A 230,686-nucleotide genomic window follows, 5' to 3' on the forward strand; every position below is an offset into this window, starting at 1 on the left:
TAAAGCAAAAGATTTCACCAAATCTGCCGAAATTTTTAAGCGTTCTTTAAGTTGTGCGTTTTCGTCGTCAGTCCATTCTCCAAGAACATAATCAACTTGTCTACCTTGACTAAACTCATCACTTATACCAAATCGAAATCGGTTATATTTTACGGTCTGTAATTTATCTTGCGTGTCTTTTAGACCATTATGACCTCCATCACTGCCTTTGGTTTTTAATCTGAGTGATCCAAAAGGAAGGTTTAGATCGTCGGTGACTACGAGTAAATTTTCTAAAGGGATTTTTTCTTTCTCTAACCAGTACTTTATGGATTTTCCGCTGAGGTTCATAAACGTACTAGGCTTTAAAAGGATTAACGTTCTACCTTTAATTTTTAAGGTAGCAACATCACCAAGCTTTACGGTTTCAAATGTAATGTCATTATTTTCAGCTAAATAATCGAGTATTTTAAAACCAATATTATGTCTAGTGTTGGCATATTTTTCGCCTATGTTTCCTAAGCCAACGATTAAGAATTTTTTCATTGTATCTTCTTCTGTGAGTTCTACTTTATTACTAAAACCGAACCATTTTTTTATAAAACTATACATTATATATTTCTAGTTTGTGCAAAAGTAAAAAGAAGTTGACTAAAAACTAACTTTATAGCTATGGTCTTTGGTTTGTGGGTTTAGTTTTAGAAGATTAAATTCTGAATTGTTTTTTAAAATAGAAGTTTTAGTGGATTAATATGTTTTGAAAAAATTAAAATCTATTGGCATGTCATTAAAATAATCAAAAAATTATTGATATTTGTAGCACATGATTAGATTGCAAGAGGATATAACGTATTGTGCTCTTAGCTTAAATAGTCCCGAAGTTTTGGGATTCAAAAAAAATCAGTAAAAATATAAGTTTGAAACCATTCTGGGCCAACATAAAACTTCACCTTCATTTCCTTATTAAAAGGAATCCAGAATAAATACGCTCTATTCTTGCGAAGGCAGGAATCTCTACAAATTTTGTACCTTTAAAATTATTAGTTAAGTGTCACCTTGAGCGCAGTCGAAAGGTCTTTGTAATATTTAAAACCATTCAAAAACATGCCATTCTATCATAAATTAGGAAAAATTCCACCAAAACGCCACACGCAGTTTAAAAAAGCAAACGGCGATTTTTATTACGAGCAATTGTTCGGTACTATTGGTTTTGACGGGATGTCTACTAATAGTTACCATGAGCAGCGCCCAACGCAGGTCAAGGAAATAAAAAGACAATACAGTGTTGCGCCAAAAATTGCTAAGGAAAACAATATGCAATCGTATCGTTTTAGAGGGTTTCAAGTACCACCAGAAAACGATTATTTAGAGAGTCGTAAAATTGTACTCACCAATAGCGATTGTAATATTATATTGGCCGCGCCAAAGCACTCTACGGAAGACTATTTTTATAAAAACACAGATGCTGACGAATTAATTTTCATCCATAAAGGCACAGGGAAATTAAGAACGCACCTTGGAAATTTAGATTTTAAATACGGCGATTATCTCTTAGTGCCAAGAGGTGTAATATATAAACTCGATTTTGATACCGAAGACAATAGATTGTTTATCGTAGAATCTCGCAGACCAATTTACACACCAAAACGCTACCGTAATTATTTCGGACAATTATTAGAACATTCACCGTTTTGTGAGCGCGATTTAAGACAGCCACAAGAATTAGAGACTTATAATGAGTCGGGTGAGTTTTTAATCAAAATAAAAAAGCAAGACGACATTTTTGATATGGTCTATGCCTCGCATCCTTTTGATGTGGTCGGGTATGATGGGTATAATTATCCGTATGCGTTTTCAATTCACGATTTCGAACCAATTACGGGTCGCGTGCATCAGCCGCCTCCAGTGCATCAAACGTTTGAAACCGATGCTTTTGTGGTGTGTAGTTTTGTACCGCGCTTGTACGATTATCATCCAATCGCTGTTCCTGCACCATACAATCACAGTAATATAGATAGTGATGAGGTGTTGTATTATGTCGATGGCGATTTTATGAGTAGAAACGATATTGCGGCAGGACATATCTCGTTGCATCCTGCAGGTATTCCGCATGGGCCACATCCTGGCACTATGGAAAAAAGCATTGGTAAGGTTAAAACCGAGGAATTAGCAGTAATGGTAGACACCTTTAGGCCTTTAAAAGTAACAGAAGACGCTTTAGAAATTGCTGATGAAGATTATTTTAAATCGTGGCTTGAACACTAAATTGACTAAAATTAAATAGAAGTTTAACAAAGGCTCCATACTCAGCAAACAGAGTCCCTTTTTAAAGTAATGTCAATAGTGGCTCATACGGAAAGGTAAGGTTGAGAATTAAAAAATGAATCAGAATAAATTACCTGCAGATCCGCTATCGCTTATATTAGGAATATTAGCTTTAGTTATTGGTATCGCTGGCTGTTGTTGTTATGGTATTACTGCTATTATTCCATTAGCTATGGCTATTATTGGCTTGGTCGCTGCAAACAGAAGTTTACGCGAATTTGGTGAGAATCCAGAAGCTTATAATCCACAATCACAAAGCAATGTAAATACGGCTAAGATTATCAATATTATAGGGGTTGTGCTTAATGGTCTTGTTCTCTTAGTGGCTTTAGGAGTATTGGCAATCTACGGCACACTACTTTCATCTGCTGTTTTTGAAGGCTTAGAAAATGGAAATTTTGAAGATGACGACTATTATTACGAGTCGGAATATGAAACAACTATAGAGCCTGAAAGTTCTGAGACTTGGGAAGATGACACTTATATTATTGAAGAGGAAGTGGATTCTATAAATTTAGATTCCATACAGTAGAAACACAATTAATTATAGCATTTAAAAGAAATTACATAACACAATTACAATTAACAAAAATCGAAGAAAAATTAGAGGAATTTAAAAAGATGACTATGGGTTTTCAAAATAAACTATACGAGTCACTTCTCTTTTTTCTAATCTCTCGATTCTAAAATAAATAGTATGGCAAAAGAAGTAGAAAACGTAAACTACGGTTTAGAAAAAATATTTGAAGGAGCACAAGATTTTCTTCCGCTTTTAGGAACGGATTATGTTGAGTTTTATGTAGGCAATGCAAAGCAAGCCGCACACTTTTATAAAACAGCATTTGGATTTCAATCGTATGCGTACAAAGGCTTAGAAACGGGATCAAAAGATTCTGTAAGTTATGTGTTGAAACAAGATAAAATCCGCTTAGTGCTTACCACTCCTTTAAATAGTAAATCTGAAATTAATAATCATATTGTAAAGCATGGTGATGGAGTTAAGGTTGTGGCTTTATGGGTAGAAGACGCTCGTAAATCTTACGAAGAAACGACTAAGCGAGGAGCTAAATCTTATATGGAGCCATTTGTAGAAGAAGATGAATTTGGTGAAGTAGTTAGAGCCGGAATTTACACGTATGGTGAAACCGTTCATATGTTTGTAGAGCGTAAAAACTACAAAGGTACCTTTATGCCAGGTTTTGTAGAATGGAAAAGTGATTACAATCCAGAGCCAACAGGATTAAAATACATAGACCATATGGTTGGTAATGTAGGTTGGGGACAAATGAATACATGGGTAAAATGGTATGAAGACGTGATGGGCTTTGTTAACTTTTTATCATTTGATGACAAACAAATCCATACCGAATATTCAGCTTTAATGAGTAAGGTAATGAGTAATGGAAATGGACGAATTAAGTTTCCAATTAACGAACCTGCAAAAGCTGCTAAAAGATCGCAAATTGAAGAATATCTCGATTTTTACGAAGGTTCAGGTGTGCAGCATATTGCAGTGGCAACAGATGATATTATTAAAACCGTATCTCAATTAAAATCTAGGGGCGTTGAGTTTTTATCGACACCACCAGAAGAATATTATAGAGCGGTTCCGGGACGATTAGACGAATACAGTCATGAGCTTAGAGAAGATATTGAAACCTTAAAAGGTTTAGGTATTATGATAGATGCGGATGAAGAAGGCTATTTACTCCAAATTTTCACAAAGCCAGTAGAAGATAGACCAACATTGTTTTTTGAGATTATTCAAAGAATGGGAGCCCGTGGTTTTGGAGCAGGAAATTTTAAGGCATTGTTTGAGTCTATTGAGCGAGAACAAGAAAAAAGAGGTACTCTTTAAAATAACAAAAGCGCGTTTAGCTCCCTAAATCTAAACGCGCTAATAAAAAAAAACTCACTCTAGTTACCATGGCATATAAATAATAATTTGAATCTATATGTTTTGGTTAGCACTACACTTAAATCGGTTGTCTTTAAAAATGTGAGCATTAATAATTAAAGTGTTCAAACCTATTCTCTTTTTGGATTGTAAATGAAAGATTTTATAGATTTGGAATAGTAATTGTATTTAAGATAATTGTAACGTAAAAAATGCGTTACATTATTTATATTTACAAACTATAGATTATGAAACATTTATTTGCAATTATATTATTCTTTGTAGGTTTTCAAACCTCTGATGTAAAGAAAGAATCAGCTTTTCAAGATGGAGAGTGGTTTAAATTTGAAATGAGTTATAGCGGTTTTTTTAAAGCCGGAAATGCAACGCTTTCCGTTAATGAAAAGAAATTAAACGGAAAACCAGTCTATCATGTTGTAGGAAAGGGTTGGACAACTGGTGCTATTAAATTATTCTTCAAAGTAAAAGATCGTTATGAAAGCTATTTCGATAAAGAAACAGGTGCTCCTTATAAATTTATTAGAAAAATAGATGAAGGTGGTCATACAAAGGATATAGAAATTAATTTTGACCATAACAATAAGGTTGCTGAGGTTAATAACAAAAAACATAAAGAAACTAAAAACATAACCACTGAACAAGATGTTCAGGATATGGTTTCTATGTATTATTATTTAAGAAATAATATTAATGCGGAATCTTTAAAAGTTGGTGACGAAATAAAAACTACCATGTTTTTTGACGAAGAAAACTATGGTTTTAAACTTAAGTATTTAGGTAAAGAGACGATAGAAGTCGATGTTAATGGTACTGATGTAAAAGTGAAAACACTTAAGTTTAGACCCTACGTTATGGCTGGTCGTGTATTTAAAGAAGAAGAAAGTTTAACACTATGGGTCAGTGCCGATAAAAATAAAATTCCTTTAAAAATTAAAGCAGATTTAGCTGTAGGCTCTCTACGCGCAGACCTTATTGAGTTTAAAGGTTTAAAACACTCTTTTAAAATAGAATTCTAAGATTAACTATGTCAGACCAACCTAACTACGACGAAATTATAAAAGCGCTTCAAGAGAAGTACGAAAAAATAGACCAAGATACGGACGACCATTTATACGGTTTGTTATACAGCAAACCAATAACGTATTGGGATTATATTCAGACAGATGCTTTATTGAACTTACAAATTCAGCGTACAACACTTCCAGATGAAATGGTGTTTATTGCTTATCATCAAATTAATGAGTTGATTTTTAAAATGATTCTTTGGGAAATTTCCCAAGTCGCAGAAAAGGAAGATTTAGACGTCACATTTTTTGAAAGTAAATTGATGCGTGTTAGTCGTTATTTTGATATGTTATCAACCTCGTTCAACATTATGAGAGAAGGTATGGATGTTGAGCAGTATATGAAATTTAGATATACCTTAACTCCGGCAAGTGGTTTTCAAAGTGCACAATATAGACTTATTGAGTTCTCATCGACAGAATTGATTAACCTAATAGACTATAGATTCCGAAAAGATATTGATAGAGATACACCGTTTACACATGCTTTTGAGCATTTATATTGGCAAGCGGCAGGAAAAGACCATAAAACAGGAAAAAAATCCACACTTTTAGTTAATTTTGAAAAACGTTACAAAGACGAGTTTTTAAGATTTATGGAAACGTATAACACCACAAATCTTTGGACGCGTTTTAAAGAGTTACCAGAAAAGGATCAGAAAAATGAGGAGCTTGTTAAAGCTATGCGTCATTATGATTATACGGTTAACGTAAGTTGGGTAATGGCACATTACAACGCTGCCAAGCATTATATTGATAGTGGAATCGGAGATGGTGAAGCTACAGGAGGTAGTGATTGGAAAAAATACATGCATCCAAAATATCAAAGACGTATTTTCTTTCCAGAATTATGGAGTGCAGAAGAATTAGAAAATTGGGGAAATAATTTATAATTAGCTTAATTAATGCAGTTAAAACGATTAATAACAATTGCTGTAATTGCAGTAAGTTTATATGCTTGTAAAGAGGATAACACAGCCGAAATTGATTACGAAAAAGAAGAAGCCGAAATTGTAGAAGAAGAAAAAATTCTTGAGTTTGGTTTCGATATCAACAATTACATCGTAAAACGAGACACTATCCAGCGAGGAGATAGTTTTGGCGAAATTATGCAGCGAAATAATATTGGATATCCTAATATTTTTCAAATTGCAGAAGCGACTAAAGACACGTTTGATATTAGGAAACTGCATCCAGGACGTCCGTTTACCTTATTATATTCAAAAGAATCTGAAAAAGATAGTCTGCCAAGTCCAAGTACATTCATATATCAGCCTAATCAGGAGGAATATGTTGTTATTGGTTTAAAAGATTCTATTCATGCGTACACTAGTAAAAAGCCTATTACGTATGTTGAAAAAACAGCAACAGGTATTATAGAGAGTAGTATTTCTAAGACGCTTGAGGAAAAAGGCTTAAGTCAAAGGTTAGCTTATAAAATGGCTGATGAAATTTATGCATGGACCATAGATTTTAGACGACTTCAAAAAGGAGATCGTTTTAAAGTTATTTATACCGATAAATATATAGATGATACTATATATGCTGGAATCCAAAATGTAAAAGCCGCTTATTTTGAACACAATGGTGATTCGCTATATGCGTTTCAGTTCGAAACCGATTCAATTAAGGGCATAGTAGATTATTTTAATGAAGATGCAAAAAACTTACGACGTGCATTTTTAAAAGCTCCGGTTCAGTTTAGTCGAATATCGTCGCGATATAATCTAAAACGACGCATTGCTGTTTATGGCTATAAAGTAAGACCTCACAAAGGAACAGATTTTGCAGCTCCAATTGGAACGCCAATTATGGCAACTGCCAGCGGAACTGTTGTAGAATCTACAAGACGTGGTGGTAATGGTAAATATGTAAAAATTAGGCATAACGATACTTATTCTACACAGTACTTGCATATGAGTAAACGCTTAGTTGAAAAAGGTGAGTTTGTTAAACAAGGAGATATTATTGGTAAAGTAGGAATGACAGGAAACACAGGTGGGCCACATGTTTGTTATCGTTTTTGGAAAAACGGACAACAAGTAGATCCATTTAAACAAAAGCTACCCGAAGCAAAACCAATTTCAGATAGTTTAAAGGTTAAATATTTAGATCATATTAAACCAATTAAGCAGCGATTAGATAATATCTTTTTCTTAGAAGCAGATCCTATTCAGCCTGAAAACACAATAACTGAAGATTTAAATATAGATATACAGTAATGGCATTAAAAGCAACCAACCCTACTACCACAAACTCGTGGAAAAAATTACAAGCACATTTTGAAACCATTAAATCTCAGCATTTAAAAGCGTTATTTGATACGGATGCAGAAAGAGCTAACAACCTAACGGTTCAATGGGATGATTTTTATGTCGATTTTTCAAAAAATAGAATCACAACAGAAACGGTTGATTTATTAGTTGAATTAGCAAACGAGCAAGACTTAAAAGATGCGATTTCAAAATATTTTGAAGGTGATATCATTAATGCAACCGAAGGCAGAGCGGTTTTACATACAGCCTTAAGAGCACCAAAAGACGCAGTGGTTTTAGTGGATGGTGAAAATGTGATTCCTGAAATACACGAGGTTAAGAAAAAAATTGAAAACTTTACGAATTCAGTAGTTAGTGGAGATCATAAAGGATTTTCTGGTAAAGCAATTACAGATGTCGTAAATATTGGTATTGGAGGCTCCGATCTTGGACCTGCAATGATTGTAGATTCACTTCAGTATTATAAAAACCAATTAACGACTCATTTTGTGAGTAATGTAGATGGTGATCACTATCAAGAAGTGATTAAAAACTTAAATCCAGAAACAACGTTATTCGTTATTGTTTCTAAAACATTTACCACTCAAGAAACCTTATCTAATGCGAATTCAATTAGAGCATGGTTTTTAGAATCGCAACCCAAAGAGGCAGTTTCTAAGCATTTTGTAGCAGTCTCAACTAATATTGAAAGTGTAAAAAATTTCGGTATAGATGAAGCGAATATCTTTCCGATGAAAGATTGGGTTGGTGGTCGTTTCTCTTTGTGGAGCGCTGTTGGATTGTCTATAAGTTTAGCTTTAGGCTACAAACATTTTGAAAGTCTTTTAGATGGAGCGCATAAAATGGATGAGCATTTTAGAACTGCTGATTTTAGTGAAAACATTCCAGTAATTTCAGCTTTGCTAACCGTTTGGTACAATAACTTTTTTAAGGCTGAAAGTGAAGCGATAATTCCATATACACAATATTTAAACCAGTTTGCAACTTACCTTCAACAAGGTATCATGGAAAGTAATGGTAAAAGTGTAGATAGAAATGGCAATAAAGTCAACTACCAAACCGGAACGTTAATTTGGGGAGAACCAGGAACCAATTCACAACATGCCTTTTTTCAATTAATTCATCAAGGTACAAAGCTTATTCCTACAGATTTTATTGGATATGTTGAATCTTTGTATGGTAATAAAGACCATCATAATAAATTAATGTCTAACTACTTCGCTCAAACGGAGGCATTAATGAATGGTAAAACGGAAGCAGATGTTTTATCAGAATTAAAAGCACAATCGCTTTCAGAAGATGAGATAGCTCAACTTTTACCTTTTAAGGTATTTGAAGGTAACAAACCTACAACGTCACTTTTAATTCAAAAATTAACACCAGAAAGTTTAGGTAAGCTTATAGCAATGTACGAGCACAAAATTTTTGTGCAAGGTATCATTTGGAATATTTATAGCTACGATCAGTTCGGTGTTGAGCTTGGGAAACAATTGGCAAAATCTATTTTAGAAGAGCTTGAAAAGGACGATGTAAATGCCGTACATGATGCGTCTACGCAAAATTTATTGGCATATTTTAAGGAAAACTGTTAAAAATTGTTAAAAAGTTTTCATAAATATAGTTATGCACGCATAAAACTTATGAAATCTATATTTATATTCGCGTGGCTTAATTGTTAACATTAACTTAATGTTTTAGCTATTGTATTGCGTAATTTTGCGCTGATAAAAAACCAATTAACTGAAATTTTATATGAAAAAATTTAGTCTTTTTTTATGTATCGTTGTTCTAACTAGTTTAACAACAATTGCATATGCCCAAAGCACTATCACGGGTAAAATTATTGATAGTGACATGAACTCTGCGCTTCCTGGTGCTAATATTATTGAGAAGGGAACGACCAATGGGACAACTACAGATTTCGAAGGTACTTTTACTTTTAACTCTAATTCGAGTTCAGGTGAAGTTGTTATTTCTTATGTCGGTTATGTTTCTCAAACTATTGCATTTAACGGAGACACGGATTTAGGTACAATCACGTTAATGTCTAGTAACGTTGGCTTAGATGAAATTTTACTTGTAGCTTCTGTCGCTGTCGATAGAAAAACACCAGTTGCTGTTTCAACTATTAAGGCTGAAGAAATTGCTATTAAGTTGGGTACTCAAGAATTTCCTGAAATTTTAAAATCTACACCTGGTGTTTATGTAACAAGACAAGGTGGTGGTTATGGAGATAGTAGAATTAACCTTAGAGGATTTAATTCTGAAAACGTAGCGGTAATGATTAATGGTGTTCCGGTAAACGATATGGAAAACGGAGCTGTATATTGGAGTAACTGGGCAGGTTTAGGAGATGTAACATCTACGATGCAAGTTCAAAGAGGTTTAGGTGCTTCTAAAGTAGCTGTTGCTTCTGTTGGTGGAACAATTAACATTATTACAAAAACAACTGATGCAGAACAAGGTGGTAGCTTTGGTACTAGTATTGCTAATGATGGGTATTTAAAATACGGTATGACGTATTCTACTGGATTAAGTGATAGTGGTTTTGCAGCAACAGTTAGTGCAGCAAAAATTGATGGTGATGGATATGTTGATGGAACTGAGTTTTCAGGATACAATTACTTTTTAAGTTTATCTCAACAAATAAATGACGCACACAGATTGTCATTTACGGCTTTTGGAGCACAACAAGAACACGGTCAACGTTTCAACCGTTCTACAATTGCTGAATTAAAGGATACAGATTCTGGTCCACAGAAAGCAAATAAAGATTGGGGTTATAAAAATGGTGAAGTATATCATCAATCTTATAATTTCTACCACAAACCTCAAATGTCTATTAATCATTTATGGAATATAAATGATGCTTCTTCATTATCAACAGCAGTATATGCATCGTTTGGTTCTGGTGGTGGACGTAGAGATGAAGGTTCTAAAATTGGTTCTGATGATTATAGAATTGGATCAACGGGCTTAACACCTATTGATTTTGATAAAGTTATTGCAGAAAACCGTGCTAGTGGAGTAAATGGTTCTACAGATATTATTTCTTCTTCTAGAAACTCTCATGAATGGTATGGAATCTTATCTAGTTATAAAAACAGAATCAACGATAAATTAACAATATCTGCTGGTTTTGATGGTCGTTCTTATGTTGGATCACACTGGTACCAAGTGGATGATTTATTAGGAGGTGAATTTTTCTTAGATAATGAAACTGATACTTATGCTTTTGGTAAACCGTTACAAGTTGGTGATAAATACAACAAGGATTATGATGGTGTTGTAACAAGATACGGACTTTTTGGACAAGCAGAATACCAAATTAATGAGTCAGTAAACGTATTTGTAGCAGGTGATGTTTCAAACAGTAACTACAAGCAGAGAGAATACATGAATAATACCATTGTAGGTAGCAGAGAGTCTGAAGTTGTAAACTTTACAGGATACGGTATTAAAGGTGGTGGTAACTATAACTTAGACATGAACAACAATGTGTTTGTAAATGTTGGTTATTTTTCTAAAGCACCATTTTTAGATGATGTATTTTTAGATGAAGATGGAATCATTCCTAATGAAGATGCGGTTAATGAAAAGGTATTTAGTGCAGAACTTGGATACGGTTTCCGTGGCGAGAAATTAAGTGCTAACGTTAACATATATTATACACAATGGTTAGATAAGTCATTAGGTGGTTCACTTGGTACTGGTGAAAGTCTATTTTTCTACAACTTGCAAGGTATAGATGCATTACACCAAGGTGTTGAAATTGATTTAAGATATAAAGCTACTGATAAAGTAACGGTAACAGGTATGGTATCGTTAGGAGATTGGCAGTGGAAAAGTAACGTGTCATCAGAAATTAGAGATCAATCTGGTGATGTTATAGATGTTGTTGAAGTTTATGCAGAAGATTTAAAAGTAGGTGATGTTGCTCAAACAACATTTGCAGTAGGTGTAGATTATAAATTAGCGTCTAAATCTAATATCTATGTAGATTATAACTTTGCAGGTGACAACTATTCATCTTACGATGTTACAAATAGAGGAAGTAGTGATTTACCAGATGTTTGGGAACTTCCTGATTTTGGTTTATTTGATGTTGGTTTAAGACATACTTTTAATATCGGAACATTTGAAACGACATTAATAGGTAAAGTGAATAACGTTTTTAATACTGAGTATGTTTCAGATGCTAATGATTTAAATGGTACGGCATCAGCAGCTCAAGTTTATTTTGGTCCTGGTAGAACATACAGTGTAGGATTAAAAGTTAATTTTTAAAAAAAATTGAATATGAAAAGAATATTTTATTGTTTAGCAATTTTGGGTGTAACCTTTGTAGGTTGTAACCCAATGGATGACATTTACGGAGATTTAGACACGTCAGCAGACCCAATTGTAGGATCTGAATCTTACACTTTAACTGCAGATGATTATGCAGATTTAGAATTAGGATTTGGTAGCTTTAGCTCAGAAGAAGATGCTAAAACAATGTTGCCAGGTTTTTTAGCCGACAAATATCCGTTTTGGGGACAAGGATCTTCGGTATTAGTTGGATACCAATTATACGTAGGTAGTGCGGAAGGAGTTAGTGATTTTACAAGTTCAGATGTTTATAACTTCACAAATTCTGATTATGCAACTACGGGTAGTGACGCTTTTGGTTTTTATCCAGATGTTAATGCAACAGATGAAATTCCTGCGATTTTAGATGCTCAAATAGCTGCTCCTACTGAGGGACAAGTAGTTTTAGCAAAATATGCCCATTATACAGAAGTACCTGTAGTTGGATTAGCAGATTTAGTATCTTATAATTTTGCTGGAAGTTTTGAAGGATGGAGTGCTGTTGAAGAATATGGAGCAGATGAAGTATGGACTTCAGAAACTGGTAACGTAAGAGGTAACGGTTATTTTGGAGATCAAGAAACAAATGCAGAATGGTTAGTATCGCCTTCAATTGATTTAACTGATGAGAGTGATCTTAAATTTCAAATTACTCAAGAACTTGATTTTGCTATTGATGCATCATTAGTTAAAATTTTAGTGTCAACAGATTATACTGATGATGTTTTTACTGCAACTTGGGATGAAATTACTTTAGCAATGCCTGCTACAGAAGATATGGCTCCTTCAGAAGATTACGATTTTTCTGCTTATGATGGTGAAACTATCAATATCGCGTTTAAATATACTTCTATAGGTGATGATGAATCTACTCCAGACGTTGATGAAGGTGATGCTTCAAGATGGAGAATTCAAAGTTTAGCAATTAAAACAGTTGGAGCTACAGGTGATAGAAATTTTAAAGGAGAATATTTTATGTACTCTGGTGGTTCTTGGGAAGCTGTAGAAGGTGTTTATTACTTAAGCTCTGATGATTACGATTCAATGGGAGAAGGTTCTGGTCAGCCAGGACAGTATAATAACTTTAGTAGTTCATTATCTCCTGATAACTATTTACCAACATTTTTAAACTTAAACTTCCCTTACGCTCAGGAAGATGAAGAATTGGTGATTGTTTATGATTACTTTTCAAGTTCTAGTGGAGCGCAAAGAAGAGGTAATTTTTATACTGTATCTGGTGGTGAATTTGTAGGACATGAGTCAACAATATCTACAACACTTCAGTTTGGATATGATAATGGTTTATGGGTTCCTGATAATACTATTAGATATACATTTGGTCCTGCTGATTACGCTGCGGTAGCAACGGCATTAGGTGATATTTATCCAAATGCTACATCTAGTATGTCTAATTATGGAAATATGGATAGAAGAGCAGGTAATTCTGCTGAATGGACTAATGCAATGGTACTTGAGGCTATAAATGTAGTCTTAGATATCAATGTTCCTTCTGCTGCAGAAGAACAAAAGTATGTTATTACTGTTGAGGTTTATAACGGTAGTAATACAACAGAAGACTTCGCTGTTATAAAAATGGGAGGAGAATGGGTTTACCAAAACTAACGGTAACTTAATTTCTTAAATATTAAAAATGCCTATCGAAATTTCGATAGGCATTTTTTTTGTTTAAAATGTTTATAATAATCTTACTCCTTCCAACGTACCGTTTCCATAATACGTGTAATATCCTTTTTTAGGTATTCTGAAGCCGGATAAATAGAATCATAATTAGGTTTGGCATAGAAGTATAGCGAACCACTTAAAAAGTGATGTGTGCTATCAGTAACGTAAAACTGAGATTGTGATGCAGCGTTTCCTCCAATTTCATATAACATACCATATACATTTGCTTCTTTGTTCTCAAATAACTTATGAGAGATTTCATCAGCTTTTATAGCGTGCTTTTGCGTGAGGTTTTGAGCATCTCTTAGCAAACTATCAATATTGCCATTTTTAACGTCTTTATAGGTGAGATAAATGGTGGCTTTTAAAGACGAATATTTAATATCTATACCATTAATATTACCCGAAGTTTTTACCGTTTTAATAGGATCTGCTAATTTGTTTTTTTCAAAAGAAAAAGGCAAAGGAACAATAGCTTTTTCATAAACCGCGTTAGGATATTCGAGTCTCAAATAACCCTTTGGCTTCGGTAGTGTATCATCTCCGCAGCCTAACATTAATACGCTTAATATGGGTAAAACAATTCGTTTCATATGTTTTTATTTATTGCTTTTATAAGGCGCACATAGCTTAGGGTATTAACCAATCTGTTGAGTAACGATCTGTTTAACACATAGATTACACTTGTGCGTCTAATAAAGTGAGTTTTATTTGTTTAATACGCTTACGCTCTAATGCTTCTACTGTAAAAACGTAATTTTTGAAATTTATTTTACTTCCTATTCTTGGAAAACCACCTGAAATCTCTAATACAAATCCAGCAAGGGTTTCTGCATCTCCTTTTTTGGCTTCAAAATATTCTGCATCCTCTTCAATACCAACTATTTTATACACGTCTTTTAAAGGTGTCTTGCCTTCAAAACTATAATTGTTGTTGTTGAGTTTGGTATAAATTAAATCGTCGTCATCGTATTCATCACTAATATCTCCAACAATTTCTTCAATAATATCCTCAAGAGATACCAATCCAGATGTGCCTCCATATTCATCAACCACAACAGCAAGGTGTACTTTTTTGGTTTGAAATTCTACCATTAAGTCATCTAGTTTTTTGTTTTCTGGCACAAAGAAAGGTTCACGTAAAATAGTAGTCCAGTCGAATGTTTTCTTGTTTAAATGCGGTAATAGATCCTTTACATATAAGACTCCTTTTATAGTATCTATACTTTCTTCGTAAATAGGAATTCTAGAGTAACCATTGTCAATAATTTGCGTAATAATGGTGTCGTACGGAGTGTTTATGCTCAAAGCAAACAAATCCATACGTGGCCGCATCACCTGTTTAGTGTCTGTATTCCCAAAAGAGACGATACCTTTTAATAATTTTTGCTCCTCTTTAGTAGTGTCTTCATCATTAGTTAATTCTAAGGCTTGCGATAATTGGTCTACACTAAGATTAGAGCGCTGTTTTCCAAATTTATTGTGAATTTGAATCGTTACATAACGCATTGGTAAACTTAAAGGTGAAAATACAAAGTCTAGCACTTTTAATGGTTTTGCCATAAAGGAAGAGAACTTAACGGAATTCCTACTGGCATATATTTTGGGTATAATTTCTCCAAAAAGTAAGATCAAAAATGTCGCTACAATTACTTTAACAAAGAATGCGAGTTCAATCTCAAAAAAGTGAAAATTTATGGAGTACTTAATACCATCAAAAACAGCATCACTAATTGAAGCAAACAACAAAACAATAGCAATATTTATAAAGTTATTAGCGACTAATATCGTTGCCAATAATTTTTTTGGACGTTCTAAAAGTGACGCAATAATCTCCATGGCAGGAGATTTGTTTTCTAAACCTTCATCTAAATTAGATTTGGTAAGTGAAAATAAAGCAACTTCAGCTCCTGAAATTAACGCAGAACATAACAGTAAAACGACGAGTACGATAATACTTGTTATAAAGGAAGTATTAATAATTAAAAAAGAGGAAATTAAAACCGTGGGTTCTGGGTCCAAGATAAAGTTATATTAAATGGTTAAAATGGCAAATCATCATCACCTTCTGGTTCTGCATTGGTAGGTGCAGACGGTTGTGATTGAGAATTAGTATTTGGTGTGCTAGTCTTTTTAGGCTGTTGCTGATCTGTTTTCGGTGTTAAAAACGTAAATTCATCACACTGAATTTCTGTAGAATAGCGCTCCATACCTTTATCATCAGTCCATTTTCTGGTTTTTATGCGACCTTCAATATAGATTTTATCACCTTTTGTAAGATATTTTTCGCAAATTTCGGCAGCCTTATTCCTAACCACAATGTTATGCCATTCTGTATTAGAGACACGTTCATTGGTTTGCTTACTTATATAAGTCTCACTTGTTGCTATAGGAAAACGACCAACACAATTTTTATCATCAAAATAATGCATTTTTACTTCGTCTCCTAAGTTTCCAATTAGCATTACTTTATTTAAGGTTCCAGACATAATAATTAAGTTTTAATAAGTTGTAAAGTTACTCAATTGCGTAATCACTAGTTTAAAAGTAGTAAAAAAATGTGATTTCTTTAAGGTTCTAAAAACTGAAATGATCTATAAACTCACTTATAAGCACAGGAGATGGATATTTTGTAAGGGATTTAATTGAAATGGCTTCTTTTGGAAGTGATTCCACATCAATAATCCAGAATTTTGTGTGTAAGTGCTGATGAGATAGTTTATGCACAATATCTACTTCATTGTATAAGGAATAATCTAAGTGTTCAATCTTTAATACGGTGTCTTTAAAATTTAAAAGGTGAAACTCTTCTGCTGTCAAACTTTTTTCAGATTCTATTAAAGGAAATTGATAAAGATGTTGCCATATCCCTTTTTCGATACGTTTTTCAAAAAGTGTCTTTTTATGGTGATCCATAAATACTAAAAAGTTGAAGTATTTAACGGTAACCTTTGTTTTCTTCAATTTTACAGGAAGCACATCAATCGTTTGGTTTTTTAAAGCAACACAGCTGTCTTGTAAAGGGCAAGCAGAACAATCTGGATTTTTGGGTTTGCACTGTATTGCACCAAACTCCATAATAGCTTGGTTGTAGGTTGCAGGTTGCTTGTGGTCTATTAAGGTTGAGGCTAATAATTTGAATTCTTTTATCCCTAGAGATGAGTTTATGGGAGTGTCTATTCCAAAGTATCGCGATAGTACACGATACACATTACCATCTACTACGGCTGCAACTTCGTTAAAAGCAATCGATGCAATGGCGCTTGCGGTATAATCCCCAACTCCTTTTAGTTTTAATAAGTCTTTATAATTATCTGGAAATTCGCCATCCAATTCATTAACAATATGTTTTGCTGTAAAATGAAGATTTCGAGCTCTAGAATAATAACCTAAGCCTTGCCATAATTTTAAAATTGACGTTTCTGAGGCGTTCGCAAGATCAAAAATTGTCGGATATTGAGTAACAAATGCGTCATAATATGGTAATCCTTGCTTAACTTGGGTTTGTTGTAAAATTATTTCGGATAGCCAAATGTAATATGGATTACGGGTTTCTCTCCAAGGTAATTCTCTCTTTTTAATTGAGTACCAGTTGATTAGTTTGCTGTTGAAATCCATTTCGTGTTTTTAATGAAAAGCAAAATTAAATGTTTATTGTGTTAAATTTTAATTAATTACGTTTGAACTATTGAAATTAAATTACCTATATTTGCATCCCTTAGAATTTATAGTAACCCTAAAACTAGTAAAAAATGACAAAAGCTGATTTAGTAGCGAAAATATCTGATAAATTAGGTATAGAAAAAGGTGATGTACAAGCTACAGTTGAAACCTTTATGGAAGAAGTAAAAACATCTTTAGAGAGCGGAGATAACGTATATTTAAGAGGTTTCGGAAGTTTCATTATTAAAACAAGAGCTGAAAAAACAGGTCGTAATATTTCAAAAAATACTACAATAAAAATTCCTGCACACAACATTCCAGCATTTAAGCCTGCTAAAGTATTTTTAGAAGGAGTTAAATCTAATGTTGAGGTTAACTAAGAAAGCATTTAAACAAAATATTAATTTAAAAAGCATTATTTATTATGCCAAGTGGTAAAAAAAGAAAAAGACACAAGGTAGCGACGCACAAGCGTAAGAAACGTAGACGCGCTAATCGTCACAAGAAAAAATAAATTGTTAAAAGTAGTTTTAGAACTACTTTTTTCAGTTTTAAAGAAACGTTCTTTGATATAGAATCGGTGGTATTTAATAGAGTACCTATGATTTGTTGGATATTACATCCTGTGTCAAATAATTTAGTAAAATCCATCTAACTCAATGAAGAGCTAGATATAAATTAACATTATGAACAAGGAATTAATCGTAAGATCGAGTTCAGATATTGTTGATTTTGCCTTATTAAAAGATGGAAAACTTATTGAATTACACAAAGACGAAGAGGATAACAACTTTGCGGTAGGCGATATTTTTATTGCCAAAATCCGTAAAGTTATTCCTGGTCTAAACGCCGCGTTTGTTAACGTTGGCTACGAGAAAGATGGTTTTTTACACTATCATGATCTAGGACCGCAAATGCCTTCACTTTTAAAATTCATTAAGCGTGTAAGCACAGGGAAATTAAGGGATTACACCCTTAAAGACTTTCCTATGGAAAAAGATTTAGATAAAAATGGCAGCATTGCGAATGCCATAAAATCTAATCAATCCATATTAGTACAAGTAGTAAAAGAACCAATCTCTACAAAGGGACCGCGCATTAGTTCAGAATTGTCTATTGCCGGAAGATACATTGTCTTGGTACCGTTTTCTAATCGTATTTCAATTTCACAAAAAATTGAATCGCAAGAAGAGAAAGACCGTCTAAAAAGACTCGTAAAGAGTATTACACCTAAAGGGTTTGGAGTTATTATTCGTACTGTAGCAGAAGGCAAAAAAGTTGCCGAGCTAGATAGTGATTTACAGAATTTGCTGGATCGATGGACAGCAATGTGTAAAAAAATGTACAAAGCACATCACCCAACTAAAGTATTGGGAGAAATGAATAAAGCATCCTCAATTTTGAGAGATATTTTTAATGATTCGTTCTCTGGTATTGTTGTAGATGATGAAGAAATGTATGTACAAGTAAAAGATTACGTGCAACAAATTGCACCGAAAAAAGAATCTATAGTAAAGTACTACAAAAATGGTGTACCGATTTTCGAAAAATTTGGCATAGAACGTCAAATTAAAACATCATTTGGTAGAACAGTTTCTATGGCTAAAGGCGCTTACTTGGTAATAGAACATACTGAAGCACTACATGTTGTAGATGTTAACAGTGGTAACCGATCTAATAAAGAAACTAACCAAGAAGACACAGCCTTAGAAGTCAACATGATCTCCGCCCAAGAAATTGCCAGACAATTGCGTTTGCGAGATATGGGAGGCATTATCGTTATCGATTTTATTGATATGGGTAAAGCAGAGAATAGAAAAAAGCTTTATAATTATCTTAGAGATGAGATGAAAGATGATAAAGCAAAGCATAAAATATTGCCGCCGAGTAAGTTTGGATTAGTTCAGATAACCAGACAGCGCGTTAGGCCAGAACGCAATATTAAAACGAAAGAAGAAAATCCTAATTTAGTAGGAGGAGATGAAATCGAAGCACCAATTAAAGTGGTGGAACGTATTAATCAAGACCTTCAGCGTATTTTCAAAAAAGACCATAAAAAGGTGATTCTTAATACACACCCTTTTATAGCAGCCTTTTTAACCAAAGGGTTTCCATCAGTACGTTCAAAGTGGTTTATTGAACACAAAAAATGGGTAAAAGTTTTACCTAGAGATGCTTACACATATCTTGAATACCATTTTTTCGATAAGAATGGTGACAAAATTAAATAATATCTATTAAAAAAGCCCAACTGAAAATTTCAGTTGGGCTTTTTGTTTTTAAAATAGATCTATATTTATTTGTAACGTCTTTTTGTATTCCAAACTATTGAAGTTGCGTTGCTAAACTGTTTTGTTTTCGTCCCTACTTTGCTTTCTGCGGCGATTTGATTATTTAATTTCATAATATATTAGTTTTCTCGTTTTTTTCGAGGTGCAAATTTACGATGCTTATACGCATTAGAGCACAATAGATTTGACGTATTTCTATGGTATATTAACCTTATTTTGTTTTTTTTAACAAAAAACAGGATAAAATAAAATATTTAAAAGAAAACCCCAACTGAAATTTTCAGTTGGGGTTTTCTTTTTTGATATAATTTGATATTAATCTCTAGACATAAATATGCTTAAAATATACCAGAATAATAACATTAATGAAGCAAACAAACCTAGAGCAGCCGGAATATAATCATCAACGCCATACGTTTTTACCAAATTAGAGGTTTGATACAAAATTGACCCTCCTGCTAATAAACACATCGCTACTGAGAACCATAAGCCTAAACTAAAACCAAATAGGGTTCCAGCTATAATTAAACCTATAGCTATAAAGAAGCCTATAGTTAATCCTGTTTTTAAAAATGAGAAATCAGACTTGGTCATTAATACAACGGCAGATAAGCCGGTAAACAATGCTAAAGTAACAATTGCCGCTTGGTTTAGAATTTCTGGACCAGACTCCATATAATAAGCAGCCATATATATTAATGGTACAAAGATTAATGCTTGAAAAAAGATGTAAATGCCATACGCCATGTATTGCGTGTTTTTATCAGTAGTTTTCATAGCTAGCCCTTCAGCATATCTAGTGGCCAACATAAAACCACCAAGCACTAATAACCATTTGTAGCCTTCTGTCATAGATAACATAAACTCTACAACGGTGTCACTTTGTAGTAAAAGATATTCAAAAAGTATAAAGACAAGTACGCCTCCTGCAACATGTCCGTATGTTTTTTTATAAAATGTAGCGCGTTCAACGTCGGAAATGCTGCCTATTACTATTTTTTCTGAGGTTTGACTCGGGAATTGATTGTCCATTTTAGATTTAAAGATTGGTTAGTTTAACTAATGTAGGTATTTTCAGTAGTATTTCAAACAAAAAAAAGCTCCGATTACTCAGAGCTTTAATTGTATGTATTTGTTTTATTTGGTTAATCTCTACCACCAAATACTTGTAGTGCCCAGTATAATAAAGACGCTAATGCACCAATAGCAGCAACTAAATACGTTCTAGCAGCCCATTTTAAGGCATCTTCAGAACCTTTATATTCATCTGGTGTTAGCATGTTTTTATTTTTTAACCAAGCTAAAGCTCTGTTACTTGCGTCGTATTCTACAGGTAAAGTAATAAAGCTAAATAATGTAGCAAAGCCCATAAAAACTAAACCAGCAACAGCAACCCAATAGCCAATACCTATGCCTGCGGCAGCACCTAAGATTAAACCACCAATAACTAACCACTGCGACATTCCTGAGGTTACACTTACAATTGGCACTAATGCCGAACGCATACCTAAAGCACTATAAGCTTGTGCGTGTTGTACGGCGTGTCCACATTCGTGAGCAGCAACAGCAGCCGAAGCAGCGTTTCTTTGATTATAAACAGACTCGCTTAAGTTTACTGTTTTATTTTTTGGATTGTAATGATCTGTTAATTGTCCTGGTGTAGAAATAACCTCTACATCAGTGATACCATTATCTGCCAACATTTTTTCTGCAATTTCTCTACCAGATAAACCATTTCGTAATTGTATTTTGGAGTATTTAGCAAATTTTTTTTTAAGTTGATTACTCACTAACCAGCTTACTAAAGCAATAGCACCAATTAGTATGTAATATCCCATCATTCCACTCATAATTTGAAATTTTTAATTCATGTAAATTTAATAAATGAATTGCAAATAATGAGCCAAATTTGAGTTAAGAAATTTTGTCAGGATTTTAGATGACAATGGCTAACTTTACATAGCATCAACAGACCAATTGAAGGCTTCAGCGATTTCTTCATAAACGATTTTGCCTTTAACAATATTTAATCCTTTTGCTAAAGTTTCGTCATTTTTACATGCCGTTTCCCAACCTTGATTGGCTAAACGTAACACATAAGGTAACGTTACATTAGTTAAAGCTAAAGTTGATGTGTATGGCACAGCTCCTGGCATATTAGCAACACAATAATGTACAACATCATCAATAATAAATGTTGGGTCCTCGTGTGTTGTTGCTCTTGTTGTTTCCATACAACCACCTTGGTCTACAGCAACATCCACCAAAACAGTGCCTGGTCGCATGTCTTTAAGCATATCTCTAGTGATTAGTTTAGGTGCTTTTGCTCCTCTTACTAAGACACCGCCAATAATTAAATCATGATCTTTGATACGTCTTCTAATATTGTACTCGCTTGAAAACTCCGTTACCACATGGCTAGGCATTACGTCGTTTACATAACGCAGTTGCTTCATATTGATGTCCATAACCGTAACATGGGCACCTAAACCAGCAGCCATTTTAGCCGCTTGAATACCAACGATACCCGCACCTAAAACTAAGACACGTCCTGGAGGTACACCTGGTACTCCTCCTAACAATACTCCACGACCTTTAATCGGTTTTTCTAAATATTTAGCTCCTTGCTGAATGGCCATTCTTCCGGCAACCTCAGACATTGGAGTTAATAATGGAAGTGTGCCATCTTTATCTTCAACCGTTTCGTAGGCAATACAAACGGCTTCGCTTTTTAACATGGCTTTTGTTAAAGGTTCGCTAGAAGCAAAATGAAAATAGGTAAATACCACATGATGCGATTGTATTAAAGGATATTCTTCTTCAATTGGTTCTTTTACCTTTACAATCATGTCGCTAGAGGTGTAAACATCGGTTATAGTTTCTAACACAATGGCTCCAGCATTTATATAATCTAAATCCGAAAATCCGCTACCAAAACCAGCATCTTTCTGAACATATACGGTATGTTTGTTTTTTGTTAGCTCGAAAACGCCAGCAGGTGTCATACCAACTCTGTTTTCATTGTTTTTAATTTCCTTTGGGACTCCGATTTTCATTTGTTTTTTTAATTTAATAAATCTGTCAAATGGAATTCGCTAATTAAATTATCGATTAGATTCAATTTTTTAATTAAGCTCATTTCATAGGTTTTGTAGATTTTGAGATTAATAAGCGTAAGAAAGTACCATCAAAAAAACTAGCTATGCAAATTTTAATATAACGATGATTTTATTTTTATGAAATCAGTATTATGAAGCTTTAATTTTGAAAACTCTTAAAAATAGGGTTGACTTTGAGGGCAATATGATATTCGGATAATGTTTAAATTTTTTGAATAAAGTGCTGTTTTGATTATGGGTTATCCGTAAAAAATTACAGGAAATTATAATCGAACGAATGTGGTTTTTATAAATAGTGATACGGATACCTCGCTTAGAGAGATTGGTGACGAATGAACCAATCTTAAAAAGAAATTTAAAAAGAGGATCAGTCTCTTCTAGACTCTAAAACCATTTTAACAACCTTATTGTTTTCAAAAAACAAAACGAGCTGCATAGGACCTTCGTTATCAAAACTGGCTCTTTCACCAACATAATAAATATAAGAATCCGTTTCTTCCGGATACATATCATTAGGTTTACCTAATTGATCAAAAACGTCTTGTTTTGTATCATTAATAAATAGGTCTCTATCCATAACATCATCAACCATTTGAGACCGAAGGGAAGGTTCAGATTGCCATCTTTCAGAATCGAAACGTTCGTTAAACTGATAAATTAAGGTGGTTGCTAAAACAAATGCCAGAAAGAAAATTAAACCAACTTGATTGACCTGATTATTACGAAAATCAAAATAATCCTTAAGCGATTTGCGCTTCTTTTTAGGTGTGGGTTGATCTAAAAACATAGGATTAGAATTTATTTAACTTCCCGAATTACATAGTTGGCAACAGAGTCACGATAACTTTGAGACCAATATATAATTGGCAACAAAGTTATGATGATATGTTTTAGAAGTTTACCCAACAATATTTACAATCTTACCTGGCACTACAATTATTTTTTTTGGAGTTCTGCCATCTAATTGTGCTATGGTTTTTTCGTGAGCCATTACGGTTTTTTCAATATCGTCTTTGCTCATATCCATTGGTAATTCTAAAGTAAAACGCATTTTACCATTAAACGATATTGGATATTTTTTGCTGCTTTCTACTAAATGACTCGCCTCAAATTCTGGGAATGCTGCAGTAGAAATAGATGTGCTGTTTCCTAATTGACTCCATAATTCTTCAGCAATATGCGGAGCATAAGGAGAAATTAAAATCAACAAAGGTTCTAAAATGTCTTTGCTTGTACACTTCTGAGCTGTTAACTCATTTACAGCAATCATAAAAGTAGAAACCGACGTATTGAAAGAGAAATTCTCAATGTCTTCTTCAACCTTTTTAATCGTTTTATGTAATGTTTTTAAGTTGTCTTTTGTTGGTTCTGCGTCATTGACTTTTAAGCCATTATCATCTACATATAATTTCCATAGTTTTTTAAGGAAGTTATGGACTCCTGTAATCCCAGCGGTATTCCAAGGTTTGTATTGCTCTAAGGGTCCTAAGAACATTTCGTAGAGTCTTAGGCTGTCTGCACCGTAATCGGCACAAATACTATCTGGATTGACGACATTGTATTTAGATTTAGACATTTTTTCAACATCTCTACCAACTTTATAAACTCCACCTTCGCGTATAAATTCAGCATCTTTAAAATCTTCACCAAATTCTCCATCAGTTTTTAAACCTTCAATATCTAACTCATCCGAAGCATTTACATATTGTACTTTTACGTGTAGTTTATCAATGTTTGCAACATGAATATTAACCTTCTCGGCTGTATTGTGATTTTTTTGGTATGATTTGATTTTCTCTAAAACTTCTTCAGTTTCATACTTATCTAAATAATTTTCTTTAAAATATTCATCAACTTCAAAAAGAGATTTTTCTTTTACTAAATCTTCTGAAATATATAAGGATGGTAAAATTTTATTTATTTCTTCAAGATGTTTTTGCTGCTCTTCTTTGGTAGCTATTCCTGCGGAATTTAAAGCATGATTGACACTGAATTTTACCCTATAAACAAAAGCACTAGTCCCAAGAATCATTCCTTGGTTAATCAACTTTTTAAAAGGCTCTTCAACATTGACGAAACCGCGATCTTTTAATAATTTCACCCAAAAACGTGAGTAGAGTAGGTGACCTGTAGCATGTTCGCTACCACCAATATATAAATCTACATTTTCCCAATACTTCAATGCATCTTCGCTAGCAAAAACACCATCTCTATTGGCAGCCTCTTCCATATAACGGAAGAAATACCAAGAACTACCTGCCCAACCTGGCATTGTATTCAATTCTAAAGGAAACACGGTTTTATGGTCAATCAATTGATTGCTGACCACTGAACATTGGTTTACGTCCCAAGCCCAAACGTCTGCACGTCCTAAAGGTGGTTCGCCTTCTTCGGTTGGTAAATATTTTTCAACTTCTGGCAACACAATAGGCAAATGTGCTTTGTCTATCATTTGTGGCATGCCGTTAACGTAGTACACTGGGAAAGGTTCTCCCCAATAACGTTGACGAGAGAAAACGGCATCACGCAAACGGTAATTGGTTTTGCCTTCTCCTTGTCCTAATTGCTCTAATTGGTAAATAGCGAGTTTAGAGGCTTTTTTATAGTTCATGCCGTTTAGGAAATCACTATTTGCAATTTTTACATTGTCTTTAGATGCAAAAGCTTCTTCAGAAATATCGGCACCTTCAAATATATTTGGAATTTCAATATCAAAATGTTTTGCAAAATCGTAATCACGTTGATCACCACAAGGCACTGCCATTACAGCTCCTGTTCCGTAGCTTGCTAATACGTAATCGCCAATCCAGATTGGAATTGGTTCTTTAGAAAACGGATGTTCTGCATAAGCACCAGTAAAGACTCCAGAAATGGTTTTTACATCGGCCATACGATCGCGTTCGCTACGTTTCGCTGTTTTTTCTATGTAGGCTTCAACGGCTTCTTTTTGTGCTTCGGTTGTAATTTTTGACACTAATTCATGTTCTGGCGCTAAAGTCATAAAAGACACACCAAAAATAGTATCTGGTCTTGTGGTGAAGACGTCTATCACCTCGTCATGTCCATTCACATTAAAAGTCACACTTGCTCCAACCGATTTTCCAATCCAGTTTTTTTGAATATCTTTTAACGCATCGGTCCAATCAATGGTATCTAAACCTTGTAGTAAACGTTCTGCATAGGCCGAAATACGCATAGACCATTGGGTCATTTTTTTACGCACTACAGGATGACCACCACGTTCTGAAACGCCATTTACAATTTCGTCGTTAGCTAAAACGGTTCCTAATGCTGGACACCAGTTCACTTCCGTTTCCGCTAAATAGGTTAATCTGTATTTTAAAAGGATGTCTTGCTGTTGCTCTGAGGAATAATTATTCCAGTCTTCCGCAGTGAAAGTCGCAATATCATCATCACAAGCAGCATTTACCGTTGCATTTCCTTCTGCAGCAAATTTTTCAACTAAAGAATCAATATGCTCGGCCTTGTTAGAATCGTTATTGTACCAAGACTCAAATAATTGAATAAAAATCCATTGGGTCCATTTGTAATATTCAGGATTAGAGGTACGCACTTCACGACTCCAATCGAAAGAAAATCCAATTTGATCTAACTGACGACGATACGTTTTTATATTCGCTTCCGCAGTTACTGCAGGATGCTGACCGGTTTGAATGGCATACTGTTCTGCAGGTAATCCAAAAGAATCATAGCCTTGCGGATGTAAAACATTAAAACCTTTATGACGTTTGTAACGTGCATAGATATCACTAGCAATATAACCTAATGGGTGACCAACATGCAAACCTGCTCCAGAGGGATAAGGAAACATATCCAAAACGTAATATTTTGGTTTATCGCTGCTGTTTGAGGCTTTAAAAGTTTCGTTTTTTGCCCAGTAGTCTTGCCACTTTTTCTCTATGTCGTTGAAATTGTATGTCATTGTCTTGTTTTCCTTGTAATAATGGCGCAAATTTAATAATAACCATCTAAACTGCCTATTTTAAAATCAATAGGTATTTTAAAAGAAAACGCACCTTACTAAAGTGTAAGATGCGTTTTTAAATTTGGGGTCTAATAGCTTAGAATTTATAGCCTAAAGAGACTTGAACGACGCTATTTTTAATATCTGGGTTTTCTGCTACTGTTGAAATACCAAAATTATAACGCGCTTGGACAAACATATTAGAGTTAAGGTTGTATCCCAAGCCTACATTAGCTCCAATATCAATACTAGAAGCATCTGTATCTTCATCAGGAAGATCGCTATCAATATATTCGCCTTTATCGTTTACTAGAAATGAAAATTGTGGACCAACTTCTAAGCTAAAATCTTTTGCTAAATAATATTTAGCCATAATTGGAATGGCTAAATAATCGACTTTTACTTTAACGACATCTTGTGCTTCAGAGCCTTGTCTAGAATATAAAAGTTCGGGTTGAAGTGAGAATTTTTCACTCAATGGAATTTCGGAAATAAACCCAACATGAAATCCGATGAGGCTATTTCTATCTGCATCTCCTCCTGAAAAATTAGAGATATTAAGTCCTGCTTTAGCTCCAAACTGTACGTCTTGGGCATTCGTTTTTTGCATTAAACCTAAAGTTGCAAGTACAACAACGATGTAAATTTTTTTCATAATAATTGATTTAAAGGTTAAATTGATAAGTCTAAGACTAGACAATTATTGTGCCAACGTAAAATAAGAACGATTGAGCTTACAGATGGCTTTAGAGTGATATCTTTTTAAACCGTTTACAACACTATTAAAAGTTAGCCGTTGTAATAGTTAACATAAGCAAATTCTTTATTATTTTTACAGCATAAATCCGCGTGTATTCATGGCATCATCTTTTGACAAATATCAAAAACGTAAACTTATATCGTCTTACGTCTCTGTAGTGATAAGTATCGCTTTGGTTTTGTTTCTTTTAGGCAGTTTAGGTCTTTTAGTTATCAATTCTAAAAAAGTTGCAGATCACTTTAAAGAGCAAGTGGTGATGACTATTTATTTGAACGATACAGCAAAAGAAGTTGAAGTCAATCAGCTAAAAAAGAGTTTAGCGATGGCAGATTATACAAAAGATGCGGTTTACGTCTCAAAGGAAGAAGCTGCTGAATTTATGAAAGCCGAAACTGGAGAAGACTTTATGGACTTTGTGGGTTACAACCCTTTAAAGAATTCTATTGACGTGCATTTAAAAGCCGATTTTGTAACGACAGAACAACTTACAGAAATTACAGAAAGTTTATCTAACAAAGCATTTATCGAAGAGATTAGATACGATAATGATTTGGTGGAACTGATGAATGATAATGTTAAAAAAATTACGTTTTGGGTGTTAATTATTAGTGGCTTATTTACGTTAATTGCGGTGTTATTAATTAATAGTTCTATTCGTTTAGCGGTGTATTCTAAGCGTTTTATTATAAAAACCATGCAAATGGTTGGAGCAACAAAACGTTTTATTCGCAGACCATTTGTATGGAAAAGCGTGCAATTGGGAATCATTGGTGCATTAATCGCTTTGGCAGGAATGGCCGTTGTATTATATTATTTAGATTTAACGTTCCCAGAACTAGAATTACTAAAAAATACGACATTGATTATTGGTCTGTTTGTTGGTATTTTTCTTTTAGGGATTTTAATTACTTGGATTAGTACGTTTATCGCCACCCAACGTTTCTTAAACTTGAAAACGGATCAGTTGTATTATTAACCGTTGTTTCTTAGGGAAATAAATTCAATTTGTATGCGTTAGCTATTCAAACTATTAGGTATGAATAAGTCAGTTAGAAAGTCTATAATAACCGTAGCGGTTGTTATTCTTTTGGTTTTTTTGTTTAATTCTTTGGTTATTTATAATCCAAAATCTGCAGACTGTAAGGTTGTAAGCGCAAAAATCATTGATCTTAGAGCTGGTCCTACTTATGATATTCAGTTTAAAGACCACAACGGAGACACGTACTATATCAATAGGGGAATAGAATCTGGTTTAAATTTAGATTCTCTTAACGCAAAAGTTTTAAATAAAACCGTTACTTTGCACCTACCAAAAATGATTTATGGGCCGTCAAAACATATAGCACAGCTAGCTATTGAAGACCACATAATCTATTCAGAATTTAAGGACTAATGGGAGTACAAAAACGAAAAGACGAATCAAAATCCGAATTTATCTTCGGAAAGAAAAACTATAAATTTTTATTTATAGGTTTAGCATTTATTGTTGTTGGTTTTATATTAATGTCTGGAGGTGGTAGTGACGATCCTAATGTTTTTGATGAATCTATTTACAGCTGGAGACGTATTAGATTAGCTCCAACCCTTGTGTTAATAGGCTTTGGGATTCAGGTTTATGCTATTCTCTTAAACCCGAATAAGAAATAATTTTATTTACTTATAAAATCAATAAACTCTTCGGTGATTTGCTTTAAATAGAACGTTGTATTTTCTAATGCATCATCTAAATTAATAGCTTTGTAAATGATAGAATCTCTATAAACAATTCCCATTTGATTTAGTTCGTCAGGTATTAAATCAATACTTCCGCAAAAAGCAGCCACTTTTATTTTATTGTTATTTGCTGAAGTTAAAACACCACTTAAGGTTTTTCCGGATAAGGTTTGGTTATCTAATTTACCTTCGCCTGTAATAATCCAATCTGCATTTTTAATTTTAGTATCAAAATTGGCTATCTGTTTTATTAGGTCAATTCCAGGTAGAAGTTCTCCGTATAGAAAAGCGACGGCACCAGCACCCATTCCTCCAGCAGCACCAGCACCTGCTATGTTTTGAATTTTAATATTAAAATGTTTATCTAAAATTTTGGAGAAACTTTGTAAACCAGAATCTAAATCACTGATGTCTGATTCTGTCGCCCCTTTTTGTTTGGCATAAACATGTGCAGCACCATTAGGTCCGTAAAGTGGATTTGTAACATCGCAAGCGATTTGAAATTTAATAAATTTCAATCTTTTATCTACTAGAGAATCATCGATTTCACAAATATTAATAAGTTCACAACCAATTGGTTTGATATCATTATTGTTTTTGTCTAAGAAGCGATATCCTAAGGCATTTGCCATACCAATACCACAATCGTTTGTAGCACTTCCTCCAATACCTAAAATAATATGTTGCGCACCTTGGTCAATAGCATTAAGAATTAATTGCCCAGTACCATAGGTTGTGGTGTGCATACAATTTTGATCTGAAGGCTTTAAAAGTTTCATTCCAGAAGCTTCAGCCATTTCAATAAAAGCAATTTTAGAAGATTCTGAATATAAAAAAGAGGCTATAACAGAGTTGAATGTAGGGTTCATAACTTTGACCTGAATAACCTCTCCTTTCAAATAATAGTTGACGACTTCAATGGTGCCATCGCCACCATCTGCTAAAGGTGACTTCATAATTTCAACATGGGGTGTTATGGCTTTTATAGTTGCTTCAACTACATTACAAAACTCCATCCCTGTTAAGGAATTTTTGAATTTATCTGGTGCTAGTACTATCTTCATTTGCTTTAACTTAAAATGGATGGAAGAAAATAACTGAATATTATAATAAAAATGAAAAAGGCTACAAGTATATAAACTTCTTTTATCATAAAATCCTCTTTCCTAATTGTTACATTAAAATTGGAAATACTCTTTATTGCTGTTTTTCTAGTTAAAGCACTGACAACGTAAGCCACGACTAAGGCTATTATGACTCCTGTGAAATTAAGCCAGATCCAAAAAATATTAAAACCTAAATCGATATGAAATAACTCTTGTATGGTTTTTGAAAAAACCAAGTTAACAAGCACTGCAGAAATGATTGCAGCATTCATCCCAATATGATTTACTTTTTTTGAAAAGAATGCTAAAAAGAAAGTCACTAAAACTGGTCCGTAAAAGACAGAACCAATCGCATTAATAATTTCTATAACAGCACTTTTACTACCCCCAAAAAGAAAGGCAGCTGCAATACAAACCACTCCCCAAAACACAACAGAGCCTTTAGAAATAAGCATGTACTTTTTATTACTCAACTTTACTTTACCACGATTAAAAAAATCTTCAACAGTTACTGCAGATAATGAATTAACTGTAGAACTCAAAGAGGACATGGCTGCTGATAAAATGCCGACCATTAATATACCTATTAAACCATGTGGTAAAAATTTCATGATAAAAACAGGCACCATTAAATCTGCCTTAACACCATGCGTTGCATATTCATCCGGGAAATATTTTTGAGTAGTCATCGCTATGTCTTCAAGGAAATCGGGTGCTACTGTAATTAATCCACCAATGACTAATCCCATAATACAATAGATTAAAACCACGGGGAATCTTAAAAGACCATTTGCCATTAAAAGGGTTCTAATGGTTTTTTCGTTTTTTGCAGAGAGCAAACGTTGTGCTTGTGTTTGGTCACAACCATAATAAGAAGCGTAAAGAAAAAAACCACCAATAATCATTGGCAATATCCCATATTCATTTCCTTCTCCTATTCCTAAATTATAGTCTATTACTTTTAGGCGTTCAGGATCAAAACCAGCTTCTAAACCTCCGTGTTCTTGCAAAAGACTCCAACCAAAATACAAGCAAATAATTAAGCCAGCGAATAATATAATCATCTGTATGGCATCTCCCCATACAACAGCCTTCATACCACCTTGCCAAGAATAAATAATAGTAATAACACTTATTATTAAAATGGTGTAAACAAAATCTATATTTAAAACAGCTTGTAAAATAATGGCGATGGTATATACCATAACGCCTGTACCTAATGCGCGACTAATTTGAAATACAATACTTAAAATTAATCGTGTTGATGTACTAAAACGTTTCTCTACAAACTCATAAATACTCACTACTCCAGACCTAAATAATGGAGGTATTATAACAATCATTATAAAAATCATGGCCAACGGAACTGCAAACTCGAAAGTTAGCCATTTCATGCCACCACCTATTTTTAAACCAACAAAGGCTGGGGCCGAAATAAAACTAATTGCCGATAATTGGGTTGCCATTGTAGATAGACTTAATGGGAACCAACCCATATTTTTGCCTCCCAAAAAATAATCTTTTGAGTCTTTGTTATCCTTAAAGAAAAACCCCATTCCTAAAAAGAAAATGATGTAAAATATTACAATACTATAGTCTAGCCAATTCATAATCTTAGAATTTCAGTCTTTATTAGTTTGTTTAAGGTTTATTTCTGTCTTTACTTATTCTAGTCTTAAAAAATAAATTAGAATGACAACAGTTCTTTCAGTACCATTAATATTTGGGAACATATTTATTAGAAAGCTTTACCCTGATTTTTTATGTAATTATAATAGTTTAGCCTTGTTGTTCGTTATGGTATAATTTTCAGAAAATCAGATTTTATACGATCTTATGAATTTTAAGACTTCAGAAAATCGATTAGTAAAGCCGCACTCCATGAAAAGTTATTACCTCCATAACCTGCATTTTCTTTTACTTCTTTTCTTGAATCAAAATATTCGTAAAATCCGTACTTTTCTATTAACTCAATAGAATCTTTCTTTACGCGATTGGAAAGATCATAAAAACCATAAGCTTTTAAACCTCTATAAAGTAGCCAGTTTAAATTAATCCAAACAGGACCTCTCCAATATTTTTTAGGGTTAAATCGGTCACTTTCAGGATCGAAGGACGCACATAAGTATCTGTCTTCAGTACCAAATTTTTTCATCATTGTTTTTACAATAGTCTCAACTCTTTCCTCATTAGGAATATCTGCAAATATTGGGGCAAAGGATGACGATGATAAATATTCTATCTGCTTTTCGTTTCTAAGATCGTAATGTACATAAGCGCCTAGCTTTTCATTAAATAGTTTTTCGTTAAATCGTTTAATAGCTTTGGTTTGCCATTGCTTTAAAGTTTTTATTTTATCGTCAGAATTACCAATTAACCCATAAAGTTCAATTAATGCTGCATTAGATTTTATTAGCATAGCATTAAAAAGCGGATCTTGGACTAAAAATGGAGATAATTCAGCAATTTTAGCATCATCGTAATTGTGTTCTTTTGCAATTTCTATGAGGTGTAAATAGTAATCATATTCCCTATTCGTTGGTCTTTGTGCAGCATCAACATGAGTAGTATCTCTTCGTTCAAATTTATATTTTGGCGGATCCATAGTAGCCCAAATATCATCCCAAATAGGAGAATTATCTGTGCCAGATTCCCAATTGTGATAAATATAAACTAAGCCTTCTTTATTAGGATCTCTATACGTATAAAAATGTTCGTGGTTATTATAAACCTTGTCAATATTACGTTTTATAAAATTCAAGATATCAACTTTATCTTCGATGATATCATAAAGTTCTTTTAGAACAAACCCTAAAACAGGAGGTTGTGTCATTCCTGTAGTTCTATGCGTTTTTGAAGCCAAAGGATGTAACTTAGACTGGTGAAAATCTGGGCCAGGAAAATACGTATCACTGTCATTATGAAAAACGATGTGTGGTATAAAACCATTTTCCCATTGCGCACTCAATAATGCTTCAATTTCGCGTTTGGCTTTAGTTGCATCATAGTGTGCAAATCCTATAGCGATAAACCCAGAATCCCAGTTCCATTGAAAAGGATACAAACCTTCACAAGGAATTGTAAAACCTTTATCTTCTTTAAAATTGTTGTTAAGGACTGTTTCAGCCTTTTGTATTAAATTGTTATTTGTCATAGTAGAATTGTAAAATGAAAAAGAAAGCATTGACACAATCTAACAATGCCAATGCGATCAAACTCAATTAATCAAACTTAAAAATTAAATGTAGCATTGAAAAACACTCTTGTTGGTAACACTGGTCTTCCAACAAAATATTCTTCATCTGTTTGGTTGTTTCCTAATCGTGGTGATCCTTCTGTAACTCCTTCGGAATTGAAAAGGTTAAACACTTGTGCTCCTAAGCGAAGTGTTTCTCCATCTTCACTTAAAGCAAGTGTATATCCAAGGTTTAAATTTGCTAAACCGATAGCATCTAATTCTATGCTATTCGCATCATTCGCAAACTTTTTACCTGTATAATTATAAACTAAACCTGCATCAAATTTTGAGTCGTTGTAATCAACAGCCAAAGTTGATAGTATGTTAGGTTGTCTTCTTAATTCGTTTCCTTCTAAATCAGTGTTAGCTTCAGATTTTGTTATTTCATGGCCTTGATAAGTTAATGATCCGCCAAAGTTAAAGTTCTCAGCAAAAATCCAATTCCAAGTACCTTCAAGTCCGTAAGTGCTCGTATCTTGAATATCAACTTCTTCTGTAAATCCACCTCCTGGTGCGTTTACAAAACTAATAGAACGTCTATCTTTTAAACTAACAGCATAAAGCGCAGCTGTTCCGGAAAATTTATTTTTAGAATATTTAAGACCTAATTCTCCTTGTATAATTTTTTCAGTATCATATGAAGAAGGATTACCTAATGCATCAAACTTTGTTGATCTTAGTTCTGGGAAGAAGTAGCCTCTTGAGAAGTTTCCATAAGCACTTAAATCATCATTCACTTTATATAAACCTGCAACAACAAGAGCAAAATCATCAGCCGACACATGTCCTCTTGTAAAACTTCCGTTACCCCAAGTTGCGTTATCTAAATTTGCAATACCAGTATTATCTACGTTATAAGATTGAGTACCTTCAACTTCAATATCTCCTGAAGCTCTTTCATATCTAATACCGTAGTCAAAATTCCAACGATCAAGTTTTACTTCATCTGCCACAAAAAAAGCGATTTTATTACTAGAAATATTTCTATTTGTATAAGCTGTACCTCTATTAGTGACACCATTTATGGTGTAGCCTGATACGTTTATTAATTCAGGTCTATCATTATACTCCCCTAAATAATTAGTAATGACATTAAAATCACCGCCTTCAGATCTAGACATAAAAGTTCCGAAAGTTATGTTATGATTTCCTGCAGTTTTAGTAAACTTGATATCTGCCATTAACTCTTGTAAAGGTCTATTACGATCTAAAATTCTATTTTCAAATAATAAAGCATTTGAAGCTAAGGGCTGTCCGTTGAGATAGGTGAAATCACCAGAAGTTAAACCTCTAGCATCTAAGTATTCTTGTTGTGTTTCTACAGCTTTTGCTCCTGAAACACCACTTCCATCAAGAAAAAGGTTGAATTGATGTTCATATTTCGAATATCTTAATTTAGCGTCTAATCTTAAATCATCTGAAAAACGATGTTTGATATCTGTTAAAAAATATCCACCTCTAGTGGCAACTCCATCTTCTATTGGTGAATTATAAATACCATCTGGTGTTGCATAAGAAATATCAGATGCTGCAGCAGTTTGTAGCGTAAATATTTCTTCGCCATCATTTCCTGTAGGACGTTTTCTTGAACCTCCTTCTAAAGGGTAAGGTAAAAAGAATTGTACTGCATCATCAATCCATTGTCCTGATAAGGTAATTGATCCTTTGTCAGTAACGTGTTTAATGTTACCTCTTAATTGGAAACCTTCTGTCGCTAAACCTGTTTTTATAGGGCCTTCATCATATCTATAAAAACCAGATAATGCGTAGAAGGTATTAGAATCTTCACCTCCTAGAGGACCGCTTGTAGCAAAATCAGCCTTGTATCTTGAATTTGAAGCAACTTCAGTACGTAATGTTGTTTTACTTTTACTACTTCCTGTAGCACTTGTGTAATTAATTATTCCTGCCACAGAACCAACACCATAAAGAATAGAAGATCCACCTCTTACAAATTCTAAACTTTTCATTCCTATATCATTCCTAAAATACACATCATGTGCAGAAGAATTTAAACCAAAAGTACTAAGTACTGGCATACCATCAATTTGTAAAGGATTAAATTGATACTGTCCACCAGAAGGTAAACCTCTTACAAAAATATTTGAGGCAACCTCACCACCACCACCTTCAGCAGTAATGCCAGGAATACTTCTAAGGACATCTGCCTGACTACTGGTATTTACCGTTGATAATTTTTTGGAACCAATAGATGTAATAGACATTGGTGTTTCTTTTTGTGATCTTGTTGTAGATGTTGCTGTTAAAAGAACAGTATCTAAAGAGTTACCTCCTTCAGATAAAATGGCATTTACAGTTAGTGCTGTACCATCACAATTAATTGTTTGTTGGTAAGTTTCAAATCCTAAATAAGAAATCTGAATAATTTGTTCTCCTGATAAATCAGTAGTAAAACTAAAATTTCCATCAAAATCAGTTGTTGCACCAGAAGTGCTTCCTTTAATAATTACATTGGTACCCATAATCGGCATACCAGATGCATCCGTAACTTTTCCGCGAATCTCTGTTTGCGAAAAAGCAGTAAACGCACTTATAAAAAGTACGAATGCGAGTAGAGATCTTTTCATTTATTTATAGTTTTATTATTGTTTTGGTAAATTTATTGTCAAATCGTTAAGTTTGTATCATAAATATTACGAAATTACCACGCAAACGTTTGCGGTAACGTTTGCGTAAGCTATAAAATGATGAAAAATAAAATTCCAACCTTAAAAGAGATTGCTGAGAAGCTGGGAATATCTATTTCAACAGTATCAAGAGCACTAAATGATCATCAAGATATAAGTGAAGTCACAAAAGAAAGAGTAAAAGCATTAGCTGCGGATTTGAATTATATTCCTAATATTTTTGCAAAAGGTTTTAGAACACATAAAACAAATATTATTGGTGTTGTTGTACCTAACATTACGCACTATTTTACAACCACATTAATAAGAGGAATATTAGAGGAAGCATCACTTCAAGGTTATCGTGTAATAATTTCAGAATCGAATAATGATGTAGATAAACAAACAGAAATGCTTAATACCATGATTCAATTTGGTGTGGATGGTGTTTTAATGTCGTTATCAAAGATGACGAGAGATATTAGTTCAATTTTGAAAATAATGAATACACTTCCTTTGATTTTATTTGATAAAGCTTCAAACAAAATTCCTTGTACTCAAGTTGTCATCAACGAAGAAGAAGCTACTTATAATGCCATTGAGCATCTCATAAATATTGGAAAAAGGAGAATAGCCATAATTAAGGAATCTGAATTTTCTTATAATTCAGAAAAACGATTTGAAGGTTACTTAAGAGCCTTAAAAGAAAACAATTTACCAATTGATGAAAAAATTATATTGAGTGTTGACGATATTTCAATGATTCAGGGAAAACGAATGACGAATGTTTTAATGAGTCTAAAACAAAAACCTGACGCTATTTTTGCCATAACAGATAGCGCTGCTATTGGTGTAATTAAAACATTAAAAAAATTGCATGTAAAAATCCCAGAGGAAGTTGCTGTTGTAGGGTTTAGCAATTCTATAAACTCTACAATAATAGAACCTATGTTAACCACGATAGATCAACCAGGTCAAAAAATAGGAGCTACAGCAGTTAAATATTTAATAGAAGAAATTAATCATCCTAATGAGATATTCATTAATAAAACCATAGAAATAAGAAGTAATTTAATTATTAGGAACTCAACGTTTAAAGTTTGAAAAATAACACTCATTTTACTTATTTTTGCCGCGTATCTCCACTTAATTGATACTTTTGTCACATGGAAATTTTAGATGCAATTATTTTAGGAATTATTCAGGGTCTTACTGAGTTTTTACCGGTATCCTCAAGTGGTCACTTAGAAATAGGAAAAGCCATTCTTGGTGATAATTCTGTACCAAAAGAAAGCTTGTTATTTACAGTTGTACTTCATTTTGCTACAGCATTAAGTACAATGGTTATTTTCAGAAAAGATATTCTTCAAATTATAAAAGGTGTTTTAAAATTTGAATGGAATGAAGACCTTCAATTTATTTCAAAAATCGCTTTATCCATGTTGCCAGCCGTTATTGTTGGTGTCTTTTTTGAAGAAGAATTAGAACAATTATTTAACGGAAATATTTTACTTGTCGGTTGTATGCTTATCGTTACAGCCATTTTACTTTTCTTGGCAGACAAAGCTAAAGACACACAGAAAAAGGTGACATTTTCTAACGCCTTTATAATTGGTGTTTCTCAAGCTATTGCTATGTTGCCAGGAATTTCGCGTTCTGGTGCAACAATCTCGACGTCAGTATTATTAGGAAACGATAAAACCAAAGCCGCACGTTTTTCATTTTTAATGGTGGTGCCTTTAATATTTGGTAAGATTGCAAAAGACCTTTTAGGAGGTGAATTAACCTATGACAGTTCTAATATAACAGCTTTAAGCGTCGGTTTTATAGCCGCCTTTGTTGCCGGTTTATTTGCTTGTACGTGGATGATTGCTTTAGTGAAAAAAAGTAAGTTATCGTATTTTGCTATCTATTGTGTAGTTGTTGGTGTTATTGCTATAATTTGGTCTCTCGTATAAATGAAAACTAAAGAAGATTATATAAGCGGACAAGTCTTACTCATAGACAAACCATTAACATGGACCTCTTTTCAGGCGGTTAATAAATTGCGTTGGGAAATTAGACATGCTTTCGATATTAAGAAAATTAAAGTAGGTCATGCAGGGACTTTAGATCCCTTAGCGACAGGTTTATTGGTGATTTGTACAGGTAAAATGACCAAGCAAATCAACATTTTTCAAGGTCAAGAAAAAGAATATACTGGGACGTTTGTTTTAGGCGGAACAACACCTTCGTTTGATTTGGAAACAGAAGTCAATGAAACTTTTCCGACGGATCATATTACAGAAGAATTAATACAGAATGCAGTTCCACAATTTATAGGTCAAATAAGTCAATTCCCTCCGGTTTTTTCTGCGATTAAGAAAGATGGAAAACGATTATACGAATTTGCGAGAGCAGGTGAGGAGGTCGAAATAAAATCGAGACAAGTAGAAATTACCGAATTTGAAATCACTCAAATTAATACTTCGACTGCGCTCAGCACAGGTGGTTTAGAATTGCACTTTAGAGTGGTATGTAGCAAGGGGACTTATATTAGATCCTTAGCGAACGACTTCGGAAAAGCTTTAAATTCTGGAGCACATTTATCATCATTACGACGTACGCGTATAGGTGATTTTAAAGTTGATGATGCGCTTACACCAGAAGATTTTATAGCTAATTTACCTTCTAAAGAGTGATTTAACAAGGGTTTAAGGTTGGTGCCTAAACTATTTCTTCATTATATTCGTATCTATTAATAGACTAAAACTATTTCATACTGAATTTTGTTGATCAACATAAAGCCGCAATCATTACATTTCTTCTAGCAGGAATTGTAGTCTTTGGTATGTTTAGCATTCAGTTAAAACGTCATCAAGATTTAATTTCTGAAAGCTATTATCTCATGGAGCCAGAACCTGAAATGAAAAAAGAAGACGTTCAGGATATAGAAGCTATAAACGGAAAATCTACAAACAAAGCGTTTAACGAAGACCAAGAGTTTAAAGAAATGATGCGTAACTTTAAAACGGTTAGCGCAAATGATTTTGAACGTACCACAAAGGCCATGGAAGAGGCTAAGGCAAGTGAAGACGTGCAAGAAGAGACCAGTGTAACTAAATCGTATGCAGGTAGTAATACTTACGCTTTAAATTCTGAAGACACAGAATCGTATAAAAAACTTCAGGAAGAGTTAAAACAGCGCCTTAACAACAAAAAACAAGCAGACGAACACGCTAAAACAAAAAGCACACTAACCTATTCTTTAAAAGGTAGAACATTGACCTATTATAAAATACCACGATACTTATGCGAAAGTGGTGGAAAAATAGTAGTGAGTATTAGAGTTAATGATGCAGGTGATGTTATTGATGCTTATATTAATGGGGCTTCTAATTCAGATAATCAGTGCTTAATAAACCATGCGATTGCTTATGCTGAAACCGTTCAGTTTGATGCCTCAGACAAGAAAGAGCAATTAGGTACGATTACGTTCTTGTTTAAAGGAAAATAGAATAGTGGCTTCGACTACGCTCAGCCACCTAATGAATTCATTACTTATTTTAATAAGCTAACCAAATCTTCGATAGTAGATTGGCCTTTATCTTTATTATACCAACGTTGTAAATCTTCTTTAAATTCTGGAGTTAACATCCCGTGTTCAACTTTATAAGTTTGCACCATGTTTGTCGCAACTGTAGGCCGAGGACCAAAGGTATCTAAAACAGCATTTGTTTCAGAATCTAACATAATTAACTTAGGAATCGATTTCCCGCCATTAGTTAAAAACTGATCCATAAGTGCTTCGTTTTCATCTCTGAGCACCACTCTATAATCAATATTACCATTGAGTTCAGCCACTTTATTAATTATGGGCATAATATGCGCAGCATCTCCACACCAACTTTCAGAAATAACGAGCCAAGTTATTTTCTTATCAAAATTTGCAATTTTAATATTCATGGCATCCGAAACTTTTGCAGTTTTATCCCAACGTCGCATTCTACTATCATTAAGTTGTGTGTAATTCACTAAATCTTCCGATTTATCAGTACCCGTAGTTGATTTTTCTTCAACTAATTTTATAACTAATTCTCTGTATTCAGCATAAGTCATACTGTTTTGTAAACTTGCTGAAATAATATCTTGTAGTGTAAGTGTGTCTGTAATCATAAGTACAAAAATAATAATCTATTGCCATTTTTTATGCAACTGTTGTTACATTAGTCGAGAACTAATTTAGACCCTTTCCATTTGCTAAAAAATTGTTCTTTTAAATTTAAATTTTGTCTTTTTAGAGTCGCGTAGCGATGCTATTCAACTAGAAAAAAGCTTTTATTTAATTTTAAAATTCCTAATTTTCGCTAAAACAGAAAACATATAGTTTAATTCTTGCAAAATAAAACTCCTTACAATATGAATAAAAACAGATGTGGTTGGTGTGTTGGTGATCCCTTATATGAAGCCTATCATGATGAAGAATGGGGAGTTCCTGTCTATGACGATGCTAGGTTATTTGAATTTTTAATTTTAGAAACATTTCAAGCGGGCTTGAGTTGGATCACCGTTTTAAAGAAGCGTGAAAATTTTAGAAAGGCTTTCGATAATTTCGATTATAAGAAAATTGTAAACTATGATGCTTCTAAAATTGAAGACTTATTACAAGATGCTGGAATCATTAGAAATAAACTTAAAGTAAATGCCACAATTACTAATGCGCAGGCTTTTATGAAAATTCAGGAAGAATTTGGGTCATTTTCTAAATACATATGGAATTTTGTAGATGGAACACCGATAAAAAACAAGGTGAAAATCTATAAAGACGCTCCAGCAAATACGCCATTGAGCGATACCATAAGTAAAGATTTAAAGAAGCGTGGATTTAAGTTTGTAGGTTCTACTGTGATTTATGCACAGATGCAAGCTACAGGTATGGTAAATGACCATGAAGTCTCTTGTTTTAGATATCATGAGGTTTAATGTAATTAAGGAATTCTTTTCGTGATATGTTTTTAGCACCTAAACTTTCGAGATGCTTGGTGTGTAACTGACAGTCAATTAATTTGTAATTAGAATTTTGAATAAAGGTTATAAAACCCACTTTGCTAGCATTACTCACTTTAGCAAACATGCTTTCACCACAGAAAACAGACTCGCTAACTTCAATACCATACAAACCACCAACAAGTTCATCATTTTCCCAGACCTCTATAGATTTAGCATAACCGAGCTGATGTAATTTATAGTAAGCATCTACCATGTTATCCGTAATCCAAGTGCCATCTTGGTCATTACGTTTTGCTTGGGCGCAATTCTCTACCACAGCTTTAAACGCTTTGTTTATGGTAACTTTAAATTTCTCTTTTTTAAGCACCTGTCTCATACTTTTAGAGACTTTTAGATCTTCAGGAAACAAAACAAACCGTGGATCTGGAGACCACCAAAGTATAGGTTCCTCATCTTGAAACCATGGAAATATACCTTCAGCATAGGCATGTATTAAACGTGCAGGAGATAAATCACCACCAATAGCGAGAAGTCCATCTGCGGATGCTTCAGATGGATCTGGAAATTCAATTTTATAGGTTAAAAAGTGCATAAATTAAAACGGATATGCTGTTTATACATTTAAAATTAAGACTTTAGCTTTGATGCTAAAAGATTTTTGTAGATATTTGAGTAGACCTTTACATCGTAAATTTTGTTCATCATTGCTTTTATATAAGTTTGTTTGTAAAGGTCAAACCTAAAATCAAAGTACTAAGTCCTGATTAACCATCAGGACTTTTTTAATTTAAGTTAAGATGATAAACAGAAAAAGACCTGTTTTAAATTTAAAACAAGTCTTTTTATATGTATTTAATCTACCTAATTAGAACGGTAAATCGTCGTTGTCACCTTCGTTTAAATCACTAACTGGTTCAAATGCTTCAGTTGGTGGTACTGGAGGCATATCTCCACTTGCAGACGCTTGTACACCTTCAATTCTCCAACCTTGAATAGAGTTAAAGTATTTAGTTTCACCTTGTGGATTCACCCACTCTCTCCCTCTTAAGTTAATATTAATTTTAACTTGCTGACCTTCTTTGTAGCTGTTTAGTAAATCACATTTATCTTGAACAAACTCCACCATAATATGTTGTGGGTATTGCTCTTCTGTAGTCACTACAACTTCTCTTTTTCTAAACCCGTTACTACCAAAAGTTTGAGTCTCACCTACCATTTTAATACGTCCTTGTACTTCCATTTTTGCTTAATCTATAATTTATTATAATACTTAAATATTTTCAGACTACGAAAGTAATAACTTCCAAGCACTTTCTACGTCTCCATAGCTCAAATAATTTTGAGCCAACTTGTGTTTTTCTCTGTGAGATGCCGTTTTTATGTCCGGATAACGCTCACTGATGTCGTCAATAAACTTATTAACATCTTCTGTATTTGGCAAGGCATCAACATTCGCTAACATTCCAATGTTATTGCCTGTTAAAATCATGCTGTTTTTTACATTATTTGGCATATTGTCGACTCCGATGCCTATGGATGCTAGAGGTTTAGGGATTTCAAAAAATCCTTTTTTTGCTCTACTGTAATAACTACCTCCAGCTCTTGCAACTAAATCTAAGGCCTCTTGATTTATGGTTTGGTCAGCGTTTAAAACCTCTTCCGCAATATGAAGTTTTACAACTTCACAGATGACTAAATTTCCTGCACCTCCTTCAGAACCTAACGAAATAATATCGTTTACTTTACATTCTAATTGAATAGGAGATTCTGCAACTCTAAAGGGTTTTACTATATCTGATGGTAGCATGGATAACCCTGCTTTTTCAAATTCATTAGTGCCTTCAGGATATTCTGTACTTGCTAAAGACGCTTGGTGTACCATGTCGTAATTAACCACGTTAATAACCACTTCTTTGGTTGCTTCTACATTGTGTAATGTATGTTTTGTGGTATTATCTCTAACACGTCTCGCAGGCGAAAAAACCAAAATCGGAGGATTAGCGCTAAACACGTTAAAAAAGCTAAATGGTGATAAATTTGGATTACCCTCCGCGTCAACAGTACTAGCAAAAGCGATGGGTCTTGGTGCAACAGCACTTAATAAAAAGCCATGTAAAATACTAGTTGTAAGGTCTTGAGGGTCAAATGAAGCCATGTAGTTTGCTGATTTTGAACAAATATAATTATATTGAGTTGGAGACAAAAGTATTTTGTAGATAACTAAGAACAATAATATCAACAATTTTACATTATATTTAAAAATGATTTAAACCTAACTAATGACTTTTAGCTTCAACCGTAATGTAATCCGTTGGATTATTATAGCTTCATCTTTTATAATTATTTCTCTTATTCTTTGGAATACCTATACCTTTTTTCAAGATTTTAAAGCCGAAGAGCGTTCTAAAATGAAAACGTGGTCTGTGGCTTTAACAGATATTGGAACTATAAAGTCTAATGATGAGGTCAACGAAGTGACCAGTCATGTAATTACGGAAACAATAATTAGTACTCCAGTTATTGTTATTGATAATGATGGGGAACTCAGTACTTCTAGAAATATTGATGAATCTTTATTATCAGATTCTCTTGTAGTAAAAAATCTTGTTGTTCAATTTAAAAGTGAAAACACTCCAATTGAAGTGAATATGGGTACCAAGTCCAAACAATTTATTTATTATGGTAATTCGCCTTTATTAAACAGATTAAAATACTATCCGTTAGCTTTATTACTGATTATTTTGCTCTTTGCAGCGGTTGTCTATTTCTTTTATCGTAGTTCAAAAATTGCAGAACAAAATAAACTATGGACAGGAATGGCAAAGGAAACAGCACATCAAATAGGTACTCCTTTATCGTCGCTTGTGGGTTGGGCAGAAATTTTAAAGACCGAAAATGTAAACCCAGAATATATTATAGAGATAGAAAAAGACATTGACAGGCTTCAAACGATAACGGAACGTTTTAGTAAAATTGGATCTGCACCCACGCTAAAACAAATGGATATCGTTGAGGTAACCAAATCTTCTTATGAGTATTTAAAATCGAGATCATCTAAGTTAATTAATTTTGAAATTGTACTTCCTGAAAGAGAAATTACAGTGAACTTAAATGAACAACTCTTTAGTTGGACGATTGAAAATTTAGTAAAAAATGCCATTGATGCCATGAAAGGTAAAGGGGATTTAAAACTAGAATTAACACAACTTGAAAACAAAGTATTCATTAATATATCTGATACAGGAAAAGGGATCCCGAAATCGTCATTTACTAAAATATTTGAACCTGGTTATACCACTAAAAAGCGAGGCTGGGGACTTGGATTGTCTTTAGCTAAACGAATTGTAGAAGACTACCACAATGGTAAAATAAAAGTATTGAATTCTGAAATTAGAAAAGGAACAACCATACAGATTATGTTGAAACAGATTTAGTTTATTTTGGCTGAGACCCAGCACGTTTTATAATCTTGACACTTCTGAAAAAAACTTTAAAATTGAATTATTAAAATTTTAGTTTAAATTTGAAGATGAATTCTTCGAGATTTTTTACTTTAAAAGAAGCTAGGATAGGTAATAACTGTCCAGAATGCTATTCTAACGATAGTTTGGAACTTACGTTTAAGCAAAAATTAATTGAGACTAAGCTTTATAAGGCAATAACTGACGAAACTGCATGCCAGTTGCTATGTTTAAACTGTGACGTGCAGATTTTTCCAATTCGTTGGACCGATGATATCGAACGTGTCGTGGATTATCACAATAGAGGACTTAAAATCAAACCTAAGTCTACCAAACTAAAATCAATTGCTTGGGGTTTAATTATTTTTAGTGTTGTTGTATTAATAGCAATACTACTATTTGCATTAAAAATAATATAACTATAAATACGACCCTATTTTTTCTGCTAATGCTTCAAACTCTTCAGGTGTTACTTTTTGCTTGTTTGTGAAGCGCGCATCATCCATAGTGTGTAACGGAATTAAATGTACATGTACATGTGGCACTTCTAGCCCAATTACAGACATACCAATACGTTCACATGGTACCGCTTTTTCTAAGGCAATCGCAACACGACGCGAAAATTTCATCAACTCTACATAAGTCGATTCGTCTAAATCAAAAATTTTATTAACCTCTTTTTTAGGAATACAAAGTGTATGGCCTTTAGAGTTTGGGTTAATATCTAAAAACGCAAAGAAATCTTCAGTTTCGGCTACTTTATATGATGTTATTTCACCCGAAATTATTTTTGTGAAGAGTGTTGCCATAAATTATTAGTCTGTTGTTATGATTTATAAATGTCACCTTGAGCGCAATTGAAAGGGCTTTAACAACGAAATGAAAAAGGTTTCAGCGGTATTCAAACTAACGGATAACTGTAATTGATATTTACATAAATATAAAAAGATTCCTTTTAAATAGGAATCTTTTTATCAATAATCTATGAGATTCCTGCGAAAGCAGGAATACATTATCTAGAAATTTCTAGAATATCAAATTTCATGATACCACTTGGCACTTGTATTTCAGCAGTATCTCCTACAGATTTCCCTAATAAACCTTTTCCAATTGGAGAGTTTACTGAGATTTTACCTGTAGCTAAATCGGCTTCGCTTTCAGCTACCAAAGTGTACGTCATTTCCATGCCATTAATTTGGTTCTTAATTTTAACCTTTGATAAAGCTAAAACTTTAGTCAAATCTAATTGCGACTCATCAATAACTCTTGCACCAGATAAAATTTCTTCCATTTTAGAAATTTTCATTTCTAGCATACCTTGTGCTTCTTTCGCAGCATCATATTCTGCATTTTCACTTAAATCGCCTTTGTCTCTAGCTTCTCCAATCGCTTGTGATGCCTTAGGTCGTTCCACATCTTTAAGATGGTTTAACTCTTCTCTTAACTTTTTTAAACCTTCAGCTGTGTAATAAGATACTTTACTCATAATTTAATCGTTTTAATATAACGCATTCTAATAAGCAGATTCTTTATCATTTTTGAGCCTGTCTGAAAATCAGACAGGCTCAAAAATAACTTTAGATATTTTGTGCTTCTTAGAAGTTTGTTATTTTGTAATTATAATGTTAGCATAAAAAAAACCTCGCGCTGACGAGATTACTATGCAAATATATAAAATATTTACGGTATTGTTGAATTAATAGTAAATTGCGCATCAAATTTTGAAGTTAAAATTTAGAAAAAATGTTAATAATTTGAAGGCTAAACAAGAAAGTGAGTGTTGTCGTGGCTTTAGACGATTTTGTTTTTCAATTATCTAAATTTCAAACTATTAAAAAAAAAATTAAACCTGTGAAGAAATTCTTTTTAATACTAAGTTGTATTGTTGTTTTTGGATGTAGCAAAAACGAATCTATTTATAATTGTAACTACTTGCTAGATGTTGGAGTTAATCTCACCGTGAATCTTAATCTTCCTCAGTATAATCAACTTTTGTTCCCAGTAAATGCTGTTAGAGTAGACGGTTATGGTAATAACGGAATTATCCTTGTAAGAACTAATGCAAATTCAATTTTAGCTTGGGATGGTGCAGACCCTAACCATACAGCTTCTTCTTGTTCTAAATTAACAATTGTAGGTTTAAATGCCGTTTGTGGTTGTGAAGATGGTAATGAGTATAGTTTAATTACGGGGACAGCACTAGGCGATAATGCTCAACCCTGTACGTTAAAACCATACAGAGTTGAGCCTACCGGCAATAATAGTTATTTTGTCAGTAATTAGAACTTCAAGGTAACACCTACTAAAAAGTTAGTAGTGGCCTGTGGGTAAAAACCAGCTCCTTCAACAGTTGCAATACTTCCTGGATTAGACCAACTATCATCATACGTGTAATAATAGCCATTAGATACATATTTTACATTGAAAATATTATTTACTAAACCTGAAAATACAATAGCGTCAAATATAGAATCTGTTTTTAAAGTATAATTAATATTAAAATCATTAATAAAATAGCTGTCTAATTTAGAGGATTTAGCTTCTGTGTTACTCATAAATTGTTCGCCAACAAATTTACTTAACAACGACATTTGCAGATTCTCAATAGGTTGAAAAACGATGGCATTGGCAGCGACTAAATCTGGGGAAAATGAAATATCCGTTTTACCTAAGTTCTGTAATTCATCATCAAAAGAAATAATCGTTTCTTTATTTTTATTAGTACTTAGCGTTAAATTAGGCTGTAAGGTCAACTTCAATGTTACCGGAATTATAGCCTCTAGTTCTAAACCTAAACGGTAACTTTTTCCACTATTGGTTCTAATTGGATTTCCTACGTCATCCAATCTTCCAGATAACACTAATTGCTCATTGTAGCTCATGTAATATGCGTTGGCATTAAATGAAAAGTTTCCCTTTTGATGTCTCCAACCTAATTCAAAATCATCTAATTGTTCTGATTCTATGTTTTCATTGCTTTCAAAATCCGTTCGGTTTGGCTCTCTGTTGGCTCTAGCATACGAAAAGTATAGATCATTACCAGTATTTAATGAATAGGTAATTCCTGCCTTTGGGTTAAAAAACGTAAAATCTTTATCTATTGCAAATTCTACAAGATCAGACGTTGTACCAGTCGTTTTATAAGTAACATTTCTAACTTGTAAATCTCCGTATAAACTTATTTTTTCGTTGAGTCTGTAATTGGCTTTAGTGAACATAGATAAATCGTTTTTTATACTATTTCCATCATAATAACGGTCTCTAATTTCAGTTTGACTGGCGTATTCTGCCCAAATTACTTCACCAAAATGATCACCATCATAATGACTAAAAGAACTTCCAAAAATTAAATTAAGATTATCGTCTTTATAGCTAGCGTTAGCATTGATAACATAAAAATTATTATCTAACCAACGTCTTCTAATTAAATCGGTTTCATTAATTATGTCACCATTGAAGTCTAATGGGTCTAAACCATAATCGTCAAATCCTTCGTCTTCTTTGTATTGTTCAAAATACCCTTGACCTTTAGTATAGTTTAAGCCTAATGTGGTTGACCATTGGTTGTCGTAACGCTGATTCCAATGTAGTTGGTAATGATCTTGACTGTAATTATCGACTTCATTATCATAAAATTGAGGATCACCATTATTATCCGTGTATTCACCTGCAGTATTATACGTACGGTCGTCTTCTAGTTTATCTAAATCTTCTAATCCATTCCAAGCCTGATATGTGACTTCCTTACCACCAAAAGTTATGGCTTTAATTAAGGTGTTGTCATCGACATAAGACCCTTGTAAAAAATAGGATTTTAAATCGGCCGAAGCACGATCGATATAACCATCTGAAACAATATTAGATAAACGACCGGCGATTTCAATATGGTCATTCATAAGACCCGTACTGAATTTTACGGTATGTTTTCTAGTGTTATAACTTCCAAATGAATTAGAAATTTCGCCTGAAGCATCTTTTGAAATTGCATCGGTAAGGACATTAATACTAGCTCCAAAAGCACCAGACCCATTGGTAGAGGTCCCCACGCCACGTTGTAATTGAAGACTTTCTGTAGAAGACGCAAAATCTCCTAAATTAACCCAAAACGTTCCTAAAGATTCCGCATCATTATACGGAATACCGTTTATAGTAATATTGGTAGATTGTGAGCTTACACCACGAACTCTAATGCCAGTGTAACCAATTCCTGCACCCGCATCTGTAGTTGTTACTACCGAAGGTAAGAAGTTCAATAACATCGGAATGTCTTGCCCTAAATTTCGTTTAGCTAAAGCTTCTTTGGTAACATTAGAATGTGTAATTGGCGATTTAGCATCGACTCTTACGGCTCTTACTAGAACTTCGTCTAGTTTTTCAACTTTGGTTGAATCTTGTTGTTTTTCTTGTCCATAAGCTGAACAAATACCTAAAAATGCAATTGAAAGTGTTAATCTCTGCCTACTTTTTTTTGAGAGATTGTTGAATAAAATTTTCATACGACTATAGTATTATAATCGAATAAAAAGAGGTCATTATTCTTGGTTAATAATTAATTATTGTGAGCATAATGCTTATACGATAGTTAAATATTGCTTTTTTTCTTTTTGAAATTGTTCGTGTATAATTAAATTATAACAAATCAAAATTCAGAAGTGAAAAAACAATAATTGATAACCTTATCGCACTCGCTAAAAATGTCCACTGGACATTTTCTTACGCTCGTTTCCTAAACAGCATTACCTGTTCTAGGTTCAATGGGTATGATCTCAGCCGATATTAGGCACCCCTTTATTGAGAACGCGGCAAAGATATAACGGATTTTAGAATTACGAATTATGAATGTGGAATTTTTTTAGTTTGGCACAAAGATGCTAGAAGTAGATGCAAAGGTTCAAACAGTTATAAGGTGTTTTCTCGCAAAGACGCAGAGTCGCAAAGAATAATCACATAGCGTTGCGACTCTGAGCCTTATTATGAGCACATTGGAATTTGTTTATTTTAATTTTGGAATTTATTCAAGCGTTGGTGGCTTCCGATTTGCTTTTTATTCAAGCGTTGGTGGCTTCCGATTTGCTTTTTTATCAGCATTAATGCGTTTTACTTTTAAACGTTTTCGCTTTACTGATCTTGGAACTCTAGTTGAAATTCGTTTTTTTTCTTCCTTTAAGCCTTCTTGAATTAATTCTAAAAATCGCTGCGTAACTAAAGCTTTGTTTCTAAATTGACTTCGACTTTCGTCACAGGCTAGAATTAAAACACCATCTTTGGTTAAACGATTATTGAAAAATTCGGAAAGCTTTTGTTTTTCCTGATCGTTAAAAACAGATGAGTTGCTAAGATCGAAGTACAATTCAGCTTTTGAAGATACCTTATTTACATGTTGCCCTCCGCTTCCTGAGCTTCGGACGTATTTGTAGTTTATTTCAGATTTAAGTAAGGTTACATCCACTATTATTTAATTTGATGTGGTGATTTTAATAAATCGTTTACTGTCTTTACTGGATTAAACGTAATGATTGGAACTTCAACAAAAATAGTACTCCAATGCGCCATACTTCCGTTCCAAAGTCCAGGTAATTCTAATGCTTTTAAGTCCCTACCGTTTTTGGTTTTCTCGGTTATAAAAGCGGCGTTATGGTCTACATAATTTTCTAAATCGAATTTCTCACCTTTATAATTTTTTACACCACAGACTAAGTCCACTGGATTAAAGTGCGTAGCATTTTTAAGAATGTCTTCTTGTTTTGGATCTTTTAAATTGATTTGTGCCGACTCTACAATTTGAAGTGATTGATTAGATTTATGATCTTTTACCCAAAACGGACCACCGCCAGGTTCACCTTCGTTCTTAACCATACCACATACACGAATTGGTCGGTTTAATTTTTCTTTTAAATATTCAATCTTATAACGATCGGTATATTTTTTATATTCATCGGATATTTTGATACTTAGTTTGTGCGTTAAGAAATTCTCTACCGAGACCAACGTACCTTCATTAACCTGTTCTGAATCTAATTCGTGTAAATATTCGAACGCTTTATTTTGTAATTCGATTAAGATGCCTGCTAGTACCTTTTTGTATTTTGCCAGTTCATCTTTGTATTTGTAAACGACAACATTATCAATATTCTTAACGAAAATGATATCAGCTTCTAAGGCATTTAAATTCTTTAATAAAGCACCATGCCCTGATGGTCTAAACAACAACGAACCGTCTGCTTCTCTAAAGGGCCTATTCTTAAGTGTTACAGCAATAGTATCGGTTGATTGTTGTTGAAATGAGAACGATATGTCGAATTCTACTCCTGTGTTTTCTTCAACTTGGTTTTGAATATTCTTAAATTCCTTGGTAAACTTATTCTCATAAACTTCAGAAATTGTAAAGTGAAGTTTGGCTAGTCCATTGCTTGAAGCATACATTGCTGCTTCATATAAATGTTCTTCAAATGCCGTAGAAATATGGTTGTTTTTATAATCATGAAAAGGAAGTAATCCTTTAGGTTGATTTCCAAAGTTGAGTTGATTTTCATCTAACATAGCCTTTGCAAAATGCCAAACCTTTTCTTGATTAGATAAGTTTTCATAATCTATTCCATTAGATTTTAATAATTCTAATATCTGGTTATAAAATGGAAACTTCTCTAAACCGACCATAAATAAGGATAGCTCTCTGAGGTTGTTTTTATTTATATATGAATTTAGAGATTGCTCATTGGAATTGTATTCACTAACAAATTTGAACAAAAATTTGAACATTCGTGTTGCTGCTCCAGAAGCTGGTACAAACTTTAATAACGATTTTTTATCCTTCTCATTTTCAAATAGTGAAACATACGCTTGAATATTAGAATCGTTTAAAGGCATAATCCCATTATTCAATGTAGCAGCATCTGAAACATTTGTAAAAGGAATTCCGGTTTCAAAAATCTCGATTTGTTTTTTAATTCCTGTTAAAGTTAAATCGTTAGATTCTATTTGGTAGATGTCGTTTTCAGTAAAACTCATGTCTTGTTCATTAATAAGTTATCAATATGCTTAACAGCTAGTTCTAGTCGTTCTTTTTTATTCCCTTTTAAAAGTATATAAGGTTTATTATAGGTTTTTAAAGCGGATTCGAAAGCATTAAACATACGTTCGCGTTCATTGGGTTTGTCTCTTAGGTCGTCATCTTCCCAAGGTGTGTCAATATAGGTTAAAAAGTAAAGATGGTAAAAATTTTTTAGAGCATATGTATTTAAAATAGGGTCACATGCACCATCGTAATAGGCTTCGCTATAGACCTTAGTTTCTAATAAATCTGTATCACAAATTAAAACTGAGTTTGTTTTTTGTGCCAATTCGTTTTCAAGTTTCATTTGCCCAATTGCAATTGGAAGTATGTCTTTGGGTTCGCAAATTTTACGTTCATTATCCCACTTATCTTGAAGATACGCACGTGAAAATTCTGGTACCCAAACGGTATTATAATGTTTAGCTAGCTGTCTAGAAAGGGTTGTTTTTCCAGTGGATTCAGGCCCAAACAAAACTACTTTTATGCAGTTTGAAGGTTGTTGTTTAAGTTCTTTTTCCATGCTAAATAACCAAATATTGCTATAACTGTAAATCCTAAATATTGAAAACTTGTGAATGTAAAGCCTTTATAGAAATATAAAGGTACAGAAATCACATCTCCAATAATCCAAAAGATCCAATTTTCTAATTTTCGTCTTGCCATTAACCACATGCCTACAAAAAATATCGCTGTTGTTATGGTATCGACATAGGCTACCCAACCATTCCACTTATCAAATGTTTTATAAACAACGAATACAAAAACTAGGGTTGCGATAAATATGGAGAGACTTATTTTTTTTTCTTCTGTCGTGGTTTTTGATATTTGAGTAACATGTGTGGCATCTATTTTACGTGTCCATATATACCATCCGTAAACACTCATACAAAAGTAGTAAGCATTAATCATCATGTCTCCAAGAAGTTCCCACTTTAACAATAGGTAAACAAAAATGAAGGTACTTATCATTCCTGTTGGAAAAACAAGAAGTTTATTTTGTTTAGAATACCAAACCGATAAAAAACCAAAAATAACGGCTACGATTTCTAAAACAATATCTGTAGTTTCGTAACCAGAATATTGCGAGAAAAGAAAATCAAAAATGTGGTTCATAATCGCTACGGTCTGTTTTTACAATTTTCATTTGTAATACGGCAATATCTATTTCTGAAAATGAACGTTTTATTTCTTGCGTTAAAAACGGCATTAATGTATCATAATCCCCATAAATTTGAGTACTCAAGGGATTTTCTAAAACCGTGAATTCTGAAGCTCGTAAGTGTTTTATAAAATCAATAATATGAGGCTCGTAATCGTCTTTTAATGGTGATAATTGTAATTCGATAGATATTTTCATTGTAGTATCTTAACTAATATTAGTTGCGTATTTACGGTTTCTTCAATTTCTTAAAAAAGGTCTCGTCATCTTCAAAAGCAGTTCCAATAACAACTAAATCGGCTCCAGCATTATAAGCGGAATCTAATGCCATTTTAGTTTTAATACCTCCACCAACAATTAAAGGGATATTTAGTTGACGCTTAACTTCAGAAATAATATGAGATTCAATAGGGTGTGTGGCTCCGCTACCGGCTTCGAGATATATAAGTTTCATACCTAATAATTCGCCAGCTTTAGCGGTATCTTTTATAAGTTGAATGTCACTTCGTTTAATCGGTTTTGTTTCACTAACACGTTGAACAGCGGTTTCTTTTCCGTTTTCTATAAGTACATAGCCTGTTGCAATAATTTCAAGATTAGTTTTGGCTAATTTTGAAACGGCTTCTACTTGCTTTCCTATTAAATAATCAGGATTTCGTCCAGAAATTAAAGATAAAAATAAAATGCCATCCGCTTTATCTGTTATTTGAATGACATCTCCAGGAAACAATATTATAGGAAGTTCCGTGTATTTTTTTAATTCGATGATCAAAGTTTCAGTTAAACCGTCATCAACTTCACTGCCTCCAACAAAAATATGTGTAGCGATAGATTGGTTGACTTTAGCTATAAAACTTGAAACGGTTTCAATCCTCATCTTATCAGGATCTATTAAAACAGCTAATTGTTTAATGCCTTTATCTGCAGTGTCGATTATATTTTTAAGGAGATTATTCATTATGGAACGACATAAGCACAAGTAAAGCCTTCAAATTCTAAAAATGCAGTGTTATATCTGTACTTTTTATTCTTATAATCTATCCAAGCCACAGTCGCTCCATCCTTTAACATAAACGGAATTACTAGAAAATGTTCTTTAAACAGCATGCCTGGAGTGGCAAAAAGCTTGTAAAGGGATTCCTTAATTCCCCAAATGACGGTAAGTCTATTAATGTAATCTTCGTCCGTAGGTTTTACATAATTAGATTCGTAATCGACAAATTTATGAGCAATGACTCCTATTTTTTCACGTTGCTTTTCAATATCAATTCCGACTTTATTATCACTAATAATAACACCAGAAAATGTAAAGGAATGGGTTATAGAAATGTGTTTTCCATCCTTTAAATGTGGTTTCCCATTGTCGTCATAATATAAATCTTGGTCTGTATAGCCAAACTCGTGTAGCAAATGTCTAACGCTCAAAAATCCGCGTTGATGAAGCTCACTTTTCATGCCTAAAACACGTTGTAAACTTTGTGGTTTTAAATCTAAAGGCTGAAATAGAGCATCATAAGATTCTTCAATCTTCCAGATTTTAACAGTAGTTTGTGAATTTACACTAATGGATTTGTATAGTGGCATTTAGAATTCTGAATGTTATTGATTACCTTTGCGTCGCCTTAGACAGATTTAGCATTTTTTAGATAAGCGAATTTAACTATTTAAGTGTTAAACCCAAAGGTGTTTTAAAATATAAAAACAAAGAAAAGAATATGAGTAATAAAACAGTTGCTTACGTACCTAACAAGGTAAAAGATATGTCGCTTGCGGCTTGGGGAAGAAAAGAAATAAATTTAGCTGAAGCAGAAATGCCAGGTTTAATGAGTTTACGTGAAGAATATAAAAACGAGCAGCCTTTAAAAGGAGCGCGAATTGCTGGATGTCTACACATGACGATTCAAACAGCAGTTTTAATAGAAACATTACAAGCTTTAGGTGCTGAGGTAACTTGGAGTTCTTGTAATATTTTTTCTACGCAAGATCAAGCTGCTGCTGCAATTGCTGCTGCAGGAACTGCGGTTTATGCATGGAAAGGACTAACAGAAGAAGAATTTGATTGGTGTATTGAACAAACATTATTCTTTGGTGAAGATCGTAAGCCATTAAACATGATTTTAGATGATGGTGGTGACTTAACGAATATGGTTTTAGATAAGTACCCTGAGTTATCTGAAGGTATAAAAGGTTTATCTGAAGAAACAACGACTGGAGTTCACAGATTATACGAACGTGTTAAGAATGGTACTTTAACAATGCCAGCAATTAACGTGAATGATTCTGTAACTAAATCTAAGTTCGATAATAAATACGGTTGTAAAGAATCTGCAGTAGATGCCATTCGTCGCGCAACAGATATTATGTTAGCTGGTAAACGTGTAACGGTTTGTGGTTATGGTGATGTTGGTAAAGGTACAGCGGCTTCTTTTAAAGGTGCAGGTTCTATTGTTACTGTTACTGAAATTGACCCGATTTGTGCTTTACAAGCTGCAATGGACGGTTTTGAAGTTAAGAAATTAGAAACCGTTGTTGGTAATTCTGATATTATTATCACAACAACAGGAAATAAAGATATCGTACGTGCTGAGCATTTTGAAGCAATGAAAGACAAAGTAATTGTAGCAAATATTGGTCACTTTGATAACGAAATTCAAGTAGGTTGGTTAAACGAGAAACATGGTGCTACTAAAGATACCATAAAGCCTCAAGTAGACAAATACAACATCAACGGAAAAGATATTATTTTACTTGCCGAAGGTCGTTTAGTAAACTTAGGTTGTGCAACTGGTCATCCTAGTTTTGTAATGAGTAACTCATTTACAAACCAGACTTTAGCACAAATTGAACTTTGGAAAAATAGTGCAGCGTATAAAAACGATGTATATATGCTACCAAAGCATTTAGATGAAAAAGTAGCAAAATTACACTTAGAAAAAATTGGTGTTGAGTTAACTGAATTGGCAGAATACCAAGCTGATTATATTGGTGTAAAAGTTGAAGGGCCTTATAAGCCTGAGCATTACAGATACTAATCTAAGAATGTCATTGCGAGGCGCTTTATAGCGACGTGGCAATCTCATTAATAGAAACTGAATTTTAAAAATCCCAAGCATTCGTGTTTGGGGTTTTTTTATTTGGGCAATTTTAATTTGGTTTTTAGCACCAAATTAAACCATGCTTTTCACTATATCTTTTTCTCGTGCCTCAAAAAAGGATGCCGTTTCAATCGTTAGTGCATTTGACAAAACAAACTTTTTAGCCAGATTCATTTTAATTACCTTTCAACAAAATAAATTTAAATGAAAAAGTTAGATATTACAGTTTTACAAAATGCATTAAGCCAAATTGAAGGTTATATTCCACAACGTGAAATTTTAAATACTAATGTTTCAAAAGCGACTGTAGCATGGCATTTAGATCATAGCTTAAAAGTGATTAACGCCGTGGTGACAACAATGCAGAATTCAGATCCAGCTTTGTATAAGGATAATTTTAGTTTTTTGGGTAAGTTGTTATTGAAATTTGGATTCTTTCCAAGGGGAAAAGCGAAAGCACCAAAATATGTAACACCACCTGAAGTCATTTTAGAGGATGATATTATTTTACAATTAGCAGAAGCGAGAACGAATATTAAAACGATATCCAATTTAGACGATAACGCTTATTTTAAACATCCCTTATTTGGGAATATTAATAAATATAGAGTAGTACAGTTTTTGGATGCACACACCAATCATCATTTAAAAATTGTAAAGAGTATAGTGAAGTAACTCTATTACGCATCTGAAAGCAAAAAAGCCCTCACGAGTTCTAAAAACTTACGAGGGCTTTTTTAATATACTGGCGACTGCCAACTGAAGACTAAAGAACTGCTTACTTCTTTTTACGCTTTCTTTTCTTCTTTTTCTTAGAACTATTGGTCTTAGGATGCACCAATTCCATTTCATCAATCAGATGTTTTGCTCCAGCATATTTGTCGACAATAAAAAGGACATAACGTAAATCTACCATAATGTTTCGGCAAATTTCTGGATCGTAATTCATGTCACTCATGGTCCCTTCCCAAACTCTGTCGAAGTTTAATCCGACTAAATTTCCGTGCGCATCAATTGCAGGACTTCCAGAGTTTCCACCTGTAGTGTGGTTAGTTCCTAAAAAGCAAACAGGTACTTTTCCGTTACTGTCTGCATATTGTCCGTAGTCTTTAGCTTCATATAATTCAATTAATTTTTGAGGCACATCAAATTCGTAATCACCTGGAATATACTTTTCAATAACACCATCTAAATAACTTACGGGCTCGTAATAGACCGCGTCTCTTGGAGAATACCCTCTTACTTGACCGTAAGTAACACGAAGTGTACTATTAGCATCCGGAAAATAACGCTCATTAGGCAAAGCTTCCATAAGTGCCGTCATGTACTTAGTTTGTAAAGCCGTTATGGGTTCGTTTTTTTGTAAATATTCAGGATTAAGCGTGTCAAAAAACTCAGCAATTATAGGTTTTGCATAGGCATAGGCAGCATCGTTATTTAGATTTTTAATTACGGTTTCGGCATCGCCTTCTAATAATTGTAAAGCCGATTCTAAATTGGTAAACGCTGTTTTATCGTAAATTGATGCATCCACAAATTTTCCATATAAAGGCATTACATTTTCGTACACACCTTTATCTAAATCTACATCATAATTTTTATGAATACCTTGTAACTGACCAGTTAAAACTTCTTTTCCTCTTTCTAGATTCTCAGAGTTGGCTATTAGAGCTTGCTCAACTTGATACGCTCTAAAGGTCATTTGCATTAATTCATTGGTGGTTAAGAAGACCTCTATAAAGTTTCTACGCTTAATATTTATAGGTGCAAAACCTTTATAAAGTCTGTCGAATTCTGGAAGAATGTTTCCGTATTTGTCTTCTAGTCCTTTTTCTTTTAAAGCCTTGGTGAATGTGGCTTCAAATTCGCGACGTTTTTCAACGGCATTACTTTTTTCGATTCCTAAATTTTCACCAATCCATCGTTTCCAAGAGTTAGCAATTCGTGCTTGTTTAGAGGCGTATTTAATTCTCACGGCGTCACTTTCTTTCATTTTTTGATCAATGACTTTTAAGGCCGCTTCACGAATCGCAATGTTCGTAGGGTTGTAATCTTTTGTGATATGTTCTATCGCAACAGCTGGTAAATATTCGCTAGTCGTTCCAGGGAAACCAAAAACCATAGTGAAATCACCTTCTTCAACACCATCTAAAGAGATTGGTAAAAAATGTTTTGGCTTGTACGGTTTGTTGTCTTTGCTGTATTTTGCCGGACGATTATTAGCGTCTGCATAAATTCTGAATAACGAAAAATCACCAGTATGTCTAGGGAAAACCCAGTTGTCGGTATCGCTTCCAAATTTACCAATACTAGTTGGAGGTGTTCCCACCAAACGGATATCATCAAAACGTTCTGTTACAAATAAGAAGTATTGATTTCCCTCATAAAAGGCTTTTGTTTTTACATCTTGCCACGATTCTTTTGGCCAAGTTTTTAGTGCTGCATTACTGTTTTTAGAAATTAAAGATTGCTTTTCAGTTTCCGTCATAGTATCCGTAATACCTTTTAAAACCACTTCAGATACATCGTGAATACTTACTATAAATTCAATGAATAAACCTTCGTTTGGTAATTCTTCATCTAAATTCATGGCCCAAAATCCATCTTTTAAATAGTCATTTTCTAAAGACGAATGGGATTGAATTTGACTATAACCACAGTGGTGATTGGTCAGTACTAAACCTTGGTCTGAAATCACCTCACTAGTACAACCACCATTAAAATGACCAATGGCGTCTTTTAAACTAGAATTATTGACATCGTAGATATCTTGAGCCGTTAATTTACTGCCCAAACTTTGCATTTCATCTTCATTCATACCTTCTAAAAGTGAAGGAATCCACATGCCACCTTGTTGGGCAGAAGCTTGAAAAACAACGAAAAGAAAAAGAATTTTTAAAAAGCGCATAGTTAATATTTTATTAGTTTTTGTAAAGATAGAAAAGCTTGTTTTATATCTTTAATGTTTTAGTGGATAAAGACTTCTTTTTTATGAAACGCGCATGTTAAAGTTTGTTAGTAGCGAACAACATGTAACAGTTGAAAAACAATACCTATAAACCCATGAATATTACTTCAAAATTACCCAACGTTGGTACCACCATTTTTATTGTAATGAGTGCTTTGGCTAAAGAGCATCATGCCATAAACCTGTCGCAAGGCTTTCCTAATTATCCAAGTTCTCAAAAGTTGAATGATTTGGTTACGAATGCCATGAATAATGGGTATAACCAATATGCACCAATGGCTGGTAATTTGGATTTGCGTTTAGCGATTGCTCACAAATATCAATTACTCTATAAAAGCACCTATCATCCTGAAAAAGAAATTACAGTTACAGCAGGTGCAACTCAAGCCATTTACACAATTATTTCAGCTTTTATAAGACGAAATGATGAGGTAATTATGTTTAAGCCCGCTTACGATTGTTACGAGCCAGCGGTTGAAATTAATGGAGGGAAAACGATACCTGTTCAACTATCGGCTCCAAATTATAAGGTGAATTGGGACAAAGTGGCTTCAAAAATTTCGTCTCAAACAAAAATGATTATTATCAATTCGCCTCATAATCCAAGTGGCACTATTTGGTCTAAAGACGATATGCTTCAACTTCAAAAATTAACCAGAAACACCGATATTATTATATTGAGTGATGAGGTTTACGAACATATTGTGTTTGATGACGCACAACATCAAAGCGCGTGTTTATTTGAAGATTTAAAACAACGCAGTTTTATATGCGCTTCCTTCGGAAAGACATTTCATAACACAGGATGGAAAATTGGCTATTGTTGTGCAACAGAAGCGTTAATGGTAGAATTTAGAAAAGTGCATCAGTTTAATGTGTTTTCGGTTCATCATCCGTCGCAAAAAGGAATTGCCGATTATATGCAAGACCCAGAAACGTACTTAGGATTAAATACTTTTTTTCAGCGGAAGCGTGATTTGTTTTTGAGTTTAATTTCAGAATCTAGATTTAAATTTCAACCGTCACAAGGGACTTATTTTCAGGTGTTAGATTATAGTGAAATAACAGATGAATCGGATGTAGATTTTGCAAAACGATTAACCGTAGATTTTAAATTAGCTTCAATTCCACTTTCGGTATTTAATACTAACAATCAAGACGATAAAGTGTTGCGATTTTGTTTTGCGAAAACGGATGAGACTTTGGTTAAAGCTGCAGAAATTTTATCAAAAATTTAAGTTACCTTTAGTATAATTCTGTGTCATAAGCTTGAACATTTAAAATATAAAACCATGAAATATTATATTATCTTATTATTCTTAAGCTTGTCACTTACCAGCTTTGCACAAGAAGTGACTAAAGACGGAAAAATTTATGAAGTTAAAAAAGAGAAAATCTTTTTAAATGGGGAAGATGTTACAGAAACATTAACTCTCGAAGAAAAAGCAGTTATTTTTAAAGAAGCTGCTGTGATTGCAGAAAAACTTAAAACCGAAGCCGCAGCAAAATTGGAAGCAGCAAAAGCCAAAGAGGTTGAAGCAAAAGCAAAATTAGCAGCAGAAACAGCAAAAGCTGATGCAGTGAAATCTGAAAAAGCAGCTGCAAAGCTTAAGAAGGAAGAAGAAAAGGCTGTAAAGGAAAAGGAGAAAGCGGCTAAAATGTTAGAGAAGGAAAAATCGGATGCTGAAAAAGCGCAGAAGAAAGCAGAAAAAGCTCAGAAAAAGGCAGAAAAGGCATTAAAGAAAAAAGAAAAGCTTCAAAAGAATTTTGAGAAAGCTGAAAGCAATTTGAGCAAATCACAGAAAAAATATGAAAAGCTAAAAAGAAAAGGTAAACTATCGCCTCAAGATGAAATTAAGTGGCTTGATAAACTAGAGAAGCTTACGGATAAAGTAGTTAAAACAAAAAGTAAATTATAGAATTTCTATTTCGTTAATGTATTAGAGCAATTTAAAAAGCAGATAGGCTATCGTGTCTGCTTTTTAGGTTGCTTTTTTTTATATCTTTTTTTGAATTCAAATTTGTAATTTTAAGCTATGAATAAAGATTTGAAAGTTGCGATTATTCAAACTGATTTAGTTTGGGAAAATCCGGAAGAAAACCGACGTGTTTTAAACGATAAGATAAATGCTATATCAACAAACGTTGATCTTATTGTGTTACCAGAAATGTTTACATCTGGATTTACAATGAATCCTGTGTTGGTTGCCGAAACTATGGATGGTGACACCATAACTTGGTTAAAGGAAAAAGCAAAAGAAAAAGAGGCCGTTATTATGGGGAGTCTTGTGATTTCTGAAAATAACAACTTCTATAATCGTATGGTTTGCGTGGAGCCTTCTGGTGTAATTACAACCTACGATAAGCGCCATACCTTTACGTTAGCAGGCGAACACAACGTTTATACAGCCGGAACGGAGAAAGTGATGTTTAACTATAAAGGTTGGAAAATTTGTCCGTTGGTATGCTACGATCTACGTTTCCCGGTTTGGGCTAGAAATGCTGAAGATTACGACCTTTTAATTTATGTGGCCAATTGGCCTAAAGTACGGATCAATGCTTGGGATGCTTTACTAAAAGCAAGAGCCATTGAGAATATGACCTATTGTATTGGTGTAAATAGAGTAGGATTAGATGGCAATAACCATGAATATTCTGGACACTCGGCAGCTTTTGATGTTTTAGGAAACAGAATGGATAATTTATCCGAAAACGAAGATGCTATAGCAATTGTAGTTTTAGAAAAAGATACAATTACTAAATACAGAGAAAAATTGAATTTTTTAAACGACAGAGACGACTTTAATCTAAAAGTATAAATTCTTCAACAAAATCAAAATTAGAGCGAACCTCCTCTATGGGTTCTGAGTAACTAACCCGTTCGGGTTGGATGCCTAATAAGAAATTACCGGTATCATATTTTCCATTTCCATTAGTGTCAAAAATAGCACGTAGCTTGTATTTTCTAGGAACTAAATTTCTAAAATCCACAACAGGCGAATCTTTAGCATAACGCTCATACATTACATCACCTTTTTCATTGACCAATTGTACAATTAATGGGAATTTAGCATTTCTAATGTTGACTCTTATATTTCCATATTCAGATTTCATTTTGGTTCTAATAGAATAATTTAATGTATCTATATTAGTGCCATCATAGAAATCGGTAAATGTACCTGGAAGCATGGTGAAGCTGTATTTCTGACCCTCTTGTTTATCAATTGGAAATTTATAAGTATTAAAAATAGAATCGTATTCTACTTTTAAGGGTACTGCTAAAGAATCTTTGTCTATGATTCTAATTTTTGTTGTGTCAATTTTAATTAAGGGAATATTGGATTCCATTGTAAAATCCTCATTAAAATTCAATATACCTTGTGCAGTAGGTTTAAGAGTTAAAGAATCTCCTTTTATGGTTCTAAAACGATGTTTAAAGGTGTCAATTTGTTTGTCGTTGGTTACAATAAAGAATGTGGTATCGATTTCAAATTTTGGTTTATACCAATAGTATAAGGTATCCGTTTTTGGATCTTTTACAATTCGGGTTTTGTAACCCTCAGGTGTATCTCCAAGTACTTTAATTCGCATGGATTCATAATCACCTTCATATGGGAAAATAATACGTGTTTCACCATCTTGAGAAGGTTTAACCGCTTTGTAATTTACCTTTTCATTAAAAAGCTTCAGTTTGTAAGAGTCATCTGTTGGTACAGTAATAAAATCTTCTTTAAAACCTATTTTATCATTTTTCTGATTGAACATGTAATTTGAGTTCTTGTCCTTTAATGCAATCAGTTTATAAGTTCCTGCTTTAATATTTTCAATATTAAAACTTGTCAGACTATCAAGTGTATTAGTAATATATCTTGGTTTTTGTTTGAACACTATTGAATCGGTATATGTAGAATCAACCTCATACAACATTACTGAAATAAAGGTGTCTGGTTCTTCTTTTAAAGCATCTACAACATAACCTTTTACGGATAATGAATCAATAACATTTCCTGTGGAAAACACATAACGATAATAAGGATAAGGGTTTTCTTCGTTATAGTCTACAATACTTTCTCCAAAATTAAAAGCATAAGTCGTATTGGCTTCTAAAGTGTCTTGAATTTTAATTGAAATGTAATCACTTGCTCCACTCATTGGTGTTACAATAGGATCTGTATCCATAGGAGGCGAAACAATAAGTTGTTTTCTCAAGTCCTTTATTTTAACGTATTCATTAAAATAAATTTTAATCTCATCTCCTTTAAAGTTCGTTGAGAAATTTTCGGGTACAGAGCGGGTTATTTCTGGTGGTAAAAGATCCTTTTCTCCACCTGAAGGCATGCCTCGGTTAGCACAACTAACAATAGCTACTGTAATAAAAATCAGAATTAAAATTCGCATTAAATATAAACGCATCTACTCAAAATAATTTAGCACAAAGAAACAATATAATTTATTTAGAAACGAAAAAATCAATCTGCAATTGCCATCGTTGCAAGACTTAACTTAATATTATCAATTTTTAACAAAACTGTAGCACAGGCTTCAACGGTTGCTCCAGTTGTTATTATATCATCTACTAATAAAATATGTTTTCCTACTAAGGATTTGTTTTCGGAAATATTAAATAATGCACCATCGTCATTCCAACGTGTTAAACGGCCTTTAAAGACTTGTGTTTTCGTGGATTTAATTTTTATTAAAACTGTGTCGTTATAGTCAGCATTTAGTGCTTTTGCTATCTCTTTTCCAAATTTTGCGACCTGATTATAGCCACGTTTTCTCAATTTGGATTTATATAAAGGCACAGGTACAACGACGTCGATGTGCCTATAAGCTTCAACAGTTGCTAATTCTGATCCAAACCATTTACCAAAGAATTCTCCAATATCTTCATGACCTCTATACTTTAAATTATGAAGAATTTGCTGTACAATTCCTTTTTTAGAAAAATGTAATAATGCTGTTGCATTTTCGAGTTTTACACGTCCGTAAACTATTTTTTTGACGTCTTCAGCATTATCAAAATGAAAGTTGGTAACAGGTAAATGATGTCTGCAAGTTATGCATAAAACCATTTCATTATCAGCTAAAGCATTGTTGCACGCTTCACAAACCTTTGGAAAGAACAAGTTTAACAAGTTTTTCATCACTTAGTCGATTAAAATAAAATTAGACTTCAATTAACTCTAATTTCGCTTTAAATTAATAAAATTAATAATGATAGTTAACCCTCAGCTATTTAATTATAGATTAATTATTAGTTCTTTATTAGTTGTTTTAACTGTTTTAGGAATTTATAGTTTTAGTAAATATAAATCCATTGAATCTTACGAAGAATTCTTAAAACAAGAAAAAATTTTGATAGAAACTGAATTATCAGAATTATTATCAAGTTATGACGAACTGAGTCAAGACTATAATTTTATGACGTCTCAACTGCAAGACGCAAAGTTAGAAGCTAGTGATGTTTTAGATTCGTTAAGATTATTAAACAGTGATTTATCTATTATCACTAAATTTAAAGATCAATTAGTGGTTTTAAAATCGAAGAGTAAAGTATTGCTAAGTACTATAGACTCTCTAAATTCTGCGAATAAAAAATTACAGAGTGAAAAACGTTATGCTCTAAATACTATTAAAAGTAACACTGTGAAGATTAGCGGTTTAGAAGAAGTTAATGATTCATTGTATAAAACAATTGATAATGCTGCTCTATTAAAAGCTAGCAATATTAGTGCGCAATCGTATAAATTAAAGTCGGGTAAAAAACGATTTACAAATCGTGCAAAACGTGCTAATGCCATTGATGTTTGCATTACGTTAAATGAAAACCCATTAACTTTAGAAGGCAATAAAGATATTTATATACAAATTGTGAGTCCGCAAGGTAATGTTGTATCTGATAAAGGGGAAGTGTTTTTTGGAGACACCTCATTAAATTACAGTCATAAGGAAATTGTAAATTATGAAAATGAAAACCTTGAAATATGTACAGCTATAGTGGCTGATAATGACGATCAACCCTTCTTAAAGGGGTACTACTTTATCAATGTTTTTCATAAAAATGTGAAACTGGGTAGTACAAGTCTTAACTTAAAATAAGCAATAGATACAATTAACAATATAATTTTTAAAAAACCGCTCTGTTAATCAGAGCGGTTTTCTATTTTTGCAGTATTATGGCAAACGAAGATCAATTTAAAAAAGTAATCTCTCACGCAAAGGAGTATGGTTACGTATTTCAGAGTAGTGAAATCTACGATGGACTAAGCGCAGTGTACGATTATGCTCAAAACGGAGTAGAATTAAAGAAAAATATTAGAGACTATTGGTGGAAAGCCATGGTACAAATGCATGATAATATTGTAGGTCTTGATGCTGCAATATTTATGCACCCAACAACATGGAAGGCTTCTGGCCATGTTGATGCGTTTAGCGATCCTTTAATTGATAATAAGGATTCTAAAAAACGTTACAGAGCTGATGTTTTAGTAGAAGATTATTGTGCTAAAATTGAAGCAAAAATTGAAAAAGAAGTTAAAAAAGCCGAAAAGCGCTTTGGAGAGGCTTTTAATAAACAAGAATTTGTTTCTACTAATGGACGTGTTGTTGGTTACCAAGAAAAAATCGATTCTATTTTAAAACGTTTAGGGCAATCTTTAGAAAAAGAAGATTTAGCAGACGTAAAGGCATTAATCGAAGAATTAGAAATTGCTGATCCTTTAACAGGAAGTCGAAACTGGACAGATGTTAAGCAATTTAACCTCATGTTTGGAACTAAACTTGGTGCTTCTGCAGAATCGGCAATGGATTTGTATTTACGTCCAGAAACAGCTCAAGGTATTTTTGTGAATTTCTTAAACGTTCAGAAAACAGGACGTATGAAGATTCCTTTCGGAATTGCCCAAACCGGAAAAGCATTTAGAAACGAGATCGTAGCGAGACAATTTATCTTTAGAATGCGTGAGTTTGAACAAATGGAAATGCAATTTTTCATTAAGCCAGGCACACAAAAAGAATGGTTTGAACATTGGAAAGAAACACGAATGAAGTGGCATCTTTCTCTTGGAATGGGAGAAGACAATTACCGTTTTCACGATCATGAAAAATTAGCACATTATGCAGATGCTGCTACAGATATAGAATTTAAGTTTCCATTTGGGTTTAAAGAATTGGAAGGAATTCATTCTCGTACAGATTTCGATTTAAAACAACATGAAGAGTTTTCTGGTAAAAAACTTCAATATTTTGACCATGAAGATAATGCAAGTTACACACCATACGTTTTAGAAACGTCTATTGGTTTAGACCGTATGTTCTTGGCTGTATTTTCGAATGCCTTGGTAGAAGAAGAATTAGAGAACAATACAACCAGAACCGTTTTAAAATTACCAGCAGTGTTAGCGCCAATAAAAGCAGCTATTTTACCATTGGTTAAAAAAGATGGTTTACCAGAAGTTGCACAAAAAATTGTAGAAGATTTGAAATGGGATTTCAATGTTACTTACGATGAAAAAGATGCTGTAGGCAGACGTTACAGAAGACAAGATGCTAACGGAACACCATTTTGTATTACGGTAGACCACGATACTTTAGAAGATAACACGGTAACGATTCGTCATAGAGATACGATGGAACAGAAGCGTGTGAAAATTGAAGATTTAAAAGATATCATTAAAGCTGAGGTTGATGTTAAGCATTGGCTTCAAAAAATGTAATAATAGATTTTAGCGAAAGCAGAAATCTTATATAAATTAAAACACCCAAACGGTTAAAGGTTTGGGTGTTTTTTTGTGAAAGATTATGTCGAAATTAGAAAAAAATTAATGGCTATGTCCACCTTCACTTTCATTAAGTAACATGCCGATACCTTTGACCAAGATTTGTTTGTTTTTTAAAGCTTCTGAGTTTAAAACTTCTACCACATCTTCTGTTTCTTTTCCGATAGTTAGTTTTACTTTTTGAAGATGAAACTCATTATTTTCTTCCGTTTCTAAAACCAGAATATAAGAATCACCTTCTAGGCTAATAATTGCTTCTTTTGGTAAACCTATTCGTTTTGTGTTTTCAGTAATAATCTCTGCATCGACAAACATGCCAACGATAAAATTGTCGTCCTCGTTGTCTATGTGTCCATGAACCTGAACGCGTCTGCTCGCTCCATCAATCGTGGTACCCACTAAATGAACATCTGCATTAAAAGTTTGATCTGAGGCTTCTGGAATTTGAAATCTAATTTTTTGTCCTTTTTTAACAGCCATAATATCCTTTTCAAAAACAGATAATTCCAAATGAACATGATGTGTGTCTACAATTTCTAAAATAACATCACTCGGAGAAACGTAGGTTCCATTACTCACATTTACCTTAGTTACAAATCCGTCAATTGGTGCATATAAATTGATGCTCGACGAAATAGTACCTTGTTCTACACGTTGTGGACTAATATGTATCATCTGCAGTTTTTTACGTAAACCATTGTAGTGTGCAAGATTGCTTTTGTATGTACTTTCTGCTTTTAAATAATTTTTTTCAGAAGTAATTTGTTCATCAAACAAGGTTTTCTGTCTGTTGAATTCAGATTTTAAATAATTTAATTGCTCTGCAACTTCGAGGTAATTCTGTTGAATTTCAACGTATTCAGGATTTTGAAGTGTCACTAATAATTGTCCTTTTTTTACTTCACTACCAATTAATAAAGGTGTTTTGGTAATATAGCCTCCAATAAAAGTTGAAATACTCGATTTGTTTTGCGGTGGCACATCAATCATTCCGTTGGCTTTTATTCCTTCGTTAAAATCGAACTCTTCCAAACTTCCAAAAGCCATGTTTTCGCTTTCAAATTGGGCTTGTGTGATAGTTATATTGTCTTGGACTTCATCAGTTTGTATAACTTCTGATGTATTGTCTTTTTCTTTTCCGCACGCTGTGATAAGCAGGGCGAATAATATAATATATAGATTTTTCATCTTTAAAAAATGTTTAAAATAAGGTGATTAATGGAAATAACGGTCTGGTTGTAAGCATTTAAATTATCTAAATAAGACAGCTCAATATCTTTAGCTGTTTCTAAACTTTGGATATATTGAAAAAAGTCGATTTCACCTTCTTTAAAGGTTCGGTTGGCTGTTTTTATAATTTCATCTTTTAAATGTTTACCTTGTGTATCGTAATAATTCACAGCTTCGTTGTATTTGTTTAGTGTGGTTAAAAGCGATTTATATTCTGAATTTAACTGCACTTCATAATCTTGTTTTTGTTCAGATATGATGTCTTTGGCAATTTTAGATGCTTTAATTTTCGAAGAATTTCCAAAGAACAACAACGGAATTTTAATCCCGAATTGGTAGCCTTTTATATTAGTGTTCAATTGGTCGTTTGTACCTTGAAAATATTCAAAATTAAGGTCTGGTAATAAATTTTGCTTTTCAGATTTATGTACTGCATTTTGATAGTTTTCGGCATTTTCAAAATAGAGCAAACCAAAATTATCCTGAAGCGAAGGAGTATATAGTTCTAGCTTTATTAATTCTTGGTCAACAATGTCTAAAGTATCAACTTGAACAATGGCTTTTAACTGCTCTTTTGAAAATTCAACATCCTGCAAAGCCTGTTTATACAATGTTTGAAGTTGTTTCTGTTTAGATTCAGCTGTAATAGTTTCTAAATAATTGGTTTCGCCAAGTTCAAACCGTCGTGCTGCTTTTTGTGAAAAATCTTGATACAAACTATCTAAAAAGCGATAGGTTTCAGCTTTCTGTTTGGCATAACTTAATTGATAATAACTAGAGTAAACCTTCTTTTTGACTCTTTGAAATTGAATATTATATTTAGATTCTTCCAAATTTACCATCGCCTTATTTACTTTCTTTTCAGCAAAATATACTGTAGGAAACTTGAAGTCTTGAGAAATACCGAATACTTTTAGGGGCTCATTGTTAATAGCTAAATTGCTTTCATCATAATTATGATACAAGGCTGTTTTATCAAAACTAAAAGCGCTGCCAACAAAGGCATCACTTTTTTCAATTTGTAAATTAGAAGCTTTTAAGCTGGCATTATTTTCAATAGCTAAGTCTAATGTTTGTTCTACGGTTAGTTGAGATTGTGCATTGACATTCATCATAAAAAAGAATCCAATCACTGTGGCAACAGCTGTTTTATTCATTTTAATTTCTTTTTTCTCTTCAAACCAAGCGTACAATACTGGTAAAACTATTAATGTTAAGATGGTTGCAGTAACCAAGCCACCAATTACAACGGTTGCCAAAGGGCGTTGTACTTCTGCACCTGCATTTGTAGAAATAGCCATAGGTAAAAAACCTAAAGCTGCAGCTGCAGCGGTTAACACTACAGGTCTTAAACGTTCTGACGTGCCTCGTTTAATGCGTTCTTCAATATCATCAATACCTTGTGATTTGAGTTCTTTAAAATGCTCAATAAGTACTATACCATTTAAAACTGCAATTCCGAAAAGTGCAATAAAGCCAACACCTGCTGAAATACTAAAAGGCAAATCGCGCAACCATAGTAATAAGATACCACCAACGGCCGAAAGCGGAATAGCAGAATACACTAATAAGGCTTCTTTAACAGAATTAAAGGCAAAATAGAGTAGTAGAAATATTAAGGCCAATGCAATGGGTACAGCAACTGTTAATCGTGCTTTGGCACTTTCTAGATTTTCAAATTGTCCACCATAAGTAATAGTGTAACCAACAGGTAATTTAAGCTTGCTGTCAATAATAATTCTAACATCATCTACAACAGATTGCAAATCTCGGTTTCTCACGTTAATACCAACCACGATTCTACGTTTGGTATCATCGCGAGATATTTTTGCTGGTCCGGTTGTATATTGGATTTTGGCTAATTCGCTGAGCGGAATTTTAGTGCCACTAGGGGTATCTACATATAAGTTTTCTAGGCTTTCTATGTTTTTACGATTCTTTTCATCTAATCGAATCACTAAATCAAAACGTTTTTCACCTTCAAAAACACTACCTACGGTTCCACCTGCAAATCCCATTGAAATCAATTGATTAACATCTGAAATATTTAAACCATAACGCGCAATTTTACTTCGATTGAAAGTGACACTCATTTGCGGTAGCCCTTCGACTTTTTCAATAATAATATCTGATGCGCCTTCAACATCTTGAATTAGACGTTTTATGTCATCTGCTTTATTGGCTAAAACGGATAACTCGTCACCAAAGATTTTAATAGCAATATCTGCTCTAACACCTGTAATTAATTCGTTAAATCGCATTTCAATAGGTTGGGTGAATTCTACTTCCATACCTGGGATTATAGTCAATGCGTCTTTAAATTTATCTGCTAATTCATCTTTGCTTTTTGCAGAAACCCATTCTTTTTTAGGTTTCAGTTTTATGATAACATCGCTTTCTTCCATAGACATTGGGTCTGTTGGGACTTCTGCGGCACCAATCCTACTCACTACTTGGTCAACTTCCGGGAAATTATCTAGTAAGACTTGCTCAATTTTAGTGGTTATTTCTATGGTTTTACCGAGTGAAGTTCCTGTTTTTAAAACCGGTTGAATGACAAAATCACCTTCATCTAAAGTCGGTACAAATTCGCCACCCATTCTACTGAATACATAAAAACTAGAAACTAATAATAGAATTGCTAATCCAATCACTAATTTTTTGTGTTGTAAAGCCCAATTGATAGAAGGTTTATACCATGAGTTTAAAACTTTCATTAGTCTAACAGAAACATTCTTATCGCTCGGTTTATTAGGTTTTAAAAATAAAGAAGCTACTACAGGAACATAAGTTAAACATAAAAGCATGGCTCCAATTAATGCAAAGCTAAAGGTTAAGGCCATTGGTCTAAACATTTTACCTTCCACACCACTTAAGGATAAGATTGGAATGAAAACGATTAAAATGATTAATTGTCCAAAAATGGCAGAATTCATCATTTTTGAGGCGCTTTTTAGTGTAATGGCATCGATTTCGACTTGTTTTGCTTCTTTTGTGAGTGCTTTTAGATTGTCGCTTTGTGTTATAATTCTGAAAGCAATAAACTCGACAATAATAACGGCTCCATCAATAATAATTCCAAAATCGATGGCGCCAAGACTCATTAAATTGGCATCGACACCAAAAAGGTTCATTAAGGAAATTGCGAATAATAGACTCAACGGAATCACAGAAGCGACTACTAATCCAGAACGTAAATTACCTAATAATAATACTACAACAAATATGACGATGAGCGACCCTAGAATTAAGTTTTCGGAAACCGTAAATGTTGTTTTTCCTATGAGCTCACTTCGTTCTAAAAAGCCATTAATAAAAACACCTTCTGGTAGACTGCTTTGCACAGAAGCAACGCGTTCTTTTACAGCATCAATAATGGCTTTAGAACTACCATCTTTTAACATCATAATCTGACCAAGAACTTTTTCACCTTGGCCATTTCCTGTTATAGCTCCAAATCGTGTGGCGCTGCCAAATCTTACTTCTGCAATGTCTTTTATGTAAATGGGCATGCCCTCATTCTTCACTACAATATTGCCAATATCATCAAGAGATTTTACCAAACCTTCACCACGGATAAAAAAGGCTTGGTCGGTTTTTTCAATGTATCCACCACCTGCAACGCTGTTGTTTTTTTCTAAGGCGTCATAGATTTCGGAAAGCGAAATATGCATGGCATTTAACTGCTGAGGATTAATAGCAACCTCATATTGCTTTAAAAATCCTCCCCATGTATTAACTTCAACTACTCCTGGAATTCCTGAAAGTTGACGTTTTACAATCCAATCTTGGATAGTTCTTAAGTCCGTTACAGAATATTGGTCTTCATAACCCGGTTTAACATCTAAAATATATTGATAAATTTCACCCAAACCTGTTGTGATTGGACCCATTTCTGGACTTCCAAAGCCTTCTGGGATTTTTTCTGTTGCCGATTTTATTTTCTCGGCAATCAATTGTCTTGGAAGATAGGTTCCCATATCATCTTCAAAAACAATGGTAACTACAGAAAGGCCAAATTTAGATACGGAACGGATTTCTTCGACTCCTGGTAAATTTGCCATTTCCAATTCTACCGGATATGTAATAAACTGCTCAACATCTTGAGTCGATAAATTACGAGAAGTGGTAATAACTTGGACTTGATTATTGGTAATATCGGGTACAGCTCCTATAGGAATTTGGGTTAAGGATAAAATACCGAAACCAACAATAAATGCCGTAAACAGGAAAATAATCAGCTTATTTATTAAGCTGAACTTTATAATGTGTTCTAACATAATTCAATAAAATTAAAATTTAATAAATGCCCGTTTTAATAAACAGGATTAAAAACTAAAAATGAATTATGCGTGTTTGGGTGGTTGAAAAACAGATAGTTTCTCGAAGTTGGTATGAGAATCTGTGTAATGAAAGTTGAATGGAATTTTTATAAAACTTTGATGAGTCAATTCAAAAGTGACAGTCGTATTAATAAATGGGATGTTCATATGAGAACATAATTGATGAGCATCTTTAAATGGTAAATTTTGGTGTTCATCATGCTCATTATCATGATTAACCTTAGCATCTCCATAATGTTCAGCTAGAAACTGATAGAAGGTGTCTCCATACATTTCTTTATGAAACTCAGCATGCTCCATTAATATCCCAAACTTAGAAAGATCTTCTATGCCTATATTGAAACTTTGAAAAAGTATCAATATTGAATATGTGAAAGCTACTATTTTACTCATAACGAGTACGAAGATACAAATTTCCGTATTTACAATATGTAATAATAGTTACAAATGACTTAGAAATAAGCCTTCAATTGAACCGTTCCGGTATGAATCATTTTAGAAGTTTCTGATTTACGTCCGAAATAATTCAAATTCAAATCTAAATATTTGGTCAACTTCTTTTGTGCTAATAAACTCCATGTAAAGTTTTTTCCTGGTTGTAATCCTTCAAGTATTTGGTAAGCTACTGGCGAATTGGAATTACCTTCAAATTCATTTTGAAAGAAGTTAAATTCTCCTGTCAATGCAATCTTCTGTGCATTATTATATGTAAAAGATAAACCATAATTATTCTGAGCTAAGGTTTCTAAACTACCAATGGTATTTTCTTTAGACGTGTATTGGTAAAAGAGATCAAACTGTGCGTTTTCGCTAAATAAATAGCTCAATTTTGGTTTAAAATGGTATTCGTCAATAGTGTAATTGCGATTTGTAAAATTCTGACTTTTACTCTCTTCTTTACCCAAATTAGCTAATGCATTTACTAACCAATTTGTATCAAATTTATGATTGAAATTCAGTTGATGACTATTTATTTTATTTTGCTGCAAACCTATGGATAATAAGTTCCGACTCTTATTGGTTAAAAAAGTATAAGAGGTTGTGTAGTGTTGTTTTCCTCTGTTGAAAAACAGAATATTTCTAATACTATAATTTAAGGATACAAAATCCTCAGTGTCCAAATCATCCTTTAAGGCTTCAAATGGATTTAAATTAAATGAATTTCCATTTTTAAACTTTTTACTATCGACAATAAAGGAGGCTTGGTCATAAAAATGAGACCAAAATTGCTTCGATTTATTTTCGGAAACACTCCATGTTTGCGGATTTATGGTTACCGTTTGTCCAAATCGATTTTGATGTGTTTGAACAAAAACCTGATTAGGTAGTAGCACTCTAATATAACTACCTTGGTCTGCAAATTGCGCAATTTCAAACTCATTTAATTCTTGGATGCCATTTTCGTTATAATCAATCCAAGTGTAGGCTCCTTGTCCGGCTTCAACTTCAATATAAGTGAAATCTTGTTGCGCTAAGCTACCTGAATTGGTTTCAAAACTGGTGTTCCATAAAATGAGATTGTTAAATAATTTTTGATTAAAATTTAAACGACTATTCAAACTTTGCTCATTATCTATGCTATTATCTTCGGATTTTAAATCTCTGTAATTCACATATAACTGCAGTGTTGTGTTTTTATTCTGAATTAATCTAGATTTTAAATAATAGGTGTTAGAACTGTTAACGCGCTCCAAATTATTGTTTCGTAAACTGTCATTAAAACGTTTAATATATCCAACTTCTGCAAACACTTTGGTGCTATCACCAATACCAACAAAAGCTTCGTAGGATTTAAATTTCTGACTTAAAGGAGTTAATACATCTGTAGCAATAACACGTTGTTCGTTATCTTCAGATGCGAATTTTACACCGGTCCATTTGTTGTTTTTACCATAAACCACACGATTAAAAGAGCGTAAAAAGGTAGAACGATTAATCGTGCTTTCATTATTTAAAAAACTAGAGTTTGAGAAAATTCTGAAATCACCTAAGCGCATATTAGCAGTAATGTGATGTCGGTTTCCAATGAAGTTTTCAGAATAGTTTAAATGTTCAAAATTATAAGTTGCTACACCTTTTTTAGAATGGGATAGGCGCAATCCTGTTGTAAATAACAATTGATTTCCAAAGTCTATATTACCTTGATCAGTTTCTTCTGAGCTCTCTAAGTTCCAATCCCGATTAAATTCAGCTCTGTACAATCGCTGTATAGTCTCAAAATCTTTTTGAATAAAATCGGCATCAACGAGTGCAGATAAATTCCATAGACTATCGGATTTAATGAGGTTTTGTTTTAAAGTGAATTTCCCCGCATAACCATTATTATTGTCATCGTCTAAATTCGAAAATAAATTGTTATCCTTTTTGCTTCCTGCCAATTCAAAAAAGATATCTGTTTTTTTTGATGGGGTATATTGTCCATTAACTACCGCAATTTGCAAGCGTTCTGGAGCAACCAATTGCACAATAGGGTCATAGTTGCCTTGAGGTATGCCAGCAATTGGTGCTACATATTCAAAAATATTATTAATAGCAGTTGAGTTTCTTAAAATATAATTTCCTTGATTGGCTCCAACCAATGTAAAGCGAACACTATATAATTCGTCTTCTGGATTATTTGAAAACACAAAAATTTCCTCTAGTCCCAATAGTTCTTTTTTATATAAGATTCGGTTTTCAGAATAGGATGTTAGCGTTGCTGAAGGTGCCACCATTAAATCTTGGTTGTCACCTGCGTCTGCCAAAACTTGTATTTGTTCTGTGGAAAGATTTTGTTGTAAAGGCTGATTTTTAGCATCACTTTCTGAATAAATGGAAACATTCAATTTTAAAGTTTCTGTTTCAAAATTGGCACCGCCAAACACGGTAAATCGTGAATAATTACGTTCGCTAAATTGATAATCTACTGTAATCCGCATTTCGGAAGTAATGGGGAATGTAGAGTTGAAAATGATTTCTCCAGCGTTATAATCAATAATGTAATCGTTATTTTCTCCGCGTTCTAAAGGCACTCCATTTACATAAACGGTTTCACTTCCAGACACCACCAAAACGTACAATTCGTTGTTAGAACCACGCAATTTGTAAGGCCCTTGGTTACCTTCCTGAGCTGTAAATTGGGTTGTTGTAAACTGACCACGTACTAAAGCACCCGACGCATAAACAGATGCTTTTTCACTTATGTTAGCATTCACCATTAGACCTTGCACACGTTTCGAAAAATTTGCGAAATAACTTTTAGTGTTCTCTAAATCGATGTCTCCTGCGCGTATATTCCAATCGTCACTAAACAATTCAATAAAAACTTGATCAAATTCGTCTAAACGCTGCGAATAGCCACTTTCTTGCAACGGAATATTAGCATCTTGTATAGACGCTCTTAAGGATACTTTATCACTCAATTTTCCTGAAATCTGTAAATCGAGTTCACTATTTAATACGGAATTCTGATTGTTTCCAATCGTGACTCCTCTCGAAATACTTCCAGAAGTGGTTAAGCCATCAAAAGGTGTAAAGGTGTTTTTAGACGTGGTATTTTGAAGTTGATAAAGTTGCTGAAAATCTGAGGAGCGTTCAATAATAACGGCATCGTCTAGTTGTTTGTAAACTTTAGTTAAGAAATTCGGATAACGTAAATACTCTACTTGAATACTGTCTATTTCAGTAGGAAATTTAAAACGTAATAGTGCTTTTGAAAAATCAACAACATATAATGTAGAATCGATGATTCGGTTATCTTTTGTTCTTATGGTAAATCTTGAAGGATTAATACTTACAGAATCAATTTGAATAGCATCCGTAACGGCTATTTTCTTTTTTATATAACTACTATTCTGCTCTTGGGAAAAGCCCAAAGAAGCACATAGAATTAGTAAAAAGGAAATAGCAATTTTCATGTAGAATAATAACTGTTTTAAGCTTAAAATATTTTATCGTTAAAACAAGCTTAAAATAATGCTGTAAAAGTAGCGTATTATTTAATTTAGCGGTTAATCAGAAAATGACGAGATGAAACGAGCATGTTGGAGCTTTAATTACCCAAACGGATGATTAATAGCGAACAGCATGTGGCCATTGAAAAACAATAAATATAAATACATGAAAATAGTTTCTTATAACGTAAATGGTATTAGAGCAGCTGTAAATAAAGGCTTTGTAGAATGGTTAAAAGCAACAAATCCGGATGTTGTTTGTTTACAAGAAATTAAAGCAATGGAAGAACAACTCGATTTAGATTTGTTTACAGAAGCGGGTTACAACTTTAATTATTGGTTTAGCGCGCAGAAAAAAGGCTACAGTGGAGTTGCGATTTTATGTAAAGAAGAACCAAATCATATAGAATTCGGCACAGGAATAGAATCTATGGATTTTGAAGGTAGAAACATTAGAGTAGACTATGATGGAGTTTCAGTGATGAGTATGTATTTACCATCTGGTACTAACGATGCCAGATTGTCTCATAAGTTTGAGTATATGAATCTTATTCAGCAGTATTTAATAGAACTTCAAACTGAAAAATCAAACTTAGTGGTCTGTGGTGATTATAATATTTGTCATGAAGAAATAGATATTCATAATCCAAAAATGAAAGGTGTTTCAGGATTTTTACCAGAAGAACGCGAATGGTTAGGCGATTTTATAGAGAGCGGATTTATAGATAGTTTTAGGTATTTACATCCTGAGCGTCAGGAGTATTCATGGTGGAGTTATAGAGCGAATTCTAGAGCTAACAACAAAGGTTGGCGGTTAGATTATGCCATGGTAAGCACACCGTTACAAGAAAAAATAAAACGCAGCGTTATATTAACGGAAGCAGTACATAGTGATCATTGTCCGATTTTATTAGAATTGGATATTTAAAAATAAAAATTAAAACAAACCCCAAATAGAAACTAAACTTAAAACAACTTAACAGAAGAGACATGATTAAAAAACTTTCAATCTTAGCATTAACCATCACATTATTTACGTCTTGCGTATCCAAGAAAATTTATACAGATCTTGAAGATAAATATGCCAATTTAAAACAGGAAAACCGTAGTTTAACTGATGAAGTAGGGGCATTGTCTGGCGATAAAACAAAGCTTACAAATGATTTAAGCCAGTTGCAATCGTCTTATGACGAAGCAGTTGCTGAACGCGATAAACTTCAAGCAGATTATGCTGCAGCGAAAACAAATCTCGAAACTCTAAAAGCGTCTTATAAAGCTTTAGAAGAAAATAGTTCAGCATCAATTGCGAAAAATTCACAGAAGAACAGAGAACTTTTAGCGCAGTTAGAAGCGAAGGAGCAAGCATTAGCAGCAGAGAATGAACGTTTAAATACGTTAAAACAAGAATTAGAAAGCCGTTCGCAACGTGTTGCAGAATTAGAAAATGTGATTGCTTCTAAGGATGCGGCAATGCATAAATTAAAAGATGCGATTTCTAAAGCGTTGACTAATTTTGAAGGTAAAGGTTTAACTGTTGAGCAACGCAACGGTAAAGTTTATATTTCTATGGAAAATAAATTGTTATTTGAATCTGGAAGCTGGTATGTTGGGACACAAGGAAAACAAGCGGTAAAACAATTAGGAAGCGTATTAGCTGAAAATCCTGAAATCTCAGTTTTAATTGAAGGGCATACCGATAATGTACCATACAAAGGGAATGCTCAATTGAGTGGCAACTGGGATTTATCTGCAAAACGTGCAACTGCCATTGTAAATATTCTTAGAGAAAATGATGCGATTAATCCTGAAAACTTAACAGCTGCAGGTCGTGGAGAATTTGCACCAATTGCTACAAACGATACCGCAGAAGGTAAAGCTAAGAATAGAAGAATTGAAGTGATATTAACGCCTAAGTTAGATGAGATTTCTAAATTGTTAAATGAGATATAACAAATTCTTGCTAAAGTAGGAATTCTAAGGTTTAAAACCTTAACAAACATTTAGACCTCACAGATTTTCAAAACCTGTGAGGTCTTCTTATTTTTACAGTATATTCCAGGTGTGAAAATATCACGCTGAGCGCAGTCGACACCTAGATTAGAAAATTAAGTTTAACTAAAATGAGATTCCTGCTTTCACAGGAAGTGCTATGAAATATACAACACTACCAAATACTGATATTAAAGTTAGCAAAATTTGCCTTGGCACCATGACTTGGGGCAATCAAAACACCCAGGACGAAGGGTTTTCTCAAATGGATTTTGCCTTAGATAAAGGGGTTAATTTCTTTGATACAGCAGAATTGTATCCTGTCCCTGCAAAGAAAGAAACTTATGCAGAGACCGAACGTATTATAGGCAATTGGTTTGCGAAAACAGGAAATAGAGATAAGGTTATTCTAGGTTCCAAAATAGCAGGAACAGGTGATTATACAGCTCATATTAGAACTAATGGTTTTACTAAAGACGCGCTTAACGATGCGGTAAATGATAGTCTGAAACGTTTGAAAACTGATTATCTAGATTTGTATCAATTGCATTGGCCAGAAAGAGATACGAACACGTTTGGTAAGCGCGATTATAACTATAATTCAAAAGATAAATGGGAAGATAATTTTAACGAAATTCTTCATAATCTCGATGACATTATTAAATCAGGAAAAATAAGACAAATCGGAATTTCTAATGAAAAAGCTTGGGGAACCATGCGTTATTTAGAAGAATCTAGACAGCATAATTTGCCGAAAATGATTACGATTCAAAATGCCTATTCACTATTATGTCGACCATTTGAAGGAGATTTAGCAGAAGTAGCACATAGGGAAAACATAGGGTTATTAGCCTATTCACCAATGGCATTTGGAGTGTTATCTGGGAAATATATAAACGGAACAGCAGCAAAGGATGCGCGATTAAATGTGTATTCTCATTTTTCACGCTATAATAGTGCAAATGCAACTGAGGCGACGAAACGTTATTTAAAAATAGCAGAAGATAACGATATGTCTTTGGCGCAAATGTCGCTTGCTTTTGTAAATGAACGTCCTTTTGTAACAAGTAATATCATAGGCGCAACAAACCTTCAACAATTAGAAGAAAATATCGATAGTATTAATGTTTCTTTATCTGAAGATGTTATGAAAGCTATAAACGCTGTGCACGCTGAGATTCCTAATCCTGCAACATAATAAGTATTATATATAGAAATATACTAGCGCTCATCGATGATGGGCGTTTTTTTTTATGCAAAAACTATATTTTAATCTGTCGATTAATCTGTTCTTGTAAAGAAATAAACGTTTCCGTTCTAGAAACCCCTTTTATGCTTTGTATTTCAGAATTAAGAACATGCATTAAATGCTCATTGTCTTTAGAAAGAATTTTAATAAAAATAGACCAATTACCTGTGGTATAATGGCATTCTATCACTTCAGGAATTTTTTGTAATTGCTTTACGGCTTCAGGGTTACTAATCGCTTTATCGAGATAAACTCCAACAAAAGCCATGGTGGTATAGCCTAAAACTTTCGGGTTAATTATAAATTTTGATCCAGCAATAAGTCCCGATTTTTCAAGCTTTTTTAAACGCTGATGTATTGCAGCACCAGAGATACCAACATTTCTAGCGATTTCAAGAATTGGTGTTCTGGCATCTTCCATTAAAGCACGTAATATTTTTTTATCAATACCATCGATGTAAATACCATTATCGTTAATCTTCATGTGTCAAAAATATAATAAAATGAAAGTTAAAGATAGAAAAAGCGTTTCAATTTGAAACGCTTTAGCTCTTTTATCTATCTAAGTCTTTGTTTAAATATTTAAAGGGTTATACCCTAAATAAGGTACTTCATACTCTTTAAATACAATATCATAAGATTCTAATTCTTTTAAAATGGGAGTATAGACTTCTTTTGATATTGGGATTTGAACTCCTGGTGTTTTAATTTTACCATTCAATATCGCTAACGTTGCAATGGCAACCGGTAAGCCTACTGTTTTAGCCATTGCAGTATAGGTTTGATCTTTTCCAAGGGTAACCATAGTCGCATCAATTTGATATTTTTTACCATCGAGTTCGTAACCAAATTTATGATACATTACGATCATATCTTTATCGTTTTCGCTTAATGTCCAGCTATCCATTAAGATTTTCTGAAGAATTTGAGCAGGTGTCCCTTTATCTAATTCTACCATTTTTTTAGGATTAAAAATATCGAGCTCTAAGAACTTTTCCCAAACAATATCATCTTGGTCAATTTTTAAAGCATGTCTAAATTTAAGCTCTACGGAATCCGTTGGACTGTACGGTAAAAATGAATTCACAAAATCACGATAGCTCATATTGGCGCTATCATCAATAGTGTAGCTGTCATCGGTCATTCCTAATTGTACAAAAACGTTCCATGCTCTACTAAAACCAACACGTCGCATGGTACCTCTATATAATGTTTTGATATGGTCTAATCCATAAACTTGTTGGTATTTTAGAGAATCTCGGTTAGCATAACCTTCAAAACGGCCATAGCCTTCAACATCTAAAAATTCGGTACGTCTAAATAAACGATTATAGGGTATGTATTTGAATTGGTTTTCTTGCAGAAATTTTGCAGCTCCACCTTGCCCTGCAAGCACGACGTTTCTAGGGTTCCACGTAAATTTGTAATTCCAAAGGTTGTTGTCGCTTTCAGGGGCTACTAAACCACCCGTAAAAGATTCAAATAAAATCAATTTTCCTCCTTTATCTCTAATGTGGTCAATGACATGCATAGCGCTCATATGGTCAACGCCTGGATCTACACCAATTTCATTCATAAAGATGAGGTTGTTGGCTTTGGCATCTTCATCTAAGGCTTGCATTTCTGGACTTACATAAGAGGCCGTAACCATATTCTTCTTATAGGTAATACAATCTTTGGCAACTTCTATATGAAAACGCGCAGGAAGCATTGAGACCACTATATCAGCTTTTTTAACAGCAGCAGTTCTAGATTCTGCATTAAACACATCTAAATGAATAACGTCTGTGTTAGGATGATCTCCAACAAGCTTTTTAGCATTCTCTACATTGAGATCACCAATGGTGATATGAAGCTTTTCTGATTGAGAATTATCGAGTAAATATTTTATAAGATATGAGCAAGATTTTCCCGCTCCAATAATTAATATGTTTCGCATAATGAGTTTATATAACTAATTTTGTATTGAATTTATGTAAGTATTTTGAGTTTTAGCGAAAATTGAAGATTTTGTGCCGTGTTGAAGTCCTTTTTTACTTGCATAGCATCGTTAAGGAAATAAAAAATGACAAAAACATGGTGCAAAAAATCAATTTTTTAGCGAATTGAAAATGCTTGTATAAATTCTTTGTACGAATGTAACAAATACAAGAGGCATAATAAACCGAATTCACATTTTTAATTATGAACAAGAGATTATTAGTTACCGGATCTGTTTTAGGAATATTAGGCATTATTTTGGGTGCTTTTGCCGCGCACGGTTTAGAAAAATTGGTGGATTCTAATGCCATTAAAACTTTTGAAACAGGTGTGCGTTATCAGATATATCATGCTTTCTTTCTTTTAATTCTAGGTGGTACATCGTTTGTAAGTTTAAAACTAAAAAAGACAATTTTTTATTTAGTTTTAGTAGGTGTCGTTTTCTTTTCGGGCTCTATATATGGGCTGGCGACAAATTCACTTTCAAGCTTCGATTTTAAATCTATCGCTCTAATGACTCCTATCGGTGGATTATTGCTTATAATGTCTTGGGTAATACTGTTAATAGGCATTATAAAAAATAAGGTGGATTAATATAAATCAAAGGTGTTGTTTCAAAATAAAATTATAATTTTGCAAGACTAAACAACACAAATATTATGGCAAATCATTCCCAATCAACGAAATCGATTTCGTTGGATCAATATGGAATTAAAAATGCAAAAGTAAATTATCAATTATCTTCAGATGAGCTTCATGCTGAAACCATTTCTAAAGGCCAAGGAGTAGAATCTTCTTCTGGTGCTTTAGCGGTGAATACAGGTGAGTTTACAGGTCGTTCTCCAATGGATAGATTTATTGTGAAAGACGATATCACTAAAGACAAAGTTTGGTGGGGAAACATCAACATTCCGTTTGATAGTGATAAGTTTCAAAAACTTTACGACAAAGTAGCTGATTATTTGTCTGAAAAAGAAATTTATGTACGTGATAGTTATGCTTGTGCAGATGAAGATTACAAGTTAAATATTAGGGTAATCAATGAGTATCCTTGGAGCAATATGTTTGCATATAACATGTTTTTACGTCCGACGGAAGCTGAATTAGAAAACTTTTCGCCAGAATGGACTGTGGTAAATGCACCAGGTTTTATGGCTGATCCTGAAGTTGATGGCACACGTCAGCATAACTTTGCGATTTTAGATTTTACACGTAAGATTGCTTTAATCGGTGGAACTGGTTATACGGGTGAAATTAAAAAAGGAATCTTTTCTGCATTAAATTTCATTCTTCCGGTATTTAAAAATACGTTGCCAATGCACTGTAGTGCTAATGTTGGTAAAGATGGTGATACATCTATTTTCTTCGGCTTATCCGGAACAGGGAAAACAACACTTTCTACAGATCCTAATCGTAGTTTAATTGGTGATGATGAACATGGATGGACAAAAGAAAATACTGTGTTTAATTTTGAAGGTGGTTGTTACGCTAAAGTAATCAACCTATCTCAAGAACAAGAGCCTGAGATTTTTGCAGCTATTAGAAAAGGTGCCATTTTAGAAAATGTAATTATGGATGATAAAGGCAACGTCGATTTTGCTGATACATCTATTACTCAAAATACTAGGGTAAGTTACCCAATTTACCATATAGATAATATTAGAAAACCTTCTGTGGGTGAAAATCCTAAGAATATATTTTTCTTAACAGCTGATGCCTTTGGTGTACTGCCTCCAATATCTAAACTGACTCCAAGTCAGGCTGCATACCACTTTATTTCTGGTTATACAGCTAAGGTTGCTGGTACAGAAGCGGGTGTTGTAGAACCAGTACCAAGTTTTTCTGCTTGTTTTGGTGCGCCATTTATGCCATTACATCCAACGGAATACGCTAAGATGTTAAGTAAAAAGATGAAAGATGCTAACGTAAATGTATGGTTAGTAAATACAGGTTGGACAGGTGGTCCTTATGGAGTAGGTACACGTATGAAATTAAAGTACACACGTGCTATGATTAATGCAGCTTTAAATGGTGATTTAAAGGATTACACTTATGAAGATTATCATATACATTCTGTGTTTGGAGTGGCACAACCAAGAACGTGTCCTGGAGTACCAACAGAAGTGTTGAGTCCAAGAACGACTTGGAATGACGACAAGGCTTATTATACTATGGCATTTAAATTATCTAATGCGTTTAGAGAGAACTTTAAGAAGTTTGAGTCTTACGCTTCAGAAGAAGTGAGACGTGGTGGTCCACAACGTTATGCATTCTAGATAATAATTTATATAAATTAAAAAAGCGATTCTAAAATTTAGAATCGCTTTTTTTAATCTTAATATATAAGAATCGCTACCACAAGTGTGAATAATACTATACTTTTTCTAAAAAAAAAAAGTACTAAGTACAGTGCCTTAAGACGAAAATTTCAGAAGAAAAGACGTACAAGAATTATTAATGTTTATGGAAAAACCGTAATTGAGACTTTACATTTTATATAACTTTAACCTTAAGCAGTTTTGTGTTAGGTCTATATGTTTCTAACTTTAAACATATTCCTACGTATAATCGATTAATAGCTATTTAGTGAGTAACTAAACAACCAATATATAAAGAATAAGTTTTTAATAGTAATACTATGTTTAGGATTGCTAACCGTTTATTACAGTTGTGATAAAGATGATGGTATTGTTAAGGAAGTTCTAAATACAGAAGTTGCAACACCCGTTTTTAAGACATTAACTTATGAAACAGCAGATGCTATTTTTAACCGTTTACGAACAGATGTTAAAATAACAAAATATTTAAAACTACCCGAAGGCTCAACACTTCAAAGCAAATCTACACAAGATACGTTAGGGCTTACCATTGCTACAGATATAATAAAGCAGGTAACTTTAGGGACTTACACATCTTATACCATGAAGATTGTGCACCAAACAGATAGTACTGTTTTTTATAACCTAACCATAGAGGACAAAAATGGAGTGTCTAGCATGTTAGTTACAAAATACACTCCTACTGATTATTGGCTAAGTAATAAAGGAGAAGCATACCAAGGAGGTATTCAGTCTAAAAAAGTAAACAAATTAACTGAATTTATTGACGTAGAAGCACCATTTGACGATGATTTATTAGATGGTAATAATGACTATGACGTGGGTGCTGGTCCTGGAGGAAGTGCTGGTACTTATAGTGCTGACTATCCAACAGATTGTTTCGGAACTGTAATTATATCCATGGAAATGATAACTCATCTGTGCCAATGTGTTACACCTGGTCATTTACCTGGTGGTTGTAACGATTGCTCTAATCCTGGTTATTATGAGTACGTACCTAGATATAGCTGCATAGATGATGGTAATTACAACCCAGACGTACCTGACGACTCTGGCGGATCAATTGGAGGTGTATCACCACCAGATCCAATTGATGATACTTCTATAGGAGTTTCAATAATGCCCGAAGAATGTACTGAGCGTTTACCTGGCGATATAGACGGAGATTGCAAGTTAAGCCCTTATGAAATGTGTATGAAAAGCAATAATAATTATAGCCAAGAGATCTGTGATTGTGTGGCTGATGGAAATGTAATAGCTACATGTATTTTTAATGATAATTGTAAAAAAATTAATGAACAAAATTCCGGCCCAGAGCATATGGCTAAAATTGCATTTCTAAAAACTAAATTTAACGCACCAACAGAAGTAGGGTTTTCTTACAAAGCAAATGGTATTTATGTGAATCTCAATAATTTTACTAATGGCGGTCATTCTTTAGATATAGAAATAACAAGTGATATGCTTGGATTTGCACATACGCATCTTAACGATAAAAACATAGGCAATTTTAATGGCGATGGTATAGATGACATAGAAAAACGTATAAGAATATTTTCGCCAAAAGATATAAGAACTTTTTTACAACTTTTAGAAAATGCACATAACAACAATTTAGCTACATCAGATATTTATGGTACTATGGTATCTAGTTCTGGCACATATATCCTTAAACTAGATGGAGATATTAATAATGTATTAACTCAGTTTACGCCCTCAATGAGTGGACAATTAGCAAGTTTGGCTATGAAAAATAAGTTTAAAAAATATTTTAATGAATATAGTAACATAGAAAAAGCTTTTCTTCATTTTTTAAAAAATGAAGTTGGTGTCAGTGGTATTAAACTCTTTGAAATAAAAAACAACGGTACTATTAAAGAAAAAAAACTTAAACAAAATGGCAACGTAGAATCTAATACTTGCCCAGATTAATAAATAGAACAAAAAACTATGAAACATATATTATTTATACTTTTAATTACGGCAACTTTATTTAGTTGTAAAGTACAGCAAGTTTATGCCCAAGAACTAATAGCAGTAGAAGAACATATTAATTATTTAAATAATGAGACAGAAATACAAGATAATACATACTTTAAAGACGTCAATAATCTTTTTGATGAATTTATTGGTGTCTGGATAGGTAGTTACAACGATAAGAATTTTACATTCATAATATCAGAGACAACTGAACAATCAAGTATCCGACCATTATCTTTCGACAAATTAATGATCAACTATAAAGTAACAGACATAAGTGGGGTTACATTGATTGATACAACAAATTTACCCATTACAAATTTACTAGTGATGCAAGGAACTTATTTTATAGAAAATGGGGAGAGTTATCAGTTATCTTATTACGGGGAAGAATTTGAGTGCGGCGATTTTGGAAAAATTTTTATAACAGTTATAAATAATAATGTCAACCCATCAGAGTTAAACGTTTATTTTAGCCAAGGACATGATATTAATGATCCAAACGAATGCACAAACGATGTTACTATTCCGTTTCCTAGAGATGTGAATTTTACATTAATTAAACAATAAAATCTAAAAAAGCGATTCTAAATTTAGAATCGCTTTTTTTATATGAGGTAATAAATGTTTTATTATTTTCCTTTATTAACAGCATCAATATATTTCTGTAAAGCCATTGTCATTGAAGGTGTTTCAGGAGTTGGTGCAGCGATATCTACACGCATTCCTTTTTCTTCAACTGCTTTAACGGTTGTATTTCCAAATACAGCGATACGTGTATTTTTCTGTTCAAAATTAGGAAAATTATGAAACAATGATTCGATACCAGATGGGCTAAAGAATACTAAAATATCATAATACACATCAGCTAAATCAGATAAATCACTGATTACTGTTTTGTAGAAAGTAGCTTGTTTCCAATTAACACCTAGATCATTTAATAATTCAGGTATAATCGGTTTAACTTTATCTGTTGTTGGTAATAAAAACGCTTCGTCTTTATATTTTTTAATCAAAGGCATTAAATCTTCAAACGTACGCTTCCCAACGTAAATTTTACGTTTTCTGTAGACTACATACTTCTGTAAATAATAGGCTACTGCTTCAGACTGGCAGAAATACTTCATAGAATCTGGCACTTTAAAGCGCATTTCATCTGCAACTCTAAAGAAATGATCCACTGAATTTCTACTTGTAAGTATAATGGCTGTGTACTTTGTAAGATCTACTTTTTGCTGCCTCACATCCTTAGAGGAAACACCTTCAACATGAATAAAGGGTCTAAAGTCCACTTTTACTTTTTGCTTTTCTTGCAAATCAAAGTATGGGGAGTTTTCTATTTTAGGCTCTGGTTGTGATACTAAAATTGTTTTCACTTTCATACGTAAACAGGGTGTTTTAAACGTTATACTCCCTAATTACCTTAAATAAAAGGATATAAGGGCTAATTTCGAGAGCGCAAAGATACAATAAAAAATAGAAAAAATTTGGATTTATTGATTTTTGATGGGTTTTGAATGAAGATAAAAATCCAATCACATTTATAAGGCAAACAATAGAGATTGCTGAGATTATAATAATAGTCATGCGTATATCTGTATACAGCAAAAATAAATTGGCGATTAAAAAAATGAGGCCAGAAAAATTCTTGAAGGTTGTTTTTTGAAATAAATAATCATCTATTAAGCTATCAATTTCAAAAAGGCTCCCAATAAGGCGCTCCAAAAGTGTTTTTATGATAATAACAGTAGAGACTGCAAACGTTAGTTTTAAGAATGACATTAGCTCAAATCCAACAGGAGTTACAAACGTATTGTAAGCGAAATAGATAAAAATACTTAGCGATAACGAAAGATTAATAAACAGAAAGCTATCAAATTGATCTATAAATTTTTGATCCTTAGCGTAAATCTTAAGGTATTTAGAATTACCAATGACATACAAGAAATCATTAAAGCGAAGTGTGTTTAAATATTTAGCAACCACGATGGTAAACAATCCTATGATTGTAAAAATGGTAAACCACTCGTGTGTTATATAATTTCGCATGCCGCTAAATTATAAAAAAATGAGCTTACAATTAGAAGTACGATTCATAACTATCAAAAAAGTTAATTACAGTATATAATCCATTAAAAACTTTATTTTTGTTGAAATTCTAAAAAGTCGCTCCAAAGAGTGTTTAAAAGTGAGTTAATGTCTGACGCAATTGTCATAATCCCGACCTATAATGAGATTGAAAATGTAGAATCAATCATCAGAGCTGTGTTCTCACAGCCAAAGGAATTCCATGTACTTATTGTGGATGATAACTCACCAGATAAAACGGCAGTTACGGTTAAACGTTTACAACAAGAGTTTAAGGATCAATTATTTTTGTTAGAACGTAAAGAGAAAAGTGGTTTAGGATCCGCTTATATCGCCGGATTTGAATGGGCTTTAGAAAAATCGTATCAATACATTTTTGAAATGGATGCTGATTTTTCACACAATCCAGATGATCTTTCTAGGTTGTATAATGCTTGTGTTGCAGGTGCAGATGTCGCTGTTGGATCGAGATATGTAAAAGGTATTACAGTTGTTAATTGGCCATTGTCTCGTATTTTGTTATCTTATGGAGCATCACGTTATGTGAGATTAATAACACGAATGAAAGTTAAGGATTCTACAGCAGGATTTATATGCTATAAAAGAACTGTTTTAGAAGCCATAAACCTTAAGAAAATAGAATTTGTAGGTTACGCGTTTCAAATTGAAATGAAATTCAAAGCCCATAAAAAAGGTTTTAAAATTGTAGAAATACCAGTTATTTTTAAAGATAGAACAAAAGGAAAATCTAAAATGAGCGGAGGTATTATTACCGAAGCGATATTTGGAGTAGTTAGTTTAAAATTAAAAAGCTTATTTGCTAAGTAAAAATACATGAAGCGAAATACCCTCATAAAAAACGCAAGAATTGTCAACGAAGGAAAGATTGTTGAAGGAGACATTCTTATTGAAGATAACATTATAAAAGAGATAGATACTTCAATTAGTGTAAAGTCTGCTGATATATTGGTTATTGATGTAGAAGGGAATTATGTTTTCCCAGGGATGATAGATGACCAGGTACATTTTAGAGAGCCGGGACTAACACATAAAGGAGATATAGAATCGGAATCTAGAGCAGCAATTGCTGGTGGAATTACATCTTTCATTGAGATGCCAAATACCAATCCACAAACGACAACCGTAGAAAAATTAGAAGAAAAATTTGCCATTGCGGCAAACTCATCTTACGCTAATTATTCGTTTATGTTTGGCGGTACCAATGATAATTTGGACGAAATTTTAAAAGTCGATCCTAAAACCGTTGCAGGTCTAAAACTATTTTTAGGGTCTTCTACAGGTAACATGCTCGTGGACGATCCTAAAGTGATTGAAAAAATATTTTCGAGTACAGATATGGTGATATCTGTACATTGTGAAGATGAAGCCACTATAAAAGCCAACTTAGCAAAATATAAGGAGGAATATGGTGATGATATTCCTATGGAAATGCATCCTAAAATCCGAAGTGAAGAGGCCTGTTATATATCATCTTCAAAAGCAATTGAATTAGCTAAGAAAACAGGAGCGAGATTACATGTGTTCCATCTTTCTACGGGAAAAGAAACAAGTTTATTCTCGAATAAAATTCCATTAAAAGACAAAAAGATTACAGCTGAGGTTTGTGTACATCACTTAATGTTTTCAGAAGAAGATTATGCTAAAAAAGGAAGCCATATTAAGTGGAATCCAGCCGTGAAAACAGCGAAAGATAGAGATCAACTTTGGAAAGCGTTATTAGATGACAAAATAGACGTCATTGCTACAGATCATGCTCCTCATACTTTAGAAGAGAAAAATAATAAGTATACAACTGCACCTTCTGGCGGACCATTAGTACAGCATGCGTTAATGGCTTTGATGGAAGCGCATCATCAAGGGAAAATTTCTGTAGAAAAAATCGTTGAGAAAGCGTGCCATAATCCGGCTATATTATTCAACGTTGAAAAACGTGGTTATATTAAAGAAGGCTATTTTGCAGATTTAGTAATTGTAGATCCTCAAAGTCCTTGGACGGTTAATAAAAGTAATATTCTTTACAAATGTGGTTGGTCTCCTTTTGAAGGCAACACTTTTAAAAGCAGAATTACACATACGTTTGTAAACGGTCAATTAGTATATAACAATTTCAATGTTTTAGACGTTAAAGCAGGACAACGACTAACTTTTGATAGATAAGATGTTAAAGCGAATCAGTATTATATTAATATTAGGTTTTTTGATTTTGGCCTGTGATGGTCCTAAAAAACCAAAAAAACCTGATAATTTAATATCAAAAGCGCAAATGACAGATTTGCTGTACGACTTATATCTAGTGAATGCAGCAAAGGGAGTTAATAGATCGACTTTAGAAAAAAATGATTTAGACCCAGAGGTTTATATCTTAAAAAAATATAAGGTAGATAGTACGCGATTTGCAGAAAGCAACACGTATTACGCTTTTGATACCGAAACGTATAAAGAGATTGTTGATAACGTAAAGGCAAGACTAGAGTCAGAAAAAAAGCGTTTTGAAGATATAAAGAAAAAGGAAACGGATTCTATAAAAAAACGTAGAGATTCGATTTCAGAAAAACGAAAAACTCCAAAACAATCTACTGAAAAGTCTATAGATACAACAGACTTGAAAAATACGAAGCCTAAAGATTCTTAAGGAATAATTTACTGACTTCTTCTATACTTGTATCTATTGGTTTGAATTTAAAATTGATAGTGTTTTTTATTTTTGAAGCATCATAATGAGTGATGCTTATCGCGGATTTTGCAGCTTGTTTAGCTAAACTTCTACGTTTTCCAAAAAGCTTATGATTTAGCCAGTCTAATCTCCAAGCAATTCCTAATAACCAAGATTTTGCTTCTTTTGTTGGAGGTTTAACACCTAAATATTTTGCCGTTTTTGTAAAAAAGGTTTTAAAACTTAGGTTTTCAGCAACTAAAATAAAACCTTCGTTTTTAATGGTACTATGCATTAGTTGTTCCATGGCTCTAACGACATCCCAAACATCTATATAACCAGTGACACCAGTATTATAATAAGATATGCCCTTATAAATTCGCTTAAATAAACTACCGCTACTGCCACCATTCCAATAACCAGCGCCTAAAATAATTCCGGGATTTACAATAACAGCATCTAAACCTTCTTGCGTGCCTCTCCATACCTCAAGCTCTGCTCCATATTTGGTAATCGCATAAACACTATTGTCATTTTCTGGGTTCCAATCGGTTTGCTCATCTATTAGTTTTTCAGGATTGTTATGATGTCCGATTGCTGCAATCGTACTGACATAACATAGTTTTTTAATCTGATGACTAATCGATAGATTAACAATGTTAGCTGTACCTTTAATATTGATTTTTCTTAAGTCGTTATATCTATTCGGTTCAAAAGATACAAAGGCGGCACAATGATAAACATGTGTAATATCTTTAAAAGCATCTTCAAGTTTTGGAATATCATTAATATCAGCTTCAAGCCATTCAATCTTGTTGAAAAGCGTTTCTGCATCATAAGAAAAGTAGGAGAAGACATTTTTTACACGATCTAAGGTTTTTTCTCGTCTATAGATAGCACGTATAGGTTCATCGCTTTTCAAAAGTTGAAAAAGTAGATGAGAACCAACTAAACCTGTACCTCCTGTAACTAAAATCATTGTGTAAAGTTACGTTTTTTAAGCTTTATTCTTAATGTGAATTTTCGTTTTATACGTCATAGGTCTAATAAGTATCTGTTAAAGCAAATTGAGTTAAAATTGTCTTTTGTCTTTAGCAGTGGAAACTTATCTTTGCGCAAATCAATTTGAAACTAAAAAGCAATGGCAAATAAGTTTGTAGAAGAATTACGTTGGAGAGGAATGGTACACGATATCATGCCAGGTACAGAAGAACAATTAGATAGTGAAATGACTACTGCCTATATTGGTTTTGATCCTACATCAGATTCATTACACATTGGTAGCTTAGTACCAATAATATTATTAGTTCATTTAGAAAAAGCAGGTCATAAACCTGTGGCTCTAGTTGGTGGTGCTACGGGTATGATTGGTGATCCTTCTGGGAAAAGTGATGAACGTAATTTGTTAGATGAGGTTGCTTTAGCGCATAACGTAGCAGGAATAAAAAGTGTGTTATCTCGTTTTTTAGATTTCAATTCAACTGAAAAAAATGCTCCCGTTTTAGTGAATAACTATGACTGGATGAAAGATTTTAGCTTTATCGATTTCGCCAGAGATGTTGGTAAACGTATTACTGTAAATTACATGATGGCTAAAGATTCTGTAAAGAAGCGTCTAAGTAGTGATGAGGGTAATGTTGGTATGAGTTTTACGGAATTTACATACCAATTAATTCAAGGTTACGATTTTCATCATTTATATAAAACCATGGGTTGTAAATTGCAAATGGGAGGTAGTGACCAATGGGGAAATATAACAACAGGAACAGAATTGGTAAGACGTATGCATGATGGTGAAGACCAAGCAAAAGCGTATGCTATGACCTGTCCTTTAATTACAAAAGCCGATGGTTCTAAATTTGGAAAGTCTGAAGGTGGAAATGTTTGGTTAGATACAGATAAAACATCTGTTTACAAATTTTACCAATTTTGGTTAAATTCTACCGATGAGGATGCTGAAAAATACATTAAAATTTTCACGTTTTTAGATAAAGAAACGATTGAAGCTTTAATTGTTGCTCATAAAGACAATCCAGGATTTAGAGTTTTACAAAAACGTTTAGCTGAAGAAGTAACGGTTTTTGTACATAACAGAGAGGATTATGAAAATGCAGTAAAAGCATCTGAAATATTGTTTAGTAAAGATTTTAAAAATGAAATAAAACAATTGTCAGAAGCTTTATTCTTAGATGTTTTTGAAGGTGTGAAACATGCTGAAATTTCAAAATCAGAATTTGAAGAGGGTTTAGGTATGATTGGTGCATTAGCTGCGAAAACAAATTTCTTAAGCTCTAATGGCGATGCAAGACGTGCCTTAAAGGAAAATGCGGTAGCTGTTAATAAAGAAAAAGTAAAAGAGGACTATATGTTGTCATCAGAAGATTTAATTCATGATAAGTATATTATTCTTAGTAGAGGAAAGAAAACAAACTTCATTTTAGAAGTTGTTTAAGACTTATACATTTTAAATATATTCAGACCTGTCAGTTTAAAACTGACAGGTCTTTTTTTATGCATAAAAAAAGTGCCCAAAATTAATTTTGAGCACTCCTAACCAATCAATCAACTAATGAAAATCTTACTTTTTCATAGCTATTGTTAAGTCGTACGTAATTTTAGTTCCTTACAAAGCCATTAAATTACAACCTCTAATATCAGAGTTGTCGAATCTTCCAATGATTTCAAAGTTGCCATTATCATCAACTTTACCTAAATCTTGAGTCGCAATAAATGAGCACGAATTTAGATTGGCTAAATCAATAACATTAATGCCTCCAGTTTTGTTGGGGTGTTGAATGGTGAGTGCATCTTCGGTATCTCGCGTTAAGATTTTCATCCAAGGTGGACATTCAAAAATACCATTACCTTTAGAGTAGGCTTGGCTTAAAAGCTCGGTCATTCCGTATTCGCTATGTATTTGATTGACTCCAAAACCGGTTTGCAAGGTTTGATGTAATTCTTGTCTGATGATTTCTTTTCGTCTGCCTTTCATGCCACCAGTCTCCATGATTGTGGTATGCTTCAAGTTGAGTTGATAGGCCTCAACCAAATCTAATAATGCAAAGGAAACTCCAATGAGTAATGTTTTCTGTTGTTTAGCTTCAAGTATTTTAAGTGTATTTGCTAATTCTTCAAGATTGTTAAGATAAAATCCGCTTTCGGTTTGGTTCGATTTTTCAATTAAATCATTTACCATATAGATCAGCGAAGAGCCATCACGCTCTAAATAAGAAGGTAATAAGGCTAACACCACATACTCTTCAATAGTTCCATAAAAGTGTTTAAAAGCTTTTAGGTAACTCTCTTCATATAGATTTAAGTCTGTAACTAAATGTTTACTCGTAATACTACCGGTAGTGCCAGAGCTGCTAAATGTTTTTTGAATTGGTAAAGAAGAACTTAAAACAGCACGAGTCTTAAAAAATTGAATCGGCAAAAATGGAATTTCAGAAACTTGTTTTATGTCTGAAGGATGCTTGTACAACAAATCGCAAAAGGAACGATAAACTTTATTGTTTTTAAACTGAAATTTAAAAACGTCCAAAGCTAAAGCATCAAATTCGGCATTGGAATTTATATTAAAAATGGCGTCTTTAGATATCATTCTGCAAAAATATGGAAAATAAAAAAGCGTCTCGATAATTTTCGAGACGCTTTTAATAGGTATTAAAATTTATACTTACTTAATCACTAATTTCTTAGTCGTAGAAGTATTGTTTTGAGTAATTTTTACGATGTAAATACCAGATTTTAAGTTCGCAACATTTAACGTGTTGTTTGTTAACGTTTGGTTTTTAACTTGCTTACCTAAAATATCAAATACTTGCACAGAGATAGCATCGCTATTTGAAGAAGAAATTGAAACTGACCCTGTGTTTGTAGGGTTAGGGTATAAGCTAAATGCATTAGCATTATAGTTGTTTACACTTAATGGTGCAGCAATATCACTAGCGTATCTAGGGAAAATTTGATAATCATCACCGAATTGACCACCTAAACCAGTAATACTTGTAGCACCTGTAGGTATAGCAGTACCAATTAAATCTTCATCACCAAAGGCAACTCTACAAATGGTTGCATCTGCACCGTTTGATATATTGTAGTTAGTGTTATCCGTAAATACACCAGCCTCAGCAAAAGTCGCACTGTTTATAATAATTAATCTACTTTCAAAATTTTCTCCATTATTTAAAAGATCAGAAACACTAACTACGATTGGAGTTAAAGTATTACCTGTAGAAGATGCACTAGCTATGTTTTGACTTGGATTAAACTGAAGTGTTCCAGAAAATTCAGTAAGCTGTCCTTTTAATCCTGTTATACCATCACCATTACTAAAAGAAGTAGTTAACATACCTGCTGAATCATCGATTAAGATCCCAGCTCCACCATCTTGAATATATTTTTGGTTTCTATTACCATCAGTAACGATATATGATATAATTGCCTCACCTGTTAATTCGTAAGTTTCGCCAAGAGTACCAGCTCTTAATTCAGTAATGTTAGCGACTTGGTTTATAGATGCTACACTAAAGGTTGTAGTAGTATTAACAGCAGGTGTTATAGGAGTGTGGCTATTATCAACTAGTTGCATAAAAACCGTGTAAGATTGACCATCTGCAACCGTTAAAGTTTCATCGTTAGTATCGTATTTCATTGGTTGAGCAGTACCATTTATTGTCCAATGAATATGACCATCAAATCCACCAGTAGTTGCGCCAACATTAAAATTTTGCACATTAATTGATAAATTTACACTAGTTGTTCCGGGTGCTAAAGCAGAATTATCACTTGGGCTTGTAATTGATATACTTGGAGGTGCTGTTCCTGCAAATGCGGTCCAAACAACATCATCAACAGCAACTTGACCAGCGCTATTTTCTGCATTGATAAATTTTATTACGACATCACCAGGTTGGTTTACTGTAATTGTTCCAGATGCTTTTATAACGTCTTGCTCTGCATTACTTGTTACATTACCAACGACAACATCATTAACCAATACGTTTAAATTAACAGCAGTTCCAAAAGCCTGCATGTAATTAAAACTAATAGTACCAACTCCTCCAGAAATTAATCCTGAACTAAATTCAGCTTGAGGTGTTCTGTTTCTTCCAATCATTATAGATTGTCCAGTAATTTCATAGTCTGCTCTACATTGCGAATAAGTCCAAGTAGAACCATCCTGACCTGTAAAAGTCCCATCAACGTAGCTATTTCCTTCTACAGAAAAGCCATCAAATGTTTCAGTGCCTTGGGCAAAAGAAAAAGTTGAGATTAACGTAAATAATAAAAAGTAAATTTTCTTCATAATTGAATTGTATAAAAAGTTAGACAACAAATATAACAACAAATCCTCAATTTTTAGAATCAGAATCGTTAATACTTGTCATTTTACAATATGTTAACATGGTAAATGTCAGGTGCTTCTTAGGGTCAAGATTTTAGAATTTCAATGTTAGGTAATTGTTATCAATTTAATATTAGTAGATAGTTGACATAGATATAATTTATATTTACCATTATTTAAAACGTAATTCAATTGAAAAAGAAAGACATTAAGATATTATTGGTTGATGACGACCTAGATATTTTAGAAATAGTAGGTTTTAATTTATCTGCTGAAGGCTATCAAGTTATTAAAGGCGAAAATGGTGAAGAAGCCGTTAAATTAGCCAAAAAACACCAGCCTCATTTAATAATAATTGATGTAATGATGCCAAAAATGGATGGCATTGAGGCGTGTGAGCGCATTAGAGAGGAGCCTAGCCTAAGTGAAACCATTATTACGTTTTTAACCGCAAGAGGTGAGGATTATTCTCAGGTCGCTGGTTTCGAAGCTGGTGCAGATGATTATATCTCAAAACCCATAAAGCCCAAAGTTCTTATTAGTAAAGTGAAAGCCTTACTTAGACGTTTAAAACATTCTGAAAGTAGTGTTGAAACGGTAATAGAAATTGGTGATTTAACAATCTATAAAGAAGAGTATAAAATTAGCATCAACGGTATTGAAACAGCGTTGCCTAGAAAAGAATTTGAATTGTTATCTTTGTTAGCAACCAAGCCAGGTAAGGTTTTTAAACGCGATGAGATTCTAGATAAAGTCTGGGGTAATGAAGTTGTTGTAGGCGGAAGAACCATCGATGTACATATTAGAAAATTACGCGAAAAAATAGGGGATAAATCCTTTAAAACCGTAAAAGGTGTTGGTTACAAGTTTGTAGACTAATGCAACATAAAACTCTTAAAAAATCCTATAAATTCGCCTTGCGAACAGCACTATATGTAACGCTGTTTACAACATTCCTTGTGGGTCTTTTTTTATATTATTACCATATAGTGAATTGGCATTTTGTTTTTTTTCCTTTAATATGCTTTCCGTTTTGTTTTTTGATTATTCAGTATAGAGTTGAACGTTTTATATACAGACGTGTTAAGAAAATATACGACGATTTAACACTTTTAGAATCTACGAGTTTAAGACCACAGCCTATAACGACAGATATGGGCACCTTAACAAGAGAAATTGATAAATACGCCAAAAACAAAAAATTTGAAATTGAAACGCTCAAAATTAGAGAAGAATATCGAAAAGAATTTATTGGCAATGTTTCGCATGAATTAAAGACACCGCTATTTACGGTTCAAAGCTATTTGCTTACTTTATTGGAAGGTGGAGTAGAAGATGAAAAAATTAGAAAAAAATACTTAGCTAGAGCGACTAAAGGAGTCGAACGCTTAACCTATATTATTAAAGATTTAGACATGATTACCAAACTAGAAGTTGGTGATTTGAGTTTAGAAAAGGAAAATTTTGATATGGTTAAAGTGGTGCAGAATGTGTTCGACCTTTTTGAAATGAAATCTGCCAAGAAACACATTACCTTAACGTTTGACATTGATTACCCAGAACCAATCATGGTTTACGCAGATAAAGAACGCATCCAACAAGTTTTAACTAATCTCGTCGTTAACTCTATAAAATATGGACGCGAAAAAGGCACTACAGAAGTTAGTATAGAAAACCTTATAAAAAACAAAGCTATTATAAGAGTTACAGATAATGGAGAGGGTATAGCAAAAGCCAATCTTCAGCGCTTGTTCGAACGTTTTTATCGTGTAGATAAGAGCGGTTCTCGTAAGGAAGGTGGTTCTGGTTTAGGGTTGTCTATTGTAAAGCATATTATTGAAGCCCACGAAGAAAAAATATATATAGAAAGCGAATTAGGAGTCGGAAGTGAGTTTTCATTTACTCTAGAAAAGACTAAATAATTTCTTGTAATTTAGTTCGTATTCTTGGGATTTAAAACCACTAAAATTTTCAATTTCAGATAGCATATTAATATCAAAATCATCTTGAATACAATAAGGAGCAATACCTTCAGAGCACAACCTTTTAGCTAAATATTCTTGTTCAAATTGTCCTGGAGTGGGTATAAAAAAAGCTTTCTTTTCAAGTTTTTCTAAATCCATTATAGTTGTGTAGCCCGATCTGCTCAAAATAAGCTCGCTTTTATTTATAGCGATTTCAAGCTCGTTACTGGTCATATAATTATAAATAACGATATGGTCCATAACCGTTTTCTGCTGCTCAGATTCTACTTTCCCTTTTATAAAGAGGACACTACCAGTATAATGTTTTAAGTCACGTAAAAGTTTTTCTTCTAAAAACGTGCGTTGAGGTTCAGGACCCGAAAGTAAAACAAGCAAATCGTATTCTGTATCTATATCTAGTTTTTTTAATCGTGTTAATGCTCCTAAATATTTCACAGGTGCCACATAATTCTTAGGATGGCCTAAATCGCCACTTAAATTGGTACTACCCATATGGTCGGGAACCCAGCATTCATTAAACTTAGAAATTATGTTTTGATGTAATTTGCTACTCAGCCATGTTGTATTGCCACTTAAAACACGCAATTGGTGTGTGATAAATACAGATGGAATTGCTTTATGCCTTGCACCAAATCTATTATCCGAAATAATACCAGAAATAGCTTCTGTTTCGACTAAAGTTTCAATAACTTTTTTTTCGCGTTTAATGGTTTTTAAAAGATGAGGTGAATCTTTAATTAATTTAATTTTAAAGCCATTTGCTTTTTTTGCATACGTAATATTGTATGATGGTAATTCAAAAGCGCTTAGTTTAGGAAATTCCTTTTTTAATAAGCCTAAAGCAATACCATCACTAGCAATAACGGGTTCAAAACCATTTTCAATTAATGCATTTATAATAGGAATACAACGTGTGGCATGTCCTAATCCCCAATTTAGTGGTGCTATTAATATCCTTTTTTTGCTATTCACTTATATTAATATTTCTAATTTGTAGATTAGGTTGTGTTTAACAAAGGTAAACCTAAAATGTTTGCTTAATTTTACCGAATTATTAATAAATCTATAATTTGTGGGAAGTAAAAATAAACTCAAACGCTTCAGGGAAAATGAAACCTTTCATAATGTATATCAACCAACACGTGAAGAATTGGTGGATGCGAGGTATAAATTAAAAGGAAAATGGAAATCTGAAGTTTTTAAAAACGATAATCCATTGGTTTTAGAATTGGGTTGTGGTAAAGGAGAATACACAGTTGGTTTAGCAAAACGCGATGCTAACAAAAACTTTATAGGTATCGATATTAAGGGCGCTCGATTTTGGAGAGGGGCAAAAACGGCGATTGAAGAAGATATTACCAATGCAGCATTTATAAGAACACAAATAGAACTTATTGATTCTGTTTTTGATGAAAATGAAGTCGATGAAATCTGGATTACATTTCCGGATCCACAAATAAAATATCAGCGGACAAAACACCGAATGACGAATCTACAGTTTTTAGAACGCTACAAAAAAGTATTAAAACCAGGTGGATTAATGCATCTAAAGACCGATAGTGAATTTATGCATGGTTATACGCTTGGGTTGCTACATGGTTTAGGTTTAGAGGTGCTTTATGCTAACCATAATGTTTATAAATTAGAAGGCAGTCCAGAGGAAGTTATTGAAATTCAAACCTTTTACGAAAGTCAGTATTTAGAGAAAGACAAAGCAATTACGTATATTAGATTTAAAATCAACTAAAATTTGAGTATTACGATCATTTTTTTTCTTGGACTTTTTGTAGCGATGATTGGTGTTATTCCACCAGGATTGCTAAATATGACAGCAGCAAGAATTAGTTTAAAGGAAGGAGCAGGTCGTGGTATAATGTTTTCTACAGGGGTTTGTATTGTGGTTTACATTCAAACATATTTGGCTGCTATTTTTGCCAGATATTTGTCTAATCATTCAGATATCGTAGAGATTCTAAGGCGTGTGGCTTTTGTGATATTTGTATTAATTACCATATATTTTTTAGTCTTAGCCTCTAAGGAGGAAGAAGTAAAAAAAGAGACTGAGATAAAAAGTAAGCATGGCAGGCTACTGCATGGTATGCTGCTATCTGCGCTTAATATATTTCCGATTCCGTACCAAGCTTATATGACTATTACATTAGTGTCTTTTGGTTGGATGGATTTTCAAAAATTAAGTATTGTTACTTACGTTACAGGTGCAGCAACGGGTACATTTGTAATGTTATATTTTTATATTTTCTTTTTTGATAAGATAAAAGATCGAAGTTTCTCTTCTCAAAAAAGCATGAATTTAAGTATCGGTATTATCACAGGACTTGTTTCATTAATTACGTTAATCAATATTTTAAAGGAATTTTAAATGCAACCTGAAACGCTTAGTTTTTTCGAAAAGGTTTACGAAGTAGCTAAGAAAATTCCTTATGGAAGAGTTACTAGCTACGGAGCCATTGCTAAATATTTAGGTGCAGGAAAAAGCGCCAGAATTGTAGGTTATGCCATGAATGGTTCTCGCGGAAAAGATATACCAGCACATAGAGTTGTAAATAGAAAGGGACTCTTAACAGGAAAGCACCATTTTGAAGGTACCAATCTTATGCAACAGCTTTTAGAAAATGAAGGCATTGAGGTTGTAGAAAATCAAATTCAGAACTTAGAGACTATTTATTGGGATCCTGCTAAGGAATTGTAAGGCGGTTATAATTGTTAGTCTAAATATGGTATAGTGAAAATTAAGGAGAATGCTCTTATTTCCTGATTTGGTTCAAATTCAAAAATATTTACGAATCTGCTATCCCATTTAAAAATCGAATTCCAGCATTAATCAATTCAATTTATCTAGTTCAAATTCTAAACTATTCTAAGTACCTTTGCGTTTAGAATTAATCTTAATAAGAAAAAACGCGAGTCTTTATTCGAGTCTCCATGTTCTTAAGTCTTTAAACGATATGAAACTAATAAAACAAGATATCCTAAACGCTCTTAAAACCATAACAGCACCTGGTGAAGGCGAAAATATGGTCGACAGTGGAGCGGTAACTAACGTCGTTACTTTTGCAGATGAAGTCATCGTAGATATCACCATAAAAAATCCAAGTTTACAAGCACGTAAAAAAACAGAAGTTGAAATTTTGCAAACTATTCATAGAGAAGTTTATGAAAAAGCGAAGATAAAAGTCAATGTAAAAGTTGATGCTCAAGCAGCACAACCTAAAAATGAAATTAAAGGAAAAGCGATTCCTGGTATTCAAAATATTATAGCTGTTGCTTCTGGTAAAGGTGGCGTAGGTAAATCTACAGTAACCGCAAATTTGGCTGTAACTTTGGCTAAGATGGGTTTTAAAGTTGGCGTTTTAGATGCCGATATATACGGGCCATCTATTCCAATTATGTTCGATGTTGCAAATGAACGCCCACTATCTGTAACCATTGATGGTAAATCGAAGATGAAACCTGTAGAAAATTACGGAGTTAAAGTATTATCTATCGGATTTTTTACAAAACCAGATCAAGCCGTTATTTGGAGAGGACCAATGGCTTCTAAAGCTTTAAACCAAATGATATTTGATGCGGCTTGGGGAGAATTAGACTTTATGTTAATTGATTTACCTCCAGGAACAGGAGATATTCACCTAAGTATTATGCAAGCATTGCCTATTACAGGTGCTGTTGTAGTAAGTACACCGCAAAATGTCGCTTTAGCAGATGCTAAGAAAGGAGTGGCGATGTTTCAACAAGATAGTATTAATGTACCTGTTTTGGGTATTATAGAAAACATGGCGTATTTTACACCAGCAGAACTTCCAGAGAATAAATACTATATATTTGGTAAAGAAGGAGCGAAGCATTTAGCAGAAGATTTAGACGTACCGTTTTTAGGTGAAGTGCCATTGATTCAAAGTATAAGAGAAGCAGGTGATTTAGGACGTCCAGCAGCAATGCAAACAGGAACTCCTATCGAATCAGCTTTTGAAACGATTACGCGAGACGTGGTTCAACAAGTAGTTAATAGGAATGATGCATTACCAGCTACGGAAGCGATAAAAATTACAACAATGGCAGGTTGCTCTGCTGTTAAAAAAAATTAAATGAGCACAGAAGAACTTAGATTAAACGTAGAAAAAGCATTGGATGAAATCCGTCCATTTCTGCAAAGTGATGGAGGCGATATTAATTTATTATCTATTGACGATGGTAAGTTTGTAAAAGTACAACTTGTAGGGGCCTGCACATCGTGTAGTGTTAATCAGATGACTTTAAAGTCTGGTGTTGAGATGACCATTAAAAAATATGCCCCACAAATCGAAAAAGTTATTAATGTTGAAAAATAATGTGACATTTATCACATTCTGATTAAAACGACATTAGTAGTTTTGTATTCAATTTTACATTCATGATTACAACAGATATACTTATTATTGGTGCTGGTCCAACCGGGCTTTTTACTGTTTTTGAAGCTGGACTTTTAAAATTAAAATGCCATTTAATTGATGCTTTACCACAACAAGGTGGTCAATGTACAGAGCTCTATCCTAAAAAACCAATTTATGATATTCCGGCATACCCAGAGATCTTAGCTGGTGATTTAACGGATAAATTAATGGAGCAATGTAAGCAGTTCGAACCAGGATTTACTTTAGGTGAGCGTGCAGAAACTATAGAAAAACAAGAGGACGGTACGTTTATCGTTACCACAAATAAGGGTACACAACATAAAGCTCCTGTTGTTGCAATTGCGGGTGGATTAGGAAGTTTTGAGCCTCGTAAACCTTTAATTCATAATATCGCAGATTTTGAAGATAAGGGTGTTGAGTACATGATTAAGGAACCCGAAATGTATCGTGGTAAGAATGTTGTGATTGCAGGAGGAGGAGATTCAGCCTTAGATTGGAGTATCTTTTTAAGTGATGTCGCTAAAAGTGTGACATTAATTCATAGACGAAATGAATTTAGAGGGCATTTAGATTCTGTTGAAAAGGTACAGGAGTTAAAGAATAAAGGAAAAATAAACCTTATTACACCAGCTGAGGTTATAGGTATTGTTGGTGATGATAAAGTAGAAGCTATAGTTGTAAAACAAGCGCAACATATTGAAAAAGAATTTGAAGTAAAATGTGATCATTTTATTCCATTATTTGGATTATCTCCTAAACTAGGACCCATTGCAAATTGGGGACTTGAGATAGAAAAGAATGCCATTAAGGTAGATAATGCATTAGACTATCAAACTAATATTCCTGGTATTTTTGCTATTGGAGATGTCAATACGTATCCTGGGAAATTAAAATTAATTCTTTGTGGTTTTCACGAAGCTACATTAATGTGTCAGTCTGCTTATAAAATTATTAATCCAGGAAAACGTTATGTATTAAAATACACCACAGTTGCTGGAGTTGATGGTTTTGATGGTTCTAGAAAAGAAGCGCCTAAGGCGGTTGTTAAAGCTTTTGATTAATGTAAAATAGACTTAGCAGGTCTTAAAAGAGAATGTTTCCGCATTCTTGGAAACTGATTATGGAACAAGATATAAATATTACCATTATAGATAGAGAAGGGGTTAAACATCAAATTGAAGCTCCGACAGATATGGCCATGAACTTAATGGAGATCGTTCGTTCTTACGAGCTAGCGCCAGAAGGCACTATAGGCATCTGCGGAGGTATGGCTATGTGTGCGTCTTGTCAATGCTATGTATTAAGCGAAACCGAATTACCTGAAATGCAAGATGATGAAGAAGCCATGCTCTCTGAGGCTTTTAATGTAAAAGATAATAGTCGCTTAGGTTGCCAAATCCAAATGACACCAGAAATGGAAGGTTTAGAGGTGGAGTTGGCTCCTGAATCTTAAACAAATTCCTGCGAAGGCAGGAATCTCATAATTATATCAACAAGTCCACTCTTTAATAAGAATAAGAAGTGAAAAGGAAATGATAATTGGTATTACCGTTATAAAACCGCTGTACCACCTATAGTATTTTTCATATTTTAATTCTCCATTATTTTTTTGATAAATTCCGTCAGCGAGTTCTATTTTATAACTTCCAATAAATTGGTTTATTTTATTAATCTGAAAACCTTCTTTTTTTGTGATCTTTTTAGATAATATCATTACAGCTTTGCAGACTAATAATGTAATCAATGGTGAGAATGTAAAAACTAAACATTGGTACCCACAGAGGTAATTCCAACCAATTGAAACCATTACTATTCCTAAAAGACCAACGCAAAAAGAAATTTTCAAGTATGTCTTAAAGCGCTTTTCATTTTTTAAATCTTCGGTGGTCGTTATAATGAATAAATTCAGAACGCCACAGATAATAATGATCATCCAGAAGTACATTTCGAATAATCCCATAATAATTAGTCTGTTTTATAATCAGCTAACCTCGTAGGTCCTTCTAACAAAAACCGATCAATTTTTAAAGTACCACTTTCAGTGGTTACAATTTGCCATTTAATTAATGAAATCGTGCCATTTTCAATTTCTAAACCCGTAATACTTCTTGGGTGTACGCAACTTCCATCATTAAAATAAGCAATATCTCCAGGTTCAGGAAAACGTGGTCGATGTGTATGTCCAACAATGGTTATTAAATTATTGTTTTCAATAATCCAACGTTTGGTGCGTCGCTCAATTTTAATGAGTTCGGTGTAATTTTTGGCAGGACTCGTTGGGTCTGCAATTCCCATGATGTTGAGAGGTTTCCAGAGTATTCGAACTAAAAATCGACTCCACTTCCAAAAGAGAAAATTCCACCAATCGGCTTGGTGACCATGGGTTAAAAATAATTCTTGATTAGTTTCAGTATGCTCTAAAACAATACCTTCATGATATTGAATACCACAAAATAAGTCTTCATCATGGCCTGTTTTTGGATCGAAAAAAGTAGATAAATGTTTTTCTACATATTTTGGATTACGATACACCATATCATGGTTGCCCCAAATCATGTGTAAACGGTCTTCATCATGAAATTGTTTCATCAGCATGTACACATTTTTATGGGCATAAAAAATGCTTTCAAATGTGAGATTTTCCCATAGTTCATCACCATCACCAATCTCACAATAGCTAAAGCCTTCCATATAGTAATGACGCAAAGCATGGAAGTAAATATTACGGTTATTAGCAAAATCATCAGCAAAACTATTATCTCCACGATGGCAGTCGCTAAATAATATATACTTAGAGGAGTCATTAAACTTAAGCCGTTTGGCGCTTTTATACGCGCGATCTAATCTGGTTTTAGAAGACATGAAAAATGTTTCAACTAATGTAATAAATCTTATTGAATTTTTTCGACAGCAATAGGAAGTAAGCGTTGAACGAACATAGAATAGGCTAATTGGGAAGGATGTAAGCCGTCAGAAGCTACTAAACTTGGATTAGTTAAACCTTGGCGTGTAATATCTGTAATATTCACAAACGTTATGTTTTGCTGGTTACAATAATTTTCAGCAAATGCATTATATTGGTCTATTTCTGATGACGTATTTTGAGGGTTACCATAATTTTGCCCAAAAGGGGTATAAGCATAATCTGGTATAGAAACCACTATAACATTGGATTTGTCATTTTTAGCTAATTGGATCGCCGTTGAAACTAGTAATGGAAACTCAGTTTCATAAGTAGAAAAAGGCTTATTTTGGTATTGATTGTTCACGCCGATTAAAAGGGTTACTAAATCATAATTGTTTGAAGGATTATCATTAAATATGGCATTAATTAAGTTGTTCGTTGTCCAACCAGTTTGTGCAATAATTTTAAGGATAAAAGAATCTTCATCAGTAAACTCTGAAATTAAATTACTCTTCAATTGTTCTGGGAAACGACAGGTTTCACACACACTTTGACCAATGGTATAACTGTCTCCGAGTGCTAGGATATTATAGGTTGCAGCGATTGTTATGTCGTCGTCATCAATAATTTCTTCAATGATTTCTTCAACGTCTTCTTCAACGATAGCAATATCATCGCTAGTGCAAGAAGCTAATAATAGCAATAATCCATAAAAAATAGTTTGATAAAATCTTTTCATATACTACAATATACGATTAAAACGATGTGTTGGTTCTATTTTGAGGTTGATGTTTTTAGTTGAATAAAATGCTTCCCGTTTAAGAGAAGCATTTCAAAAGGGTAATACTTTATTTGAGTAAGACTGTTGCCTTAAATTAATTCAAAATGCTTAATATATTTGATGAGTTTAACTTTTATATAAAAGATCTCTTCCAATTGTACCTACCAAATGGGTTAAATACTCTGGTGATTTAGCCTCATTCAATGATTTTTTAGTATGCTCTAAACGTGTGTTTAATTGCAGCTCTTCTGTTAAAATATCATTGTGTGAACTTTTAATAAAAGATTCTAAATAGTCTATCTGTGAAGCATAATACTGAATGTCCTTTTCTTGTTTTAAGACTAATCTTTCTTTATACCAGTCAGCATTTATAACATAACTTCTATCAAAATACTGTCTTAAGTCAGGGGAGCTAATGTCTTTACCTTCATAATGACCATATGCCATAATATTCAATAGAATCTTTAAGGGTGGAATAGCGGCTTCAATACTTCCATCTTCAAAATAATTTAATGCTACTTTCTGTTGTGCTTCAACTATATTTTTGATTCCATCTACAAAATCATCTAAATTTTGTAATTCTGGTTTCAACATGCGCTCATTAAATACGGCTGTAGGTTCATCAAAAATTCTGTTTAAACATAGTAACGAGAAGGTCTTGGTAATTCTATAGCCCAAACGACTCGCCAATACGTTTTCACCTTTATATTCAAAGTCTTCAAGTTTTTCTAAGGAGCCATTTTCAATTAGGTTTTTAGGATCTCTGTCTTCTGGTGCCATTCTAGCCCAAATTTCAGGGATTAATAAACTAACATCGTGGTCTATTTTATTTTCTGCACCAACATAACCAGCAGCAGTACTAAAACCGTTAGATTCTGTTAGGATATGTGATAATAAAGCGTTGTTTAAATCTGTTGTTGGAGTCAACATATTAAATGGAGCTTTTGTCAATGCACCTTCAGATCCTGCTCCAGTAGTTGATGGAGATTTACCTGTTAAACTACAGATAAAGTCCATAAATAGTTCTGGAGTTTCTTGATAATGGATTGGGTTGTATACAGCCAATGGTCTAATACCAGCCTCTCTGTCTGCTGGGTTATTCCTTCTTCCGGGCAACACAGCATTTACCACATGTATTACTGGGTCCTGAGGTTTAATTCTTCTACATAAACGAACTCCTACATCCGAAATGTAAGTAGCTTCAGTTTCATTATAAACCTTATTTGGTTCTAAATAACGTGGATTTTTAGTAGGTTCTCCATCTACAATTCTTGGATGAGATGGTAAAACAAACTGTACATCCTCATCTTCAGAATCAATAATTTCTTTGATAAAATCTTTAACTGGTTGTGTGTATTTATCGTAATTGATGGTATCCTCATAGATGGCAATAGCATCTTTTTTAGACAACATTTCGTAATTTGTTAAGAATCTACCATCAGAGATAATATCTAATTCCGCAAGCTTATCATAACCTCTTACAATAGCTTCATCTGGTCTTTGGAATAAATGCGCTTCGCAATTAGTTAGCACTTTAACACTTTGGTTGGTGTACTCTTTATTTAAATTCTTAAAACGTTCTTTTGGTAGTGTTATGGATGCTGTTATATCATCTTCAGTTTGAATCTTTTCACATGCGGCGAAATCTGAACGTAATTTATTGAGCATCCAGTTACCGTCTTGATTAAAACCAATTCTAACATAACTACCAACAACTGGTGTGTGGTTATAAATTAAAGAGGTTCCTTTTACACCATTTATAAATTCAACAGACATCATGTCTTTCCAGTTAAGGTTAGCGCCATGAGCTTGTCTAAATAATCGTTTTACAAATAATACTAATGAACGAATATGTACAGGAATGTTATTTAAAAATTCATTAAACTCATCTGAATTTTCTTCATTTGGTGTCAGTAATTTAACAACAGATCCCAAAGTTCTTTTTTCGCTTAAAAAGGATCTTGAAATTGGTCTATTAGGATCTTTAACTTTCCATCGTGTTGAGTAGTTAAATTCAATGATTTCATCCGCTTTCTTAAAATCTTCATCAATATTATGAATGTTAAACGGGCTATAAGTAATAGCGTTTTGCATTGATTTAGAAATCTCAGACTTACCACCTCCTGAAACTGTGCAAGGCTTATGGCAGAATACGCCTTCTGGATAAGTCTCTATCATACGCCAAAGATTGATAGACTTGTGTTTTTCTAATCTTAATTTATTACCAGAAGGATGGATGTAAGTTTTAAAAGGAGATAAGGTTAACTTTTGTTCGTTACCTTTATAATTCCATGTGATACTATTGGTAGCCGTGTTAAAATAAGATGATTCTGGTATATAAACTAAATTTGGATAATTTTTGTCTATGGCATAATTTTCAGGTTTTACCTCAATCTTGTCTGCTAATAGGGTTTTAACCTCTTCAAAAGTTTGGTCTAATCCGTAATATGTAGAATAGTCGTTACAATTTACGGTTTCTCCCATAACACGTCTAGCATAAGCTATAGCTCCACCAGCATGCTCTTCTTCAGCTAATCCAAATAGGTTTGCAGAATAACTGATTTGTGTTTTTATTTCTTTTTTTGAATAGCCATAATAATTATCAGCAATAATGGTTACAACAACACCTCTATCATCTCTACATGTTATTTTAAATGCACTCCCTTCATTATAAAGTTCGTGTTCATTTTGCCAACACATTCCATCTTTTTTCTGACGGTCTGTTGCATCATTATAATGAGGTAAACCTACATCTTTCTTTTTAAGCTTTAACAATTGAGGAGCAAGAATGATACAGCCAGTATGGCCTGTCCAGTGCTCTGGATCTAAGGCAGCATCATTATGTGCTAAATTAGGATCTCCTGCATTACCAAAAATAGATTCTACAAAATCTAAATTGCTCACTAAAGTACCTGGTGCAAAAAAACGTACTTCCAATGATTTTTCTTCAATAACACCTTTTACTTCTGGGCACACTACAGGTCTCAATAACATAGAAACCATAGTTTGAGCTTTCTCTGTCTGATTTGAAGTAAAAGGAAGTGTTTTTAAATCATTTGGAGGTGTGAAGGCTGCGTGTAAAAAGTGAGCTAAAACTACTCTGGGTACTTCTTTCTTATCTAACGGAACCGGCAGTGGTCCTTCTACAATATGAAAGGTACCTTTCGTTGTTCTTTTATCATGTAAAGGATTGTTTAAGATACCTTGCTTAAGACGTTTTGATGTCACCAAATCGCTTTCAAAAGAAGTACCATCTGGTGGTAAACTAGCTTCTCTAGCTTGTCCTTTTCTCGATAGAATTAATGTGTTATTTGGAAGTACAAACGATTTGTCGATTGAAATATCTTTTAAATAATCGTCTATAAAATTTTGAATTCTTGAATCTGCAGGACAAAGATGGCTCGCTAAAAGTCTTGATTTTTCTCGTAGACTTCTTATTAATCCTTGTGATAATACCTCGAATTTAGGGTCACAGAATTTTTCTTTGCTATGTTCTGCGTCTTTATATGTTGGTTGCCCTATAGAGGCTAATTGTAAGTTGATAAATTGAATGAGCTCCTGTCTTGTGTCTTCCATACTGATATGTGCTATTGAATGTTACTAGTAATTTATTCAATGCAAATTTAGGCTTCAGAGGAATTAAAAAAGCTGTCGAATATCAGTTTTAGAAAATTATAAAGGCTTAATTTAAGGTTTAAGCCTCTATAATTCACCAATTTTATTCTTACTTAAAGGCATTTAAACCCGTAACATCTAATCCTGTAATTAATAAATGAATGTCGTGAGTACCTTCGTAAGTTACTACACTTTCAAGGTTCATCATGTGTCTCATAATAGAGTATTCACCACTAATTCCCATACCACCTAACATTTGTCTAGCATCGCGAGCAATAGTTAAAGCCATATCTACATTATTTCGTTTTGCCATAGATATTTGTGCCGATGTTGCTGTACCGTTTTCACGCATTACACCAAGTCTCCACGCTAATAATTGGGCTTTGGTGATTTCGGTAATCATTTCGGCTAATTTCTTCTGTTGTAGTTGAAATTGTCCAATCGGCTTTCCAAATTGCATACGTTCTTTACTATAACGCAACGCTGTATCGTAACAGTCCATTGCAGCTCCAATCGCTCCCCAAGCAATACCAAAACGTGCGGAATCTAAACAACCTAATGGTGCGCCTAATCCAGATTTGTTTGGTAATAAATTTTCTTTAGGCACTTTTACATTATCAAAAATAAGTTCGCCAGTTGCAGAAGCTCTTAGTGACCATTTGTTATGTGTTTCTGGTGTAGAGAAACCTTCCATGCCACGTTCTACGATTAAACCGTGAATACGACCGCTTTCATCTTTTGCCCATACGACAGCAACGTTACAAAAAGGGGAATTACTAATCCACATTTTTGCACCATTTAAAAGATAATGATCTCCCATGTCTTTAAAATTGGTCACCATGCCTCCAGGATTAGAACCATGATCTGGTTCTGTTAAACCAAAAGAGCCAATCCATTCGCCAGAAGCTAATTTTGGTAAGTATTTTTGGCGTTGCTCTTCATTACCGTATTTCCATATAGGATACATCACTAAAGAGGATTGTACAGACGCTGTACTTCGTACGCCTGAATCTCCACGTTCAATTTCTTGCATTATTAAACCATAAGAAATTTGGTCTAATCCGGCTCCTCCATATTCTTCAGGAATGTAAGGGCCAAAAGCTCCAATTTCTGCTAATCCTTTAACGATCTGAGTTGGAAATTCTGCTTTTTGAGCATACTCTTCAATGATAGGAGAGACGTCGCGTTTTACCCATTCTCTTGCAGCATCGCGCACTAACTTGTGCTCTTCTGTAAGTAATTCATCAAGATTATAATAATCTGGTGCTTCGAATAAATCTGGTTTCATTCTAATTTTGTTATTTATAACTTCTAATTTTGAGAATATATCAAAACAGAAGGTGTTATTTTATAAGTTTAACAAAAGTAACGAAAACGATAGCATTGCCCAACAATAGATTTACATTTTCAAATAAAAATCTTTGGTGAGATTAATGTAATCTTCTGTGTATTGATGACGAGCTGTTTCAATAATTAATTCTGAATGTTCAATTTCTGAGTTATGAAAAGAATACTCTAACAGACTACGTTTAACATCGGCTTCAGGATTGCCTTTAACATGAAGTGAGCGATTAAGATGCAAACCGGCTTTTAAAGCTAAATCTGTAAATTTAATTTCTTCTTTAGAAGGAATTACAACAGTGAAAACACCATCGTTTGAAAGTAAATTCGCAACAGCATAAATTAAATGATCAAAAGGCATGGCATCGTTAAAACGAGCTAGATCTCTTGCGTCATTATCCGTTTTGTAATCTTCCGTATAAAATGGTGGATTGCAAATGATGAGGTCGTAGGTGTCTTCTATTTCTTCAACAAATTCTAATAAAGATGCATGGTAGCAAAATAAGCGATCTGCCCAAGGTGAGTTTTCAAAATTCTCGGAACATTGCTCATAAGCATCTGCATCAATTTCTAAAGCTTCGATGTTTTCAGCATAGCTTCGCTGTGCAATCATTAAGGCTAAAACTCCGGTTCCGGCTCCAATATCTAAAACAGAGAATGGATTTTTATCAACAGACGTCCAAGCGCCAAGTAACACTCCGTCTGTACCAATTTTCATAGCACAACGATCTTGATGGACTGTAAATTCTTTGAATTTGAAAGGAAGAGAACTCATTATTCTTCGAGATACAAATCAATCAACCCTTCAGGAGTATCGACCTCAATGGTTTTATTTTCCCGATCTACCTTAACGATAAATTCATCATTCATAGGAATTAAGATTTCAATGCCATCTCTATCTATTTCGAATAAAGATTGGGCTGTGGTGTCATTTATGCTTTGAAGAATACCTACTTCTCCAAAATTGGTGTCTTTAATTGTGAACCCTATAACTTCATGGAAATAAAATTTATCACCTTCAAGTTTAGGAAGTAAATCTAAAGGCAAGTATAATTCGGTTTTTATTAAAGAATCAGCATCAGCTTCAGTATCGACGTCTTCAAATTTTAGACGTAGTAAATCCGATTTATGTAATTGTGATGATTCCACAAAGAAAGGCACCAAGTTTCCTCTCAGATCTATAAATATAGCTTCAAGATTATCATATAAATCGGGTTCGTCTGTATCTAACTTCGCGAGAAGTTCGCCTTTAAAGCTGTATTTTGATACAATTTTCCCTAAATAAAAACAGTCTTCTTTTTTCATTTTCGTGTGTTGTCAGTTTGTGCACAGTCGAGAAACATATAAATGTCACATACTACATACATCTCGACTGTGCTGGATGCGACATTTTGGTATAAAAAAACCCAGACTAAAATAGTCTGGGTTAAAAGTATAAAAAATAATTTTTTTATTCTTCTTCGTTAGCTGCTGTTTCTTCAGTTGCAACTTCTTCTGCTACTTCTTCTTCAACAACTGGCGCTGCTGCAGCAATACGTGCTTCATTTACAGCTTTTTCAGCTTCTAATGCTTTAGCTTTAGCATCTGCATCAGCTTTAGATAAGCCATCAGTTTTTGCTTCAACTTTAGCTGCTTTTTCTTCTAACCAAGCGTTGAATTTTGATTCTGCTTGCTCTTCAGTTAATGCGCCTTTTCTAACTCCACCAGCTAAATGATTTTTTAGCATTGCTCCTTTATAAGATAAAATTGCTTTTGCAGTGTCAGTTGGTTGTGCACCATTTTGTAACCATTGTACAGCTCCGTCAACATTTAATTCAATAGTTGCAGGATTTGTGTTTGGATTGTAAGCACCTAATTTTTCTAGGTATTTACCATCTCTTTTAGCGCGAGAATCCGCTGCTACGATCCAGTAATAAGGCTTTCCTTTTTTACCGTGTCTTTGTAATCTAATTTTTACAGGCATAATAATTAATTAATGAGGTTCTCGACCTCTGTTATTAATGAGGGCGCAAAGATACTATAATTTTTTATATATCGCTGTTATAAATCATTTTAACTAACAAGAAGTTCACTTTAGCTAAAAGAAAAAGTAGAGTTACGCTGATTATTAAAAATTATTATACTTTTGACATTCATGTTTCGTTATATTTGGAGCATAGATAAAAGACATTTTTAAATGATGAAAAAACTAATCCTCTTATCTCTTGTTTTTTTAACAGTATTCAGCTGTGGTGATGAAGTGCAGTTTAACACACCTGCTTTTCAGGGAGATCGTGAGAATCAACTTTGGAGAGCTAAAGGCTTTTCTGCAAGTATTGGTGTTAATGGATTTTTAACCATTACAGGAACTAATAGTGCTGAGACTGTTAAACTTACCGTGCCATCTGTAATCGAATCAACTTTTATTGTCGGTGATATAGATGTTATTGAAGCACAATATATTGATGGCTTTGGGACCACATTTTCTACGAACAATAAACCAGATGAAAGTGTTTCAATATATCCAGAGTTAGGTGAGATAACTATTGAAGAAATAGATGTCGTCAATAAAACCTTCACAGGAACTTATAGATTTTTAGCTTTTGATGCTTCTGGATTAAATTCGGTAGGATTTACGAATGGTATTTTTTATAAGGTGCCTTTAATTTCTGGTGAGTTTCCAACAAACCCAATAACTTGTATGGATGTCGAAATGGCTTCCGATATTGCATTGTTGGCTTATGAAGCTACATTCTCTTCAGATTTAGAATTCGTAAATAGCGCGGCTTATTTAGCGGCATGTAGTGCGTATTCCGAAGCTTTAACAAATCAACGTACGTATTGTGGGGATTCTGATGGATCTTTACAAGCTATAATTGATGGTTTAGATGACTGTCAAATATCTTGTGAGATTGCTACAGCAAATGTTGTAGAAGCAAATTCACAATATGTCACGGCAACTATTGGTAATTATAACGAAAAGTGCGCACAGTATTTACTTTACTTACTAGAGCAAATAGAAATTTGTGGTGATGCAGATGGTAGTATTCAGACTAAAATTGATGGTTTAGATTGTGGTGATGCCGACGGAGATGGTGTACCTGATGCCTATGAAGATTTTAATGGTGATGGCAATCTTGATAATGATGATACCGATGGAGACGGTGTGGCTAATTATTTAGACAACGATGATGATGGTGATGGCATATTAACGCAGTATGAAGGTAAAGATGCAGACGGAAATCCTATAGACACCGATGGTGATGGTGATGTAGATTATTTAGATAATGATGATGACGGAGATACATTGTTAACCATAAACGAAAACGCTGATCCAAATGGAGACGGTAATCCTGATGATGCGGTTGATACAGATGGTGACGGAGTACCAGATTATTTGCAAGCATAAATTCGAAATTGTTCAAAAATATTGAAGCGTTACTCATTATGAGTGACGCTTTTTTTTATGTTCAAAACTCTTTGCAATTTCATTTCAGAAAAGTTCAAATTCTATGTAATTTTATAAGCTAACTTTTTGAAGACTATAATTGTATTTTTTGCTGATTATAAGTGTAATACACTTTAGTGTCCTTGCAGTAAAAACACACAATTTAATAATAAACGACAGAACAACGCATGTACTTAATATTCGATACCGAAACCACAGGATTACCAAAACGCTGGGATGCACCGATTACCGATACTGATAATTGGCCAAGATGTATTCAGATTGCTTGGCAATTGCATGATGGTATGGGGAATTGTATTGAACACGAAGACTATTTGGTAAAACCAGAAGGCTTTAATATTCCGTATGATGCTGAGAAAATTCATGGTATTTCAACTGAATTAGCGCAAGAACAAGGTGTGCCACTTTCTGAAGTTTTAGAGAAATTTAATGCAGCTTTAGCTAAAACTAAATTTGTTGTCGGGCAAAATGTAAAGTTCGATTTAAATATTATGGGAGCGGAGTTTGTACGCGAAAACGTCACAAATCCACTTCAGGAATTACCAGTTTTAGATACCTGTACAGAACACACCGCAAACTTGTGTCAATTACCAGGAGGACGTTACGGGAAGTTTAAATTGCCAACCTTAACGGAATTACATGAGTACTTATTTAATAAACCATTTTCTGAAGCTCACAATGCTACAGCCGATGTTGAAGCAACGACACGTTGTTTTTTAGAATTAATAAGACGTAAACAATACACCAAAGAGCAGTTAGATGTAGAGCCAGAATATTTTGAGAATTTCACTCAAGAAAATCCTGCGGAAATTCAGCTTATTGGTTTAAAACACATCAACCTACAAAAAGAAAGTGCTAAGATTAACGCGCGCCTTCAAAAGGAACAAGCGGTACCCGTAACCATTGATAAAGAAGCGGCATCGCAAATTAAAGATGTTGATTTTGCACACTTACATAACCATTCACAGTATTCCATTCTTCAATCGACGATTAGTGTTAAAGATTTAGTGGCTGCAGCTGCTAGAGAAAATATGCCAGCAGTCGCTATGACGGATCACGGAAATATGATGGGAGCCTTTCACTTTGTGACTGCAGTTTCCAATCATAATAAAGGCGTAAAAGCGCAACACAAACAAGCAGAAGAAGCCGGGTTAGAAAAGAAAGGCAAAATCATGAAACCAATTATCGGTTGTGAGTTTTTTGTATGCGAAAATCACGCAGATAAAACCAGAAAAGATAATGGGTATCAAATTGTATTGATGGCTAAGAATAAAAAGGGCTATCACAATTTGGCAAAATTATCATCTGCGGCCTTTACGGATGGTTTTTATTATGTACCAAGAGTTGATAAAAAATTGATTGAACAGTACAAAGAAGATTTAATCTGCTTAACCGGAAACCTTTATGGTGAAGTACCAAGTAAGGTTTTAAATGTTGGTGAGAATCAAGCGGAAGAAGCCTTATTGTGGTGGAAAGAAACGTTTCAAGATGATTTATATATTGAAATAATGCGTCATAACCAAGAGGATGAAAATCGGGTGAATCCGGTATTAATTCAATTGGCAAAAAAGCATGATGTTAAATTGGTCGCTACCAATAATACCTATTACGTCGATCAAGAAAATGCCAATGCGCACGATATTTTATTGTGTGTAAAAGATGGTGAAAAACAGGCGACACCAATTGGTCGTGGTCGTGGTTATCGTTACGGTTTACCAAATCAGGAATATTACTTTAAGTCTTCAGAAGAAATGAAAGCACTCTTTAGAGATGTGCCAGAAGCGATTGTAAATATTCAAGAAGTAGTTGATAAGATTGAGCCTTATGAATTAGCGCGACCTGTATTATTGCCTGCTTTCGATATTCCTGAAGAATTTAAATTTGAAGAAGATATCGCCGATAGCGGTAAACGTGGAGAAAATGCATTTCTAAGACATTTAACCTACAAAGGTGCCAAAATACGTTATGGTGAGATTACACCAGCCATTGAAGAACGTCTCGATTTTGAGTTAAGCGTTATTGAAAAAACAGGATATCCAGGTTATTTCCTAATTGTAGAAGATTTCATTCGCGAAGCCCGAAAAATGGATGTTTCCGTTGGTCCTGGTCGTGGATCTGCAGCAGGTTCGGTGGTTGCCTATTGTTTATGGATTACCAATATTGATCCTATTAAATACGATTTACTTTTTGAGCGTTTCTTAAATCCAGATCGTGTAAGTATGCCCGATATTGATATCGATTTTGATGATGAAGGTCGCGGTCGCGTAATGCAATATGTAATTGATAAATACGGTTCTAACCAAGTAGCGCAGATTATTACTTATGGAACAATGGCTGCAAAATCCTCCATTAGAGATACCGCCAGAGTTTTAGATTTACCATTAAATGAAGCCGACCATATTGCGAAGTTAATTCCGCTGATGTCTAAACTAGGCAAGATATTTGGGCTTTCGGAAAAGGAATTAGCCAGTAAATTTAGAGCTGAAGATTTAGAGAAAATTAATGAATTACTTAATATTTCTGATGGTGATGATTTACAAGCCGAAACCATCAACCAAGCAAGAATTTTAGAAGGTTCGGTTCGTAACACAGGGATTCACGCTTGTGGTGTAATCATCACACCGGGAGATATTACCAATTATGTGCCTGTTGCGCTGGCTAAAGATTCCGATTTATATGTTACCCAATTTGATAACTCTGTTGTAGAGGATGCAGGGCTGTTGAAGATGGATTTCTTGGGATTAAAAACGTTAACCTTAATTAAGGATACGGTTAAACTTGTAAAAGCCAAGCACGATATTTTACTCGATCCGGAGAATTTTCCTTTAGATGATGTGCCAACGTACGAGTTATTCCAGCGTGGGGAAACGGTTGGTGTGTTTCAGTATGAATCGCCTGGCATGCAAAAACACATGAAGAATCTTAAACCTACGGTTTTTGATGATTTAATTGCCATGAACGCCTTGTATCGTCCTGGTCCGATGGAATATATTCCAAGTTTCATTGCGCGTAAACATGGTGATGAAGAGATTGTGTACGATTTACCAGAAATGGAAGAATACCTTAAGGAAACCTACGGAATTACGGTGTACCAAGAGCAAGTAATGCTACTGTCTCAAAAATTGGCAGACTTTACCAAAGGTGAAGCCGATGTCTTGAGAAAGGCAATGGGTAAAAAGCAGATTGCAGTTTTAGATAAGATGAAACCAAAATTCATTGAACAAGCAAGTGCAAAAGGTTTAGACGCTAAAAAGTTAGAAAAAATTTGGAAGGATTGGGAAGCTTTTGCGAGTTACGCCTTTAACAAATCGCACTCTACATGTTATGCATGGATTGCTTACCAAACCGCGTATTTAAAAGCGCATTACCCAGCAGAATATATGGCTGCGGTATTATCCAATAACATGAATGATATTAAATCCATTACCTTCTTTATGGAAGAATGTAAACGGATGCGCTTACCAGTTTTAGGACCCGATGTTAATGAAAGTTTTTATAAGTTTTCAGTAAATAAAGATAATGCTGTTCGTTTCGGAATGGGAGCGATAAAAGGTGTTGGTCATGGAGCTGTTCAAACGATTGTAGAAAACAGAAAAGAAGATGGACACTATAAATCTATCTTCGATTTTGCCAAACGTATTGATTTGCGTGCTGCCAATAAAAGAGCTTTTGAAGGACTAGCGAATGCTGGTGGTTTTGATTGTTGGGCAGATACACACAGAGCGCAATACTTTGCAGACGAAGGTGATGGTGTCAGCTTTTTAGAAAAAGCAGTTAAATATGGAGCCAAACATCAGGAAAATGAAAACTCGGCGCAAGTCAGTTTATTTGGTGCGGCAAGTGATGTTCAGATTGCAGAACCTATTGTACCTCCATGTGAAGATTGGGGAACGATGGAGAAATTATCGCGAGAACGTGAAGTGGTTGGGATTTATATTTCTGGTCATCCACTCGATGATTTTAATATTGAAATGAAAACCTTTTGCAACGGAGTCGTAGCGCATTTTAATGATTTGGAGTCTATTGTAAATAAGGAAGTTACTTTTGGTGGCGTTGTCACCGATGTGCAACATCGTGTGAGTAAACAAGGTAAAGGTTGGGCTATTTTCACCATTGAAGATTATACCGATAGTTTTGAATTTCGAATTTTTGGAGAAGATTATTTAAAGTTTAGACACTTCTTTGTCATTAACTCTTTTGTGTATGTCAGAGCCTTTGTACGCGAAGGTTGGGTAAACAGAGACACAGGTAAAAAAGGAGATCCAAGGATTCAGTTTAATAGTTTCCAATTGTTGCATGATGTGATGGATACCTATGCTAAAAAGTTATCGATTCAATTAAATATTAAAGATTTAGAAAAGGAAACAGTTTCTGTGTTGTACGACTTAATAAAATTTCACGAAGGCAATCAAACCTTAAATTTTGTGGTCTATGATAATGCTGAAAAGATAAAAGTACAGATGCCAAGCCGTAAAAATAAAGTTAAAATTTCGCAACAGCTTTTAAATAGTTTGAAGGAGCATGATATAATTTATAAGTTGAATTAATGAATTCCTGCGAAAGCAGGAATCTCATCAAAAGAATTTAAAGCATCAAGAACTTTAATATGTGATCTAACAAAACCAAATATGCCTACGCAAAGGATGGCAGTGGCATTCTTTTTTGCTTTGATTATTGAGTGAAGTCGAAATTAAAAGCAAAAAAAATATAATGGAGCGCCTGTTTTATGCACGCCAAAAATTATATATATAAGTCGTCTATGTGGCTATAACCAAAACATATACAGCCATTGTAAGGTTTGCCAAATATTTTGACTAATTTTGCAATTACATCCGTGAAGGGTGCATAGAAAACGAAGTACAATATATTTAAAAAATAAACATTATGGCATTAGAAATAACAGATGCAAATTTTGAAGAGACAGTATTAAAGAGTGACAAACCTGTAGTAGTCGATTTTTGGGCTGCTTGGTGTGGACCTTGTCGTATGGTTGGACCAATCATTGACGAAATCAGTACAGAATACGAAGGTAAAGCTGTAGTTGGTAAGGTAGATGTTGATGCAAACCAAGAATTTGCTGCTAAGTATGGTGTAAGAAATATACCTACAGTATTGGTTTTTCAAGGAGGTGAAGTTGTTGGTCGCCAAGTAGGAGTTGCACCTAAAAAAGCATACTCTGACGCTATTGACGCACTTTTGTAGTCAATACTCTAAAAGAAATGATAAAAGGTTTGCCTATACGGCAAACCTTTTTTAGTTTCGGTAACTGATGGATTTACAACAAGAACTCAATAAAACAGGAGGTTTTAAAAATCTCGAATTGTTAGCGAAGCAAGTCGTTGAAGGCTTTATTTCTGGTATGCATAAAAGTCCGTTTCATGGGTTTTCTGCAGAGTTTGCCGAGCATAAGATTTATAATCCGGGTGAAAGCACCAGGCATATTGATTGGAAGTTATATGCAAAAACGGACCGTTTGTATACCAAGCGTTATGATGAGGAAACCAATTTGCGTTGCCATATTATATTAGATAATAGCCGTTCTATGCATTATCCTGAAACGGCTGGGACTGCCATAGACAATCTTAATAAAATCGCATTCTCGGCACTTGCAAGTGCCTCCTTGATGCATATTCTTAAAAAGCAGCGCGATGCTGTTGGCTTAAGTATATATAGTGATAATTATGATTTCTATTCCCCTGAAAAGGGTAGTGAGCGTCATCATCAAATGTTATTGCATAAATTAAGTGATGCTGTAATTTCTAAACCCGAGACTAAAACAACAGAAACGTATAAGTATTTACATCAGATTGCAGAAAAAATTCATCGTCGATCCTTAATTTTTGTGTTTACGGATATGTTTCAAACGTCCGAAGATGACGAAAAACTGTTCGAAGCGTTGCGACATTTAAAGCATAATAAGCATGAAGTGGTCTTATTTCATGTTTTTGATAAAGAAAAAGAACAAACTTTTGATTTTGATAATAGGCCAAAACGATTTATCGATGTAGAGACTGGAGACCATATAAATTTGTACGCAGATAACATCAAAGAGAATTATGAAAAAGCTGTAAAAGACTACTTTACAGACTTAAAACTAAAGTGTGGGCAGTACAGAATTAAGTATGTAGAGGTCGATATTAATGCTGGATTTGATAGTATATTAACGACCTATATGATAGAGCGACAAAAATTTATTTAAAATATTTTTTATTTTTTTTGTTTTTTGTTTGTCAAATTAAAAATGCGATGTATATTTGCACTCGCAATTAAGCAACGGTCTGGTAGTTCAGCTGGTTAGAATGTCGCCCTGTCACGGCGAAGGTCGCGGGTTCGAGTCCCGTCCAGACCGCTAAAATTGTAAAAAGAAGCTTCAAGAAATTGAGGCTTTTTTTAAGCAATATAAAGACGTTGTGTTGTTCCAAGAGGAATCTTGGAAGTAGTTTACCAAAGTGATTTGGTATTCCAATGAGAAGCTTTCCTTTCTTTCTGAATAAGAAGATTGGGATGCTTTTTTGTTTTAGTGGATAGTTGGTAAGCTACACATGTCATTTTATCGAGAAATTGGTGTCTGATACATGTTGTTAATCAACAATAAAAAAGTGCCGCAAGAAATTGTGGCACTTTTTTTTTATGAGTCAATTTAAATAATAAAAACTTAGAAAAATTAACAAAGCAATAATGTTAACTAGGACTCAAGTTTTCAACAAGTTATGAACAGTAAAAATGCTTTTAATCGGGTAATAAAAGCGTTTAATCGAGGTTTTATTAGGAATTTACAAAAATACGTTTATATTTGCAGTTCTGATTAGGTTTTGAAAACGCTTAAAAAGAAGAATTTTAATCCATTTTACTACGGGCAAGAAATTGCCTAAAAAACGTCCCTCGTTTTAAGTTTTAGTATTGTTTTAGGTTTCCCTAAAATAGTTAATGATCCATTCCCTTCCCTCTGTGTATCGCCTAGCGTTACCGATTTTGATATTGACTAAATTTTAACCCTAAATATAATACGTATGAAAACCCTAAAAATTACTTTTGCATTACTAGCTGTTTTATTATTAACGGTATCTGGAATCCAATCAGAAAACGTAGCAGTTAATAATGAAGAACCTACTTACAAAGAAAAACCTAGTTATGACCTATTGGCACATGATAAGACTAAGATAAAAATAAAGACTCAAGGATAGTATAAAGCTTTATTTAATAAGATTTCAGAGCCCACTCATTGAGTGGGCTTTTTGTATTCTCCTAAATCCCAACGATAATTAAAATATAGTTTTGATATTTTAGTATATATTTGATTGATTAATTAATTACTTCGTTTGGATGCGTATTTGCCTTGGTTTAATTTGTTTATTCTTGTTTGGAAACGCATTTTCTCAAAATCACGATTCTAACCAATTCGATAGTATTTTTAAGTTGAGAGCCCTTTCGTTTGATGATAATTTATCTGATAGTTTAAGGGTTGTCTATGCTAAAAAAGCTATTGAGTTATCACGAAAAACGTCTCAAGATAGTACGGTCCTTAAAAGTGGAAGAAGTTTAGGGATTTTGTATGATGTGTTAGGTCAAACTGATCTGTGGCAACAACAGAATATAAGGAATTTACGCTTGGCTTATAAATTATCTGATACATTGGCATTGGCTGTAGCTAATTTTAATATCGGTATTGCCAAGCAGCATTATGATGTTCAGTATGATAGTGCATTCTTTTACTATAGAGGAGCTTTAAAATATTATGATGAGTTAGGAAATACAGAATTAGTAGCAACATTATATAGTTCTATTGCCCACATTCAGGTTAAGGAAAAAGTATATATAAGCAGTGAGGAAAATGCAATTAAAGCATTACGATTATTCAATACCTTGCCAAAAACAGAATCCATTTTAGATGATATTTGGATTATTAATAATCTATTGGGTTTAATATCAGCACATCTAGGGCGTTATACTGAGGCGTTAGAATATCATAGTAAAGCCATTGATATCGCTAATGAGATGAGGAATGGTGAGTATAACAAAACCAATTCATTTCATAATCAAGCTAATGTATATATTAAGTTGCAGAATTATGAAAAAGCTATTGAGCTTTTTAATGAACTGATTGAATTAAGACCAGTTTACGAAGTGGAAGACCCAGCATTCTATCCATTAATTATTGATAATCTCGCATATACTAAAATACTTGCCGGACATAAGGATTATGATAAAATAAGTAATATGTTCTATGAAGCATATGAAATTAGTACTGATCTTGATTATGACATTGTTAAACTAGCTGTAACAATTGATTTGTCAAAATTTTATAAACATTTAAAGGTTAAAGATTCTACTTTAAAATATGCAGTTAAGGCTTATGATTTAGCAAAGAAAATATCGTCAACTGATATCTTATTAGAATCCATGGTTCTACTCTCCGAGTTAAAAGAAGGAGAAGAAGGCAAAAGGTATCTTAGAGATCACATAAAACTTACAGATAGTTTATTATACGTAGAACGAAACGTTGGAAATAAATTCGCTAGAATTGAACTTGAGACAGATCAATTAGTAGCGGAAAATAAGCAAATATCTAAAGAGAATTTATATTTACTAATCTTATCTATTGGTCTTTTAGTCACGGCAATATTAGTTTATATCTTAATTTCCCAACGTGCAAAGAATAGAAAGTTAAAGTTAATTCAAGTACAGCAAAAAGCAAACGAAGATATCTATAACCTAATGCTAGGTCAGCAAGATAAAGTAGATGAAGCTAGGGCGAAGGAAAAAACAAGAGTGTCAAAAGAGTTGCACGATGGAGTTTTAGGCGGGCTTTTTGGAGTGCGTTTAAGTCTAGATAGTATTAATTTTAATGAAGGAAAAGAGGCGATGATGACGCGGGCAAAATATATTAGTCAGCTTAAAACGATAGAACATGACATCCGAAAAATATCACACGAGTTAAATACCGATTTTATTTCAGGATCTAGTTTTATAGATATAGTAACCGAACTCATTGAGAACCAAACTCAAGCTTATAATTTAGAACATGAATTTGATTACACCGATGATATTCATTGGGAATTAGTGGCTAATAAAATAAAAATAAATATTTATAGAATCATTCAAGAGTCTATGCAAAATATATATAAACATGCTAATGCTAAAGTTATTTCAGTTTGTATTTCACTAGAAAAAGACTTAATTTGCTTGGATATTGTAGACGACGGCTCTGGCTTTGATACATCAAAAAGTAAAAAAGGCATTGGTTTAAAAAACATGAGTTCTCGAGTAAGTGATATCAACGGCACTATAAACTTTACGTCGCAATCCGGTACTGGTACAACAGTTAATGTAAAAATCCCCTATACAAATTAATTTCACATGGAACACATCAAAATTTTAATGGTAGACGACCATCCAATTATTTTAGAAGGCTACCAAAATGTGTTGATGGCAACAAAGCAAGACAATCAAACTCTATATATAGATACGGCAAACAATTGTGATACTGCTGTCATAATGATTGAGCGGGAATCAAAAAAATATCCATATGATGTTTGCTTTTTTGATATTAGTTTACCGGGTTCAGAAGATGGTAGATATGCCTCTGGAGAAGATTTAGCATTATTGGCAAAGCGTTTAATGCCAAGAGCTAAGATCGTAATTCTTACTATGTTTAACGAGACGTTTAGAATTCATAATATTATTAAGGAGATTGATCCTGATGGTTTTCTAATTAAAAGTGATTTAACGTCTATGGAATTGGCTGATGGTTTTCAGCAAATTTTAAAATCGCCACCTTATTATAGTAGTACCGTTAGCAATTATACTAAAAAAAGAATTTCGAGTGATATTTATGTCGATGATATAAATCGAAAAATCCTCCATTTATTGTCTCAAGGTGTAAAAACTAAAAGTCTAAATGAGTATATCGACATTTCTACAAGTGCCATTGAAAAACGTAAAAAACAGCTTAAAATATTGTTCTCTATTGAAGACGGAAAAGATGAAAGCTTGCTAAAAGAAGCACGAGAAAAGGGCTATTTGTAAAAAAAAAGCAAAAAATATAGCATTTTTCACAGTTTTTAAAACCTTTGAAGCTACTGTTAAATAAGGAAACTACGGTTTTACCACAGTAAGTGTACGGTTTTACCACAGCAAAAAGTTAATTGACTTCAATATATTTACACCTGTCAGCAAGAGTTAATTAATCCCTTATTAAGTAATTGTTGAATTAATAGCAAGAAAATTAAACCTAATCACATAGTATGTGGCTAGGTTTTTTTCTATTATAGCAACTTCGAAACAAGTTAATACCAACTTGCATTATGTTCCGATAATTTTACAATAAAAAAGCCTAAATAAATTATAGCCACAATAAATTTTAAAAAGGTAGAGGCTATAAATCCTAAAAATGACCCAAAAGCAGCTTTTAATGCTTTGTTAAAATCATTGCGATGTATCAATTCTCCAATAAGGGCACCAATAAAAGGACCAATTATAATTCCAAAGGGAATAGGTGAGAACAAACCAATAATTAAACCTAAGGTTGTACCAATCATTCCGGCTTTACTACCTCCAAATTTTTTAGTGCCTATGGCGGGAATAATATAATCTAAGACATAAATAAAAATTGCGACTAAAAGGGTAACTATTAAAAACGTTTGACTCAATTCTACGCCCTCCGTAAAATGAAGCACCAAAAGGCCAGCCCAACTCGTTAATGGTCCGGGCAGGACCGGAAGAAAACTGCCAAGGATACCTAATATCATTAAAAGCAGTGCGATACACACTAAAAATAGTTCCATATTAAAAAATTAAATTCAATAATAGGACGCAATAAGTAAGCTATTGTTACAATTATACAACTAAATAATTAGTTGAAACTAATTATTTAGTTATATTTGTGATGAGTTAATCTAAAAAAGGGAGTGCTATGAAGCAATTAACAAAAGCAGAAGAGGAAATTATGCAAACCTTATGGCTGCTTAAAAAAGCCAATGTAAAATCTATAATTGCAATGTTACCAGAGCCTAAGCCAGCTTATAATACGGTGTCTACAATTGTAAGAATTTTAGAAAGTAAGGGTTTTGTTAACTATGAGAAAAAAGGAAAAGGCCATGTGTACTTTCCTATAGTTGCTAAGGAATCTTATAGTAACCAATCCATAAATAAATTAGTAGATAATTATTTTCAAGGGTCTTTTAAAAGTATGGTGTCGTTTTTTGTTCAGAAAAATGATGTTGATGTTAAAGACATTGAAGTCTTACTCGATGAAATTAATAAAAACAAACCGCAGTAGATCTTTTGTTTTAAAAATTGAACTGTACATAATTTACAAGGTTCAATAAGAGCATTATCAAATTAAATAGTAACAAATTAAATAATTATGCTGTATTCTATTCTTCAAATTATCGCATTTCAAGCCTTGTTTTTATTGATATACGATTTGTTTTTAAAGCGAGAAACCTTCTTTAATTACAATAGAGCTTACTTAATAATTACGTCTGTATTAGCGCTTGTATTACCATTTCTTAAATTTCCTCAACTAAAAACGATGGCCACAAAAGATATGGTTATTCATTTGCCAGAAGTATTTATTGGTACAAAAGCACCAACGGTTTACGACATTCAAACGGCAGAATTAGCTGGTATTATTTTAGAGCAGCCACAAACACCAATTTGGCAAATAATAGCAGTTACGGGTATCGCGATAGCATCATTGATTTTTCTAGCTAAAATCACCAAATTATATTGGTTAAAACATAAAAACCCTAAACGTTGGAAAGGCAATGTTCTTATTGTTAAGCTCATAAAAAGTAGCGCTGCATTTTCATTTTTCAACACCATATTTTTAGGAGAACATATTTCAGAGTCTGAAAAACCAACGATTTATAAACACGAGTTGGTACATATTGAAGAATATCATACGGTAGATTTATTGTTTTTCGAAATGCTTAGAGTTGTATTCTGGTTTAATCCTTTAGTCTACATCTATCAAAATAGAATTAAAGAACTGCACGAATATATTGCCGATGCCAAAGCTGTAAAGCAAAGTGGAAAAGCAGAATATTATACAACTTTACTCAATCAGGTATTAGATGTTAATCAGGTGTCTTTTACTAATACATTTTTCAATAAATCATTAATCAAAAAACGAATCGCTATGTTACAAAAATCAAAATCAAAACAGCTTCATCTTCTTAAGTATGCACTATTAATTCCTATGGTTTTTGGAATGTTGATTTATACATCTACTGAGGTTAGAGCGCAGCAAAAGATAGACTCTCAAGAAACCTTGGTTGATCAAGAGTTAACAGATGCAGAATTAATTAAAAAGTATTACGACAAGATAGTCACCATGAAAAAAAATGGCACGACGTTTTTTGATATTTCTAATTTTGCTGGGTTTAAAAACTACGACATAATAAAATATTTGCCTTCGAGAACAGAGTTTTTAAAAATGAAAGCTTACGGACAATATATTTCCGATGATATTATTCAGAGAAAATCAGAAGAAGGTACACTAACTCAGAAAGATATTAATACTGTAAGTTTAATGCGATTAGATAAGTTTGAAACTTATGAGGACTTTAAAGCGTTTAAAAACACAAAAGCAGAAAAAGAACGATGGGAATCAAACACCCAAGATGGCATTTTAAAACTTTATGTTGAAGATACAGCAAACAAAACAGTAGAAGAAACTAAACGTTATAATGGGTTATTGAAACAATTAGAAAACGACGATTTTTTTAATAAACTCGTAGTAACAGACGGTAGGTCAACTTTAGTATTAGATTCATATATTTCAAATGATGGTGTCGAAATAATTAAAGAAGAGGTTGAAATTGTAGAAGTCCCATTCTCTGTAGTAGAAGAAACACCAACCACAATTGATTGTCAAGATTTAGAAAGTAATAAAGATCGAAAAGACTGTTTTAATAGTTTTGTGAACAAGCACATTGCTAAAAACTTTAATACAAGTATTGGAGATAGTTTGAGTCCTGGTAGAAAACGTGTTTTTGTACAATTTAAAGTTGATAAAGATGGTACTGTTAAACATATTGTTGCTAGAGGTCCAAGTCCAGAATTAGAAATAGAAGCCAAACGTGTTATAGCGACATTGCCTCAGTTTATTCCAGGGAAACAAAAAGGAAAATTAGTTGTCGTTCCTTTTTCTATACCAATTGTTTTTCAGGTTCAAGGAGATGCTAATTCGCAAGAATATAATGAATTGGTTGCTAAGCGCGATAGTATTTTAAAGAATTCCACAGATAAAAATCCAATTATTGAGCAGTTAAATCAACAAATTAATGAATTAAAGACCAATAAAAAGGTGTTGTCAATTAAAGATATGGAAAAGTATGCAGAAGAAAGCATAGCCGCTAAAAAGAAGCGTTTAAACGGAGCAATTCCTTTTAGTGAGGTAGAAATCGCACCCATTCATCCCGATTGTAAATCTATTTCTAACGATGCGGAACAAAAAGATTGTTTAGCTAGCGCTATTAATAAGCTAGTTGGTAAAAATTTTGATACCAATTTAGCAAATTCTTTAGGTTTAGCAGCAGGTCAAAAACGAATTTACGCACAGTTTATAATAGATAAAACAGGACATGTTACTAGCATTACTGCCAGAGGACCACATCCAAAATTGGAAACGGAAACGATTAGAGTTTTAAACTTATTACCAAATTTTACTCCTGCAAAAAAAGGAGGTGAAGATGTAGCTGTATCGTATGCTTTACCAATTGTTTTTCAAATTCATGATTCTAAAAAAGACTAGTTATTGCTTATGAAATTAATTTTAGGGTTTTTGTGTTGTGTTTTTGCTTTCAATTTAAATGCTCAAAATATAAAAGAGGAAGCAGACCGTCTTTATGTTAATGGTAATTATTCCAAAGCCATTGAGACGTATATAACACTTGCCAATCTAGATGCCGTTTACGATGATATTGCAAAAGCATATATGGCCATAGGTAACTATGGTGAAGCTATAAATAATTATGAAAAAGCAATACAAGCCAATGCAGATGACCTTCTGATACAATACGAGTATGCCAAATTATTAGCCAGAACAAAACAATATAAAGACGCTAATCAGTTATTCTTAAACTTAATTGCATCCGATAGTTTAAACCCCAATTACTATTATGAACTAGGTGTGGTTTTAGAGAAGCAAAAAGACACCACAGCATTGCAACAATTTCAAAAAACTTTTGAACTTGATGAAACGCACCAAAAAGCTATTTTTAAGATCTCGAAACATCATTTGATGAAACGAAATTTTGTAGAGGCACATGGTTATATAGATCGCGGTTTAGAAAGTTATGGAAATAATGTTGAGCTTATCAGTTTAAAAGCGCAAACCTATTACCATCAAGAATATTATACGCATGCCGTTGTTTGGTTTAATAAATTGTTGGATTTAGGTGAAAAGTCTGAATTTATACATGAAAAATTAAGTTTGAGTTATGCGCAAAATTCAGATTATAAAGATGCTATTTTTCACAGGAAACAAGCTTTAAAATATAGCCCAAACGATGCGAATGCCATGTTTGTTATCGGTGCGTATTACCAGAGTTTAAGTGATTTTGAAATGGCTGAAGAGTATATCACAAAGGCTTTATTATTAAAAGATGTTCCACTTTCAGATGAGTACCAACGTTTAGGTACTATTTTTAATCGCCAGAAAAAATATGATCAAGCGATTAAAGCGTTTCAAAAATCTTTAAAAGAAGATCCTTCTAATATAATGTCCGAGTTTTATATACTTAGAACCAAAGATGAATATTATGCTGATACTGGTAGTAAAATTAAGATGTATGAGCAATTTATTGAAAAGAATACAAAAAGTCCATTTTTGGGCTATGCTGAAGGCCGACTCAAAGAATTAAAGCAAGAAAAGTTTTTAGAAGGCGAGTAAAATTCTTCATAAAAATTAAAATCAATACATTGATGTAACGCTACAATCTAAAAGCGAAGCTGACTAGCATGGTTTTGAATAAAATATCGTACTTTTCGCTATCATAACACTAGTAATGAATCGAATTGTTTGTCTTTTAATCTTGCTTTTTGCAACCTCTTGCAATTATTTTGAAAAGAAGAAAGTCTATCCTGAAGATCTACTTGAGGAGGAGCTGCAAACTTTTAATTGGAATGAGGTAGATACCTATCCTATGTTTAGTAATTGCGATTCTTTGACCGAAAAAGAAGATCGGAAAGTATGTTTTCAAAATACCTTAATTAGTAGTGTGAATGAATTTTTAAAAGCACAAAACTTAGTTGTTTCTAATGACGTTAATGATACGATTACTCTAAAAATAAAGATTGATAAAACAGGATTTTTAGAAGTAGAATCTATTAAAATTCATCCTGAAACTATTCAGGAAATTCCAGAAATTGACAGTCTTCTACGTCGCAGTTTAAAAGGTGTTCCTAAAATATACCCAGCCATTAAAAGAAATCAGCAAGTCACTACCGCTTTTGAGTTACCCGTGATTGTACGTATTAATTAGTCTTTTTTATTTTGAAGGAACTTACACTTTAAAAGTTCTATTTTTCCATTCATAAGATTTAAAGAACGAAAGAAAAACAATACTTACACAAAAAAATGGATAGATGATACTCGAAAATAAGTAGGACACAAGAAGGTTGTCTTGTTTAAAAAAGCGCGCTGTTTTAAATAACAATAAGAAGTCGATGCAGCCTTTAATAATAAATAATGCCAAAGCGATTTTCAGTGTTATAATATTGAAATAAACGGCAGGTAGCAATCCTAAACAAACCAAATTTCCTAACAAAACCACTAATCCAACTAATTTAGTAAACCAGTTCTTATTTTGGCTTGTTTTTGAAGCCCAACGCAAACGTTGCTGTATTAAATTTTTAGTGTTTTCGGCAGGGTTTGTAGTCACGATTGCGTTACTAGATTTTAGATAATGCACGCTTTCTGCATCGTACGCTGTGAGTTTTTCAAGAAGAAATACATCGTCTCCACTAGCGATAGTGTCGTTGCCTTCAAAACCTCTGAGAGAAATAAATAGGGACTTAAGATAGGCGAAATTAGCACCATTACACATCAAAGGTTTCTTAATACCAAAACCACCAATAGTTGCACCTTGTAGGCTTAAAAAATCTAGAGTTTGAAAGCGATTTAAAAATGTCATTTTTCCGTGATATGTTACCGGAGCAACTATACAATTTGAATTTTTTAATTTAATGCATTCATCAAAAGTATCGAGCCAATATTTAGGTAGTATACAATCGGCATCGGTAGTCACAATCCAATCATATTTTGAAACTTTAATGGCTGAAGTTATAGCGTCTTTTTTTGGTGAGTTTGATGCTCTTTTATTTGTAATAACGAGCATATCAAGTTGAGCAAAGTCTACAGATTTATCTTTAATTAGCCTATCAATTATGGAAGCCGAACCATCTTCAGAATCATCATCAACCAAAATAACTTCGAACATCGATTTTGGATAATTCAATTTTGAAATAGAATCTAATAATTTGGGGAGGTTTTTAGCTTCATTTCTAAACGGAACGATCACTGAGAATTTCGTTTTAGGCGATAAATCTTGTACTCTAAAATCATCAACCTTATCAAAGCCATAGCTCAACCAACCTATAATAAATAGATACGTAATGATGATAAAAATAATCATAAAGGTTAGCATTATTCTACAGGTTTTGGAAGTCTAAAGTTAAGTACAAAATAACTACCAAAGATACTTGGAATTACAAAATTGAGTAGCCACATTAAGCTTGTAACGGATAAAATGATGAACTCATTAATGTCAATATAACTAAACAAAAATACAGCGATGCTGCCTTTTACCACGACATCAAAAATTGAAATAGTAGGCACAATTGAGGCCAGTAAATACATACTCGTTATGATCACCATGGCATCGTAATATGTAATCTCAACGCCTAACAATGTTAACAAATAATAAAATTGAAATGAAAATATAAGGTATCTAATTAAGGAGATTGACAGATTTATACCATGCGCTTTTAAAGTAATAGATTTTATGAAATCGATTATAAAAGAGACTGAAAACCCTTTTATTTTAAAGCGTTTTTGGGTTATGCCAAAGAACACTAACAATCCAAGTATTATAATTAGGATTCCGACACCTACTATTTTATAATAGTTAAGAGCAATGGGATAATGGTTTATAAAAAGCAGTAAACCAATAGCGCCCAAAAGCGTCGTTATGGTCATCTGTGCCATATTCCCTAATAGGTTGAGTAATACTATTTTTGTTCTAAATCGTTTAGTGTAGTAAATGGCTTTAGCACCATAATCTCCAATACGATTTGGAGTTATTAACGACGCTGTTAAACCACCTAAACTCTGTTCTAAAGCTGATTTAAAAGAAATGGGTTTCACAATGTATACTAAATGTTTCCATTTTAGAATTTCAAAAAACCAATTAAAACTGCTTAAAACAATTAAAATAATGCTATTTTTTAATGAAAAAACGTCATTTTCTTTCAAAAAAGCAACAAATTTGTTGAATTCTAAATTTTCGTTTTCAACAATTTTATAATAAATAAAATAAACTGCACCAACTACAATACTCAACTTAAGAAGTACAAAGAAGAATTGTTTAATTTTGTGAGGTACATTGTAACGCATACTACAAATAAAATCAAAAACTAACAGATGCAATACTATTTTAAACAATACCTTATCTTTTTTGTTATCGTTTTTATAACGTTTAATAGCCAGGCGCAACTAAAAGACACTGCACAATGGAAAGCTATGTTTGCAGTTGGAGTAAATTATCCAACAACAGACGGATTTGTAAAAGGGTCTTATGCTAAGTCTGTGAATTTTCCAACAGTTAATTTAGGAATTCAGCACATGCTAACTCGTCAATATGGAGTAAAATTAGATTATGGATTTAACCGTTTTAAAAATGCTGACGACACACCAGAATTTAAAATTAACTATTCAAGAATAAACGCTCAATTTGTTTTTGATCCTTCAGAATATATTGGTTTTTTGCCAAGTAGATTGCGCACCGTTGCACATGCCGGACCAGGTGTGGCGTTTGTAAAACCATTAGGAACATTACGTGATAATAAACAAACCTTTGTAAACCTATTAGGAGGTATAGAAGTGCATTATGCAATAAACGAAAAAGTTTCTGTATATACAGATGTTGCTTATTTGTACGGTTTAACATCTTTAGATAAATATGACCCGGTATTAAGTGGTTTAGGTGCTTTTAATGGCAGTGTATTTAATCTTACCTTTGGCTTGGCAGTTTCATTAAGTGGTTGCCAGTTTTGCGATTAAAAACATGAGTAAAGAAAAAATTATTTTGGGCATAGATCCAGGAACTACAATTATGGGTTTTGGACTCATAAAAGTTGTAGGTAAAAAAATGGAATTTCTGCAACTTAATGAACTCATGCTAAAAAAGTATGATGATCATTATCTTAAGCTCAAACTCATTTTTGAACGTACCATAGAACTTATAGATACCTATCATCCAGACGAAATAGCTATTGAAGCTCCTTTCTTTGGTAAAAACGTACAAAGTATGCTCAAATTAGGACGCGCACAAGGTGTTGCTATGGCAGCAGGCTTGTCTCGCGAAGTGCCTATTACAGAGTATGCTCCAAAAAAAATTAAAATGGCTATTACCGGAAATGGAAATGCCAGCAAAGAGCAAGTCGCTAAAATGTTGCAAAGTATGTTAGGACTTAAAGAATTACCAAAAAACTTGGATTCTATGGATGGTTTGGCAGCTGCAGTTTGTCATTTTTATAACGAAGGACGCGTTGAGGTCGGTAAAAGTTATTCTGGATGGTCTGCTTTTGTGAAGCAGAATGAAGACCGCGTTAAGAAATAGGTAGTCATAATATTCAGTAAAAAATAGTAAATGAGAGTCATTATCTTACTTTTAATATTCAGTCAGTCGCTTTTGAGTTTTAGTCAAGGACAAGTTGAAATGAATGATATTGCTCACGAAAATTGGTATCAATCTCAAAAAATTAAAGATTCATTAATTCTTGAATTAAAAATTATAAATAAAACGGAATCAATATTTATGGCTTCTTTTGAAGCCTCAGAGAAACTTTGGGAAACTTTTGTTGAAGAGCAATTTAAACTCAAATTCCCAGCGTATGAATCTTGGGAAACAAGACGAGAAATTTATGGAAGTCAATTTGATATGCTTTATTTTAATTTCATGAAAATGTATTGCGATTTAAGGATTTCAACGTTATATGACTTATTTGAAGAATAAGAAAAAATTTGAGTGCAACCGACTGCAAACTGCGACTGAATACTGAAAACTAATATGAGCGGCATATACATCCACATACCATTCTGCAAACAAGCATGTCATTATTGCGACTTTCATTTTTCGACGTCCATGAAGAAAAAAGGGGATCTTATTAGTGCCTTAGCCAAAGAATTAGAACTTCGTAAAGATGAATTCAAAAATTCCAGCGTAGAAACTATTTATTTTGGAGGTGGAACACCGAGCTTATTATCGAATGATGAATTACAATTTATAATAGATTCAGTTTATAAAAATTACAAGGTTTCTGACAACCCAGAAATTACGCTTGAAGCCAATCCGGATGATTTATCTAAAGAGCGCATCATAGCACTCTCCAAGAGTCCAATCAATCGGTTGTCTATCGGCATTCAATCTTTCTTTGAATCGGATTTAAAACTGATGAATCGTGCACACAATGCTAATGAAGCAAAATCGTGTTTAGAAGAAGCAACGAAGCATTTCGATAACATTTCTTTAGATTTAATTTACGGCATACCAGGAGCTTCAAATGCGCAATGGTTAGCGAATATAGAAATGGCTTTAAGTTTTGGCGTGCCCCATATTTCAAGTTATGCCTTAACCGTTGAGCCAAAAACAGCTTTAGCGTCATTCATTAAAAAAGGAATTATTGATAATGTAGATGATGAGCAAGCGCATGAGCAATTTCATCTTTTGAAAGCTAAATTAGAGTCTTCAGGATTTGTTCATTATGAATTGTCTAATTTTGGAAAAGAAGGTTTTTTCAGCAAGAACAATTCAGCCTATTGGCAAGGAAAATCTTATTTAGGAATCGGACCTTCGGCCCATTCATTTAATGGGAAACAACGAGGCTGGAATGTGAGTAATAATTCAAAATATATTAAAGCAATTCAGCAAAACGAGTTGCCAATAGAAATAGAAACGTTAACACAAACAGATCAGTACAATGAATATGTAATGACAGGTTTACGAACTATTTGGGGGGTTTCATTTAATAAAGTTGAAAGTGACTTTGGTATCCTTTTTAAGGATTACTTAATTGAGCAATCAGAAATTTTTATAAATCAACAATTATTGTATATTGATGATGGGCATTTACGCGTCACAAAAAAAGGACAGTTCTTGTGTGATGGTATTGCCAGCGAATTATTTAAAATCAACTAAGCGTGTTAGCAACAATACAATTCAAATCGAAAAAAAGAGTCATAGATTTATCTAAGCCTTTAGATATTTCAATACCTCTAACGGGGAAGCCAAATAATGTAAACGCCTGGTATTTAGATCCGCCTAAGATAGTGCCAGAAATTATAGATGGAGAAACAATTAGTGTAGCCGATGGTGCTGTAGTCAATTTTAATACCATTACTTTTAATCCACATTCGCACGGCACACATACCGAAACGGTTGGTCATATTACAGAAAAAGTATATTCTATAAACCAACATTTAAAACAGTTTTTCTTCTTGGCTGAAGTGGTAACAGTTGCGCCAGAAAAGCAAGGTGAAGATTATGTAATTTCGAGAAAACAATTACAGTTTGCATTAGGAAATAAAAAACGTGAAGCTATTGTGATTAGAACCATGCCCAATACGCGTGAAAAACACACTAAACAATACTCAAATACAAATCCAACCTATTTATTAGAAGATGCAGCCGAATATCTAAAATCTAAAGGTATAAAACATTTGCTCATAGATTTACCAAGTGTAGATAAGGAGCAAGATAACGGTGAACTTTTAGCACACAATGCGTTTTGGAATACAAGAGGGAAACTACGACTAGATGCTACAATAACAGAATTTATATACGTGTCTAATAAAATTAGTGATGGTTGTTATATGTTGAACCTTCAAATTGCACCATTTGAGAATGATGCTAGTCCGAGTAAACCAATTTTATATAAAGTAATAGACTAATTTACATGTGACATTAGCTTTATGCAAGTGTCATATATTTAAAGACGCATGGAAACATTTTTTATAATTATCATTAGTATTTTAGTAACCTTAGGTTTGGTTACCATATATAAACAATGGAAAACCAAGAAAGTTACTAATGAGCAATCCATTTTACTTTTAGATAAAATAAAAAGGGTGTGTAAGTTTGTAACGGTAGAAGGTGATTTTGCAGAAATCTATCATTACGAAGATGTTAAAGCTAAATTTTTAAAACTTATTTCTAGTCGAAAAAAGGCCTTAGTTGTTATTAAAGCAAAAGCACATGTTGGCTTTGATTTAAGTAAAATTGAAATGAGTTCAAATGCTAAAACAAAAACCGTAGTGTTATCTCATTTTCCGCAACCTGAAGTGCTTTCTATTGAAAGTGACATCAATTATTATGACAAAAAAGACGGTATGTTTAATCGGTTTGAAGCTGCGGATCTAACAGATTTGCATACCAAAGCAAAAGCACATATTATAGATAAAGTTCCAGAAAGTGGGCTGTATAATATTGCTAAACAAGAGGCTTTAGAAGCCATTCGTCTTATTGAAAATTTAGTGGAAACCATAGGGTGGAAATTGGATTATTCAGCTTTGAAGATTGAAGGAGAAGCTGATAAGAAATTGTTGAAATAAGTATGCAACATTCTTCGTTTTATTTATAGTCTGTATTTATAAGATAAAAGGCATTATTTCAATAGGTTAATTGTTTAAATTTAAGGCAAATTAACCAAGATAATGAAACCCTGCATTTTTATCTATTTATTTGTTCTGTCCTTATCTTTGGGATATTCACAAAATAGTTACCAAAAAGATGCTTTTACAATTCTTGCCGATTCTTTACATATAAAAGGGGAGTATGACCAAGCTTTATTGGTTAGAAAGCAGGCGATTCAAACTCAAAATAGTGCTTCAGAAGATTATCAAACGTATTTAAAGGCTAAATATTTTCATACCTATTCCGCGAGTATGGAATTTAAGAGTTATGATTACCATAATGTAGATAAGATAATCACTAAAAAGGTTCGGGAGCAATATCTAGATAGTGCTTTACAATCGGCTATAAGTGCTAGGGATTTATATAGTAGAGACAAGCATCCAGATAGAATATTTCAGTACCAAATTCAAAACCGAATATATCATCAAACTGCTTATTTAGGGAATTGGCAGCATGCTTTAGAGCAAGCGCAATTGGGTTATGAAGTCTTAAAAGACACACTTTCTAATAAAGATAAATCCTTTGTGGATTTAATTTATGATATTGGATTTATTCATAGCAAACTAGGTGATTATTCTAAAGCCGTAGAAAATTACCAAACCTCACTCGATTTATATAAAACTGTTATTGGAGAAAACAATACTGATGTGGCCCAAGCCTACAATAATATTGCTGTAGAGTATAGGTATTTGGGTTTAAAGACAAAGGAATTAGAGTCCCTTTTAAAAGCAAAAACGATTTGGGAAGGTCTTGATGGAAACGATAATCAGCATTTTCTTTACAGGTGTTATGGTAATTTATTTTATTGGTATTCTTATTATGGAGATTTTGATAAGGCTGAAGAATACATTTTAAAAAAAGATAAATTAAGATTAATTGCTAAAACCACAAAAACTAATCTTCTATTAAGAAATAAGGAGGAGATTTACGAAGATAAATTGTCGAATTGGTACGACTTAATGTTCCATTATTCTCGGAAGAAGGATACTCTTAAGACCGTTTTTTATATAGACTCGATTTTAAAAACTATAGATTCTAGTAAAAAATTATCGAGATTCGAAGTGAATACATTGTGCTCTACATTAAAATTTAACGCCTCGCTTATTACACATAAAAATCCGGAAAAAGCACTAAAATTGTTAGATATAGCTATAGCTATTAATGATAAGTATAAGACGGTTTACTATACTAAATCATTCGGTTATAAATTATATAAAGCAGAACTATTATTAGAGCGACGCCAATTTAATGACGCCCTAGTTGTAATAAATGACTTGGAAGAAATTAAAGAGGAAGAAGAGACTTCGAGTCAATTTAAGTTAGCAATTCTAAGAGCAAAAACAGCACAAGCCTTACATCAGAAACTAGCTTCTAAACGTTATTTTGATAATGCTTTTATGTTATTGAATAACTCTAATAATGACATTGATGATTTAAAAATAGAACATTTAAAACCGTTAATTTCCTTTGAAACTATCGCTGGTTTTTTAGCTATGGGTGATTTTTATTTTGAGCTATATAAGCAAGAAGATAAAAAAGCAGATCTAGAAAAAGCAACGTATCGCTACATGATGGCTTCTGAAATTTACAATCAATTATACTTAGGTCAACGTTATAATGAGAGCTTATTTACAAATTATAATGCCATAAATGACGGTTTATTAAAAGTCGCTTTGGAACAATCTGATGATACGAGTTTGTTATCTGAAATTTTGAACACTATTGAAAGTAACGGCTCAAAATTAACATGGTCTAAATTTGTATTTAACAGCCAACGACAACAATTAAAAATTCCAGAAAACTTTATTAGCAAAGAAGATCATATTAAAGCGCAACTCAATTTTTATCAAAAGGCTTTAATTGATATTAAAGAAGATTCAGAAGACAAAAAATCGTTGTGGCAGGATAAAGTTTACGACTTGAAAAATGATTTAATCAAACTTCAAGATTCAATAAAACTGCGAAATAAAACCTATTATCAATTTAATGTTCAAAAGTTTGATATTACAAGCTTACAAGCAGATTTAAAAGATAAAGAAGGAGTACTAAAATATATATTTACGGATGCTCATCTTTATGCTTTTTTAATAACAAAAAATGAAATTAAAATCTTAACAATAGGGGATAAATCAACGGTTATAAATGCTTTAAAAGAAAGTTTAAATGTCTTAAAACAACGCGTACCTAATTACCGAGAAAATCTAAATAACGTTTCAAGTTTATTACTCAATCAAATCGATTATCAAGATTATAATAACTTAATTATTATTCCAGATGGAGCTATTCATTATTTGCCATTTGAAGCGCTTATTTTAGGTCAGAACATGCCATTGGTAAGTTATGCGTCATCATTACTTCTTTATCAGGAACAGAAAAAGATAACATCGACTTTCAATGATGTAAAAATAGGTGCCTTTTCTGCCTCAAATATAACATCAAAATTGCCTAAAGCATTGCCTGAAATTAATGCAATTCTCAATATTTTTAATGGAGTCGCCTATTTCAATGCTTCAAAAAAAGAATTTGAAAACAAAGCCAATGACTTCAATGTGTTACATCTTGCTATGCATTCTAAAATAGATGAGGTACATCCCGAATTTTCATCACTTAGTTTTTATGGTGAAGACGATAATCAACTTTTTATTTCTGAATTATACAATGAAACCCTAAAGGCGAATATGGTAGTATTGAGTGCCTGCGATACTGGTAGCGGTTTTTATGAAAATGGTGAAGGAGTAATTAGTTTATCTAGAGCTTTTAATTATGCAGGAATCCCAAGTACCGTAATGAGTTTATGGAAAGTAGATGATGAAGCTACGGCTACAATAATGACCTATTTTTATGAGCATTTAAAACGCGGAGAATCGAAAGATGAAGCACTTAAAAACGCCAAATTAGATTATTTAGAAAACACAGAGGATGACTTACTTAAACATCCCTATTATTGGTCTGGTTTTGTGATTACAGGCAATACAGATGCTCTTGTAGAAACACATAATTATTGGGTGTACTTCCTTTTATTGGTAGTCATCATAATTGCGACCTTCAGAAAACAATTATTCTATTTTTTTAAGAAGTGAAATTGCGTCGTCTTTTTTAAAGGTTTCACTTGAGTTGATCAACAATGTTAATTCTTGTTTCGCTTTATCATGCTGTTTTGTTTTTAAATATGCTAAAGCCAAATACCAATGCGAGCGATTGGTTAATAGATCTGAATGTTTTAGGTGTTCTTCAAATTTTGAAATTGCATTTTTATAATCTCCTAAGGCTAATAATGAATTTGCTTCATAGAATAATAACTCCGAGTTTTCTGAATCTTGATAAGCCTTTTTAAATAATAAAATGGCCTGTTTATAATCCGCTTCACTATAAGAAATAAAGGCATTATTTAAAGTAGTTTCGTTATCTGTGGAGCGTACAATTGGTGAGGTTACATTTTTTGAAGGTTCAAAATAGGTTGAAAATAATTTTTCTTCATCAAAGGATTCTGTCATCAAATAATTAAAACTAAAAACAATCAAAACAATTGCTGCAGCTGTAATTAATGGCTTTATCCATTTTGTGATTGTCTTTTTATGCTGTTTAGAATATTCAGACTCATAAGATTCTAATTGCTTTTTAAATTGCGCGTCATCTTCTGTTTCAGAAACTGTTTTCACAGCTTTAAGGAAGTCTACTTCTTGTTTAAAACTGGGATTAGTATCGTAAAGTGTTTGGAATTCTAGAGATTCGTCTGTTGTCAACCTCTTAGAAAAATACTTTTCTATTAGTGTTTCGTTAGTCATTATTTAAGGGGATTTTTTATCAGGTTTTTCAATGTTTTTAGGCAGCGTGATTTTTGACTTCGCACTACGGCTTCATTTTCATAACCCTCTAAAGTTGCTATTTCATCATTAGTTAGTCCTCTGTAAAAACTTAATGTTAACATTTGCTGGCAACTTTTTCCTAATTGCTTAAAATAATGGCGAAGTAATTCTTGCTCTTTGGTAAGCTTTTCTGATGCATCTACAGTGATTTCTTCATAGTCAGCGTCTACCTTATGCAGTAAAAGATCATAAGATTGCTTAGAGGAATATTCTTTTAATTTATTGTAAATAAGATGTTTTCCTATACCAAAAAGATAGGTTTTAAAGCTACTACTGACGTCCTTTAGTTTTCCGGAAATGGCATGTTTTCTAATTGCTAAAAAGGCTTCTTGATAGATATCTAAACTATCGGCTTCTGGGATATTATATTTTTTAGAAAAGAAAATAAACTCATTTCTATAATCGCCATAAATCACTTTGATGAGCTTGGTGTCATCGTTTTTTAGAGCATCAACAAAATGTTGTTCCATAGAAATTTAGAAATTTTTTTTAGAAGATGTTAACATCTGTGATTTTTCCTTCACTAAAGATATATCATTCTAAATCAAATCAACATGAAAAGTAAAAATACTTGTGTTATTGTATCTATTGTTTTTTGCTTGTTTTCTATCTCAACATCTCAAGCTCAGTTTCTAAATAAACTTAAAAAACGAGTAGAGCAAAAGGTGGAAAACGCTGTCATTGAAAAAGCCGCTGATAGAGCGTCTGAAAAAGCTACTAAATCCATGGATAAGGCTTTTGATAGTAATCCATTTGGGGGTAGCAAAGAAAAAGCCGAAGCCTCTTTAGTTGCGAATTCTTATGATTTTACTTGGAAATATTCTTTAAAAATGACCACCAAAGAAGGCGAAATGGTTTTTGATTATTATTTAAAACCAGGCGCTTCTTATTTTGGGTTTACTACCGCTGTCATGGAAAGTATGTTTACAGTTATGGATAATGAGAACAAGGTAACTGTAATGTTTATGGAATCTGAAGGTACTAATATAGGTATGGTAAACCAAATGCCAGAGTTAGATATTGAAGAAGCAAATAACGAATCGGACCAATTTAAATTTGAAGTGCTACCAGAAAAAACAGTAAATGGTTTTAACTGCAAAGGAGTTAAAGCTACTAATGAGGAGTATGAAATGGTCATGTATTTTACTAACGAAACGGAAGTGAGTTTTGATGATATCTTCAAAAACAAAACCACTAAAATACCAACACAGCTTAAAGATTATTTTGATCCTAATGAGAAAACACTCATGATTTCTATGGATATGCAAAATTTAAAAAAGAAAAAAGAAAGTGCAACGATGGAGTGTATTGGCTTGGAGGAGGTGAAACGGAACATGGAAAAATCGGATTATAAATTCATGTAAAAAAGAGAAAAATTTAAAACATCATCTATGAGAACAAGTCCTAATATATTGAAAACACTATTGCCACTTATGCTTATGATCGTTTTTATGACGTCTTGTAAGGAAGATTCAAAATCTTCTGGCACGACTGAATCTAAGGTTGTTGAGGGGTTGTTGAATGAAGTGACTGGTAAAAATGAAAATATAAATAATAAATATGCAGAACTACATAAAGAACTAGGTACAAAAACACCATTAACTAATGAGCAACTTATTGAAGCATTTCCAAAACGATTAAAAAATCTAAGTATAGATAAGTCAGAAGAACATAAGCTTGAACCTAAAATTATTGGAAGTCAAAACGTTGCAGGACATTTTGGAAATGATACTATAAGAATTGAAATTTTAGACGCAGCTGGCCAGAAAGCTGTTGGTGCGATTATACCTTTAAAAATGTTAGAGCTTAATAAAATAACTTCAGAGAGTAACAACACCATAAGGTATTCAAAAAAAGAGCGAAACGGCATATTAACCTTTGGTACTGATCGCGATGAAAATACTAAAGCAGATTTTCAATCTGAATTGAGATTTCTTTACAACAACCGATTTTATGTAACGGTAGAAGGCAAAGCAATGGATACTAATGCACTTTGGGATGCCATGGGAATTGAAAACCTACAGAAGTTTAAAAATTTATAGCAATACGTGAAACCTTTTATTTATAGTCATTCAGTTGGTTTAAAAATAGAAGAAAGAAGGATAGAATACAATCAATAATAAAAACACAGCTCATAAAATTATCTCATGGTCAAATTTCTAAAGAAGCTTAAAATAAAAATTATAAAGATCAATTTACTAATTCTATTGTTTTCTATGGTGGCATTGGCCTGTAATAACAGGGGGAACAGAGAGGATAGCTCTCAAGATAAGATAGCGGCAAAAAATGAAAACCCGATAAAAAGGTCTGTTGTTGATTCCCCTTGTCAATTGGTTTCGTTACATGAAATAAAAAGCATGTTTGCCATTGAAGAATATCCTATAGAATTGAAGGACGTAGTTTACACCTATCCAACTTGTATTTATAAATGGGAAGACGGAAAGGTAACGACATCAAGATCTTTTGGAGGTCAAGAATTTAAAACGGCGAAGCCTAGTGAAGTTTTAATTGTGATGGTAAAAAAAGCTAACGAAACCATGTTTAAGCAATCCACATCAGTTTACAAACAGCCTCAAGAAATTTCCAATTTAGGAGCTGTGGCTGTTTGGGATTCTAGGATGTCTCAGTTGACGTTTCTTTCAAGCAATTATATGTTTCATGTACATGTTAAAGTATCTAATGAAGACCATGATAATAAACAAAAAGCCATAGCGGTTGCGCAACTTATTATTGGGAAAATCTAGAAATCAATTTATAAAATAACAATATCACTTTCAAGTTTTAGAAAAACAATTAAAACCATAAATAAAATGAAAACTCAAAAACACATGACACGCTCAAACACTTTATTAATCACTTTACTTATAACTTTTATGGGAGTAACGGGTTGCGGTGGCTCAGACGATGATGGCGATTTTAATAATACAGATTGTAATAATTGGTCAGAACAATATTTGGCTCAAGCCAATGCATATTCGAACGCATCTAACGCTTATGCTACCGATCCAACCTTAGCCAATTGCCAAAATTATAAAACAGCTGGCTTAAATTTTATAGAGGCCTTAGAAGATGTTATCGATTGTGTTCCAAATGCAAATAGACAAGGTTTTTTAGATGATATAGAGCAGTATAAAGACCAAATTAATGCAACGGATTGCAATTAAATAAGGTTTCACAACTCTCAAGTTTATTGAACAAAAACAGACAGTTTAAAAACGTATTACATAATTAATTCAACCTTTTATCATGAAAAAACAACTACTAATTCTGGCTTTTATTCAGCTTTCATTTATATCTTTTTCTCAAACAACTTATACGGTTAACAGTCCAGCAGATTTGCCAGATATTAATATCAACGATTCTTTTTGTGGAGATGCACAAGGTAATTGTACGTTACGTGCAGCTATTCAAAATGCTAATAAAACAAGTGATAAGGATAGTATAGAATTTGATGTCTCTGGTAATGCACCATTTGTTATTACGGTTACAGATGTATTACCTCCTATAGAACAACCGCTTATTATAGACGGTAGAACACAATTAGATTATATCAACTCACCAATAATTGAAATCGACGGAAGTAACTTGCCGTTAGGTAAAAGTGGTTTGCAACTCATTGGTACTTCTACAGGAAGTGAAATTTACGGTCTAAGCATTGGCGGCTTTAAACGAATATTAGAATATCCATATAGTTTTGGTTTTGGCGTTTATTCAAATACAGGAAATCATATTTTTCAATCTAATTATATAGGAATCAAACCTGATGGCATCACTATCAATTCTAATACAGGAGGTGGATTGTATTTTAATAATACGGGAGGAAATGTGATTGGCGGCACGCAGCCTAATCAAGGCAATGTCATTTCAGGCAATGGAGTAGGTGGACTTACTTTTGAAGGATCTGAAATAAATTCGGCTGCTACAAATAATCTTGTTCAAGGCAATTTAATAGGTACGGATGCCACCGGAACCTTAAATAAAGGAAACCGTTTTAATGTTCAGTTTTTAGATGCACCGAATAATATATTAGGAGGAAATTCTGCGGGAGCTCGTAATATTATTTCTGGCAGTAGTGCATCTGATGATAATACTGTAGGAACGGGAGTAGCGCTTTCAGGGGCTGAGTCTTATGGTAATTTAATTATAGGAAATTATATAGGTACAGATATTACAGGAACGGAAACTATTTCTAATGTTAGAGCTGGTGTTATGGTATTATTTGGAGCAAATAATAATAGTATTGGAACAGACGAAGTAGGTGAGGGAAATTTAATCTCAGGCAATGGACAATACGGCATTTATTTTCAAGGAAACACAGCGGGACCTGTGGTTTCTAATAGTGTAAAAAGCAATTATATAGGTGTAGATGTTACAGGTAACTCAGCATTGTCAAATCAAATAGGCATTATGATGCTTACAGGTGAGAATAACAACAATACTATTGGAGGTACAACAGCCAATGCTAAAAATGTTATCTCAGGAAATACTGTTGATGGAATTACGATTATTAGCGGTAAAGACAATCAAATACTTGGGAATTATATTGGTACAAACGCTTCAGGTACATCAGCAATAGCTAATTATGCGGGGGTTTATTTACAAGATAGTAATAATAGCATTGGTGGATCAGAAGTGGGTTCTCGAAATATCATTTCTGGTAACTCTATTGGAATAGAAATTTCAGAAAGCACATCGAGTGGGTCTATAGTGCAAGGGAATTATATTGGTTTAAGCGCCTCAGGTGATGATGCCATTGGCAATGTTACAGGTATATCTTTATCAGCGTCATCAACCAATAGTGTTATTGGTGGAACAGACCCTTTAGATGGAAATATCATCTCAGGAAACAGCAATATCGGAATGTCTCTTTCAGGAACATCACACACCATTCAGAATAATTATATAGGCTTAAATCCAGCAGGAAATGGAGTCATAAAAAATGCAACGGAAGGATTAAGATTGTCTGGGACTTTAACAGGAACCCTAGTATTAGAAAACACAATTTCTGGTAATGGCACAATTTCAAGTCAATCTAAGAATGTCAACTTCCATGGAGCCAATGACGTTCACTTTATGAGTAATAAGGTAGGGACTTTACCAGATGGAAATACCGAAGTCACAAATATTGGGGTTGGTATTTTATTGAATAACAGTAGTAATAACATTATTGGAGGAAGTACATCTAATGAAGGGAATAGTGTTGGCGGTCATAATTTGAGTGGAATAAATGTATTCTTTGCCTCAAATAACAACACTTTTGGTTATAATCATATTGGTGTAGGTTTAGATGGAATTACCAATATTGGAAACGGTCTTCATGGGATTTCAATTACAGGTGCAAATACAGGTAATACAATTACAAATAATATCATAACAAACAACCAAAAAGGAGTTGAGCTAAGTCCTAACTTAGGTGTTTCTACTCAAGTAACAATTTCTGAGAATAGTATGTTTAACAATTCGGTTTTAGGAATTGATTTAATCGGCACCACAGAAAATGATGTGGAGGATGCAGATACCGGAGTTAACAATCTTCAAAACACACCAGAAATCAGTGCCATTAATTATTTGGGAGGAGATGCTATAGAAATCACATACGAAGTTCCAAGTTCTATAAGTAATTCGGTATACCCTTTAGTCATAGAGTTTTTTGGAGCCGTTACAAGTCAAGGTAAATATTTCATTGATTCAGATACTTATGAGGCACCAGGCAGTAAGACCATTACTATAAATATTCCTAATGGATTTGATCCAGACGATTATGATGTTATTGTTGCAACGGCTACAGATGCTGAAGGCAATACGTCAGAGTTTGGAATTAGCGTTAATTATTCATTAGGCAATTCTCAATTTGAAACGAACAGCTTTAAACTTTATCCAAATCCAGTTTCTAATAGATTATTTATTCAATCATCAGTTTTTGAAGCTTATCATTTAGAAATAATAAACACTTTAGGTCAGGTTGTTTTAAGTAAAAAAGATAATAATTTATCAATAGAATTGGAGGTTTCAAGCTTGTCAAAAGGTCTTTATTTTTTAAATATGACTTCTGAAAAAGGACATACTGAGACCATAAAATTCATTAAAAAATAAAAACATTAGTCATGAAAACAAAAATACTAGTTAGTATAGGCTTATGCCTTTTATTAAATACTATAGAGGCGCAAGTGCAAAAAGTAGAAACTTATTTGGCAGGCACAAAAGTGACTTATTATCCAAATCAATGCGGAAATACTTTACCAGAAGCGCAAGGCAAACTTTCTTTTTGTGATAGAGAGAATAATTTAGGTGTTGTAGAAGCTAGTTATGGATTAAGTTATAGAGCTATTGTAAGAATGGTTTCTAATCACTATAACACTGATGAAGTTTTTATAACCAATTCGGGCCTATCCATAAAAAAAAACAATGGAACCTGGGAAAATATTCCCAATTTTGCCGTGCCTAGAACTAATCTTAATGGTAACTCAGCCAATATTAGACAAGCGATTGTAAACAATGATGGTTTATTGTTTTTCTATCATGGAAGTAATTGGGGATTGCATTATTATGATTTAAATACAAAATCATTTTCGGTACTATCTTACGCAACAGATACCGGTGGAACTAATGGTAATTATACACATTCTTTTACTTATGATGAAACTAATGACATTACTTATGTTATGGCGCAAGCTGGAGGAAGTAGTGGCTATAAAGTTTATAAATTTGAAAATAGCATTTTAAACTTTTTAGGAAACCTTCCTGCAGCTGTTACAGGTGAGAACAGTGAAAGTAAATTAGTGTTTGCTAACGATGCCTTATATTTTGGTACAACTACGGGTTTATATAAATTGAATAAAAGCACCATTGCTTTAGAGAGCTCTTATTTTACAGATACTGCGCAATACGTTAACAATGTGAAAGATGTTGCAGATGATGGTAACGGAAATCTTTGGCTTGCAAATTATAATAATAGCGATGCAGCTATTTATCAATTTAATATGGCAACTGAGGACATTTCAACTTACCAACTTGCAAAAACAGGAACGACTAATTATCATTTTAACAATTTAGACATCGACAATAATGGAAAAGTTTGGGCTACAGCAAATAATCTATCAGGTTTTGTTGAATTAGAGCCAGATGAAATCAACCCAATCTGGACCATAAGAACATTGGAAGACATGACCGCTTTGGGATTTAAGATGACTTATTCTCCACTAGAAGTATATAAATTTAATAATAAAATTTACATCATAACCACTAGTAATACGTCATCTTCAGCCGATGCTAATTACGAGGCTTTTGTAAATGATAATGGTGTTTGGAGTGGCATAACTGATGACGAACCAAATAACCTTTCTGATAAAATACTGAATAGATATTATTTTGCCTATCCAGATGCTGATGGAGTGTGGTTTTACAACTATTATGATGGGGGTATATTGAGTTACATTTCAAATACGGACGAGTTTAAAAAACAATTCAACTTAGGAGGAACAAGCTCTTTTATTTTAGATGTAGATGGCAACCCAATACTCAATTACCAAACATTGAAAAAAGTATATATGCCTTATGTGGCAAATTTACCAAGTCATGGTTCTAGTGCAATTACTCAATATCATAGATACAAAGATCAGATTTGGATGTTTAGTAATTCAGCCAGAAAAATTTTCGTTTATAAATATAATCAGTTGATACAAACATTTAATTTAGATGAAACGGCTTATAGCAATTGGTACGATTTTACACCAGATATTAATGGTAATGCTTTTTTTGCTAAAAATGTGGGGAGTGGAATTGAATTTAAAAAGTTTGATACTACGACGCAAACCACAACAACATTTACTAGCACAGTTAGTTTAGGAAGCGTTAAAGAATTAATTCCGTTACCAAATGGCAATGTCGCTGTTATTTGTGGAGGAGGTATCTTTTTATTTGATGGTACAGATTTAACAAGTATTGGTGCCAATGACTTTTCAGAATTATATAATATTGTAGATGGTGTTTCCGACATAAATGGAAAGATTTGGTTGCTGACTAATGATTCAGCTCGACTCATAGGTATTGAAAATCCGCAGTCCGAAACACCTGTATTTTCTTCTATTCAGGTGGAAGGTACATCAGGATTAGTACCCTATAATTCTTTTTACAGACCAAAAGTATTGGCTATTGATGCTAATGGTGCGTTTTGGTCACATGCGTCCACCAAATGGATGAAAATCACAACCGATAATACAGCACCACAGTTTTTAAATGAGGGAGTCACTTATGGTATCACAGGAAATGTCTATGTGGATATTAATGAAAACAATCAATTTGATACCAATGAAGGCTATCCGAATCAAAAATTAGCTTTAAAAACAAGTACAGGAGCCATTTATGAATTGTACACAAAGTCTGATGGAAGCTATTATTTCCCTTATTTTGAAGGTTTAGGGACTTATGATATTACGCTTCCTGTGTTAAGTCCATATGTAGTTGCTCCAGAGCGTCAACGTATCTCAAATGTAACCGATTTAAATGCTGATACAAATGTTACTGATATTCAATTGCAACCTAAGAATATAGAGTCGCTATTGATAAAATCATCAGCAAAACAAGGTGCTTGGGCATTTACACGTTCCAATTTCGAAAACACGTTTACCACGGCCATAGGGAATTTGTCTTATACTAAAACATTCAATAATGTTGACTTTGATTATGTCTTTTTCAATAATGAAGAAGGTACTAATAATATATTACCTGCAATTGATGAGGTAAAAATAACGCGATTACAACCCTTACAGCCGTTTCATATTATAGAAAATCTCACCATTGAGCCTAGAAGCCATAAGTGGACACCTAATGTAGATCCCAGTACCTATTCTTCGACAATTTTGTCTTTAACACCAGTTATAACTACGGTTGCGGATACTACGAAAGTGTCCTTCACTTTGCCTCAAATAAGCCCATTAGACACGTATGTGCTTGAAATTAAAACCGAATTATTTACACCAGCAAACAATGGGTCTGTGGTAAGCTATGGAGTCGGAAAAACGGCTAGTGATGATTTTGGTGATGGTTCACCAGAAATGAATGTTGTGGAGCTTATCCCTAGAAAGCCCGATGGAGGGCAAGGTTTGCCAGAGTTAGGTGGGCCTTATAGAACACCTGATGAAATTTATGAGGAGCCACCATACGAGGAAAGAAAAGACATTTATTCAGACGGTCCTTACAATACACCAATCCGTTCTTCTTACGATCCTAATGATAAATTGGTAAATCCCGGAGTGCCAGATGCTATAAATGAAATTCAATTAGACGAAAAATGGTTGATCTATACTATTCGGTTTCAAAATGAAGGAAATTTTTCTGCTAAAGATGTTTTTATAGTTGATTCGTTAGATCAAAAATTCGATAAATACTCATTGACACTATTAGAAAGTTCTCATCCATTAACTATTGAATCCATTAAATCCAATGATCAAAATATTGTAAAATTTAACTTTAATGATATTTATTTAGACTATACCGCAAATGATGAATTAGCAAGTCAAGGTTATTTAAAATACATGATTAAGGCCAAGGATGATGTTGTCGTTAACGATATTATGGAAAATAGAGCAGCCATTTATTTTGATCAGAATCCACCAATTATTACCAATTTAACTCAAAATAAATATGTTGAAGTCGTACTCAGTATCCATCAATTTGATGCAATGAATCAGACTGTGAAACTATGGCCAAACCCTGTAGATACTATGGTCAATATAAAATTAACAGAAGCAATTCCGTTTCGTGTAAGTATCCATAATTTATTAGGTCAAGATGTACAATCCAATACTAACTTTAAAACAAATCATTTATTAGATGTGTCAGCTTTAAGTACAGGAATTTACCTTTTAACGGCAACTACTGAAAACGGAGATTCTCAATCTGTAAAATTCATTAAAAACTAAATCTCATGAAAAACGCACTCTTATGTATTATTAGCATTTTGGTATGCAATTTTGCACAAGCTCAAAGCCAGCCGAAAATTGAAGACTATCCTTTTGGAAGTTTAGATGTTGCTGTTATGGTACTGCCTTTTGGTATGGAACATCCTATAAAAATAGGACACATGTCAAAATCTGGAGATATAAAGTTTGATATTCCCAAGGAGCTTCCTCAGCTATCAAAAGAAATGGAAGACAATTTTATGAACGATGTGGCTTATACACTTTTTGATGGTTGTGATACTACTATGGTTTCTGGAAATGAAAACATTAAATCGGTTGAAACCGGAGCGCTTTCACTTTGGACTACCGACAAGCGTTATGTCGGTGTAATTTTTATAGTTTCGGATGCCGAACTTTTGCCTTGGATAGAAGACCCAGGTTATAATGAGCCTATTTTAGGATCGTATTTCGAATTGATTTATGTAGCCTCTTCCTTTAAGTACAAAGGAGAATGTACGCAAACACGAATGCTAGACGATGGTGATGCAGAAATACGATTTAGCTATGATATCGACTTAAAACCCGGTTTTAACTTCATTGAATATAAAATAGATCGTATTTATAAAACCGACCCAAACGTCATGGCCTCTTTCCCAGATAAAATTTCGGTAAGCAACGTCGAAGACATTCCAAATTGTAAATGGATAGGAAAGTATTTTTAAGATGCTATAAAATTCAGTATTTTTAAACACGTTCAAAGGCTAAATTTTTGAACGTGTTTTTGTTATGAATATAGAGGACTACAGAAATTATTGTCTAAGTAAAAAAGAAGTCACCGAACATTTTCCTTTTGATGAAGATACCCTTGTGTTTAAAGTTTTAGGAAAGATGTTTGCTTTAGCATCCCTAAAGCGTTGGGAAAATGGGGAAGCCTTTATAAACTTAAAATGTGATCCCGAATACGCTCAAGAATTAAGAGCAGAATACGACAGTATAAAACCAGGTTACCACATGCACAAACAACAATGGAATAGCGTCTATGTGCATTCTGGTGAGCTCTCAGTAAAACTTATTACGGAATTAATAGATCATTCCTATGATATGGTAGTGAAAGGACTACCAAAGAAATTGAGAGAAACACTGTAAAAGTAGCCTTTCCATTCGTCGACACTTATCTACCATCCGTCTACACTAAATGGCCCTCAACCGAATTATAAAATGCAATCTCGTCAATTGATTTATCTTGCCATGATACATAAAAATTTAGTTGTAGATGAAAACCCTCAATATTTTATTAATAGAAGATGATATGATAGAAGTGATGAAGCTCAATAGAGCCATCAGTTCACTTCAATTACACCATAAAATCACCGAAGCTAATAATGGAGAAGAAGCTTTAAAATTATTAGAGCATAAGGACAGTTTACCAGATATCATTTTGCTAGATTTAAACATGCCAAAAATTAGCGGTCTAGAGTTTTTAAAAATTTTAAAGGCAGATGATAGACTAAAATATATACCAACCATCATTCTAACCACGTCTAATAATCAAAGAGATTTACTAGAATGTTATAAAATTGGAATTGCCGGTTATGTGCTTAAACCTTTAAAATATGAGGATTATGTGTTTAAAATCGAAAAATTATTGTCATATTGGAGTATTAATGAATTAATAACAGTGTAATGAAAGGAATTGTTTTTACTGAGTTTTTAGATCTTGTAGAAGAAAAGTTTGGCTTAGAAATGGTCGATAGAATTATTTCAAGTTCTGAGTTAGAATCAGAAGGTGTTTATACATCTGTTGGGACGTATAGCTTTTCTGAAATGTTGCAATTACTTCAGCATCTTAGTGAAAACACAGGGATTTCAATTGATAATTTATTACTGGTCTATGCCGAACATTTTTTTAGTGTCATTGAAAAAAGTTATCCTGGACTTTTAGCAACCTATAAAGATCCTATAGAGATGATTTCATCCATAGAAAATCACATTCATGTAGAGGTAAGAAAGATTTATCCAGATGCAGAATTACCAACGTTTGAAGTCATAGAGAAAACAGAAAATTCCTTAATAATGGACTATACCTCTAGTAGAGCCATGCATCATTTCGGACTCGGTTTAATGAATAAAACCTTTGAGCACTTTAATGCTACAGCCACGATAGAGCTAGAGAAAATAAAAGAGGACGGCACACAAGTACGGTTTATTATTCATAAAAATTAATGAGTCAAGACCAAATCGATATACTAAAAAGAGCCCTCGAAAGGGAAAAGAAAGCCAGAAAAGCTGCTGAAAAAATTCTTGAAGAAAAATCAAGAGAACTCTACTTTACATCCCAGAAATTAGAAAATTTATTAGACGAAAAATCATCACAATTAGAAGGTGTTTTTGAGAATATAGTAGATGCCTATGTCGTAATGGACATTCAAGGAGATATTATAAAATTTAATGAAGCGGCAACCCGATTATTTGGTTATGATATCGGTAGAGATAACGTCAATGTTAAAGACCTTGTATTTAAAGACGATTATGAGTATGCCATGACTAGCTTTATGCAGCTTCATACGCAAGGTTTTTTTAAAGATTATGAAGCCAGAATTTACACCAAATCTAAAGAAGTCAAATGGGTGCATATCAATGCTAGTGTGGTTTATGATAAAGATAAAAAACCAATTGCAGCCCAAGGTATTGTTAGAGATATTACCGCAGAACGTGCTTCTGAAGAAAAACTGATAGAATCTGAAAATAGATTAGCAACATTAGTTTTAAATTTAGATAGTGGTATTGTTCTAGAAGATGAAAATCGAAATATTGTACTTACCAATAAAAAGTTTTGTGAGCTTTTTAATATTGATGCAGAACCAAGCGATTTATTTGGAATGGATTGCACAGATGCCTCAGAACAAAACAAATTATTATTAAAAAATCCGGAAGCATTTATACAGCGGATGGACGAAATAGATAGCGCTAAAAAGGTCGTTATTGGTGATGAGCTCGAAATGGTAGATGGTAAGATTTTAGAACGTAACTATATGCCTATCACCATTGGCGAGAAATCGAAAGGATTTTTATGGACATTTACAGATGTGACTCTAAAACGTACCTATCGCAAAAGTTTAGAAGTTCAAAAACAAAAATATTACAGCATTATAGCCAATATGCATTTAGGCTTGGTTGAGGTCAATAATCATGATGAAATCTTACTGATTAATCATAGTTTTTCTGAAATGTCTGGCTATAGTGAAGAGGAATTGCTCGGTAAAAAAGCAGGAGAGATTTTTCCAATAGAAGGAGGTTCTGAAATCATTGCTATTGAAAATGAAAAACGGAAAAAGGGAGAATCTAATTCTTACGAAATAAAGATTGAAACCAAACAAGGTGAGGTAAGGTATTGGCTTATTAGTGGAGCTCCTAATTACGATATCAATGGACATGTTGTCGGTTCAATTGGTGTTCATCTCGATATTACCAATTTAAAAGCCCTAGAACTTCAGAAAGAAAAATTACTGTTGAAGCTCGAAAAAAGTAATGATGAACTGCAGGAATATGCCCATATTGTATCTCACGATTTAAAATCACCATTACGAAGTATAGATGCTCTAGTGAGCTGGTTAAAAGAAGATAATAAAGGGAAATTAGACGCTATGAGTATGCGTAACTTTGAACTCATTGAAGCGACTCTAGAAAAGATGGAGCAACTCATTTCAGATGTACTCGATTATTCAAGCGTAGGAACAGATACCACTGTAAAAGCAGATGTTGATCTTAATAAAATGCTTCAAGATTTAACCACTATTCTATACATTCCAGATCATATAAAAATTACAGCATTACAGCAATTGCCAATTATAAAAGGAGATGGGACCAAATTGCAGCAGTTGTTTCAGAATTTAATCAGTAATGCGGTTAAATTTATTGATAAAGAAAAAGGGAGTATCACTATCGATTTTGAAGATTTAAAAAGTCATTATAAATTTTCAATTCAAGATAATGGTATCGGTATAGAAAAACAATTTCACGATAAAATATTTAAGATTTTTCACGCCTTAAACAAAAGCAAAGATTCTACTGGTATTGGTTTGTCTATTGTTAAAAAAATTGTCGATTTACACGAAGGACAAATCTGGTTAGAAAGTCAACTTAATATAGGAACGACCTTCTATTTTACACTTAAAAAACAATCATGAAAACAGTACAATTAATAAAACAAAACAACAAAGATTGGGCTTATGTTGGTAAACAACAGCAATTAAATCAACCGTTGGTGTTAGTTTTTGGTAATCGTTATATGCTAGAATCACCTTCTATTTACGAAGAGATAAAAGCGTTATTTCCAGATGGTCATATTGTGTTTGGTTCGGCCTGTGCAGAGATTTCTTCGAGTACGGTAAATGAAGATAGCATTACGATTACGGCTATGGAATTTGAGAAAAGTCAATTTGTAATTAAAACGAGTAATGTCTTAGATGCCGATTTAGATAGTTTTAAAACAGGAAAAGAATTGGTTCAACAGTTTCCTGCCGAAGGTTTAAAATACGTGTTCGTCGTTTCAGAAGGTAGTTTTATTAATGGGAGTCAACTCACCAAAGGCATGAGTTCGTCTAATGACGATAATTTATTAATCACAGGAGGACTTTGCGGTGATGATACCCGTTTTGAAAAAACATTAGCATCCTACAACGAAAATCCAAAAGAAGGAGAAATTGTTGCTATTGGTTTTTATGGAGAGACCTTAGAGGTCACATTTTCCATTCACGGTGGATGGACGCCTTTTGGACCAGAGCGTACAGTAACCAAATCGGAAGGCAATATACTTTTTGAATTAGATGGTCAGCCAGCTTTGGATTTATACAAAACCTATTTGGGTGATAAGGCTAAAGATTTACCTGGTGCGGCATTGTTATATCCATTGAACGTAAAATCAGATGAGGAAGAACAATCTATTGTCCGTTCTATTCTTAATATTAATGAAGATGACAATAGCGTTATTTTGGCCGGAGATATTAAAGAAAATTCAAAGGTGCAGCTTATGATGACTAACGTCGATAATATCGCTAATGCCTCAGAACGCGCAGCCAAACAAGCTTTAGAATACAGAAAAAACAAACCAGAAATAGCCTTTTTAGTCAGTTGTATTGGTCGTAAATTAGTTTTAGACCAGCGTGTAGAAGAGGAGATTGAAGAAGTTATCGAGGTTTTAGGTCAAGGCACTACGGTTAGTGGATTTTACTCTTACGGAGAAATAGCGCCTTTCCATGGTGAAATAGCTTGCCAGTTACACAACCAAACCATGACCATAACTTTAATAAGTGAATAATGAATTCATTACTTAAACGCCAAATACGAAAATATTTAAGTGAAGAATTAGAACACAGTGAAGACTTAACAAAATTTCTTGAAGCTGTCAATCGGTCCTATGACAATTTTGACGAACAGTCGTCAATGATTCAACGCGCTATGTCTATTAGCTCTGATGAATTGTATAATGCCAATAGAAAGCTACAAAAAGAAGCTAAAGAGCAAACCGAATTAATCGATAAGCTAAAAGACGTTATTAATACACTAAAGTTTTATAATTTAAAAGAAGAAGAAAAGGCAGATGCTGTAGAATTAACAGGATCTGATTTGGTGGCGTTTATTGATAATCAAACCAAGGAGATTATTGAAATGAACAAGCAAAAAGAAGCGCTTCTAAATGAATTGGCACATCAAAACCAAGAGCTGAGCGACTATGCGCATATGGTGTCTCACGATTTAAAATCACCGCTACGAAGTATCGATACGCTGACCGCGTGGTTAAAAGAAGACTATAAAGAGGCTTTTGATGCAAATGGACAAAACACATTAAACCTCATTAGAAATAATGTAGAAAAAATGGATACTTTAATTAACGGTATTTTAGAATATTCTACAATTGGTAAAAATCAAGTTGAGGTGTACGATGTGGATCTTAATAATCTTATAGATACTATTTTAACCATTATAGAACTGCCTAAGCATATTAAGATTACAAAAGCTGATTTACCAATTATTCAAGGAGATAAATATCGCTTACAGCAACTATTTCAAAATTTAATAGGGAATGCTATTGCTTATAATAACAAAGCTAAGGGAACGGTTGATATTGGAGTAGAAGATCAAGGTGCGTTTTGGCAATTTTACATAAAAGATAATGGAAAAGGTATTGAAGCGAAGTACTTCGAAAAAATCTTTAAAACCTTCGAAAAGCTTGAAAATAACGTAGAATCTTCAGGAATCGGATTATCTATCGTTAAAAAGATTGTAGATTTATATGGTGGTAAAATTTGGTTAACTTCTAAAATTAATGAAGGCACTACCTTTTATTTCACTTTAAAAAAACAACGTCATGGAGAAGCCTAATATGTCTTACATTCAGAGTATGTCTGGTGGAGACAACGCTTTTGAACAAAAGTTAATTACAATTATTAAGGCTGAGTTTCCCGAAGAAAAGAAGGTGTATTATAATAACCTTGAAGCCAAAAACTACAAACTTACAGCAGAGAACGTTCATAAACTTAAGCATAAAATTAGTATTTTAGGCCTTGAGAAAAGTTATGAGACTGCAGTGGCATTCGAAAATAATTTGCTAGAAGGCAGTACAACACTTCAAGATGAATTCGAATCTATTCTAACGATCATGACTAATTATTTACAACAGTTATAATTAGGAACGCATGAATTGTATTATTATCGATGATGAAGCTACAGCAAGAGCAATCATAGGGCAACTGTGCTCTAACGTAGATAGCTTAGCGGTTTTAGAAGAATTTCCAAATGCAATGCAGGCTATAAAATATTTAAATCAGAATGAAATTGATTTAATATTTCTAGATATCCACATGCCCGATTTTACAGGTTTCGATTTTATTGAAACACTAAAAAATCCACCGAAAATAATTTTAACAACTTCCGATCCTAATTTCGCTATTCAGGCTTTTGAATACGATTGTATTGTTGATTATTTAGTAAAGCCAATTACACCAGAACGCTTTAAAAAAGCCATACAGAAAGCCGAAGCAACACCAAGTAAATCGTTAGAAGCATCACAATCAACTTCAGAGAAAGTAGAAAGTACTTCTGGTAACGATTTGTATGTTAACATCGATAGACGTTTAATAAAAATAGATATCCCAAGCATTTATTTGGTAGAAGCAAAAGGCGATTACATCCATGTAAAAACCGAAGATAAAAACTATACGGTTCATTCTACATTAAAGAAAATAGCAGATAAGCTACCAGACGATTTATTCTTAAAAGTGCATCGCTCATATATTATTAATGTCGATAAAATTATTGATATTGAAGATAATAGTGTGCTTATCAAAAAAGACGTGATTCCTGTGAGTCGTTCTAACCGACCAGAATTAATGAAACGTCTTAATTTACTATAATCGTTACGAGTTTATTTCGCGGTTATGTAGTGAGGTGATTTTTTTACTTTAAATAGATGATTTATCAATTTTTTAAAAAAACACATTAAAATTCAACCGTAAATTTTAGGATTTAACTCCATTTGCCGAAACTTGAATACGTTTAATCGGACGACCCCTTGATTCTCGTTAAAAAATATAGTAATACAAGTAAATGCTATTACTTTTGAAAGTAGTCATCAAATTGTTAGTTAATGATTGATGGTTATAGTAGGTATTAAAGTTAAAGGCAAAAGAGAAATCTTTTGCCTTTTTTATGATCTGTAGTGTTTATAAATTAACATTCAACGTTCTAAAACCGCAAGTGACCTTACCAAATGGTTGCGTTAGCGAAATAAAATAATAGTAGAAGTATTACACTATACTTTTGTCCTTTAATCATTTGATAAGTGGTTAAAGATAGGTGGTTAAGTTTGAGGCAAAGGAGAAATCTTTTGCCTCTTTTGTTTTTAGTAGTCGTCACTAAAAAATGTCATCAAAACCACTCGTCGACAGTAAAATGTAAACCAACGTGGTAGGCGCTACTCCAATCGAAAAACTAAAAATAAGGCTGAGTTATCAAGTAATTTTGCTTCAGAATCTAATAAGAAACTGAAGATGAATACACTTTACACTTTAAAAAATCAATTACTACTTATCGTTTTAGCGTTATGTAGTTTTAGCAGTACAGCACAAGATGTGCCGTTTAATTGCGATTTCAATGCTTACCTATTTCAGTATAACGATGTATATGCTATTGATTTAGCGTCTGGTAATTCGTATCAGGTTGCTGCAGATGTAACGCCAGGAAGTATTAATGCTACGGCTTACAATCCTGCAGATGGTTTTATTTGGGGATCATTAAATACACCAGCAAAATCGATTGTAAGAATCGGAAAAGATTTTAATACTACAACCTATTATATTGATGAATTGCCAACAAGCAACCGTTATGTTGGTGATGTAAGTTCAGAAGGTATTTATTATTTAAAAGCTGGTGGAAGCACCTATTATAAAATAGATCTAAATCCAGATTCAGAAAATTATACCCAATATCAAGCTACAGGGAATTTATCCCTAAACATTAGTATTCACGATTGGGCGTTTAATGCTGTCGATGGGCAATTATACGCGGTAGAAAAAAACACCAATATTTTATACCGTATTAATCCTGAAAACGGTGATGTTGCAGTTTTAGGAGTGGTGCCTATTCTTTCAGGTTTAAGCTATACCTACGGAGCGGTTTATTTTGATAATGAAGGACGTTTTTATATTTCTGCTAATCAAACCGGAACTATTTATGTGGTTCAAGCCGTTCAAGATTTAGATGGGATTAACCTTATAGATGCTAACTTATTTGCTTTCGGACCGTCTAGTGCTAGTAATGATGGAGCGCGTTGCCCAACAGCGCCAGTATTACAAGAAATTTGTGATAATGGTATTGATGATGATGGTGACGGCCTTATAGATTGTGAAGATCCATCCTGTTCTGGCTTTGGAATGTGTGATGTGATAGTTGCACCAACATCAAGCTCTAATGCAGGTGGCTTAGAAAGTAATAGCCGATTATCTGAGCAAATTAATGCACGTAATTTTAAAAGAGCTAAAACGGGCTATAAGTTTAATGCAGCAACAGCACCTAGAGTAGAACGCGGATTGATGTATGCAAGAGGCGTGAACTCAAGTTTTACATTACAAGATTTTGTACCACTGACAAGTATTAACGAAGATGAAGCTATTGAAGCATCGCCTTCAGACTTAATTGGCATTACGAATGCTACTGAAATCTACGCGGTGGATTACTTAAAAAATAATAGTGCTGTCGCTTCTGTTTTAGCCTTAAAAACTGAAAACGGGGTTTATGAGCATACCAAATACATTTGCGACCGTTTGTTAGGGGCTGAGTTGATCTCAGTATCTACCATAGATATCAACGAACAACAATTTATAAAATCGATTATAAAAAACGCAGATGGTACTTATGAATTTGTATTAAGCTTATCTGCTAAAGTTGTAAATAACGATGCTAATTTCGCTATAGAGAGTCACTGGAATCTCGATCAGTATGAGGAGAATGTCACCTTTTATAATTTTCAAATTTGGTCTAATACCATAGATGATTTATATGTGTTAGGACAAGAAGTGTTGAATTTGCTAGACATTCAAAAACCGATTGAAAGCTATAACAACTCAACACCACCAACAGTATTTGTTAGAAAAGGAAGCTACACTAACGGAGGTTTAGATTTGCAAATTATTAATACCAATGCTACGGAAAGCGTGACTTTAGATGCGGGTTATAGAGGTACTGAAACGGAAGATTTTGATAATCTTAATGCTATCATCGATTTAAACGGTAGTTATATTACGAATATTAGAGTAGATACAGGAAGTCTTTTTGATATCGGATTTAGAATTGGAGATGGTATGGCTACACCAGATGATTTGTTTATGTCTGATGGTCCTTGGGGAATTGACGATTCGCAAAGTGGTACTAATGTTAGCTTATACAATGTAACGCGGAATGACTTTGATTTTGAAACCACAGATTATTCAATAGAACGTAATGTCCAATTAACAGCTACGACCAATACCTACGTTGGTGCTTACAGAGCATTAACACCACGATTTAAAGCTGTAGATCTTACCGATTATAACAGTTTTAAGTTTAGTGCGCAAGGCACCGGAAACCTAGAAATCACTTTTGTAAAAGAAAGTATTACCAACTGGGAATCACAGTTTAAAACCACGGTGGCTTTAACTAACACAACTCAAGATTTTACAATTAATATAAACGATTTACAAAACAACACTACGAATGCAGTAAGCTTAAATGATGTGGTAACCTTAGTCTTTACGATGGTTGCCGATAATGGAGTAACAACGACCAAAACAATGGAGTTAAGTAACCTACGCTTTTCTCAAACAAGTGCTCTGTCTATAGACGAGTATAACACAGATTTAAATAGACTAATTGCAAGCCCAAATCCAATGACAACACATACCACAATAAACTTTACAGCTAATTACAGCGAAGATGTACAGTTTGTTATTTACGATCAAACCGGTAAAATAGTATATACCGCACCTTATACGGTAGAGCCAGGAAAAAACACTATAGAAGTTAATAGAGGTAATTTAAGCTCAGGCTTATACTTCTGTAAAATTCTGAGTAGTCAGTTTAACTACGATACGTTTAAATTAATTATCAAATAACCCCTAGATTTAGTATGCTTGCATTAGGCAAAAGCGAAAGCTTTTGCCTTTTGTTTTTTGTGGTGGTTTAGTTTTTATTGGTATATTTAATAAATGAATTTTTTGATTCAAAATAACTAAAAGCCTAATGATTAAAAGCTCAATTGAAAATGACCTATTAGGATATACTCAAAAAATATATGATGAAGGTATTTTCAATAAACATAATGAGAAAATTAATGCTGAAGACTTCTTCTGTCGTCTGTTCAAGTTAATTTATGGTTGGAGCGATTTAGTGAATCTTAATTATTTAGAATCGAATTCTGCAGGAATTGATTTGTATTCAGCTAATCAAAAAATAGCAATTCAAATTACCACTATACAAAGCAAAGAGAAAGAAAAAGTTGAAGGAACAATTAAAAAAGTTCTAAAACATCATTCTGACAAAAAAATAGAGGGAATTATATGTTTATTTATAAAAGATAATGGACCACTAAAAAATATAAATGTCAATGAGCTTTCTGAAGAATTTGGGATAAAAATTAAAATAAGAACTACAAAAAACATTATTGGAGATTTCCATAGATTTCCTTCACCCGAAAAAAAAATACGGATTTCAGAAATTGTTAAACAAGAAACATCCTCTGATTTTAAAGGAATAGATTCTTTAGAAATATTTGAGCCTTATTACAACAGAAAAATTTCAAAATATACAACACCAGAAAGCTTAATATATTTTTCTGCATTTGAGAAAAATAAAATTCAAGAAATACAGGAACTATTTAACAATGATAAAATCAAGGAATATTGCATTTTAGGAAACCCTTGTAGTGGAAAATCAACATTAGCAAACGCTATAATAAAGAAGCTTAATCCATATTATAAAGTATATTACATAGACCTTTCAGACCCTGATTTAAATAATTACAATATATTAAGTGAGATTAATCAACTATCATTTTATCATACCATTGTCTTACTCGAAAATGTTCACGATAACATAAAACTATTTAATAAAGTACAGCAAAAAATCATACGATTTCCTTGGTTAAAAGGGTTTTATATTTCTAGATATCATAATTCTTACAAAGAGGAAGATGAAAATTCGATTAGAAATATTTTTAAGGATATTGAAAAATTCAGATATAATCCAAATAAAATATTTGAAGAAAAAGTTTCTGGAATTATTGATAATCGAGTTAAATCTCTCAAAGATGAGTTTCCTCAATTTAATTGGTATGTTGGAGATTTTCAAACAGTTTTAAAGAATACAGACAGAAATTTATTAAAACTAAATATTGCATTAGAAACTTGGATTTCATCTACTAAAAAAGGTAGTAGAATTAAATTTGAAAAAATAAATAATGAAAGGATATATTCACATTTCTATGCAACTCATAAATTAAAAGAATTAGACAAAAAACTTTTGTTTTTGTATTCATACTTATACAGTTATGACATTTCTTTTTTAAGAATAAAAAGAAAAAAAGATGAATTTGATTTACTAAAAGAAAAGGGAATTATTCTAAATTACAATACGAGTGATTATTATTACTTTCCTCATAAAGATTATGCGAACTTAATTTATCAATCCTTAAAAAAAGAAAGAGATTTAGAAATTGAAGATCTTTTAAAATATTTAAAAAAGTATATCAAAAACTTTAAAACAGAATCTGAATTAAACATTACAGAAATAATAATAAAACTGTCTTATGGTAAGGAATTAAAAGTAGTTAGTACTTTATTAAATCAAGTTAGCGTACTAAAGCTTTTATCCAATGAATTTTCTGAAAATATTAGAGATTATGAGGTTTTTGAATTGCAAAAGGCCTACTTCTTATCTTTTGACAATCTCGATAATGATTTACAAGTAAAGTATTACACTCTCTTCATTAATTATTACATAAAACATAAACTTGAATTATACATTTCAAAAGACTATTCCGTCTACAGCAATTTAACTCAAATAGCAAATATTTTGAATATGATATTGGATAACATATTCATTGATTTGAATCCAAAACACAAAGAGAAACTTAATTATATTTCCGATTTAACGAAGAAAATCAGTTCAAGTAAACCATATCCGGAAACAGTTAGTAGAATACTTAATTCGTTCCACTTTCCCGAATGGTTGTTAATGATTGAAAAACTACCAACACTTTCAAGTATTGCTAACACATTATCAGAACTTAACACTTCACCCCTGGCGAAAAAACTATTAATAGGAATAGTTAATAAAATTGATATTCAAGAATTGGCATTAAAAGGTCAAAATTTAAAAACTGTACAAATCACAAAATCATTAAGAGAATTAAAAAAAATAGATACAGCTATTGGAACTGACGTAACAAATAATCTAATTAAGCATTTTTCTCTCGACAATAAAATTGCCTCAACAAATTTATCTGACTTCTCAAAAATTTTGTCAGACTTATCTTCAATTAGTCCTGATTTTGTTGAAGCAGAATTGACAGAAAGTTTTAATAACGGTACTTTTTATAGAATTTTGGAAAGAGAAAAAAGCATAAATCATATTTCAGCAAGCATTTTAGAACTTAAAAAAATTACTAATTCAAATGAAGATTTATTTTATGAATTAGTAAATAAGTTTTTTGATTCTAATGTATTTTATGACCTATTAAAAGTTCAAACTAATATTAACAGTCTACTTATTCTATTTGAACTTATAAAAAGAAATGAAGTTGGAATTAATGAATATATTCAAAATAAACTTTTAGTGTCTATTAAAAAACTAATATTAGAATGTGCCTATGATTATACTCTATATTCTAATCCAAAAGTTCTCAATATTCCAGAATTAAAATCAAAGATTGATAATGAAATCTCAACTGAATTATTCAATAAAATTCTCAATAGGTCTAAATTTACAATATTGGATTCTTTATTGAGAGTATTAAGAGCGATTAATAAAGAAAAAACAATAAACGCATTGAACAATGCTGATTTGAATATTTTTGTTCAATCAATGTGCAATAAAGAACTTAATATGAGTCAATCATTAGAGGTTTTATTTAGAGCTAAATCGAAGACATATAGTGATGATAATTTGAATTCAAATCCATTTTGGTACGACTTATTAAATGAATATCTAATAATTCAAAAAGATAACCAATACAATTATCATAAATTGAATTTTGGAGATTTTTTAAAAGCTTTTGAATTTAGCTTAAGAATAAATACAGAAATAGCATTAAAACACTTTGAGAATGATTTTCTAAATAAACTTAAATCAAAAGAAAATAAAAACTTTACTATATCATCGCTATTTCAATTTTTAAGAAAAATTGAAATTAAGACAAAAAGTAAGTATAACAGAGAAATTCAACAGTTTTTAGACCTTAACAAGTCAAAATTTATAGAAGGTATTAAAAACCAAAATATCGAAAAAACAACTTCTGGTTTGGTTGAATTAAGTAAGTGTGATTTCGGAAATTATGTTGACGAGTTTATTTACAATGCTCGAAATACATTTTCAACAAAACTTAATCACATCAAAGGAAATAAAAATATTGAGAAAAAAGTCCATGCGGATTTGCAAATTATAGCAACAAACAAATCAAGTTTTTTACTAAAATATTTATAAAATATGTGTATCAACCTACTTCAAAAACTGCCATTTAAAACGTAGTCCAACTTCGGTGAATGTAAAACCAGCAGCCGTTGCAGAAGCAATATTACTATGGGTTCCGTACACATTTAATAAACTACGTTCAGAGAATTTATAGCCAAAAGCTCCTTGAAAACGGTACGTCGTTTGTTTGTCATCATCTTCAATAAATTGGTAACCATAAGCAGCGGTTAAATTATAAAACCATGTTTTTGGTTTTGCGCTGTCTTCATTCTTAATCACATTCATAAAAACTTCATACACATTAAATTTTTCTGGACTAAAATAAATCGTTGGTACTTGATCCTTAAATGTAATGTGTTGGTAATTCACACCGACTTTTAAAGCTGGTTTTGGTAATAAGTTATAATACAATGACGTAAATAATAGGTTTCTTTTATTCCCATCATTTTGTGACGTATGCATCAACTGTGTAAACCATCCTAAGTTAAAATTAGTACTTAAATTATAGTTAGCGTAATAATTGTTTTGTACCAATTCGCGGTCTAATAATTCGGCATTAAAACTTTCTATTTGGCGTTTATATCCAATATCTAAAGTTTGTAGTTTAAAGGATTTAATATTAAAAGAAAGATCGGCTAAAAGTTGTGTGTAATCTGTGCTTTCGGCTTTTGCAGAGGTCATACCTGCTGTACCTTTAAACGTAATGCTAGGTAAGAGTTGGTAACCCAATCCTAAGGATAAATTGCTAGAGGTAGCACTAATATCGGTAACCGTGTTGTTGGTCGTTCTGTAATTGTAATTTCCTAAAAGTTTAAATTTAGTAGATAAAGGATATTCTACTGTATTAGAAAAAGCAAAGGCTTTGTTGTCTCCATTATCAAACGTGTGCGAGGCGTTAGATTCTAAAACTGGTGCAAAGCTAATATCTAATTTATTTATAAAGTTAACCGCATCTTTTTGATTGTCGTAGAACTTTAAAGTGTTTTCGGCTGAGGTGTAAGCATCGTCATAATGACCTAAGGCTTTTAGCACGTTGGCTTTTCCAAGGTTACCATCAAAAGATGTACTGTCGTTTGCTAATATGCTATTGTAATCGCTTAAACTCTGTTTAAAATTACTCTTGTAAATGTTTAAGGTGGCGCGTAAGGCTAAGACCCAGTTTTTGTTTGGGTGCTCCGTAATTAACGAGTCTATTAAGGTGGTTGCGGCTTTGTATTTTTTATTCCAGATTAAAGCTTGAGCATAACGTTCGGTGGTTTGCTTAGTGATCGCTTTGTCTGTGTCTTTGTTTAGGCTATTAAATGCTTCAGTACTGATGCTTAACGCTTGCTTCTCTTTACTGTTTAAATGTTCTACCAAAGCCAAACCGTTTAATGCCACAATTTTGTGTTCAGGTTGTTCAGCTAAACGGTTATACATGGTTTTTGCACTCTCAAGTTGGTTCCATATTAAATACAAATTTGCAAGATTTAATAAGGTGTCTTTATCGTCTCCGTATAATTCAAGATTTTTGGTTAAAAGTAGTTCAGCTTTATCATAATTCTGTGCTTGTTGGTTTTGGTAAGCATACCCTAAATAGATGTACTTTTTAGAGACTAGAGCATTTGGATTTCCTGGTGAAACCTCTAACGCTTTATTAACCATAGTTAAAGCCGCTTCATATTCCTTTAAGTTAGAAAGTGTATTAGCAAAACCTAATAGCGCAGCAAAACTTGTTGGGTCTTCATTTACTAAACCTTGGTAATACACTTTAGCGTCGGTAAAGTTGCTGTTCCATAATAAAGACTCACCGTAATTTAGTTTTACTTCAAAATCATTTGGGTAATCGGCAAGCAAATCTGTAAATAGTGCGTTGGCTTCTGCTGGCTTTCCGTTAAGTCCAATAGCACGACCATAACACAAACGTGCCGTCTTATTATTAGGGTAGTCTTTTAATATGGTATTAAAAAACATTTCAGCTTGGTTGTATTTTCCGGTTTCTAAATACGTAAAACCTTCTTGCATCTGTTGTGCAGATGCACTAAATACAATAAAAAATAAGGCTAAATTAATAAGTGATTTCAAAGTCATAATTTCTCTTTGTTTAACTAAGTGCAAGTTACGGAGCATATGTCCTCCATTCACCTACAGCAACTTGCCATCCATCGAAATATAAAGAACATACATAGAAATACGCTGGATATTTGCGTCAGATTTAAACCAATACCTACAGAAAATATGCAATTATTAAGCGTAATAAAATCGAGGAAATTAACACCAGAACAGCTATTTATGGTCAGTGTTTTGGCCGTTAATGGAGGCAATTATTTGTACAACCTTATATTAGGTCGTGTACTTGGGCCAACACAGTTTGCAGATGCTGCTGTGCTCATTACATTTTTATTGGTACTCTCTTTTATGGCCATGACGTTTCAATTGGTAACGGCAAAATTCTCGGTGTTATTTGAGAATGCTGTGTTTACAAATTTTATAGCCAAAGTATACAAGCAAGCTTTCACTGTGGGTGTAATTCTAGGCCTATTGATTATCGCGTTTTCTTCCCAATTAAAAGCGTTGTTTAACACCTCGTCGTCGACCATGTTTGTCATTTTTGGTTGTGGTGTGCCACTTTACTTTTTAATGAGTGTCAACAGAGGTGCTTTTCAAGGTAAAAAAGCATACAAGTCGTTATCGATAACCTATCAAGGAGAAATGTTAAGCCGATTGATCATCACCTTGGGTTTAATATTTCTTTTTAATATACAATCATCAGCAGTCATTGCTATAGGTATTGTACTCTCATTTGTTTTTGGAATGTTTCCTTTTAAAATGAAAGACCTCACGTTAAAGAAAACAAAACCATTATCGCTCGATTATAGCAAACAAATTAAAAACTTCTTTTTATTAACGGCGTTCTACGAGCTGACACAGATCATTATTAACAACAGTGATATATTATTAGTAAAGCATTATTTTGAATCTTACGAAGCAGGATTATATGCGTCCTTAGCTTTAATTGGTCGTATTGTCTATTTCATCGCATGGATGTTTGTTATGTTATTATTGCCGGCTGTCGTCGAGTTGAAAAAAGAAGGCAAAGAAACGGCTTCCGTATTGTTTAAGTACGTTGGCTACATTGCAGTGATCTCTATCGTTATTGTTTTAACCTGCTTAAGTTTTCCGGAATTAATAATTAAAATCCTTTTTGGAGAGCAATACATTGCCATGGCACCGCTTTTATGGAAATATGCTATTGCCACTTCTATGTTCGCTATCTCTAACATCTTTGCGTATTACTATTTGTCTTTAGATAAATATGTGCCAGTTATTATTTCTGGAGTATTCGGAATGCTACAAATGCTATTAGTGATCTTTTTTCACGAGAGTTTAGAACAGGTGGTACATATGCAAATAATTGCAATGACTTTGTTGCTAATCATACAGTTAGTGTTTTTTAAGCTCGAAATAAGAACACAAAAAAATGCTTTATCTAAGGATTAATTCCATTCGTCTACAGTAAAAGACGTTCCACCGAAAGTGCTTGACTTTTAGAGATTTAAAACCCCAAATTTGCATTGTAATTAATTAAAACATTTAAAATTTCACCATTATGAAACTAGCTATTGTAACCGCATATCCTCCAAGTAAAGTCACGTTAAACGAGTATGCTTATCACTTAGTAAAGCAGTTTAGACAAAAGGAAGCTGTTACAGAATTAATTTTATTAACGGACAGAACAGAAGGAGCAAAGGATATTGAATTCACGGAAGACGGTTGTAAGATTACGATAAAAGAATGTTGGTCTTTTAATAGCTACAAAAACGTGATTTCTGTAACAAAAGCCATCAATACCACAAAGCCAGATGCTGTATTATTCAATCTACAGTTTATGAAGTTTGGAGATAAAAAAATAGCAGCAGCTTTAGGATTACTATTACCATGGATTTGTAAGTTGAAAAACATACCAAATATCGTTTTACTACATAACATTCTTGAAGAAGTAGACTTAGGAAGTGCTGGTTTTACATCAAATAAAATCATGCAGAAGATCTACGGATTTATAGGAACCAGCTTAACCAAGCTTATTTTAAAAGCGGATGTCGTTGCAGTAACCATGCAGAAGTACGTGAATATTTTAGAGATAAAATATTTGTCCCCTAATGTGAAATTAATTCCTCACGGCACATTTGAAATACCAGAAGAACCCAACTATACTTTGCCAGAAGGACCACTACAAATTCTAACGTTCGGAAAATTTGGAACCTACAAAAAAGTAGAAGGTATGATTGAAGCTGTAGAAATGGTTAGAGCTAAAACAAAATTAGATTTAGAAGTCGTTATCGCTGGAACAGACAACCCAAATGTACCAGGTTACTTAGCAAAAGTACAAGAAGCATATAAACATGTCCCTCAAGTACGTTTTACTGGTTATGTTGAAGAACACGAAGTTCCAACCTTATTTAACGAAAGTGCTGTGGTTGTTTTTCCTTATACCTCTACAACCGGAAGCTCGGGAGTTTTACACCAAGCAGGTAGCTATGGTAAAGCGGTGGTGATGCCAGATTTAGGAGATTTAGCATTGCTAGTCAAAGATGAAGGTTACATAGGTGAGTTTTTTGAGCCGACAAGTGTAGAGAGTTTAGCAAATGCCATAGAAGCTATCGTAACAAATGAACGTTACAGATCACAATTGGCTATGGCAAATTATAAGGCTGCCACAGCGCATCCTATGTCGCAAATTGCAGAGTTGTACTTAGAACATTTTAAAGATATCATAGATGAAAAACGCTTAGCATTCCCTAATGTTAATGCTGCTGCGCAGAAGGCTTCTTTTTAGTTATAAATAAAAAAGAAGGTTTTCTAATTCCATTTTCATCTATAAATCCAAAATGCTTTTGAGCATTTTGTCGCCAAGGAAGTCGCCCTACGACTTCCTTTGGTATTTTATCAAAGTCGTAAAGTGTCCACGACATAAATTGAATATCATGTTCAGAAAAAACAGTTTGTATTGTTTTATGATATTCGGCTTGGTCGTCTTCCGAGTTTCCAAAAGGATTCCATAAACCGCTGTAAGATGATAGGCCGTATTCGGTAATCACAATAGGTTTATCTTTAATCTTAGTTTTTAAAACTTTAAAAGTAGTGTCGAGAGCTTCTAAATCCTCATAATAATGAAAAGATACCAGATCTAACTTCTCTTTTAGAATGGTTGCACTTTCAGCATTAGACCATCCAATTGTAACGGCATGATTAGGATCTTGCGATTTTACAAAATCAATCATATGCGCTAACCAAGCAGTCACTAAAGTTTTACCGCGCGATTCAAAATCTAAATTCGGTTCGTTTTTAATATCCCAAACGGCTAATGCCTCGTGGTCTTTTATGGCATTAATAATTGTTTTAGCATGTTGTTGTGTAAGGGTCCAATCGAGGACAGAATAATCACCATAGAAATCAAAAAGCGTTACCATCACCTTTAAATTGGCGGTTTCTGCAAGATCTAAAAGAGTAATCAGTTGGGCTAATTTGTTTTGGTCAATATCCGATTTTCCAAAATCTTCATAAGGCACAAACACACGAATACTATTAAGTCCGGTTGATTGTATCAACTCAAAATCTGACGCTATAATATCAGGATTAAAATTATCGCCAAACATAGCCCAAGGGGTGGCTTGTGGATAGTAATTAATACCGTTTATTGTAGTTGTGTTAATAGGTTGCGTCGAATTGAAAACAGTATAAGGTTCCGACTTTATTTTTACCATATGGCGTACACGCCAAAAGCCATCTTCTAATAACAGCGTGACTTTGTAACTTGATTTTTCGGTAATTTCCGTGATCAGTGCATTGTCTTTAAAGATTTGTTTATATTCTATAACCTCATTGTCCGTGAGAACCACAAGTTGGCCGTCTTCACTAAAAAACTCTAAAGTAGGATGATGCTCTAAAGTCGTACCAACAACAGTAGTGTTGTTCTTACTATTAATCGCGATAATGTTAAACAGGTTTTGTCGTGCACTTTCGGTGTAATAATCATCAATACCAATAGTCGTATTGGTTTTGTAAGCTACATGTTTTACAAACCAACCGTCTAAGTAATCATTTTCAATAGCAGTTAATGTTTGTGTATCTATTGGTCGTCCTTCATTGGTTAGAGGTTGCCATGTGATTTCAGGAAGATATTGATCGATTTGTTTAACTTCAGTATGTAGCATTTTACTACGATCGGCACCTGTGTTGAGGTAACTGTAAACCGCGCCAAAAACGTAAATCACCAATGCTATTATTAAAACATAGGATAACAAAAGTGCGCCTCTTAATATGTTTTTGTTAATCTTACTCATAGATTAATTGTTTTGTAAGATTTAACAATGCCAGCAGTTTTAAGCTCAACGTCATACACACCTTTTGGGTAACGATCCTTGTCTAAATAAAATTCAGCCATACCATTAAAGGTGTCTTTTATGGGTTGGTGTACTAACATGCCATCTTTGTATATCGACAACTTTATCGTTAAGCCATCTGGCACACGTTGACTCATAAAACTTTGTATAGGACCGAGCGTTAGCGTTCTGTTATCTTCAGAAAAGGCGACTTCAAAATCTGAAATGGCTTGTTTGTAATTTAAAACGATCGTATCACTATTCGCCATACCTTCAACATAAGCTTTTACACTCCACTGGTCTTCAAAATCGGGATGTAACATGTTTGCACTCGCCATACCGTTGATGGTGGTGCCAGATGTTTTTGATTTATAACCTGCTGTATTGGTAATAAAGAACGTAACAAATGTCCCATCACTTACAATATTATCATAGCGATCTTTAATTACCGACGTTTTAAAAGTCGTTATCTGATTGCCATCTGCATAATCATGAATGCGTTCCGAATCGATTTTAAAATCCGTAGGAATAGCAGGCATTACATTAACATCAAATTCTTTAGAGTTGAGGTCTAGACATGATGAACTGATAAGCATTCGTCCTTTTTTAGTTTCAGAACTAATGTTTTTATAAGCAAAACCATTTTTAGTCATTACGTCTGATACATACGTATTGGTTAGAAATTGATGCTTTATCGTAACGCTAGTGCTATCGGCTAATGGATTGTCTAAATCATCTGTTGGAATAACGACGAGCATCGTGTAATCTGTGCCTCCAGCTTCAATACTTGGTGGTCCTAAATAACTTTCTATAGCTTCGATTTTTGATTTTGGTTGAATGGTTATGTGTCCGGAAATTGGATGAGATGTTGTTTGTAATTGCCAGTTGAATACACCCGATTTATTAGACATAACTTCAGGTAACATAAATTTGAGCTCCTTATCATTAACCACAGGTTCTAATAAAATAGAGCCATAACTGTTAGAAGCATAGAGTAAGACTTCTGAGTCGCCTGTAAACGCAAATCTTAAGGCGATAGATTCGCCAGCGATAAATTCACGCTTTGTTGTAAGAAGTGTATATGTCGCATCGCTTTCTAAAGTATTAACAACTACTGTTGAAGTTAGCAACAGTAAAGAAATGAATGATATGTAGAGATACTTAAATGTCATTAATTAGGGCTTCCGATATAAGTATTGATTTCTAGTTTTATAAATTTATAAATAGGGTGATTTATCTTCTGAAATTCGTCATTGTGATGATTACGAATTCGGTTCGGGACAATTTTACTCGCAATAGCCGTATTAGGTAAGCCATTGACAAAACAATTACTCATATCTTCATTAATAACCCGAACGGTTTCATTCGTTAATAAAGGGAAATCAAAAGTCTGCGAACGCTGTTGTCTAATGCCTTCTTTTACAAAAAGGTGATCTACCCAAACTAAATTTTTGTCGGCATCATAGTACGAAATTAATAATTGTGGAATCGTGACTTCTTCAATACCAGTATTAAATAAGGTTCCTGAAAGGTGTGTGTCGTTACTTTCAGAAATTGTAATAGTGGTATTTTTAAATAAGTCGGATCCCGAAATATTCCCAGCAACTTGAAGGTTAAATTTTGTGGGTTGTTCTTCTAATTCAATAGGTGTAAACTCATCGGGATTAAAGGTTTTCGGAATAGAATCTTGAGTTTTAGACCAAGCAATACCTTCAAAATTAATTCGAAACGAACTGACTTCTTTTGGCATCAGCTTATGGTTAACGTGATATTTAGCATTGTAAGTGGCCAAAAATTTGTTGTCATCATTATACAAAGTCCCTTTTAAAACCACATCTGCTGGAACATTGTCTATATTCTGAATTTCGCCAATAATGGCATAATGATTTTCAAACTTAACGAGCTTCGCTTTTAAGATTTCTAAAACGGGTTGCTTTAAAATATCCTCGTGATGTGTTTCTTCTGTGGTGATGCGTCGTCTACCTTGATTAAAATAATTTGTAGAATTACTAGAATACAATTGGTCTGGTGGTAAATCTAAATCGATATCCTCGGGTTGAATGTACCATTTGTTATCTAGCTTAACTAGGGTTTTATAATCGACGCGTTTAATTTTTTCGAGCGGTGTAATCCAATCGGTAAAGACTTTTAAACTAGCTAAGCTATCTGTTCTGCTTAGTGTTTCGGTGGTAATAGCATCTAACTTCGCATACGAACTTAATAACCCATCAGTAACCGATATTTCTAACATATACTGCGCAATGGGTATATCACTTTTAGGATTAATTAAACTGTGAGCGGTTTCAAATTCTTTAAAGTCTAAAGCATCATAATAAGCAAGTATGACATTTTCGGGTGAATAATGCGATTCATTTTTTATGTAAAATATGTAAGTGCCATAACATACAATTAAGGCAAGAATGAAGGACCAAATATGTGTCATTTTTAAAACACCACTAGAAAATTTAGAATAGTCGTTTTGAAAGTTAAGGTACGCCGGAAGTTTTTTAGCCTTCGTTTTTAGAAGTCTAATCCAAAGCATTTGTATGTTTAGGACAAAAGCGATTAAAACCGTCAGAAATGGCATAATTCCCCAAAGGATTTTTTGCCATGTAGCCACATCGTCTTTGGGCAATATGGATGATAAAGGTGGAACGTTTAGTTTTTCCCAAACCATAATACCGTTTTCGAGTTGTCGTAAGCGTTGCCAACCGCAGAAATACAAAATAGGATCGTAGAATTTATCGTTAGAGAAGATATACTTAAAGTTATACTTTTCTGGTGTGGTTAAAAATTGTTGTAACGAGCCAATACCTTCAACTCCTTTAAATTTTGAATTTTCTAAACGCTCAATTGGTCGAGTGGTTAATTCTGGTAATCGTCTTGCCGAATGGTAATTTCCATCTACAGACATGGCATTGGTTTGTGCCGATAGCCAAGCCATTTGATCTCCAAAGCCTAAAGTCATGTACCTCCATTGATCGTGATTATCTTGGTTTAAGAAATTAACAATAGGAAGCATCTCAATGCGTTGTGGTTGCGAGGGTTTAAAATAGCTTAGACTCATGGTGAAAATCGTCATGAATAAAAAGAGTCCAGCTAAAAGTCCACCTATTAACCGATGGTAAATAGCACCAAACTTATTTTGAATTAAGGTTTTTAAATCTCCTTCAACAAACCGATACGTAAACTCACCAAATAAAGGCAGAGACATAATAGAAGCCCAAAGTGTAAATCGGTCTAAGGTTAAGATATTAAAAGCCGTTTCGCCAAGTAATAGTCTAGGGATTGGAGTGGTACCACCAGTGCCTAAAACAATAAGAATAGTCATCGATAAACCAAAAAACAAATAGCGTTTGGTATAATATCTGTAAAAAATGTACGGTAATAATATGAGTAAGATGCCCCAGGGAATTAGAAAGAAGACCAATCCAGACGAGGTGATTTCTAAAAAATTATCTCTCGAGCCATGTGGAATTGGCACCTGTGTTATCGGGTTGTTTTTAGAGTTAATCCAATACGGCAAAATACAACCCACGATGATAACTAAAGACAGTATCCCAAAACTAATAATGCGTTTAAAGAGTTTAAAGAAACTATTTAAAAAGACTTTAAAGGTTATGGCTTTTACAGAATCGACTTGGTCTCTAGAATGATCCATAATCACCATGCCTATTAATGGAAAGATAAAGAATATCATCCCGAATATAGGGGTCACATGATGAGACGTTACGGTTACGGCAATTAAGGATAATGAGGTGGCTAAATAACGCCATTTGCCTGTTTTTAACCATAAATAGATTTCAGGCAAAGCATGCATTAATACGGATATGCCAATGATACTAGGAAGTTGACCAAAGACGTGAAGCGTTTCAACAAAAGACGAAGAAAATACAGCGAGTAATGCGGCATAACCAGCAGCTGTTCTATTAGAGGTGATTAATAAGGAAAAGCGATAAACTCCAGTTATAAATAAAACAATAGCGAGTAAGGCTACGGTAAACATGCCAAATTTTAAACCGCCAATTAACGATAGTGCAGCAATAGATTGATGCACCAAAGGAGGATAGCTCATTACGGTAAAACCGGTGTACCATTTATAATTCCACGGTTCAAACCAGCTCGTCGCATAATGATCTGCAAAAAACAAATGGATTAAGGCATCATATGTGGTTTCTAAGGTGAAAAATATAGACGTACCATGAAATGCAATACCTATAAGTAAAGCTGCAATTAAATATTTGTTTGAAGTGTTTTTCATGTAAAACCTTGTCAGGGCTATCAATACTGTAAAGATATATAATTTAAATAGGGCTTCGTTTTTTAATTATCTATAGCAATCTGCCATTCGTCTACACTTACCTATGGGTTAAGCTAAATTAAAAAAATAAGGACGTCATCTCAGGTACTTTTGCACTGTAAATAACAAACAAAAACAATTATTATGAAAGTTTTAGCCATAGATGATCAACAGTTAGTATTGCTTCCGCTTGAGAAACGATTATTAGAATTAGGATACGAAGTAAAGACTGAAACGGATGCATCAAAAGGATTAGAATTATACGATACGTTTCACCCAGATTTAGTTATAGTAGATATAAATATGCCAGGCGTTTCGGGTTTAGATGTCGTAAAACATATCAGAATTGCAAAGCACTCTGACACACCAATCATGATATTATCTGGGAATACTAAAGATGATACTATTACTGAAGCTTTCGAATTGGGGATTAACGATTATATGAAAAAACCGTTAAGTCTTAACGAAATATGTGCTAGAGTAAAACGATTAATAGGTGTACCACAAATAGATAATGCGATTCATTCTAATAGCAATGTGATGATTCAACAACGTTGTGTAGGAGTCGTTATTCCTTGTTACGACGAAGAAGAACGATTATTAAGTGATGAGTTTTTAAATTTTGTGGATGAAAATTCGGGGTATCATTTGTGTTTTGTTAATGATGGCAGTAAAGATAAAACCTTAGAAGTGCTTCATAATTTACAAAAAGGAAGAGAAGATTTTATCACGGTTTACGATTGTGAAAAGAATGGAGGTAAAGCAGAAGCTGTACGTTTAGGAATGCTTCACATGGCTAAGAAAGAAGATTTAGATTATATCGGATTCTTAGATGCAGATTTATCGACGGACTTAGCAGATTTCGATGATTTAGTAAAGACGATTGAAAACTCAGATTTTAAAATTGTCAGTGGTTCTCGTATTTCTAGAATGGGAGCAGATATCACTAAAGAGTCGGCCAGAAAAATAATCAGTTTAACCATCAACTTTATTATTAGAAAGATTTTAGCAATGGATTTTAAAGACACCCAATGTGGTGCTAAAATTTTCAGTAAAGATGTTATTGGTATTGCGTTCGCTGAAAAGTTTGTAACACAATGGATTTTTGATGTGGAAATCTTTAAAAGAATGAGCATACATTTCGGACTTAAAAAGGCAAAAGCCATGCTTTGTGAACAACCTTTAAAACGTTGGATTCATGCTGACGGTTCTAAATTATCGATGAAAGATTCTGTAAAAATTGTTGGGCAATTAGCACAAATAGCTTGGGTGTATCGCTCTAAAAAGCAAACTACTAAGACTGCCGTAGCAAATGGATTAGAAGTTGCATCATATAACTAAACCATCGATTAATGAAACTTGGAATTATAATAATATTTCATAATAATGAAACGGAAATCGATAAGGTATTTTTTATAAAACAAATTCAATTATCAGACACCATAGAATTATGTTTAGTAGATAATGAAAGTAAAGATGGTACTTTAAATGTTTTAAACGATATAAAAGAAGCTTGCGCAACACAAGTATCAGTTATTGAGATAAAGAAAAAAGCATCTGAAGAGGCTGCTAAAAGAGCAGGCGCTCGATATATGTTTAATCAGTTTAACTTAAAACATTTAGGGTTTGTTAATGCGGCCAATGTTATAATTGAAGATAGTGAACATTTAAATGTGGTAATCGAAAAATTTTACAATAATAAAGAGGCCATCATAAAATTTAATCGTCTAACGATAGAACAACAAGAAGTGAAACAAACACTTTTTAAAAGGATATTCTCTGTTATTGATTATCTAAAGAAAATAAATAATAGTCCTCAGTTAAACTATCAATAATAGATGGTATACTTCTTAAATGCAATGTCCATTTTAAAAGGCGTAAGTATAGCGTAATATCGTTATAAATAGGTCTTACGGTGTGGTTGTAAAAGGTTTGCTTAAAAAAACCATAGAAATATCATAATAATTTTACATTTGCACAATACAATATTTATTATGTCATTAGAAAGAGAACTACAACAACGCAGTGGCTCCAAATGTGAGCTATGCGGCAACGAAGAAAAATTATCGGAATATACAGTTTCTGATATTAAAGAAAACGGATTAAAAACAGTTCTATATGCATGCAATGTGTGTACAGAGCAAATGAATGATTCAGACGCTATTGACGCCAACCATTGGAGGTGCCTTAATGATAGTATGTGGAGCGAGCACGATGCTGTAAAAATTATGGCTTGGAGAATGCTAAACAGAATTAACGCCGATTGGACGCAAGACTTATTAGGCATGATGTACATGGAAGAAGATCTTTTAGAATTGGCTAAAGCTTCTGGAGATGGAGAAGATGATGAGAACAAGTTGATTCATAGAGATGTGAACGGTGTGATTTTAGAGCATGGGGATTCTGTTGTTCTAATTAAAGATCTTAAAGTTAAAGGCTCTAGTATGGTTGCTAAGCAAGGTACTGCTGTTAGAAACATAAGACTCGATCATGAAAATGAAACCTATATTGAAGGTCGAGTAGATGGTCAGCAAATTGTGATCATCACAGAATATGTAAAGAAAACCTAAAAGATTAGATAATAAATTAGACTAAAATTTATTAATTAACATAATTTCAAAAACCTGATTCTTAATTGATTCAGGTTTTATTTTTCCTACAAATGAACCATTTTAAAACTTGTTGTTTATCGAAAAAAAGAACATAACGTTTCGAATAGTCTATTCAAATTAACCCTTTATCGAAAATAACACAAAGACAGATAGTTATATCCGATATTGTGGTCATCCCTCTAAATAATATCAAAAAGTATACTGATTAATAGCCTCAAATTAGTATGAACACTTAAAACATTATTTATTATGGACTTACAAATTACAAATTACAACAATCGTTTTCAGATTAAAGGAACTTTAAACAAGTTAAATCTAAAAACATTCAATGCTCAATTTTCTAACATATTTGATAAACTTGATGATATTTTATTAGATATTGAACAAGTAAGTAGTATCGATAGAGCAGGAGTGATGGCCTTAGCAAAATTGCATAATGAGTCTATTACAAAATCAAAACGATTATCAATTATTGGTTTTGGGTGTAAAGAGTTGTATCAGCATTTTAAATCAGAAGAACCAAAAGAGACCATGGTGGCCTCGCATACCGTAGTGGCTGCTTAACCCAAACGAAATTCTACCGACATATATAAACAAAGTATATCCTAAATATCTATGGTGATAGATAGGTATTTAGGAAGTGCTTTGTTTTTTTATTCTTTTGGACTTGATTTTAGTTTTAGCAAGACATATCAGCTACTATTTTCCATTCGCCATTTATCTTTTTAAAGATAATGATGAAAACACCATTAGCATCGCCAACTTCGCGTTTTAGGTGGTACTCTCCCATCACCCAGTAATTATCTCCTTCAATTTTTGAAATATCATTAATTACAAATCTTAATGTTCCGCTTTCTGCTTTTGTTGGATAGCCTTTTTTGTAATTCGCTAAGGTCTGGTCCCAACCAAGCGTTAAGCCTTTACTACCATAAAATTTAAGGGAGTCGCTTTTCCAGTAGCCTTGCATAAAACCTTCTAGATTATGATTATTCCACGCGGCTTCTTGCTTTGCCATTACAAGGCGGATTCCAGCTTCAGCAAGTACTACAGAATCGCTATTTGTTGTTTCTGTAGTGACGTCTGCCTTAATACTAATACAGCTAAAAGATAATAATGCCAATGCAATGGCCACAATATATTTCATAAGAGTGGGTTGTTGTTTTCAATCTAAAATAACAACTAATTTTCTAAAGAATACCTTTTTGTTGTTTTAAAAAAGCATCAGCTTGATTTTGCATCAGCGTTCTTGCATGCTTTCGTTTGTAATTCATAACCTCTTCCTCATCAGCAATTTCATTGTAAACTCTATTGTTAATGGTATTATCTGTTTTTAAGAGTAGTTTTCGTTCTGCGATTTTTTGCATGCTCCACGTCTTAATTGCGGTTTCTTGGTCTTCTAGTTTATAATCAAATTCACCTTTTGGAGCCAGTAATTTCGCAATAATTGGAGAGGTTTCAATGGCTAAAAACAAAAGAAAAATAAAGAAGGACGGTAACCAAGGTAATTCACCTAAAGCCGTAATGCGTGCCATGAGACCATCAAAATTATCAATAATGGGTTGCGATGTTTCAACGTTAGACGCATAATCTGCTTGAAGCGTTGCTTTTTGTGTTTCAATCGCCTCAATTTTTGTTTTAGTGTCGGATTTTAACTGTTGTAATTCAGCTAATCCAGCATCGTGTTTGTCTCGTTTTTCCTTATAAACAGGGCCTTTGCCAAAAAGGTTTGTGCCAGCTGTGCCCTCTGCTTCCGAAATGTAAGTGTCGTATAAGGCATTGACTTCCGCTTCTTTTAAATCTACTTGAGCGTTTAATCCTGAAATTTCACTTTCTAGAGTCGCAATTTTAGGATTAAACTGTTCAGCAATTTGATTCTGATTGGCGAGCGTTAAATCATTTTTTTGCTCAAGTAAAACCTGATTAATTTCCTTTTCAAAAATCTTTAATTCTAAAGGTTTTGAAATGACTATAGCAATAATAAGGGCTAAGAATAATCTTGGTGTCGCTTGAAGGATTTCGTCTAGAATATTGTCGCGTTTTTTAATGGTCGAAACAATATAGCGATCTAGATTAAAAATAAGTAACCCCCAAATTACTCCAAAAAATAGTGAAGCATAGAGATTGTCAAAAACGGTAAAGAGTGCATAGCTGGCGGCTATAGTTGCCATTACAGCCGTGAAGAAAACCGTAGCTCCAATACCAGCATATTTGTTCTGTTCGCCCATGGAACAGTCGTTTAAAATGTCGGTGTCAGCGCCAGAGCAAAGGATGAAGAATTGCTTTAACATAAGTGATTGATTTTTTGATTGATTACCTATTAGAACGCTAAATGATTGGTTTTGTTACATGTTGAGGTGAAAAAAGCCTCAATTAAGAGGCTTTTTTCATGAAAATTTAAAATTAAAGAAACTACTATTATATTTAATCAGTGATAATAATAACTATAGGTGCTATCTCTGAGTCAGAACTATCTTTGAGCGCAAACAGCACAAGCTGATCATCTTTTTTTGCGCTTTCAAGATGTTTTAGGGCATCAATATCTAGCACATTACTCTTTATATGTTGAGTTGGTTGACCTGGAATTTTAAACTTAAATTCGGTTACTTTTCCATTTTTAGTGCTCAGTTTTAAAGTTTTAAATTCTTCTCTAGTCATTGATGTTTTCCCCGTTTTATAGGTTTTACCATTAACAAAAGGTATGATACTTACTTGTTCTTTTGACATCTGTTCTCCAACTTTTCCTTTCACTCCGATAAGAATTGGCTTCTTGGATATATAAATTAAGGGTTGTTCAGTATCTGTTTTCTGAGCATTGATATTTAGTTTAGGATGCTTTTTTAATAAGTCAATAGCTTCATCAGATGAGATTGATTTCCCTTCATTAAAGAATTTTGCATTGCTTTTAGCCATTTTAATGACATAGTCTAATGTTGCTGCAGATTTACTCGGATGCCCTTGTACTGTGATTGGTTCTAGGTCTTCAGGTTTACTTGGAGAAGGGTATGTTTCTGCATTATTTTCTTTGGCTTTATTAGGAGAAGAATAACCTATTACAATCTTCTCTTTTAAATCTTGAGATTTAGTAGGTGGTGGAGGAGGCGGAAATTTTAAGCCCGTGGTCTTTAGTTCATCATCCGCAATTGGTAGTTCTACAGAATTTTCTTTCTGTGTTGAAGTCATACGTTTATAGATTCCAACATATTTAATTAAGTCTTTTTGTTTTACAATAGGATAGTTGGCTGTTTTACCGTTGCGCTCGTTTTCTTGAGCAGCCAGCGTTTCTTTTTTTAATTGTTTTGCCCAAGCATTATATGCAGACACCTCTTCATCTGTTGGTTTATCTTGAATAGAAATGTGACTTTCAATTGCAAAAGGCGTATTACCTTTGGCCCTATTAATTTCTTGATTAGGTGCTACAATACGATAAAATCCGTAATCCTGAAGCGAGTTAAATATAAACCAAACTTCCTTATTCGAAATTTCCTTGGATGATTTCACATGAATATTCATATAATTTTTACGTTCCTCAGATGTAATATCTTGATGCAGTTGATTAAATACATCTACAAATGTTTCTTTTGTTGCTTTTATGCCATCTATCAAATATGAATTTTCATTTAAAACTTTTAACTCAATACTTCTTGCGTAGATCTTTTTTTTCTGAGCACTTGAAAGTTTAACTAAATAGTTTCCGTCAGAATCTTTTTGAGTTGTCATATTTGTGCGTTTGCCATTGTTGTTTGTAGCAATAGCTTTTGCTTCTTTAGCAGAAATTTTTTCATCATCTAAATAAAAAGAAGCACCATCTTTTTCCATCTCAACGATATACTCTAAAAACGAAGGATTATATACACTTTGCGTGTCACCAGCGTTTGGTCCTCCTTTAGATGTTTTTTGTTTAGCAGGAGGTGGCGGCGGTGCTATTTGAGATGCGTCTGCTTGAATAATTTTAAAGTCATATTTTCTAATCAAGGTGATAATATTTTTCAATGCCTTTTTTGAGGCTTCACTTTCATCGAATTTTACGAAAACTGAGTTAGAATCATCAAAGGATTTCGATAATGTTTTTAGTTTCGATTCAATGCTCCCCAAAGAAGCGTAATTGTTCTTTACCAATAATTCTCCGTTTCTGTTTATTAGAATTACCATGATTGGTTCTTCTTGACTATTAGAATTGATATATTGGGCTGGCACAGGTGGAGCCATTAAGATATTATGCTTTTCTAATTCTTCTTTTGTAAACTGATTATAAAGTTTATCAGCTTGTGCTTTTAAAATCTTAAGTTCAGAATTATCTGTCTGAGGTCCTTTTAAGTATTTTCCAATAGCTTCAGAATAAGTTTTTGTGAGTTTTCTATATTTAGTCACATCTGCTTCTTCGTATGTTTTTCTAAAGCCTTCTTTTGTGTATAAACTAGATTGAAATGGTTGCGGAAATTTTGCTGTACGTGCATTCTTATAGACTTTAGACTCTGAGAAATGAACAATATCCTTTAAGGAGTAATTGTCTAATTCAGAATTGGGTACATTTTTACCATCTAACCATATCGCAAATTCCTTTGTGTTTTTCCAAGATTCAAATTGAGCAGAAGTTGGCTGATTTGGTTCAACTTTAGATTTAGATAATTTTATATAATCCTCTAAAAAATTGTGATTCTTTAAGAGTGAATTTTCTTGATGTTCTGGAAATGTTTCAACTGATGCTCTTTGTTTTTCGGACATCAGTTCATTATAAATTATTATAGCTCTTTCGTATTTATTAAAATGTACTGTATTGGTCTCTTTATAACTCGTTATAAAATCACGATATTCTTGCATTAATTTTTCTGATGCTTCTACAGATTGGGATTCATTTTGAACTTGCAATAATTCAGAGGTTTTTATATTATCTTTTTCAACATATTCCTTTTCAGCAAAACTGTAAAAAAGAATCGCAATAATTGGCAATACTAATACCGTACTTAGCCAAATTCTGGTTTTTGAGGTTTGTGTTTTCATAACTGTAAATCGTTTTTTGATTGATGAATAATTGATGGCACTCGATAGTTGATGATTTTGAGTGTTTGATGAAAATTGTAATAAAATATGTTGATAGACTTTAGTGTCCGTTCCTTGTTCTAAAACGGCTTGGTCTGCTAAAAATTCATGATTAAGTTTTACATGATGTTTCAAAATGTAAATTAAGGGATGAAACCAAAATATAATTTGAAGTAACTCTATAATGATAATGTCTAGACTGTGTAATTGCCTAGCGTGGGTTTCTTCGTGAAGTAAGACTTCTTTCGGAATGTTATCAGATTCATACCTTGTTTTATTAAAAAAGATATATCTAAAAAATGAATGTGGGATTATATTTTCGTGAAGTAAAACATAAATAAAAGAGCGTTTATTGATGTTGTCATTCTTAACGATGCGGCGCTGCATTTTTACAAGATTTATAATAAACCGTGAAGCAAACATTAAAACGCCAAATCCGTAAATTAACCAAAGTGTGGTTTCTAAATTAAAGAAAGGAGCTTCTTCAATGGTTGTGTCATCTAAAACTAATTCCATTGGAAAATATACAGGAGCAGTTTCAAATGTGGCAGTTACAGGTTCTACATATTCTGTTATGGTTAAGGTAGGAATTGCTAATGCCAAGATTAAAACACTTAGTAGATAAAAACGTTTAAAGCGGTGCATGTTCTGATGTTCTAAAAAGAGCACATAGACTAACCAAAATACGCATAAACATGCTGAAAATTTTAATAAGTACGTTTCCATAATTATCGATTTTTAATTTCTGTATCTATGATTTTCTTTAACGCTTCTAACTCTTCTGTTGTTAAATCTGTTTTACGCGTAAAGAACGAAGCAAACTGAGAGGCACTATCATTAAAAAAAGTTTTAATGAGCCCGTTAACATGCTTAGAGAAATAATCTTCTTTTTTAACTAGCGGAAAATACTCTCTCGATTTACCGTAGGTTTTATAATCTACAAAGCCTTTCCCAATCATGCGTTTAAGCAAGGTCGCAATCGTTGTGGTAGCCGGTTTAGGTTCTGGGTAAATCTCTAACAAATCTTTCATAAAAGCTTTTTCTAGCTTCCAGAGGTGTTGCATTAGTTGTTCTTCGGTTTTTGAAAGTTGCATGCTCTACGTTTTTAGAATTAACTCTACAAATGTAGAGTTAAAAATTCAATTATCAAAATTTTAAATTGTTAAAGGATTGAAACACCTATATTTGCTATAGCAGAAAACAAAATCCCTAATGAAGAATTCTACTATTTTTACCCTATTGTGTGCATTGTTATGTTTTAATGTGTCATTCTCACAATCCATTCAAGATATTATTAATACGGTTAGTAATTCTAATTTGCAGTTGAGTGTTAATGAACTTTCTGGTGAGCAAGCCACGATGATCAATGGTGTATCACAAACTATTACCAGTCGTGTTCAAAATAATAATGATTTGGTTGCAGACTATATTGAAGAACGATTATCAGCAATGCCTAATCTTAATGTGGTATTTCAAAATTTTAATATAGCAGGTAAGAATATTATTGCGACGCAATTAGGAAAAACCAATCCAGAAGATATTTATATCGTTTGTGCGCATTACGATTCTGTCGCTGAATATTGTGCCGACGATAATGCAACAGGAGTTGCGGCTGTTTTAGAAGTTGCAAGGATTTTGTCGCAACAATGTACTGACAATACTATTGTTTACGCGCTTTGGGATGAAGAAGAGATTGGTTTGTTAGGTGCCAATTATTATGCACAACAAGCTGCTGATGATACTAATGGAAATACGAGGGATAATATTTTAGGAGTTATCAATATGGATATGATTGGTTTTGATGGTGACGCACCTGGGACAGAAGGTGATAATGACTTTGATATCGATGTTCGAGATATAGCTAATTCCATTGGGATTAAAGATGATTTACTAAGTATTCTAAACACGTATACTTTCGATTTAGATGTGACTGTAGTTAATCCGGGAACACCAGATAGTGATCATTCACGTTTTTGGAATCAAGGGTATTCTGCTGTCTTGGTTGGAGAATCTTGGTCTACCGATGATGAATCCATAAACTATCATAGTGCTGACGACAGAGTAGGAGATATCGATTTTCAGTATATGACAGAAATGACCAAATTAGTAGCAGCATATATGGCAACGAAATCTGGATTGTTAGCTTTAGATAATACAGTAACTCAAACGGGGACTAGTTTAATTGCCAACCAAACGGCAGCTTCGTATCAATGGTTTAATTGTGATACTGAAACTGAAATTTCAGGAGCGATAAATCAATTGTTTTCTCCAACAACCAACGGTAATTATGCTGTAGAAGTCAGTTCAGGATCTTGTATGGAGGTGAGTAACTGTATTACTTTTGGGACATTAACTTCTGAAGAATTTACAGATGAAGAAATTCTGTTTTACCCAAATCCGGTAACGTCTATTTTAAAAATTGAAAATCTAAAAGCAACAGAACTGACTATTATTGTAAATGATATTTCTGGTAAACGTGTTTACACAAATACGTTTCAAAACGAAAACTTTGAAATAGATTTAAATAATAGCCCTTCTGGTGTGTATTTTGTTAATGTTATTTCAAAAACAAAATCTTCAATATTTAAAATTGTAAAAGAATAAATTAGCCTTTTAATTCTGTAAAATACTTGTAAAACCAAGGAATCGTTTCGATACCTTTAAGGTAATTCCAAACTCCAAAGTGTTCATTTGGTGAGTGAATAGCATCGCTATCTAATCCAAAGCCCATTAAAATAGTTTTACTATTTAGTTCTTGTTCAAAAAGAGACACAATAGGAATACTACCTCCGCTACGTTGAGGAATAGGGGTTTTTCCAAAAGTTTGCTCATACGCTTTTGACGCTGCTTTATAACCAATACTGTCAATTGGAGTGACATAACCTTGTCCACCATGATGAGGTGTTACTTTTACAGTTACTCCTTCTGGAGCAATATTTTCAAAGTGCGATTTAAATAATTCTGTTATCTCTTCCCATTCTTGATGTGGTACTAATCGCATTGAGATTTTTGCATAGGCTTTACTTGCTATAACTGTTTTTGCACCTTCACCTGTATAACCTCCCCAAATACCGTTGACATCTAAAGTTGGTCTAATGGAGTTACGCTCGTTAGTAGAATAACCTGCTTCACCATAAACAGCATCAATATCTAATGATTTTTTATACGCTTCTAATGAGAATGGAGCTTTTGCCATTTCGGCACGTTCAGCATCCGAAAGATCTTCAACCTTATCGTAAAATCCAGGAATGGTAATATGATTGTTTTCATCGTGAAGAGACGCAATCATCTTCGTTAATACATTTATTGGATTCGCTACTGCTCCTCCATAAAGTCCAGAATGTAAATCTCTATTTGGCCCGGTAACTTCAACTTCAACATAGCTTAGACCTCTTAAACCTGTTGTAATTGATGGTACATCTGGTGCGATCATTCCTGTATCGGAGATTAAAATCACATCATTTGCTAATTTCTCTCTGTTGTTAGCTACAAATTTTGCCAAGTTTACACTACCAACTTCCTCTTCGCCTTCAATCATAAACTTTACATTACAAGGCAACTCATTATTAGCCGTCATGTATTCCATGGCTTTAACATGCATATACATTTGACCTTTATCGTCACAAGCTCCTCTAGCAAAAATGGCACCTTCAGGATGTAATTCTGTTTTTTGAATGATTGGATCAAAAGGAGGTGAGTTCCATAAATCTAAAGGATCTGGTGGTTGCACATCATAATGACCATAAACCAAAATAGTTGGTAAATTTTTATCAATTATTTTTTCACCGTAAACAATAGGATAACCTTCAGTTTCACAAATTTCGACATGGTCGCAACCAGCTTTTTCTAGACTTATCTTAATAGCGTCTGCTGTTTTTAGGACATCTCCTTTGTAAGCAGAGTCTGCACTAATTGATGGGATTTTTAGTAGATCGATAAGCTCGTTAAGAAAACGGTCTTTATTATCGTTGATATAAGATTGTATGGATTGCATAATACTGTTTGATTTTACTCAAAAATATGAATTTAAAGAGGAATATATTAATCAACTCGAAAATTTAAGAAATCATTTAGAATTCTTGAATATTTAATATTTGTATATTCAAACTATTGTTTATATTTGCATCCCAATAATTATTGGATAGTTGCAGGTGTGGTGGAATTGGTAGACACGCCAGACTTAGGATCTGGTGCCGCGAGGTGTGGGAGTTCGAGTCTCCCCACCTGTACAAAATCCGAAGAGAAATCTTCGGATTTTTTTATTTAAAATTGTTTCAAAAAAAGGTCAGGTACAACATTTGACTATTTTTGGAAGGCTCTTTATAATAATTGTGTTTCGTTCTAAATAGTATTAAAACTGACTAAAAACAAAAAAAATGCTACTAGCGGACCCTAGGTATAAATAGTTTAAATATAATAAGGTTTTAGAAAAAGTTATTGTATTTTAATTTTTTAAACTAATTGTAATATGAATATTTTTGATATAAAAGATAAAGTAATAATTATAACAGGTGGTTATGGCACTTTAGGGTCTAGTATTGCAAAACACCTTATTAATTCTGGGGCAAAAGTGGCGATTTTAGGAAGAGACGAAAACAAAGCAAAACTCTTTGCTAACCAACTTTCAGAAAAAAACGCCATAGGTATAAAAGCAGATGTGCTCGACAAAGAAAATTTAATTTCAGTTAAATCTAAAATTCTTGAAAAATGGCAAAAAATAGATGTACTGATCAATGCTGCAGGAGGAAATATGCCTGGAGCAACTTTAGCACCAAACGATTCATTATTTGATATTTCGATTGATGATTTCCAAAATGTAACCGATTTAAATTTAATGGGAACGGTGATACCTTCTTTAGTGTTTGGTGAATATATGGCTCAACAAGGAAATGGTTCAATAATTAATGTTTCTTCAGTGGCTGTAGCGAACGTGCTAACAAGAGTTGTGGGGTACTCTGCTTCAAAAGCGGCTATGGAAAACTTTACACGCTGGATGTCTGTGGACATGGCTTTAAAATTTGGTGATAAAATTAGAGTTAATGCAATTGCACCAGGATTTTTTCTTGCAGATCAGAACAGACAATTGTTAACCAACGAAGATGGTTCATTAACCGAACGTGGTGAAACCATTGTGAAAAACACACCAATGAAGCGTTTTGGAGATTCAGAAGAGTTAAATGGAGCTGTGCATTTACTGGTAAGTAATGCCTCAAAATTTATGACAGGAACAGTAATACATGTTGATGGCGGTTTTAGTGTTTTTAGTGGTGTTTAAGTAGAAAGAAAATGAAAGAAACATTTAGATGGTTTGGAACTTCAGATACAGTTAGTCTATCAAATATAAAACAAGCTGGTGCTACAGGAATTGTTACCGCACTTCATCATGTTGACAATGGTGAGATTTGGACAATAAAGGATATTGAAAATGTAAAAAATACCATTGAAAAAAATGGCTTAGAATGGGCATTCATAGAAAGTATTCCTGTCCATGAGAACATTAAGTTAAGACAAGGCGATTATCTGAAACGCATTGAAAATTATAAGCAAAGCTTAAAAAATATAGCACAATGTGGAGTTAAAAATGTTTGTTATAATTTCATGCCTGTTTTAGATTGGACGCGTACACATCTCTATTGGGAATTGAATGATGGTAGTACAGCATTGAGATTTGACAAGGTAGAAATGGCGATTTTTGAAGCCTTCATCTTGAAGCGGAAAAATGTAGATAAAAGCTATGATGCCTCTATTTTGAGAGATGCTGAAATGCACTTTGATAATATGTCCCCCGAAGAAAAACAACGTTTAGAAGATAGTATTTTAAAAGGTTTACCAGGAACTGTTGACGACCTTACTATTCCAAAATTTAAAGAGATGATTGCGCAGTATGATGGTATTTCTCATGCCGATTTAAAATCAAATTTATCTTATTTTTTAAATCAAATTATTCCGCTTGCTGAAGAATTGGGAATTAAAATGGCAATCCATCCAGACGATCCACCATTTGATATTTTGGGACTACCTCGCATTATAAAATCTGAAAGAGACTTAGATGATTTAGTTAATTTCATTGATAGTCCTTCAAATGGAATAACGTTTTGTACAGGCTCATTGGGTGCCAATCCTGAAAACGATTTACCTAAAATGATAGAAAAATTTAAAGACAGAATTCATTTTCTTCATTTGAGAAATGTAAAACGTGAACCTAATGGTAGTTTTTATGAGGATCATCATTTAGAAGGTTCTTCAGATATGTATGAGGTAGTAAAAACTGTTTTAAAAATTGAAAAGGAGCGTAACATCTCTATTCCTATGCGACCAGATCATGGACATCAAATGTTGGACGATTTAAAAAACACTACAACTTATGCTGGCTATTCAGCTATCGGAAGATTAAAAGGGCTTGCTGAACTTAGAGGTTTAAGTATGGGGATTTTTAAAAGTGATATTAGATAATTAATCTATCCATTTATTAGCTTTTAACCAATTTTCACAAGCTATTGTCCAAAAATGATTAGTATCTCCTCTACCCAGACCAAAACCATGACCACCTTTTTCATAAATATGTATTTCGACAGAAACATTATAATCTTTTAGCGCTAAATAATAATGAATACTGTTTTCTACAGGAACAGACTTATCATCCGTCGCATGTACTAAAAAAGTTTTAGGCGTGTAAGCGTCCATTTGTGTTTCGTTAGAATAAGTTTCTATTTCTATATCTGAAGGTGACTCTCCTAACAAGTTTTTTCTAGATCCTTTATGTGTAATTGAATCTTTCATTGAAATAACAGGGTAAATCAATATTGAAAAATCTGGTCTTGCATTAATATCGTCTTCAACCTTATATAACTCTTTATTATATTGAGTTGATAATGTTGCTGCTAAATGGCCACCGGCGGAAAACCCCATTATGCCTATATTATCTTTATTTAATTTCCAGTTTTGACCATTACGTCTTACATATCTTACAGCTCTTTGAGCATCTTGTAATGGTCCAATGGTTCTATCTTCCATGATGGCATCATTTGGTAATCTATATTTTAAAACGAAAGCTGTAATACCAAGCGTATTTAACCATTCTGCAACTTTATAACCTTCTTTATTGATTGCTAAATGATGATAACCACCTCCTGGACAAATGACAACTGCTGTTCCGTTAGGTTGTTTAGGTTTGAAAACCGTTAGTGCTGGAATACTAACTTGCTCCAAGCTAGAAACTACGGAATCTTTTATGATTTCAATCTCCTTGAACTCTGGATTTTCTATCACATTTGGAATTGCACCGTTCCATAACTCAATGACTTCGCGTTTTGGCTGTCCAAAGCAATTAAGCATTAAAAAGTAACTGAAAAACAAAAAATAATTATGAGTTTTCATTTTAATTGGTTTTAGTGAAAGCATCAAAACCTTCAACTTTTTCATTTAAAGCATTAACAGCTAATCTTGCTACTTCTGTTGCTCCTAAAACAGATAAATGTGTATTATCTTCTTTACCTTCTGGATAATATGGGATTTCATTAGGAGCATAATGCAAATGTAATTTCTTAGAACCATTTACTCCGTAAGCTTCTTCAAGCTTTTCGGTTAAATATTGCAAATCAATTAGCGGCACATTGAACTCCTGTGCAACTGACCGCACTTCTTGAGGATATTCGCCATGAGTATCTACTAAAGTTTTTTCTTCGTTAAAATTACGCCTAACTATAGAAGTGAATAAAACTGGTGTTGCTCCCATTTCTCTGGTTTCTGAAACAAACTTTATTAAATTATTTCTGTAAGCCGTATGGGGATTGGTATAGCGATTAGGATTATTAATTTTTTGATCGTTATGTCCAAATTGGATAAATATATAATCGCCTTTTTTCATTTGTTGGTAAACAGAATCCCATCGTCCTTCAGCTATAAAACTTCGAGTACTTCTTCCATTTACTGCATGATTTTTTACAGTGGCATTATTGTTTAAGAACTGAGGTAATAATTGACACCAACCTCGTTCTGGATTCTCTTCAGGATTTGGTTTATCTGCCATAGTAGAGTCTCCAATTGTGTAAATAGAAATATTTTGTATTCGTTGATCTGATTGAGATTCTGTTTTATCTTTTTTACATGATTGATAGATAATCAAAATCAAAAAGAATAAAACCTTATAATGTTTCATACCATTCTTTTTTTGAAGCTTTTTTATACTTACCGAGTATATTCTTTAAGGTATATTTTTTGGCTTCTTGCTTTTTTAATTGATGTGACCATCCTACTCTTTTTTCTGGTTGAAATCCTACATTATGGTTTTTATACTCACCATAAAAGGTTGTTTTTTCAGCTTCTGCTTTAGACCAATTGTGCCATCCTTCTGATAAAATATGACTTCCTAAATCGCAATTTATAAAGACTGTTTGAGCATATATTCGCCAAGGTCTTCCTAAATAAACTTCATCAATATCTTTATCTGCTGTAAGCTTGCAATCTTTAAATACGTAACCAAATAATGAATCTTTTGGTGTTGAAGCTGCTGTGATGTACGAATTCTTTTTACTATGTATTTCGCAGTTTTCAAAAAAAGCTGTTGCACTGCCGAATATAAAATCAGTAGTACCCTCAATATAACAGTCTTTATAATACTGTCTTCCTTTACCTGATGCATACAAGGTATCTTGATTACCTAAAAGTTTACAATTGATAACTGCAACCTCATCTGAAAATACGGACAACGCAACTGCTTGACCAACCTCTCCTGATGCGTTTTCAATGGTTAGGTTTTTTAATACAACCTTATTAGCTTCAACCAAAAGTGTATAGGTATAAAATGTGCTATTTCTACCTAATCCAACCTTATTAAAATAATCGTCATAAGTAATAATTGTTTTGTCTTTGCTTTCACCTATTAATGATAGGTTTGAATTCCATTCGTGGATTTTAACTTTTTCTTTATATATACCATCTTTAATGAAGATTGTCACTCTTTTATATGGAAATGACTTGGTATTGTTTATAGCTTTTTGAATAGTTTCATAGTCTCCACTTCCATCTTTTGCAACAACTATATTAAATTCATCATTATTTTTTTTAATAGTTATTAAATCGTGTTTGGCTTTCCATTCAGGGTATTTATTTAATACAAGCTGTGGATCGTTTTTATACCAAGCATATCCATTTCTGCGCTCATCTCCAATTTCGGCTAAAGAGGCTTTTTTTATGCCGTCTCTGTCACAAAAGAAAGGTGCATTATCCTCCAATTCCATAAAACGCGCCCAAATTGCTGGTGCATTCTCATCTGGAATCATTCTTTTGTCGACGATTTTTCCAACATTGTTATAAATCCTATCTTTTCTTAATCCTGTGATTTTTACTTTTTCGAACCATGTAACAGCACTATTTACAGCATTAATTACCTCTTTTGATGGGTTTTCTATAGACATTAGAAGTAAAACGATATGAGCTGATTCCGCTCCACTTAAAGATGGTAATTCATAGGCTCTTGCTTTTGCAGGTAATAGTGTGTTTTCATCATGCTGCGCACACCAAGCTGTTAATACTCCATTTTGCTTGTATTGTGTTTTGAGTATACAATCAATACCTTTATTAAACGCTACGTTTATTTTTTCTAATTGCATTTTTGTTGGCTGAATAGAATAGTAGCCGGTGTTATCTTTCATCTTTTTTAAAAGATTCATGATGTTAATCATAGAATCATCATTGTATGTAATATGTGTGCTATAGCCTTTTTTTAGAGGATAAAATTGTGGCCAACCTCCATTATCATATTGCGCTTCTAAAATATAATCTACTGCTTTTAAAAAGGCATTTTTATAAATCTCATCTCGTGTTTGAGCATATATTTTTGATAAAAACAACATTTCTTGAATTGTGGCTCCATTATCTGTTGTAGCACCTTCATTCGTCTGTTTTTTGACTAGAAGTTCTTGTTTTTGAGTTTCGGTAAGCGAATGATGCATTTGCACATTTTTGGGCCATCCACCAATATCACGCTGATATAACAGAACATTTTCTGCCATTTGCTTGGCTTCAGGTGTAGCAAACCAAGCGGCTTCTTTTTTATGAATTATATCTCGCCATGACTTATCATGAACTTGAGCATATAAATTTGAACAAACGGCTAAAGTGATTGCGAAAAAGACAATTCTTTTTATATTTTTCATCCTCATCATTTTTAATTTAAAGTTAAACTAGTTAACGGTACTTTGGTGTATTCAATATCTTCTTTATTTGTAGCATAAGATATGTAGAGATTGTTCTTCCAAACAAATGACTTTGGATAATGATAACCCAACCTTTTATATTTTCCTTCGTAACGCAACGATTGAATATCTTTACCACCTCTTCTTATGACATACGAGGTACTAAATAATTTTCCTTCATCGCTTAAAGTAACCGCTAAAGGCATCCTTGTTTTGTTATTTACAGGATTATTAATTATATACGCTATACCATTATTAAAATTGCCTGCACTTTGCTTAGATCTCGAATCTGGCATATTTGTAATTACAGGAATTGACCATGTTTCTCCTCGATCTTTACTTACCGAAGCCAAATTATAATAGGAGCTACTTTGATCTCTAAATACCATTACTAAATTATTGTTTCCTTGTAGGAACCAACTGGGTTCAATTTCTCGAGAAACATTATTTTTTACTGAATTATTAGAAAATTTTGGTCGTTTCCAACCCCTGATACCTAAAGGGTCATCGGTATAAATTGGAGATGCAATTAATCCAGGTTGAAAATGAGCAGCACCAACAATACGACCGTCTGGTAAGGCATGAGGGTCTTGTTCAAAAACACCATTCAGTGGAGTGCCTTTAGCCATTAAGACTGGTTGTTTATCTGTCCAATTCACACCGTCAACACTCGTTTTGTAATATGTAAATCCTCCTTTAGGTATAACATCATCTGGCCACTCATTGATATAGGCAACTAAAGTATCACCATGTTTCCACCAACCACCAGAAGTACAGTAACCATTTGCTAAGGTTTCAGATAAAACTTTGGGTTCAGACCAATTTTTTCCATCATCACTTTGGTTATAAGCGACCCAAGTCTCCATAGAGTCTTCATCTTTTGAAGAACTTTGCCATTGACAATAAAAGGTGTTTTTAAATACCGTCATCACAGCTCCATTGTTGAAATGATTTGTAGAATCATTTGGTTTAAAAATAGTAACTGTTTCTATTCCTTTAGGGGCTTTAAGCCCTAAATCATCGTTTTTATCTTGATTAAAAATGGCGATATCTACTTTAAAAGGAACTTTTATAGCCTTATCGGTTTCGCATGAGAGAAACAACACAACTAACGACGTTGCTAGTAGCATAGACACTATTAAAGACTTGTCTTTTATCATCTTCTGAATCTTATCCAATCAATATCTAAGCTTCCAGCATCATTTATAATCCCTTCACGAAGTGCCAAAAATCCTATTTTAGAACCAATCCATCTCCCTTCTCTTGCTTTAAAAGCTTTTCCTATGGATTTGAATTTTTTATTATCTAGACTGTAGAAAAATTCACAAATTCCACCTTTACTAACTTTAACTTGAAGATAAACCGTATTTGTATCTATTTTAATTTTATCGCTTTCAGTTTCGGCTTTATTTTTATTAGCATCTTCACATATTACTTGAGACAAGTATAAATTTCCCACCACTTTTTTCAATCGAATATAACTGTAATCTAATCCCATAATTAAGAAACCTACTTCTTCATTATCGTGCCTAGAGTTGAAGGTCATTTTTGTTGTTGCTGTAAATTCTTCTGCTGGAAATTTTTGTAATAATAAATTCGAAATCGTATATAGATTAACAGCATCTTCGGGCTTTGGTCTGCAATACATGGTATAATGTCCCATTGCTGTTGGAAATCCGTAATATACTTCTGGATTTGCCTGCCATTGCCATTGTAATCCTAATTTTGGTTGATTAAATTCATCAGAATCTGGTGGTGTAACAATTGGATATGTTTTACCAACATTTGGTTTTTTATATGTTAAAACAGGTTCTCCAATACCATCATTATTTTGGTCGACTCCAATAACTGGCCAATTGTTTTCCCACGTCATAGGTTGTAAATGAACGATACGTCCATAAGCATCTTTATCTTGAAAATGAAAAAACCAATTTTCACCAGTTTGTGTCGTTACCCAAGCACCTTGATGCGGACCATTTATAGCTGTGTTTCCTTGATGTAAAACCTTTTTCTTTTCATATGGTCCATAAACAGTTTTTGATCTTAAGATAGTTTGCCAACCTGTAGAAACTCCTCCTGCTGGTGCAAAAATGTAGTAATACCCATTTCGTTTGTAAAATTTTGGTCCTTCAATAGTAGATTCGTTCTTATGACCATCAATAATTAATACCTCATCGTCATTGGTTTTGGTGCCATTTTCATTCATTGTTGCAATAACCAATAAGCTTTTAATTCCTGCACGACTACCAGCAAAAGCATATGCTAAATATACTTTTCCATCGTCGTCCCATAGTGGTGTTGGGTCTATAAGGCCTTTTCCTCCTTTAACTAAAACAGGTTCTGACCAAACGCTCTTTGGATTTTTGGTTTTAATCATATAAATTCCAAAATCTGGGTCTGGATAATAGATGTAAAATTCTTCATTATGATATCTAATACATGGTGCCCAGACACCTTTACCATGTTGTGGTTTGTCAAAAACCTCTAATGGCACTTGTTTTGGAAGTGCATAATTGACCAATTCCCAGTTTACTAAATCTTTTGAATGTAAAATAGGTAAGCTTGGTGAAGCGTTAAAAGAAGAAGCTGTCATATAGTAATCATCTCCAACTCTAACGACATCTGGATCTGAAAAGTCTGAATGTAAAATTGGATTTGTATAAGTTCCATTACCATTCTCGGAAGCCCAAACTTTAGATACTGTTTTTTCTTGAGCCGAAAGGCTAAAAACAGAAAACAGACTTATGATAATTAAAATAGTTCTCATAAATCAACAACGCGCTTTTCTTTGTTACTTTTCATTGCAGCTTCGATAATTATTATAACATCTGTTGCTTCTTTTGCTGTTACTGGTAGCGGTTTATTGTTACGTATTGCATCAGAAATCCCATCGTAATATGTCATATAATTACCTTGTTCTGTATTAACAAATGATTTTTTGAATTCACCATCTTTCAGAATATGAAGTATTCCACCTTCAGATTCTGGTTCTATACCCCAATTATTTGAGTGGGGTTTTAAATTCTTTTGAAGTTCTGTTTCTTGTATATCTGCTTTTGATTTTACAAACGACCCTTTGGTACCATGAATACAATAGGCTGGAAGTGGTTCTCTAACAAAATAACTCGATTTTAGAGATACGTAATGTGAATGGTAATACAGTTTTACATCAAAATAATCTCCTACTTCAGAATTATCTCTGAATGAATCTAGAGTAGCAAAAACACTGTTAGGCATTCCAAACAATTGTAGTGCTTGGTCTATGATATGTGAGCCTAAATCGTACAAACTACCAACACCTTCGGTTGGTGTTTCTTTATGAATTTTATAGCTTAGTTCTGGATCAAATCTATCGTAATGAAATTCGGCTTCAACAATATTTCCTAAAACGCCTTGTTCTATCACTTTTTTGACAGTTTTAAAATCACTATCCCATCGTCTATTATGAAATACTGACAATTTTACATTTTGCCTTTCTGCTAATGCAACTAGTTCTTTAGCTTCTGTTGAAGTTACTGTAAATGGTTTTTCAACTACGACATGTTTACCCGCTTCAAGACACTTTTTTGTATACTCGTAATGCGTAATATTTGGTGTGTTAACGATAACTAAATCTATGACGTCATCTTTAAGCAATTCTTCCAAAGATCGAAACGTTTTAATATTTGAGTAGTTTTCTTTGGCTAAATTTTTGGTACGTTCGAAAACAGCATATAAATTAAAATCTGGGTGTACATCTATAAATGGACCATGAAAAACCCATCCACTCATTCCGAAAGAGCATAATGCTGTATTTATTAAAGCCATATTCATATTATTTAGTTCTCTATACGATTTTTTCCTCCTTCAAAATCACTCGAATAAAGACTTAAAATTTATTTTACTTGTTTAATTCTAAGGCTGCCATAATAAAGGGGCCTGTTCCTTTAGGGTCATTAGATCTAATTATTTCTCCAATATAGTATTCAAATGTGCCATCTCTGTATGGATCCCCTCCTAAACCTGCGACACCACAACATTTGTTAAGATTTACAACTCCATTGTCTTCAACGGTAATGAATAAATCTAGAGTGCCTTGAAACGCCTTATTCGCATTCTCTAAATAGGTGTTTGGTAAGTATCCTTTATTAACTCCTTTTGCTAAAGTATATGTAAACATACTTGTTCCTGTGGCTTCTAAGTAGTTTCCTTCTCTTTCAGGTAGATTGAGCACTTGAAACCATGTACCACTTTTATCTTGATATTTTACGATAGCTTCGGCATATTGATTGAGATATTTAATAATTCTTGCTCTTCCTTGATGATTTTCTGGTAAATAATCTAACACATCTACTAATGCCATGCCGTACCAACCCATGCCACGAGACCAAAAATTCTCTGAAAGACCTGTCTCTTTATTAGCCCATTTTTGTTCTCTACTTTCATCCCAACCATGGTAGTACAATCCTGTTTCTGAATCTCTACTGTATTTTTCAATTAAGTCAAATTGTAGAACAATTTTATCATAAACCTTGTTTGCTTCTACAGGACTCATATAGTCTTTAGCATATTTAGCATGAAATGGTTCAGCCATATATAAACCATCTAACCACATCTGATATGGATATATTTTTTTATGCCAAAAACCACCTTCTGAAGTTGTTGGTTGACCTTCTAATTGTTTATGAAGTGTATCCATTACTTTTTTAAAACGAGGCTCTTGAGTTTTGTTATACACATAGTACATGATATCACCAGCTTTTATCATATCTAAGTTGTAGTTAGACATTTTGTAGGTTTTGATAGTCCCATTTTTTTCAATCATTCTATCAGGATACTCATATATATAATCATATATTTTTTGATTGTTAATTTGCTCATAAACCTTAGACATTGCTTGCAAAACTAATCCTGGTGTATAACTCCATTTTGGTTTGTCTCTAAAATCTAAAAGTGTTGGATCTGGAAATCTTTTAATTTCGGACAAAGCCATACGTTCTGACCATTTTAACGAATCAGAAATTTCCATTTCTTGTTTTGGTACGTCCGCTTGCTTCTTTTCTTCTTTACAACTTGTAAAAAAACTTAAAGCTAATATTGTAATAAGCGTTATATTTTTCATCTTAACTATTTATTGCTTTTCGTATTTCTTAATCACTAAATATTTTAATTCTATAGCACCAGCATTACTAATACCATGCATACTATTTGGTGGGCAATACAAACTTGTATTGGCTTCTACAACAACTTCTTTTCCATTTAAATAAAACTTTGCAGTACCCTCTAAAACATAAAAGAATTCATCTTCGGGATGTTGGTGTGGGGCGTGTGTAGATTTCCCTGGTGCTACCACACTCAACTTAAGTGTTCTCCCATCTAAAAAATCTTTATCTGCAAACCAATACTGATAGCCGACTTTTGTTGGTATAGCTTCATCTTTGGAAAATGTATTTACGCAGTCTTCAATGGTATAAGTTTTGTCTTGTGCATTGATAGTTTGAAAACTAATACACATACAAAAGAGTATTACACTTTTTAATAGAATCTTCATTATAGCGCATTATTTGAATTCAATTCATTCAATAAACCATCTAAATAGGTTAAAAATTCGGCCTCTGTTTTAATGCCATCCACTTCTTGTTCCCAAGCTCCTAAAAAGTAGAAGGACACAGGTTTTGTTGTTGGTTGAAATTGAATTAAATAATCATACTTTCCTTTTTTAACTTCAGAAGTGGTCTTAATCTCATAAAAAATTGCCATTCCTAAATCGTCTGGTACCAACGTTTGCTCACCATAAGTCGCTATGTAAGCCCATTTTTTGTTAGCACTTTCTTTCTGAAAATAATTGACACCGTGATCGATAATTCCTGTTACAATACCATCGATTGCTTTTGAAGGCTGAATAGTGTGTTTTGTGTACCGTTGATCTGGACGAATACTTAAAGTTGATTTTAGATCGATTTTATCGTCACCTGTCTTCCATCCTTTATAGTTTATAATTACCGAAGATGCATCTAAATTATTCTGTACAGAAGCAAATGTGGAATCGACTTCTTTAAAGTGAAGTACTTCAACTTCAACTAAGCGACCTAAAGAACCAATGCCAAGTCCACTTCCCACTTTTAAGATGTCTTGTCCCCAAGGCTCAGGTTCATGATATGAATCGAAACCATCTTGGCCGACGTTAGACAACACCATAGTATCTGTTTTTTTTCCGAAAATATCAATGGCATTTCTCCAATCTAAATAGAGCCTATATCCTATTTTATTGTTTTCCCAACCTGGCCCTTCGTAACGTATGTACCAAGAATGGTCGGTGTGGTTATCTGGAACTCGAAATTTTTCAATATTTTTGAATGAAGTTCCACCATCATATTCTTCATGTCCTCTTGTACCATCAATCCATTCTCCACCTTGTGCAATAGAGATTTCTGCATAGGTTTTTGGTGTTTCAATTACTTTTTCAGTTTGCTTAATCGGTTCTTTTATGTCTTCTTTTTTCTCAGATTTACAGGCTGTAACTGATGCCATAAAACATAAAGCGATTATAAATTTTAGTGTTTTCATTCTTTATCTTTTTTGAGTGTTTTATCTAAAAATGTTGAGATGTAATTTACAGTATCATTAAACCAAGGATGGAATAACCAAAAGGTGTGTGGACTATCTGGAAAGTTTTCGACTTGACTGTAAATATTATGTTTATCTAAAATTTTTATCATGTCTTCTCGTCCTGCTTGAAAACGCTCATACTGACTACTTATAAATAAAATTGGCGGGGTGTTTTTATCAGTGTGGGTTAGGGCAGATGCTTCTTTCCATGTTTCTGGCTTTTCTTTAGATGTACCTCCTAACCACCAACTAGCCATTTTGCCTTCACTAGATTTAGGATGAACAAAAGCCAAAACACCATCTAAGTTCACAATGGCTTGGACAGACGTTGACGTAGAATATTCTGTTTTTTCTTCAAACTTTGGATTGTTATTTGTTGTACCAACCAAGGTTGCCATTTGTGCGCCAGAAGAAGTTCCTAAAATAGCGACTCTCGTCGTGTCTAAATGAAATTGCTTGGCATTAGATTTTATATATTGAATGGCTTGTTTTATATCATAAATCCCTTTAGGATATTGGACTTCGTCTGATAATCTATATTCTACTGCAAAACAAGAATAACCTAGAGAAGCAATGTGTTGTGCCATTGGTGTCATGTGAGACTTATTGCCAGATTTCCATCCGCCTCCATGCACTAAAATAACAGCTGGGTTATTTTCTGATGTATTTATAAAAGCATCCAAACAAAGAGTTCTGTTTTCTAACGTTTTGTATGTAATGTTTTTTGTTTTAAATACATTTTGAGACTGTTGCGATTTTACAATTTCAATTTGCGGAAAATCCTTTTTGTATTTTTTATAAGAACCTGCTACAGTGTATGAAGTGTCTTTCTGTATGGATTGAAAAGCAAATACAGTTGATATATTCAACAAAAAAATGAAGCTATATGAAATTGATTTATACACTATTCTTATTTTTTATTTAAAGAATAAGCCTGATTTTGTAAATCAGGCTATCATAGGAATTGAAATCTAAACAACTAATCAAAATACCTCCTATTTTATTCCTGCTACTAATTCTCTTCTTTGGCAGGACTTTGCATTAAAGCCCCATTAATATACGTATCTATAAGTTTTAAATTAGAAACATTTTCTAAAGAGAAAGCATTTTCTACTTTTTCTATATTTACATTTCTTAATGTGACATTTGTAATTGGTGATTCTTTATAGCCTTTTGCTAAAATTCCAAATTCGCCACCATTTTTAACCGTAATATTTTCTAACCAAATATTTTTTATTTCAGGAATAAATTCGCCAGTTTGATTGGTGTAAGTTGCATAAAACATATTTAGTTTTAAAACGGCTTCTTTAACTTGACCTATCTTTACATTTCTAACATAAACACCATCAATAGTTCCCCCTCTTCTAGAGTTGGTTTTTAAACGAATGGCTCTATCCAAATTAGGACTATCCATTGTGCAATTATCCACATAAACGTTGTGTACCCCAGCAGACATTTCACTACCGATTACAACACCTCCATGGCCATCTAGCATTTTACAGTTTTGTACCACTATATTTTCGCTTTTAATACCAACACGTCTCCCTTCTGCATCTCTACCAGCTTTTATGGCGATACAATCGTCACCTGTATTAAACGTACAGTTTTTAATGATTACATTTTTAGAATATTCTGGGTCGCAACCGTCATTATTTGGACCGTGGCTTTCAACCGTAACACCATCGACTATTACATTGTTAGATTTAAATGGATGAATAATCCAAAATGGTGCATTCGTTATTTTAATACCTTCTAATAGGACATTTTTGCATTCATAGAACTCAATAAAATTTGGGCGTAAATAATGACTATCTCCAAAAACACGTTTTTCTAAAGGTGTACCGTTTTGTCCCATTTCCATTAATCGTGGTAAGTTTAAACTATCTTTTTGTTGCGGCATTCCTTTTTTCCAACCATACTCTTCTTTACCACACCATTTCCACCAATTGTCATTACTTGCCTGACCATTTAAAGTTCCTTTACCTGTAACAGCGACATTATTTTTTTTGCTGGCATAAATTAATGGTGAGTAATTGATAAGCTCAACACCTTCATAAGATGTTGGAACTAACGGGTAATAATCTTTTGGGTTGGTACTAAATAAAATTTCTGCACCTTCTTCGAGATGTAAGTTTACATTATTATCTAAATGAATCGCTCCTGTTAGATAATTGCCTTCAGGTACTAAAACTATTCCTCCTCCTTTTTCTACACAAGCGGCAATGGTAGTTTTAAAAGCTTCTGTATTAAAGGTTGTGCCATCTGGATTTGCTCCAAAATCCATGATATTAAAAGTGGCATCTGGAAATTTAGGAACAGAAACACTTTCTATTACAGCATTCATTGCATCCCAAGGGCTTTTTTCTGAACTCGCAATGGTTTCATCCTCTTTTTTAGACTCTTTACAGGAACTAAAAGCAATAAGCATTATAACCATTAAAATAAATGAAGAAAATAAATTTAGAGCTTTTTTTTCATTCTGAAAACTAAATATTGATACCATTTAAAGAGAATTAAATATTAATGTAATCGATTACAAAACTAAAAAAATTACTTTGATATTCCAAACTTTTAGAATTTAAAATGAAAAGATTTTCCATCTAAGAAAATTAAGGTATGAAAATATAAACATCTCAATTCTAGAGATTCAATGTTTTTAATTAATTACATGTGAAACTAAATAATAATTGATAAAAAACAACTATATATCAAATTAATAGCTACTTTTATGTAATCGATTACATCTTTAATCAAAAATTAATATGATATGAAAAAAATATTACTTTATTTATCCTTATGTCTAGTGGGGCTACAATTGAATGCACAGGCAGTAACTATAACAGAGTCGTCGGGTTGGTTAGAATCGGCTTTTGTAGAGTGGTTACCTGAAGATGGAGTAGATAGCTACAATGTTTATTATACAGGAGGTGGACTAACGGATCAAATCATTGATACACAGCTTATCCGTAGTTATGGTAGTTACTATCGGGCAGACGTATTAGGTTTATCTACAGGTAATTACATACTTAAGGTTGTTCCTGTTATCGCAAATATTGAAGGTCCAGCTGCGGTATCAAACAGTGTTACCGTTACTGCTCACGACAGAAATGGTTTTGCACATAGCAATGGTCATGTTCCTGGTGCTTATAATCTCGATGGTACACTTAAAGCGAATGCTGTTGTAATTTATATAACGGAAAACTCAAAAAACACAATATCGTTGAATGTTATAGGTGCTACAACAAATCCATGTGTAGGACTTCAAACCATTTTAGATGGCTTTAAAAAAGGGGATGATGATCGTCCATTGGCCGTTCGATTGATAGGCAACATTACTGATTTAGATTATATGTTAAATGGAGATGTTGTTATTGAAAATGAAAATAATAACAACGGCTCTATAACTTTTGAAGGGGTAGGCAACGACGCACTTGTAAATGGTTGGGGACTGCGCATTAAAAGAGGAACAAATATAGAGGTTCGAAATCTTGGTTTTATGCTTACCAATGCAAATGAAGGTGATAATATAGGTCTACAACAAGACAATGAATATGTTTGGGTTCATAATTGTGATTTATTTTATGGAGCTTCAGGTGGTGATGCTGACCAAGCAAAAGGAGATGGAGCATTGGATTGTAAACGATCTACATATGTTACAATGTCTTACAATCATTTTTGGGATACCGGAAAAAGTAATTTGTTGGGTTTAAGTGAAAATACTACTACGGAATTATATATTACATATCACCATAATTGGTATGACCATTCAGATTCTCGTCATCCACGAGTTCGATTTTATTCGGCTCATGTTTACAATAACTATTTTGATGGAAATGCAAAATATGGCTCTGGTTCTACTGAAGGTTCTTCCTTGTTTTTAGAAGGGAATTTTTTTCGTAATTGTAAATATCCTATGCTGACATCGCAACAAGGAACAGATATCTTTAACGGATCTAATGGAACTTTTTCTGGTGAAGATGGAGGAGTAATAAAAGCATTTAATAATGATATGAGCGGAGAAACACGATTTGTAGCTTATGATGCTGTAAATTATCCTACTCAATTTGATGCTTATGTAGCAACAACACGTGATGAAAATATTGAAAGTAACATTTCATCTTTTCAAGGAGGCAATACTTATAATAATTTTGATACAGACCCATCACTATATATAAGTTCTTTAACAGTTGATAGTCCTATTGTAGCAAAAAATAATGTGATACAGTATTCAGGAAGATTGAGTGGTGGAGATATAAATTGGACTTTTGATGCTCCTGATGATGATACCTCCTATGCTATAAATACTGGACTATTAGGCCTTTTAACTTCCTATACATCGAATTTAGTGTCGATTCAAGGTGATACTTTAGGTACGGGAAGTACACAGACTTTAACCGTTCCAGATAATAATGACCAATCAGTTGATAGTGGAAATGCTATTGAAGATATGATTTTTACTTGGGGAGGAGACGCTACCGATGTTTCTGTAATAGGATTACCTGCTTCGGGTATTGTATATACTAAAAACACAATTGCGCAAACTATAACTGTATCAGGAACTCCCACATCGAATGTAAATTTTTCAATTACGACTAATGGCTCAGCTGGTTCATCAGTAACAGCTTCTGGAAGTGTATCAATTAATGGCCTTCCCAATGGAGATGAAATACACAATTTTACAGCGTCTGGTCTAAATAGTGGTTTTTATTCATTTACGGGAGCAAATATGAATTCAAATCCAGGAAGTACAATTTATGATGGTTTAATATTAACAGAAAGGCTGAAGATTGAGTCGTCTACAAATATTTCTTACACAACAACTTCTATTTCAACTTTAACATTGGTATTTGATCCTGCTTTTAGTGGAAACATAAAACTTGATGGTGTTACATATTCTGCGACTGATGGAGTTCTCACCTTAACAAATATTCCTTCAGGAAATCATAGTATTACAAAAGGAAATGTCGCCAATTTATATTACATTAAAAGTGAATTTGCGCTAGGTATTGAAGATCTTTCGCCACTACAAAAATTGAAAGTTTATCCCAACCCAATCGCAAATTTATTGAATATTTACTTACCTAATTCTACAATAGAAAAGATAACTATATATAACGTTATAGGAACAGTAATACAAACTATTAAAAAGGATTTAAGAGTTGTTGATTTGACTAATTTAGAAAGTGGAAGTTATTTTATAACACTTAAGACAAATAGAGGAGTAGTAACTAAAAAGTTTTTAAAAAAATAAGTTTTTTCTAAGACTTAAAGAAATCGATACTTCTTCATTTTAAAGCATAAAAAAGCAGTAGGAGGTTTTACGTTCTACTGCTTTTGTTTTAGAAAAAGGATGAATTTCTTAATCTATTATTGCACTAATAATTTAACGGATTTCTGGCCTTCTAAAGTTGTAACTCTAGCGAAATATAAACCTGAATTAAAACTAAAATCAAGATCAGTATTTGTGTTTACTGTCTTTACCAAAGCACCTGTAATGCTATAGATATTAACCTCCGTGTTAGAAGTTACATTAGAGATGTAAATTCTATCATTAGCTGATTTTACACTTGTATTTATAGCTGTATCAATATTATTAATGCTTAGCACATCTGCTCCTGCTCCTGTTACTTCAATTTTATAAAGGTTAAAAGAATTTGAATCATAAATATAAATGTTTCCACCAGTACCAGTATAACTAGCTGTTATGGTTTCTGGATCACCATTACCTACAGCTTGAAAAGAATTCAATAAAGTAGTGCCGTCTGATATATAAAGAATACGTTCAGTATCACTGCTACTACCAGATCTAAACCAAATTTTTACATCAACGGGTCCAGATACAGGAAAATACATATAGCTATAACTTGGTAGAAAATCAACTGGTGCAGAACCTCCGTTAAATTTAAAACGGTTAATTGATGTATATTCATCAGGCGTACCAGTATCCCAAGTAGCTCCACCTGCATTTTCAATTTGACCAAATTTATCACCACTACTATCTCCCACTAAAAAGAGATTGTCTTTCTCTACTGTAGCACCTTCAGCTGCGTTAAAAGCAACTACAGGCCACAATGCAATTTGTTCAGGACTCGTGTAAGTTGGATCCCCCCCAAAATCCCAAACTTTAGTTTGAGCTTGTAAAGTAGCCAAAAAAAGCAACATTGGTAAAACCAATAAAAGTAATTTTTTTTTCATGTTGTAAATATTTTAAGGTTAGATTATTACGTAATTGTAATCGATTACAAATTTAAGGATTTTTTTAAAATAAAATAAGTATTTATTAAAAAAGTATTAAAAAAGATCATCTGTTTGACAGATGATCTTTGTACTTAGTTGTTTTTAGACTAAAATCGATAATGTGAAATCAACTTTACCACTTTATTACCGTCATTGGCCTGTATTTTAACAATCCATATACCATCGGCAATATCAATAGAAGTATCACTCACAGTATCTAGGTTAGCAACTAAAGCTCCAGTTATGTTGTAAACCTCAATATGTGTTTTTGATGTTATATTAGAAAAGTGAAGCTTTTGATTATAAGCTTTAATTATAACAGACGATTCTAAATTATCATAATCATTTACAGAAAGCAATTCCGGAAACGGATCCCAATCATCCGCTCCTTTAGTAAAGTTAAAAGTATTAATAGCTTTACCATCTGTTAAAGTAGGACTATCCAGAACTGTTGACCATGGTGCGCGTGTTTCTGAATTATCAACACCAGAAGCATTTTCAATAGTCCCATATTCGTACATCATTGAAGATTCTCCTCCAAGAGAGCTAGTCCAGCCTTCAGGTGATATTAAAGACAATCCTTCTGAACCAGGGTAAGTAGATTCATCTATCGTTGTATTATAAAATACAACCTCACTTGTATTTGGTGCCCATGGACGACCAAAGTAGCCAGGCTTAGAACCATAAGTTGAAGCCGTTTCAACTCCTGGAATAGGAGACTTAACATTACACTCATACATTAAAAATCCTCTTTCTGTAGTTTGTTGTGCTGCAGTAATATATGCGGCATCACTACTGTGATCACTTGTGTTTAATACAAAATTGGATTGATAAAATACAGCTGTCATACCTCCAAAAATATAATCAACGGCTCCCATCATATCTCCTTTATAAATAGCTACTCTTGCACCTTGAGCTCCGTAAAAAGAATCTTGACGGCCAATAACTCTACATTGGTCTAAAATAACTCTGTCTGCACTGGCAGCAATACCAATCGCAGCAGCTTGTGTAACATAGCCGGCTGATCGATCCTGTACAGCTGTATTACCAAAATTAGTTGGTCTTGTTGGCTCACTTGCAGCTTTTGCTTTAACTATGTCTTGAGACTCTTTTAAAGAGATATACTGATTAAAAGAGTTTTCTAAAATGATGTCTTCTACTGTAACATTTTGAGCGGTAATCACAACGGTCGCATTCCAATAAGAAGAACCTCCTCCTGTTCCTTCTTGATTTATGTAATCGGTATGTCCATTTTCTGTATTCACAGCTAAAACTTCAGCATTCCATTTGTTATTAGTTCCTTGACTATAGAAATTATATTTCTGTCCGTAGTAAGAAGTAACTCTCACTGCGTTGGCATCAATATCTACACCTGCATTGAATATAGCAATACTTGGATTTGAAGCTGCATTTTTTAAGGTTACATTATTGCTATTAATAACTAACATTTCTTCATAATTCCCTGGGTCAATCATAACTGTTACTGGTTCGTCATTAGGACGATCCATTCGAGAAATTGCATCTAAAGCACCGTTTATAGTTTGATAATCTTTATTTACACCAACTGTTAACATTGAACTATAAGCTTCAATTGCTACGACTTGAAATGATACAAAATATGAAGTTGAATTAACAGCTATATTAACCACACCATCTGTTGCTCCTAGATATATGTATTCATATACCACATTTGTACTCGTACTATTAGAAGTATTAGTTACTGCTGGACCTCCTTCAACAGAATAATCCGAAGCGTAATAATCGGTAATAATTACCTTATCGCCAACAGAAACAGGAATAGCGATTGTAGATCCTGAGCTTGCATTTAAATCTCCATTAGTTCCTCTAACATTAGTATTTCCTGTAAATAAAAGCCCTTCGTATGCTGAAGCAGCATTGATAACTTGATCATTAAATGTCCATTCAGTAATTGGGTTAAAAGTTAAATCTTTTGAAGTATCTGAACCCAGAACATTTAGATTTGAAGTTAATGCTAACCTTACTGGATAAGCATCAATGCCATCGTAAGAAACTGTATAGATTCCGTCGCGTAATGCTACTGTTGTGATATCGGTAAAACTATACGAATAACCTTCTTCGTTATTGTTTGTAAATGTTAGGTTTAATTCATTTTGTTGTGTTCCATCTAATCCATTAGCATTGATAACTACATTGTATAAAGGTTTTGCAGAAAAAACAACGTCTGCTATTTCGTCAGCTGTACCTATGGTAATTGTATTTGCTAAAATTTCATAATCATTTACCCCTTCTGCAGTTATTGTGTATTCAATTCCTGCTTCAATATCTACACTGTAAGTAGAGGAAATTTCGTCTATTGTAACAATAGGATTGTAAACTGTTCCTGCTCCAGCATTTGGTGTGTATTGTAATGTAACATCTGTTAGGTCTGTTAACCCAGTAATATTACCACTAACGTTATAAATATCTACTTGTGCTACCACAACATCATAAGTTGTTGTTTCTTCAGTTGCATCTAAACTCAATCCATTAGTTATTATATAGCCATTGGCATCACCTAGGCTAAGATTATAAGTATACTCTGCTGGTAAATCGATTGTGTAAGTTGCACTAGAAACCACTGCTGGAAATGCTTTACCAGCTTCATTGGTAAACACTATAGAGTATCCACTAGGAATACCAGCAGCAAATGTTTCGTCAACTGTTCCGCTTAATGATAGATATTGCGCCTCTTTTCTTAGTATTCTGTAGTAACTTGGTTTATCAACTTCATCAAAGATATGATACTCACCAGCTTCTTTTGCTACGAAATTAACCGTTTGCAGGTCACCACCTACAGCAACTACATCATCTTGTATTGCAGGGTCTGCAGTATATTGAAAATGAACATTTCCTGTACCAGATTGTGTTAGCATCATTACAGTAACTTCATCATCTTCATTTAGAGTTAAACTCATATAACGCCCTGTTGCGCCTGCCGCATTAACATAAATTCTCCCCGAATGGTCAGCAATACCACTTGTATTTTCATCATAGCGTGTTAAGTTAGTATTTGCGGTTCTTAAGCGATCATTTGTTCCTCCTAACCAAGACAAATCACCTGCTGTCCATGCTGAAGGCATTACATTACCTGAAGTGCCAGGTGTAATAGAACCATCATACCAAGCGTTGATATCTGTTTCTGTCAACATATTGTTATACAGAACTTCGTCTAATTGCTCTGCAGCGAAATCCCAGACATCTGTTTTAATAATTGTACTCTCTAGAGATGTTACATCAATAGCTGGAGTATAAGCATTTGATCCACTAAATGTAAAATACAGAGTCGTTGGACCACCGGCATAATTAAATTCATAATATCCAGTTTGGTCAGCCATATTAGGATGTGCATCCATATCGACGTCAATTGTTCCTAATTGATTACCACCAATCGCTGTACCACCATCCATAGTACCAGAACTATATTCTGAGCCATAAAAACGAACAGTACAACTTCCTCCTTCAACATTTATTTCTAAAGAATTACCATCTTGAAAAGCAACACCATAACCACTACTATGCCAGAAACTTGTAGCCGCTTGTGTTCTTATTTTACCATCTGGACTTGTTGTTGAAGTTACAGGATCCCATTGAACTCCTGTGTTTGTAAAAGTTGATTGGTCACCTAAATTGTATGAAGATGTTGGTGATATTACATCAATAGCAGGAGTATAAGCATTACTACCGCTAAAGGTAAAAAATAAAGTGGTTGGACTACCTGTATATACAAATTCATAATAACCTGTTTGGTCAACCATGTCAAGATATGCATCCATATCAACGTCCATTGTCCCTAGATCATTAATTCCTATAGATGTTCCTCCATCCATGGTTCCAGAGCTGTATTCTGAGCCATAAAAACGAATGGTGCTTATGCCATCCACATCTATTTCTAAAGAATTACCATCTTGAAAAGCAACGCCATAATTACTACTATGCCAGAAACTAGTTGCTGCTTGTGTTCTTAATTTACCATCAGAACTTGTTGTAGAGGTTACAGGAACCCATTGAACTCCTGTATTTGAGAAAGTTGATTCATCGCCCAAATTATAGGTAATAGTTGTTTGCCCATTTGCCATAAATCGAAAAAATAGCAAGGCAAACATTGCGAAATAGGAAAGTTTTTTCATCGTTTGCGTTTATTTAAAGTTTATATATAGTCTTGTAATCGTTAACTAAAGCAACGTAGGTTATACTGTTTTGGGAAGTCTTTTTTTTAATAAAAACAACCAATTACAAAATTGAATTAATTAAATACCAAGTAATGTAATCGATTACATAAGTTTTAAAATTAAAAGGCATAAATAAAAACGAAGGTTAATATTATGTTTAGTAATCAGTTATTTAACAGGAAATATGTGAAAATTTTCATAGTTACTTTAAATTTATTGATATTCAGAAAGTTTCAAATTATTTTTTAATTATCTTAAAGGTCTTAGTGTTGTTTTGAATTTGAAGCTGAACAAAATAAATGCCTTTAGTATATTGACTTAAATCTATAACTGTTTTATTATTCGGTGTGTTTTGTGTTGATATTGATTTATTCATTATGTTTTTTCCATGAACGGTGTACAACGAAAACTTAGCTTCATAATAGTTTTCTAATGAAAATTCAATGCTTAATGCATCTTTTACTATAGTTGGATAATATTTAACCTTTGAGAAAATAGCATCTTCTATTCCAAGATTGTCACAACTAGAAGACATTTCACCAGAGCTTGTAACTTGTAATGTGGCTCCAGCACCACAATTTACATTTGGAATATTTGTAGAGACATCACTAACAGGAATTACACTATAAGTATATGTAGGTTGAGGGACTGTACCAATATTAGATACTCCATTTATGCAATTATCAAATTCTAAAGTAACTGTGCCACCATAACTTTGATACACTGTGCCAATGTTTGCAAAATCTGAATTTTCAACATAGCATGATAAATTGTTTAATCCACCACTAAATCCAAGAGCTCTCGAACTAGAAACATTCGTATTGTAATAACAGTTCAGTATATGAAGTTGAGAATTACGTGCTCTTGGCATTCTTTCTTTACAACCTTCGGCCCAATAACAGTTTTGAAAAGTAACACTATAATGTCCGTCTGCTGGAGCTTGAGAGTCGCTTGAGCCTACCAAATTTGAGAACCTATGATCATTTGAGCCACCAGGACCACCTGGAACAGCTGGTTTTAGATAAGTGAACTTACACCATGAAACTGTGATATTATCTGAATTTCCTTTTATATCGAAATTACCATCTACTCCATCTTGGAATTCACAATGATCTACCCATAGGTTAGTGCAACCATTGGCTGTTAGATTATCTCGACCGTCAACATCATAGGCCCCAGCTCCTTCGAAAATTAAGTTTCTTATGATGACATTATTAGATCCGTTCTTTAAATTTAAAATGCCAGAACCCGATTGTGTTTGTGAATTGTTTACGAGTCTGGCACCTGGTAACCCTATTATGGTTTTATTTGTAACTATCTCACTAATATTTTGACCTGATGCAATAATTATTGTACCTGAGACTAAAATGACCTGTGGGGTAGATAGTTTAATTTTAGCCTTGAAATCTGAATAGGTACTAACTGTAACTGGAGTAACGTTTCCACCACCTGTAGTTGCTTGACCATAACCCTCAGGAGTAGACAGATAATAATTTTGACCATAATTTATGGAAGTAAAAAATAGGGCGAGAATTAATAGGATTGATTTTTTCATTAGAATCATTTTAATACCAGATAAATCATAAACATTACGTAATGTAATCGATTACAAATATATGTAAAAATGTATTAACTGCTAATAAATTCATAAAAGGTGAAAACTTTTTGCGTTTGAATTAAAATCATTTTAATGTTAAATTTTTCACTAAATAAAAAAAATATTAACAAAAATTTGTGTATTTAAAAATTTACGATAAATTTGTGCAATCGATTACATTTTAAATAATTTATAAACTAACTCTATAATTCATGTGTAATAATCTAACTGGTTTTTTGTTTTTCCATTCCATTGAACGGAAAACAAATGGATTTTCATCCATAAAATCTATGTCGTTAATGCTGTTTTCATTATTTGTTTTTAGTAGTACAATTTCTTTTGCTCAGAACAACACTATAAGTGGTACGGTAACTGCGGAAGATATGGGTTCACCTATTCCTGGTGTATCTGTATTTGTAAAAGGAACTTCCATCGGTACTTCTACTGATTTTGATGGTAACTATTCATTAAATATTTCCGGACCGAATGTTGTTTTGACATTTTCATATATTGGATATGCAACTCAAGAAATAAAAGTTGATGGCCAATCAAGACTAAACGTTGTGCTAATACCAAGCTCAGAATCGTTGGAAGAAGTGGTTGTTATTGGTTATGGAACATCACGTAAATCTGATTTAACAGGCTCTGTAGTTTCTATAGGAGGTGAGGATTTAAAAGAACAAGGTATTTCTAATGTAGCTGAAACATTAACAGGGCGTTTGGCTGGTGTTCAAGTATTATCTAGTGAAGGTTCACCCGACTCCGATATTCAAATTAGAGTACGTGGTTCAGGATCTTTAACGCAAGATAGCTCACCACTAATTATTGTTGATGGTTTTCCTGTTAATAGCTTAAGTGATATCTCCCCTACAGATATAGAAAGTCTTACCGTTTTAAAAGATGCTTCATCAACTGCGATTTATGGTTCTCGAGGAGCAAATGGGGTTGTTATTGTTACTACAAAAAGTGGTAAGGAAGGAAAAATTTCAGTCAATTTTAATACCTTCTATGGTGTGAAACAAATTGCTAATACTATAGATGTTCTTAGTCCTCAGGATTATGTTAAATGGCAATACGAATACGCTCTACTTGACGAACAGCCGCAGAGTTACGAACAATATTTTGGACTCTATCAAGATTATGATCAGTATGTTGGTATGAAAGGAAATAACTGGCAAAAGCAAATCTATGGTAGAACAGGTGAGGTAAATAGTCGAGACTTAGCTATAAGAGGTGGTTCTGAAAAAATTAATTTTAATTTTAACTATGCACTTTATGATGAAAAAGCCATTATGATTGGTTCGGACTTTAAGAGAAGTAATCTGTCATTGGCGCTCAAAAGTAAAGTCAGCGATAAAATAGATTTATCATTTACGATCCGTTATTCCGATACAGAAGTGAATGGAGGTGGAGCTAACGAACAAGATGAAGTTTCATCTGCAGATGCTCGACTTAGACATAGTGTTGGTTATTCTCCGATACCACTTCCGGGATTAACAACAACAAACACAGATGAAGCGCTTTCGAGCTATTTAGTAAATCCGTTTGTTGCTGTAGACGATAATCAACGAAAAAAATTAGGTGAAAACTTTAATATGTTAGGAAGTTTTTCTTGGAAAATAGTGGATAATCTTCAGTTTAAAACTGATTTAGGATTAAATAAAAGGAATGACTTAGATTATCGCTTTTATGGAAGATCTACTTACTACGCAAACAACAGGCCAGCAGCCGAAAACCAAGGTTTGCCAGCACTACTTATTAAAGACAGAAAAAGAGAAAGTTTTAGAAACGCTAATACGCTGAACTATGATTTTAAAAACATTATGGGTGATGACCATGGTCTTAAACTTTTATTAGGACAAGAAATTATTGTTTCTAAAGACAATAGAATTACAAGCGAAATCCAAGGTTTTCCAAGAGATTTTGCTTTTGGCACCACCATTAATCTGACGACTCAAGGTGTACCTTTATCTGTCGACAATTTTTACAGTCCAGAAGATAAATTGTTATCGTTTTTTGGTCGCGTTAACTACGATTATAAAAATCGCTATTTATTTACTGCAACGTATCGTATTGATGGCTCTAGTAAATTCTTAGGAGATAATCGTTGGGGCTATTTTCCTTCTGCCGCTGCGGCATGGAAAATATCAGAAGAAGAATTTCTTGCTGATACAGATTGGTTAAATTTATTGAAGTTGAGATTAAGTTATGGTCAAGCAGGTAATAATAATATTCCCGCAGGGCAGACGGTTCAAAACTTTGAATCATCAACGACTTCCTATTTAAATGATATTGATAACTACTGGTCTGCTGCAAATATTTTGGCTAATCCCGATTTAAAGTGGGAAACAACAGTTTCTCAAAACCTTGGTTTAGATTATAGTTTATTCGGTGGGAGTGTAAGCGGGGCTTTTGATGTATATAAGAATGTTACCCAAGATTTATTAATTAGATTTCCAACACCAGGAACTGGTTATGATAGTCAATATAGAAACATGGGGGAAATTCAAAATACTGGTTTTGAGGCCTCTTTAAATATTGGGGCAATAGAAAAGGAGAATTATGGATTAAATATCTCTTTCAATATAGGTGTTAATAAAAATCGTATTAATTCACTTGGTGTAATGGAGGATTTTGGAACAAACACCAATTGGGCATCTACTCAAATAGGAAATGATTATTTTATTAAAGTCGGACAGCCAATTGGTTTAATGTACGGATACCAAAGTAATGGACGATATGAAGTGTCTGATTTTAATTATGATTCAAACACTGGAGAATATACTTTAATAGATGGTGTCGCAGACAACAGTGCCGTTATCGGTAACGTGATGCCAGGCTCTATGAAATTAAGAGATATTAGCGGTCCTGAAGGAGTACCTGACGGTATTGTAGATGTAAATGACCAAAAAGTAATTGGTAATGCAAATCCCAAGCATACAGGAGGTATGGTTTTGAGTGCCCGTGCTTATGGTTTTGATCTTTCTGCTGCATTTAACTGGAGTGTTGGAAATGATATCTACAATGCTAATAAAATTGAGTTTAATACGTCAAACCAAAACGGACAGTACAGAAATCTAAGTACTGATATGAGTGATGGTACGAGATGGACAAATTTAGATCCTTCTACTGGGCAGTTGGTTACGGATCCTGTACAGTTAGAAGCACTCAATGCTAATACGACAACATGGTCTCCTTTTATGCAGAACTTTGTCTTTAGTGATTGGGCAGTTGAAGATGGTTCTTTTTTGAGATTAAATACACTAACTCTTGGCTATTCTCTTCCTGATTCAGCTCTATCTGATTTCGGTATTTCTAAATTAAGATTATATGTAACAGCGAATAATGTTTTCATTATTACTAATTATTCCGGATTAGACCCAGAGGTTTCTACAAGAAGAAAAACGCCTCTTACTCCAGGTGTGGATTATTCTCCATACCCGAGAAGTAGACAAGTCATTTTTGGATTAAACCTAAATTTTTAAATTAAACATTTTTTAAAAGATGAAAAAAATAATTATAATTTCAGGAATTATATTAGCTGGAATGTTAAACTCATGTCAAGAGTTTGAGGAAGATTTTTTAGACGCGCCAGCACAGTCAACTCTAGATGAGTCAATTATATTTTCCACACCGGGCTTAGCTAAAGGAGCCGTTGATGGTATAATGGAACCGTTTGGTCAAACCAATTCTTATAGAGGACGTTTTATTCCTTTCTATGGATTTAATTCGGATACAGAATGGAACTACAGTTCTGATGAACCTGGTAGTTCTCAAGGTGAACTTATGATTTATGATGCTAAGCCAAATAATTCTCAAATGAATTCATCAAATAATGCTTGGGCCATGATGTTTTTAGGTGTTGAACGTGCAAATATTTGTATTAGAGGATTACGGAATTTTGGAAATCCACTACCTGGTACCGAACTTGGACAATTATTAGGGGAAGCACTAACTTTAAGAGCTATTTACTATGCAGACTTAATGAAAGCTTGGGGTGATGTTCCTGCGCGTTTTGAGCCTATTAATTCAGAAACTATATATATCGAAAAATCTAATAGAGATATAATTTATAAACAAATCATTGCAGATTTGGGAGAAGCATCGACGTTAGTGGCATGGCCAAATGAAACTTCTGCTACAAATTCTGTGGAACGTATTAACAAAGCTTTTGTAAAAAGTCTCAGAGCGCGTTTAGCTATGGTTGCTAGTGGTTTTCAACAATATCCTGATGGTGTTAGAAGAAGTACTGATCCCGAACTTTCAGTTCAAAACATGTACACTTTAGCATTAAATGAAGCTACAGATGTTATTGGAAGTGGTAGTGCTTCATTAGAACCTTCCTTTGAAACGTTTTGGAAAAACTATAATAAAGAGGTCTTAACAGCAGGTAAAGAGTCTCTATGGGAAATTCCTTTTTCGGCTGGTCGTGGTAGAGTGTTATTCTCTTTTGCCGTAAGACATCGTGGAGTAGATCAGCATACAGGCCAGGCTAGAGGAGGTATTGCTGGTCCCCTGCCAACGGTGTTTTATGATTTTGATGAAGAGGATAGTCGTAGAGATGTGTCTTGTATTCCTTATCAATGGGGTAATCCAATTGAAGGTATTGCGAAACAAGAATTAGTAAACTTAGACACTTGGTATTTTGGTAAATATCGTTATGAATGGATGGATCGTTATGTAACCTCAACCAACGATGATGGTGTAAATAAGATTTATATGCGTTATGCAGAGGTGCTTTTAATAGCTGCCGAAGCTGCAAATGAATTACAAGGGGCAGGTGCAGCTGCACCATATCTAAAACAAATTCGTATAAGAGCTTTTCCTTCTGAACTTCATACAGAAAAGGTGGATAATTATGTAAATGCTTTAACCAGTACAGAAGATATGTTCAATGCAATTGTAGATGAGTACTTATATGAATTTACTGGTGAGATGATACGTAAACAAAACTTAATTCGATGGAATTTACTTGGTGCTAATCTTGAAGAAGCTAAGGTTAAGATGTTTAATTTAAAGAATCGTACGGGTGAATATGCCAATGTGCCTTCAACTTTATATTATAAATACCAAGATGATGGAGAAACTCTTGAGGTATATGGATTAAATAGGAATGAAGACGTAGATCAAGGAGCAGAATATTCAGCCTTTGGTTGGGATAATTTAGAAGATGATATAATAAATTCTCTTTATAAGCAAGGTGTAAATCCAGACAATAGACAATTTTGGCCAATATGGCAAGTCTTTATTGATGGAAGTAACGGTCTGTTGGTAAATGATTACGGTTATTAAAAAATAATTAATTAGAAATAAATTATTATGAAAACAAAACATATTCTAAAATCTATAATGATAGTCTTACTAATTACATTTACAGGATGTGAAGGTAAAGATGAGCTTATAGAAGAACTTCAGATTTCTAGAGAATTTGCTCCCGTTGAGCTTACTTCGATCATTAGAAATCAAACTATTGTTGAATTAAATTGGACTAAAGACAATGATGTGGATGATTATTTGGTAGAGGTTAGCCAAGACATAAATTTTTCTAGCATTGAAGAGTCGTTAAGCGTAGCATCCAATCAACTACCTGTACAAATACAGTTAATTGGTGAAACCTTGTATTACATAAGAGTACAAGCTATTAGTTCTCGAGGTTTAGAAAATTCTACATATGCAACTACAACTGCAAATACTTTAACAGAACAGTTGTTTTTATCCATAGAACCAGGTGATATTTTGGCTACAGAAGCTACATTAAGATGGGTGCCTAATAGTGAAGTGACTCAGCTTATTGTTAATCCTGGGAATATAGTTCAAGATATAACTGCACAAGAAGCAACAGATGGTATTGCCATAGTAACTGGATTAACAGGAGAAACAGAATACACAGCACAGTTGTTGAACAATTCCAACATAAGAGGTGTTCAAGTTTTTACAACAGGTATTGATATAGGTGATGGTATTTTAGTAACTCCAACCGATGATTTATTTCAAATGGTTGCGGACGCTAGTCCAAATGATATTTTGGTTCTAGATGCTGGTGATTACACCTCACAGACTAATGATGTAAATGGAGGTGTATTGGTTATAGATAAACCGATAACGATTAGAGGGCTGTATAGTTTTGATAAACCCATCTTAAAGGTAGGCTTTTCAATTGTTGATGGAGCTACGGATGTTAGCCTTATAGATTTAGACCTTACAGGTGATATTCCTTTAGATTTGACAGATACCGTCAGATATTCTGCTGCTGGTAATTATAACTCATTATTATTGAGTGGCTGTAATGTTCATGACTATAACAGGTCTTTTATTGCAGGAAATGAAACAGATGCCATTGTACAGTCCGTAACTGTTGAAAATTGTGTAGTTACAAATATTATTACAAGTGGAGGTGACTTTTTTGACTTTAGAAATTCAGATGTATTAAATGTTAATTTTAGAACAAGCACATTTAATAATTGCGCACCTGGTCGAGATTTTTTTAGAATAGATGCTGCGGGTACTTCAAATAGTACTGGGTTAACAACTAATATACTGTTAGAGAATTGCACATTATATGCGTGTTCTAATTCATCGAGTAGAAGATTGTTTTATGTAAGATTTGATGCTAATGATATTATAGCTCGGAATAATTTAATCACGGATACTACAATCGAAGGTTATTCAGATAACAGTGCTACCGATGAAACGATTACATTTCAAAATAATAATTATTTTAATGCACCAACACTTTTTGATTCAACGGTTTCGAGATATGACAATTCAACAAGTTATACAACTTTAGATCCTGAATTTTCTAATGCAGAAGGTGGAGATTTCACAGTTTTAAACCAATCATTAATAGATAATAATGTTGGTGATCCACGTTGGTTGCAGTAGTATATAAAACAGGTTAGTCTTTGTGAAGGAGTTATGTTTGAAGGAGCATTTCTCCTTTTCAATTTTAAATTAAATAGGGCAATAAAATATGATTAAGGAAACGTATTTAATATTCTTATTAAGCGTACTATTTTGCAGTTTAAGTTTTGCACAACAATTAGCTTTTCCGACCGCTGAGGGTTTTGGGAAATTTACAACTGGTGGTAGAGGTGGTTTTATTTATAAAGTCACCAATTTAAATGACGAAGGTGATGGAAGTTTAAGAAAAGGTATACTAAAAAAAGGACCTAGAATTATAGTTTTTGAAATATCTGGGACAATAGAACTCAAATCAAAATTAGATATTAATAGAGGTGATTTGAGCATCTTAGGACAGACGGCTCCTAATAATGGAATTACTATAAAGGGGTATCCTGTAACGATAAAATCAGACAACGTTATTTTACGTTACCTAAGATTTAGAATGGGTGACATCAATAACATAGAAGGTGATGCGTTAGGCTGCCGAAATACCGAAAATGTCATTATAGATCACTGTTCAATAAGCTGGGGTACAGATGAAAATGCGTCTTTTTATGATAATAAAAACTTTACATTACAATGGTGTATCATATCTGAAGCGTTAAATAGGTCTGTTCATAAAAAAGGTGCGCATGGTTATGGTGGTATTTGGGGAGGGGTTAGAGCTTCTTTTCATCATAATTTACTAGTAAGTAATAATAGTAGAAATCCAAGGTTTAGTGGCTCTAAAACAACAGAGAATTCTGTAAATGAGTTCGTGGATTTCAGAAATAATGTAATTTATAATTGGGGTGAAAATAGTATCTATGGTGGCGAAAAAGGGGTATATAATTTAATTAATAACTATTTTAAATCAGGACCAGCAACCACATCATCAAAACTTAATAGAATTGTTAGTCCATCAGAACCTTACGGCAAATTTTATGTGGATGGTAATTTTGTTTATAATGATAAAGACGTTACTCAAAATAACTGGAATGGTGGTGTACAGTGTGAAAACCCAGAACTTACTAAACTGAATCAACCTATTAATATTTCTGATAATATCAATACTTCAAATGCTAATGAAGCGTATCTCGCAGTTTTAAACCACGTGGGGTTAAGTATAAAAAGAGATGCTGTTGATAAAAGGGTTTTAAAATCGGTTGTAGAGGGCAGTGTTACTTATAAACAAGGTATTATAGATTCACAGGAAAATGTCGGCGGATGGCCTATCTTGAGGACTAAAAAGGCAGGGAAGGATACTGATAATGATGGTATTCCTAACAAATGGGAAAGAAAACTTAAATTAGATTGCAAAGTAGAAGATGCTCATTTAAGTACGTTGGATAAAAATTATTCAAATATTGAGATATATGCTAATTTATTAATAGAGTCTAAATAATAGATTTTTAAATTTTTAAGGTATATTAATTAGACTATAATTAACAAAATCTTGTAATTTAGCACTGTTTTTATCAAAAACTTACTATCGAAAATAAGGGTGATTTATAAATTAAATAAGTAGTTTTACGAGTTTCCTTATTGTACTTATTACTAATGAAAAAAAAGATAACTATTTATGACATTGCTGAAAAACTGGAATTAACAGCAGCAACTGTCTCAAGAGCACTAAATAATAATCCTAAAATAAGCGAAAAAACGCGCAAACTAGTTCAAGAGACTGCTATTGAAATGAACTACGAGCAAAACACATTAGCTCGTGCACTTAAAAGCGGAAAAAGTTTCAACGTTGGTGTTATTGTTCCTCGTATGGATAGTAATTTTTTTGCTTCTGTTATTCGAGGTATAGAAGAAGAATTGTATCCAAAGGGCTATCATGTTATAGTTTGCCAAACACACGACCAAGAAAATTTGGAAACAGGAAATATTGTTTCTTTATTAAATGCTCAAGTAGATGGTATTTTAATGTCTATTTCAAATTCAAAAACTAAAAATAAAGTCTTCAATAAATTATCCGAGAAAAGAGTTCCACTGATATTCTTTGACCGAAAAAGAGATATTCCAGATGTAAGTTCGGTTACCATAGATGATTTTAACGGATCTTATCAAGCTACTAAGCATTTAATAGAGCAAGGTTGTAAGCGTATAGCACATTTATCAAATGATCGTTCGTTAGAGATTTTTAAAAATCGTTATTTAGGTTATAAGCAGGCAATAATTGATAGCGGTTTAGAATTCGATGAAAACTTAGTTGTTGAGACGATTAGTAAAGTAGATGAAGGAAGAAGAGTGGCCAAACAACTATTAAATATGGAAACACCACCAGATGCCATATTTTCTTCTAGTGATTTCACAGCACTAGGGGCTATTCAAGAAATTAAAGAGCAGGGGCTTGCAATCCCTGAAGACATTAGTGTCGTTGGTTTCAGTAATGAGCCGTTTACGAGGTTTATGGAGCTCTCTATTACGTCTGTAGATCAGTCTCCAATAGAAATGGGTAGAAGGGCTGCAAAAGTATTCTTACAAGAGGTAAATAGTAAGTCAAAAACTAAACAGCCACAACGAATCATATTACAACCAGAATTGATTATTCGTAAATCTTCTTCAAAACGAATAAAATAAAAGTGGTTTAAATTTTATCATTTGATTTAAAGTGAAACACCGCGTTTCCAAGGAATAAAATCGTCTTGGTTTAATAAGCTTGCCTTAGATTTTATGGTACCACTAGCTACATTTATGATATAGCTAAGCATGACTTCTGCCATTTCTTCAATAGTTTTTTCTCCATTAATAATATCACCTGTATCCACATCAATTATATCGTTCATTTTTGCAGCTAGCTCAGAGTTTGAAGAGACTTTGATTACAGGTGTTATTGGGTTTCCTGTAGGTGTGCCCAAACCTGTTGTGAATAATACAATGTTGGCTCCAGAACCTACCATAGCTGTTGTGCTTTCTACATCATTTCCTGGTGTGCATAATAAGTTTAAGCCTGGTTTAGTGACATACTCACCATAATCCAAAACATCCACAATAGGAGAAGTACCGCCTTTTTTAGCTGCGCCAGCAGACTTCATGGCATCTGTAATTAATCCGTCTTTTATATTCCCAGGTGAAGGATTCATATCAAAACCAGAGCCAGCATCTACTACAGATTTTTCAAAAGCCTGCATTAATTCTAAAAAACGTTTTGCAGACGTTTCGTTTACACAACGATTTACTAGTTCCTGCTCTACACCGCATAACTCTGGGAATTCTGATAAAATGGCTGTGCCACCTAGAGCGACTAACATATCAGAGGTGTAACCTAATGTTGGATTGGCAGAAATACCCGAAAATCCATCAGAGCCTCCACATTCTAAACCAACTTTAAGCTTTGATAAAGGCGCTGGTAGTCGTTCTATTTTGTTAGCTTCTCTAATCGCTTCAAATGAATTTTTAATAATTGCTGTTAGCATCTCATCAACAGTTCCCATTTGTTGCTGTTCGTACATCAATATAGGCTTTTTGTTATTGGGACTTATGGCCTTTAAGGCATTATTAAAAATATCAATTTGTAAATTCTGACAGCCTAAACTCAAGACTGTCGCTCCAGCTACATTTGGGTTTTTTACATAACCAGCTAATAATTTTGCTAAACTTTCTGAGTCTTGACGAATACCTCCACAACCTCCAGGATGTGTAATGAATTTAACGTCTATGTTTTCAAATACCTTAGTGGATTGTTCTTGTTGTGTTGCTACGTCAAATCCATTATTCACCAATGAACGTAATAGCATTTGATGACTGTTAACTTTTTGAGTTACTAGTTCCTTTTCAAAAATCTCTTTCAAGGTTTCAATATTCCTGTTTTCACAGAATACTAAAGGGAAAAATAACCACACATTTGCTGTGCCAACTTGCCCATCTTGTCTGTGATAACCCATAAAGGTTTTGTCTTTCCATTTTTCTACATTAGGAACCGTCCAACCAATAGTTTCGGTTTTATGACTGACTTTTGCACTTTGATGTTTTACATTTTCTGTGGTTAAAACACCACCCGTAGGAATAATTAAGCTAGCTTTTCCTACTAAAACCCCATACATGATGATTTTATCGTCAATTTTAAATGTGTTTAGAGCAATTTTATGCTTTGCCTTAACTTCTGACACAATTGTGATATCTTGATTTTCAAACGAAATAATTTCACCAATTTTTAAGTTAACTAAAGCAACTGCGACATTATCTGAAGGATGTACTTTTATTATTTTTTTTTGCATACTAATAATTAGTTGTTAGTTAAAAAGAGATATTTAATACTTTTTACTAAAGTTTTCAAAACCGTATTCAATACCATTTGTGTCTATTTCTGCTAGAGCAAAGGCTATTGCAGTAGATAAGTTTTTAATCCTAGTTAGGTCATCATCCCAATAGTCTTGGTTTGCTAAAACAAGATTAGCTATGACGTTGTAATCCTCATTTTGCCATATATTACTAAAGTTAGTCACTATATCGTCATTATCTTTAATTGGTAAATCGTTACCGTTCCATGTACCTTTGTAAAATCGAATTAAACATGCAAATGAAAAGGTTAAATTAGTAGGTAATTTTCCGTTTTTTGCTTCAAATTCTAATAAACTTGGTAGTACACGTACTTTAAATTTTGAAATAGAATTTAATGCTATATCTGCTAATTTATGCTTGATAAACGGATTTCTAAAACGGTCTAAGATTTCTTCAGCAAAACTATCTAATTCGCTTCTGTTCATTGGAAGAACCTCATTAATCTCTTCAAATATTGTCTTATTTACAAAAGCTCCTGTAAAGGCATTATCGATTGTTTCTTTAACAGTTTCATTTCCATAAAGGAATGAAAATGGTACCATAGAGGTATGTGCTCCATTCAAAATTCGTACTTTTCTAGTACGATATGGTTGCATATCATCAACAATTTTAACGTCTAAATTGGTTTTATGGAATGGTAATTTTTTCTTTAAATCTTCACCTCCTTCTATGACCCAAAGTAGAAACACTTCAGCAGCCACAATTAAATTATCTTTATAATCTAATTGGGCGTTATAAGTTTCAATATCGTCTCTTGGATAACCTGGCACAATTCTATCTACTAAGGTACTGTGGAAAGAACAACTTGTATTTAACCATTCGGTAAATGCGCTGTCTAGTTTCCAAAGGGTTACATACTTTAGAATAGTTTCCTTTAAGGTTTCAGAATTATGATTAATTAATTCACACGGAATTATTGTTAAACCTTTATTTAGAGCTCCATTAAAATGAATAAAACGCTTATGTAATAACAGGGTTAATTTAGCAGGAAATGAACTTGGTGGTTGCATATCCATAGTGTCACTTTCAACATAAGCAATGCCGGCTTCTGTTGTATTAGATATTATGAATTGTAGTTCTTCCTCTTTTGCTAAATGTAAGTATTGCTGAAAATCTGAATAAGGATTAATACCTTTTACAATGTTGGTAATTAATTCTGTTTTCTGTATTTCTTCACCTTTTTGAATACCTTTTAAAAACAGAGTGTACAATCCATCTTGATCATTCAACATCTTTATCATACCTTTATCAATAGGTTGTACAACAGCAATGCCAGCATTAAAATCTGCTGATTTATTTAATTGCTGAATGGTGTAGTCTACAAATGCTCTCAAGAAATTTCCTTCTCCAAACTGCACCACCTTAATTGGTAGTGTTTTTTCAAGTCCTAAATTTTTTCTATTTAAAGCTAGTTTCGTTTTTCTCAATTCTGTCATGTTATTTTATAATTATAAACCAAAAAGTCTTGGTAAGAACATTGAAATTTCTGGTATAAAAGATATTAGCATTAATACGGCGACCATAATGGCCAAAAAGGGCAACAACGATCTTATAACTTTTGTAACTGAAACGTTGGCGACACCACTACCTACAAATAGTAGAGTCCCTACTGGAGGTGTACAAATACCAATACAAAGGTTAAGTACAATTACGATTCCAAAATGAACAGGGTCCATTCCTAATGTTGTTACAACAGGTAAGAATATTGGTGTAAATATTAAAACTGCTGGAGTCATATCCATGAAGGTTCCGACTATTAATAGGATTATGTTAATAGCTAAAAAGATGGCAAACTTGTTGCTTAGTGAATCTAATAAAAATGAGCTTATCATTTCTGGAATACCTTCAAAAGAAAACAACCAAGACATTGCCATAGATGTACAGATTAAAAACATTACTACAGCTGTAGTTTTTGCACTAGTTAGTAATATTTTAGGCATATCTTTTATTTTCATATCACCATAGATTAATGATAATATTGCTGCATATAAAACAGCAATTACAGACGCTTCTGTTGCTGTAAATATTCCAGCTACAATTCCTCCAACAACAATTATAAGTAAGGATAAACTGAAAAATGCTTTTCTGAAATACGTCCAAATTTCAAAAAGAGTTGCACGTTGTCCTCTTGCATAACCTTTGTTAATAGCAATAAATGCAACATATCCCATAATTGCCAAACCTAAAAGTATTCCTGGTAAATAACCAGCAATAAATAAAGCTGCTACAGAGGCGGTTCCTCCACTAGCTAAAGCATAAACTATTAAAATGTTACTTGGCGGAATTAATAAGCCCGTTGTTGATGAAGTAATGTTTACAGAGGCACTTAAAGCTCTAGGATAGCCTTCTTCTTCCATTCTGTCGGTCATAATTGAACCAATTGCAGAAGCAGCAGCAACGGCAGAACCAGAAATTGCACCAAAAAGCATGGATGCTAAAACATTTACATAAGCCAATCCGCCAGGAAGACTTGCTACTAAGGATTTCGCGAAATTAATAAGTCGATTTGCAATGCCTCCTTGTTTCATAATTTCACCTGCTAGCACAAAAAATGGAATTGCTAATAAGGCAAAACTGTCAATACCAGTCGTCATGCGCTGCGCAATTGTTGTTAATCCTGGCATTTTATCAATATTCAACAACAAGCTTATTGTTGTTGAAATTCCGATGCTATATGCAACAGGTACTTTTAATAACAAAAGCGTAAAGAAACTGACAAATAAAACGATTATACTAATAATTTCTAAACTCATAATTGACTATTACTTTTATTAGAACAAACACCAGATATGTGATAAATAGAAAAGCAGATAATTAGAAAACCACTAAAAGGCAATACGGCATAAACATAGCCTAGAGGAATTCTTAAAGTACCAGATAATTGTTCTAAGTGCAATGTGGTGTAAACCAAATTAGCCCCACCAATAACCATGACGATAAGTGCAAAAAGAAAGATGCATACTTCTATGAATATTGACGTTTTTCTTTTATTGGAAATAGACATTTTTTCGTATAAAAAGTCCATTGATAAATGTTCTTTTTTAGCGTTGAGATAGGCAGCACCTATAATGGTCATCCAGATTAAAGAAAATCGTGCAAATTCTTCGGTCCATGTAAAAGATCTACCTAAAAGATATCTGGAAAACACTTGAAACAAAACATCTAAGACTAGCAATGCAAAAATGATAATCAAAAACCATTCAAGGATTTTGTTAACCTTATTAAAAATAAATTCAGATTTACTCATATTTAGTTATTCTTAATATCGTTAACAATATTCGCCATTTCGGGATATTTTTCTACAAATTTTTCAACTACAGATTTTGATTTTTCTGCAAATAGTGATTTTTCTGGAATTATTATTTCAACACCCCAATCTTTAGCAACTTTCATAGATTCTTCAACAGATTCTCGCCAGAACTTTTTTTGTGCTTGCGCAGATTCGTCTGCGGCTTCTTGAACCCAAACTCTTTGTTCTACAGATAATTTGTCCCAATATTTAGTTCCTATTAAAAGCACATCTGGAACAGAAGAATGCTCATCTAACGTATAGTACTTACTAATTTCATAGTGGTTGGATGAGACAAAAGAAGGTGGGTTATTTTCTGCTCCATCTACAACGCCTTGTTGAATAGCTGTATATAGTTCCCCATACGCCAAAGGGGTGGCATCTCCTCCCATAGTATTGACCATGTTAATTGCCATTTGATTGTTTTGCACCCTAATTTTTAGACCTTTTAAATCTTGTGGTGTTCTTATGGCCTTTTTACTAGTATAGAAACTTCTACTCCCTGCATCATAATAACATAATCCTCGAAGCCAAAATTTAGAGCCTTTCTCTAAAATTGATTTTCCTATTGAACCTTCTAAAACACTAAATTGATGTTCTTTATTTCTGAATAAATAGGGTATGCCCATAACATTGTATTCAGGGACAAAATTAGATAGAGTGGCTGCACTCACCTTTGTTGCAGCTACACTTCCGATTTGCAATAATTCTAATAATTCTCTTTCTGATCCTAATTGTCCATCAGGAAAAATCTTAACCTTTAAAGAACCACTAGACTTTTTTTCTAAAGCCTTTTGAAACTCTAACATACCCTTATGTACAGGATGTGTTTGCGGCAAAGTATGTCCTAAATAGAGCACTTCAGGTCCCTCAATTTTTTCGCAAGAGACTAATGAGGTGAAAAGAATTACTAAAAGAATTATTTTAAGTCGCATAGCTCATCTTTTTATTATATAAAATTAAAATAGTTTTTAGCGTTGTTGTAACTAATATCTGCTACCATTTTACCAATCCATTCTATTTCTTCTTTTGGTAGTTCTCCTCTTTTTACTTCGTCTCCTAAAAGATTACATAAAACGCGTCTAAAATATTCGTGACGTGGAAATGATAAAAAACTACGAGAATCGGTCAGCATACCAATAAAACAGCTAATTAAACCCATGTTCGACAACGCATTTAATTGTTTGGTCATGCCATCTTTTTGATCTAAAAACCACCAACCAGAACCGAACTGAACCTTACCTTTTATGCTTCCATCATTAAAGTTCCCAATCATGGTAGCCATAACTTCATTATCTGCTGGGTTGAGGTTGTAAATAATGGTTTTGGTTAATTTATCTTTACTATCTAATTTATTTAAAAACGCTGAAAGTTTTTCTGCCTGCGAATAATCTCCTATTGAATCCCAACCTGTATCAGGACCTAATATGGTATGCATACGTTTATTATTATTTCGTAATGCACCTAAATGAAATTGTTGTACCCAACCAAATTCGTGATACGTCTCAGATAGAAATAGTAGGATTGATGTTTCAAATTTTAGAATTTCTAGATTTGATAATGTTTCGTAATTTCTTTTCTTTTTGAAAATAGACTCAACATCACTTTCAGTAAATGCAACGAATGAAATTTGGTTTAATCCATGATCGCAAAGTCTGCATCCATTTTTATGGAAGTAGTCTATTCTGCTTCGTAATGCGTCTTTTAAATCTCGATAGGTTTCAATGTTAATATCTGCTGCTTTACCTAAACTATTGATGTAATCATTATAGTTTTCATTTACAATTAAAATAGCGTTGTCTGGCCTAAACGCTGTACTAACTTTTACTTCAAAATCACTTTTTGCTAAAGCTTGGTGATGCTCTAGACTATCAATAGGATCTTCAGTTGTACAGACCAATTCTGCGTTAACTTTGCGCAATAAATTTCTACAGCTATACTCAGTACTGCTTAGCTTTTCAGCCGTAGAATCATATATTTTTTTAGCTGATTTTTCATTCAATAAGCTATTAACGTCGAAATAGCGCGCTAATTCTAGATGTGTCCAGTGATACAATGGATTCCGCATAGTATAAGGTACCGTTTTTGCCCATTGGATAAACTTTTCTTTATCTGATGCGTCTCCTGTAATAAATCGTTCATTGATGCCCAAAGTACGCATAGCTCGCCATTTGTAATGATCACCGTTAATCCAAACCTTGGTTAAGTTATTATAAACCTTGTCTTCAAGAATTTCTTGAGGTGGTAAATGATTGTGATAATCTATTATAGGTTGTTGTTTTGAATAGTTATGATATAACTCTTCAGCGTATTTATTTTCAAGTAGAAAATTATCGCTAATAAAATTTTTACTCATTAGTTTTTACATTAATCCTCGTTAGAAGGTTTTCCTATGGTAGCTAAAATACCACCATCTACATATACTATTTGGCCACTCACAAAATCACTGGCTTTTGAAGCTAAAAATATAGCTGTTCCTTGCAAATCTTCTGGATTTCCCCAACGACCTGCAGGAGTTCTACTGATAATAAAGTCATTAAAAGGATGGCCGTCGACTCGTATCGGCTCCGTTTGCGTTGTAGCAAAATAACCTGGACCGATACCATTAACCTGTATATTATGTTTAGACCATTCCGTTGCCATATTTTTGGTTAACATTTTTAGGCCTCCTTTGGCAGCAGCATATGCTCCTACAGTATTTCTTCCCAGTTCACTCATCATGGAACAAATGTTTATAATTTTCCCTTCTTTTCTGCGAATCATGCCTTTTACGATATGTTTAGACATTATAAATGGGCTTACCAAATCTACTTTTAAAACCTGCTCAAAATCTTTAACTTCCATATCTTCGAGAGGCGTTCTTTTGATGATTCCAGCATTATTAACTAGAATATCAATGTGCCCAACTTCATTTTGAATTTTTTTGATGTTATCAATCACTTGAGCTTCATCTGTTACATCAAATAAATAACCAAAGACTTTCAGTCCTTCTGCTTTATACTCGGTAACTGCTTTATTTAGTTTTTCCTTAGAAGATGCGCCGTTAATAATTAAAGTAGCACCAGCTTTCCCTAAACCCATTGCCATAGACATTCCTAAGCCATGCGTTCCTCCCGTAATCAAGGCTACTTTACCTGATAAATCAAACAAATTTATTGACATAATTGTTTATCTTAATTCGTTTATTTTACAAACATCCATATCTCCATAATCTAAATTTTCGCCTGCCATTCCCCAAATAAATGAATAGTTGGAAGTTCCTGATCCTGAGTGAATTGACCATGGTGGTGAAATTACTGCTTCTCCATTTGCCATCCAAATATGACGTGTTTCTTGAGGTTGTCCCATAAAATGACAAACGGCTTGGTCTTCTGGTACTTCAAAATAAAAATAAACTTCCATACGTCTGTCGTGCACGTGTGCTGGCATCGTGTTCCAGCTACTACCTGTTTTAATGGTCGTCATACCCATTTGTAATTGGCAAACATCCACGACGCTGTTAACGATGTATTTTCTTAATGTTCTAGCATTTGCCGTTTCTGGTGCACCTAATTCAATTACCTCTACATCATTACTTCCGATTTTTTTGGTTGGAAATGCTTTATGCGCAGGTGTTGAATTTAAGTAAAATTGTGCTGGATTATTACTGCTTTTACTTGAAAAAATAACTACTTGGTTGCCTAGACCGACGTAAAGTGCTTCTTTGTGGTCTAATTCGTAAATTGAACCATCGACGGTTACGGTTCCTTTTCCTCCAATATTTATAATCCCTAATTCTCTTCTAGCGAGAAAAAAATCGGCTTTAAGGGGATCAATTGTCTCTAATGCTATAGACTTTTTAACAGGAACTACTCCTGCTACCATAAATCTATCATAATGAGAGTAAGTCCAAATTAGTTCATCTGTTTTCATAACGTTTTGAATTAGAAATTCATCACGTAATTCTTGAGTGTTCAATGTTTTTACTGAAGTAGGACTAGAAGCGTATCTTGTATTAAATTTTGACATAAAAATTGTTTATTGTAATCGATTACACAAATATATATAATTTATTTTAAAATGAGATAATTAAAAATAGATGATTTTTTCTTATGAATAAAAAGGGCTTCGTAGTTCCTAGTTGTTATATACTCTCGTAATTGATTTACTTTTCTATGAAAAGATCTAAATTATTATCACTTTATGAGAATTGCTAAGATTTTAGGCTCTTGTAAAAACAATATATAGTAAAATATGGAGCTATTCTGAAACGAAGAAAAATGGGGGTCTGGTTAAAAGCAGTACGGAATTGATATATAAGGTATACCATAGAGAAGATATGTACTATGGTATAAAATGTAAAGGAGAGGACTTATATATACCGAAAAACCTAAAGAATCCGAGATTATTGAAGAAGTCGATAGAGCTAGACTTAGGATCTAGTGCCGCGAGGTGTGAGAGTTCGAGTCTCTCCGCCTGTACTGAGTAAAAAAAAGCTAACTTTAACGAGTTGGCTTTTTTTTTGTTCTTAATTTATGGGTTTTAGGTGCTATGCTAGCTAAACTTAAAAACAAAAAAGAGAGCTTCCGTTTAAAGAAACTCTCCCTTTACAATTAAAAAACACTTAATTATTAAAGCTTTACTAACTTAGTTGTTAATGTTTGGTTAGTGTCATTTTGAACTTTAACCATATAAATTCCAGAATTTAATGAGGATACATCAAAAGAATCTGTTCTTGTAAAATCTCCTTTAAATGACTTTACTAATTTTCCTGTTAAGTCGTAAACTTCAACGTTTGATACATTAACGTTAATACTAAAAGCTGTTTGCGAAGGATTAGGATAAATACTAAATTTTAATAATGCTTCATCATCAACACTTAGCACATCTGAAGCTTTATTTCCTAAGATTCTAAACTGACCAGCCGGAATAGTAATTGCTGAGGTAGAATTACTAACCGTTGTGTTCCCAGTAGCATCC

Annotated in this window: 188 protein-coding genes and 2 tRNA genes (2 of these 190 only partly in view); 101 read left to right on the top strand and 89 right to left on the bottom strand. The window is 33.3% G+C overall.

Translation table 11 applies throughout. The features are described 5' to 3' along the window. Positions 1-591: the 5' portion of an aminoacyl-tRNA hydrolase gene (gene pth / locus BLT80_RS03875; protein ID WP_092466259.1), read on the bottom strand. Its footprint begins 42 nt before the window's first position; only the first 591 of its 633 coding nucleotides appear in the window; it begins with the start codon at positions 589-591; the stop codon falls past the left edge of the window. A gap of 492 nt (positions 592-1,083) precedes the next feature. On the opposite strand from pth, the gene BLT80_RS03880 reads away from it, so the two are divergent. The 9 genes from BLT80_RS03880 (at position 1,084) to BLT80_RS03920 (ending at position 13,535) form a co-directional block, all read left to right on the top strand. Further along, positions 1,084-2,244 (top strand): homogentisate 1,2-dioxygenase, encoded by a 1,161-nt coding sequence (locus BLT80_RS03880; RefSeq protein WP_092466260.1) that lies wholly within the window; start codon positions 1,084-1,086, stop codon positions 2,242-2,244. A 115-nt stretch (positions 2,245-2,359) separates the two neighbouring features. Next, complete coding sequence (locus BLT80_RS03885) at positions 2,360-2,836, top strand: CCC motif membrane protein (protein WP_092466261.1); 477 nt, start codon at positions 2,360-2,362, stop codon at positions 2,834-2,836. A gap of 165 nt (positions 2,837-3,001) precedes the next feature. Continuing rightward, a complete protein-coding gene (hppD, locus tag BLT80_RS03890) occupies positions 3,002-4,162 on the top strand; it encodes a 4-hydroxyphenylpyruvate dioxygenase (protein ID WP_092466262.1) in 1,161 nt (386 codons plus the stop codon). A gap of 287 nt (positions 4,163-4,449) precedes the next feature. Further along, the gene (locus BLT80_RS03895) at positions 4,450-5,238 is read left to right on the top strand and encodes a DUF3108 domain-containing protein (RefSeq protein ID WP_092466263.1); all 789 of its coding nucleotides are present in this window, start codon (positions 4,450-4,452) and stop codon (positions 5,236-5,238) included. Positions 5,239-5,246: 8 nt separating this feature from the next. Further along, on the top strand, positions 5,247-6,179 hold the full coding sequence (locus BLT80_RS03900; RefSeq protein WP_092466264.1) for a tryptophan 2,3-dioxygenase family protein: 933 nt from the start codon (positions 5,247-5,249) through the stop codon (positions 6,177-6,179). A gap of 12 nt (positions 6,180-6,191) precedes the next feature. Continuing rightward, complete coding sequence (locus tag BLT80_RS03905; protein ID WP_092466265.1) at positions 6,192-7,508, top strand: peptidoglycan DD-metalloendopeptidase family protein; 1,317 nt, start codon at positions 6,192-6,194, stop codon at positions 7,506-7,508. After that, on the top strand, positions 7,508-9,154 hold the full coding sequence (gene pgi / locus BLT80_RS03910; RefSeq protein ID WP_092466266.1) for a glucose-6-phosphate isomerase: 1,647 nt from the start codon (positions 7,508-7,510) through the stop codon (positions 9,152-9,154). Before BLT80_RS03905 ends, pgi begins: the two co-directional genes overlap by 1 nt. A gap of 160 nt (positions 9,155-9,314) precedes the next feature. After that, complete coding sequence (locus BLT80_RS03915) at positions 9,315-11,849, top strand: TonB-dependent receptor (RefSeq protein ID WP_092466267.1); 2,535 nt, start codon at positions 9,315-9,317, stop codon at positions 11,847-11,849. 12 nt (positions 11,850-11,861) lie between these two features. Then, positions 11,862-13,535, top strand: coding sequence for a choice-of-anchor J domain-containing protein (locus BLT80_RS03920; protein ID WP_092466268.1), 1,674 nt, complete (start codon positions 11,862-11,864; stop codon positions 13,533-13,535). A gap of 83 nt (positions 13,536-13,618) precedes the next feature. Here the strand turns inward: BLT80_RS03920 and gldD are convergent, their stop codons facing one another. The 4 genes from gldD to mutY form a co-directional block, all read right to left on the bottom strand. Next, complete coding sequence (gene gldD, locus BLT80_RS03925; protein WP_092466269.1) at positions 13,619-14,188, bottom strand: gliding motility lipoprotein GldD; 570 nt, start codon at positions 14,186-14,188, stop codon at positions 13,619-13,621. 85 nt (positions 14,189-14,273) lie between these two features. Then, positions 14,274-15,617, bottom strand: coding sequence for a gliding motility-associated protein GldE (locus tag BLT80_RS03930; protein WP_092466270.1), 1,344 nt, complete (start codon positions 15,615-15,617; stop codon positions 14,274-14,276). Positions 15,618-15,637: 20 nt separating this feature from the next. Continuing rightward, a complete protein-coding gene (locus BLT80_RS03935; RefSeq protein WP_092466271.1) occupies positions 15,638-16,084 on the bottom strand; it encodes a single-stranded DNA-binding protein in 447 nt (148 codons plus the stop codon). 88 nt (positions 16,085-16,172) lie between these two features. Further along, positions 16,173-17,213: an A/G-specific adenine glycosylase gene (mutY, locus tag BLT80_RS03940; RefSeq protein WP_092466272.1), complete on the bottom strand. Its 1,041-nt coding sequence runs from the start codon at positions 17,211-17,213 to the stop codon at positions 16,173-16,175. Positions 17,214-17,347: 134 nt separating this feature from the next. On the opposite strand from mutY, the gene BLT80_RS03945 reads away from it, so the two are divergent. Both BLT80_RS03945 and BLT80_RS03950 read left to right on the top strand, forming a co-directional pair. Then, positions 17,348-17,638, top strand: a complete 291-nt coding sequence (locus tag BLT80_RS03945) for an HU family DNA-binding protein (RefSeq protein ID WP_008270198.1) — start codon at positions 17,348-17,350, stop codon at positions 17,636-17,638. 306 nt (positions 17,639-17,944) lie between these two features. After that, positions 17,945-19,489 (top strand): Rne/Rng family ribonuclease, encoded by a 1,545-nt coding sequence (locus tag BLT80_RS03950; protein WP_092466273.1) that lies wholly within the window; start codon positions 17,945-17,947, stop codon positions 19,487-19,489. 375 nt (positions 19,490-19,864) lie between these two features. On the opposite strand, the gene BLT80_RS03955 is transcribed toward BLT80_RS03950, so the two are convergent. The 6 genes from BLT80_RS03955 to BLT80_RS03980 all read right to left on the bottom strand — a co-directional run bounded on the left by BLT80_RS03955 (position 19,865) and on the right by BLT80_RS03980 (position 27,308). Then, positions 19,865-20,581 carry a Bax inhibitor-1/YccA family protein gene (locus BLT80_RS03955; RefSeq protein WP_092466274.1) on the bottom strand — a complete coding sequence of 239 codons (717 nt, stop codon included), beginning with the start codon at positions 20,579-20,581 and terminating at the stop codon, positions 19,865-19,867. Positions 20,582-20,694: 113 nt separating this feature from the next. Further along, positions 20,695-21,390, bottom strand: coding sequence for a zinc metallopeptidase (locus BLT80_RS03960; RefSeq protein WP_092466876.1), 696 nt, complete (start codon positions 21,388-21,390; stop codon positions 20,695-20,697). A 114-nt stretch (positions 21,391-21,504) separates the two neighbouring features. Next, positions 21,505-22,605, bottom strand: a complete 1,101-nt coding sequence (ald, locus tag BLT80_RS03965; protein ID WP_092466275.1) for an alanine dehydrogenase — start codon at positions 22,603-22,605, stop codon at positions 21,505-21,507. A 430-nt stretch (positions 22,606-23,035) separates the two neighbouring features. Then, the gene (locus BLT80_RS03970; protein WP_092466276.1) at positions 23,036-23,455 is read right to left on the bottom strand and encodes a hypothetical protein; all 420 of its coding nucleotides are present in this window, start codon (positions 23,453-23,455) and stop codon (positions 23,036-23,038) included. A 111-nt stretch (positions 23,456-23,566) separates the two neighbouring features. Continuing rightward, positions 23,567-26,611: a leucine--tRNA ligase gene (locus BLT80_RS03975; protein WP_092466277.1), complete on the bottom strand. Its 3,045-nt coding sequence runs from the start codon at positions 26,609-26,611 to the stop codon at positions 23,567-23,569. 139 nt (positions 26,612-26,750) lie between these two features. Further along, entirely contained in the window at positions 26,751-27,308 is a 558-nt protein-coding gene (locus BLT80_RS03980; RefSeq protein ID WP_092466278.1) for a porin family protein, read from the bottom strand. A gap of 202 nt (positions 27,309-27,510) precedes the next feature. On the opposite strand from BLT80_RS03980, the gene BLT80_RS03985 reads away from it, so the two are divergent. The 3 genes from BLT80_RS03985 to BLT80_RS03995 are packed head-to-tail and all read left to right on the top strand — an operon-like array spanning position 27,511 to position 29,060. After that, positions 27,511-28,389 (top strand): cell division protein FtsX, encoded by an 879-nt coding sequence (locus BLT80_RS03985; protein ID WP_092466279.1) that lies wholly within the window; start codon positions 27,511-27,513, stop codon positions 28,387-28,389. 60 nt (positions 28,390-28,449) lie between these two features. After that, entirely contained in the window at positions 28,450-28,806 is a 357-nt protein-coding gene (locus tag BLT80_RS03990) for a hypothetical protein (RefSeq protein WP_092466280.1), read from the top strand. Then, positions 28,806-29,060, top strand: coding sequence for a DUF3098 domain-containing protein (locus BLT80_RS03995; RefSeq protein WP_092466281.1), 255 nt, complete (start codon positions 28,806-28,808; stop codon positions 29,058-29,060). Before BLT80_RS03990 ends, BLT80_RS03995 begins: the two co-directional genes overlap by 1 nt. A 2-nt stretch (positions 29,061-29,062) precedes the next feature. Here the strand turns inward: BLT80_RS03995 and BLT80_RS04000 are convergent, their stop codons facing one another. From BLT80_RS04000 to BLT80_RS04015, 4 genes are all read right to left on the bottom strand, one after another. After that, positions 29,063-30,190 (bottom strand): glycerate kinase, encoded by a 1,128-nt coding sequence (locus BLT80_RS04000; protein ID WP_092466282.1) that lies wholly within the window; start codon positions 30,188-30,190, stop codon positions 29,063-29,065. Positions 30,191-30,195: 5 nt separating this feature from the next. Next, the gene (locus BLT80_RS04005) at positions 30,196-31,842 is read right to left on the bottom strand and encodes a sodium:solute symporter family transporter (RefSeq protein WP_092466283.1); all 1,647 of its coding nucleotides are present in this window, start codon (positions 31,840-31,842) and stop codon (positions 30,196-30,198) included. A gap of 233 nt (positions 31,843-32,075) precedes the next feature. Next, positions 32,076-33,416: an MGH1-like glycoside hydrolase domain-containing protein gene (locus tag BLT80_RS04010; protein ID WP_394331383.1), complete on the bottom strand. Its 1,341-nt coding sequence runs from the start codon at positions 33,414-33,416 to the stop codon at positions 32,076-32,078. A gap of 47 nt (positions 33,417-33,463) precedes the next feature. Continuing rightward, complete coding sequence (locus tag BLT80_RS04015; RefSeq protein ID WP_092466285.1) at positions 33,464-36,058, bottom strand: TonB-dependent receptor; 2,595 nt, start codon at positions 36,056-36,058, stop codon at positions 33,464-33,466. A gap of 117 nt (positions 36,059-36,175) precedes the next feature. Between BLT80_RS04015 and BLT80_RS04020 the strand changes: the two genes are divergently transcribed. The 4 genes from BLT80_RS04020 (at position 36,176) to BLT80_RS04035 (ending at position 39,593) form a co-directional block, all read left to right on the top strand. Next, complete coding sequence (locus BLT80_RS04020) at positions 36,176-37,201, top strand: LacI family DNA-binding transcriptional regulator (protein WP_317041761.1); 1,026 nt, start codon at positions 36,176-36,178, stop codon at positions 37,199-37,201. Positions 37,202-37,263: 62 nt separating this feature from the next. Then, on the top strand, positions 37,264-38,055 hold the full coding sequence (locus tag BLT80_RS04025) for an undecaprenyl-diphosphate phosphatase (RefSeq protein WP_092466287.1): 792 nt from the start codon (positions 37,264-37,266) through the stop codon (positions 38,053-38,055). Further along, positions 38,056-38,778 carry a tRNA pseudouridine(55) synthase TruB gene (truB, locus tag BLT80_RS04030; protein ID WP_092466288.1) on the top strand — a complete coding sequence of 241 codons (723 nt, stop codon included), beginning with the start codon at positions 38,056-38,058 and terminating at the stop codon, positions 38,776-38,778. A 149-nt stretch (positions 38,779-38,927) separates the two neighbouring features. Continuing rightward, positions 38,928-39,593: a hypothetical protein gene (locus BLT80_RS04035; protein WP_092466289.1), complete on the top strand. Its 666-nt coding sequence runs from the start codon at positions 38,928-38,930 to the stop codon at positions 39,591-39,593. 44 nt (positions 39,594-39,637) lie between these two features. On the opposite strand, the gene BLT80_RS04040 is transcribed toward BLT80_RS04035, so the two are convergent. Continuing rightward, complete coding sequence (locus tag BLT80_RS04040) at positions 39,638-40,252, bottom strand: thioredoxin family protein (protein WP_092466290.1); 615 nt, start codon at positions 40,250-40,252, stop codon at positions 39,638-39,640. A gap of 243 nt (positions 40,253-40,495) precedes the next feature. On the opposite strand from BLT80_RS04040, the gene BLT80_RS04045 reads away from it, so the two are divergent. Beyond that, on the top strand, positions 40,496-41,059 hold the full coding sequence (locus BLT80_RS04045) for a DNA-3-methyladenine glycosylase I (protein ID WP_092466291.1): 564 nt from the start codon (positions 40,496-40,498) through the stop codon (positions 41,057-41,059). Here the strand turns inward: BLT80_RS04045 and aat are convergent. The 3 genes from aat to BLT80_RS04060 all read right to left on the bottom strand — a co-directional run bounded on the left by aat (position 41,040) and on the right by BLT80_RS04060 (position 43,241). Next, a complete protein-coding gene (gene aat, locus BLT80_RS04050) occupies positions 41,040-41,678 on the bottom strand; it encodes a leucyl/phenylalanyl-tRNA--protein transferase (protein ID WP_092466292.1) in 639 nt (212 codons plus the stop codon). The genes BLT80_RS04045 and aat overlap by 20 nt on opposite strands. Positions 41,679-41,951: 273 nt before the next feature. Next, the gene (locus BLT80_RS04055; RefSeq protein ID WP_092466293.1) at positions 41,952-42,326 is read right to left on the bottom strand and encodes a DUF3127 domain-containing protein; all 375 of its coding nucleotides are present in this window, start codon (positions 42,324-42,326) and stop codon (positions 41,952-41,954) included. A 45-nt stretch (positions 42,327-42,371) separates the two neighbouring features. Then, positions 42,372-43,241 carry a flavin reductase family protein gene (locus tag BLT80_RS04060; protein ID WP_092466294.1) on the bottom strand — a complete coding sequence of 290 codons (870 nt, stop codon included), beginning with the start codon at positions 43,239-43,241 and terminating at the stop codon, positions 42,372-42,374. Positions 43,242-43,365: 124 nt separating this feature from the next. Between BLT80_RS04060 and BLT80_RS04065 the strand changes: the two genes are divergently transcribed. Together BLT80_RS04065 and BLT80_RS04070 are read left to right on the top strand one after the other, a co-directional pair. Further along, positions 43,366-44,520, top strand: a complete 1,155-nt coding sequence (locus tag BLT80_RS04065) for a sensor histidine kinase (RefSeq protein ID WP_092466295.1) — start codon at positions 43,366-43,368, stop codon at positions 44,518-44,520. Between the two features lie 95 nt (positions 44,521-44,615). After that, positions 44,616-44,966: a hypothetical protein gene (locus BLT80_RS04070; RefSeq protein ID WP_092466296.1), complete on the top strand. Its 351-nt coding sequence runs from the start codon at positions 44,616-44,618 to the stop codon at positions 44,964-44,966. On the opposite strand, the gene BLT80_RS04075 is transcribed toward BLT80_RS04070, so the two are convergent. After that, positions 44,967-45,356, bottom strand: a complete 390-nt coding sequence (locus BLT80_RS04075) for an HIT family protein (RefSeq protein WP_092466297.1) — start codon at positions 45,354-45,356, stop codon at positions 44,967-44,969. 203 nt (positions 45,357-45,559) lie between these two features. Beyond that, a complete protein-coding gene (greA, locus tag BLT80_RS04080; protein WP_092466298.1) occupies positions 45,560-46,033 on the bottom strand; it encodes a transcription elongation factor GreA in 474 nt (157 codons plus the stop codon). A 365-nt stretch (positions 46,034-46,398) separates the two neighbouring features. On the opposite strand from greA, the gene BLT80_RS04085 reads away from it, so the two are divergent. Continuing rightward, positions 46,399-46,830: a hypothetical protein gene (locus tag BLT80_RS04085; protein ID WP_139181009.1), complete on the top strand. Its 432-nt coding sequence runs from the start codon at positions 46,399-46,401 to the stop codon at positions 46,828-46,830. Here the strand turns inward: BLT80_RS04085 and BLT80_RS04090 are convergent. The 8 genes from BLT80_RS04090 to BLT80_RS04125 all read right to left on the bottom strand — a co-directional run bounded on the left by BLT80_RS04090 (position 46,827) and on the right by BLT80_RS04125 (position 54,344). Beyond that, positions 46,827-49,043 carry a TonB-dependent receptor gene (locus tag BLT80_RS04090; RefSeq protein WP_092466300.1) on the bottom strand — a complete coding sequence of 739 codons (2,217 nt, stop codon included), beginning with the start codon at positions 49,041-49,043 and terminating at the stop codon, positions 46,827-46,829. The genes BLT80_RS04085 and BLT80_RS04090 overlap by 4 nt on opposite strands. A 548-nt stretch (positions 49,044-49,591) precedes the next feature. Next, positions 49,592-49,996, bottom strand: a complete 405-nt coding sequence (gene arfB / locus BLT80_RS04095) for an alternative ribosome rescue aminoacyl-tRNA hydrolase ArfB (RefSeq protein WP_092466301.1) — start codon at positions 49,994-49,996, stop codon at positions 49,592-49,594. 2 nt (positions 49,997-49,998) lie between these two features. Then, positions 49,999-51,555, bottom strand: coding sequence for a DUF4301 family protein (locus BLT80_RS04100; protein WP_092466302.1), 1,557 nt, complete (start codon positions 51,553-51,555; stop codon positions 49,999-50,001). Beyond that, positions 51,552-52,121 carry an AAA family ATPase gene (locus tag BLT80_RS04105; RefSeq protein WP_092466303.1) on the bottom strand — a complete coding sequence of 190 codons (570 nt, stop codon included), beginning with the start codon at positions 52,119-52,121 and terminating at the stop codon, positions 51,552-51,554. The genes BLT80_RS04100 and BLT80_RS04105 overlap by 4 nt, the downstream gene beginning before the upstream one ends. After that, positions 52,082-52,714, bottom strand: a complete 633-nt coding sequence (pnuC, locus tag BLT80_RS04110) for a nicotinamide riboside transporter PnuC (RefSeq protein ID WP_092466304.1) — start codon at positions 52,712-52,714, stop codon at positions 52,082-52,084. Before pnuC ends, BLT80_RS04105 begins: the two co-directional genes overlap by 40 nt. After that, on the bottom strand, positions 52,698-52,958 hold the full coding sequence (locus BLT80_RS04115) for a hypothetical protein (protein WP_020898157.1): 261 nt from the start codon (positions 52,956-52,958) through the stop codon (positions 52,698-52,700). Before BLT80_RS04115 ends, pnuC begins: the two co-directional genes overlap by 17 nt. Before the next feature lie 31 nt (positions 52,959-52,989). Beyond that, positions 52,990-53,718 (bottom strand): phosphoglycerol geranylgeranyltransferase, encoded by a 729-nt coding sequence (locus BLT80_RS04120; protein ID WP_092466305.1) that lies wholly within the window; start codon positions 53,716-53,718, stop codon positions 52,990-52,992. Then, complete coding sequence (locus tag BLT80_RS04125) at positions 53,718-54,344, bottom strand: 4'-phosphopantetheinyl transferase family protein (protein WP_092466306.1); 627 nt, start codon at positions 54,342-54,344, stop codon at positions 53,718-53,720. Before BLT80_RS04125 ends, BLT80_RS04120 begins: the two co-directional genes overlap by 1 nt. Before the next feature lie 131 nt (positions 54,345-54,475). Between BLT80_RS04125 and ahcY the strand changes: the two genes are divergently transcribed. Then, positions 54,476-55,792: an adenosylhomocysteinase gene (ahcY, locus tag BLT80_RS04130; RefSeq protein ID WP_092466307.1), complete on the top strand. Its 1,317-nt coding sequence runs from the start codon at positions 54,476-54,478 to the stop codon at positions 55,790-55,792. A 267-nt stretch (positions 55,793-56,059) separates the two neighbouring features. Then, entirely contained in the window at positions 56,060-56,530 is a 471-nt protein-coding gene (locus BLT80_RS04135; protein ID WP_092466308.1) for a DUF1569 domain-containing protein, read from the top strand. A gap of 103 nt (positions 56,531-56,633) precedes the next feature. On the opposite strand, the gene BLT80_RS04140 is transcribed toward BLT80_RS04135, so the two are convergent. Next, positions 56,634-58,763, bottom strand: a complete 2,130-nt coding sequence (locus BLT80_RS04140) for a S46 family peptidase (protein WP_092466309.1) — start codon at positions 58,761-58,763, stop codon at positions 56,634-56,636. Positions 58,764-58,918: 155 nt separating this feature from the next. On the opposite strand from BLT80_RS04140, the gene BLT80_RS04145 reads away from it, so the two are divergent. The 3 genes from BLT80_RS04145 to BLT80_RS04155 all read left to right on the top strand — a co-directional run bounded on the left by BLT80_RS04145 (position 58,919) and on the right by BLT80_RS04155 (position 61,642). After that, on the top strand, positions 58,919-60,061 hold the full coding sequence (locus BLT80_RS04145; protein ID WP_092466310.1) for a methionine aminotransferase: 1,143 nt from the start codon (positions 58,919-58,921) through the stop codon (positions 60,059-60,061). Between the two features lie 54 nt (positions 60,062-60,115). Then, the gene (locus tag BLT80_RS04150) at positions 60,116-60,742 is read left to right on the top strand and encodes a hypothetical protein (protein WP_092466311.1); all 627 of its coding nucleotides are present in this window, start codon (positions 60,116-60,118) and stop codon (positions 60,740-60,742) included. Between the two features lie 117 nt (positions 60,743-60,859). Further along, entirely contained in the window at positions 60,860-61,642 is a 783-nt protein-coding gene (locus BLT80_RS04155) for an amidohydrolase (protein ID WP_092466312.1), read from the top strand. On the opposite strand, the gene BLT80_RS04160 is transcribed toward BLT80_RS04155, so the two are convergent. After that, entirely contained in the window at positions 61,626-63,236 is a 1,611-nt protein-coding gene (locus BLT80_RS04160; RefSeq protein ID WP_092466313.1) for an Ig-like domain-containing domain, read from the bottom strand. The genes BLT80_RS04155 and BLT80_RS04160 overlap by 17 nt on opposite strands. Before the next feature lie 56 nt (positions 63,237-63,292). Beyond that, positions 63,293-63,970, bottom strand: a complete 678-nt coding sequence (locus BLT80_RS04165) for a ComF family protein (RefSeq protein ID WP_175455544.1) — start codon at positions 63,968-63,970, stop codon at positions 63,293-63,295. Positions 63,971-64,040: 70 nt separating this feature from the next. Here BLT80_RS04165 and BLT80_RS04170 point away from each other — a divergent pair, with 70 nt between their 5' ends. After that, positions 64,041-64,925 (top strand): hypothetical protein, encoded by an 885-nt coding sequence (locus BLT80_RS04170; protein ID WP_092466314.1) that lies wholly within the window; start codon positions 64,041-64,043, stop codon positions 64,923-64,925. A gap of 77 nt (positions 64,926-65,002) precedes the next feature. After that, the gene (locus BLT80_RS04175) at positions 65,003-66,541 is read left to right on the top strand and encodes a glycine--tRNA ligase (protein ID WP_092466315.1); all 1,539 of its coding nucleotides are present in this window, start codon (positions 65,003-65,005) and stop codon (positions 66,539-66,541) included. Between the two features lie 105 nt (positions 66,542-66,646). Here BLT80_RS04175 and BLT80_RS04180 read toward each other — a convergent pair whose 3' ends face one another. The 4 genes from BLT80_RS04180 to BLT80_RS04195 all read right to left on the bottom strand — a co-directional run bounded on the left by BLT80_RS04180 (position 66,647) and on the right by BLT80_RS04195 (position 76,073). Beyond that, the gene (locus BLT80_RS04180) at positions 66,647-67,792 is read right to left on the bottom strand and encodes an efflux RND transporter periplasmic adaptor subunit (protein ID WP_092466316.1); all 1,146 of its coding nucleotides are present in this window, start codon (positions 67,790-67,792) and stop codon (positions 66,647-66,649) included. A gap of 2 nt (positions 67,793-67,794) precedes the next feature. Further along, positions 67,795-72,114 (bottom strand): CusA/CzcA family heavy metal efflux RND transporter, encoded by a 4,320-nt coding sequence (locus tag BLT80_RS04185; RefSeq protein ID WP_092466317.1) that lies wholly within the window; start codon positions 72,112-72,114, stop codon positions 67,795-67,797. 66 nt (positions 72,115-72,180) lie between these two features. Continuing rightward, on the bottom strand, positions 72,181-72,570 hold the full coding sequence (locus tag BLT80_RS04190; protein ID WP_092466318.1) for a hypothetical protein: 390 nt from the start codon (positions 72,568-72,570) through the stop codon (positions 72,181-72,183). Positions 72,571-72,629: 59 nt separating this feature from the next. Further along, positions 72,630-76,073, bottom strand: coding sequence for a hypothetical protein (locus tag BLT80_RS04195; protein ID WP_092466319.1), 3,444 nt, complete (start codon positions 76,071-76,073; stop codon positions 72,630-72,632). A gap of 202 nt (positions 76,074-76,275) precedes the next feature. On the opposite strand from BLT80_RS04195, the gene BLT80_RS04200 reads away from it, so the two are divergent. The 3 genes from BLT80_RS04200 to BLT80_RS04210 all read left to right on the top strand — a co-directional run bounded on the left by BLT80_RS04200 (position 76,276) and on the right by BLT80_RS04210 (position 79,296). Beyond that, on the top strand, positions 76,276-77,037 hold the full coding sequence (locus tag BLT80_RS04200; RefSeq protein ID WP_092466320.1) for an exodeoxyribonuclease III: 762 nt from the start codon (positions 76,276-76,278) through the stop codon (positions 77,035-77,037). Positions 77,038-77,099: 62 nt separating this feature from the next. Beyond that, the gene (locus BLT80_RS04205) at positions 77,100-78,059 is read left to right on the top strand and encodes an OmpA family protein (RefSeq protein WP_092466321.1); all 960 of its coding nucleotides are present in this window, start codon (positions 77,100-77,102) and stop codon (positions 78,057-78,059) included. 199 nt (positions 78,060-78,258) lie between these two features. Next, the gene (locus tag BLT80_RS04210; RefSeq protein ID WP_092466322.1) at positions 78,259-79,296 is read left to right on the top strand and encodes an aldo/keto reductase; all 1,038 of its coding nucleotides are present in this window, start codon (positions 78,259-78,261) and stop codon (positions 79,294-79,296) included. A 64-nt stretch (positions 79,297-79,360) separates the two neighbouring features. On the opposite strand, the gene BLT80_RS04215 is transcribed toward BLT80_RS04210, so the two are convergent. Together BLT80_RS04215 and BLT80_RS04220 are read right to left on the bottom strand one after the other, a co-directional pair. Next, entirely contained in the window at positions 79,361-79,831 is a 471-nt protein-coding gene (locus tag BLT80_RS04215) for an Lrp/AsnC ligand binding domain-containing protein (RefSeq protein ID WP_020898179.1), read from the bottom strand. Between the two features lie 90 nt (positions 79,832-79,921). Then, positions 79,922-81,286, bottom strand: a complete 1,365-nt coding sequence (locus tag BLT80_RS04220) for a saccharopine dehydrogenase family protein (RefSeq protein ID WP_092466323.1) — start codon at positions 81,284-81,286, stop codon at positions 79,922-79,924. Between the two features lie 245 nt (positions 81,287-81,531). On the opposite strand from BLT80_RS04220, the gene BLT80_RS04225 reads away from it, so the two are divergent. From BLT80_RS04225 to BLT80_RS04240, 4 genes are all read left to right on the top strand, one after another. Then, the gene (locus BLT80_RS04225) at positions 81,532-81,921 is read left to right on the top strand and encodes a DUF423 domain-containing protein (protein ID WP_092466324.1); all 390 of its coding nucleotides are present in this window, start codon (positions 81,532-81,534) and stop codon (positions 81,919-81,921) included. 65 nt (positions 81,922-81,986) lie between these two features. After that, positions 81,987-83,603, top strand: a complete 1,617-nt coding sequence (pckA, locus tag BLT80_RS04230; RefSeq protein ID WP_092466325.1) for a phosphoenolpyruvate carboxykinase (ATP) — start codon at positions 81,987-81,989, stop codon at positions 83,601-83,603. Between the two features lie 372 nt (positions 83,604-83,975). Further along, complete coding sequence (locus BLT80_RS04235) at positions 83,976-85,598, top strand: hypothetical protein (RefSeq protein WP_092466326.1); 1,623 nt, start codon at positions 83,976-83,978, stop codon at positions 85,596-85,598. Positions 85,599-85,616: 18 nt separating this feature from the next. Beyond that, complete coding sequence (locus tag BLT80_RS04240; protein ID WP_092466327.1) at positions 85,617-86,216, top strand: DUF6705 family protein; 600 nt, start codon at positions 85,617-85,619, stop codon at positions 86,214-86,216. Between the two features lie 62 nt (positions 86,217-86,278). Here the strand turns inward: BLT80_RS04240 and BLT80_RS04245 are convergent, their stop codons facing one another. Continuing rightward, positions 86,279-87,028, bottom strand: coding sequence for a uroporphyrinogen-III synthase (locus tag BLT80_RS04245; protein WP_092466328.1), 750 nt, complete (start codon positions 87,026-87,028; stop codon positions 86,279-86,281). A 16-nt stretch (positions 87,029-87,044) separates the two neighbouring features. Beyond that, positions 87,045-87,695: a DUF4271 domain-containing protein gene (locus BLT80_RS04250; protein ID WP_092466329.1), complete on the bottom strand. Its 651-nt coding sequence runs from the start codon at positions 87,693-87,695 to the stop codon at positions 87,045-87,047. A 147-nt stretch (positions 87,696-87,842) separates the two neighbouring features. Between BLT80_RS04250 and BLT80_RS04255 the strand changes: the two genes are divergently transcribed. From BLT80_RS04255 to BLT80_RS04265, 3 genes are read left to right on the top strand one after another with little or no spacing between them, the layout of a single operon-like run. Beyond that, complete coding sequence (locus BLT80_RS04255) at positions 87,843-88,562, top strand: polyprenol monophosphomannose synthase (RefSeq protein WP_092466330.1); 720 nt, start codon at positions 87,843-87,845, stop codon at positions 88,560-88,562. Positions 88,563-88,568: 6 nt separating this feature from the next. Beyond that, on the top strand, positions 88,569-89,912 hold the full coding sequence (locus tag BLT80_RS04260; RefSeq protein ID WP_092466331.1) for a dihydroorotase: 1,344 nt from the start codon (positions 88,569-88,571) through the stop codon (positions 89,910-89,912). 1 nt (position 89,913) lies between these two features. Then, entirely contained in the window at positions 89,914-90,387 is a 474-nt protein-coding gene (locus tag BLT80_RS04265; protein ID WP_092466332.1) for a DUF4296 domain-containing protein, read from the top strand. On the opposite strand, the gene BLT80_RS04270 is transcribed toward BLT80_RS04265, so the two are convergent. Further along, positions 90,374-91,387 (bottom strand): NAD-dependent epimerase/dehydratase family protein, encoded by a 1,014-nt coding sequence (locus BLT80_RS04270; RefSeq protein ID WP_092466333.1) that lies wholly within the window; start codon positions 91,385-91,387, stop codon positions 90,374-90,376. The two genes, BLT80_RS04265 and BLT80_RS04270, sit on opposite strands and share 14 nt — an antisense overlap. Before the next feature lie 162 nt (positions 91,388-91,549). Here BLT80_RS04270 and tyrS point away from each other — a divergent pair, with 162 nt between their 5' ends. Continuing rightward, positions 91,550-92,860: a tyrosine--tRNA ligase gene (gene tyrS, locus BLT80_RS04275; RefSeq protein WP_092466334.1), complete on the top strand. Its 1,311-nt coding sequence runs from the start codon at positions 91,550-91,552 to the stop codon at positions 92,858-92,860. A 171-nt stretch (positions 92,861-93,031) separates the two neighbouring features. On the opposite strand, the gene BLT80_RS04280 is transcribed toward tyrS, so the two are convergent. Together BLT80_RS04280 and BLT80_RS04285 are read right to left on the bottom strand one after the other, a co-directional pair. Then, positions 93,032-94,012: a LuxE/PaaK family acyltransferase gene (locus BLT80_RS04280; RefSeq protein ID WP_092466335.1), complete on the bottom strand. Its 981-nt coding sequence runs from the start codon at positions 94,010-94,012 to the stop codon at positions 93,032-93,034. 75 nt (positions 94,013-94,087) lie between these two features. Further along, positions 94,088-95,719: a T9SS type A sorting domain-containing protein gene (locus tag BLT80_RS04285; RefSeq protein ID WP_092466336.1), complete on the bottom strand. Its 1,632-nt coding sequence runs from the start codon at positions 95,717-95,719 to the stop codon at positions 94,088-94,090. Positions 95,720-95,950: 231 nt separating this feature from the next. Here BLT80_RS04285 and BLT80_RS04290 point away from each other — a divergent pair, with 231 nt between their 5' ends. Next, the gene (locus BLT80_RS04290) at positions 95,951-96,637 is read left to right on the top strand and encodes a response regulator transcription factor (RefSeq protein WP_092466337.1); all 687 of its coding nucleotides are present in this window, start codon (positions 95,951-95,953) and stop codon (positions 96,635-96,637) included. Further along, a complete protein-coding gene (locus BLT80_RS04295) occupies positions 96,637-97,680 on the top strand; it encodes a sensor histidine kinase (protein ID WP_092466338.1) in 1,044 nt (347 codons plus the stop codon). The genes BLT80_RS04290 and BLT80_RS04295 overlap by 1 nt, the downstream gene beginning before the upstream one ends. On the opposite strand, the gene BLT80_RS04300 is transcribed toward BLT80_RS04295, so the two are convergent. Further along, positions 97,663-98,715, bottom strand: coding sequence for a glycosyltransferase (locus BLT80_RS04300; protein ID WP_092466339.1), 1,053 nt, complete (start codon positions 98,713-98,715; stop codon positions 97,663-97,665). The genes BLT80_RS04295 and BLT80_RS04300 overlap by 18 nt on opposite strands. Before the next feature lie 100 nt (positions 98,716-98,815). Between BLT80_RS04300 and trmB the strand changes: the two genes are divergently transcribed. From trmB to BLT80_RS04335, 7 genes are all read left to right on the top strand, one after another. Next, positions 98,816-99,490 carry a tRNA (guanosine(46)-N7)-methyltransferase TrmB gene (gene trmB / locus BLT80_RS04305; RefSeq protein WP_092466340.1) on the top strand — a complete coding sequence of 225 codons (675 nt, stop codon included), beginning with the start codon at positions 98,816-98,818 and terminating at the stop codon, positions 99,488-99,490. Positions 99,491-99,493: 3 nt separating this feature from the next. Next, the gene (locus tag BLT80_RS04310) at positions 99,494-100,123 is read left to right on the top strand and encodes a LysE family transporter (protein WP_092466341.1); all 630 of its coding nucleotides are present in this window, start codon (positions 99,494-99,496) and stop codon (positions 100,121-100,123) included. Then, the gene (locus BLT80_RS04315) at positions 100,124-100,453 is read left to right on the top strand and encodes an MGMT family protein (protein ID WP_092466342.1); all 330 of its coding nucleotides are present in this window, start codon (positions 100,124-100,126) and stop codon (positions 100,451-100,453) included. 256 nt (positions 100,454-100,709) lie between these two features. Then, positions 100,710-101,849, top strand: coding sequence for an Mrp/NBP35 family ATP-binding protein (locus tag BLT80_RS04320; RefSeq protein WP_092466343.1), 1,140 nt, complete (start codon positions 100,710-100,712; stop codon positions 101,847-101,849). Then, entirely contained in the window at positions 101,850-102,092 is a 243-nt protein-coding gene (locus BLT80_RS04325) for a NifU family protein (protein WP_020898203.1), read from the top strand. Positions 102,093-102,154: 62 nt separating this feature from the next. After that, complete coding sequence (locus tag BLT80_RS04330) at positions 102,155-103,216, top strand: NAD(P)/FAD-dependent oxidoreductase (RefSeq protein WP_092466344.1); 1,062 nt, start codon at positions 102,155-102,157, stop codon at positions 103,214-103,216. 59 nt (positions 103,217-103,275) lie between these two features. Beyond that, positions 103,276-103,608 carry a 2Fe-2S iron-sulfur cluster-binding family protein gene (locus BLT80_RS04335; protein ID WP_092466878.1) on the top strand — a complete coding sequence of 111 codons (333 nt, stop codon included), beginning with the start codon at positions 103,276-103,278 and terminating at the stop codon, positions 103,606-103,608. A gap of 36 nt (positions 103,609-103,644) precedes the next feature. On the opposite strand, the gene BLT80_RS04340 is transcribed toward BLT80_RS04335, so the two are convergent. From BLT80_RS04340 to BLT80_RS04375, 8 genes are all read right to left on the bottom strand, one after another. Beyond that, on the bottom strand, positions 103,645-104,115 hold the full coding sequence (locus BLT80_RS04340) for a hypothetical protein (RefSeq protein WP_092466345.1): 471 nt from the start codon (positions 104,113-104,115) through the stop codon (positions 103,645-103,647). A 5-nt stretch (positions 104,116-104,120) separates the two neighbouring features. Next, positions 104,121-105,017: a metallophosphoesterase family protein gene (locus BLT80_RS04345; RefSeq protein WP_092466346.1), complete on the bottom strand. Its 897-nt coding sequence runs from the start codon at positions 105,015-105,017 to the stop codon at positions 104,121-104,123. A gap of 29 nt (positions 105,018-105,046) precedes the next feature. Next, the gene (locus BLT80_RS04350; RefSeq protein ID WP_092466347.1) at positions 105,047-105,799 is read right to left on the bottom strand and encodes an SGNH/GDSL hydrolase family protein; all 753 of its coding nucleotides are present in this window, start codon (positions 105,797-105,799) and stop codon (positions 105,047-105,049) included. A gap of 168 nt (positions 105,800-105,967) precedes the next feature. Then, entirely contained in the window at positions 105,968-109,417 is a 3,450-nt protein-coding gene (locus tag BLT80_RS04355) for a PPi-type phosphoenolpyruvate carboxykinase family protein (protein WP_092466348.1), read from the bottom strand. Between the two features lie 148 nt (positions 109,418-109,565). Further along, entirely contained in the window at positions 109,566-110,744 is a 1,179-nt protein-coding gene (locus tag BLT80_RS04360) for an acyl-CoA dehydrogenase family protein (RefSeq protein WP_092466349.1), read from the bottom strand. Between the two features lie 111 nt (positions 110,745-110,855). Then, positions 110,856-111,572: a tRNA1(Val) (adenine(37)-N6)-methyltransferase gene (locus BLT80_RS04365; RefSeq protein ID WP_092466350.1), complete on the bottom strand. Its 717-nt coding sequence runs from the start codon at positions 111,570-111,572 to the stop codon at positions 110,856-110,858. Continuing rightward, positions 111,572-112,102 carry a ribosome maturation factor RimM gene (gene rimM, locus BLT80_RS04370; RefSeq protein WP_092466351.1) on the bottom strand — a complete coding sequence of 177 codons (531 nt, stop codon included), beginning with the start codon at positions 112,100-112,102 and terminating at the stop codon, positions 111,572-111,574. Before rimM ends, BLT80_RS04365 begins: the two co-directional genes overlap by 1 nt. Positions 112,103-112,247: 145 nt before the next feature. Continuing rightward, positions 112,248-112,760, bottom strand: coding sequence for a 30S ribosomal protein S16 (locus tag BLT80_RS04375; protein ID WP_092466352.1), 513 nt, complete (start codon positions 112,758-112,760; stop codon positions 112,248-112,250). A gap of 213 nt (positions 112,761-112,973) precedes the next feature. Between BLT80_RS04375 and BLT80_RS04380 the strand changes: the two genes are divergently transcribed. The 8 genes from BLT80_RS04380 (at position 112,974) to BLT80_RS04410 (ending at position 124,271) form a co-directional block, all read left to right on the top strand. Further along, positions 112,974-114,185, top strand: a complete 1,212-nt coding sequence (locus tag BLT80_RS04380; protein WP_139181010.1) for a DUF6252 domain-containing protein — start codon at positions 112,974-112,976, stop codon at positions 114,183-114,185. A 227-nt stretch (positions 114,186-114,412) separates the two neighbouring features. Next, positions 114,413-118,792 carry a DNA polymerase III subunit alpha gene (dnaE, locus tag BLT80_RS04385; RefSeq protein WP_092466354.1) on the top strand — a complete coding sequence of 1,460 codons (4,380 nt, stop codon included), beginning with the start codon at positions 114,413-114,415 and terminating at the stop codon, positions 118,790-118,792. Between the two features lie 337 nt (positions 118,793-119,129). Next, a complete protein-coding gene (trxA, locus tag BLT80_RS04390) occupies positions 119,130-119,447 on the top strand; it encodes a thioredoxin (protein WP_020898224.1) in 318 nt (105 codons plus the stop codon). A gap of 67 nt (positions 119,448-119,514) precedes the next feature. Further along, positions 119,515-120,444 (top strand): DUF58 domain-containing protein, encoded by a 930-nt coding sequence (locus BLT80_RS04395; protein WP_092466355.1) that lies wholly within the window; start codon positions 119,515-119,517, stop codon positions 120,442-120,444. 76 nt (positions 120,445-120,520) lie between these two features. Continuing rightward, positions 120,521-120,594 (top strand) — tRNA-Asp (locus tag BLT80_RS04400). A gap of 661 nt (positions 120,595-121,255) precedes the next feature. Beyond that, positions 121,256-121,429 (top strand): hypothetical protein, encoded by a 174-nt coding sequence (locus BLT80_RS20000; protein WP_175455545.1) that lies wholly within the window; start codon positions 121,256-121,258, stop codon positions 121,427-121,429. A gap of 139 nt (positions 121,430-121,568) precedes the next feature. Next, entirely contained in the window at positions 121,569-123,596 is a 2,028-nt protein-coding gene (locus BLT80_RS04405; protein WP_092466356.1) for a tetratricopeptide repeat-containing sensor histidine kinase, read from the top strand. A 6-nt stretch (positions 123,597-123,602) separates the two neighbouring features. Further along, positions 123,603-124,271, top strand: a complete 669-nt coding sequence (locus BLT80_RS04410) for a response regulator (RefSeq protein WP_092466357.1) — start codon at positions 123,603-123,605, stop codon at positions 124,269-124,271. Positions 124,272-124,531: 260 nt separating this feature from the next. Here BLT80_RS04410 and BLT80_RS04415 read toward each other — a convergent pair whose 3' ends face one another. Then, positions 124,532-125,029 (bottom strand): DUF456 domain-containing protein, encoded by a 498-nt coding sequence (locus tag BLT80_RS04415; protein WP_092466358.1) that lies wholly within the window; start codon positions 125,027-125,029, stop codon positions 124,532-124,534. A 128-nt stretch (positions 125,030-125,157) separates the two neighbouring features. Here BLT80_RS04415 and BLT80_RS04420 point away from each other — a divergent pair, with 128 nt between their 5' ends. The 4 genes from BLT80_RS04420 to BLT80_RS04435 all read left to right on the top strand — a co-directional run bounded on the left by BLT80_RS04420 (position 125,158) and on the right by BLT80_RS04435 (position 129,736). Further along, positions 125,158-125,523, top strand: coding sequence for a BlaI/MecI/CopY family transcriptional regulator (locus BLT80_RS04420; RefSeq protein WP_092466359.1), 366 nt, complete (start codon positions 125,158-125,160; stop codon positions 125,521-125,523). A gap of 87 nt (positions 125,524-125,610) precedes the next feature. Beyond that, positions 125,611-128,004 (top strand): M56 family metallopeptidase, encoded by a 2,394-nt coding sequence (locus BLT80_RS04425; protein WP_092466360.1) that lies wholly within the window; start codon positions 125,611-125,613, stop codon positions 128,002-128,004. Positions 128,005-128,013: 9 nt separating this feature from the next. Next, the gene (locus tag BLT80_RS04430; RefSeq protein WP_092466361.1) at positions 128,014-129,144 is read left to right on the top strand and encodes a tetratricopeptide repeat protein; all 1,131 of its coding nucleotides are present in this window, start codon (positions 128,014-128,016) and stop codon (positions 129,142-129,144) included. A gap of 115 nt (positions 129,145-129,259) precedes the next feature. Further along, positions 129,260-129,736 carry a hypothetical protein gene (locus BLT80_RS04435; RefSeq protein ID WP_092466362.1) on the top strand — a complete coding sequence of 159 codons (477 nt, stop codon included), beginning with the start codon at positions 129,260-129,262 and terminating at the stop codon, positions 129,734-129,736. Between the two features lie 21 nt (positions 129,737-129,757). On the opposite strand, the gene BLT80_RS04440 is transcribed toward BLT80_RS04435, so the two are convergent. Continuing rightward, complete coding sequence (locus BLT80_RS04440) at positions 129,758-130,888, bottom strand: glycosyltransferase family 2 protein (RefSeq protein WP_245710093.1); 1,131 nt, start codon at positions 130,886-130,888, stop codon at positions 129,758-129,760. Between the two features lie 11 nt (positions 130,889-130,899). After that, positions 130,900-131,916 carry a lysylphosphatidylglycerol synthase domain-containing protein gene (locus BLT80_RS04445; RefSeq protein ID WP_245710094.1) on the bottom strand — a complete coding sequence of 339 codons (1,017 nt, stop codon included), beginning with the start codon at positions 131,914-131,916 and terminating at the stop codon, positions 130,900-130,902. Here BLT80_RS04445 and BLT80_RS04450 point away from each other — a divergent pair. The 7 genes from BLT80_RS04450 to BLT80_RS04480 all read left to right on the top strand — a co-directional run bounded on the left by BLT80_RS04450 (position 131,896) and on the right by BLT80_RS04480 (position 139,245). Further along, the gene (locus tag BLT80_RS04450) at positions 131,896-132,534 is read left to right on the top strand and encodes a cell envelope biogenesis protein OmpA (protein ID WP_092466365.1); all 639 of its coding nucleotides are present in this window, start codon (positions 131,896-131,898) and stop codon (positions 132,532-132,534) included. The two genes, BLT80_RS04445 and BLT80_RS04450, sit on opposite strands and share 21 nt — an antisense overlap. A gap of 4 nt (positions 132,535-132,538) precedes the next feature. After that, positions 132,539-133,093 (top strand): crossover junction endodeoxyribonuclease RuvC, encoded by a 555-nt coding sequence (gene ruvC, locus BLT80_RS04455; RefSeq protein ID WP_092466366.1) that lies wholly within the window; start codon positions 132,539-132,541, stop codon positions 133,091-133,093. A gap of 30 nt (positions 133,094-133,123) precedes the next feature. Then, a complete protein-coding gene (locus BLT80_RS04460; protein WP_139181011.1) occupies positions 133,124-133,489 on the top strand; it encodes a hypothetical protein in 366 nt (121 codons plus the stop codon). A gap of 54 nt (positions 133,490-133,543) precedes the next feature. Then, positions 133,544-134,671, top strand: a complete 1,128-nt coding sequence (hemW, locus tag BLT80_RS04465; RefSeq protein WP_092466368.1) for a radical SAM family heme chaperone HemW — start codon at positions 133,544-133,546, stop codon at positions 134,669-134,671. 2 nt (positions 134,672-134,673) lie between these two features. Next, entirely contained in the window at positions 134,674-135,423 is a 750-nt protein-coding gene (locus tag BLT80_RS04470; protein WP_092466369.1) for a cyclase family protein, read from the top strand. 48 nt (positions 135,424-135,471) lie between these two features. Then, positions 135,472-136,083, top strand: coding sequence for a DUF4230 domain-containing protein (locus BLT80_RS04475; protein WP_092466370.1), 612 nt, complete (start codon positions 135,472-135,474; stop codon positions 136,081-136,083). Between the two features lie 102 nt (positions 136,084-136,185). Next, on the top strand, positions 136,186-139,245 hold the full coding sequence (locus tag BLT80_RS04480; RefSeq protein ID WP_092466371.1) for a CHAT domain-containing protein: 3,060 nt from the start codon (positions 136,186-136,188) through the stop codon (positions 139,243-139,245). Here BLT80_RS04480 and BLT80_RS04485 read toward each other — a convergent pair. Together BLT80_RS04485 and BLT80_RS04490 are read right to left on the bottom strand one after the other, a co-directional pair. Then, positions 139,222-139,950: a tetratricopeptide repeat protein gene (locus BLT80_RS04485; protein ID WP_092466372.1), complete on the bottom strand. Its 729-nt coding sequence runs from the start codon at positions 139,948-139,950 to the stop codon at positions 139,222-139,224. The two genes, BLT80_RS04480 and BLT80_RS04485, sit on opposite strands and share 24 nt — an antisense overlap. Continuing rightward, positions 139,950-140,501 (bottom strand): RNA polymerase sigma factor, encoded by a 552-nt coding sequence (locus BLT80_RS04490; RefSeq protein ID WP_092466373.1) that lies wholly within the window; start codon positions 140,499-140,501, stop codon positions 139,950-139,952. Before BLT80_RS04490 ends, BLT80_RS04485 begins: the two co-directional genes overlap by 1 nt. An 84-nt stretch (positions 140,502-140,585) precedes the next feature. Here BLT80_RS04490 and BLT80_RS04495 point away from each other — a divergent pair, with 84 nt between their 5' ends. The 17 genes from BLT80_RS04495 to BLT80_RS04575 all read left to right on the top strand — a co-directional run bounded on the left by BLT80_RS04495 (position 140,586) and on the right by BLT80_RS04575 (position 164,162). Then, a complete protein-coding gene (locus tag BLT80_RS04495; RefSeq protein WP_092466374.1) occupies positions 140,586-141,395 on the top strand; it encodes a DUF4412 domain-containing protein in 810 nt (269 codons plus the stop codon). Between the two features lie 27 nt (positions 141,396-141,422). Beyond that, on the top strand, positions 141,423-142,073 hold the full coding sequence (locus tag BLT80_RS04500) for a hypothetical protein (RefSeq protein ID WP_139181012.1): 651 nt from the start codon (positions 141,423-141,425) through the stop codon (positions 142,071-142,073). A 105-nt stretch (positions 142,074-142,178) separates the two neighbouring features. Next, positions 142,179-142,775 carry a hypothetical protein gene (locus tag BLT80_RS04505; RefSeq protein ID WP_139181013.1) on the top strand — a complete coding sequence of 199 codons (597 nt, stop codon included), beginning with the start codon at positions 142,179-142,181 and terminating at the stop codon, positions 142,773-142,775. A gap of 66 nt (positions 142,776-142,841) precedes the next feature. Beyond that, positions 142,842-143,195: a hypothetical protein gene (locus BLT80_RS04510; protein WP_092466377.1), complete on the top strand. Its 354-nt coding sequence runs from the start codon at positions 142,842-142,844 to the stop codon at positions 143,193-143,195. Between the two features lie 82 nt (positions 143,196-143,277). Continuing rightward, the gene (locus BLT80_RS04515) at positions 143,278-146,124 is read left to right on the top strand and encodes a T9SS type A sorting domain-containing protein (protein ID WP_092466378.1); all 2,847 of its coding nucleotides are present in this window, start codon (positions 143,278-143,280) and stop codon (positions 146,122-146,124) included. A gap of 11 nt (positions 146,125-146,135) precedes the next feature. Further along, positions 146,136-149,951 carry a DUF7619 domain-containing protein gene (locus BLT80_RS04520; RefSeq protein ID WP_092466379.1) on the top strand — a complete coding sequence of 1,272 codons (3,816 nt, stop codon included), beginning with the start codon at positions 146,136-146,138 and terminating at the stop codon, positions 149,949-149,951. 5 nt (positions 149,952-149,956) lie between these two features. Continuing rightward, complete coding sequence (locus tag BLT80_RS04525; protein WP_092466380.1) at positions 149,957-150,652, top strand: hypothetical protein; 696 nt, start codon at positions 149,957-149,959, stop codon at positions 150,650-150,652. Between the two features lie 64 nt (positions 150,653-150,716). After that, on the top strand, positions 150,717-151,076 hold the full coding sequence (locus tag BLT80_RS04530; RefSeq protein ID WP_092466381.1) for an MmcQ/YjbR family DNA-binding protein: 360 nt from the start codon (positions 150,717-150,719) through the stop codon (positions 151,074-151,076). A gap of 127 nt (positions 151,077-151,203) precedes the next feature. After that, a complete protein-coding gene (locus BLT80_RS04535) occupies positions 151,204-151,614 on the top strand; it encodes a response regulator (RefSeq protein WP_092466382.1) in 411 nt (136 codons plus the stop codon). Beyond that, the gene (locus BLT80_RS04540) at positions 151,614-152,153 is read left to right on the top strand and encodes a heme NO-binding domain-containing protein (RefSeq protein WP_092466383.1); all 540 of its coding nucleotides are present in this window, start codon (positions 151,614-151,616) and stop codon (positions 152,151-152,153) included. Before BLT80_RS04535 ends, BLT80_RS04540 begins: the two co-directional genes overlap by 1 nt. Next, the gene (locus BLT80_RS04545) at positions 152,153-154,117 is read left to right on the top strand and encodes a PAS domain-containing sensor histidine kinase (protein ID WP_092466384.1); all 1,965 of its coding nucleotides are present in this window, start codon (positions 152,153-152,155) and stop codon (positions 154,115-154,117) included. Before BLT80_RS04540 ends, BLT80_RS04545 begins: the two co-directional genes overlap by 1 nt. Beyond that, positions 154,114-155,247 carry an FIST signal transduction protein gene (locus BLT80_RS04550; protein WP_092466385.1) on the top strand — a complete coding sequence of 378 codons (1,134 nt, stop codon included), beginning with the start codon at positions 154,114-154,116 and terminating at the stop codon, positions 155,245-155,247. The genes BLT80_RS04545 and BLT80_RS04550 overlap by 4 nt, the downstream gene beginning before the upstream one ends. After that, positions 155,247-156,311 (top strand): sensor histidine kinase, encoded by a 1,065-nt coding sequence (locus tag BLT80_RS04555; protein ID WP_092466386.1) that lies wholly within the window; start codon positions 155,247-155,249, stop codon positions 156,309-156,311. Before BLT80_RS04550 ends, BLT80_RS04555 begins: the two co-directional genes overlap by 1 nt. After that, the gene (locus BLT80_RS04560; protein ID WP_092466387.1) at positions 156,298-156,615 is read left to right on the top strand and encodes a histidine kinase; all 318 of its coding nucleotides are present in this window, start codon (positions 156,298-156,300) and stop codon (positions 156,613-156,615) included. The genes BLT80_RS04555 and BLT80_RS04560 overlap by 14 nt, the downstream gene beginning before the upstream one ends. Positions 156,616-156,625: 10 nt before the next feature. Further along, positions 156,626-157,342, top strand: a complete 717-nt coding sequence (locus BLT80_RS04565; RefSeq protein WP_092466388.1) for a LytR/AlgR family response regulator transcription factor — start codon at positions 156,626-156,628, stop codon at positions 157,340-157,342. A gap of 636 nt (positions 157,343-157,978) precedes the next feature. Next, on the top strand, positions 157,979-160,576 hold the full coding sequence (locus tag BLT80_RS04570) for a DUF6923 family protein (protein ID WP_092466389.1): 2,598 nt from the start codon (positions 157,979-157,981) through the stop codon (positions 160,574-160,576). Between the two features lie 127 nt (positions 160,577-160,703). Next, positions 160,704-164,162 (top strand): SMEK domain-containing protein, encoded by a 3,459-nt coding sequence (locus BLT80_RS04575; protein ID WP_092466390.1) that lies wholly within the window; start codon positions 160,704-160,706, stop codon positions 164,160-164,162. Positions 164,163-164,177: 15 nt separating this feature from the next. On the opposite strand, the gene BLT80_RS04580 is transcribed toward BLT80_RS04575, so the two are convergent. Next, positions 164,178-166,220 (bottom strand): tetratricopeptide repeat protein, encoded by a 2,043-nt coding sequence (locus tag BLT80_RS04580; protein ID WP_092466391.1) that lies wholly within the window; start codon positions 166,218-166,220, stop codon positions 164,178-164,180. Between the two features lie 147 nt (positions 166,221-166,367). On the opposite strand from BLT80_RS04580, the gene BLT80_RS04585 reads away from it, so the two are divergent. Together BLT80_RS04585 and BLT80_RS04590 are read left to right on the top strand one after the other, a co-directional pair. Then, the gene (locus BLT80_RS04585; protein WP_092466392.1) at positions 166,368-167,630 is read left to right on the top strand and encodes an oligosaccharide flippase family protein; all 1,263 of its coding nucleotides are present in this window, start codon (positions 166,368-166,370) and stop codon (positions 167,628-167,630) included. Between the two features lie 109 nt (positions 167,631-167,739). Further along, on the top strand, positions 167,740-168,966 hold the full coding sequence (locus tag BLT80_RS04590; protein WP_092466393.1) for a glycosyltransferase: 1,227 nt from the start codon (positions 167,740-167,742) through the stop codon (positions 168,964-168,966). Here the strand turns inward: BLT80_RS04590 and BLT80_RS04595 are convergent. From BLT80_RS04595 to BLT80_RS04605, 3 genes are read right to left on the bottom strand one after another with little or no spacing between them, the layout of a single operon-like run. Further along, positions 168,935-170,473 carry a glycoside hydrolase family 2 TIM barrel-domain containing protein gene (locus BLT80_RS04595; RefSeq protein ID WP_092466394.1) on the bottom strand — a complete coding sequence of 513 codons (1,539 nt, stop codon included), beginning with the start codon at positions 170,471-170,473 and terminating at the stop codon, positions 168,935-168,937. The genes BLT80_RS04590 and BLT80_RS04595 overlap by 32 nt on opposite strands. After that, positions 170,470-171,684, bottom strand: coding sequence for a hypothetical protein (locus tag BLT80_RS04600; protein WP_092466395.1), 1,215 nt, complete (start codon positions 171,682-171,684; stop codon positions 170,470-170,472). The genes BLT80_RS04595 and BLT80_RS04600 overlap by 4 nt, the downstream gene beginning before the upstream one ends. Continuing rightward, positions 171,684-174,773: a hypothetical protein gene (locus tag BLT80_RS04605; RefSeq protein ID WP_092466396.1), complete on the bottom strand. Its 3,090-nt coding sequence runs from the start codon at positions 174,771-174,773 to the stop codon at positions 171,684-171,686. The genes BLT80_RS04600 and BLT80_RS04605 overlap by 1 nt, the downstream gene beginning before the upstream one ends. 183 nt (positions 174,774-174,956) lie before the next feature. On the opposite strand from BLT80_RS04605, the gene BLT80_RS04610 reads away from it, so the two are divergent. From BLT80_RS04610 to BLT80_RS04625, 4 genes are all read left to right on the top strand, one after another. Beyond that, positions 174,957-176,153 carry a response regulator gene (locus BLT80_RS04610; RefSeq protein ID WP_092466397.1) on the top strand — a complete coding sequence of 399 codons (1,197 nt, stop codon included), beginning with the start codon at positions 174,957-174,959 and terminating at the stop codon, positions 176,151-176,153. Positions 176,154-176,164: 11 nt separating this feature from the next. Continuing rightward, positions 176,165-176,647, top strand: coding sequence for a glycosyltransferase (locus tag BLT80_RS04615; RefSeq protein ID WP_092466398.1), 483 nt, complete (start codon positions 176,165-176,167; stop codon positions 176,645-176,647). Between the two features lie 159 nt (positions 176,648-176,806). Further along, on the top strand, positions 176,807-177,382 hold the full coding sequence (locus BLT80_RS04620) for a PhnA domain-containing protein (RefSeq protein WP_092466399.1): 576 nt from the start codon (positions 176,807-176,809) through the stop codon (positions 177,380-177,382). Positions 177,383-177,673: 291 nt separating this feature from the next. Then, on the top strand, positions 177,674-177,988 hold the full coding sequence (locus BLT80_RS04625; RefSeq protein WP_092466400.1) for an STAS domain-containing protein: 315 nt from the start codon (positions 177,674-177,676) through the stop codon (positions 177,986-177,988). Positions 177,989-178,103: 115 nt separating this feature from the next. Here BLT80_RS04625 and BLT80_RS04630 read toward each other — a convergent pair whose 3' ends face one another. The 4 genes from BLT80_RS04630 to BLT80_RS04645 all read right to left on the bottom strand — a co-directional run bounded on the left by BLT80_RS04630 (position 178,104) and on the right by BLT80_RS04645 (position 183,555). Continuing rightward, complete coding sequence (locus BLT80_RS04630; protein ID WP_092466401.1) at positions 178,104-178,568, bottom strand: YybH family protein; 465 nt, start codon at positions 178,566-178,568, stop codon at positions 178,104-178,106. 43 nt (positions 178,569-178,611) lie between these two features. After that, complete coding sequence (locus BLT80_RS04635; RefSeq protein WP_092466402.1) at positions 178,612-179,712, bottom strand: DUF4407 domain-containing protein; 1,101 nt, start codon at positions 179,710-179,712, stop codon at positions 178,612-178,614. 133 nt (positions 179,713-179,845) lie between these two features. Then, the gene (locus tag BLT80_RS04640) at positions 179,846-183,187 is read right to left on the bottom strand and encodes a M56 family metallopeptidase (protein WP_092466403.1); all 3,342 of its coding nucleotides are present in this window, start codon (positions 183,185-183,187) and stop codon (positions 179,846-179,848) included. A 2-nt stretch (positions 183,188-183,189) separates the two neighbouring features. Beyond that, a complete protein-coding gene (locus BLT80_RS04645; RefSeq protein ID WP_092466404.1) occupies positions 183,190-183,555 on the bottom strand; it encodes a BlaI/MecI/CopY family transcriptional regulator in 366 nt (121 codons plus the stop codon). Positions 183,556-183,673: 118 nt separating this feature from the next. On the opposite strand from BLT80_RS04645, the gene BLT80_RS04650 reads away from it, so the two are divergent. Continuing rightward, the gene (locus tag BLT80_RS04650) at positions 183,674-185,065 is read left to right on the top strand and encodes a M28 family peptidase (protein WP_092466405.1); all 1,392 of its coding nucleotides are present in this window, start codon (positions 183,674-183,676) and stop codon (positions 185,063-185,065) included. A 1-nt stretch (position 185,066) separates the two neighbouring features. Here BLT80_RS04650 and BLT80_RS04655 read toward each other — a convergent pair whose 3' ends face one another. After that, a complete protein-coding gene (locus BLT80_RS04655) occupies positions 185,067-186,455 on the bottom strand; it encodes a dipeptidase (protein WP_092466406.1) in 1,389 nt (462 codons plus the stop codon). A 153-nt stretch (positions 186,456-186,608) separates the two neighbouring features. Here BLT80_RS04655 and BLT80_RS04660 point away from each other — a divergent pair. The 3 genes from BLT80_RS04660 (at position 186,609) to uxuA (ending at position 188,914) form a co-directional block, all read left to right on the top strand. Beyond that, positions 186,609-186,690, top strand: a tRNA-Leu gene (locus tag BLT80_RS04660). A 239-nt stretch (positions 186,691-186,929) separates the two neighbouring features. After that, positions 186,930-187,736, top strand: a complete 807-nt coding sequence (locus BLT80_RS04665; RefSeq protein ID WP_092466407.1) for an SDR family oxidoreductase — start codon at positions 186,930-186,932, stop codon at positions 187,734-187,736. Between the two features lie 11 nt (positions 187,737-187,747). After that, complete coding sequence (gene uxuA / locus BLT80_RS04670; protein ID WP_092466408.1) at positions 187,748-188,914, top strand: mannonate dehydratase; 1,167 nt, start codon at positions 187,748-187,750, stop codon at positions 188,912-188,914. Here the strand turns inward: uxuA and BLT80_RS04675 are convergent, their stop codons facing one another. The 11 genes from BLT80_RS04675 to BLT80_RS04725 form a co-directional block, all read right to left on the bottom strand. Further along, positions 188,915-189,838 (bottom strand): alpha/beta hydrolase, encoded by a 924-nt coding sequence (locus BLT80_RS04675; RefSeq protein ID WP_092466879.1) that lies wholly within the window; start codon positions 189,836-189,838, stop codon positions 188,915-188,917. A gap of 1 nt (position 189,839) precedes the next feature. Continuing rightward, positions 189,840-190,619, bottom strand: a complete 780-nt coding sequence (locus BLT80_RS04680) for a rhamnogalacturonan acetylesterase (protein WP_092466409.1) — start codon at positions 190,617-190,619, stop codon at positions 189,840-189,842. After that, positions 190,606-192,618: a pectate lyase gene (pelA, locus tag BLT80_RS04685; RefSeq protein ID WP_245710100.1), complete on the bottom strand. Its 2,013-nt coding sequence runs from the start codon at positions 192,616-192,618 to the stop codon at positions 190,606-190,608. The genes BLT80_RS04680 and pelA overlap by 14 nt, the downstream gene beginning before the upstream one ends. A gap of 11 nt (positions 192,619-192,629) precedes the next feature. After that, positions 192,630-193,817 carry a sialidase family protein gene (locus tag BLT80_RS04690; protein ID WP_245710102.1) on the bottom strand — a complete coding sequence of 396 codons (1,188 nt, stop codon included), beginning with the start codon at positions 193,815-193,817 and terminating at the stop codon, positions 192,630-192,632. Continuing rightward, complete coding sequence (locus BLT80_RS04695) at positions 193,814-195,424, bottom strand: glycoside hydrolase family 43 protein (protein WP_092466411.1); 1,611 nt, start codon at positions 195,422-195,424, stop codon at positions 193,814-193,816. Before BLT80_RS04695 ends, BLT80_RS04690 begins: the two co-directional genes overlap by 4 nt. Next, complete coding sequence (locus BLT80_RS04700) at positions 195,421-196,464, bottom strand: Gfo/Idh/MocA family oxidoreductase (protein WP_092466881.1); 1,044 nt, start codon at positions 196,462-196,464, stop codon at positions 195,421-195,423. The genes BLT80_RS04695 and BLT80_RS04700 overlap by 4 nt, the downstream gene beginning before the upstream one ends. A 73-nt stretch (positions 196,465-196,537) precedes the next feature. After that, positions 196,538-197,758 carry a glycoside hydrolase family 88/105 protein gene (locus tag BLT80_RS04705; RefSeq protein WP_092466412.1) on the bottom strand — a complete coding sequence of 407 codons (1,221 nt, stop codon included), beginning with the start codon at positions 197,756-197,758 and terminating at the stop codon, positions 196,538-196,540. 9 nt (positions 197,759-197,767) lie between these two features. Next, the gene (locus tag BLT80_RS04710) at positions 197,768-198,187 is read right to left on the bottom strand and encodes a cupin domain-containing protein (protein ID WP_092466413.1); all 420 of its coding nucleotides are present in this window, start codon (positions 198,185-198,187) and stop codon (positions 197,768-197,770) included. Then, positions 198,187-199,203 carry a DUF4861 family protein gene (locus BLT80_RS04715; RefSeq protein ID WP_092466414.1) on the bottom strand — a complete coding sequence of 339 codons (1,017 nt, stop codon included), beginning with the start codon at positions 199,201-199,203 and terminating at the stop codon, positions 198,187-198,189. The genes BLT80_RS04710 and BLT80_RS04715 overlap by 1 nt, the downstream gene beginning before the upstream one ends. Next, complete coding sequence (locus tag BLT80_RS04720; RefSeq protein ID WP_245710105.1) at positions 199,200-200,117, bottom strand: alpha/beta hydrolase; 918 nt, start codon at positions 200,115-200,117, stop codon at positions 199,200-199,202. The genes BLT80_RS04715 and BLT80_RS04720 overlap by 4 nt, the downstream gene beginning before the upstream one ends. 140 nt (positions 200,118-200,257) lie before the next feature. Continuing rightward, complete coding sequence (locus BLT80_RS04725; protein ID WP_245710106.1) at positions 200,258-201,748, bottom strand: glycoside hydrolase family 28 protein; 1,491 nt, start codon at positions 201,746-201,748, stop codon at positions 200,258-200,260. Between the two features lie 264 nt (positions 201,749-202,012). On the opposite strand from BLT80_RS04725, the gene BLT80_RS04730 reads away from it, so the two are divergent. Further along, the gene (locus tag BLT80_RS04730) at positions 202,013-204,496 is read left to right on the top strand and encodes a pectate lyase family protein (RefSeq protein ID WP_092466415.1); all 2,484 of its coding nucleotides are present in this window, start codon (positions 202,013-202,015) and stop codon (positions 204,494-204,496) included. Positions 204,497-204,612: 116 nt separating this feature from the next. Here BLT80_RS04730 and BLT80_RS04735 read toward each other — a convergent pair whose 3' ends face one another. The 3 genes from BLT80_RS04735 to BLT80_RS04745 all read right to left on the bottom strand — a co-directional run bounded on the left by BLT80_RS04735 (position 204,613) and on the right by BLT80_RS04745 (position 211,227). Then, positions 204,613-205,440 carry a T9SS type A sorting domain-containing protein gene (locus tag BLT80_RS04735; protein ID WP_092466416.1) on the bottom strand — a complete coding sequence of 276 codons (828 nt, stop codon included), beginning with the start codon at positions 205,438-205,440 and terminating at the stop codon, positions 204,613-204,615. Between the two features lie 149 nt (positions 205,441-205,589). Then, positions 205,590-209,630 carry a pectinesterase family protein gene (locus BLT80_RS04740; RefSeq protein WP_092466417.1) on the bottom strand — a complete coding sequence of 1,347 codons (4,041 nt, stop codon included), beginning with the start codon at positions 209,628-209,630 and terminating at the stop codon, positions 205,590-205,592. Positions 209,631-209,910: 280 nt separating this feature from the next. Then, positions 209,911-211,227 carry a pectate lyase family protein gene (locus tag BLT80_RS04745; protein WP_092466418.1) on the bottom strand — a complete coding sequence of 439 codons (1,317 nt, stop codon included), beginning with the start codon at positions 211,225-211,227 and terminating at the stop codon, positions 209,911-209,913. A 254-nt stretch (positions 211,228-211,481) separates the two neighbouring features. On the opposite strand from BLT80_RS04745, the gene BLT80_RS04750 reads away from it, so the two are divergent. The 5 genes from BLT80_RS04750 to BLT80_RS04770 all read left to right on the top strand — a co-directional run bounded on the left by BLT80_RS04750 (position 211,482) and on the right by BLT80_RS04770 (position 220,737). Next, positions 211,482-214,754 (top strand): SusC/RagA family TonB-linked outer membrane protein, encoded by a 3,273-nt coding sequence (locus BLT80_RS04750; protein WP_245710108.1) that lies wholly within the window; start codon positions 211,482-211,484, stop codon positions 214,752-214,754. Positions 214,755-214,773: 19 nt separating this feature from the next. After that, positions 214,774-216,561 carry a RagB/SusD family nutrient uptake outer membrane protein gene (locus tag BLT80_RS04755; protein WP_092466420.1) on the top strand — a complete coding sequence of 596 codons (1,788 nt, stop codon included), beginning with the start codon at positions 214,774-214,776 and terminating at the stop codon, positions 216,559-216,561. A 27-nt stretch (positions 216,562-216,588) separates the two neighbouring features. Then, complete coding sequence (locus BLT80_RS04760) at positions 216,589-218,151, top strand: DUF5123 domain-containing protein (RefSeq protein ID WP_092466421.1); 1,563 nt, start codon at positions 216,589-216,591, stop codon at positions 218,149-218,151. An 88-nt stretch (positions 218,152-218,239) separates the two neighbouring features. Further along, positions 218,240-219,556: a pectate lyase family protein gene (locus BLT80_RS04765; protein ID WP_217630747.1), complete on the top strand. Its 1,317-nt coding sequence runs from the start codon at positions 218,240-218,242 to the stop codon at positions 219,554-219,556. Between the two features lie 155 nt (positions 219,557-219,711). After that, positions 219,712-220,737: a LacI family DNA-binding transcriptional regulator gene (locus tag BLT80_RS04770; RefSeq protein ID WP_092466422.1), complete on the top strand. Its 1,026-nt coding sequence runs from the start codon at positions 219,712-219,714 to the stop codon at positions 220,735-220,737. A 26-nt stretch (positions 220,738-220,763) separates the two neighbouring features. Here the strand turns inward: BLT80_RS04770 and BLT80_RS04775 are convergent, their stop codons facing one another. The 9 genes from BLT80_RS04775 to BLT80_RS04815 all read right to left on the bottom strand — a co-directional run. Next, on the bottom strand, positions 220,764-222,374 hold the full coding sequence (locus tag BLT80_RS04775) for a UxaA family hydrolase (protein WP_092466423.1): 1,611 nt from the start codon (positions 222,372-222,374) through the stop codon (positions 220,764-220,766). Between the two features lie 33 nt (positions 222,375-222,407). After that, positions 222,408-223,874, bottom strand: coding sequence for a tagaturonate reductase (locus BLT80_RS04780; RefSeq protein ID WP_092466424.1), 1,467 nt, complete (start codon positions 223,872-223,874; stop codon positions 222,408-222,410). A gap of 12 nt (positions 223,875-223,886) precedes the next feature. Continuing rightward, positions 223,887-225,191: a TRAP transporter large permease gene (locus BLT80_RS04785; RefSeq protein ID WP_092466425.1), complete on the bottom strand. Its 1,305-nt coding sequence runs from the start codon at positions 225,189-225,191 to the stop codon at positions 223,887-223,889. Further along, complete coding sequence (locus tag BLT80_RS04790) at positions 225,188-225,685, bottom strand: TRAP transporter small permease (RefSeq protein ID WP_092466426.1); 498 nt, start codon at positions 225,683-225,685, stop codon at positions 225,188-225,190. Before BLT80_RS04790 ends, BLT80_RS04785 begins: the two co-directional genes overlap by 4 nt. 2 nt (positions 225,686-225,687) lie before the next feature. After that, positions 225,688-226,662, bottom strand: coding sequence for a TRAP transporter substrate-binding protein (locus tag BLT80_RS04795; RefSeq protein WP_092466427.1), 975 nt, complete (start codon positions 226,660-226,662; stop codon positions 225,688-225,690). A gap of 14 nt (positions 226,663-226,676) precedes the next feature. Then, positions 226,677-228,083 (bottom strand): glucuronate isomerase, encoded by a 1,407-nt coding sequence (gene uxaC, locus BLT80_RS04800; protein ID WP_092466428.1) that lies wholly within the window; start codon positions 228,081-228,083, stop codon positions 226,677-226,679. 11 nt (positions 228,084-228,094) lie between these two features. Beyond that, on the bottom strand, positions 228,095-228,889 hold the full coding sequence (locus BLT80_RS04805; protein WP_092466429.1) for a gluconate 5-dehydrogenase: 795 nt from the start codon (positions 228,887-228,889) through the stop codon (positions 228,095-228,097). Positions 228,890-228,895: 6 nt separating this feature from the next. Beyond that, complete coding sequence (kduI, locus tag BLT80_RS04810; protein WP_092466430.1) at positions 228,896-229,735, bottom strand: 5-dehydro-4-deoxy-D-glucuronate isomerase; 840 nt, start codon at positions 229,733-229,735, stop codon at positions 228,896-228,898. Positions 229,736-230,337: 602 nt separating this feature from the next. Further along, on the bottom strand, positions 230,338-230,686 hold the end of the coding sequence (locus tag BLT80_RS04815) for an alpha-amylase family glycosyl hydrolase (protein WP_092466431.1). The gene runs 2,546 nt beyond the window's last position; the window shows 349 of its 2,895 coding nt (coding positions 2,547-2,895); its start codon lies beyond the right edge, outside the window — the gene reads right to left on this strand; it ends in the stop codon at positions 230,338-230,340.

It is taken from the genome of Winogradskyella thalassocola, from assembly GCF_900099995.1.
Classification (GTDB): Bacteria; Bacteroidota; Bacteroidia; order Flavobacteriales; family Flavobacteriaceae; genus Winogradskyella; species Winogradskyella thalassocola.

Bases quoted from the DNA above. Each gene is read 5' to 3' on its own strand.
- BLT80_RS04585 (WP_092466392.1), top strand. From the start codon at position 166,368: ATGCAATTATTAAGCGTAATAAAATCGAGGAAATTAACACCAGAACAG.
- BLT80_RS04055 (WP_092466293.1), bottom strand. From the start codon at position 42,326: ATGGAAGTACAAGGACGTATTAAAATGGTAGGTGAGACTCAAACTTTT.
- BLT80_RS04730 (WP_092466415.1), top strand. From the start codon at position 202,013: ATGAAAAAAATATTACTTTATTTATCCTTATGTCTAGTGGGGCTACAA.
- BLT80_RS04120 (WP_092466305.1), bottom strand. From the start codon at position 53,718: ATGAATAATCTCCTTAAAAATATAATCGACACTGCAGATAAAGGCATT.
- BLT80_RS04785 (WP_092466425.1), bottom strand. From the start codon at position 225,191: ATGAGTTTAGAAATTATTAGTATAATCGTTTTATTTGTCAGTTTCTTT.
- BLT80_RS04635 (WP_092466402.1), bottom strand. From the start codon at position 179,712: ATGTTAAAGCAATTCTTCATCCTTTGCTCTGGCGCTGACACCGACATT.
- BLT80_RS04535 (WP_092466382.1), top strand. From the start codon at position 151,204: ATGAAAACCCTCAATATTTTATTAATAGAAGATGATATGATAGAAGTG.
- BLT80_RS04780 (WP_092466424.1), bottom strand. From the start codon at position 223,874: ATGACAGAATTGAGAAAAACGAAACTAGCTTTAAATAGAAAAAATTTA.
- BLT80_RS04010 (WP_394331383.1), bottom strand. From the start codon at position 33,416: ATGCTTTCTTTTTCATTTTACAATTCTACTATGACAAATAACAATTTA.
- BLT80_RS04415 (WP_092466358.1), bottom strand. From the start codon at position 125,029: ATGGAACTATTTTTAGTGTGTATCGCACTGCTTTTAATGATATTAGGT.
- kduI (WP_092466430.1), bottom strand. From the start codon at position 229,735: ATGTCAAAATTTAATACAAGATACGCTTCTAGTCCTACTTCAGTAAAA.
- BLT80_RS04690 (WP_245710102.1), bottom strand. From the start codon at position 193,817: ATGATAAAAGACAAGTCTTTAATAGTGTCTATGCTACTAGCAACGTCG.
- ahcY (WP_092466307.1), top strand. From the start codon at position 54,476: ATGAGTAATAAAACAGTTGCTTACGTACCTAACAAGGTAAAAGATATG.
- BLT80_RS04160 (WP_092466313.1), bottom strand. From the start codon at position 63,236: ATGCGTTTATATTTAATGCGAATTTTAATTCTGATTTTTATTACAGTA.
- BLT80_RS03880 (WP_092466260.1), top strand. From the start codon at position 1,084: ATGCCATTCTATCATAAATTAGGAAAAATTCCACCAAAACGCCACACG.
- BLT80_RS04200 (WP_092466320.1), top strand. From the start codon at position 76,276: ATGAAAATAGTTTCTTATAACGTAAATGGTATTAGAGCAGCTGTAAAT.
- BLT80_RS03970 (WP_092466276.1), bottom strand. From the start codon at position 23,455: ATGTTTTTAGATCAACCCACACCTAAAAAGAAGCGCAAATCGCTTAAG.
- BLT80_RS04675 (WP_092466879.1), bottom strand. From the start codon at position 189,838: ATGAAAACTCATAATTATTTTTTGTTTTTCAGTTACTTTTTAATGCTT.
- BLT80_RS04700 (WP_092466881.1), bottom strand. From the start codon at position 196,464: ATGGCTTTAATAAATACAGCATTATGCTCTTTCGGAATGAGTGGATGG.
- BLT80_RS04570 (WP_092466389.1), top strand. From the start codon at position 157,979: ATGAATACACTTTACACTTTAAAAAATCAATTACTACTTATCGTTTTA.
- BLT80_RS04580 (WP_092466391.1), bottom strand. From the start codon at position 166,220: ATGACTTTGAAATCACTTATTAATTTAGCCTTATTTTTTATTGTATTT.
- BLT80_RS04595 (WP_092466394.1), bottom strand. From the start codon at position 170,473: ATGAGTAAGATTAACAAAAACATATTAAGAGGCGCACTTTTGTTATCC.
- BLT80_RS04725 (WP_245710106.1), bottom strand. From the start codon at position 201,748: ATGGTATCAATATTTAGTTTTCAGAATGAAAAAAAAGCTCTAAATTTA.
- BLT80_RS03900 (WP_092466264.1), top strand. From the start codon at position 5,247: ATGTCAGACCAACCTAACTACGACGAAATTATAAAAGCGCTTCAAGAG.
- greA (WP_092466298.1), bottom strand. From the start codon at position 46,033: ATGAGTAAAGTATCTTATTACACAGCTGAAGGTTTAAAAAAGTTAAGA.
- aat (WP_092466292.1), bottom strand. From the start codon at position 41,678: ATGCACTTTTTAACCTATAAAATTGAATTTCCAGATCCATCTGAAGCA.
- BLT80_RS04475 (WP_092466370.1), top strand. From the start codon at position 135,472: ATGGAAACATTTTTTATAATTATCATTAGTATTTTAGTAACCTTAGGT.
- BLT80_RS04610 (WP_092466397.1), top strand. From the start codon at position 174,957: ATGAAAGTTTTAGCCATAGATGATCAACAGTTAGTATTGCTTCCGCTT.
- BLT80_RS04590 (WP_092466393.1), top strand. From the start codon at position 167,740: ATGAAACTAGCTATTGTAACCGCATATCCTCCAAGTAAAGTCACGTTA.
- mutY (WP_092466272.1), bottom strand. From the start codon at position 17,213: ATGGATTTCAACAGCAAACTAATCAACTGGTACTCAATTAAAAAGAGA.
- BLT80_RS04760 (WP_092466421.1), top strand. From the start codon at position 216,589: ATGAAAACAAAACATATTCTAAAATCTATAATGATAGTCTTACTAATT.
- BLT80_RS04545 (WP_092466384.1), top strand. From the start codon at position 152,153: ATGAGTCAAGACCAAATCGATATACTAAAAAGAGCCCTCGAAAGGGAA.
- BLT80_RS04505 (WP_139181013.1), top strand. From the start codon at position 142,179: ATGGTCAAATTTCTAAAGAAGCTTAAAATAAAAATTATAAAGATCAAT.
- BLT80_RS04245 (WP_092466328.1), bottom strand. From the start codon at position 87,028: ATGAAAGTGAAAACAATTTTAGTATCACAACCAGAGCCTAAAATAGAA.
- BLT80_RS04070 (WP_092466296.1), top strand. From the start codon at position 44,616: ATGAATTCTTCGAGATTTTTTACTTTAAAAGAAGCTAGGATAGGTAAT.
- BLT80_RS04715 (WP_092466414.1), bottom strand. From the start codon at position 199,203: ATGAAAACACTAAAATTTATAATCGCTTTATGTTTTATGGCATCAGTT.
- BLT80_RS04315 (WP_092466342.1), top strand. From the start codon at position 100,124: ATGCAACCTGAAACGCTTAGTTTTTTCGAAAAGGTTTACGAAGTAGCT.
- gldD (WP_092466269.1), bottom strand. From the start codon at position 14,188: ATGAAACGAATTGTTTTACCCATATTAAGCGTATTAATGTTAGGCTGC.
- BLT80_RS04265 (WP_092466332.1), top strand. From the start codon at position 89,914: ATGTTAAAGCGAATCAGTATTATATTAATATTAGGTTTTTTGATTTTG.
- BLT80_RS04750 (WP_245710108.1), top strand. From the start codon at position 211,482: ATGTGTAATAATCTAACTGGTTTTTTGTTTTTCCATTCCATTGAACGG.
- BLT80_RS04515 (WP_092466378.1), top strand. From the start codon at position 143,278: ATGAAAAAACAACTACTAATTCTGGCTTTTATTCAGCTTTCATTTATA.
- BLT80_RS04665 (WP_092466407.1), top strand. From the start codon at position 186,930: ATGAATATTTTTGATATAAAAGATAAAGTAATAATTATAACAGGTGGT.
- BLT80_RS04365 (WP_092466350.1), bottom strand. From the start codon at position 111,572: ATGAGTTCTCTTCCTTTCAAATTCAAAGAATTTACAGTCCATCAAGAT.
- BLT80_RS04615 (WP_092466398.1), top strand. From the start codon at position 176,165: ATGAAACTTGGAATTATAATAATATTTCATAATAATGAAACGGAAATC.
- BLT80_RS04500 (WP_139181012.1), top strand. From the start codon at position 141,423: ATGAGAACAAGTCCTAATATATTGAAAACACTATTGCCACTTATGCTT.
- BLT80_RS03950 (WP_092466273.1), top strand. From the start codon at position 17,945: ATGAACAAGGAATTAATCGTAAGATCGAGTTCAGATATTGTTGATTTT.
- BLT80_RS04405 (WP_092466356.1), top strand. From the start codon at position 121,569: ATGCGTATTTGCCTTGGTTTAATTTGTTTATTCTTGTTTGGAAACGCA.
- BLT80_RS04205 (WP_092466321.1), top strand. From the start codon at position 77,100: ATGATTAAAAAACTTTCAATCTTAGCATTAACCATCACATTATTTACG.
- BLT80_RS04180 (WP_092466316.1), bottom strand. From the start codon at position 67,792: ATGAAAAATCTATATATTATATTATTCGCCCTGCTTATCACAGCGTGC.
- BLT80_RS04460 (WP_139181011.1), top strand. From the start codon at position 133,124: ATGAGAGTCATTATCTTACTTTTAATATTCAGTCAGTCGCTTTTGAGT.
- BLT80_RS03920 (WP_092466268.1), top strand. From the start codon at position 11,862: ATGAAAAGAATATTTTATTGTTTAGCAATTTTGGGTGTAACCTTTGTA.
- BLT80_RS04325 (WP_020898203.1), top strand. From the start codon at position 101,850: ATGAGCACAGAAGAACTTAGATTAAACGTAGAAAAAGCATTGGATGAA.
- BLT80_RS04155 (WP_092466312.1), top strand. From the start codon at position 60,860: ATGAATAAAGATTTGAAAGTTGCGATTATTCAAACTGATTTAGTTTGG.
- BLT80_RS04490 (WP_092466373.1), bottom strand. From the start codon at position 140,501: ATGGAACAACATTTTGTTGATGCTCTAAAAAACGATGACACCAAGCTC.
- BLT80_RS04410 (WP_092466357.1), top strand. From the start codon at position 123,603: ATGGAACACATCAAAATTTTAATGGTAGACGACCATCCAATTATTTTA.
- BLT80_RS04360 (WP_092466349.1), bottom strand. From the start codon at position 110,744: ATGAAACCAGATTTATTCGAAGCACCAGATTATTATAATCTTGATGAA.
- BLT80_RS04735 (WP_092466416.1), bottom strand. From the start codon at position 205,440: ATGAAAAAAAAATTACTTTTATTGGTTTTACCAATGTTGCTTTTTTTG.
- BLT80_RS04125 (WP_092466306.1), bottom strand. From the start codon at position 54,344: ATGCCACTATACAAATCCATTAGTGTAAATTCACAAACTACTGTTAAA.
- BLT80_RS04790 (WP_092466426.1), bottom strand. From the start codon at position 225,685: ATGAGTAAATCTGAATTTATTTTTAATAAGGTTAACAAAATCCTTGAA.
- trxA (WP_020898224.1), top strand. From the start codon at position 119,130: ATGGCATTAGAAATAACAGATGCAAATTTTGAAGAGACAGTATTAAAG.
- BLT80_RS03935 (WP_092466271.1), bottom strand. From the start codon at position 16,084: ATGTCTGGAACCTTAAATAAAGTAATGCTAATTGGAAACTTAGGAGAC.
- BLT80_RS04560 (WP_092466387.1), top strand. From the start codon at position 156,298: ATGGAGAAGCCTAATATGTCTTACATTCAGAGTATGTCTGGTGGAGAC.
- BLT80_RS03985 (WP_092466279.1), top strand. From the start codon at position 27,511: ATGGCATCATCTTTTGACAAATATCAAAAACGTAAACTTATATCGTCT.
- BLT80_RS03995 (WP_092466281.1), top strand. From the start codon at position 28,806: ATGGGAGTACAAAAACGAAAAGACGAATCAAAATCCGAATTTATCTTC.
- BLT80_RS04625 (WP_092466400.1), top strand. From the start codon at position 177,674: ATGGACTTACAAATTACAAATTACAACAATCGTTTTCAGATTAAAGGA.
- BLT80_RS04435 (WP_092466362.1), top strand. From the start codon at position 129,260: ATGAATCGAATTGTTTGTCTTTTAATCTTGCTTTTTGCAACCTCTTGC.
- BLT80_RS04280 (WP_092466335.1), bottom strand. From the start codon at position 94,012: ATGATATCTAAAGACGCCATTTTTAATATAAATTCCAATGCCGAATTT.
- BLT80_RS04805 (WP_092466429.1), bottom strand. From the start codon at position 228,889: ATGTCAATAAATTTGTTTGATTTATCAGGTAAAGTAGCCTTGATTACG.
- BLT80_RS04250 (WP_092466329.1), bottom strand. From the start codon at position 87,695: ATGCGAAATTATATAACACACGAGTGGTTTACCATTTTTACAATCATA.
- BLT80_RS04175 (WP_092466315.1), top strand. From the start codon at position 65,003: ATGGCAAACGAAGATCAATTTAAAAAAGTAATCTCTCACGCAAAGGAG.
- BLT80_RS04145 (WP_092466310.1), top strand. From the start codon at position 58,919: ATGAATATTACTTCAAAATTACCCAACGTTGGTACCACCATTTTTATT.
- BLT80_RS04255 (WP_092466330.1), top strand. From the start codon at position 87,843: ATGTCTGACGCAATTGTCATAATCCCGACCTATAATGAGATTGAAAAT.
- BLT80_RS04335 (WP_092466878.1), top strand. From the start codon at position 103,276: ATGGAACAAGATATAAATATTACCATTATAGATAGAGAAGGGGTTAAA.
- BLT80_RS04395 (WP_092466355.1), top strand. From the start codon at position 119,515: ATGGATTTACAACAAGAACTCAATAAAACAGGAGGTTTTAAAAATCTC.
- dnaE (WP_092466354.1), top strand. From the start codon at position 114,413: ATGTACTTAATATTCGATACCGAAACCACAGGATTACCAAAACGCTGG.
- pckA (WP_092466325.1), top strand. From the start codon at position 81,987: ATGGCAAATCATTCCCAATCAACGAAATCGATTTCGTTGGATCAATAT.
- BLT80_RS04350 (WP_092466347.1), bottom strand. From the start codon at position 105,799: ATGAAAAGATTTTATCAAACTATTTTTTATGGATTATTGCTATTATTA.
- BLT80_RS04375 (WP_092466352.1), bottom strand. From the start codon at position 112,760: ATGCCTGTAAAAATTAGATTACAAAGACACGGTAAAAAAGGAAAGCCT.
- BLT80_RS04330 (WP_092466344.1), top strand. From the start codon at position 102,155: ATGATTACAACAGATATACTTATTATTGGTGCTGGTCCAACCGGGCTT.
- BLT80_RS04195 (WP_092466319.1), bottom strand. From the start codon at position 76,073: ATGAAAATTGCTATTTCCTTTTTACTAATTCTATGTGCTTCTTTGGGC.
- BLT80_RS04185 (WP_092466317.1), bottom strand. From the start codon at position 72,114: ATGTTAGAACACATTATAAAGTTCAGCTTAATAAATAAGCTGATTATT.
- BLT80_RS04755 (WP_092466420.1), top strand. From the start codon at position 214,774: ATGAAAAAAATAATTATAATTTCAGGAATTATATTAGCTGGAATGTTA.
- BLT80_RS04765 (WP_217630747.1), top strand. From the start codon at position 218,240: ATGATTAAGGAAACGTATTTAATATTCTTATTAAGCGTACTATTTTGC.
- BLT80_RS03960 (WP_092466876.1), bottom strand. From the start codon at position 21,390: ATGATGGGATATTACATACTAATTGGTGCTATTGCTTTAGTAAGCTGG.
- BLT80_RS04620 (WP_092466399.1), top strand. From the start codon at position 176,807: ATGTCATTAGAAAGAGAACTACAACAACGCAGTGGCTCCAAATGTGAG.
- BLT80_RS04190 (WP_092466318.1), bottom strand. From the start codon at position 72,570: ATGAGTAAAATAGTAGCTTTCACATATTCAATATTGATACTTTTTCAA.
- BLT80_RS04550 (WP_092466385.1), top strand. From the start codon at position 154,114: ATGAAAACAGTACAATTAATAAAACAAAACAACAAAGATTGGGCTTAT.
- BLT80_RS04135 (WP_092466308.1), top strand. From the start codon at position 56,060: ATGAAAAAGTTAGATATTACAGTTTTACAAAATGCATTAAGCCAAATT.
- BLT80_RS04795 (WP_092466427.1), bottom strand. From the start codon at position 226,662: ATGCGACTTAAAATAATTCTTTTAGTAATTCTTTTCACCTCATTAGTC.
- BLT80_RS03955 (WP_092466274.1), bottom strand. From the start codon at position 20,581: ATGGACAATCAATTCCCGAGTCAAACCTCAGAAAAAATAGTAATAGGC.
- hppD (WP_092466262.1), top strand. From the start codon at position 3,002: ATGGCAAAAGAAGTAGAAAACGTAAACTACGGTTTAGAAAAAATATTT.
- BLT80_RS04555 (WP_092466386.1), top strand. From the start codon at position 155,247: ATGAATTCATTACTTAAACGCCAAATACGAAAATATTTAAGTGAAGAA.
- BLT80_RS04645 (WP_092466404.1), bottom strand. From the start codon at position 183,555: ATGCAACTTTCAAAAACCGAAGAACAACTAATGCAACACCTCTGGAAG.
- BLT80_RS04075 (WP_092466297.1), bottom strand. From the start codon at position 45,356: ATGGCAACACTCTTCACAAAAATAATTTCGGGTGAAATAACATCATAT.
- BLT80_RS04345 (WP_092466346.1), bottom strand. From the start codon at position 105,017: ATGTCTTCTAAAACCAGATTAGATCGCGCGTATAAAAGCGCCAAACGG.
- BLT80_RS04710 (WP_092466413.1), bottom strand. From the start codon at position 198,187: ATGAAGATTCTATTAAAAAGTGTAATACTCTTTTGTATGTGTATTAGT.
- BLT80_RS04420 (WP_092466359.1), top strand. From the start codon at position 125,158: ATGAAGCAATTAACAAAAGCAGAAGAGGAAATTATGCAAACCTTATGG.
- BLT80_RS04745 (WP_092466418.1), bottom strand. From the start codon at position 211,227: ATGAAAAAATCAATCCTATTAATTCTCGCCCTATTTTTTACTTCCATA.
- BLT80_RS03945 (WP_008270198.1), top strand. From the start codon at position 17,348: ATGACAAAAGCTGATTTAGTAGCGAAAATATCTGATAAATTAGGTATA.
- BLT80_RS04680 (WP_092466409.1), bottom strand. From the start codon at position 190,619: ATGAAACATTATAAGGTTTTATTCTTTTTGATTTTGATTATCTATCAA.
- BLT80_RS04220 (WP_092466323.1), bottom strand. From the start codon at position 81,286: ATGCGAAACATATTAATTATTGGAGCGGGAAAATCTTGCTCATATCTT.
- BLT80_RS04485 (WP_092466372.1), bottom strand. From the start codon at position 139,950: ATGACTAACGAAACACTAATAGAAAAGTATTTTTCTAAGAGGTTGACA.
- BLT80_RS04630 (WP_092466401.1), bottom strand. From the start codon at position 178,568: ATGAAATATATTGTGGCCATTGCATTGGCATTATTATCTTTTAGCTGT.
- BLT80_RS04000 (WP_092466282.1), bottom strand. From the start codon at position 30,190: ATGAAGATAGTACTAGCACCAGATAAATTCAAAAATTCCTTAACAGGG.
- BLT80_RS03885 (WP_092466261.1), top strand. From the start codon at position 2,360: ATGAATCAGAATAAATTACCTGCAGATCCGCTATCGCTTATATTAGGA.
- BLT80_RS03980 (WP_092466278.1), bottom strand. From the start codon at position 27,308: ATGAAAAAAATTTACATCGTTGTTGTACTTGCAACTTTAGGTTTAATG.
- BLT80_RS04105 (WP_092466303.1), bottom strand. From the start codon at position 52,121: ATGGAAAAAGAACTTAAACAACAACCTTCAAACTGCATAAAAGTAGTT.
- BLT80_RS04320 (WP_092466343.1), top strand. From the start codon at position 100,710: ATGAAACTAATAAAACAAGATATCCTAAACGCTCTTAAAACCATAACA.
- BLT80_RS04775 (WP_092466423.1), bottom strand. From the start codon at position 222,374: ATGCAAAAAAAAATAATAAAAGTACATCCTTCAGATAATGTCGCAGTT.
- BLT80_RS04355 (WP_092466348.1), bottom strand. From the start codon at position 109,417: ATGGAAGACACAAGACAGGAGCTCATTCAATTTATCAACTTACAATTA.
- BLT80_RS04340 (WP_092466345.1), bottom strand. From the start codon at position 104,115: ATGGGATTATTCGAAATGTACTTCTGGATGATCATTATTATCTGTGGC.
- BLT80_RS04150 (WP_092466311.1), top strand. From the start codon at position 60,116: ATGAAATATTATATTATCTTATTATTCTTAAGCTTGTCACTTACCAGC.
- BLT80_RS04530 (WP_092466381.1), top strand. From the start codon at position 150,717: ATGAATATAGAGGACTACAGAAATTATTGTCTAAGTAAAAAAGAAGTC.
- BLT80_RS04040 (WP_092466290.1), bottom strand. From the start codon at position 40,252: ATGATTACAGACACACTTACACTACAAGATATTATTTCAGCAAGTTTA.
- hemW (WP_092466368.1), top strand. From the start codon at position 133,544: ATGAGCGGCATATACATCCACATACCATTCTGCAAACAAGCATGTCAT.
- BLT80_RS03990 (WP_092466280.1), top strand. From the start codon at position 28,450: ATGAATAAGTCAGTTAGAAAGTCTATAATAACCGTAGCGGTTGTTATT.
- BLT80_RS04695 (WP_092466411.1), bottom strand. From the start codon at position 195,424: ATGAGAACTATTTTAATTATCATAAGTCTGTTTTCTGTTTTTAGCCTT.
- BLT80_RS03975 (WP_092466277.1), bottom strand. From the start codon at position 26,611: ATGACATACAATTTCAACGACATAGAGAAAAAGTGGCAAGACTACTGG.
- BLT80_RS04065 (WP_092466295.1), top strand. From the start codon at position 43,366: ATGACTTTTAGCTTCAACCGTAATGTAATCCGTTGGATTATTATAGCT.
- truB (WP_092466288.1), top strand. From the start codon at position 38,056: ATGAAAACTAAAGAAGATTATATAAGCGGACAAGTCTTACTCATAGAC.
- BLT80_RS04740 (WP_092466417.1), bottom strand. From the start codon at position 209,630: ATGAAAAAACTTTCCTATTTCGCAATGTTTGCCTTGCTATTTTTTCGA.
- pnuC (WP_092466304.1), bottom strand. From the start codon at position 52,714: ATGAACCACATTTTTGATTTTCTTTTCTCGCAATATTCTGGTTACGAA.
- uxaC (WP_092466428.1), bottom strand. From the start codon at position 228,083: ATGAGTAAAAATTTTATTAGCGATAATTTTCTACTTGAAAATAAATAC.
- BLT80_RS04045 (WP_092466291.1), top strand. From the start codon at position 40,496: ATGAATAAAAACAGATGTGGTTGGTGTGTTGGTGATCCCTTATATGAA.
- BLT80_RS03915 (WP_092466267.1), top strand. From the start codon at position 9,315: ATGAAAAAATTTAGTCTTTTTTTATGTATCGTTGTTCTAACTAGTTTA.
- pgi (WP_092466266.1), top strand. From the start codon at position 7,508: ATGGCATTAAAAGCAACCAACCCTACTACCACAAACTCGTGGAAAAAA.
- BLT80_RS04215 (WP_020898179.1), bottom strand. From the start codon at position 79,831: ATGAAGATTAACGATAATGGTATTTACATCGATGGTATTGATAAAAAA.
- BLT80_RS04525 (WP_092466380.1), top strand. From the start codon at position 149,957: ATGAAAAACGCACTCTTATGTATTATTAGCATTTTGGTATGCAATTTT.
- BLT80_RS04240 (WP_092466327.1), top strand. From the start codon at position 85,617: ATGAAACATATATTATTTATACTTTTAATTACGGCAACTTTATTTAGT.
- BLT80_RS04425 (WP_092466360.1), top strand. From the start codon at position 125,611: ATGCTGTATTCTATTCTTCAAATTATCGCATTTCAAGCCTTGTTTTTA.
- BLT80_RS04440 (WP_245710093.1), bottom strand. From the start codon at position 130,888: ATGATTATTTTTATCATCATTACGTATCTATTTATTATAGGTTGGTTG.
- BLT80_RS04565 (WP_092466388.1), top strand. From the start codon at position 156,626: ATGAATTGTATTATTATCGATGATGAAGCTACAGCAAGAGCAATCATA.
- BLT80_RS04520 (WP_092466379.1), top strand. From the start codon at position 146,136: ATGAAAACAAAAATACTAGTTAGTATAGGCTTATGCCTTTTATTAAAT.
- BLT80_RS04495 (WP_092466374.1), top strand. From the start codon at position 140,586: ATGAAAAGTAAAAATACTTGTGTTATTGTATCTATTGTTTTTTGCTTG.
- BLT80_RS04025 (WP_092466287.1), top strand. From the start codon at position 37,264: ATGGAAATTTTAGATGCAATTATTTTAGGAATTATTCAGGGTCTTACT.
- BLT80_RS04035 (WP_092466289.1), top strand. From the start codon at position 38,928: ATGTTTAGCATTCAGTTAAAACGTCATCAAGATTTAATTTCTGAAAGC.
- BLT80_RS04480 (WP_092466371.1), top strand. From the start codon at position 136,186: ATGAAACCCTGCATTTTTATCTATTTATTTGTTCTGTCCTTATCTTTG.
- BLT80_RS04100 (WP_092466302.1), bottom strand. From the start codon at position 51,555: ATGAGTTTTACTGAAAACGACATCTACCAAATAGAATCTAACGATTTA.
- BLT80_RS04170 (WP_092466314.1), top strand. From the start codon at position 64,041: ATGATAGTTAACCCTCAGCTATTTAATTATAGATTAATTATTAGTTCT.
- BLT80_RS04285 (WP_092466336.1), bottom strand. From the start codon at position 95,719: ATGAAGAAAATTTACTTTTTATTATTTACGTTAATCTCAACTTTTTCT.
- ald (WP_092466275.1), bottom strand. From the start codon at position 22,605: ATGAAAATCGGAGTCCCAAAGGAAATTAAAAACAATGAAAACAGAGTT.
- BLT80_RS04575 (WP_092466390.1), top strand. From the start codon at position 160,704: ATGATTAAAAGCTCAATTGAAAATGACCTATTAGGATATACTCAAAAA.
- BLT80_RS04650 (WP_092466405.1), top strand. From the start codon at position 183,674: ATGAAGAATTCTACTATTTTTACCCTATTGTGTGCATTGTTATGTTTT.
- BLT80_RS04600 (WP_092466395.1), bottom strand. From the start codon at position 171,684: ATGACATTTAAGTATCTCTACATATCATTCATTTCTTTACTGTTGCTA.
- BLT80_RS04430 (WP_092466361.1), top strand. From the start codon at position 128,014: ATGAAATTAATTTTAGGGTTTTTGTGTTGTGTTTTTGCTTTCAATTTA.
- tyrS (WP_092466334.1), top strand. From the start codon at position 91,550: ATGGCAAATAAGTTTGTAGAAGAATTACGTTGGAGAGGAATGGTACAC.
- BLT80_RS04015 (WP_092466285.1), bottom strand. From the start codon at position 36,058: ATGAAAAGATCTCTACTCGCATTCGTACTTTTTATAAGTGCGTTTACT.
- rimM (WP_092466351.1), bottom strand. From the start codon at position 112,102: ATGAAAAAAGAAGACTGTTTTTATTTAGGGAAAATTGTATCAAAATAC.
- BLT80_RS04605 (WP_092466396.1), bottom strand. From the start codon at position 174,773: ATGAAAAACACTTCAAACAAATATTTAATTGCAGCTTTACTTATAGGT.
- uxuA (WP_092466408.1), top strand. From the start codon at position 187,748: ATGAAAGAAACATTTAGATGGTTTGGAACTTCAGATACAGTTAGTCTA.
- BLT80_RS04640 (WP_092466403.1), bottom strand. From the start codon at position 183,187: ATGGAAACGTACTTATTAAAATTTTCAGCATGTTTATGCGTATTTTGG.
- BLT80_RS04140 (WP_092466309.1), bottom strand. From the start codon at position 58,763: ATGCGCTTTTTAAAAATTCTTTTTCTTTTCGTTGTTTTTCAAGCTTCT.
- BLT80_RS04225 (WP_092466324.1), top strand. From the start codon at position 81,532: ATGAACAAGAGATTATTAGTTACCGGATCTGTTTTAGGAATATTAGGC.
- BLT80_RS04380 (WP_139181010.1), top strand. From the start codon at position 112,974: ATGATGAAAAAACTAATCCTCTTATCTCTTGTTTTTTTAACAGTATTC.
- BLT80_RS04115 (WP_020898157.1), bottom strand. From the start codon at position 52,958: ATGAAAATATCTATCGAATTACAATTATCACCATTAAAAGACGATTAC.
- BLT80_RS04020 (WP_317041761.1), top strand. From the start codon at position 36,176: ATGATGAAAAATAAAATTCCAACCTTAAAAGAGATTGCTGAGAAGCTG.
- BLT80_RS04295 (WP_092466338.1), top strand. From the start codon at position 96,637: ATGCAACATAAAACTCTTAAAAAATCCTATAAATTCGCCTTGCGAACA.
- ruvC (WP_092466366.1), top strand. From the start codon at position 132,539: ATGAGTAAAGAAAAAATTATTTTGGGCATAGATCCAGGAACTACAATT.
- BLT80_RS04770 (WP_092466422.1), top strand. From the start codon at position 219,712: ATGAAAAAAAAGATAACTATTTATGACATTGCTGAAAAACTGGAATTA.
- BLT80_RS04450 (WP_092466365.1), top strand. From the start codon at position 131,896: ATGCAATACTATTTTAAACAATACCTTATCTTTTTTGTTATCGTTTTT.
- BLT80_RS04510 (WP_092466377.1), top strand. From the start codon at position 142,842: ATGAAAACTCAAAAACACATGACACGCTCAAACACTTTATTAATCACT.
- BLT80_RS04540 (WP_092466383.1), top strand. From the start codon at position 151,614: ATGAAAGGAATTGTTTTTACTGAGTTTTTAGATCTTGTAGAAGAAAAG.
- BLT80_RS04060 (WP_092466294.1), bottom strand. From the start codon at position 43,241: ATGGCTTCATTTGACCCTCAAGACCTTACAACTAGTATTTTACATGGC.
- BLT80_RS03905 (WP_092466265.1), top strand. From the start codon at position 6,192: ATGCAGTTAAAACGATTAATAACAATTGCTGTAATTGCAGTAAGTTTA.
- BLT80_RS03895 (WP_092466263.1), top strand. From the start codon at position 4,450: ATGAAACATTTATTTGCAATTATATTATTCTTTGTAGGTTTTCAAACC.
- BLT80_RS04090 (WP_092466300.1), bottom strand. From the start codon at position 49,043: ATGAAAATTTTATTCAACAATCTCTCAAAAAAAAGTAGGCAGAGATTA.
- BLT80_RS04260 (WP_092466331.1), top strand. From the start codon at position 88,569: ATGAAGCGAAATACCCTCATAAAAAACGCAAGAATTGTCAACGAAGGA.
- BLT80_RS20000 (WP_175455545.1), top strand. From the start codon at position 121,256: ATGAAAACCCTAAAAATTACTTTTGCATTACTAGCTGTTTTATTATTA.
- BLT80_RS04655 (WP_092466406.1), bottom strand. From the start codon at position 186,455: ATGCAATCCATACAATCTTATATCAACGATAATAAAGACCGTTTTCTT.
- BLT80_RS04165 (WP_175455544.1), bottom strand. From the start codon at position 63,970: ATGAAAAACTTGTTAAACTTGTTCTTTCCAAAGGTTTGTGAAGCGTGC.
- pelA (WP_245710100.1), bottom strand. From the start codon at position 192,618: ATGAAAAATATAAAAAGAATTGTCTTTTTCGCAATCACTTTAGCCGTT.
- BLT80_RS04210 (WP_092466322.1), top strand. From the start codon at position 78,259: ATGAAATATACAACACTACCAAATACTGATATTAAAGTTAGCAAAATT.
- BLT80_RS04270 (WP_092466333.1), bottom strand. From the start codon at position 91,387: ATGATTTTAGTTACAGGAGGTACAGGTTTAGTTGGTTCTCATCTACTT.
- BLT80_RS04705 (WP_092466412.1), bottom strand. From the start codon at position 197,758: ATGAAAAATATAACGCTTATTACAATATTAGCTTTAAGTTTTTTTACA.
- BLT80_RS04005 (WP_092466283.1), bottom strand. From the start codon at position 31,842: ATGAATTGGCTAGACTATAGTATTGTAATATTTTACATCATTTTCTTT.